The 230,686-nt window shown below is 44.3% G+C and carries 178 protein-coding genes, 7 tRNA genes, 3 rRNA genes, 2 pseudogenes and 3 other annotated features (2 of these 193 only partly in view); of the genes and pseudogenes, 34 read left to right on the top strand and 156 right to left on the bottom strand.

The window, feature by feature from the left end; genetic code table 11:
• The 36 genes from MKY63_RS16760 to MKY63_RS16585 all read right to left on the bottom strand — a co-directional run.
• Positions 1 to 48, bottom strand: a tRNA-Lys gene (locus MKY63_RS16760) (it extends 25 nt beyond the left edge of the window).
• Positions 49 to 62: 14 nt separating this feature from the next.
• Positions 63 to 140: transfer RNA gene (locus tag MKY63_RS16755), tRNA-Asp, on the bottom strand.
• Positions 141 to 165: 25 nt separating this feature from the next.
• A tRNA-Met gene (locus tag MKY63_RS16750) sits at positions 166 to 242 on the bottom strand.
• 89 nt (positions 243 to 331) lie between these two features.
• Positions 332 to 407: transfer RNA gene (locus MKY63_RS16745), tRNA-Val, on the bottom strand.
• A gap of 89 nt (positions 408 to 496) precedes the next feature.
• A tRNA-Glu gene (locus MKY63_RS16740) sits at positions 497 to 571 on the bottom strand.
• Positions 572 to 1,190: 619 nt separating this feature from the next.
• Positions 1,191 to 1,307, bottom strand: a 5S ribosomal RNA gene (gene rrf, locus MKY63_RS16735).
• Positions 1,308 to 1,453: 146 nt separating this feature from the next.
• Positions 1,454 to 4,380, bottom strand: a 23S ribosomal RNA gene (locus MKY63_RS16730).
• A 232-nt stretch (positions 4,381 to 4,612) separates the two neighbouring features.
• Positions 4,613 to 6,170 (bottom strand): 16S ribosomal RNA (locus MKY63_RS16725).
• Together the 16S, 23S and 5S rRNA genes form the textbook arrangement of a ribosomal RNA operon.
• Before the next feature lie 453 nt (positions 6,171 to 6,623).
• Positions 6,624 to 8,291: a LysM peptidoglycan-binding domain-containing protein gene (locus tag MKY63_RS16720; protein ID WP_339279433.1), complete on the bottom strand. Its 1,668-nt coding sequence runs from the start codon at positions 8,289 to 8,291 to the stop codon at positions 6,624 to 6,626.
• Between the two features lie 304 nt (positions 8,292 to 8,595).
• A complete protein-coding gene (gene ilvE, locus MKY63_RS16715; RefSeq protein ID WP_036685189.1) occupies positions 8,596 to 9,477 on the bottom strand; it encodes a branched-chain-amino-acid transaminase in 882 nt (293 codons plus the stop codon).
• A 4-nt stretch (positions 9,478 to 9,481) separates the two neighbouring features.
• Entirely contained in the window at positions 9,482 to 10,369 is an 888-nt protein-coding gene (pheA, locus tag MKY63_RS16710) for a prephenate dehydratase (protein WP_076142060.1), read from the bottom strand.
• Positions 10,366 to 11,343, bottom strand: a complete 978-nt coding sequence (thrB, locus tag MKY63_RS16705; protein ID WP_076142059.1) for a homoserine kinase — start codon at positions 11,341 to 11,343, stop codon at positions 10,366 to 10,368. The genes pheA and thrB overlap by 4 nt, the downstream gene beginning before the upstream one ends.
• A 59-nt stretch (positions 11,344 to 11,402) precedes the next feature.
• Positions 11,403 to 12,689 carry a homoserine dehydrogenase gene (locus MKY63_RS16700; protein WP_036685184.1) on the bottom strand — a complete coding sequence of 429 codons (1,287 nt, stop codon included), beginning with the start codon at positions 12,687 to 12,689 and terminating at the stop codon, positions 11,403 to 11,405.
• A gap of 33 nt (positions 12,690 to 12,722) precedes the next feature.
• Positions 12,723 to 13,160: an ACT domain-containing protein gene (locus MKY63_RS16695; protein ID WP_036685183.1), complete on the bottom strand. Its 438-nt coding sequence runs from the start codon at positions 13,158 to 13,160 to the stop codon at positions 12,723 to 12,725.
• Positions 13,161 to 13,318: 158 nt separating this feature from the next.
• Positions 13,319 to 14,680, bottom strand: a complete 1,362-nt coding sequence (locus MKY63_RS16690; protein ID WP_076224592.1) for a hypothetical protein — start codon at positions 14,678 to 14,680, stop codon at positions 13,319 to 13,321.
• A 66-nt stretch (positions 14,681 to 14,746) separates the two neighbouring features.
• Entirely contained in the window at positions 14,747 to 15,523 is a 777-nt protein-coding gene (locus MKY63_RS16685; protein ID WP_036685179.1) for a hypothetical protein, read from the bottom strand.
• Positions 15,524 to 15,537: 14 nt separating this feature from the next.
• Positions 15,538 to 16,284, bottom strand: a complete 747-nt coding sequence (locus MKY63_RS16680) for a hypothetical protein (protein ID WP_339279434.1) — start codon at positions 16,282 to 16,284, stop codon at positions 15,538 to 15,540.
• Positions 16,285 to 16,294: 10 nt separating this feature from the next.
• Complete coding sequence (locus tag MKY63_RS16675) at positions 16,295 to 17,617, bottom strand: SPFH domain-containing protein (RefSeq protein ID WP_036685175.1); 1,323 nt, start codon at positions 17,615 to 17,617, stop codon at positions 16,295 to 16,297.
• 210 nt (positions 17,618 to 17,827) lie between these two features.
• The gene (gene obgE, locus MKY63_RS16670; RefSeq protein ID WP_036685174.1) at positions 17,828 to 19,138 is read right to left on the bottom strand and encodes a GTPase ObgE; all 1,311 of its coding nucleotides are present in this window, start codon (positions 19,136 to 19,138) and stop codon (positions 17,828 to 17,830) included.
• Between the two features lie 15 nt (positions 19,139 to 19,153).
• The gene (locus MKY63_RS16665) at positions 19,154 to 19,894 is read right to left on the bottom strand and encodes a Spo0B domain-containing protein (RefSeq protein ID WP_036685172.1); all 741 of its coding nucleotides are present in this window, start codon (positions 19,892 to 19,894) and stop codon (positions 19,154 to 19,156) included.
• Positions 19,895 to 20,137: 243 nt separating this feature from the next.
• Positions 20,138 to 20,449, bottom strand: coding sequence for a 50S ribosomal protein L27 (rpmA, locus tag MKY63_RS16660; RefSeq protein ID WP_036685171.1), 312 nt, complete (start codon positions 20,447 to 20,449; stop codon positions 20,138 to 20,140).
• A gap of 17 nt (positions 20,450 to 20,466) precedes the next feature.
• Positions 20,467 to 20,802 carry a ribosomal-processing cysteine protease Prp gene (locus tag MKY63_RS16655; protein WP_036685168.1) on the bottom strand — a complete coding sequence of 112 codons (336 nt, stop codon included), beginning with the start codon at positions 20,800 to 20,802 and terminating at the stop codon, positions 20,467 to 20,469.
• A gap of 12 nt (positions 20,803 to 20,814) precedes the next feature.
• A complete protein-coding gene (rplU, locus tag MKY63_RS16650; protein WP_036685166.1) occupies positions 20,815 to 21,126 on the bottom strand; it encodes a 50S ribosomal protein L21 in 312 nt (103 codons plus the stop codon).
• A 14-nt stretch (positions 21,127 to 21,140) separates the two neighbouring features.
• Positions 21,141 to 21,227: a sequence feature (ribosomal protein L21 leader region), on the bottom strand.
• The gene (locus MKY63_RS16645) at positions 21,142 to 21,309 is read right to left on the bottom strand and encodes a hypothetical protein (protein WP_155288184.1); all 168 of its coding nucleotides are present in this window, start codon (positions 21,307 to 21,309) and stop codon (positions 21,142 to 21,144) included. Its footprint overlaps the feature before it by 86 nt.
• Entirely contained in the window at positions 21,290 to 22,531 is a 1,242-nt protein-coding gene (locus tag MKY63_RS16640; protein WP_038573035.1) for an Rne/Rng family ribonuclease, read from the bottom strand. Before MKY63_RS16640 ends, MKY63_RS16645 begins: the two co-directional genes overlap by 20 nt.
• 54 nt (positions 22,532 to 22,585) lie before the next feature.
• A complete protein-coding gene (locus tag MKY63_RS16635; protein ID WP_339279435.1) occupies positions 22,586 to 23,428 on the bottom strand; it encodes a M50 family metallopeptidase in 843 nt (280 codons plus the stop codon).
• Positions 23,421 to 24,317, bottom strand: a complete 897-nt coding sequence (locus MKY63_RS16630; RefSeq protein ID WP_339809361.1) for a M23 family metallopeptidase — start codon at positions 24,315 to 24,317, stop codon at positions 23,421 to 23,423. Before MKY63_RS16630 ends, MKY63_RS16635 begins: the two co-directional genes overlap by 8 nt.
• Before the next feature lie 201 nt (positions 24,318 to 24,518).
• Positions 24,519 to 25,313 carry a septum site-determining protein MinD gene (minD, locus tag MKY63_RS16625; protein WP_036685156.1) on the bottom strand — a complete coding sequence of 265 codons (795 nt, stop codon included), beginning with the start codon at positions 25,311 to 25,313 and terminating at the stop codon, positions 24,519 to 24,521.
• Positions 25,314 to 25,318: 5 nt separating this feature from the next.
• Positions 25,319 to 25,978: a septum site-determining protein MinC gene (minC, locus tag MKY63_RS16620; protein WP_036685154.1), complete on the bottom strand. Its 660-nt coding sequence runs from the start codon at positions 25,976 to 25,978 to the stop codon at positions 25,319 to 25,321.
• A gap of 79 nt (positions 25,979 to 26,057) precedes the next feature.
• The gene (gene mreD, locus MKY63_RS16615) at positions 26,058 to 26,588 is read right to left on the bottom strand and encodes a rod shape-determining protein MreD (RefSeq protein ID WP_080742577.1); all 531 of its coding nucleotides are present in this window, start codon (positions 26,586 to 26,588) and stop codon (positions 26,058 to 26,060) included.
• Positions 26,588 to 27,466 (bottom strand): rod shape-determining protein MreC, encoded by an 879-nt coding sequence (gene mreC, locus MKY63_RS16610; RefSeq protein ID WP_076099459.1) that lies wholly within the window; start codon positions 27,464 to 27,466, stop codon positions 26,588 to 26,590. The genes mreD and mreC overlap by 1 nt, the downstream gene beginning before the upstream one ends.
• A 62-nt stretch (positions 27,467 to 27,528) precedes the next feature.
• Complete coding sequence (locus MKY63_RS16605; protein ID WP_036685150.1) at positions 27,529 to 28,563, bottom strand: rod shape-determining protein; 1,035 nt, start codon at positions 28,561 to 28,563, stop codon at positions 27,529 to 27,531.
• A gap of 38 nt (positions 28,564 to 28,601) precedes the next feature.
• A complete protein-coding gene (radC, locus tag MKY63_RS16600) occupies positions 28,602 to 29,291 on the bottom strand; it encodes a DNA repair protein RadC (protein ID WP_036685147.1) in 690 nt (229 codons plus the stop codon).
• A 25-nt stretch (positions 29,292 to 29,316) separates the two neighbouring features.
• Positions 29,317 to 29,913: a Maf family protein gene (locus MKY63_RS16595; RefSeq protein ID WP_036685146.1), complete on the bottom strand. Its 597-nt coding sequence runs from the start codon at positions 29,911 to 29,913 to the stop codon at positions 29,317 to 29,319.
• 34 nt (positions 29,914 to 29,947) lie between these two features.
• Positions 29,948 to 30,193, bottom strand: a complete 246-nt coding sequence (locus tag MKY63_RS16590; protein ID WP_036685144.1) for a DUF4321 domain-containing protein — start codon at positions 30,191 to 30,193, stop codon at positions 29,948 to 29,950.
• A 199-nt stretch (positions 30,194 to 30,392) separates the two neighbouring features.
• Positions 30,393 to 31,631: an SPOR domain-containing protein gene (locus MKY63_RS16585; RefSeq protein ID WP_339809358.1), complete on the bottom strand. Its 1,239-nt coding sequence runs from the start codon at positions 31,629 to 31,631 to the stop codon at positions 30,393 to 30,395.
• A gap of 216 nt (positions 31,632 to 31,847) precedes the next feature.
• Between MKY63_RS16585 and MKY63_RS16580 the strand changes: the two genes are divergently transcribed.
• Complete coding sequence (locus MKY63_RS16580) at positions 31,848 to 32,834, top strand: diaminopimelate dehydrogenase (RefSeq protein WP_036685143.1); 987 nt, start codon at positions 31,848 to 31,850, stop codon at positions 32,832 to 32,834.
• Positions 32,835 to 32,926: 92 nt separating this feature from the next.
• Here the strand turns inward: MKY63_RS16580 and MKY63_RS16575 are convergent, their stop codons facing one another.
• The 10 genes from MKY63_RS16575 to hemB form a co-directional block, all read right to left on the bottom strand.
• Positions 32,927 to 34,114, bottom strand: coding sequence for a glycosyltransferase (locus MKY63_RS16575; protein WP_036685141.1), 1,188 nt, complete (start codon positions 34,112 to 34,114; stop codon positions 32,927 to 32,929).
• A 337-nt stretch (positions 34,115 to 34,451) separates the two neighbouring features.
• A complete protein-coding gene (locus MKY63_RS16570; protein ID WP_036685140.1) occupies positions 34,452 to 35,609 on the bottom strand; it encodes a GGDEF domain-containing protein in 1,158 nt (385 codons plus the stop codon).
• Between the two features lie 33 nt (positions 35,610 to 35,642).
• Positions 35,643 to 36,809 (bottom strand): GGDEF domain-containing protein, encoded by a 1,167-nt coding sequence (locus MKY63_RS16565; protein WP_036685138.1) that lies wholly within the window; start codon positions 36,807 to 36,809, stop codon positions 35,643 to 35,645.
• A 207-nt stretch (positions 36,810 to 37,016) separates the two neighbouring features.
• On the bottom strand, positions 37,017 to 38,393 hold the full coding sequence (gene murC / locus MKY63_RS16560; RefSeq protein ID WP_036685137.1) for a UDP-N-acetylmuramate--L-alanine ligase: 1,377 nt from the start codon (positions 38,391 to 38,393) through the stop codon (positions 37,017 to 37,019).
• A 6-nt stretch (positions 38,394 to 38,399) separates the two neighbouring features.
• A complete protein-coding gene (locus MKY63_RS16555) occupies positions 38,400 to 39,776 on the bottom strand; it encodes a folylpolyglutamate synthase/dihydrofolate synthase family protein (protein WP_036685135.1) in 1,377 nt (458 codons plus the stop codon).
• 5 nt (positions 39,777 to 39,781) lie between these two features.
• Positions 39,782 to 42,481, bottom strand: a complete 2,700-nt coding sequence (locus MKY63_RS16550) for a valine--tRNA ligase (RefSeq protein ID WP_051491372.1) — start codon at positions 42,479 to 42,481, stop codon at positions 39,782 to 39,784.
• Between the two features lie 103 nt (positions 42,482 to 42,584).
• Positions 42,585 to 42,868: a binding site (T-box leader), on the bottom strand.
• Between the two features lie 194 nt (positions 42,869 to 43,062).
• Complete coding sequence (locus MKY63_RS16545; RefSeq protein ID WP_036685134.1) at positions 43,063 to 44,433, bottom strand: LysM peptidoglycan-binding domain-containing protein; 1,371 nt, start codon at positions 44,431 to 44,433, stop codon at positions 43,063 to 43,065.
• A 332-nt stretch (positions 44,434 to 44,765) separates the two neighbouring features.
• Positions 44,766 to 45,701 carry an RluA family pseudouridine synthase gene (locus MKY63_RS16540; protein ID WP_235219515.1) on the bottom strand — a complete coding sequence of 312 codons (936 nt, stop codon included), beginning with the start codon at positions 45,699 to 45,701 and terminating at the stop codon, positions 44,766 to 44,768.
• A complete protein-coding gene (gene hemL, locus MKY63_RS16535; protein ID WP_339813547.1) occupies positions 45,698 to 46,984 on the bottom strand; it encodes a glutamate-1-semialdehyde 2,1-aminomutase in 1,287 nt (428 codons plus the stop codon). Before hemL ends, MKY63_RS16540 begins: the two co-directional genes overlap by 4 nt.
• 97 nt (positions 46,985 to 47,081) lie before the next feature.
• Positions 47,082 to 48,080, bottom strand: a complete 999-nt coding sequence (gene hemB, locus MKY63_RS16530) for a porphobilinogen synthase (RefSeq protein WP_036685132.1) — start codon at positions 48,078 to 48,080, stop codon at positions 47,082 to 47,084.
• A 430-nt stretch (positions 48,081 to 48,510) separates the two neighbouring features.
• Here hemB and MKY63_RS16525 point away from each other — a divergent pair, with 430 nt between their 5' ends.
• Positions 48,511 to 48,960 (top strand): hypothetical protein, encoded by a 450-nt coding sequence (locus MKY63_RS16525; RefSeq protein ID WP_339809354.1) that lies wholly within the window; start codon positions 48,511 to 48,513, stop codon positions 48,958 to 48,960.
• Between the two features lie 58 nt (positions 48,961 to 49,018).
• Here MKY63_RS16525 and cobA read toward each other — a convergent pair whose 3' ends face one another.
• From cobA to MKY63_RS16355, 34 genes are all read right to left on the bottom strand, one after another.
• On the bottom strand, positions 49,019 to 50,566 hold the full coding sequence (gene cobA, locus MKY63_RS16520) for a uroporphyrinogen-III C-methyltransferase (protein ID WP_036685196.1): 1,548 nt from the start codon (positions 50,564 to 50,566) through the stop codon (positions 49,019 to 49,021).
• A gap of 5 nt (positions 50,567 to 50,571) precedes the next feature.
• Positions 50,572 to 51,525, bottom strand: a complete 954-nt coding sequence (hemC, locus tag MKY63_RS16515; RefSeq protein WP_036685130.1) for a hydroxymethylbilane synthase — start codon at positions 51,523 to 51,525, stop codon at positions 50,572 to 50,574.
• A gap of 1,110 nt (positions 51,526 to 52,635) precedes the next feature.
• Positions 52,636 to 53,283: an NAD(P)-dependent oxidoreductase gene (locus tag MKY63_RS16510; protein WP_036685128.1), complete on the bottom strand. Its 648-nt coding sequence runs from the start codon at positions 53,281 to 53,283 to the stop codon at positions 52,636 to 52,638.
• A gap of 5 nt (positions 53,284 to 53,288) precedes the next feature.
• Positions 53,289 to 54,116: a cytochrome c biogenesis protein CcsA gene (gene ccsA / locus MKY63_RS16505; RefSeq protein WP_036685126.1), complete on the bottom strand. Its 828-nt coding sequence runs from the start codon at positions 54,114 to 54,116 to the stop codon at positions 53,289 to 53,291.
• A 5-nt stretch (positions 54,117 to 54,121) separates the two neighbouring features.
• Positions 54,122 to 55,519 (bottom strand): glutamyl-tRNA reductase, encoded by a 1,398-nt coding sequence (gene hemA / locus MKY63_RS16500; RefSeq protein ID WP_036685124.1) that lies wholly within the window; start codon positions 55,517 to 55,519, stop codon positions 54,122 to 54,124.
• 841 nt (positions 55,520 to 56,360) lie between these two features.
• Entirely contained in the window at positions 56,361 to 56,966 is a 606-nt protein-coding gene (locus MKY63_RS16495) for a YdcF family protein (protein ID WP_051491371.1), read from the bottom strand.
• Positions 56,967 to 57,008: 42 nt separating this feature from the next.
• Positions 57,009 to 58,004, bottom strand: coding sequence for a dTDP-glucose 4,6-dehydratase (gene rfbB / locus MKY63_RS16490; RefSeq protein WP_036685119.1), 996 nt, complete (start codon positions 58,002 to 58,004; stop codon positions 57,009 to 57,011).
• A 28-nt stretch (positions 58,005 to 58,032) separates the two neighbouring features.
• Entirely contained in the window at positions 58,033 to 58,593 is a 561-nt protein-coding gene (gene rfbC, locus MKY63_RS16485) for a dTDP-4-dehydrorhamnose 3,5-epimerase (protein WP_036685114.1), read from the bottom strand.
• A 20-nt stretch (positions 58,594 to 58,613) separates the two neighbouring features.
• On the bottom strand, positions 58,614 to 59,492 hold the full coding sequence (rfbA, locus tag MKY63_RS16480; protein ID WP_036685112.1) for a glucose-1-phosphate thymidylyltransferase RfbA: 879 nt from the start codon (positions 59,490 to 59,492) through the stop codon (positions 58,614 to 58,616).
• Between the two features lie 337 nt (positions 59,493 to 59,829).
• Positions 59,830 to 61,065 carry a nucleotide sugar dehydrogenase gene (locus MKY63_RS16475; protein ID WP_036685109.1) on the bottom strand — a complete coding sequence of 412 codons (1,236 nt, stop codon included), beginning with the start codon at positions 61,063 to 61,065 and terminating at the stop codon, positions 59,830 to 59,832.
• Between the two features lie 70 nt (positions 61,066 to 61,135).
• Positions 61,136 to 62,545: a flippase gene (locus tag MKY63_RS16470; RefSeq protein ID WP_036685106.1), complete on the bottom strand. Its 1,410-nt coding sequence runs from the start codon at positions 62,543 to 62,545 to the stop codon at positions 61,136 to 61,138.
• 78 nt (positions 62,546 to 62,623) lie between these two features.
• Positions 62,624 to 63,760, bottom strand: a complete 1,137-nt coding sequence (locus MKY63_RS16465) for a glycosyltransferase (RefSeq protein WP_036685104.1) — start codon at positions 63,758 to 63,760, stop codon at positions 62,624 to 62,626.
• A 4-nt stretch (positions 63,761 to 63,764) separates the two neighbouring features.
• Complete coding sequence (locus MKY63_RS16460) at positions 63,765 to 64,853, bottom strand: glycosyltransferase (RefSeq protein ID WP_036685101.1); 1,089 nt, start codon at positions 64,851 to 64,853, stop codon at positions 63,765 to 63,767.
• Positions 64,854 to 64,885: 32 nt separating this feature from the next.
• Positions 64,886 to 66,169: an O-antigen polymerase gene (locus tag MKY63_RS16455; protein WP_235219517.1), complete on the bottom strand. Its 1,284-nt coding sequence runs from the start codon at positions 66,167 to 66,169 to the stop codon at positions 64,886 to 64,888.
• Between the two features lie 56 nt (positions 66,170 to 66,225).
• Positions 66,226 to 67,497 carry a glycosyltransferase family 4 protein gene (locus MKY63_RS16450; RefSeq protein WP_036685096.1) on the bottom strand — a complete coding sequence of 424 codons (1,272 nt, stop codon included), beginning with the start codon at positions 67,495 to 67,497 and terminating at the stop codon, positions 66,226 to 66,228.
• Between the two features lie 48 nt (positions 67,498 to 67,545).
• On the bottom strand, positions 67,546 to 68,181 hold the full coding sequence (locus MKY63_RS16445) for an acetyltransferase (protein WP_036685093.1): 636 nt from the start codon (positions 68,179 to 68,181) through the stop codon (positions 67,546 to 67,548).
• On the bottom strand, positions 68,178 to 68,858 hold the full coding sequence (locus MKY63_RS16440) for a sugar transferase (RefSeq protein ID WP_036685089.1): 681 nt from the start codon (positions 68,856 to 68,858) through the stop codon (positions 68,178 to 68,180). The genes MKY63_RS16445 and MKY63_RS16440 overlap by 4 nt, the downstream gene beginning before the upstream one ends.
• A gap of 3 nt (positions 68,859 to 68,861) precedes the next feature.
• Entirely contained in the window at positions 68,862 to 69,977 is a 1,116-nt protein-coding gene (locus MKY63_RS16435; RefSeq protein WP_036685086.1) for an aminotransferase class I/II-fold pyridoxal phosphate-dependent enzyme, read from the bottom strand.
• 266 nt (positions 69,978 to 70,243) lie between these two features.
• Positions 70,244 to 71,269, bottom strand: coding sequence for a stalk domain-containing protein (locus tag MKY63_RS16430; protein WP_339809347.1), 1,026 nt, complete (start codon positions 71,267 to 71,269; stop codon positions 70,244 to 70,246).
• Between the two features lie 2 nt (positions 71,270 to 71,271).
• On the bottom strand, positions 71,272 to 71,967 hold the full coding sequence (locus MKY63_RS16425) for a hypothetical protein (RefSeq protein ID WP_339809345.1): 696 nt from the start codon (positions 71,965 to 71,967) through the stop codon (positions 71,272 to 71,274).
• A gap of 24 nt (positions 71,968 to 71,991) precedes the next feature.
• Positions 71,992 to 73,824: a nucleoside-diphosphate sugar epimerase/dehydratase gene (locus MKY63_RS16420; RefSeq protein ID WP_111505373.1), complete on the bottom strand. Its 1,833-nt coding sequence runs from the start codon at positions 73,822 to 73,824 to the stop codon at positions 71,992 to 71,994.
• A gap of 41 nt (positions 73,825 to 73,865) precedes the next feature.
• The gene (locus tag MKY63_RS16415) at positions 73,866 to 74,552 is read right to left on the bottom strand and encodes a CpsD/CapB family tyrosine-protein kinase (RefSeq protein WP_036685074.1); all 687 of its coding nucleotides are present in this window, start codon (positions 74,550 to 74,552) and stop codon (positions 73,866 to 73,868) included.
• Positions 74,533 to 75,312, bottom strand: coding sequence for a Wzz/FepE/Etk N-terminal domain-containing protein (locus MKY63_RS16410; protein WP_036685072.1), 780 nt, complete (start codon positions 75,310 to 75,312; stop codon positions 74,533 to 74,535). Before MKY63_RS16410 ends, MKY63_RS16415 begins: the two co-directional genes overlap by 20 nt.
• A 119-nt stretch (positions 75,313 to 75,431) precedes the next feature.
• Positions 75,432 to 77,408 carry an S-layer homology domain-containing protein gene (locus tag MKY63_RS16405; RefSeq protein ID WP_339809343.1) on the bottom strand — a complete coding sequence of 659 codons (1,977 nt, stop codon included), beginning with the start codon at positions 77,406 to 77,408 and terminating at the stop codon, positions 75,432 to 75,434.
• Between the two features lie 135 nt (positions 77,409 to 77,543).
• Positions 77,544 to 78,326 carry a CpsB/CapC family capsule biosynthesis tyrosine phosphatase gene (locus tag MKY63_RS16400; protein WP_339809341.1) on the bottom strand — a complete coding sequence of 261 codons (783 nt, stop codon included), beginning with the start codon at positions 78,324 to 78,326 and terminating at the stop codon, positions 77,544 to 77,546.
• A 104-nt stretch (positions 78,327 to 78,430) separates the two neighbouring features.
• On the bottom strand, positions 78,431 to 79,099 hold the full coding sequence (gene yihA / locus MKY63_RS16395; RefSeq protein WP_036685063.1) for a ribosome biogenesis GTP-binding protein YihA/YsxC: 669 nt from the start codon (positions 79,097 to 79,099) through the stop codon (positions 78,431 to 78,433).
• 12 nt (positions 79,100 to 79,111) lie between these two features.
• Entirely contained in the window at positions 79,112 to 81,475 is a 2,364-nt protein-coding gene (lon, locus tag MKY63_RS16390; protein WP_076099438.1) for an endopeptidase La, read from the bottom strand.
• 233 nt (positions 81,476 to 81,708) lie between these two features.
• Positions 81,709 to 83,418, bottom strand: a complete 1,710-nt coding sequence (gene lonB, locus MKY63_RS16385) for an ATP-dependent protease LonB (RefSeq protein WP_036685060.1) — start codon at positions 83,416 to 83,418, stop codon at positions 81,709 to 81,711.
• A 1,483-nt stretch (positions 83,419 to 84,901) separates the two neighbouring features.
• Complete coding sequence (locus MKY63_RS16380) at positions 84,902 to 85,582, bottom strand: BlaI/MecI/CopY family transcriptional regulator (protein WP_339809339.1); 681 nt, start codon at positions 85,580 to 85,582, stop codon at positions 84,902 to 84,904.
• Between the two features lie 134 nt (positions 85,583 to 85,716).
• Positions 85,717 to 86,844, bottom strand: coding sequence for a flavodoxin-dependent (E)-4-hydroxy-3-methylbut-2-enyl-diphosphate synthase (ispG, locus tag MKY63_RS16375; RefSeq protein ID WP_036685055.1), 1,128 nt, complete (start codon positions 86,842 to 86,844; stop codon positions 85,717 to 85,719).
• Positions 86,845 to 86,956: 112 nt separating this feature from the next.
• A complete protein-coding gene (clpX, locus tag MKY63_RS16370; RefSeq protein ID WP_036685052.1) occupies positions 86,957 to 88,213 on the bottom strand; it encodes an ATP-dependent protease ATP-binding subunit ClpX in 1,257 nt (418 codons plus the stop codon).
• A 12-nt stretch (positions 88,214 to 88,225) separates the two neighbouring features.
• The gene (clpP, locus tag MKY63_RS16365) at positions 88,226 to 88,816 is read right to left on the bottom strand and encodes an ATP-dependent Clp endopeptidase proteolytic subunit ClpP (RefSeq protein ID WP_036685049.1); all 591 of its coding nucleotides are present in this window, start codon (positions 88,814 to 88,816) and stop codon (positions 88,226 to 88,228) included.
• 386 nt (positions 88,817 to 89,202) lie between these two features.
• Positions 89,203 to 90,537 (bottom strand): trigger factor, encoded by a 1,335-nt coding sequence (tig, locus tag MKY63_RS16360; RefSeq protein WP_036685045.1) that lies wholly within the window; start codon positions 90,535 to 90,537, stop codon positions 89,203 to 89,205.
• Positions 90,538 to 90,635: 98 nt separating this feature from the next.
• Complete coding sequence (locus tag MKY63_RS16355; protein WP_038573064.1) at positions 90,636 to 91,481, bottom strand: hypothetical protein; 846 nt, start codon at positions 91,479 to 91,481, stop codon at positions 90,636 to 90,638.
• Positions 91,482 to 91,760: 279 nt separating this feature from the next.
• Here MKY63_RS16355 and MKY63_RS16350 point away from each other — a divergent pair.
• A tRNA-Arg gene (locus MKY63_RS16350) sits at positions 91,761 to 91,834 on the top strand.
• 950 nt (positions 91,835 to 92,784) lie between these two features.
• Here MKY63_RS16350 and pstA read toward each other — a convergent pair.
• The 4 genes from pstA to MKY63_RS16330 form a co-directional block, all read right to left on the bottom strand.
• Complete coding sequence (gene pstA, locus MKY63_RS16345; RefSeq protein WP_036685040.1) at positions 92,785 to 93,666, bottom strand: phosphate ABC transporter permease PstA; 882 nt, start codon at positions 93,664 to 93,666, stop codon at positions 92,785 to 92,787.
• Entirely contained in the window at positions 93,663 to 94,610 is a 948-nt protein-coding gene (gene pstC / locus MKY63_RS16340; protein ID WP_036685038.1) for a phosphate ABC transporter permease subunit PstC, read from the bottom strand. The genes pstA and pstC overlap by 4 nt, the downstream gene beginning before the upstream one ends.
• An 82-nt stretch (positions 94,611 to 94,692) precedes the next feature.
• Positions 94,693 to 95,553, bottom strand: coding sequence for a phosphate ABC transporter substrate-binding protein (locus MKY63_RS16335; protein ID WP_038573065.1), 861 nt, complete (start codon positions 95,551 to 95,553; stop codon positions 94,693 to 94,695).
• A 54-nt stretch (positions 95,554 to 95,607) separates the two neighbouring features.
• On the bottom strand, positions 95,608 to 97,044 hold the full coding sequence (locus tag MKY63_RS16330) for a stalk domain-containing protein (RefSeq protein WP_339809334.1): 1,437 nt from the start codon (positions 97,042 to 97,044) through the stop codon (positions 95,608 to 95,610).
• A gap of 634 nt (positions 97,045 to 97,678) precedes the next feature.
• Between MKY63_RS16330 and MKY63_RS16325 the strand changes: the two genes are divergently transcribed.
• The 8 genes and pseudogenes from MKY63_RS16325 to MKY63_RS16290 all read left to right on the top strand — a co-directional run bounded on the left by MKY63_RS16325 (position 97,679) and on the right by MKY63_RS16290 (position 107,208).
• Positions 97,679 to 97,876: a hypothetical protein gene (locus tag MKY63_RS16325; protein ID WP_038573067.1), complete on the top strand. Its 198-nt coding sequence runs from the start codon at positions 97,679 to 97,681 to the stop codon at positions 97,874 to 97,876.
• Positions 97,877 to 97,936: 60 nt separating this feature from the next.
• On the top strand, positions 97,937 to 98,629 hold the full coding sequence (locus MKY63_RS16320; protein WP_339809332.1) for a hypothetical protein: 693 nt from the start codon (positions 97,937 to 97,939) through the stop codon (positions 98,627 to 98,629).
• Between the two features lie 536 nt (positions 98,630 to 99,165).
• A pseudogene (locus MKY63_RS16315) lies at positions 99,166 to 99,750 on the top strand (ABC transporter ATP-binding protein); the annotation flags it as partial.
• Between the two features lie 208 nt (positions 99,751 to 99,958).
• Positions 99,959 to 101,302, top strand: a complete 1,344-nt coding sequence (locus MKY63_RS16310; RefSeq protein WP_339809330.1) for a hypothetical protein — start codon at positions 99,959 to 99,961, stop codon at positions 101,300 to 101,302.
• Entirely contained in the window at positions 101,302 to 103,911 is a 2,610-nt protein-coding gene (locus MKY63_RS16305; protein WP_339809328.1) for a helix-turn-helix domain-containing protein, read from the top strand. Before MKY63_RS16310 ends, MKY63_RS16305 begins: the two co-directional genes overlap by 1 nt.
• A 3-nt stretch (positions 103,912 to 103,914) precedes the next feature.
• Entirely contained in the window at positions 103,915 to 105,567 is a 1,653-nt protein-coding gene (locus tag MKY63_RS16300) for a hypothetical protein (RefSeq protein WP_339809326.1), read from the top strand.
• On the top strand, positions 105,551 to 106,189 hold the full coding sequence (locus MKY63_RS16295; RefSeq protein ID WP_339809324.1) for a hypothetical protein: 639 nt from the start codon (positions 105,551 to 105,553) through the stop codon (positions 106,187 to 106,189). The genes MKY63_RS16300 and MKY63_RS16295 overlap by 17 nt, the downstream gene beginning before the upstream one ends.
• A gap of 260 nt (positions 106,190 to 106,449) precedes the next feature.
• On the top strand, positions 106,450 to 107,208 hold the full coding sequence (locus MKY63_RS16290; protein ID WP_339809322.1) for a phosphotransferase: 759 nt from the start codon (positions 106,450 to 106,452) through the stop codon (positions 107,206 to 107,208).
• Between the two features lie 137 nt (positions 107,209 to 107,345).
• Here the strand turns inward: MKY63_RS16290 and MKY63_RS16285 are convergent, their stop codons facing one another.
• Together MKY63_RS16285 and MKY63_RS16280 are read right to left on the bottom strand one after the other, a co-directional pair.
• Positions 107,346 to 107,519, bottom strand: coding sequence for a Tn3 family transposase (locus MKY63_RS16285; RefSeq protein ID WP_339809320.1), 174 nt, complete (start codon positions 107,517 to 107,519; stop codon positions 107,346 to 107,348).
• A gap of 91 nt (positions 107,520 to 107,610) precedes the next feature.
• The gene (locus tag MKY63_RS16280; protein WP_339809318.1) at positions 107,611 to 108,744 is read right to left on the bottom strand and encodes a zinc-dependent alcohol dehydrogenase; all 1,134 of its coding nucleotides are present in this window, start codon (positions 108,742 to 108,744) and stop codon (positions 107,611 to 107,613) included.
• Positions 108,745 to 109,369: 625 nt separating this feature from the next.
• Between MKY63_RS16280 and MKY63_RS16275 the strand changes: the two genes are divergently transcribed.
• From MKY63_RS16275 to MKY63_RS16245, 7 genes and pseudogenes are all read left to right on the top strand, one after another.
• Positions 109,370 to 110,350, top strand: coding sequence for an SDR family oxidoreductase (locus MKY63_RS16275; RefSeq protein ID WP_339809317.1), 981 nt, complete (start codon positions 109,370 to 109,372; stop codon positions 110,348 to 110,350).
• Between the two features lie 619 nt (positions 110,351 to 110,969).
• A complete protein-coding gene (locus MKY63_RS16270) occupies positions 110,970 to 111,179 on the top strand; it encodes a hypothetical protein (protein WP_339809315.1) in 210 nt (69 codons plus the stop codon).
• The gene (locus tag MKY63_RS16265) at positions 111,176 to 111,727 is read left to right on the top strand and encodes a hypothetical protein (protein ID WP_339809312.1); all 552 of its coding nucleotides are present in this window, start codon (positions 111,176 to 111,178) and stop codon (positions 111,725 to 111,727) included. The genes MKY63_RS16270 and MKY63_RS16265 overlap by 4 nt, the downstream gene beginning before the upstream one ends.
• Before the next feature lie 480 nt (positions 111,728 to 112,207).
• Positions 112,208 to 112,360, top strand: a pseudogene (locus tag MKY63_RS16260) (ABC transporter ATP-binding protein); the annotation flags it as partial.
• Entirely contained in the window at positions 112,357 to 113,406 is a 1,050-nt protein-coding gene (locus MKY63_RS16255) for an ABC transporter permease (RefSeq protein ID WP_038573070.1), read from the top strand. The pseudogene MKY63_RS16260 and the gene MKY63_RS16255, both read left to right, overlap by 4 nt.
• 57 nt (positions 113,407 to 113,463) lie before the next feature.
• Complete coding sequence (locus MKY63_RS16250; RefSeq protein WP_036685015.1) at positions 113,464 to 114,153, top strand: TetR/AcrR family transcriptional regulator; 690 nt, start codon at positions 113,464 to 113,466, stop codon at positions 114,151 to 114,153.
• An 81-nt stretch (positions 114,154 to 114,234) separates the two neighbouring features.
• Positions 114,235 to 117,579: a DEAD/DEAH box helicase gene (locus tag MKY63_RS16245; protein ID WP_076106011.1), complete on the top strand. Its 3,345-nt coding sequence runs from the start codon at positions 114,235 to 114,237 to the stop codon at positions 117,577 to 117,579.
• A 73-nt stretch (positions 117,580 to 117,652) separates the two neighbouring features.
• On the opposite strand, the gene MKY63_RS16240 is transcribed toward MKY63_RS16245, so the two are convergent.
• From MKY63_RS16240 to MKY63_RS16230, 3 genes are all read right to left on the bottom strand, one after another.
• The gene (locus MKY63_RS16240) at positions 117,653 to 119,158 is read right to left on the bottom strand and encodes an exosporium glycoprotein BclB-related protein (protein ID WP_339809311.1); all 1,506 of its coding nucleotides are present in this window, start codon (positions 119,156 to 119,158) and stop codon (positions 117,653 to 117,655) included.
• A 431-nt stretch (positions 119,159 to 119,589) separates the two neighbouring features.
• Positions 119,590 to 121,554: a collagen-like protein gene (locus MKY63_RS16235; protein ID WP_339809309.1), complete on the bottom strand. Its 1,965-nt coding sequence runs from the start codon at positions 121,552 to 121,554 to the stop codon at positions 119,590 to 119,592.
• 45 nt (positions 121,555 to 121,599) lie between these two features.
• A complete protein-coding gene (locus tag MKY63_RS16230) occupies positions 121,600 to 121,959 on the bottom strand; it encodes a hypothetical protein (protein ID WP_076099427.1) in 360 nt (119 codons plus the stop codon).
• Between the two features lie 570 nt (positions 121,960 to 122,529).
• Here MKY63_RS16230 and MKY63_RS16225 point away from each other — a divergent pair.
• On the top strand, positions 122,530 to 124,068 hold the full coding sequence (locus MKY63_RS16225) for a class I SAM-dependent methyltransferase (RefSeq protein ID WP_076148211.1): 1,539 nt from the start codon (positions 122,530 to 122,532) through the stop codon (positions 124,066 to 124,068).
• Positions 124,069 to 124,206: 138 nt separating this feature from the next.
• On the opposite strand, the gene MKY63_RS16220 is transcribed toward MKY63_RS16225, so the two are convergent.
• From MKY63_RS16220 to MKY63_RS16210, 3 genes are read right to left on the bottom strand one after another with little or no spacing between them, the layout of a single operon-like run.
• On the bottom strand, positions 124,207 to 124,860 hold the full coding sequence (locus MKY63_RS16220; protein WP_076099425.1) for an acetyltransferase: 654 nt from the start codon (positions 124,858 to 124,860) through the stop codon (positions 124,207 to 124,209).
• Positions 124,857 to 125,993 carry an aminotransferase class I/II-fold pyridoxal phosphate-dependent enzyme gene (locus MKY63_RS16215; protein WP_076148213.1) on the bottom strand — a complete coding sequence of 379 codons (1,137 nt, stop codon included), beginning with the start codon at positions 125,991 to 125,993 and terminating at the stop codon, positions 124,857 to 124,859. Before MKY63_RS16215 ends, MKY63_RS16220 begins: the two co-directional genes overlap by 4 nt.
• A 37-nt stretch (positions 125,994 to 126,030) precedes the next feature.
• On the bottom strand, positions 126,031 to 126,891 hold the full coding sequence (locus tag MKY63_RS16210; RefSeq protein WP_076148215.1) for a glycosyltransferase family 2 protein: 861 nt from the start codon (positions 126,889 to 126,891) through the stop codon (positions 126,031 to 126,033).
• A gap of 136 nt (positions 126,892 to 127,027) precedes the next feature.
• Between MKY63_RS16210 and MKY63_RS16205 the strand changes: the two genes are divergently transcribed.
• A complete protein-coding gene (locus MKY63_RS16205) occupies positions 127,028 to 128,554 on the top strand; it encodes a glycosyltransferase (protein ID WP_076148217.1) in 1,527 nt (508 codons plus the stop codon).
• A gap of 280 nt (positions 128,555 to 128,834) precedes the next feature.
• On the opposite strand, the gene MKY63_RS16200 is transcribed toward MKY63_RS16205, so the two are convergent.
• Both MKY63_RS16200 and MKY63_RS16195 read right to left on the bottom strand, forming a co-directional pair.
• On the bottom strand, positions 128,835 to 130,265 hold the full coding sequence (locus MKY63_RS16200; protein WP_339809306.1) for a hypothetical protein: 1,431 nt from the start codon (positions 130,263 to 130,265) through the stop codon (positions 128,835 to 128,837).
• A 493-nt stretch (positions 130,266 to 130,758) separates the two neighbouring features.
• The gene (locus tag MKY63_RS16195; protein WP_076101005.1) at positions 130,759 to 131,112 is read right to left on the bottom strand and encodes a hypothetical protein; all 354 of its coding nucleotides are present in this window, start codon (positions 131,110 to 131,112) and stop codon (positions 130,759 to 130,761) included.
• 272 nt (positions 131,113 to 131,384) lie between these two features.
• Positions 131,385 to 131,603 (top strand) — a binding site (T-box leader).
• A 40-nt stretch (positions 131,604 to 131,643) separates the two neighbouring features.
• Here MKY63_RS16195 and argS point away from each other — a divergent pair.
• Positions 131,644 to 133,509 carry an arginine--tRNA ligase gene (gene argS / locus MKY63_RS16190; RefSeq protein WP_076106961.1) on the top strand — a complete coding sequence of 622 codons (1,866 nt, stop codon included), beginning with the start codon at positions 131,644 to 131,646 and terminating at the stop codon, positions 133,507 to 133,509.
• Between the two features lie 60 nt (positions 133,510 to 133,569).
• Here argS and MKY63_RS16185 read toward each other — a convergent pair whose 3' ends face one another.
• The 7 genes from MKY63_RS16185 to MKY63_RS16155 all read right to left on the bottom strand — a co-directional run bounded on the left by MKY63_RS16185 (position 133,570) and on the right by MKY63_RS16155 (position 144,591).
• Positions 133,570 to 136,914 (bottom strand): cellobiose phosphorylase, encoded by a 3,345-nt coding sequence (locus tag MKY63_RS16185; protein WP_339809304.1) that lies wholly within the window; start codon positions 136,912 to 136,914, stop codon positions 133,570 to 133,572.
• A gap of 46 nt (positions 136,915 to 136,960) precedes the next feature.
• Complete coding sequence (bglX, locus tag MKY63_RS16180) at positions 136,961 to 139,129, bottom strand: beta-glucosidase BglX (protein ID WP_339809302.1); 2,169 nt, start codon at positions 139,127 to 139,129, stop codon at positions 136,961 to 136,963.
• 109 nt (positions 139,130 to 139,238) lie between these two features.
• A complete protein-coding gene (locus tag MKY63_RS16175) occupies positions 139,239 to 140,843 on the bottom strand; it encodes an extracellular solute-binding protein (RefSeq protein WP_076129208.1) in 1,605 nt (534 codons plus the stop codon).
• 57 nt (positions 140,844 to 140,900) lie between these two features.
• Complete coding sequence (locus MKY63_RS16170) at positions 140,901 to 141,800, bottom strand: carbohydrate ABC transporter permease (protein ID WP_036686985.1); 900 nt, start codon at positions 141,798 to 141,800, stop codon at positions 140,901 to 140,903.
• Between the two features lie 17 nt (positions 141,801 to 141,817).
• On the bottom strand, positions 141,818 to 142,741 hold the full coding sequence (locus tag MKY63_RS16165) for an ABC transporter permease subunit (protein ID WP_036687012.1): 924 nt from the start codon (positions 142,739 to 142,741) through the stop codon (positions 141,818 to 141,820).
• Between the two features lie 62 nt (positions 142,742 to 142,803).
• On the bottom strand, positions 142,804 to 143,553 hold the full coding sequence (locus MKY63_RS16160; protein WP_339809299.1) for an alpha/beta hydrolase family protein: 750 nt from the start codon (positions 143,551 to 143,553) through the stop codon (positions 142,804 to 142,806).
• A 24-nt stretch (positions 143,554 to 143,577) separates the two neighbouring features.
• A complete protein-coding gene (locus tag MKY63_RS16155) occupies positions 143,578 to 144,591 on the bottom strand; it encodes a LacI family DNA-binding transcriptional regulator (RefSeq protein ID WP_036686978.1) in 1,014 nt (337 codons plus the stop codon).
• A 444-nt stretch (positions 144,592 to 145,035) separates the two neighbouring features.
• Between MKY63_RS16155 and MKY63_RS16150 the strand changes: the two genes are divergently transcribed.
• A complete protein-coding gene (locus tag MKY63_RS16150) occupies positions 145,036 to 145,944 on the top strand; it encodes a serine hydrolase (protein ID WP_339809298.1) in 909 nt (302 codons plus the stop codon).
• A gap of 1,698 nt (positions 145,945 to 147,642) precedes the next feature.
• Here the strand turns inward: MKY63_RS16150 and MKY63_RS16145 are convergent.
• Positions 147,643 to 147,716 (bottom strand) — tRNA-Arg (locus MKY63_RS16145).
• A 209-nt stretch (positions 147,717 to 147,925) separates the two neighbouring features.
• The gene (locus MKY63_RS16140; RefSeq protein WP_036686975.1) at positions 147,926 to 148,282 is read right to left on the bottom strand and encodes a hypothetical protein; all 357 of its coding nucleotides are present in this window, start codon (positions 148,280 to 148,282) and stop codon (positions 147,926 to 147,928) included.
• 144 nt (positions 148,283 to 148,426) lie between these two features.
• Between MKY63_RS16140 and asnB the strand changes: the two genes are divergently transcribed.
• A complete protein-coding gene (asnB, locus tag MKY63_RS16135; RefSeq protein WP_076129204.1) occupies positions 148,427 to 150,271 on the top strand; it encodes an asparagine synthase (glutamine-hydrolyzing) in 1,845 nt (614 codons plus the stop codon).
• Between the two features lie 113 nt (positions 150,272 to 150,384).
• On the opposite strand, the gene MKY63_RS16130 is transcribed toward asnB, so the two are convergent.
• From MKY63_RS16130 to MKY63_RS16115, 4 genes are all read right to left on the bottom strand, one after another.
• Positions 150,385 to 151,221, bottom strand: coding sequence for an aldo/keto reductase (locus tag MKY63_RS16130; RefSeq protein ID WP_076146344.1), 837 nt, complete (start codon positions 151,219 to 151,221; stop codon positions 150,385 to 150,387).
• A gap of 155 nt (positions 151,222 to 151,376) precedes the next feature.
• Complete coding sequence (locus MKY63_RS16125; protein WP_036686965.1) at positions 151,377 to 151,832, bottom strand: cupin domain-containing protein; 456 nt, start codon at positions 151,830 to 151,832, stop codon at positions 151,377 to 151,379.
• 102 nt (positions 151,833 to 151,934) lie between these two features.
• Positions 151,935 to 152,870 carry an SPFH domain-containing protein gene (locus MKY63_RS16120; RefSeq protein WP_036686962.1) on the bottom strand — a complete coding sequence of 312 codons (936 nt, stop codon included), beginning with the start codon at positions 152,868 to 152,870 and terminating at the stop codon, positions 151,935 to 151,937.
• Entirely contained in the window at positions 152,870 to 153,304 is a 435-nt protein-coding gene (locus tag MKY63_RS16115) for an NfeD family protein (RefSeq protein WP_036686960.1), read from the bottom strand. Before MKY63_RS16115 ends, MKY63_RS16120 begins: the two co-directional genes overlap by 1 nt.
• Positions 153,305 to 153,906: 602 nt before the next feature.
• On the opposite strand from MKY63_RS16115, the gene MKY63_RS16110 reads away from it, so the two are divergent.
• Both MKY63_RS16110 and MKY63_RS16105 read left to right on the top strand, forming a co-directional pair.
• Positions 153,907 to 155,850, top strand: a complete 1,944-nt coding sequence (locus MKY63_RS16110) for a glycosyl hydrolase family 18 protein (protein ID WP_339809295.1) — start codon at positions 153,907 to 153,909, stop codon at positions 155,848 to 155,850.
• Positions 155,851 to 155,911: 61 nt separating this feature from the next.
• A complete protein-coding gene (locus MKY63_RS16105; protein ID WP_339809292.1) occupies positions 155,912 to 158,308 on the top strand; it encodes a glycosyl hydrolase family 18 protein in 2,397 nt (798 codons plus the stop codon).
• A 412-nt stretch (positions 158,309 to 158,720) separates the two neighbouring features.
• Here the strand turns inward: MKY63_RS16105 and MKY63_RS16100 are convergent, their stop codons facing one another.
• The 3 genes from MKY63_RS16100 to MKY63_RS16090 form a co-directional block, all read right to left on the bottom strand.
• Complete coding sequence (locus tag MKY63_RS16100; protein WP_038573081.1) at positions 158,721 to 159,377, bottom strand: XTP/dITP diphosphatase; 657 nt, start codon at positions 159,375 to 159,377, stop codon at positions 158,721 to 158,723.
• Position 159,378: 1 nt separating this feature from the next.
• Positions 159,379 to 160,137 carry a ribonuclease PH gene (gene rph, locus MKY63_RS16095; RefSeq protein ID WP_036686952.1) on the bottom strand — a complete coding sequence of 253 codons (759 nt, stop codon included), beginning with the start codon at positions 160,135 to 160,137 and terminating at the stop codon, positions 159,379 to 159,381.
• 163 nt (positions 160,138 to 160,300) lie between these two features.
• Entirely contained in the window at positions 160,301 to 161,434 is a 1,134-nt protein-coding gene (locus tag MKY63_RS16090; protein ID WP_179088460.1) for a GerMN domain-containing protein, read from the bottom strand.
• A gap of 269 nt (positions 161,435 to 161,703) precedes the next feature.
• Here MKY63_RS16090 and MKY63_RS16085 point away from each other — a divergent pair, with 269 nt between their 5' ends.
• Positions 161,704 to 162,312: a phosphatidylglycerophosphatase A gene (locus MKY63_RS16085; RefSeq protein ID WP_036686950.1), complete on the top strand. Its 609-nt coding sequence runs from the start codon at positions 161,704 to 161,706 to the stop codon at positions 162,310 to 162,312.
• A 1,137-nt stretch (positions 162,313 to 163,449) separates the two neighbouring features.
• Here MKY63_RS16085 and MKY63_RS16080 read toward each other — a convergent pair.
• The 5 genes from MKY63_RS16080 to MKY63_RS16060 all read right to left on the bottom strand — a co-directional run bounded on the left by MKY63_RS16080 (position 163,450) and on the right by MKY63_RS16060 (position 170,624).
• Positions 163,450 to 164,460, bottom strand: a complete 1,011-nt coding sequence (locus tag MKY63_RS16080; RefSeq protein ID WP_076212995.1) for an MBL fold metallo-hydrolase — start codon at positions 164,458 to 164,460, stop codon at positions 163,450 to 163,452.
• 38 nt (positions 164,461 to 164,498) lie between these two features.
• Positions 164,499 to 165,233 (bottom strand): class I SAM-dependent methyltransferase, encoded by a 735-nt coding sequence (locus tag MKY63_RS16075; RefSeq protein ID WP_076099469.1) that lies wholly within the window; start codon positions 165,231 to 165,233, stop codon positions 164,499 to 164,501.
• 151 nt (positions 165,234 to 165,384) lie between these two features.
• Positions 165,385 to 167,076, bottom strand: a complete 1,692-nt coding sequence (locus MKY63_RS16070; protein ID WP_339809291.1) for an alpha-glucosidase — start codon at positions 167,074 to 167,076, stop codon at positions 165,385 to 165,387.
• 71 nt (positions 167,077 to 167,147) lie between these two features.
• Positions 167,148 to 168,803 (bottom strand): response regulator, encoded by a 1,656-nt coding sequence (locus MKY63_RS16065; protein ID WP_036679554.1) that lies wholly within the window; start codon positions 168,801 to 168,803, stop codon positions 167,148 to 167,150.
• Positions 168,804 to 170,624, bottom strand: a complete 1,821-nt coding sequence (locus MKY63_RS16060) for a sensor histidine kinase (protein WP_339809290.1) — start codon at positions 170,622 to 170,624, stop codon at positions 168,804 to 168,806.
• A 238-nt stretch (positions 170,625 to 170,862) separates the two neighbouring features.
• Here MKY63_RS16060 and MKY63_RS16055 point away from each other — a divergent pair, with 238 nt between their 5' ends.
• From MKY63_RS16055 to MKY63_RS16045, 3 genes are all read left to right on the top strand, one after another.
• Complete coding sequence (locus MKY63_RS16055; protein WP_036679562.1) at positions 170,863 to 172,239, top strand: extracellular solute-binding protein; 1,377 nt, start codon at positions 170,863 to 170,865, stop codon at positions 172,237 to 172,239.
• Positions 172,240 to 172,446: 207 nt separating this feature from the next.
• On the top strand, positions 172,447 to 173,331 hold the full coding sequence (locus MKY63_RS16050; protein WP_036679565.1) for a sugar ABC transporter permease: 885 nt from the start codon (positions 172,447 to 172,449) through the stop codon (positions 173,329 to 173,331).
• A gap of 27 nt (positions 173,332 to 173,358) precedes the next feature.
• On the top strand, positions 173,359 to 174,249 hold the full coding sequence (locus MKY63_RS16045; RefSeq protein ID WP_038573086.1) for a carbohydrate ABC transporter permease: 891 nt from the start codon (positions 173,359 to 173,361) through the stop codon (positions 174,247 to 174,249).
• 91 nt (positions 174,250 to 174,340) lie between these two features.
• Here the strand turns inward: MKY63_RS16045 and MKY63_RS16040 are convergent, their stop codons facing one another.
• The 10 genes from MKY63_RS16040 to nifB all read right to left on the bottom strand — a co-directional run bounded on the left by MKY63_RS16040 (position 174,341) and on the right by nifB (position 185,274).
• Complete coding sequence (locus tag MKY63_RS16040; protein WP_038573087.1) at positions 174,341 to 175,471, bottom strand: homocysteine methyltransferase; 1,131 nt, start codon at positions 175,469 to 175,471, stop codon at positions 174,341 to 174,343.
• Positions 175,468 to 176,220 (bottom strand): HesA/MoeB/ThiF family protein, encoded by a 753-nt coding sequence (locus MKY63_RS16035; protein ID WP_076223453.1) that lies wholly within the window; start codon positions 176,218 to 176,220, stop codon positions 175,468 to 175,470. Before MKY63_RS16035 ends, MKY63_RS16040 begins: the two co-directional genes overlap by 4 nt.
• A 38-nt stretch (positions 176,221 to 176,258) precedes the next feature.
• Positions 176,259 to 176,825 (bottom strand): DUF269 domain-containing protein, encoded by a 567-nt coding sequence (locus MKY63_RS16030; protein ID WP_076296890.1) that lies wholly within the window; start codon positions 176,823 to 176,825, stop codon positions 176,259 to 176,261.
• The gene (locus MKY63_RS16025) at positions 176,809 to 177,213 is read right to left on the bottom strand and encodes a NifB/NifX family molybdenum-iron cluster-binding protein (protein ID WP_036679578.1); all 405 of its coding nucleotides are present in this window, start codon (positions 177,211 to 177,213) and stop codon (positions 176,809 to 176,811) included. Before MKY63_RS16025 ends, MKY63_RS16030 begins: the two co-directional genes overlap by 17 nt.
• On the bottom strand, positions 177,179 to 178,516 hold the full coding sequence (gene nifN / locus MKY63_RS16020) for a nitrogenase iron-molybdenum cofactor biosynthesis protein NifN (protein ID WP_076296891.1): 1,338 nt from the start codon (positions 178,514 to 178,516) through the stop codon (positions 177,179 to 177,181). The genes MKY63_RS16025 and nifN overlap by 35 nt, the downstream gene beginning before the upstream one ends.
• Positions 178,506 to 179,870: a nitrogenase iron-molybdenum cofactor biosynthesis protein NifE gene (gene nifE, locus MKY63_RS16015; protein WP_339809288.1), complete on the bottom strand. Its 1,365-nt coding sequence runs from the start codon at positions 179,868 to 179,870 to the stop codon at positions 178,506 to 178,508. Before nifE ends, nifN begins: the two co-directional genes overlap by 11 nt.
• 77 nt (positions 179,871 to 179,947) lie before the next feature.
• Entirely contained in the window at positions 179,948 to 181,489 is a 1,542-nt protein-coding gene (gene nifK / locus MKY63_RS16010; RefSeq protein ID WP_339809287.1) for a nitrogenase molybdenum-iron protein subunit beta, read from the bottom strand.
• Positions 181,486 to 182,949, bottom strand: a complete 1,464-nt coding sequence (gene nifD, locus MKY63_RS16005) for a nitrogenase molybdenum-iron protein alpha chain (RefSeq protein ID WP_036679590.1) — start codon at positions 182,947 to 182,949, stop codon at positions 181,486 to 181,488. Before nifD ends, nifK begins: the two co-directional genes overlap by 4 nt.
• Positions 182,950 to 183,024: 75 nt before the next feature.
• Entirely contained in the window at positions 183,025 to 183,894 is an 870-nt protein-coding gene (gene nifH / locus MKY63_RS16000; RefSeq protein WP_235219430.1) for a nitrogenase iron protein, read from the bottom strand.
• Between the two features lie 3 nt (positions 183,895 to 183,897).
• A complete protein-coding gene (gene nifB / locus MKY63_RS15995) occupies positions 183,898 to 185,274 on the bottom strand; it encodes a nitrogenase cofactor biosynthesis protein NifB (RefSeq protein WP_038573093.1) in 1,377 nt (458 codons plus the stop codon).
• A 662-nt stretch (positions 185,275 to 185,936) separates the two neighbouring features.
• On the opposite strand from nifB, the gene MKY63_RS15990 reads away from it, so the two are divergent.
• Positions 185,937 to 186,764, top strand: a complete 828-nt coding sequence (locus tag MKY63_RS15990; protein ID WP_036679597.1) for a TerC family protein — start codon at positions 185,937 to 185,939, stop codon at positions 186,762 to 186,764.
• Between the two features lie 78 nt (positions 186,765 to 186,842).
• On the opposite strand, the gene MKY63_RS15985 is transcribed toward MKY63_RS15990, so the two are convergent.
• From MKY63_RS15985 to MKY63_RS15960, 6 genes are all read right to left on the bottom strand, one after another.
• Entirely contained in the window at positions 186,843 to 188,504 is a 1,662-nt protein-coding gene (locus tag MKY63_RS15985; protein ID WP_339809286.1) for a response regulator, read from the bottom strand.
• Positions 188,482 to 190,245, bottom strand: a complete 1,764-nt coding sequence (locus tag MKY63_RS15980) for a histidine kinase (protein WP_036679602.1) — start codon at positions 190,243 to 190,245, stop codon at positions 188,482 to 188,484. Before MKY63_RS15980 ends, MKY63_RS15985 begins: the two co-directional genes overlap by 23 nt.
• Before the next feature lie 83 nt (positions 190,246 to 190,328).
• Entirely contained in the window at positions 190,329 to 191,216 is an 888-nt protein-coding gene (locus MKY63_RS15975) for a carbohydrate ABC transporter permease (RefSeq protein WP_076099478.1), read from the bottom strand.
• A 19-nt stretch (positions 191,217 to 191,235) separates the two neighbouring features.
• On the bottom strand, positions 191,236 to 192,141 hold the full coding sequence (locus MKY63_RS15970; RefSeq protein WP_036679607.1) for an ABC transporter permease subunit: 906 nt from the start codon (positions 192,139 to 192,141) through the stop codon (positions 191,236 to 191,238).
• 183 nt (positions 192,142 to 192,324) lie between these two features.
• Positions 192,325 to 193,977, bottom strand: a complete 1,653-nt coding sequence (locus MKY63_RS15965) for an extracellular solute-binding protein (protein ID WP_076099479.1) — start codon at positions 193,975 to 193,977, stop codon at positions 192,325 to 192,327.
• 719 nt (positions 193,978 to 194,696) lie between these two features.
• Positions 194,697 to 197,069 (bottom strand): YcdB/YcdC domain-containing protein, encoded by a 2,373-nt coding sequence (locus tag MKY63_RS15960; RefSeq protein WP_036679615.1) that lies wholly within the window; start codon positions 197,067 to 197,069, stop codon positions 194,697 to 194,699.
• A 113-nt stretch (positions 197,070 to 197,182) separates the two neighbouring features.
• On the opposite strand from MKY63_RS15960, the gene MKY63_RS15955 reads away from it, so the two are divergent.
• A complete protein-coding gene (locus MKY63_RS15955) occupies positions 197,183 to 198,178 on the top strand; it encodes a serine hydrolase (RefSeq protein ID WP_080742591.1) in 996 nt (331 codons plus the stop codon).
• Between the two features lie 148 nt (positions 198,179 to 198,326).
• Here the strand turns inward: MKY63_RS15955 and MKY63_RS15950 are convergent, their stop codons facing one another.
• The 24 genes from MKY63_RS15950 to MKY63_RS15835 form a co-directional block, all read right to left on the bottom strand.
• Complete coding sequence (locus MKY63_RS15950) at positions 198,327 to 199,103, bottom strand: Cof-type HAD-IIB family hydrolase (protein ID WP_076146369.1); 777 nt, start codon at positions 199,101 to 199,103, stop codon at positions 198,327 to 198,329.
• A 131-nt stretch (positions 199,104 to 199,234) separates the two neighbouring features.
• Positions 199,235 to 200,323: a low temperature requirement protein A gene (locus tag MKY63_RS15945; RefSeq protein WP_038574808.1), complete on the bottom strand. Its 1,089-nt coding sequence runs from the start codon at positions 200,321 to 200,323 to the stop codon at positions 199,235 to 199,237.
• Between the two features lie 208 nt (positions 200,324 to 200,531).
• On the bottom strand, positions 200,532 to 201,524 hold the full coding sequence (locus MKY63_RS15940; RefSeq protein ID WP_081382488.1) for a carbohydrate ABC transporter permease: 993 nt from the start codon (positions 201,522 to 201,524) through the stop codon (positions 200,532 to 200,534).
• 3 nt (positions 201,525 to 201,527) lie between these two features.
• Positions 201,528 to 202,403: a sugar ABC transporter permease gene (locus tag MKY63_RS15935; RefSeq protein WP_081382489.1), complete on the bottom strand. Its 876-nt coding sequence runs from the start codon at positions 202,401 to 202,403 to the stop codon at positions 201,528 to 201,530.
• Positions 202,404 to 202,407: 4 nt separating this feature from the next.
• Positions 202,408 to 204,780: a DUF5696 domain-containing protein gene (locus tag MKY63_RS15930; protein ID WP_076099482.1), complete on the bottom strand. Its 2,373-nt coding sequence runs from the start codon at positions 204,778 to 204,780 to the stop codon at positions 202,408 to 202,410.
• An 18-nt stretch (positions 204,781 to 204,798) separates the two neighbouring features.
• Positions 204,799 to 205,413 (bottom strand): YIP1 family protein, encoded by a 615-nt coding sequence (locus tag MKY63_RS15925; RefSeq protein ID WP_036679624.1) that lies wholly within the window; start codon positions 205,411 to 205,413, stop codon positions 204,799 to 204,801.
• Positions 205,410 to 206,903 (bottom strand): NHL repeat-containing protein, encoded by a 1,494-nt coding sequence (locus MKY63_RS15920; RefSeq protein ID WP_143763116.1) that lies wholly within the window; start codon positions 206,901 to 206,903, stop codon positions 205,410 to 205,412. The genes MKY63_RS15925 and MKY63_RS15920 overlap by 4 nt, the downstream gene beginning before the upstream one ends.
• Positions 206,904 to 206,911: 8 nt before the next feature.
• Entirely contained in the window at positions 206,912 to 207,772 is an 861-nt protein-coding gene (locus MKY63_RS15915; RefSeq protein ID WP_076212885.1) for a carbohydrate ABC transporter permease, read from the bottom strand.
• 1 nt (position 207,773) lies between these two features.
• A complete protein-coding gene (locus MKY63_RS15910; protein ID WP_052097291.1) occupies positions 207,774 to 208,739 on the bottom strand; it encodes a sugar ABC transporter permease in 966 nt (321 codons plus the stop codon).
• The gene (locus MKY63_RS15905) at positions 208,736 to 211,666 is read right to left on the bottom strand and encodes an extracellular solute-binding protein (protein WP_076212882.1); all 2,931 of its coding nucleotides are present in this window, start codon (positions 211,664 to 211,666) and stop codon (positions 208,736 to 208,738) included. The genes MKY63_RS15910 and MKY63_RS15905 overlap by 4 nt, the downstream gene beginning before the upstream one ends.
• 167 nt (positions 211,667 to 211,833) lie before the next feature.
• Positions 211,834 to 213,270 carry an extracellular solute-binding protein gene (locus MKY63_RS15900; protein WP_076212879.1) on the bottom strand — a complete coding sequence of 479 codons (1,437 nt, stop codon included), beginning with the start codon at positions 213,268 to 213,270 and terminating at the stop codon, positions 211,834 to 211,836.
• A 75-nt stretch (positions 213,271 to 213,345) separates the two neighbouring features.
• Positions 213,346 to 215,925: an alpha-L-arabinofuranosidase C-terminal domain-containing protein gene (locus MKY63_RS15895; protein WP_081388030.1), complete on the bottom strand. Its 2,580-nt coding sequence runs from the start codon at positions 215,923 to 215,925 to the stop codon at positions 213,346 to 213,348.
• 471 nt (positions 215,926 to 216,396) lie between these two features.
• Entirely contained in the window at positions 216,397 to 217,149 is a 753-nt protein-coding gene (locus MKY63_RS15890) for an ABC transporter permease (RefSeq protein WP_036679634.1), read from the bottom strand.
• Complete coding sequence (locus MKY63_RS15885) at positions 217,143 to 217,919, bottom strand: ABC transporter ATP-binding protein (RefSeq protein WP_076099486.1); 777 nt, start codon at positions 217,917 to 217,919, stop codon at positions 217,143 to 217,145. The genes MKY63_RS15890 and MKY63_RS15885 overlap by 7 nt, the downstream gene beginning before the upstream one ends.
• Positions 217,900 to 218,892: an ABC transporter substrate-binding protein gene (locus MKY63_RS15880; RefSeq protein WP_143763115.1), complete on the bottom strand. Its 993-nt coding sequence runs from the start codon at positions 218,890 to 218,892 to the stop codon at positions 217,900 to 217,902. Before MKY63_RS15880 ends, MKY63_RS15885 begins: the two co-directional genes overlap by 20 nt.
• Before the next feature lie 236 nt (positions 218,893 to 219,128).
• On the bottom strand, positions 219,129 to 219,602 hold the full coding sequence (locus MKY63_RS15875; RefSeq protein ID WP_038573106.1) for a YhcH/YjgK/YiaL family protein: 474 nt from the start codon (positions 219,600 to 219,602) through the stop codon (positions 219,129 to 219,131).
• A 30-nt stretch (positions 219,603 to 219,632) separates the two neighbouring features.
• Positions 219,633 to 220,487 (bottom strand): MurR/RpiR family transcriptional regulator, encoded by an 855-nt coding sequence (locus MKY63_RS15870; protein ID WP_051491079.1) that lies wholly within the window; start codon positions 220,485 to 220,487, stop codon positions 219,633 to 219,635.
• Positions 220,488 to 220,510: 23 nt separating this feature from the next.
• The gene (locus tag MKY63_RS15865) at positions 220,511 to 221,389 is read right to left on the bottom strand and encodes an ROK family protein (protein WP_076099487.1); all 879 of its coding nucleotides are present in this window, start codon (positions 221,387 to 221,389) and stop codon (positions 220,511 to 220,513) included.
• A 23-nt stretch (positions 221,390 to 221,412) separates the two neighbouring features.
• On the bottom strand, positions 221,413 to 222,102 hold the full coding sequence (locus MKY63_RS15860) for an N-acetylmannosamine-6-phosphate 2-epimerase (protein WP_036679646.1): 690 nt from the start codon (positions 222,100 to 222,102) through the stop codon (positions 221,413 to 221,415).
• Positions 222,103 to 222,126: 24 nt separating this feature from the next.
• Complete coding sequence (locus MKY63_RS15855; RefSeq protein ID WP_081382492.1) at positions 222,127 to 222,969, bottom strand: carbohydrate ABC transporter permease; 843 nt, start codon at positions 222,967 to 222,969, stop codon at positions 222,127 to 222,129.
• A 13-nt stretch (positions 222,970 to 222,982) separates the two neighbouring features.
• Complete coding sequence (locus MKY63_RS15850) at positions 222,983 to 223,858, bottom strand: sugar ABC transporter permease (protein ID WP_036679648.1); 876 nt, start codon at positions 223,856 to 223,858, stop codon at positions 222,983 to 222,985.
• 84 nt (positions 223,859 to 223,942) lie between these two features.
• Positions 223,943 to 225,349 carry an extracellular solute-binding protein gene (locus tag MKY63_RS15845; protein WP_036679651.1) on the bottom strand — a complete coding sequence of 469 codons (1,407 nt, stop codon included), beginning with the start codon at positions 225,347 to 225,349 and terminating at the stop codon, positions 223,943 to 223,945.
• 148 nt (positions 225,350 to 225,497) lie between these two features.
• Positions 225,498 to 226,139, bottom strand: coding sequence for an SGNH/GDSL hydrolase family protein (locus tag MKY63_RS15840; protein WP_036679760.1), 642 nt, complete (start codon positions 226,137 to 226,139; stop codon positions 225,498 to 225,500).
• 4 nt (positions 226,140 to 226,143) lie between these two features.
• Positions 226,144 to 227,055, bottom strand: coding sequence for a dihydrodipicolinate synthase family protein (locus tag MKY63_RS15835; RefSeq protein ID WP_036679654.1), 912 nt, complete (start codon positions 227,053 to 227,055; stop codon positions 226,144 to 226,146).
• Positions 227,056 to 227,562: 507 nt separating this feature from the next.
• Here MKY63_RS15835 and MKY63_RS15830 point away from each other — a divergent pair.
• Positions 227,563 to 227,748 (top strand): hypothetical protein, encoded by a 186-nt coding sequence (locus MKY63_RS15830; protein ID WP_036679656.1) that lies wholly within the window; start codon positions 227,563 to 227,565, stop codon positions 227,746 to 227,748.
• Between the two features lie 201 nt (positions 227,749 to 227,949).
• On the opposite strand, the gene MKY63_RS15825 is transcribed toward MKY63_RS15830, so the two are convergent.
• Positions 227,950 to 228,879, bottom strand: a complete 930-nt coding sequence (locus MKY63_RS15825; RefSeq protein ID WP_076146417.1) for a phosphotransferase — start codon at positions 228,877 to 228,879, stop codon at positions 227,950 to 227,952.
• 248 nt (positions 228,880 to 229,127) lie between these two features.
• Between MKY63_RS15825 and MKY63_RS15820 the strand changes: the two genes are divergently transcribed.
• Together MKY63_RS15820 and MKY63_RS15815 are read left to right on the top strand one after the other, a co-directional pair.
• Positions 229,128 to 230,336, top strand: a complete 1,209-nt coding sequence (locus MKY63_RS15820; RefSeq protein ID WP_076207036.1) for a sugar efflux transporter — start codon at positions 229,128 to 229,130, stop codon at positions 230,334 to 230,336.
• 88 nt (positions 230,337 to 230,424) lie between these two features.
• Positions 230,425 to 230,686 carry the 5' end (the start) of a hypothetical protein gene (locus tag MKY63_RS15815; RefSeq protein WP_076138079.1) on the top strand. The gene runs 287 nt beyond the window's last position, so only the first 262 of its 549 coding nucleotides appear in the window; its start codon is at positions 230,425 to 230,427; its stop codon lies beyond the right edge, outside the window.

Raw genomic sequence — 230,686 nt, 5'->3', positions numbered from 1 at the left:
GACACCCTGATTAAAAGTCAGGTGCTCTACCAACTGAGCTAATGGCTCATAAAGCAAGAAAATGGCGGAACCGACGGGATTCGAACCCGCGGTCTCCTGCGTGACAGGCAGGCATGTTAGGCCAACTACACCACGGTTCCAGAAGAATAATTGCTTAATGAAAATTGGTTGCGGGGGCAGGATTTGAACCTGCGACCTTCGGGTTATGAGCCCGACGAGCTACCGGGCTGCTCCACCCCGCGTCAGTAAAAAAGTATTAATTTCCTTTGATTCCCCGGAAAGTATCCGGAATCCTCAGTGAAGCATTAACTTCACTTTTGGGGATGTGTTATGGTGGAGGCTGAGGGGATCGAACCCCCGACCCTCTGCTTGTAAGGCAGATGCTCTCCCAGCTGAGCTAAGCCTCCATGTAAAGAAGCAACTTAATTATCATAACATAATCAAATCTGTAATGCAACCATTTTTTCTAGAAGTCTAATGCCGTTTCAAGAAGAAATGGTGACCCGTATGGGATTCGAACCCATGTTACCTCCGTGAAAGGGAGGTGTCTTAACCCCTTGACCAACGGGCCGTTTTAAAAACAAATTGTTTTGACAACAAAAAAGATTATATCATGTATTATTAAGTATAGCAATACCTAAACTAATTATTTTTCTTTCTACTCTTCACTAGGTAATAGATTGATATGAAGCTTTTGAGCTATTATCTCAACAATTTCACCCGTAGTTCTATCATTCGTGTCTAGATGCTGCTTAAACACCTCGTGATCAAGCCCTGTGATGCACCTGTCGATCTGCTGAGCAGCCCAAGAGTCTTTTCATTCACCTCTCGCTTAATCTCTTAAGCAAGGTCTCTCGGGAGGCACACAAACTAAAATGATAAAGCTTTATACCTCCATCCATTAACTTGCCGATGATTTCCCTGCAATAATCCGGATTCATTAGGGTCATAGGCACGATAATTATTCCATCATATTCGCTAGCTATGTTTTTCTTCGATACATTTCATATGCGGTTTGTGTCTTCCCTGAACCAAAAGCACCATTGATCCATATAATCATGATCATTTGCCTCCGTGAACTAATTTTCATTCGAAGAAATCACTCACAATGATTGCCTATCCTTATAATAAGCGGATAAATATCATACAACAAAAAGACCACTGTCGATAACTCAACAGTGGTCTTGCGTGCTTGGCAACGTCCTACTCTCCCAGGACCCTTCGGTCCAAGTACCATCGGCGCTGGAGGGCTTAACGGTCGTGTTCGGGATGGGTACGTGTGGAACCCCTCCGCTATCGCCACCAAACGGGCATTTGCGGTACAAATGCATTATTCAGGTCTCAGCATCGCCAAATGCTGAAAACAAATTCATCATCAAACAGTCACTTGGACTATATAAATCTGAGCTTGATTCCTGAAAACTGAATCCGAAACGAATTTGCATTCTACGTATAGGATAAGCCCTCGACCGATTAGTATTGGTCAGCTCCATGCATTGCTGCACTTCCACCTCCAACCTATCTACCTCGTCGTCTTCAAGGGGTCTTACTAATTGGGAAATCTCATCTTGAGGGGGGCTTCACGCTTAGATGCTTTCAGCGCTTATCCCGTCCGTACGTAGCTACCCAGCCATGCTCCTGGCGGAACAACTGGTGCACCAGCGGTACGTCCATCCCGGTCCTCTCGTACTAAGGACAGCTCCTCTCAAATTTCCTGCGCCCACGACAGATAGGGACCGAACTGTCTCACGACGTTCTGAACCCAGCTCGCGTACCGCTTTAATGGGCGAACAGCCCAACCCTTGGGACCTACTTCAGCCCCAGGATGCGATGAGCCGACATCGAGGTGCCAAACCTCCCCGTCGATGTGGACTCTTGGGGGAGATAAGCCTGTTATCCCCAGGGTAGCTTTTATCCGTTGAGCGATGGCCCTTCCATGCGGTACCACCGGATCACTAAGTCCGACTTTCGTCCCTGCTCGACTTGTAGGTCTCGCAGTCAAGCTCCCTTATGCCTTTGCACTCTGCGAATGATTTCCAACCATTCTGAGGGAACCTTGGAACGCCTCCGTTACTCTTTAGGAGGCGACCGCCCCAGTCAAACTGCCCGCCTGACACGGTCCCCGTACCCGGTAAGGGTACTAGGTTAGAACCTAGATACGATCAGGGTGGTATCCCAACGGCGCCTCCACCGAAGCTTGCGCTCCGATTTCTACGGCTCCCACCTATCCTGTACAGATCGTACCCAAATTCAATATCAAGCTGCAGTAAAGCTCCATGGGGTCTTTCCGTCTTGTCGCGGGTAACCTGCATCTTCACAGGTATTAAAATTTCACCGGATCTCTCGTTGAGACAGCGCCCAAGTCGTTACGCCATTCGTGCGGGTCAGAATTTACCTGACAAGGAATTTCGCTACCTTAGGACCGTTATAGTTACGGCCGCCGTTTACTGGGGCTTCGGTTCATAGCTTCGGGTTACCCCTAACCACTCCCCTTAACCTTCCAGCACCGGGCAGGCGTCAGCCCGTATACTTCGCCTTGCGGCTTCGCACAGACCTGTGTTTTTGCTAAACAGTCGCTTGGGCCTTTTCACTGCGGCCCCCTCGTGCTATTCACACTACCGGGGCACCCCTTCTCCCGAAGTTACGGGGTCATTTTGCCGAGTTCCTTAACGAGAGTTCTTCCGCGCGCCTTAGAATTCTCTTCTCGCCTACCTGTGTCGGTTTGCGGTACGGGCACCTTCTCCTGGCTAGAGGCTTTTCTTGGCAGTGTGAGATCATGACCTTCGCTACTATAATTTTCGCTCCCCATCACAGCCCAGCCTTAATGATGTGCGGATTTGCCTACACATCAGCCTCACTGCTTAGACGGACATCCATCAGTCCGCGTCACTACCCTCCTGCGTCACCCCATCGCTCATAGCGGATTACGGTGGTACAGTAATTTCAAACTGTTGTCCTTCGACTACGCCTTTCGGCCTCGCCTTAGGTCCCGACTTACCCTGAGCGGACGAGCCTTCCTCAGGAAACCTTGGGCTTTCGGCGGATCAGATTCTCACTGATCTTTTCGTTACTCATACCGGCATTCTCACTTGTGTAGTGTCCAGCGCTCTTTTCAGTACACCTTCAACCCCTACACAACGCTCCCCTACCCCAGATACATACGTATCTAGCCATAGCTTCGGTGGTGTGTTTAGCCCCGTTACATTTTCGGCGCAGAGTCACTCGACCAGTGAGCTATTACGCACTCTTTCAATGGTGGCTGCTTCTAAGCCAACATCCTGGTTGTCTGTGCAACTCCACATCCTTTCCCACTTAACACACACTTGGGGACCTTAGCTGATGGTCTGGGCTGTTTCCCTTTTGACAATGGATCTTAGCACTCACTGTCTGACTCCCGGCAATAAGTATATGGCATTCGGAGTTTGACTGAGCTTGGTAATCCTTGCGGACCCCGCACCCAATCAGTGCTCTACCTCCACTACTCTTATACCGAGGCTAGCCCTAAAGCTATTTCGGGGAGAACCAGCTATCTCCGAGTTCGATTGGAATTTCTCCGCTACCCCCACCTCATCCCCGCACTTTTCAACGTACGTGGGTTCGGGCCTCCAGTGCGTGTTACCGCACCTTCACCCTGGACAGGGGTAGATCACACGGTTTCGGGTCTACGTCCACATACTCAATCGCCCTATTCAGACTCGCTTTCGCTGCGGCTCCACCTTCTCGGCTTAACCTTGCATGTTAAACGTAACTCGCCGGTTCATTCTACAAAAGGCACGCCATCACCCATAGATCGGGCTCTGACTTTTTGTAAGCACACGGTTTCAGGTTCTATTTCACTCCCCTTCCGGGGTGCTTTTCACCTTTCCCTCACGGTACTGTTTCACTATCGGTCGCCAGGTAGTATTTAGCCTTAGCAGATGGTCCTGCTGGATTCATACGGGGTTTCACGTGCCCCGCACTACTCGGGATCCGTCTCGGAGAGAATACAGTTTAGGTTACAGGGCTTTTACCTCTATCGCGGGCCTTTCCAGACCTCTTCACCTACCATATTCCTTTGTAACTCCATGTGAGACGTCCCACAACCCCTAAGAGCAAGCTCTTAGGTTTAGGCTGTTCCGCGTTCGCTCGCCGCTACTGACGGAATCACTATTGTTTTCTCTTCCTCAGGGTACTTAGATGTTTCAGTTCCCCTGGTCTGCCTCTACACACCCTATGTATTCAGGTATGAGTAACTGCGAATTACCACAGCTGGGTTTCCCCATTCGGACACCCCCGGATCAAAGCTTGCTTACAGCTCCCCGAGGCAGTTTCGTTGTTCGCCACGTCCTTCGTCGGCTCCTGGCGCCTAGGCATCCTCCGTGTGCTCTTATTAGCTTAACCTTGATTTTTCCGAAGAAAAATCTCACTAATAACATTTACTTGTTTGCACAAGTTGCTAAAAGATGTTCTAAAACGCAAATTCGTTTCGGTATCCAGTTTTCAAGGATCAAGTCTTACTTGAGAGCTTAAACTCTCAAAACTGAGCAACGAGTGAGTAACAGGCCTAAACCTGAGTTTTGGAAGCTTAGCTTCCGATTTGAATGTCCTCATTGCAGAGAACGATTCTCCATAGAAAGGAGGTGATCCAGCCGCACCTTCCGATACGGCTACCTTGTTACGACTTCACCCCAATCATCTACCCCACCTTCGGCGGCTGGCTCCCTTGCGGGTTACCCCACCGACTTCGGGTGTTGTAAACTCTCGTGGTGTGACGGGCGGTGTGTACAAGACCCGGGAACGTATTCACCGCGGCATGCTGATCCGCGATTACTAGCAATTCCGACTTCATGCAGGCGAGTTGCAGCCTGCAATCCGAACTGAGACCGGCTTTGATGGGATTGGCTCCACCTCGCGGCTTCGCTTCCCGTTGTACCGGCCATTGTAGTACGTGTGTAGCCCAGGTCATAAGGGGCATGATGATTTGACGTCATCCCCACCTTCCTCCGGTTTGTCACCGGCAGTCACTCTAGAGTGCCCAGCATTACCTGCTGGCAACTAAAGTTAAGGGTTGCGCTCGTTGCGGGACTTAACCCAACATCTCACGACACGAGCTGACGACAACCATGCACCACCTGTCTCCTCTGTCCCGAAGGCCGCTGCTATCTCTAGCAGATTCAGAGGGATGTCAAGACCTGGTAAGGTTCTTCGCGTTGCTTCGAATTAAACCACATACTCCACTGCTTGTGCGGGTCCCCGTCAATTCCTTTGAGTTTCAGTCTTGCGACCGTACTCCCCAGGCGGAGTGCTTACTGTGTTAACTTCGGCACCAAGGGTATCGAAACCCCTAACACCTAGCACTCATCGTTTACGGCGTGGACTACCAGGGTATCTAATCCTGTTTGCTCCCCACGCTTTCGCGCCTCAGCGTCAGTTACAGCCCAGAAAGTCGCCTTCGCCACTGGTGTTCCTCCACATATCTACGCATTTCACCGCTACACGTGGAATTCCACTTTCCTCTTCTGTACTCAAGCCACCCAGTTTCCAGTGCGACCTCAGGTTGAGCCCAAGGTTTAAACACCAGACTTAAATAGCCGCCTGCGCGCGCTTTACGCCCAATAATTCCGGACAACGCTTGCCCCCTACGTATTACCGCGGCTGCTGGCACGTAGTTAGCCGGGGCTTTCTTCTCAGGTACCGTCACTCCGATAGCAGTTACTCTACCGGACGTTCTTCCCTGGCAACAGAGCTTTACGATCCGAAAACCTTCATCACTCACGCGGCGTTGCTCCGTCAGGCTTTCGCCCATTGCGGAAGATTCCCTACTGCTGCCTCCCGTAGGAGTCTGGGCCGTGTCTCAGTCCCAGTGTGGCCGTTCACCCTCTCAGGTCGGCTACGCATCGTCGCCTTGGTGGGCCGTTACCCCACCAACTAGCTAATGCGCCGCAGGCCCATCCCTCAGTGACAGATTGCTCCGTCTTTCATTCTTCTCTCAGGAGAAAAAAGAAATTATCCGGTATTAGCTACCGTTTCCGGTAGTTATCCCAGTCTGAAGGGCAGGTTGCCTACGTGTTACTCACCCGTCCGCCGCTAAGTTACTTTGAAAGCAAGCTTTCAAAGTAACTCCGCTCGACTTGCATGTATTAGGCACGCCGCCAGCGTTCGTCCTGAGCCAGGATCAAACTCTCCAATTAGTATTGAAAAGAGCGATATGCTCATTTTGAAACATCTGACGAGAAAATTAATTCTCTAATTTTGGATATCACTTGCGTGATTTCCTACTCACTCGTTGTTCAGTTTTCAAAGATCAAGTTCTCGTTGACGCCGCTTAATGTCTCAGCAGCAACTCTTATAATATATCATGCTTTCTGATTTATTGCAACTCTTTTTTTCAAAGTTCTTTGCAATCTAATTCAGATTAACATTCACCAACCGAAAGCTTTATAGATCCTCTTTGCGACTGGATTTATAATGTACCATATATCCCTATATAAAAACAATACTTAAAAATTTATATTTTATAAATAAGTGCTTTTGCCCCACTTTATTTAACATCTTTTATCCCTATTTACCTATAAAAAACGTGTAGATTCTAAGGATACAGAATCTACACGTGTGTCCGGACAGCGGCTTGTTATATAAATTTATTAGTTTGAAATCCAAGGATTTCTACGTTTTTTAGTACTCGCTGCTGAACCTTGAGATTTCGTAGCAGTTTTGCTTTTCTTGCTACTAGGTTGACCTGAGGTCTTTGCTTTTTTGCCTGTTGCTGTTTCCTTTGCTACACTCCCCTTATTCTTGAGAGAAGCGTTAGAAGTTAACTCATCAGTCTCTGTTCTAGCCGCTTCAGGAGATTCCTGCACGAACGCTTCAGGTTCTTGAATTTCCGGCACCCGATTATGCTGCGAATAATTACCTATCCCTGGATACTGCGGATTGGATGGAATATTAGAGTTATCCTGTCCGCCAAATGCTCCAAGCGTAGAAGTAGGAACCATTCCCTGATTAGGCATTCCTGCTCCATATGCAGAAAAAGCGTTTGGATTCCCATATTCAGGATAGGTGTTGTATACAGGCATGTCATATGAATAAGTTTGCACTGGTTGAATATGCACGCCTCCGCACCCACAAGTTGGCCAAGGAAGGTTCGGCGTCTGTCCTCCATATTGAGGAACAGCATACGGGGAGAAATCCCCGCCTACGTTCATGCCAGCAACATTAGCCTCCATCGGATTCCACTGTCCTGGAGGGGCAGCATTGGGACTCCATTGTTCTGGGCTTATGTTAGGCGCTGCATTGGGATTCCACTGTTCCGGGCTTATGTTTGGCGCGGCATTGGGATTCCACTGTTCCGGGCTTATGTTTGGCGCGGCATTGGGATTCCACTGTTCTGGGCTCATATTAGAATACATATTGCCCGAAAAATAACATGGGGAAATACATTCTGGTGCATAAGCCATTGGCTGAACATAACTTGGTGCCCAGTTCATGTTCATATTAGGGCTATTTTGATATGAATCATAGAGATAAGGATTTCCTCCCAAGCCCGGGTATCCGTTGGAATTATCCCATGAGCAATCATTGTCTGCTTTCTTCTCAGCTTTAGGTGCTTCTTGTTGAGCAACCGGTTCTTGATTTGGAACCGTAATCTGAACAAATAAACTCTGCATTTCAATTTCTTGCACTGGAGCAACTTCCATTTGCATATTAGGCGCAGGATTTGGTGCAATATTTTGTGTATTAATAGGGGCGATGTTTAGCGATGGGTGTGGTGCAGAATTAGATTCAGGTGAGATATTTGTCACTGGTTTAGGTGCTGGTTTAGCTTCTGGCTTTATTTCTGGTTTAGTTTCCGGTTTAGGTGCAGGCACTACTTCAGCAGCAGGCTGTTCTTTGGGACCTGTATATTCCTTGCCACCCACTTGTGTTTTCTCTGAGGCGTTAGAAGGTGTATACCCAGGCTGTGTGGGTGAGGTATTGGATACTTTTTTAGGGATATTAACTACTTCCCCTAGCATAAGTACATTTGGATTCTTTAATTGGGGATTGGCCTCAACCATATCCTTTAAAGGAATTCCCCAGGCTTTAGATAATTTCCACAAGGTATCTCCTTGTTTAACGGTGTGCTTGTAGTAAACTTCACTGTTCTCCGGTACGGATACTGGGGCCGTAGGTATTTTTACTTTGTCTCCAACCGCTAATACGTTCGGATTACTGATCTGCGGGTTAGCTTCAATAAGTTTTTGTAACGGCACTCCGTACTTTTGCGATAATGCATACAAACTATCGCCTTGTTTGACAATGTGTATTTTCACGTAGCATTAACCTCCTAAAAGTTTTGTGGAGTATTGCTTTCTTTACAGCTACACAGCAAAACTGACTTCGAAAGCAAACACCCTTTTCATGGAACATTGCTCTCTTACAAAGTTATATGCGGTACAGCCGCCTCCTTCGTTACTACATCTTATGCAGCCCATGGGCGAATGACATCCCCGAAATAAAAAAAATCCTTTCATGATCCATGAAAAGATTAACCGGAGACTCCCGTTTTCTTCTGCATGTATGCATAAAAGGACTTCTGATGCGTATTCAATGCTATTTACGTTGTATGATTAGTCTTTATTCCCAAACCTTATAGCCATCTTTATCAACCACATTACGGAACTCTTCGAGCAGCTTCAAAGTGATTGGACCCGCTTGTCCCTCACCAATGATCCGGCCGTCAATTTCACGTGCAGCAATAACTTCAGCAGCTGTGCCAGTGAAGAACACCTCGTCCGCTATATAAACATCATGCATTGTGAACGGTTCTTCTTTCAGTTTAATACCTAATTTCTCGCAGAGCTCAATAATCGCCAGACGGGTAATTCCTTCAAGGGCTCCCAAGTAACATGGAGGAGTGAAAACTACACCATTTTTGATGATGAATATGTTATCGCCCGATCCCTCAGTAACATAACCTTGAGCGTTCATCATGATTGCTTCGTCGGCTTCTGCCAAGTTGGATTGGATTTTTACTAGGATATTGTTTAGGTAATTAAGCGATTTGATCTTTGGATTGAGTGCATCCGGAATATTACGGCGCTGGGATACAGAAACTGCACGAAGTCCGTTCAAATACGCTTGTTCTGGGTAAATAGCCAGTTGTTCAACGATAATAATTACACTAGCTTTTGGACAACGGCGCGGATCAAGACCTAAGTTCCCTGGTCCCCGGGAGACGATCAGTCGAATATAGCCGTTACGCATGTCGTTAAGACGAATCGTTTCAGCCATAGCTTCCAGCATCTCATCATACGTTAGCGGAATGTCCAGCATGATCGATTTTGCCGAATCATACAGTCTGTCCAAATGCTCTTTACATTTAAAAATATTGCCGTTATAGATACGGATACCTTCAAAAATACCGTCTCCATACAAAAAACCGTGATCAAAAACGGATACCTTTGCATTTTCCTTCGTTACGTGTTGTCCATCCAAATAGATCCATTGCTCAGCCATGAATTTACTGCACCTCCGCTTTCTCTTCCTCATAGGTGTATGTGGGATACGAGCCCAGAATCCTTACCTGACAGCCTAAAGCACTAATTTCTTCAATAGCCCCTGGCAGCAGAACAGATTCTATCGGTTCCAGCACATCAATATAAAAATAATAAGTACCCAGCTTCTTCTTCGTTGGTCGTGATTCAATCCGCGATAAATTCAGTTTCCGCCAGGAAAAAGCAGCAAGCACCTGATGCAAGGCACCTGGAAAATCCTCTGGCAGCGTTACTAGAACACTCGTCTTTACTCCGGTGCTGCTCCGCGGAAGATTTATCTTCTGTGGGCCGACCAGGACAAACCGTGTGTAGTTGTTGTTGTGATCTGTAATTTGCCGATCTACAATCTCCAGCCCATGCGTAGCGGCGCCAAGAGCGGTACCGATAGCAGCCCAGCCCTTGCCGGGATTGTTTTTGACGATTTCCACAGCTTCAGAGGTGCTTCCGACCGACTCCAGTTCAGCCCAAGGGGCATGCTTACGAACAAATTGCATGCATTGTGCCATTGCTACGGGATGCGAAAGGATTTTTACCATCTTGGTGAAATCCTTGTTGCCGTCTGTATCTGTGAATTCCCTTGGGTTACCGATAAGATTCTGTATCGATGGAAAAATCCATTCCGTCTGCATTGGCAGATCCACTTCATTGATGAGCCAATCGATGTGAAGACTAACTGAGCCTTCAATGGTATTTTCAATCGGAATCACGCTGTAATCGGTCATACCACCCGCCGTAGAGAGAAATACATCGGAAATTAACTTGTGATGTACAAGCTTTACAGGTTCACCGTTAAACAAATGCAGCAGCGCTTCGTGGGATACCGAGCCCTGCGGCAATACCGCTATTGATTTCATGACCGTACTCCTTTTATCATATCCAAAAATGATACGTTTTGCATCTCGTTTATTTCGAGCAGCTCTGTAGTCACTCCAGAAGCACAAGGTGTTAACCAGCAGGTCCGAGCGGAAATGCCATGTTCCTGCATCGTATTCTTCAAGAAGGCCTCAAGCTCACGCTTGCGGGTCTCTTGGCGATCCACTAAACATAGCAGAGTCGGTCCCGCACCGCTAAGTGCGATTCCTAAAGCACCGTGTTCAGGAGCTTCTGCGAGCAGCTTCTCCATGCCCGGTATAAGCGGTGCACGATACGGCTGATGCAGGCGATCCTGCATCGCTCTGCTAAGCAGGTCAAGCCGGCCTGATGCCAGCGAAGCCGTCAATAGAGAGGTTCTGCTGATGTTGTACACAGCATCACTAACTGAGATTTCTGTTGGAAGCAACCCCCGCGCTTTTGTGGTTTCCAGTTCGAATTCAGGAATAACCACCAGCACCTCAAGATTTTGTGGTGGTTCTAGCCGAACATAATCCGCATGTTCACCATCCCACACGGCAGTAATAATGCCGCCAAACAAGGAGGCACCCACATTATCGGGATGTTTCTCAAGCTGGGTAGCCATATCAAACAGCTTAGCATTATCCAGCGGAGAGCCAATCATTGTGTTCGCTGCGGCCATTCCGCCAATAATAGCTGAGGCACTGCTGCCGAGTCCGCGCGTAAGCGGAATCTCCGAGTACATGGATATCGATAATTCAGGCACCGTAACGGCTGCCTCTGCAAATACCATTTGAGCGACCTTATAGAGTAAATTGCTCTTATCCTGAGCCACTCCATTCATCTCGTCACCATACAGATGAAAAACAGTCTCCTCTGCTTCCTCCATCTCAATCCAGGCATATAGCGGCAAAGCCATACCTAGAGTATCGAAGCCCGGACCAAGATTGGCAGTACTAGCAGGCACTTTAACCCTAGCTCTTCCGTAAATACTCATAACAGGTACAATCTCCTTACTATGTTTTGAAATATGAAAGTATTAGTTCAGTGACGTGGTTAACCTTCCACTCGATAATGGCTCTTGATCCGGCGGATGACTTTCAGCTCCTCGAAATGGCGCAGCACTTTGTTCATGCTTGCTTTACTAGCGTTATGAGTGACAATAATGATCTCCGCATCAGGATTATTGGGATTGGCTTGCTGAACTACTGAATCCAAACTTACATCATATTCGGCAAACACTTGAGTAATCTTAGCCAATACCCCTGCTTTATCATCAACATGCAGAAGCAAAAAGTTTTTATAAAAAATAGCTTCATCACTCTTAAGCTTTTTCTGTTTGTAAGGTACTTTTTGCTTCAATCCATTAACACCTAGTTTAAGGTTCTTAATGACAGCTACCAAATCAGCTACCACTGAGGTTGCAGTTGGCATAGCGCCCGCACCCGCACCGTAGAACATAGTCTCTCCCACTGCTTCCCCGTATACGTAAACTGCGTTGAACACGCCATTGACGGAAGCCAAGGGATGACTAGCCCGAATCAAGGTTGGCTGAACACTGATGCTGAATTCTTCATCCTGACGTTCAGCGATGCCTAACAGCTTAATTTCATATCCGAGACGTTTCGCAAAGGCGATATCCGCCTTACTCACCTGAGAAATCCCACTCACACTTACATCATGCAGCTCCACGTTAGTACGGAAACCTAAGGTTCCGAGAATCGCCATTTTGCGGGCTGCATCCAGTCCTTCCACATCCGAGGTTGGATCAGACTCTGCGTATCCCAGATCCTGCGCTTCTTTTAACACATCATTATAGGATGCGCCTTCTTGGCTCATTTTGGTTAGTATGTAATTAGTCGTTCCATTCACGATACCTATAATTTTCATAATCTTATCCGAGGAAAAGCCCTCGATAAGTGTGCGGATAATCGGAATGCCTCCTGCAACGCTAGCCTCATAAAAGACATCACATTGCTTCTCCTGCGCCTTAGCAAGAATCTCTGATCCGTGCAGCGCCATCAAATCCTTGTTCGCAGTTACGACATGTTTACCGCGTTCCAAAGCTTCAAGAATATATTCTTTGGTTCCCGCGATTCCACCCATAACTTCAACGATGACATCAATTTCAGGATCACGAATCACATCCCATGGATCTGTCGTTATTTTAGCAGGATCAACCTCGATTTCGCGTGGTTTATTAGAATTATTCACAGCTATACGTTCAATGACAATTGAAGAGCCTACCTGGCTGCTTAAATCCTCTTGATTCCCTTCCACGATACGAACTACACCTGTGCCTACTGTTCCCAGGCCCAGCAACCCCACTTTAACCGGCTTCATCTGTCTCCTCCTAAAAGTTTACGAATATAGTTCCTATCCCTGTCCAACGATTAAAGCTCGCTTCACTCCTGGAATCTCTTTCAGACTATCCAGCATCTCCCCGAGTTCCTCATTTAAGTGTGAAATTTCTACGGAGATCACCACATTTGCCCGCCCTTGCAGCGGAATACTCTGGTGAATCGTCAACACATTAGCCCCATGTCCCGCTACAGAGCCTAGTACCTTGGAAAGCATTCCAGATTCGTGCTCCAAATCCATGGAAATCGTAACGATCCGCTCCCGTTCGAGCTGATGGATCAAATGAATTCCATCCTTGTATTTATAAAAAGCGCTTCGGCTTAATCCCACCTGCTCTACACCTTCATTTACGGTCTTCGCATCCCCGGCCTCAAGCAATTGTTTAACCTGCATAGTCTTAAGTACAGCATCAGGTAATATGTCCTCCCGGACCAAATAATAGCGTTCTTTCACGAACGTCCTCACCTCAAAGACTTTTGTGTTTTCTTAGTGGACATTATATCGGAAAAAGCCTGTAAATTGCAATAACTTTATCTGGATACTCTGAGGTCGGGGAGTTAGACGCAATAAAACCCCCGGATTCCCGGGGGCAGTTGGCAATCGTATGTACACTAACTGTATGGAATCGTCGTCCCGCAATAGTCACAGATTTTATCCTGCCCTGGAAGTACTCTACTCTTAGCACCGCAACTCGGACAAACGATGGATTTGGGCAGTTGGACAGGTGGTTTAGGCCTATTCTCCGGCAATGACTGCCGCCCAGATGATGGCTGGTTCTCTGATGCCGCGGAGGGCTGTGCCCGGTCAGGATGCACAAGATTGGGCGGTTGTTTATCTAAGAGCTTAACACGTCCTTCATAATAGACAAGATCAGAAGCAAGTAACCCCCATCTCACTAAATACCGTAGGTCTCTACGTACATCATCTTCACTTTGTTTCGTGATATCAGCTAAATTACCGATATGTCTAACATCATCCACTATGATCAGCATGAGATACTTCTTGCACAGAAAATCAAAGTTTTCTGTTGCGAAGGTAGCCCTCCCTGCAAAGCTGTCCGCCGGAATTATAAAGATCAAGTAGAGGACCACCAGAATGATCAATAAAGTGAACCACTTAAAATCCCCTTTGTAGGTCCCCACGGCGAAGAGGACGGCAAGTTCCATAAAAGCTCCCATACATACATGATAGAGCAATTTATAGTTAAATGATTTCCGCTCATTCTTATAATGAGTGCTTACAAAACGAAGCATCGCAAGTACAAACCCAAGCGGAGCAAACAAATAGGCAATCGCCATGATGATTCGATCAAACACTGTCCGGTCTCGCTTGTTACGATAGCGAAGGTTATTCTCAGGCGCACGCACCAGTGCTTGTGCCCGTTTAGAATAAATAAGCTTCGGCGGCAATTTTACAAATGGGTTATCTACACGTCCTTCATAATAAACAATATCTGGAGAAAGTACTCCCTGATCTTTTAAATATTCCAAAACCTCGCGGACGTTCTCTTCACTGAATCCGCGAATATCGGATAGGCTGCCGATATGCCTTATGCCGTCCACAAGAACCAATGCGATATAGTCATTGCAAAGATAGGTGAATCCCTCTCTCCATCCTACGGCTCTAACGGATAATTTGATGGCGGGAATCCTAAACAATGCGTAGATAATCACCAGCCTGATCAAGAGTGCGACATAATCGATTTGACCGAGTAGCTTGCTAATAATGAAATAGATCGCCAATTCTACAAAGGCACCCATACACGCATGATAAAACAGGTTAATATTGCTTGCTTTGCGCTGTCTCTTGGAATGTGTAGATAATAACCGAATGGCAGCCAATATAAAGCCAACCGGAGCAAATACATACGCAAACACAATAGTCGTATAATCAAACGCCGTCCGCTCATATTCATGCTTGTACACGGGTTTTCCCGATGTCGGCGGCTGTCTGCGTATATCCAATCCACTCATTTTGTCTTTAATCCCCTTATTTATGTAATCCTATATGCGATGCAGCTAATCTATTGGTTGACGGCATTAATTGTACGGGATCTTCGTTCCACAGTAATCACAGCTTTTAGATTGGCTTGGGAGCACAGTATTCTGGGCTCCGCACCCCGGACAACGGATAGACTTAGGCAGTTGCGGTGGAGACTGAGGCTGCGCAGGTATCTGCTGCCCCGATGCTTGGGTTCTCCCCGTTCCTTCGAAGCCCGAAGTACTTCCAGGGTAACCTTGATTAGCTGCTGATGACTCTGGCGTCTGGCGCCCTTCGGATAACGAGATATCAATATCAAGCAGTCCTTTATCCTTCAGATACTGGACATCTCTTCGTACATCACTTTCACTTTGGCCTATTCGTTCAGATATACTGCCAATATGCCGGATATTCTTATTTTGAATCAGCTCTATATAAGAAGTGTTAAGCTTAGAAAGGGTATATTTAGCTTTCGCTGTCACACTGGCCAGTATAAAAGCTGGAGTCAAAAACATGATTGCAATTAAAATAAGCGTTGATACTAATTCAGAAGTTCCAAATTCCCCATTGAGCGCACTAGAAAACATGGCAATAGAAAGTTCAACAAACCCACCAATAAATACATGCATCAGCAGGTTGAGGTTAGTCGGTCTGCGGTAATTTTTGTAATGCGTTGTCATCAAACGTAACAAGGCAAGCACAAGTCCAACGGGCATCAGCAGATAAGCCGCCGCGAGAATAACATAATCAAACCCGGTACGTTCGTATTTAAGCCGGGGAACGGCTGCATTTCCTCTCGGGAGCGGTGACGGCTCTTGTAGGTTCAAACTGTTCATGTAGTAAACTCCTCCTATTTAAGTGCCGCTAATTCACGGTTACGCCGCTGAAGTGTAGACTTTATGCTCTCTGACATCTCATTTATTTCTACCTGCCAGCCCTCATGTGGCTCTTGGGTCGCCAGCAGTAGCTTCACGTGATCATGTAACAAGGAAATCTGCTGCTGCAGAATATCCTCTGTAGCATATAAAGACGGTTCTGATATCGGATCACTGTACTTAAATTTTTCCTCCAACATATCTAGCACGTTCACTAGCTGCCCAGATTCGGAATTCTTCCAGCTACTAGCCAGCTCACTCATTTCAGTTAATTCGTTCTGATACCGCCGAAACTTTTGTAAAGACTTTTGGGCTTGCTGTTCCCCTGCCCCGGCATTCCACCCGTAAAGCCCTATCGCGGCCAAAGTGATCGCCCCTAACACAAGAATCAGCAGTTGTTCGGCTGCGTACCACAAGGCGAGTAACTCCAGCAGCCAATCGAATAATAAGGCCGATACAAATACGATCGCTGCATAGATTCCCGTAATGATTGCACCGCTGATAAGAACAGGCGGAGTCTGCTGAATGCTACTTGCAGTTCGGAGCCAAAAAATACAATAGCCATAGATTACACTCTCTGCTAGCAGAACCGCGGATAAAGAAATTATGAACCGAAACAGTGAGTCGGAGAAACCTAATCCAATAAACGAGAACACTGTCAGTACTATAGCTACCGCATAAATGACGGTAATAATGTATATATATCTCCTGCTTTTGTTCATTAGGTCCTCCTTAGCCTGCTTTTGTTCCGCACTCTGCACAGAATTTTTGTCCAGCTTTCAGCTCATGTCCACAGCCGCTGCATTTAATCACCATGCTGTCTCCACAATGAGGACAGAATTTCACCCCTGGCGCTACCATAGTCCCACATTTACCGCAAGCTTTAGGCATTTCTTTTCCACAGGAGACACAAGAAGCCGCTCCCTCAGGATTATCTGCTTTACAGGATGGGCAAGCACGATAAGGATTTCCGCAACCTGGACAGAACTTAGCTCCCGCATTTAGTTCATGCCCACATTCAAAACATTTGATCTTGTTCGCAGACGGAGAACCTTGCGGGTTGCCTCCAAGCGCCTGCCCACAACCGCTGCAGAACCGTCCCTCTACTGGATTCATAACTCCACACTTAGAGCAGGAACGCTGCTCTTGACGTATAACTGTAGTCCCTGAATCCAAATTCATCCCTCTAGTCATACGGTTCACCATATCCATAGCCGGTCCAGCAAATCCCATTCCAAGTCCAAGCCCCATCCCGGTGTTCATCATGCCCACTCCAAGATTGCCGGGATTACCTGCCGCTTCTTCCATCGTGTCAAAACCACGCTCCTGCTGATAGGTGAATCCGATGATATCCATTTCTGCTTTTTTAGCCAAAGCTTCCTTCAAACGAATCGTTGCCGGATCATCCTCTGGAATATTGATCGAATCAATATAGAAATTATTCAGCTCAATGCCATTATCCAAGAAAGCCGAGGCTAGTCGGCCCTGAATATGTTTGGAGATCTCTGCAACATAAGCATTAATCTCCAGTATGCTGATTTGCTTGTGCACAAGGTAAGAAGAAATAAGTTCATTTATATTCGACATCAGCAGTCCGCGGAAATAACTGATAAGCGTTTCATGATCAAACTGCGGGAGTGTCCCTACGAGCTTCAGCAAGAATTTTCGCGGATCATCGATTTTTACACCAAACTGCCCAAAAGAGCGAACAGAAATCATGATTTTGTATTTAGGATCCTGAAGCTGTAAAGGCGAGCTTGTTCCCCATTTGACATTCATCGAATTCGTCTTATTCACATACCATACTTCAGCCGTAAATGGTGATTTTCCACCAAAAGGAAGATTAACGATATTGGATAAAATAGGTATATTAGCGGTGCTAAGGGTGTGCCGCCCAGCTGTAAAGGAATCAAGCGCTTGTCCGCCCTTGAATAGAATCGCTTCCTGGGATTCATTAACGATTAGTTGTGTCCATGTTCCCAGCTCCTGGTTAGGATATTTCCATGCAAATATACCTGGAGGACCGTCATACTTCACCACTTCTATAATTGCCATCTGCTATTCCTTCTTTCATTATCTTATATATAAATAACGTGTATGCTCCCAAATGGGAATTAGTGTATTTCGATATTTATTGTATACGATATATATCGTGTTTTGGGTTCTTTTATTGAAAAAAATTACTGATCTCCTCACAAAAAAAGCGCCAACTATGCCATCCCTTTACAGGAAAACCATAGTTGGCGCTTCATAGTCAGCTAAATATTAATAGTAGCTGCTGTTCTCAACGAATTCGAATTCGAAATCAGCGATACGGACAATTGTTCCTTCTACAGCACCGCGTTTACGAAGCTCTGCATCTACACCCATATGACGCAAAGTCCGTGCCAGCTTGAGAATCGCATCATGTGTGCTAAGCTGCATGCGCTTCAGCATACGTTCGATACGTGGGCTTGTGACCACAAATGCCTCGTTATCACGTGTAATAGTAAACGAATTATCTTCTTCTGCTTCCAGCTTATACACCTTACGTTCAGTAGTTTCAGCAACTTCCTCAACCACCGGAGCAACCGGAATACTGTCGAGAATATCCGTTGCACGATATAAGAGCTCCTGAACACCCTGACGGGTAAGGGATGAAATTGGCATGATTTCTAAATCCGGCCGCACCTCAGCTACGCGTTCACGGAAAGAAATAAGATTCTCTTCTGATTCAGGCATATCCATCTTATTCGCCGCCACAATCTGCGGACGATCGATTAGACTTGCATTGTACTGCTTCAGCTCATCATTAATTAGAACCCAATCCTCGAAGGGATCACGGCCCTCAGAGCCAGACATATCAACTACATGAATGATGATACGCGTACGTTCAACGTGACGCAGGAATTCGTGACCCAGACCTATGCCTTCACTAGCTCCCTCGATTAATCCTGGCAGATCCGCCATCACAAAGCTTCGGCCATCCCCAACATCCACTACCCCTAAATTCGGTGTAATTGTTGTGAAATGGTAAGCTCCGATTTTGGGCTGAGCTGCGGACACAACCGACAGCAACGTAGATTTACCCACACTCGGGAAGCCTACAAGCCCTACATCAGCCATTACCTTAAGTTCCATAACCACATAACGCTCTTGGCCTTCTTCACCGTTCTCCGCAAGCTCTGGTGCAGTATTATTAGCTGTGGCAAAACGGGTGTTACCCCGGCCTCCACGGCCTCCACGTGCAACTACAACCTGTTGTCCATGACGCGTCATATCGGCAATGATCTCTTGCGTATCATCGTCAATCAGAATGGTTCCTGGCGGAATACGAACGATCATATGATCCGCATTCGCTCCATGTTGGCTTTTGTTCCGTCCTTTAATCCCTTTGTCAGCTTTGAAGTGGCGCTGATAACGGAAATCCATCAACGTGCGCAGTCCCTCATCTACACGGAAAATAACGTCGCCTCCACGGCCTCCGTCACCACCGGCAGGACCACCCTCCGGTACATATTTCTCCCGGCGAAACGCAACGAGACCATCCCCGCCGTCACCGCCTTTAACATAAATCTTAGCTTTATCTACGAACATAAATGTTCACCTTCCTCACATTTCAAGCGGTAATCGCAGCTCTACATAAGCCCTGCTAGGCTTAAACTGCTCTGCTTTCATGATTTTTCCTTGTACTATATTATAAATTTGCCCTTTGAGCAGCTCGGGATTGCCATGCTCCCCCTCGCCTTCGAAGGAGATAAGAATGTCTCCTCCATCCTGAAAAAAGCCAAGGCGCAGCTTGCGCGTCTCCCCCTGAGGAGCCAGCCCGTTGTACTGATAAGCCCGTATGGTCTGCATAATCACTGAAGTCAGCTCATCTCCTGCTTCTGGATTTAGCTTGTCCTCTAGCTGCAACCCTTCCTCCACCTGAACTTCCAATTCCAGACTAGACCTGTTAGTTCGGAAGGATTGGATATAGAAAACCAATGAAGGAATGCCCAACTTAGCGATACGACTATCAAGTGCTATGCGTTCCTTTATTCTTTCCACACACTCCACGGATTTATTAGGCTTTCCAAGCTGAATATATCCGTATAGAATCTGCAAATCGTTCATCCAATCATGTCGATGATGATTCAGTGTCCGAATCGCCGCCTGTTGCAGAGTGTTCTCTTGTATACGCAGCTCCCGTTCATAATGACGCTGGCTCCAGATAAAACTGAAAGCAACGATTGCCACTACCCAGATTCCGAGTAATAGACACGTCAGAAGAGAAGTATGCCAATACAAAAGACCTAAAGGAAGCATTACGGATAACATGACTGCCCAGATTGCACTTTTCCAGGATTTCATTCTTTCTCCCCGTCCCTCAGTTCGCAAAATTCATGACTTCGTTTAGATTATTTGTTTTGTTAGTATCATTTACCATTTCCTAGTATAACACACGCGTTCACTGTAGTTCACCAGAGATAATAACGAGATTTTCACATCTATCTAACCCTTCCAACTTTGCAACACAAATAATTATGAATATTCTACAAAAAAGCCTCCGGCACTCATGCCGGAGGCTTCTACTTGCTCATATGGTCCGTAAGCTTACGCTTCCAGTGCCGCTGCTACCGGAGCGACATCAACTGGGTACACGCTCACTTTTTTACGATCGCGGCCCCAACGTTCGAACTTCACTACGCCATCCACCATTGCGAACAAAGTATCATCTTTACCGATGCCTACGTTAGTTCCTGGGTGAATTTTTGTTCCGCGTTGACGAACCAAGATGTTACCGCCGGTTACTGCTTGACCGTCAGCACGTTTCACGCCAAGACGTTTGGAATGGGAATCCCGTCCGTTTTTTGTGGAACCTACACCTTTTTTCGATGCGAACAATTGAAGATTCAATTTCAACATGTTGTCAACCTCCTTCTTTAAATATTTACTTGCTGTATTTGAATATACTTCCCGTATGATTCTGCGATATCATTCAGCATCACGACCATGGATTCAAGCAGCAATTGTACCTTCGCGGAAGTATCGAAATCTTCAACAGAACTTAATGTTCCACTTAAGAATCCGTTCTTCATGGACGTGTCCATGGAGATTCCGGTCAAGGTCTCAATCGAATTGACGGTTCCAACTGTTACAGCGGATACCCCGGCACATACGATATCTTCGCCACGCTTCGCATAACCCGCATGCCCCTTAACCTCAAAGCCAACGATAGTTCCTAGATCCGATAATCGTGTAATCCGCACGCTAATCATTAACGCACCTTCTTACGCTTGAATCTTCTCGATAGTTACTTTCGTGTACGGTTGACGATGACCTTGTTTCTTATGGTAGTTCTTCTTAGGTTTGTATTTGTAAACTACAACCTTAGCGCCTTTACCATGTTTCTCGACTTTAGCTGTTACAGACGCGCCGCTTACTAGCGGAGTTCCTGCAGTCAGACCACCATCGTTAGAAACAGCCAATACACGGTCAAAAGTTACACTTGCGCCGTCTTCAGCTTCCAACTTTTCAATGAACAAAACGTCGCCCTCTTGGACTTTGTATTGTTTACCACCAGTTTCGATAATTGCATACATTTTACTTGCACCTCCTCATGTCTCAGACTCGCCTAGTCTAGGTGGCAGAATTCCCGTAGGAACTGCACTTATGTACCCGATCGGAGCGGTTACAGCATGTGCAGGATCAACTGCATCAAACACATACTTGAAGATAGTATCATACTTATGACTTATCGTCAACTCATTCCAGCCATTCTCCAACTTTTCCGGTTCCCCCGCAACACTGGCAAATCACAGGTGCAAAGCTGGCTGAATCATGCCTTGCCTTCTTTCTGGTCATCTCGAGCAGCCCGAGTCTTGTCCACCCCAAAATATGTGTTTTGGTGCGATCCTTGCAGATCACTTTCTCTAATCGCTCTGTGACCATCTTGCGGTGAAGCTCTTGTTCCATATCAATAAAATCGACAATAATGATTCCACCAGTATCGCGTAACCGGATCAAACGACCGATCTCCTCAGCTGCGAGCAAATTCGTATTGGTAACCGTTTCTTCAAGCGATGCTCCGCCAATGTATTGAGCGGTGTTGACATCAATTACGGTTAACGCCTCTGTCTCATCCCAGATCATTGTTGCTCCACCCTCCAGCGTGATTTTGCGGCTGAAGCTCTTAAGCAATTGATCCTGAATACCATAAGCAGCGAAAATAGACTCCGCTCCATTATAAAGACAGACTGGCTTGTACCCTTCAGGAGCCATGTCGTCCAGAAAGGCTGTTGCTTCTCTAGCTGCGGCAGATGAATCAATAATCAACTGATCCCGTTGCGGATTAAAGGCATCTCTTATAAAGCGTTGGACAATACTAAGATCACGATGTAGTAAAGCCGGAGCCTCTACCGTTTGTGCTTTACGTGTAATATTCTCCCATTGGGCACGCAGAAAGGAAAGATCGCCCTCCACAGCTTCATGTGGCTCGTCCTGAGAAACCGTCCGCATGATAAGCCCTTCTTCTTTCATTCGCAGACGTTCTCCGATTCCTTTGAGACGGCTGCGCTCTGCCTCCCGGCTTATTTTTTTGGAGACACCGACGTATTCTGCAAAGGGCATGTACACCATCCAGCGCCCGGGCAACGTATAATGAGTCGTTACACGCGCGCCTTTTCCGCCGCTTGGCTCTTTCCGGACTTGAACAACAATATCCTGTCCCGGCTGCAAAAGCGTCTCGATAGAGGGCTTCACATCAGGCTGTTTATCCAAATTAGGATGCAATACATCATCAACATATAAAAAAGCATTCTTCTTCTGTCCGATATCAACAAAAGCAGCCTGCATACCTGGAAGTACGTTAATCACACGGCCTTTGTAATAACTGCCGACCAACCCTTGCTGCTGATCGCGTTCAGCCGCGTACTCCACCAGCCTTCCGTTTTCCAGAAGAGCCATTCGGGTAATGTGCTGCGTGCAGTGAACGATCATCTGTTTCATGGCTTCACCTCTGGTTTCGTTCGTTCATTCCTTCACATTCTCTGCATAAATACACTATATTCCGAAGTAGGTTGATATTAAGCGCTGTTCCGGCACAACAGCAACAACATTTCCTTTACCGTTTAACACATAGATAAAATGATATTGATTACGTTTAAATAGACGCAATATATCATCTAAAGGTTTCGCAGATAATGCAACTATTGGACGAGCTACGCTTCCTGTTCGCAAATGATACTCATAAACAGCCTCCCGATTCATCAAAAAAGCAACAAACCGGTACGGTAAATTACGATGGTCGGTAAAATTCGAATACAGCAAAAAAGCTCCGATCATGACCATATTCAGCCTAAGGCCTCCACCTGCTCCAAGAGGCAGCACCGCATATATAATCACAAGGACACTTGCGGCTACACTCACCCGTCCAGTCCATAACAAAGTGTAGTAATAAGGAAGCACTAAACTAATAGTGGCCTGAAGCACTTTACCTCCGTCAAGCGGCAGCACTGGCACTAGATTAAAAAGTCCAATCATGGCATTGGCATGAATAAAATAGGTCAGAAATTCCTGATTGCCATAACCGGCTTGTTGAAGTCCCAAAGCAATTACAATCATAATTCCATTTTGCAGTGGACCTGCAAGGGCTATTCCGATCTCACGACTGGCTGTAAGCCGCCCATGATCTTCAATAACAGCCACTCCGCCAAACGGAAGAAGCTGAACCGACTTAACTGTAACACCAGCCAAAAGAGCCGCAACGACATGTCCCATCTCATGAATGAAGACAATCGTAAATAAGGTGAGCAGCTCTAGAAATTGTCCCGTGACCACGGAGAATAACATAATGATCACGAACAGTGGATGTAGTGACAGTTCGATACCAAAGATCCTAATCAAACGATACCACTTCTGTAGGATCAATATAAGTCTTGTCTTTCATCACTGCGAAAAATAGTGTTGAAGCTGAGGATACGTCCTTCTCCATCATCCAACCGAGTGAATCCCCGCTCTGCACCCAGTCATCAACCTCCAGCTTGGTGCCGCTCAAATGTCCGTATTCTGCAGTGACACCGCCTGAATGCTGAACAGCAATTCGAATGCCCCCTTCCAGCTCTTTAGAGATGGAGAGAATACGTCCCATGTCTATACTTTTCACCGTCACATTTAAGGTTGAATCGATTTGAGGCATAATTTCCACCCCTTTTAGCGTAGATGCAAAAGGCTGGACAACGCTCCCAGCTATCGGGGCAGTGAGTTGATGATGAGCGGCCACTTTTTGAGCAGGCTCATCTTTATCTCCAAACATCGGAATGAACGCTGGAGCTCCGTTAAAGTTCTCCTCATACCAAACTCTCACAGCCGTGAAATCCATGTCATTGCTTAACGCATCACTAATAAAAGCTTGCATCTTATACGACCATGGCTGATGTACCGCAAAGACCCCCCACACTGCTCCAAACACAAGAACACTAGCAACAAAGCGCCGAATAAAACCGGCAGTAAAATTCGAGCCTCCACCACCGTCATCCTCCCAGCCTCCACGACTCTTTTTCCACATCACCTCTGGATCGGGCTCTACAGAGGATTGATCCGCATTCTTAAATCCTGTTCCCCATTCCTTAAAGCTCGTACTCTTATCCGGCATAATAAATAAAGGGGGAGCCTCCGCTATTTCTAGTTCTTGGACTTCCGAAACTCCTGAGATTGCTGAGACTTCCGGGAGTTCCTCCAATAAACTACGAATACGCTCCTTGCGGCGATTCTTGATATCTGATTTCTGATCCATATTTATCCCTCCGGACGGGCTTGTTTTACTTCCATTTTATGAAGCACGGAAGTCTCTTTAGAACAAGCCCCTCCAAGACAGACCATTTAAATCCCGGAAATGCCATACATTCATATTTATTCAAAAAAATAAGCCCCACCATAGATTTCTCTACTCGTGGGACCCGTGTATGCTTCTTATAATAGGATTGCTTAGTAAAAATTAAGCCATGCCGAAAAATTTCTTAAGCTTCTTAAATGCTCCCGGTTTGCGGTCAAGCTGCATCAGGGGTACAGCATCCCCTAAAATTCGGCGTGCAATATTGCGATAGGCAATAGCTGCTGACGAATCGGGATTCATAACTGTAGGTTCTCCGTTATTTGCGGCTTTAATGACTAGTTCATCATCCGGAACAATTCCGATAAGATCAATGTTCAGCACCTGTAATATATCTTCAATATCAAGCATATCCCCAGACTTCACAAGACCTGGGCGAATACGGTTTACCACCAATTTCGGCGATTCCACACTCGACTGTTCTAATAGTCCGATAATACGATCGGCATCCCGCACAGCGGCATGCTCTGGTGTGGTAACCACAATCGCTTTATCCGCACCGGCAATCGCATTGCGGAAGCCGTGCTCGATTCCTGCTGGACAATCGATCAGAACATACTCATATTCCTTCTTTAGTTCAAGAATGATATCTCTTACTTGTTCAGGAGAGACAGCCGTTTTATCCTTTGTTTGAGCTGCAGGCAGCATATACAATTCATCAAAGCGCTTGTCTTTAACGAGCGCTTGATTAAGGCGGCAACGTCCTTCCGCTACATCCACAAGATCATAAATAATACGATTCTCAAGCCCCATAACTACATCCAGATTACGCAGTCCAATGTCGGTATCGACGAGACATACTTTTTTGCCCTGCAGTGCAAGTGCGGTTCCAATGTTGGCTGTTGTGGTTGTTTTGCCAACTCCGCCTTTGCCCGAGGTTACGACTATCGCTTCTCCCATGGAGGCTACACCCCTTTAAACACATTTAAATCCTGACGTAATTTGACCAAATTATGAATCTTATCGATCTGCATAGCTCCGTTTGTTAAATATGCAAATTCCATACTGCTTTCTCGGGTTTCCCATTCATCGGGCGGACGACTAATAATATCGGCAATTCGCAGCTGCGTTGGAGACATTAAAGAAGCAGCTATAATTGCTTCCTCATTCCCGTCTACTCCAGCATGCGCCATCCCTCTTAGCGAACCTAGTATATAAATATCGCCTGAACAGGTTATGGTCCCCCCAGGGTTCACATCCCCCAGATATAGAAGATTTCCGTTATGGTGCAGCACCTGACCGGAACGTAGAATTCCACTCATCAAAAACAATGCGTCATTATCCTCACTGCCGGGCGCTGGAAGCGCCTCTATAGATCGAATCAACAGATTTCCCTGTCCCTTAAGAATCTCCAGCACAGCTTCCTTGTCTTCCTCAGTTACGGTACGATTGCCCAGCTTTATGTCCACATGTACAATCGGTCCAGTTAAAATATTTTGATGGCTGTGCTCCAGCTTATAGCGAAGCTCGCTCAGAAGATCTTCAAAGGGACATTTGTCGTCTAGCAGGAATATCAGGCCATCCTTGATGCCCTTAATCCTTACATGCTTGGATTTTACTGTCATATGCCTGGCCCCCTATCCTCATTCATTCGTGCCGGGCCCCTTAAATTCCTGCTTTGTATAGAAAGAAAATAGAAGCTCTTTAAGCCGCTTCTTCCTTATTCGTTTCTTTCTTGATTAGCTCAAGCTGGCGCCGAACCGGTATGTAGAAGAGTAGCCCGATGGCAAAATGAAAAAGCATCGTCGGCAGCATGTGATTCAAAATCGCCCAGCTATAAGGTTCTTGATTAAGATTAAATACACTATAGATACCAAATAGTATACTATCCTCAAGTAGACTTCCAAGCAGAACCACAGTCATCATAAGGGGCAGCGGAGCACGTGGAATCTGAAATAAAAGGCCGATTAAATAAGCCGACAATCCCATCGCAAAAGAGTGTGCTCCAAGAATTCTGCCGTAAAAAACGACATCATGCAGCATTCCAAAACATAATCCCAATATAAGTGCTGTATGCCGATGATGATATATAGTCACGAACAATAACACTACAAAAACCAGATTCGGAATGATTCGCATCTGCCAAACATCTGGAATCAGCCAAGGTAAAATGGTTCCCTCCACAATAAATAAGAGGAACAGTAACAGAACAAGAACTGATCTGCGCATATTCACTATTCAGCACGCTCCTCCGTAAACACAACAATCAACTGCTTCCAGTCCTGAAATTCTGCTGAAGGCTTAATCACTGCTGTGGAGGTTAATCCAAATTCACCAACATCGACGCTTTCAACTGTGCCTATTGTCAATCCCCTTGGATACAATCCTCCAATACCGGAAGACAGAATAGTATCCTTCGCTGCAATAGGATCACCCGGTGGAATCTTAGTCATCAGCAGTCTGTTCGTCTCTGGATTATAACTCTCAATCATCCCAAAGGATTTACCCTCTTTATTTAAGGCAGTTGCCGCAATAGGCGGCTGGGAATTAGGATCATTGGTGTCCATCATTGTCATCAGCTTCACCGTGGAGGTGAAATTGCTCACCTGACTAATAACCCCTACCATACCATCGACGGAAATCACGGACATATTAGGTCTAACCCCATCTTTGGAGCCCAAATCGATAACAATCGTACTATTGCTTGGCTCTGTAGTCTGGCTAACTACCTGCGCAATACGATATTCATATTTATACAATTCTTTCTGGGCATTAGTGAAGTCCAATTTCTCCTTCAAAGATTCATTTTCTGCCTTGACGAAATTATACTGGGCTTTATCACGTGCATACTGGGCAGCCATAATTTTAAGCTGTTCATTTTCTTTAGCAAGATCACTCAGATTTCCAATATCTTCAAACAAGCCCGCTACATATCCAGCGGGCTTGTAGAACATTTTTTGCACGAAACCAGTCGAATCTCTGAGAAAGTTCTCCGGCCAGGACAAGCCTTTCCTTGTTGCCAAGCTGAAGCCCATTACCACAATGAACAGCACCAGTGTAATCAACAGAATAAACAGACGTTTATTGCTTAAGAGTTTAAACAGTTTCAACACCCTCTAACAACAGTATTTCTCCCATAACAGGGGTTGACTTACACAAGTGGTAGAACATCATCTTATCTCTTCGAACGAAGACTGGATCCGCTGCGGCTCTTGAACAAATGAATGTTCTCAAGTGCCTTACCGGTTCCAATAGCTACACAGTCCAGTGGATTCTCAGCAACAATAACCGGCATTCCCGTCTCACGTGCAAGCAGCTTATCCAAGTTGCGAAGCAAAGCTCCCCCACCTGTCAAAACAATTCCACGATCCATAATATCTGCTGCAAGCTCTGGCGGACATTTTTCCAATGTTACTTTAACAGCTTCAATAATAGCATTCACTGTGTCAGACAAAGCTTCACAGATTTCATCAGAAGTAATTGTAAGTGTTTTTGGCAGACCTGTTACGAGATCACGGCCGCGAATTTCCATGGTTTCAGCCTTTTCAAGAGGAAGGGCCGAGCCAACATCCATTTTGAGCTGCTCCGAAGTACGTTCACCGATCATCAGATTGTATTGACGTTTGATGTATTGAATGATGGACTCATCCGCTTCATCACCTGCAACACGCACTGATCGGCTAGTAACAATACCGCCGAGCGAGATTACAGCAACTTCAGTTGTACCTCCACCGATATCTACAACCATACTACCTGTAGGCTCCCATACTGGCAGATCCGCACCGATAGCAGCAGCAAAAGGCTCTTCGATAATGTAAGCTTCTCGAGCGCCAGCTTGTTTGGTAGCATCTTCTACCGCACGTTGTTCTACAGCAGTAATGCCAGATGGCACGCAGACCATTACATTAGGGTGACGCTGGAACATAGAACGCTGTTTCTGTGCTTGACGAATAAAATATTTAATCATCGTAGCCGTTGTATCAAAATCAGCGATAACGCCATCTTTCATCGGACGGATCGCACGGATATTTCCAGGAGTACGACCGATCATTTTTTTGGCGGATTCACCCACGGCTTCAATCGTCTTAGTATCAGTGTTAATCGCTACAACGGAAGGCTCTCTTACAACAACGCCCTTACCGCGTACGTAGACAAGCGTATTCGCTGTCCCCAAGTCAATTCCTAAATCTTTTGTGAAACCACCCAACATGCTAATTTCTCCTTTTCCTAAGTAAATCTACATTTATATTACATATGTCCTTTTTCTTTCAAGCTTACGAAACTGCTATCTCCGATAATTAGATGGTCCAGCACATCTATTCCGATAATCTCACCTGCCTGAAGCAATCTAGCGGTTAGGGAAATATCTTCCGGACTAGGTGTTGGATCACCACTAGGATGATTGTGCGCGCATATAATAGAGGCGCTACTGCATTTTATAGCTGCTCTGAATACCTCACGAGGATGAACGATCGAAGCATTCAGGCTGCCCATGGACAATGTTTCTTGTCCAATCACATGATTCTTCGTGTTCAGAAACAGACAGACAAAATGCTCCTTTTGCAAATAACGCAATTGCTCAGTCAGAATCTCTGCAGCGTCCCCAGGACAGCGGATAATGACCGGCATATTGAACCTGGAATTCGCAAGGCGCCTTCCCAGTTCGATGCCTGCTTTTAGTTGTACGGCCTTGGCAGGACCGATACCGTTGATTTTGGTCAGTTCTTCGATGCTAAGGTCAACTAGCCCACGCAGGCCACCGATCTTCCCCAGCATCTGCTGTGCAATATGAATAGCCGACTCGCGGCGTGTTCCCGTACGCAGCAGAATGGCTAACAACTCCGCTTGACTTAATGATTCCGCCCCATAATGCATCATGCGCTCTCTAGGTCGTTCTTCATGGGGGAGGTCCCGCAGCATAATTGGTTGCGACTCCATCCCTATCCCTCTTTCCCCAGGCTTCCTACCGGCTCAATACAGTTATGCCGAACTCGGATAGCATTTCGCCAAGAAGCGACAAAGGCAATCCGACTACATTGAAATAACAGCCTTCAATTCGTTCCACCAAAATGGACCCAAGCCCTTGTATCGCATATGAGCCAGCCTTATCAGCAGGCTCCCCCGTAGCTATATAAGCAGCAATTTCCTCTTCAGTCATTGCCCTCATCGTTACGGAAGTAACACGGTGCTCCACTATAGTCTTCCCATTCGGGAGTCCGAGGCAGGCTACACCCGTGTATACCTTATGAGTTCGGCCCTGAAGTCTGGTAAGCATCGCTTTGCTGTCCAGCTTGTCCACCGGTTTGCCTAGCACAGTATTATCTAATACAACAATTGTGTCGCTTCCTATAATGACTGCGTTACGCTCTCCGGCTGCAGCTACTACGGCTTCTGCTTTTCGCAAAGCTAGACTGCGCACGATTCTCTCCGGCGTCCAATCCGGCGGTGTGCTCTCATCAGCTTCGCTGGTAATGACCTCAAAGGGCAAACCCAGTAAGGATAACAGCTCACGTCGACGCGGTGAACCTGAGGCTAGAATAATGAGTGGTGAGTTGTCCACGTTGTAAACGTCCCTTCTTGCTCAGTAACGAGAGTTACAGTCTGCGGTACAGCCATACAGCTGTAATAATACCGGCGAGACTAAGCATGCACAATTTCAAATGAATAGTGATGTCATAGGTTATGATGTCTAAATCGGCTCGCGGAGACCATTTGAGCACAGTCGATGTTGTTAGAAAAGACAGAGCCTTTACGGGCTGCAGCAGCTTGGCGATCCAGGCTCCAGCCAGCCAGCCTAGAATTAGAAATAACAGCAGTGTTCCTACATTTTTCTTCTTCATCTCAGTCTTCCCTCGCCATTTTTTGACACCCTAATTATTATACGGTGAAACGGTGATCAATACAAACGTAAAATCCCCTACGGTAATGTTTACCACCTTTTGCCCTAAAAGTTGCGGAACGATACCCCTCTCCGAAAAAAACAACAAGCCCCCAATTCCCCGGAGACTTGCTGTTATTTTGAATCCGCAATCCAAGCATTCAATTCATAGCAGACAGCAGCTGTTTTTGACTGGTCAAGAAGCTCAGCATGGATTCCTGCACTTCCCAAAGCAGGGCTTGCGCCTTGTTCTTGTTATATTCACTCAGTGCTGAAATTCCTTGGCTCATAGATTTCTCTAGCGCTGCGCAAATGCTTTTGGCTTCAGGCGTTATGCCTTGCTCCAGAGCTTTAACAGCTTCACTCCATTGGAGATGAAGATCACTCACAGCTGAGGTATTAGCTGCCGCATCCGTTTGTCCGCCACTGAGTAAAGAAGCGGATTGACTGCTTAGTTCACTGAGCAGCTGTCCGCTCACCGCAAAATAACTATTCACAGCCTCCGCATTTCCGGCAAATCCTAATCGTTCCACTCCGGGAAGCTCCACCTCTCTTACATAAAGCTCAATCCCTTGATTCTTCAGACCACTGCTGAGCAGCTTAGCTTGTTCACGGTCAGAGGACATTCCGGCATATACACGATTTCCGTCAGCAGGGTCCAAGCCCGCAGCCAAGCCAGCGTCCAACAGCTCTTGTCTAGCTTGTTCCGCGCCTGCCGGCGTACTGAATACGCCATACTGCAGCAGGTAGTAGCTTTGCGCAGCCACTTGAACAGGAATAGTGTTTTTGCCGGTATCAGCTGTGCCCGTAACCGGCAATCCCGAGGTTCCTACACCTGCTGGATCATTAGCTCCGGAAGTCTGCCCTGAAGTAGCCAACGTATCTGTTATCCCGGTTCCTGAACTACTGTCCATGTTTCCTCCATAAAAAAAGGAAAGTGCCGCATATCCTAATAGTAGACCCGTGCCGATCGCCCCCACCACAGACAGGGATAATTTCCACCAATACGATGGGCGACGAGTATGGTATGAGCCCCCATAACCTCCCGTGTAAACCTCTGCTGATTTATCTCTGTCATCCAGTACCAAATCTGAAAGCAGATACGATTGCTGCGTATTTCTGAAATCTCTATCCTGTTCGTCCCATTCTTGCTGGCGTGGATCTACAGTTCCTGAGTAGTAGTCGTAAGCATCCTCCGGTGGTGCCTCACGCGTAGAGCGTAAATCAGGTTCATGCACCCAAGTATGCTGCTGTGCTGGACCGACCTCCTTGCGCAACTCCTCTGTATATTCTTCAGCTGTGCCCAGTCCGCCACTGGACCAGCGCTCCACTACCTGCGGTTTTGGCTTAGACTCGTCCTTATTCACGTCAAATCGGAATGTCATTCTTCCGTTATTCAACAGTAACACCTCACCTCATCTAATCTATATGGAAATATATGATAGACAATAGAGAGATATGCTATTTTTATAGCCAAATGAATAATGAAAGTTATACGGATTCAGTTTACATTACATGTAACTTTTATATACTATATAAAAAGAGCTAAAAGTGTGCACTATACTAGTTAAGCTAGAAATAGGATTTTAGTTCATTACAGTTTAGGAGGGCTTTTTCTGAAACAAAAAATTCAAGCAGCAATTGTGGGCTACGGTAATTTAGGAAAAGGTGTACGTAAGGCTATTAACCAAAGTGAAGATATCGAGCTGGTTGCGATCTTTACGCGCAGAGAGCCTGGACAACTGGAAGCCGGTGAAACCGGTGTGAAATTCGAGCATATCTCTGCCGTCGAACAATATAAGGGAAAAGTGGATGTTATGATTCTGTGCGGAGGATCGGCTACCGACCTGCCAGAACAGACACCAGCTATTGCCCGGATGTTTAATACCGTGGACAGCTTTGACACTCATGCCAAAATCCCTGAGTTCTTTGCGACCGTTGATGCCGCAGCTAAACAAGGCGGAACACTCAGCGTAATTTCTACGGGCTGGGATCCAGGCCTGTTCTCCATGAACCGTCTGCTAGCTGAAGCTATTCTTCCACAAGGTAAAGAATATACTTTCTGGGGTAAAGGCGTCAGCCAAGGTCACTCCGATGCCATTCGCAGAGTAGAAGGCGTTAAAGGCGGCGTACAATATACGGTTCCAGTACAAGAGGTTATCGAGGCTATCCGTGCGGGTGAAACACCAGAACTTACTACTCGTGAAAAACATCTTAGAGAGTGTTTTGTAGTAGCTGAGGCAGGTGCAGATCAAGAGCGCATTCGCGAAGAAATCGTGAATATGCCGAACTATTTTGCAGATTATGATACTACGGTTACTTTCATCACTGAAGAAGAACTAGCAGCTCAGCATAGCGGTATTCCGCACGGCGGGTTTGTTATTCGCAGTGGTGTAACAGGAGAAGGCACGAAACAAATCGTTGAATTCGGCCTGAAGCTGGAGAGCAATCCTGAATTTACGGCTAGTGTGCTTGTGGCTTATGCCAGAGCTGCTCAGCGTATGAGTCAAGAAGGTCAAAGCGGAGCGCGTACTGTATTCGATATTCCACTTGGAACGTTGTCTCCGAAATCACCAGAAGAACTGCGCCGCAACTTGCTCTAAAATCCTGTCAACAAATAACCCGCGTAGGACTTTTAATGGTCCTCGCGGGTTATTTGTTGTCCAGAGCAGCAAGCATCTTGTCAGACAACCTTCTATACAAGACTAAGAATCTTACTCTTAACATGATTCATTTCATAATTCTTTAATAAAGTCTCATGCGCACGATCCGCAATAATAGCGCCAAGCTCAGGATTTTTCAGTAAATTCAATACACTTCCAACAACCTCAACCGAGGTATTAGCCAGCAAAATATTTCGGTTATGCTCACAATTCAGCTTCTCACACATGATAGAGCTAGTAACCACCGGCGTTTTAAGCGCCCAGGATTCCAGTATATTTCTAGAAACTTCGCAGCCTTCAAGGATAGGCACCAGAACAGCTTTAGACCGTCGTATGTATTCAGTAGAGGAATTTACTGGTCCAGTGACTATGACCGATTCATCTTCCTTAATCAAAGTCATGACCTCCGGGTGAACCTCTGAGCTGATAATATAACTTTTGATATCTGGCACTTGCTCCTTAATCATGGGATAGGTTTTTTTAAAGAATACTCGGGCTGCATCTATTCCCAGTCTCATATTCATATTCCAGTGCAGCACAATTGAATTTTCTTTAGTCACAGGCTCTGCAAAAGTCTCATACTCATTCATCTTGATGAAATGGGGGACAACATGAACCTTACGGGCATCTGCAAATGATAGAGATTTGAACGCTAGTGCATCCCATTCCGAGGTTGCTAAAAGCAGACCCGTTTTATTCATTAATCGCCGTTTATTCCTACGATCCCATGCAGCATTGAGTTTATTATAAGGATTCTTCCTGCTTAACTTCCCTGTCTCTCCGGAAGATCCTCCGCTTCCGTTTGCAAAACTATAGGTATCTGTGATCACACTGGCTTCTGGAAGCAAGTTCCTCACCATATCAATACATTTTCCCAGTAGGACATGCGATATAAATACATGCTTATAATTATTGGAACGGCAAAGCTCCAAAATAGTGTTTTTCATATCTTTATCTATATGACTTAAATTTGAGAAATTCCGCAGTTTATGTAAGGGGCGCAACATTGGCCTCCAGGTCGTATAATCTTCGTTAATGTTATGAACCGTAAGTGCCGTCCGCTCATTTATAGACACGGTTTGGTTGGCACTTCCGTACGTCAGCAAATCTATATCAAATTTTCCAAGCAAAATCTCGAGAATACTCCCTGTTCTCATTTCTCCTTCTAGATCCTCTGCGCTTTGATTCTGGGCTGATAGGAACAGCATTCTTTCTCGCATGACTCTGGCTCCTTGTATTTTGTAATAAAAACCCCCATCTACCAACTGAAACTTTAGATGCAGTTCAATAGTAACTCATTTCACTTAAAAGTTTTGTCGATTTATAGGGGAAGTCTAAATTTTTTTAAGTTTTTTTCTGGTTCCTCAGAATTCTATTACAATTTCCCCTTATAAACCGCCGCTTTTTCTAAAAAACAGACTAACCCCCCTTTTTTCACGACATACATAATCATGAATTGCTCTATTAATAGAAGTTGTAATCGTTAGGTATTATGTACTAATCCTCTTTGCATACAAAAAAAGCGTCTCCCTCGTATAATGTCGAAAGGAAGACACTTTAGTTGTCGTAGCTTCTAACTACACAGTTCCGGCCCTTTTTCTTAGCCTGATACAATGCAATGTCACTAAGTTTGTAAAGAGTGCTCAATGAGTATCGTTCACCTGAATCCACCGTGATGACTCCAATACTTATTGTGTAAGGCAGAGGTACACCATGAATGATCGCCCCTGTAACCGCTGTGCGCATCCGCTCTGCAATCATATCACTGTTTTGTTCATCGGCTCTATGCAGCAGCACAGTGAACTCCTCACCGCCGAATCTTCCGAACAGATCGCCATTGCCAAGCTGCTGTTTTATTTTATGAGCCAGATCCTTCAGAACGTGGTCGCCGGTATTGTGGCCGTAGGTATCGTTTATACGTTTAAAGTGATCAACATCCAGCAGTAAAAAAGAATATGGCAGCTTCTTCATCGCTGAGGCAGCTATTAAAGGTCGGACACGCTGAACAAAGGATCTGCGATTCAAAATACCTGTCAGCACATCATAAGTGGCCACCCGCTCCAATTCTGTAAAGGAATCCTCTCTATATAGCAGCATGATTCCCGCAGTTCCTAAAAACATAAGCAAATAAATCCCCAGATAAAAAAATATCTGCAGCCAGTGAGAGGTCAGTGCATTCAGTCCTAACATCGAATAAAACGGTTCAAGTCCCTTGCCAACCAGCGTTAAAATTACAACACCGTACAACAATCCCATGGTTTGCTGGAGAGAGGTCTCTCTAATCTTCACAGCTAATATGTAAGCAGGTAAAGCTATGATCATAATCCCAAATAGACAAGTTGCAGCCATAACGAACCGCTCATCTGGCATAATTAAATGCAGTAGGACTACAACGACAATGGACACTCCGAACAGGATCGTATAATATCGTTCAACCCAGCTCCCAAAAACCCTGAGAAGCATCAGAAGCGCTAAGCTTTCCAGCGTACCTCCAGCTAAAGCAAGCAGCATACTGATTGGAATGGGAAGTCGCGAGTCTGTGAAATCGTTCAGCAAAAGGAGAATTAAAGCTGCCAGCTGCAAATATTTTGCCGTGACAAACAAGGTTGAAGTCCGTTCCTGCGCGTAACGCAAACGATAGACAACAATAAGCAATACCGTGAATGATTGCCACATAAAGAGGCAGACCAGCAGTGTCTTGAGATCCAGATGCATGTTAGTGAATTTCACCCCCTGTATTCTCTAAGCTCAATAAATATAATTGTATCTGACCACTCGGTTTCTTCCTTCTTGTTTGGCTTGGTATAACGCTTTATCGCTCAGCTTGTACAGCTTATTTATCCAGATCTCCTGATCCGGCATGATCGTAATTACACCTATACTAACTGTATATCCTTGTGAGAGTTTTTGTGTGGACGTCTTCATTACTGCCTCTCGTAACGCTTCAGCTTTCCGGTCACAGCTAGCTTCATCAAGCCCGCAAAGTATAACTGCAAATTCCTCGCCGCCAAGCCTGCCGAATAAATCGCTGTTTTCGAGGTTGTCCTTAATCGTCAATGCGAATTCTTCCAGAACAACATCACCGGTATCATGGCCGTATGTATCATTGATTTCTTTGAAGTGATCCAAATCCAGCAGCATAAACGAAAAGTACTCCTGCTCAGCAACTGCCTTCTCAAGCCGTACCTCAGCTTCCTGAAGAAATGCTCCACGGTTAAGGATTCCAGTCAGATCATCGTAGCTAGCGATTCGTTTTAGTTTTACAAAGGAATGCTCGTTAGAAAGTAGAATAAAGCCTGCGGCTCCCACAATCAATAATAAATACATCCCCAGGTAATATAAATACTGCGAAAGATTAGTTGTGAACACGTTCATCTCTGGCTCCCAGATCAGTGCAACAATCGCGCGGAGCAGCATAATCCCTGCAAAAGCGTAAAATAATATTCCGAGTATCTTCTGAAGAGGGGTGCCTTTGGGGTTCACCGTGAGGTGGTAAGCTGGATAGACAATAAAAAGTATCGACCATAGTGAGGTGCAGGCTATGCGCCAGCTGGAATGATGAAAGAAGACGGCAACAATACTAAAAGTAATCGAACTAAGTATGGAAAGCGTTATGTAATACAACTTTATCCGCTGCCCAAGGATGCCCATCATCAGCAGTAAAGCAATAATCTCCAGACAGCAGCCTAGAAGAATCAAAGCGTTGCTAAGTGGAATGGATAAAGCACGGGGAATATGGCCCCATAATAATAATGAACACCAGAAGAGCAGCTGCACCGCCTTAGAGCGTATGAATAAGGTGGATGCCCTGTCTTTAGGAGCGCTCCTCCGGTAATTGGTTATCAGTACCAATATAAATAGGTTTCCAAAAATAAATAAATACACTAACGTTTTGATATCAAGCTGGGAGTCCATGAGTCACCACCTACACGGAAAAATTGATCCTCTACTGACAGCACTATAGCACTCAATGGCCGGTTCAGCAAATACCCTATTTATTTCATTTTTTAGAATGTACTACACCGCTTAAGTATACAAAAAAGCACTTCCCCCTGCACGGAGCTCGGGGGAAGTGCTATGGTCAAGAGAATATGAATATTCTCGTGTAGGCCTGTGTTTGTATTAACGCTTCTTCAAGCCGTCCGCCAATGCGTATCCAACCTTCCAGATATCGCCTGCGCCCATCGTAATCACCAGGTCACCTGGGGCAATACGAGGTTTCAGATCAGCAAGCACATCTTCTTTGGTTGGCAGATGTCTTGCACCGGCGTTACTGTTCTGCACAATAAGCTCAACCAGCTTCGCAGAAGTAACCCCCTCAATCTGCTTCTCACCTGCGGGAGAGTAGATGTCGGTGATGATCACCTCATCTGCTTCGCTAAAGGCGCGGCTGAAGGCATCTAGCAGGAAGAACGTACGTGTATACCGCTGAGGCTGGAATACGGCAATAATCCGTTTCCCCGTTGCCTTAGCAGCACTGATTGTCGCCTGAATTTCAGTTGGGTGATGCGCATAATCATCGATGACCAGAATATCATCGACTTCTCCGAGTACTTGAAAACGGCGCTTCGCACCATGGAATTTCACAATCGCTTCAGCGATTTTCTCAAAAGAGATTCCTGATTTCAAACAAGCGATAACCGCAGCCATTGAGTTATACAGATTGTACTGACCTGGCACGGACAGTTCAATTTGTCCCAATACTACGCCATTATGGTTCATCGTATACGAAACCTGACGGTCGCCAAGAACGATGTCTGTTGCAATATAATCTGCTGTCTTCGACTTGATGCCGTAAGTAATCACCTTACCTGACACTTCAGGCAATAAAGAAATCACGTTCTCGTCATCTGCACACACAATCGCAGTGCCGTCTTCACGTGTCTGGTTCATAAACTGTACGTAAGCAGCCTTGAGACGGTTAAAATCTCCGCCGTAATTTTCCAAGTGATCTGCTTCCACATTCGTGACAATTCCAAGCCAAGGATGATAGTGCAAGAAAGAGCCATCGCTCTCATCCGCTTCCGCCACTACATAATCGCCTTGTCCTGCCTTTGCATTCGTACCGACATTCATAATCTCTCCGCCGATAATATACGTAGGATCAACTTCACACTCTTCCATTACAAGCGCGATCATGGAGGAGGTAGTTGTTTTACCATGCGCTCCGGCAACGGCTACCCCTTTACGTTCGTTCAATAAACGAGCCAGCATTTGTGAGCGGTGCAGAATTGGAATCTTAAGACGCTCTGCTTCCACCCATTCCACATTATCGCTGGACAAAGCCGTAGAGTACACGACCAGATCCGCACCTTTTACTTGTTCTGCTGTATGCCCAATATAAATCTTGGCACCTTTAGCAATCAATTTATCCGTCAATTCTTGGGCAGCCACATCGGAGCCCGTAACCGTATATCCCATTTCTAGCATTACTCGGGCAATCGCGCTCATACCGTAGCCGCCGATCCCTATAAAATGCACACGTTCAGTAGTATCCAACAGTCGTCACCAGCCTTTTTCAGTATCGGGTTGCTGCAAAAGTGTACCGCGCACGTCAGAAATCAAATACAGCGTACCAGATACGACGGCAAGGTCATCCTCCGCTGTAATCGACTTCAGTTGTTGCAGCGCTTTTCCCCAATTATGTTCTACTATGATTACCAAGTTTTCCTTGGCATATTTATCCCGCAGACTTTCTGCGATAACCTGCAGATGCTCCGCGTCCATTTTGTTCTGGAAATCCGGTTCGGTCAGGATGAGCGTATCCACTATAGGCAGTATATGCTTAAAGTAGGATTCATGATGCTTATTTGCCATCATTCCCATAAGTAAATTTAATTTACCGTATTTATAGAGCTGTGGCAGGCTTTTGGCAAGGCTCTCCGCGCCTTCCGGATTATGTGCTCCATCCAGTACGATCCTCGGAGATTTACTTACCTCTTCCAGCCTTCCAGCCCAAAATGCATGACGCAATCCTTCCAGAACATCTTCATCCTCTAGCATGAACGCCATATACTGGCGCAAAACTTCAAGAACCATCATGGCTCCCGCCGCATTGCTAATCTGGTGTTCGCCTTTCATCACAATCCCAAGTTCAAGCGAACGGAAGGGACCCTTAAAGTTAAAAGTCTGCACATCCGCATGGATTCCAGTAGCTTCATAGCTAAAATCTTCTCCGGCAAGATAAAGAGTAGAGCGGCAAGCCGCCGCTTTCTCCTTGAGTACAGCCACGACTTCCGGTTGATTTACGCAGCTAACAACGGGTACACCGGGTTTGATAATTCCGGCTTTCTCCATTGCAACCTTCTCAAGCGTATCTCCCAAAATATCCATATGGTCATGGCCAACATTTGTAATCACCGACACGATCGGAGTAACGATGTTCGTTACATCCAGCCTTCCCCCAAGCCCAGTCTCCCATACGACAACATCCGGACAAGAAACACCCGCAAAAAATAGAATAGCCACAGCTGTAGTTACCTCAAACATCGTTGGTGAGCCAAATTCCGTTTCTGCAATCTCATCTACCAAAGGACGAAGGGTATTCACTAGCTCAAGAAGAGTTTCTTCAGGAATGTCCGTATTATTATATTGGAACCTGTTCGTGAACTTCGTAATATACGGAGACGTGAAGGTGCCGACGGAATAGCCGCTTTGCAAAAGTGCGCTTGTCAAAAAGGCACAGGTAGAGCCTTTGCCGTTCGTACCCGCCACATGAATAAATTTCAGCCGACGGTGCGGGTTTCCCAGCTTGTCCATCAACATCTCAATTCTGTCTAAACCTGGCCGGATTCCAAACGGAATCAGGCCCTTGATCCAGTTAACCGCTTCGGTATATGTCGCAAGAGGGGCGGTGCTCCCGCCCCGATTTAGGTCATCCATGTCTCTTATCCTCTCAGCTCTGCTATGCGGGCAAGTACTTTCTCACGTTTGGCGGAGTAATCCGCCTGCTTCGCCTGCTCCTCTTCGATAACTTTTGCGGGAGCTTTGGCTACGAAGCCCTGATTGCTCAACTTTTTCTCTACGCGTTCTACTTCGCTGTTCAGCGTCTGCACTTCTTTTTCCAGACGAGCGATTTCTTGTTCAATATCAATCAGCCCCGACAAAGGCAGAAGCAGTTCCGCTCCCGTTACTACAGCGGACATTACCTTGTCTGGCGTTTCCGGATTCAGACCAGCTTCGAAAGAAGAGGTATTGCAGAAACGTCCAATGTAGTTGTCGTTACGAGTAATGATGCTCAGCGTTTCTTCATTGCTCGCTTTAATAATCAATTCAACCTTCTTGCTCATCGGTACGTTCACTTCAGCACGGATATTACGAACTGCCCGGATTACATCCATCAGCAGGTTCATTTCCGCTACCGCTTGCGGGTTCTCCAGAGCAGCATCATACTCAGGCCATGCAGCCAGAGTAATTGTCTCTCCTTCATGCGGCAGATGCTGCCAGATTTCCTCCGAAATAAACGGCATAAACGGATGAATCAAGCGCATCGTGCGGTCGAGTACATAAGCAAGTACGGACTGTGTCTTCGCTTTGGCTGCGGCATCCGTTCCGTAAAGCGACAGCTTCGCGAACTCAATATACCAGTCACACAAATCGTCCCAAATGAAGTTGTACAGCTGGCGGCCGGTCTCGCCGAACTCGTACGAGTCAATTAGACGCGTAATTTCACGAGAAGTTTCGTTCAGGCGGTGCAAAATCCAACGGTCAGCCGTACTTAGCTCACCAGTAATGTCAATATTCTCGAAGCTAACTCCTTCAAGATTCATAAGGGCGAAGCGTGACGCATTCCAGATCTTATTAGCGAAATTACGCGCCTGCTCTACCTTTTCCCAACGGAATCGTAAATCCTGACCCGCTGTGCTGCCGGTAGAAATCATATAACGCATAGCATCTGCCCCGTACTTCTCGATAACCTCAAGCGGATCTACGCCGTTGCCGAGTGATTTGGACATTTTTTGTCCTTCAGCATCCCGTACCAAACCATGCATCAATACGTCGGAGAATGGTTTCTCTCCCGTGAATTCCAGTGCCGAGAAGATCATCCGCGCTACCCAGAAATAAATAATATCGTAGCCCGTTACGAGCACATCGTTCGGATAGTAACGTTTGAAATCTGCGCTGTCTTCATTCGGCCAGCCTAGGGTTGCAAACGGCCAGAGGTTGGAGCTAAACCAAGTATCCAGAACATCCTCGTCCTGTTTCAAGTCGGTTAGGCCGCTGATCCGGCGCGCTTCTTCCTCATCATTCGCCACAACCAGCTCACCGGTAGATTCAGAATACCAAGCCGGAATACGATGTCCCCACCAAAGCTGACGGGAAATACACCAGTCGCGTACGTTTTCAATCCAGTTCAGGTAGGTTCTTTCGAACCGTTCAGGTACAAAGTTAACCCCATTACCATCCTTCTGTGCATTGATGGCAGCTTCGGCGAGCGGCTGCATCTTCACGAACCATTGTGTGGACAGGTACGGCTCAACAACCGCTCCTGAACGTTCACTGTGTCCAACTTGATGCACATGATCTTCAATAGAGATCAGAACGCCTTGCTCCTTCAGATCCGCCGTGATGGCCTTACGGCATTCACTCCGGTCTTGACCTTGGTAAGGTCCTGCTTCTTCGTTCATTGTGCCGCTCTCATCCATTACGTTGATCTGCGGCAGATTATGACGTTGACCTACCTCGAAGTCATTTGGATCATGAGCTGGCGTGATCTTAACTGCACCGCTGCCAAACTCTTTATCTACATACTCGTCAGCGATAATTGGAATCTCCCGGCCGATAATCGGCAGGATCAGCGTTTTGCCAATCAGATCTTTATAACGATCATCCTCAGGATGAACAGCAACTGCCGTATCACCCAACATCGTCTCCGGACGTGTGGTCGCTACAGTGATATGTCCGCTGCCATCTTTAAGTGGGTAACGCAGATGGTACAGATGACCGTTAACTTCCTTATATTCAACCTCGATATCCGACAACGCCGTACGAGCCGCCGGGTCCCAGTTGATGATACGTTTACCGCGGTAGATCAAGCCTTTATTATAAAGCTTAACAAATACCTCGCGAACTCCCTTCGACAAACCCTCATCGAGGGTAAAACGCTCGCGGGAGTAGTCAAGGGAAAGTCCCATTTTAGCCCACTGCTCATGAATGGTGTTTGCGTATTTGTCTTTCCAATCCCACACCTGCTCCAGGAACTTCTCACGTCCGAGGTCATGTCTAGAAATCCCCTGCTCGCGCAGCTTCTGCTCTACCTTCGTTTGTGTTGCAATACCTGCGTGGTCCGTACCTGGCAACCAAAGCGTATCGAAGCCCTGCATCCGTTTGGTACGAATCAGGATATCCTGTAATGTGAAATCGAGCGCATGCCCGATGTGCAGCATTCCTGTTACGTTTGGCGGCGGGATCACAATGCTATAGGCTTGAGCATCCGGACGCTGGCCTGCACGGAAATATCCGCCCTCTGTCCAGTAGGAATACCATTTCTGTTCTGCTGCCTTCGGATCATACGTTGTTGGCATCTCGTTTTTAGATTCATTCGTAGCGGCAGCATCTGCCGCTGTTAGATGGTTTTGGTCAGCCATTCTCTGATACCTCCACTAGTTTACTTGTAGTTGCTTATAGTTGTTAATAAAGTTGCTGTATAGAGCGCACAGGTCTCTGAAAAAAACAAAAAGACCCCTCGTCTCAAAGGACGAAAGGTCATTCTTTCGCGGTACCACCTTTGTTTCGCGCCAATGAAAAATAAAACTACACTTCTTACCCAACGGATTCAGAAGCTTAGCGCGACACTCGTACAGATAACGGCTGCTACCGGCCACAACCTAACTTATCCTTCATAGATATGAAGATAAGCTCAGAAGGGCGACTCCGGGGCGACTTCGGGGGCTGTTTCCTACGGAATGTCACAGCACTTGCAATTCCGCTCTCTGAAGGGCTGACCGCCTACTCTTCCCGTTCCCAGTCTTTACTTAGATATTGCTTACTCCATAATACATTTTGAGCCCCCCCTAGTCAACCTGGATACGCCTTTGCAGCGGGACTTTAGGCTGAATTTCGACTTATTTCTTCTGAAGCATTCATTCCAACAATGAAACAGCAAAAATCCCGACCCTAATACCTGATCGGGATTCACCTATTCATTTGTGTACGCATCACGATTCGATTATGGGATGTACAACACTTGGCCTTCCTCTACACTCTGCCCGGACAAGCGATTATACATCACCAGCTCCCGCGCACTTAGCTGATACTTCTCTGCAATGGTATCCAGTGTTTCTTCACGCTGTACAATACACAGCCGAACTTTGCGGAACATGTTAGCTCCGTCCGCGCTGGCAATGAATCTGCTCTTCCATTCCGTATTATTACCAACCTCTGGAACGTCCACTGCTGCAGATGTGTTTCCTTCCGACTGCAGAGCTTCCTGCTCTTTACGGACACGACTGGAGCTTAGTAAAGAGGAGAAGGTGAGATGTTCTTTTTCCGGAACCTCTGCTTCTTTTTTACTGCCCAAGGCGATCTTAAGATCTTGTTTCTCCTCATGAGAAGCCACACTCTCTTGTGAAACAAAAACTTCGTTCACATTCTCATGGATGGGTTCAGCATTCTCATCCTGTTCATGAAGCTCATGATTAGCCTCACTCTCAGAAGCAAATACAGGTATATCTTGATTCGCTTCTGCACTAGCCGTTGGAACAACGGTCTCTCTAGAAGCAAAAGAATATTCCTCTTCCGGCTGCTGCTTCTCTTCGCTCACATAACTTGCTTGATTCAGCTGGGACACTTCAGCTTCCTTGATCTGTGGCTCGGCTTTAAACCAGTAATCGGATAAACCCGCTTTGGCATCCTCTGCTTGTGACTCTAGACTATGTGTCCGGGCTTTTGCGCCCTTGTCCTTCTCCTGAGCGGATGAGAAATTGACTACAGGGGACGTATGAGCCGCTCCGCTTGAGACTAGTAACTCCTGTGCGTCCTCAGCCGCATCGGCCTGTTCATGTTCTTCTACAGCAACCTGTGATGCATCTTCACCAAAGGTCCACTGTGAATTTTCATAAAGGGTATCATTTTCGTGTTCTTGGTGCTCAGCAGTTGCTTCTATCACCCTGTCATCATTAACAGGAGAATAGGCGACTGTATACTCCTCTTGCTGCCAGGCCGGTTGAGGTTGAGGATCCGTACTACCGATCCCCCGCAGCGATAGTACGCCTGTTATATTCACAGTGCGCATCGTGAGCAGATCAATATCAAAATTCTCGATCTCCACCCCAATATCTTCAATCGAGCTGACGCGTGTAAGCGGAACAGTGATTTCGACGGGAATGGCATGCTCCAGACGTTGTGTTCGGTCATCTTCACTCCGGTAAAGCCCGGTAAGCAACAGCTGACCATATAACTCGGCCCGATCCTCCCGCTGAATCACCTGAATTTCCGGAAGTAGTTCAACCTCCTCCAGCTCAGCTATTCCCGGAAGCTCTTCCGAAAGGTGAATGCGTTCGTAAATATCAAACCGCAAGCCGTGGGACTGATCAAACACGGGATATGTCCTCCTTCTTGGCATAATCTAACCCTGAGACAGGCCCAGAGCATAAGCCCAAAATGTTACTCCCCACATGTATATGCTTCAAACAGAGAGGCATGACAACTTTGGTAGTACTAACCGGACAGGATGCTAATAAATTTCATGAATTTAAGAGCTCATCAAACCTTCAGCCTGCTGATAGATGCACTACTTCGTAAGAACAAAGTATTATATGCTGCTTTTATTAATAAGACATGGATAGATGTTTTTTTTCTGAAAAAAATAGAAAAAGAACAGCAGAACCAGCTTTTGCTGATTCTACTGTTCTTTAGTTGCTTACGTATCCGTCAGGGTGCTTCAGACAGCAGCTCTCGCAGCTGCAGCATATCCTCCGGCCACGGATCGCTGACTTCCAGCTGTTCTCCGCTCCAAGGATGGCGGAAGGACAACGACTCACCATGCAGGGCATGGCGGCCGGCAGCGCTGGAAGCCCAAACCGGGCCGCCATATAGTTCATCCCCATACAAGGGATGACCCATATGGCTGAGATGGACGCGAATCTGATGCGTCCGCCCGGTCTCCAGCTGCACATGCACCAGGCTTCCGCCATGCAGTGCCTCGCGCTCGATGATTCGCGTCACGGCAGATTGTCCGCCGGGCGAGACGCGTCTGCGCGCAGCGTGATGCCGATCGCGCCCAATCGGGGCATCGATCACCTTAAGTACAGGCGGCACTGTGCCTTCGACGATCGCGGCGTAGTGCCGTGAGATGCTTTTTTCACGCATATTCTCGTCCAGAACTAACTGTGCGAACTCATTTTTCGCATACATCACCGGACCCGTTGTATCTTTGTCCAAGCGGTGAATATGGCGCACAGCCACACTCTCGCCGGAAGTGATATAATGCGCAGCTACGAGGTGATCCAGAGTTACACCTGTTCCACTGCCATCTGGATGAACCGCCATCCCAGCTGGTTTATGAGCTACCAGGCAAAAATCATCCTCGTACAGCACCTTAAGCTCTTCCCATATCGGTTCAATCCCCGCTTCACGATCGGGAAAAAGTGCCAGCCGAAGCCGGTCACCTTTCCACTGAATGCCTCCCTCGCGGCGTAACCGCAGATGAAGTTTCTCGGGCATGCCCACAGTTTCTAGCAGCCACTTATCAATCGTCGCCTGCGTATCCTCAGCTCCAGTAATGATTTTGCCGGGTGTTACCTCCAGCCATTCTCCACGCCGAGTCCAAGCGCCACCACCGGTTGTTTCTCCGGCTCCGATGCTCAAAGGGCCTTCAGGGCATTATAATGGCCCTCAATGGTATCATCAATATCCTGCTCACTATGTGCAGCCGATACGAACATCCCCTCAAACTGTGAAGGTGGCACACTGATGCCTTGGCTCACCATATGACCAAAATAACGACGGAAAAGATCCGTGTCACTCGTCTTAGCCGTTTCAAAATTGATTACAGGTCCTTCAGTGAAGAATGGGCAAACCATTGATCCTACCCGGTTGATCGTGAGCGGAATGCCAGTCTCGATTGAATTCTTTCTCAAACCCGCTTCCAGACGTGCACCCAACTGTTCCAGTCGGTCATATACTTCCGGTGTCAACAGCTTGAGCGTAGTATATCCGGCTGCCATCGCTAATGGATTACCACTAAGTGTGCCCGCCTGATAAATCGGTCCAGTAGGAGCGATTTGCTCCATGATCTCTCTTATGCCGCCATAAGCACCCACTGGAAGTCCGCCGCCGATAACTTTGCCAAAACAAGTAATATCCGGAGTAATCCCGAACAAGCCTTGAGCACAGCCGCGATTAACACGGAAGCCTGTCATAACCTCATCAAAAATAAGCAGCGAACCATTGTCAGAAGTTAATTTACGCAGCCCTTCCAGGAAGCCTGGAAGCGGTGGAACAACGCCCATGTTGCCGGCAATCGGCTCTACGATCACTGCCGCAATCTCATTGCCAAAACGTTCGAAAGCAATCTGAGTGGACTCCAAATCATTGTAAGGAACCGTAATAGTATTCATTGCAACGCCTTCTGGGACACCCGGGCTATCCGGCAATCCCAATGTAGCTACACCAGAGCCAGCCTTAATAAGCAAACTATCCGCGTGACCGTGGTAGGAGCCTTCGAACTTCAAGATCTTGCTGCGTCCAGTGTAACCACGTGCCAAACGAATCGCGCTCATCGTAGCTTCCGTTCCGGAGTTAACCATGCGCACGATATCTACAGATGCCACACGTTCAACAACGGTTTTTGCCATTTCCGTTTCGAGTAGAGTTGGGGCGCCAAAGCTTGTCCCTTTTACCGCCGTCTCCTGCAATGCCTTCACAACCTCAGGATGCGCATGACCCATAATCAGTGGTCCCCATGAGAGCACATAGTCGATAAAGCTGTTGCCGTCGATATCAAAAATACGCGAACCGATCCCATGATCCACATAAATCGGAGTCAGACCTACGGATTTAAACGCCCGTACAGGGCTGTTCACCCCGCCGGGAATATATTGTTTTGCTTCATCAAAAGCCTTCCGGGACGCTTCCTCTTTACGCGCCATTGGCACATTACTCATGTATCTTCACTCCTATTCTCTTCTTGGTTACACAAGCTTGTACAAACATATATTAGCTGCCGCGATGTTGGTGTGATGAAGATTAGCCTCGCAGCCAGCGGGCTGCATCTTTTGCAAAATAAGTAATAATAATGTCCGCACCAGCGCGTTTCATGCCCGTCAGCATTTCCAGCACAACGGCTTGCTCGTCGATCCAGCCTTGTAATGCCGCTGCTTTTACCATGGAATATTCTCCACTCACATTATAAGCCACCAAAGGAAGATCAAACTGATCACGAATCGTACGAATCACATCTAGGTAAGCCAGGGCTGGCTTCACCATTAACATATCCGCGCCTTCCAACACATCGGATTCTGCTTCACGGAGCGCTTCGCGCAGATTGGCAGGGTCCATTTGATACGTTTTGCGATTCCCGAATTGTGGCGCTGAATCCGCTGCTTCGCGGAAAGGGCCATAAAATGCCGAAGCATATTTGACCGAATACGACATAATCGGCACATGCTCAAAACCGTTCTCATCAAGTCCCGCACGAATCGCGTGAACGAATCCATCCATCATGTTGGAAGGGGCGATAATATCTGCTCCAGCTTTTGCTTGGGATACCGCCGTACGAGTCAAAAGCTCCAGCGAAGCATCGTTGATAACATCGCCATGTACCACACCATTCACCGTATGCGTATGCACCATTCCACAATGTCCGTGATCCGTAAATTCACAAAGGCAGGTATCTGCAACGACCAACAGCTCTGGGTACCAGTGCTTGATCAAGCGAGTAGCCTCTTGCACAATTCCATCCTCTGCAAAACCGGAAGAACCGATAGTATCCTTCGTCTCAGGAATCCCGAACAACAATACAGCCGGGATGCCTAGTGCGGCGATCTCGTCCACTTCTGCTTTTAACGTATCCAGCGAAAAATGATACACGCCCGGCATCGAGCTAATCTCATTCTTCACACCTGTTCCATAAGTCACAAAAATAGGCTGTACCATATCCAGCACATTCAGTATCGTCTCCCGCACCATGCCACGAATTCCAGCAGAACCGCGCAAACGGCGGTGACGTGTAATTGGAAAGCTCATTTGTTCATCCTCCTGAAAAATAAAATATAAAACCAAATTATATGTCTGGCAGCAAACCACAACTAGCCGCAGCCAAGTCCAAATTAGCCGCAACCAAACCGCCGACCACTGGCTAACTGCGTATAGTTGTAGTTTGTGCAACTATCTCGATGTTTTGTCCTAATTGTAAGCTTTAGTTGCATTCTCTACAGTTATTTATTACAAAAGAGCGAAGATTCCTCATTTAGCGGATATTTAATTGTACATACTACAACTAAACTCGACTTTAGCTGATATATAGGAAATTTAATTGTATGAAGTACAACTAAAACTAAAATTCAAGCAGATCTGATCACATTAACCTACTGCATATTCTCTACATACCAGTTAGTTTACAACCAAATATTATACTCCGAACTCCATAAGTAACTACTTTCGGAGTTCAATTTATATGTTACTTGAAGGTTGCGATGTGGCACTTTTGAGCGTAGATATAACGGCGAGCAAACCAACACATGCAATTAGTAAATGTAAGCGCAGACTCAACTACCAATTCACACGTAAACCCAACTATTTAGCAACTACCAGCTCACATGTAACCACGAACTATTTAGTAACTACGAACTCACATGTAACCACCAACTATTTAGTAACTACGAACTCACATGTAACCACCAACTATTTAGTAACTACGAACTCACATGTAACCACCAACTATTTAGTAACTACGAACTCACATGTAACTACGAACTATTTAGTAACTACGAACAAAACTCTAGCCTGTAATGTAACTAATTATAAGCTGAGCGCTATATTTCTAAGCAGGCACTGCCTTTCTCCGTTGAACAGCTACTACTCTCCCCGCAGAGTAATCAGCTTCTACCTTCCCACCAGAAAGTAAGCTAAACAAGCCAAGCTCACCAGTAAACTATTGCTTCGTTCTATCCTCGATCCGAGCGCTACTGCAGCTGAGTCTCCGCATTCCAGCGGCAGAGCTCCTGCACCAAACCATCTATGGTTGCCTCTTCAGGCAAGAGTCCCGGTGTCAGTCCCGCGTCTACCGCAGTCTGCTCCGTTAACGGGCCGATGCAGGCGATTTTCACGTTTGCAAGTAGCGGGAGCGGATCTTCAAGTCCCATCCGTTTCAGGATGTGTATGAAATTACGCACGGTTGACGAGCTGGTGAAGGTTACCGCGTGTACGCGACCTTCCTCTAGCAGCTTCAACAACTCGTCGTCATCCTCACCAGTGACAACCGTCTCATAAGTATCCACGTCTGTCACCTGAAGGCCAAGCTCTCTCAGCTTGTCCGGCAGCCAGTCCCGCGCCAGATCGCCGCGCGGCAAAAGCACGTTCTGCCCCGGCAGCAGCTGGGGACCGAACGTCTCAATCAGACCTTCCGCCTGAAACTTCGCCGGAAGTTCCTCAGCGATCACCCCGCGCTGCGCCAGCGCGGCGGCTGTGCCTGGCCCCACCGCTGCAATACGCGCGCGGTGTAGCCCGCGAATGTCCGCCCCCAGCTCCGCCAAGTGGCGCCAAAAAAACTCCACGCCGTTCGGGCTAGTGAAGAATACCCAGTCGTACGATTCCAGCGCGCCAAACGCCGCTGCAATCTTCGCCTTCTTCTCTGCCCCTTCCGGCATGATCGTCTCGATCACCGGGAACTCGTAGGGTTCCCCGCCGAGTTCTTCAATTCTATCCACCAGCTCGCTTGCTTGGCTGCGAGCCCGTGTCACCACGATGCGTTTGCCGAATAACGGCATCGCCTCGACCCACTTCAGCTGCTCACGCTGCAGCACCACGTCGCCGACGACGATGACTGCCGGCGGCTGAAAATCCGCCGCCTTCACCTTCGCCTCAATATCGGCGAGGGTTCCCGTCAGCGTCTCCTGATCCGCGCGGGTGCCCCAGCGCACAAGTGCCACTGGTGTTTCTGGCGGCCGCCCGTGCTTGATCAGCTGAGCGCTGATATAACCTATTTTAGCTACGCCCATCAGAAACACTAACGTTCCCGTGGCGTTCGTTACTTTATCCCAATGTATGGAATGATCCAGTTTATCCGGACTCTCATGCCCGGTGATAATCGACAGGGAAGAAGCATGATCGCGGTGCGTAACAGGTATACCCGCATAGGCAGGTACACTGATCGCTGACGTGATGCCCGGTACGATTTCGTAATAGATCCCATTTTTGCGCAGCAGCTCCGCTTCTTCACCCACTCGGCCAAAAATCGTAGGGTCCCCACCCTTAAGCCGCACCACTGTTTTCCCCTGTAAAGCCAAATCAACTAACAATTGATTAATCTCTTCCTGCTTCATCGTGTGGCGATCCGGGAGCTTGCCCACATAAATCTTCTCCCCGCCGGGTTTCATGCATTTTAGCAATCTAGGACTTGCCAAGCGATCATACACCAGCACGTCGCTTTTTTGGATACACTCGAGGCCTTTCACAGTAATCAGCTTTGCGTCCCCGGGACCTGCACCTACCAAATAAACCTTCCCCGTCAATCCACTCATCCCCTAACGTCTGACAGTATCTTCTCCGCTCCTCTTGCAATCAGCTTTTTAGCGACTTCTTCGCCGAGCTGTACCGGGTCAATCCCCGTGCAAGTTTCTTTCAAAATCGTTGAACCGTCCGGTGTTCCCACCATCCCCGTTAACGAGATTACTTTGTGCTCAGCGGTAGCAGCTTTGGCGGCTGCGTCAAGCACCGCATGAGCACCAATCGGCACTTGGCAGCCGCCATTCAGCACGCCAAGGAACGTGCGCTCCGCCGCTACCGTCAACGCCGTATCGGCATCGTTGTATAACGCCAGCAGCTTCCGCAGGTCAGCGTCATCTGCGCGGCACTCGATGCCGAGTGCGCCCTGCCCTACAGCGGGCAGGCAAACCTCCGGCGGCAGGTAGGCGCTCACGCGATCCTGCCAGCCCATGCGCGACAGCCCCGCCGCTGCCAGCAGGATTGCGTCGTATTCGCCGCTCTCCAGCTTGCGCAGCCGCGAGTCAATGTTGCCGCGCACGGGCTCAATGACCAGATCAGGCCGCAGCGCAGCAAGCTGGCTGGATCGGCGTAGGCTGCTTGTGCCTACGCGTGCACCCTGAGGCAGCTCGTCTAGCGAGACGCCTCCGTTAGAGATCAAAACATCACGCGGATCGACACGCTTCGGCACAGCACCATTGATCAGCCCATCCGGTAACTCGGATGGCATATCCTTCATGCTGTGCACCGCCATGTCGATTTCTTTTTCCAGCATCGCTTGCTCGATTTCCTTCACGAACAACCCTTTGCCGCCTACCTTGGATAAAGTAACGTCAAGAATGCGGTCACCTTTGGTGACGATCTTTTTCACTTCAAAAGTAAATCCAAAACCATGCTCTTCGCTAAGTCGCTCCAAATCAGCAATCACATGTCCCGTTTGCGTCAACGCAAGCGCGCTCTGTCTACTTCCCACTATAACCTTACGCATTGTCCATTCCTCCTGGTAACGTTCGCCTCTTACTCTTCACCACAGAACCTTGCACTAGAAATCCAAACCCAAACTAACCAATTAACTACTCTCACTCTAAAAAAGGCATTATTGCCTTTGAATTCGCTACTTCGGATGATTTCCACCAACCTGAGGCATTCTTGCCTTTCATTTGGCTCCTTCGGCGACTGTGGCTCGTTTAGAGGGCATTGTTACCGTTCATTCCGCCATCACAGCTACTTAAGTCCAATTCAACGGGATTTATACCGTTCATTCCACCCTCTAAGCCACTTCAGCCGAATTCAACAGTATTTATACCGTTCATTTCACCAAACTAGCTACTTCAACCCAATTCAACGGGATTTATACCGTTCATTTCACCATTCCAGTTACTTCAGCCCAATTCAACGGGATTTATACCGTTAATTTCACCAATCCAGTTACATCAACCCAGTTCAACGGGATTTATACCGTACATTCCGCCATCCTAGCCACTACGAGCCAATTCAACAGTATTTATACCGCACATTCCGCCATCCTAGCCACTTCAAACCAATTCAACGGGATTTATACCGTTCATTCCACCCTCTAAGCCACTTCAGCCGAATTCAACAGTATTTATACCGTTCATTTCACCAAACTAGCTACTTCAGCCCAATTCAACGGTATTTATACCGTTCATTTCACCATTCCAGTTACTTCAGCCCAGTTCAACGGGATTTATACCGTACATTCCGCCATTCCAGTTACTTCAACCCAATTTAACGGGATTTATACCGTTCATTTCACCATTCCAGTTACTTCAGCCCAATTCAACGGGATTTATACCTTTCATTTCGCCATTCCAGCTACTTCAAACCAATTCAACGGGATTTATACCGTTCATTTCACCATTCCAGCTACTTCAACCCAATTCAACGGGATTTATACAGTACATTCCGCCATCCCAGCTACTTAAGCCGATTTCAACAGTATTTATACCGTACATTCCACCATTCCATCCACTACGAGCCAATTCAGCCATTCATTATGGTTACCCAAACAACCGCTCATCACTTCATATCTTAATCTAACCCAATTTTCTAATCTTTACAGTGTCCATGCGCACTTTTACTCCAACCGCTGCTCAGCAATCCAAGCGTCCATATCCTCCGGGCTCCACGCTATAAAGGTACCCTTGCTCATCTCGTTCAACACATCCAGCGCCCCAAGCTTCCGCAAAAGCCTTCCACGAACTTCAACAGAAGGTTCTTTTTCCTTAATCCGGGTTCGCATGGCATGCACAAAATCCAAATATGGCTCATACGCCGCATCCAGCGCTTTTTCAAGCACATTTTTGATCTTCGTTGCCGCAAGCGGGCCAGCACCCGAAGTAGATACAGCTACCGTCAAACGTCCCCTCCGAACCACTCCAGGCGTGATAAAGTTTCCCGCTTCGGCATGGCTGGCCACATTTACATGAATTCCAAGCCGTCTAGACTCCCGCGCAACCTCTTCATTAACCGCCCTATCGTTAGTGGCTGCATATACGAGAAAGGCCCCACGGAGATCTCCGGGAGCATAAGTACGGTCCATCCAGATCAGGAGACCTTTTTCAGCTAGAGAATCAAGCGAATCTGTCAAAGAAGGACTAATCACCTTAACCACCGCTCCAGCTTCCAACAGCCCGCTCACCTTACGTTCAGCCACGACACCACCGCCAATAACCACACAGTGCTGCCCTTCACAATCCAGCATTATGGGTAAATAACGCGTCATGCCCTTCACTCCCCGCTCCAACCGTGAAAATCAGACCAAGAATTCAACAGAAAATTCAAGATAATAAAAGCATATCCTAAAATCGCCCAGCGAGCCATACTTACTCCACTTTTCCGCCCGGACTTCTTAAAGATAATATAAAATATGTAAATCCCAAGACCGATAAGAGTCGTTAATACTTTTAGATCCTTCAATAAAAGCGTCCGTCCCTCAGATACTATAGATAAACCAGCCACCACCAGTGATATTCCCAGCAAAGGAGTGCCCACCAAAATAGCGGTGTAAGAGTATTTATCTGTAGTCTCCAGGTTCGGCAAACGACGGATCCGGTCGCTCCATTTCTTGCTTTTGAGTCTGGTGTGCAGGAACAAGTACAATATTGCAAAAACCGTCCCTAACGTCAGTGCTGCAAAACTCATATTTGCCAAAATCACATGCATCGTCAGCCAGCCATACACCGCACTCCAAGTCTCAAGCGTATGCCCACCCGCCGTCAGCCACACCCGATTAAGCAGAAAAACACTAAACCCGGCCATACTGAGCAGCAAAATCGTAAACTCGCCTCCACGTGTAAAAGCCACCGCAAGCGAAGTCAGCACAATACTAAACGCAAACCAAAACAAGAAATCATAAGGTGTGAAAATAGGCAGGCCTTTCTCCTGAGAGAAACGAATTCCAAGTCCTGCAACTTGCAAAAGACCTACAACAACAAGAAGCCCCGTGCCTAGCCGCTTCCCACCCGGACTCCTTTTAAGGCAATCCGAGAAAACAAACAGCAGGCTCAGGGCATAGACCAGCAGAGCGGCATCATATATTCCGTTCAGCAGTTGCATATTATTCACCCACCCAGCAAGCCTGCCGGAGCAAGCGCCGTCTTAGGCACAGAAAAATCAGCGCTGCCAGCCGTACGTTCTCCAGAACTAGACTCCTTAACCGAGGCAATATCTCCATCATCTGAATCGGATTTGAGCTGTTCCTGCAACGCAAAGATTTTGGAAAAATAATCAAGAGCTTCATTTCCCTGCTTACCGCCGGACAGCTCTTTAATTACATTGATCGGATCATGCATCATCTGGTTCACGATACTTTTAGTCAGACGGCGGATTACTTTCCGCTGATGCTCGTCCAGCTCGGGCAGCTTATTGAACAGACTCTCCATCGTTTCTTCATGAATCGTATTCGATTTATCCTGGAGTGCCCGGATCACCGGTCTTACCCCAAGCGTCTTGAGCCACACCTGGAACTCATCCATTTCCTCACTGATCATCACTTCGATCTTCGCAGCTTCACTTCGGCGCATTTCCAGATTGTTCTCCACAATGCCCTCCAGATCATCAATATCATACAAAAAAACATCCGGCACATTTGCCGCCGCAGGATCAATATCACGTGGTACAGCAATATCAATCATAAAAAGCGGCCGCGAAGGGCGGCGTTTCATAGCATGCGCTACCTTATCAGCCGTAAGCACATACCCATCTGCTCCTGTTGAGCTGATCACGATATCTACTTCATTTAGAGTTGTTAACGCATCTTCAATCGTACTCGGCTTACCCGAGAACTTCTCCGCCAATTCAATCGCACGCGACAGCGTACGGTTAGCGACAATCACTTCTGCCGCACCACTACTGTATAGATGCTTCACGGTAAGCTCGCTCATTTTTCCGGCGCCGAGAATCAGTACTTTTTTCCCAGTGAACATGCCAAAAATCCGCTTGCCCAGCTCCACAGCCGCATAACTGACAGATACTGCACTCTCGCCGATTGACGTTTCACTATGTGCTCTTTTGCCCAGCGTCACCGCTTGCTTGAACAACCGATTGAACCAAGTTCCAGTTACACCCTCAGCCTGAGCTGTGAGAAAAGAACTCCGCACCTGTCCCAGGATCTGCGTCTCCCCAATCACCATGGAATCCAGACCGCAGGTCACGCGGAACAAATGCGCAATCGCCTGTTCGTCTTCATAAATATACATATGCTGAGTAAATTGCTCGCTTTTCACACCAAACCATTGCTCCATAAAGCCGCGGATGAAATAACCAGCCATATGAAGGCGGTCCATCACCACATAAATTTCCGTACGGTTGCAAGTAGCTACTAAGACCCCTTCTAGCACACCCTTCGTCTTCATCAGTTGATGGAGCGCTGCCGGAAGGTCACTTTCCGCAAAAGCAAACTGTTCCCGAACCTCCACGGGAGCCGTACGATAATTCAGGCCAACGACGACGATGTGCATCGATAGTTCACCATCCTAGTCTCTATAAGTTACTGAAATCCAGTTATATAAATTAATATCTTACATACCGTTCACTTTCACAACATCTCAAAACACTGTGTTAAGTATATCACACGAAAATAAGACTTTTTACAGATTTTTTGAACGCTTTATGAAATCCAGATAATAATTATTATAAATAAAAAACCGTAGGTTCGCTACGGTTAGGATGAGTTATTTTTAGCTAATTTATAAGGTTGTGGAAGTGAGAATGAAATATTATGGCCTACTAGTTCTTAAAATCGTCAAAAAGTCCGTTCTCCAAAAAAAATAAGTCACTGCTAAGTGACTTAAAACTTCTCAGGTTTCTTAACTTTTATCGACGCTACTTCTCCACACCTTTTGCAAAATGTGAAGATAACTGGTGAGCCAAAAGAGAAGGCTTTCCCAATAGGCATGACGTTAGCATATCCGTTGCTCATTTCGCCTTTAGCGAATGTAGTATTCCCACATGATTTACAAACTAAATTGTCTTGACTCATGAGATCACCTCGAAAGTTGGACAAAAATATTAATTATATAGTAGACTCTACTCTTTTTAGAAGTCGCCGATGCTTAGACCAAACTTTAACCCAAACACGATTTTCATCATCTAGATAAAAACGAATATTCACTAATTTTAAAGGCGTCCATATTTCTTTAAAATAGTAATTAGGCATTTGGCGTCTCTCCCACGAGAATAATATTGATATAGTTATAAGTATAAAACTATTAAACAATATTGTTTGTCGTAATGCGCCTTAAGCCAAGATAAGAAAAAAAATGTTTTTGTCGGATTATAGTGTGAACCTTCTACAGCAGATTAGCGAAACCAGTTCTTAATCTGATCAAGAGTACTTTTTGCCTCCGGACCATTGTAACCAAAGGTGTTGCCGATCATTTTCACATATTCGTTGAACGTTGTTTCTCTACTTTTTCGGTCACTCCACCAGCGTTTAGCGTTATATCCTGATGCAGAACCCACATACGTCAGCTCGATCTCCGATTTTTTGTACATACGACCAAAAAGAAATTTCACCCTCCGCATATGAAAGTCAGAGGAAACAACAATCGCAGATTTAAAACCGTATTCTTTCATTATAGGAAGAGTGTACTCGGCATTCTGATGAGTGCTTTTTGCCGCGTTCTCAGTATAAATAACATTCTGGGGTATGCCTAAGGCTAGGGCATTTTGGACCATGTCACCCGACTTACTTGTAGACTCTTTAGCATTGGAAAGAATTATATAAGGCGCATAGCCTGCTTTATATAACTCAGCTGCCTTTTCTACACGACCTTGACCTCCGCTTAGGACGATGATCACATCTGATTGTTTGGGAGATTCAGTTAGAGCTAAGAAGTGGCCTGCACTGAAGAAACCAGTAATCAACAATAGTAAGCATACGAAAAGGACAAATCTTCTATTCATTAAATTACCTTTTCTTTTCTTAACAGATAAATCATTCATAAATCACTTATGCGATTCGTTACTAAGGATTTGTTGCCACCATTCAGCATTATCAATATACCATTGGATCGTCTGCGCAATTCCGGTCTCAAAAGTATAAGTTGGCTTCCAACCTAAATTCTCAAGTTTCGTTGGATCAATGGCGTAGCGTTTATCATGTCCTAATCTATCTGTTACAAATTCAATCAAATCTTCAGATTTCCCCAAGGTACTGATAATCGTCTTAACTACTTCAAGATTAGTTCTCTCATTATGACCACCTACATTATAAACTTCACCGCTTACTCCTTGGTGCACGACAAGGTCAATGGCCGCACAGTGATCCCAGACATGGAGCCAGTCGCGAATATTTTTTCCATCTCCGTATACAGGAACCTTCTCTTCGTTTAATACTCTTGAAATGGTTAGTGGAATCAGTTTCTCAGGAAAATGATAGGGGCCGTAATTGTTCGAGCAGCGTGTTATGTTCATTGGTAAATCAAAGGTCTCATAATACGCACGAACTAACAAATCAGACGCTGTTTTGCTAGCACTATAAGGACTGTTAGGCTGCAAAGGTGTTTCTTCGGTAAAAAATACAGTAGGATCAAAATCGAGTTCGCCATACACTTCATCCGTAGAGACATGGAGGAATTTAGTAATGCCGAATTTTTTAGCTGCATCCAGTAGTACCTGTGTCCCCATAACATTCGTACGAACGAATATCGCAGGATCAGTAATTGAGCGATCGACATGGCTCTCCGCAGCGAAATGAACAACATAATCGAATTTTTCCAACTCAAAAAGAGACAATATTGCCTCTCGGTCAGCAATATCAGCTTGAACAAACCGATAGTTGGATTTGGACTCAATATCCTTATGCTTCGTTAGATCACCCGCATAAGTTAGCAAATCCAAATTCACAATATCATAATGCGGATATTTATCTACCATATACTGTACGAAGTTGCCTCCAATAAATCCGGCACCACCCGTAACCAGCATCTTTTGCTTACTCAATGAACGCACTCCCGATCTATTAGCTTTATTAGTTATTGTAAAAAAAATTCAAATTAGCCTCTTTTAATAAAGGCGCCTTCTCATCCTTGGCAGATAATACCGGTGTAATATGAAGAGGCCATTCGATGCCAATAGAAGGATCATTCCACAGAATACCCCCATCACATTCCGGGGCATAAAGCTCATCGCACTTATACTGAACCTCTACGTCTTCTGTTAGCGTCATGAATCCATGGGCGAATCCTTTTGGGATCAGCAGTTGCTTCTTGTTCTCAGCATTCAGTTCAATGCCGAACCATTTACTATAGGTAGGACTACCTTTTCTGATATCTACGGCTACATCAAAAATAGCACCACGTGTACAACGAACCAGCTTCGTCTGTACCTTGGGATGTAATTGATAGTGCAAACCACGTAATGTTCCTTTAGTCGCAGAGTAGGATTGGTTATCTTGTACAAACTCCATATCTATTCCATGCTCTTTAAACTTAGCTCCGCTATACGTCTCCATAAACCAACCGCGGTGGTCCCCAAAAACAGCCGGTTCAACGACTAATACGCCTTGCAATAAGGTTTCTGTAATTTTCATCACTGCCACACTTTCAGTTATTAGTATTGTATTTTACCTGTAGCTACTTTCATCAAATACTGACCATATCCCGTCTTACTTAACTTCTCCCCGCAATTCCACAAATGTTCTTTAGTAATCCATCCATTAATATATGCAATTTCCTCCGGAGCGGCGATCTTGATTCCTTGATGATCTTCAATAGTCCGAACAAAGTTAGTTGCGTCGACAAGACTTTGATGAGTTCCTGTATCTAACCAGGTGAATCCCCGACCTAGGAGTTCCACATCAAGCTCACCAAGATTTAAGTAAGCTTCATTAATGGAGGTAATCTCCAATTCTCCACGTGAAGAGACCTCAACGTTCTTAGCAATCTCAATAACTCTGTTATCATAAAAATATAGACCAGTAATTGCATAGTTAGATTTTGGCTGTGTTGGTTTTTCTTCTACGCTCAATACTTTACCTTCTTCATTAAACTCTACCACACCGAAGCGCTCTGGATCTTGCACGTGATATCCGAACACCGTTGCTCCTTGTTGTTTAGAAGAAGCACGTTGCAACATCTTCCGCATTCCATTTCCATAGTAGATATTATCTCCAAGGATCATAGCAACTGAATCATCACCTATAAAAGATTCACCCAAAATAAAAGCCTGCGCTAAACCATCAGGACTTGGTTGAACTTTGTATTGTAATGAGATGCCAAATTGAGAACCGTCACCTAATAAACTTTCAAATCTAGGCGTGTCCTCTGGAGTTGAAATAATAAGAATTTCTTTAATGCCCGCTAGCATTAATGTGGATAGTGGGTAGTAGATCATTGGTTTGTCGTAAATAGGTAAAAGCTGCTTACTTGTGACCATTGTTAATGGGTATAGGCGTGTACCGCTGCCGCCTGCTAGGATAATGCCTTTCATAATGTCGTAACTCCTCTTCGTATTATTTCTCTTTATGCACGTACCACTGGCATTTTTTTATCCAAAGCAACAAGACTCATTCTAAGCATATTCGATTTGATGTTTTATCTATACTTGAGTCAATATTCTATTAGATTATAATCTTTTCAGAGCTTTGAAATCCCGAAATATTGACACTCTACTAAATAGAGTGGTCACATAACTTTTCGCCACTACAACTAAATCATTTCAAATGAAGATCATATTTATAAGAGCTTTAATCTTTATTAGTGGGCTGTCAATTTGAACTAACAGCCCACTCCATCTCAAAATCTTATATTAATAAATCAATTTATTTCTATAATTTATAAACACCTTTAAAATGGCAAATATTCTTAGTATCAATAACTAACTTGTCTTTTATATGCTTCATGTTTTCTTTAATATGGTCGTGAGCGACCATAACAACTATTATTTCTATTTCATTTATGAAGTCCTCAAAATCAAGAAACTGATGATCAATGATTCTTGATTTAACAAAAGGATCGAAGACTTTAACTCCAAAAGCTAAATGATCTTCCATTTTTTCTAAAAGTTGTAACGTCGGACTTTCTCTTGTATCATCAACATTTTCTTTATATGCTAAACCATATAATCCAATCTTTGAAATGTCCTTGATACCATGTTCTTTCATCACATCTCTGATTCTTCCCAAAACATACGCTGGCATAGAATTATTAATTTTTCTAGCAGATAATATTAAATTAGTCAAATCAGGATAGTCACCAACTAAAAACCAAGGATCAACTGAAATACAATGGCCGCCGACCCCAGGTCCGGGCTGTAGAATATTCACTCGAGGATGCATGTTGGCGGTCTTAATAATCTCGTACACATCCATGTTATCTATTCTACAGATCTTTGCAAGTTCATTGGCAAAGGCTATGTTAATATCTCTGTAAGTATTTTCAACAACTTTTGACATTTCTGCACTTCTTATATCCGTTATTACGATCTCACCATCACAGAAATTAGAATACAATTTTTTCACTTGTTCGCCAATACTATTATTATCTACTCCTAGAGTTCTTGAATTATATTTAAGTTCATACAGCATATTACCTGGAATGATTCTTTCAGGTGCATGGACTAAATGTATATCTTGTCCAATAATTAATCCCCGATTTGATATTACCGGTCGTATATATTTATCAATTGAACCTGGTGATATAGTAGATTCAATAATAATTATAGCGCCTTTTACACATACATCGAGAACACTGTTAACTGCCGATATAACATACTGAGGGTCAAGCTTTTTGTTTTCTTTAATATATGGAGTTGGTACAGCGATGATATAGGCATCAGTCTTTATATATTCTGTAGAAAACTTAATCCCGTTAGAAATAGCCTTATTTAAGAGCTCTCCTAATCCTTCTTCTTCAAATGTTAATCTACCTTCTTTTAATGAATTCACTAGCATTTCATTATAGTCAGTTCCAACTACCTTTACCCCGCTATTGGCAAATATTAAAGCTGTAGGTAATCCTATGTATCCTAAACCAATAATATTCAGCTCTAAATTTTTCAGCATATGTTCTCTTCCTCTTTTCAAAAGTAGTAATTATTAGACATAGAGTAGTACAAATATGAACCTTCTCTTCTTACGCTTTCATTAATAACTTTACATTGTGAAGTGCACAAATGATATCTTTTCGTTTAATTATCAAATAACATAAATAAACTAATACATAATAAAACCACCAATTACTAAACCATCCCGTTAAAATAAAAATTAATATCATTATTAATTCCAGTAGAATATCTTTATTAACAGATATCCCTAATTGCTTAGATAAAAAAAATTCAGCCCAAACACATCTAATCCCTAATAATAAAACGATCGAAACTATTGAAAAATTTAAGTTTTTGAAAATTATAGTAGTTATAAAAGTGATTATACAACTCAATAGTAGTGTTAAAACATTAATTTTAAGCATCATTTTTTCTTTCCTCAAAGCTTTTAAATATGTGTTAATAAGCAAAGACATCTTTCCCTCAAAAATACATATAGGAAAAATTATTGCCATATACATTAAACCATCAGCATAATTTGGTAACCATGATGCTAAAATAGCTCTAAGGGGATAATATATTATAAGTGCACCCAATAATACTATCATCAAAAAATCTCTCATTGTTACGTAAATACTTGCTAATCTTTTCTCATTAGTTCTTCTTAGAATTGGAAACATCACAGTTCCTACAGCACCAATAAATAACATCATAAGATTTGTTACACTTAGAGTAAGTGATATTTTTCCAAAAGTTGACACATCCCATGAACGCTCAATGCCGAATCTTACTACTCCAATAATTAACATACTTGAAATATTAGCAAACATTAGTTTTATTCCAACATTAATATTTTCAATTGCTTCTCCAAAACTAAAGTAGAATGTTTTAATTCCGCGAAAAACTATTTCCCTGCAACAAAACATGGCATACGTCAAAGATATAAATCTGCCTATTAAGTCAGCACTTATCATTAATCTATAGTCTCTTACTCCTGACACCAAGAATATTATTATTAAAAAACAATACACCATCTTATCAATTACTGTAATCCGGGCGTATTCTTTTATTCTATTTGTTCCCTGCAAAACAAACAACAACATGAATCTCACATTCGTAATAAATAAGCACAATGTTAGCATTTGAAATATAAATATTCTATCAGCCGCTATGAATATAGCAGGCGTGATGATAAGTATAATCCCTCCTAAAATTAATTGGAGAATAACTAACATATAAAACTGTGAAAAAAACAATCTCTTATCCAGTTCATTATATTCTTTTCCACCATATCTAAGGTAGATCCCATCATTCCAACCAAAATGCAAAAATCCTACGTAAGATGAATAAAACAAATATAATTGCCAGTACCCATATTCTTTTACACCTATTAGTCTAGGAATAATTAATATTACCAAAGATGAAACGATTAATGCTATCAAATTAGACTTCAGTGTATATGAAAAATTTTTAATGAACTTTAACGCTTTACTATTCAATATTTTCTCCTCAGCCTTCCTATAAAACACATGAGTAACTTAGAAAATAAAGACTTTAGTTTTCAAGTATCCAAACTATCAATTCCTAAGCATGACGGTTTCGCAATACATTTCTTCATATCTATCAGTAATGTTATTCCAATTTAAATTCTCATTGCACCATTGACGTGCATTTACACCATAAAGTTTTAAATCTTCTTTTGGATTATTTAGAATGTTATGTATAGTATCGACAATACTATTAACATTCAAATTTATCACAAACCCACCATTTGATTCGTTCATAATACTACCCATATTAGTTGCATTAGTTACTAAACAAGGCAATCCACTCTGCATAGCCTCTAGTACAGCCATTGGCATACCTTCATATCTCGAAGTATGAATAAACAAATCACATTTATTATAATATTCTTGTTTTTCCTCCCCATATTTAGGTCCTTCTATTTTCACCATTTCCCTTAAATTATCATTATTCACAAGAAAATTTGACACTAATTCCTCATCGAGGGTGCTATCAAAAGGTCCTACTAAGTATAAGCATATTTTCCCTTTCCATTTCTTATCTAGATTTTCAAGTGCCTTGAATAAAATATCTATACCTTTGTGATGAACATCTATTCTTCCGATAAATAAAATATTCAACATACCATTCGAAGATTCTCTCAGCAAATTAGAATAACTTGATGGCTCGACACCATTATGAATAATTGAATATTTTCGAGTTTCACCTATTGCTTTAATAATATCAACTTCTTCTTCTTTTGCTAACACATGTAAAGTTGCAGCTTTCTGCAACATATTTTTTATAAACAAATTTAAAGCGACTTTTTTTTTAAACTTACTGTGTTGTAATGCATTTTCCATTAAATTCCCATGCAATGAAACAATATACGGTATTTTCATTTTGTACAAGATTCTCGCAATGATTATATGATCTATATTAAAAATACCGTGTATATGTACGACATCATATGTGTTCAACTCAGGTATATCTCTTAACAAAACATCCTTATTAACAGATCTTCGTTTCTCTTTATAATAATAATTTGATCCTAGGCTATCTATTTTCATGTTTTTATTTTCATCAAATACATATGGAGAAAAAACATCTACTATATGACCCTTCTCATTTAGACGCTTTATTACGGGGATCAATACTGACGTTGGTCCACAAGCACCTAATTTAAAAGAAGCTATTTGTAATATTTTCATAACTTCATTTCTCCTTCAATAGTTTATCTCTGTACACAGACTTAATAGTATCTGATAATTGTCTTGCTAAAATTCTCAAATCGTAGTTTTCTTCAGCTGCAACTCTACTACTCACACCCATTTTCTTTCTTAAATCAATACTATTAGCCAAGCTAAAAAATGCATCTACCCACTCTTTAGGATCAGATGCTAAGTATCCATTATTAAAATTCTTTATTATATCTTTTTGAATCCCAACAGGAGAAGCAATTACAGGCAGCCCAGTCGCCATATATTGAATTATTTTATATGCGCACTTACCTTTATTAAAAGGAGTGTCATATAATGGCGCAATTCCAACATCAAATTGTTGTAAAATCTCCATTTGATTTTCTAATGACCAAGGAATGTCCTTATATTCAATATTTTCATTTTCAAACGACATTGGCAATCCACCGAGGACAATAAATTTAACTTTTCTTTTTTTGGAAAATTCTTCAATAGCGGGTAGTACCAATTCGAGATTTGGTGCCGTTGACGATGAACCAATCCACCCAATGGTAAATACTCCATCAGAATCGATTTTCTTTTTAATCGGATAATCATTCATATCAACGCCAGTTGGAATATTAAAAACTCTATGATTGTACTTTTCAGCCCATGTACCTAGTATTTTGTTTCCTACAATGATGGCATCTGATTTTGACACGTATTTATGAATTTTATCCCAGCTTCGAGTTAATTTAGTGCGTAACCTACTTGCTTTCTCACCTAAATAAATAGCATCATCAAACTCAAATATAATAGGTATTTTTTTTCTTTTTATGAAATTAAACAAGAAAGGAGATTCTATTGGCGCTAAACCTCTAAGGACCCATACTAAATCGTAATTTCCACATTTTAATATCTTATTAATTCTAAGCAGAAAAAGCATTGCTAATCTCCCAACGTTTAATTTCCCACTCCGATACTCAATAAAATCTTCATATGGATAAAATGGATCAATTGATAGATTTATTCCATAATCGGTCTTAAGAATCTCTTGAAATTGATATACACGCTGTCTGCTACTGGCATCAATTACTGGTAATCGTGTTAATACAAGTACATTCACCCGTAATCCTCCTTGATTTTTCTCAACTATATTTAATTCTTCTTTTTGAATAACTTTAGAGATAACAAAGCATATATATAGGCATACCATACTGTTGAAAAAGAAGTGATGCTTGATACAAACGAATACATTAAGAATACAATAGTAAATGATAATATTATGTCTCTGTACGATATAATCTTTGAAACTGAACAAATTCTCCAATAATATGAACTAGCTAATCCTAGTATTAAAGGTAACAAAAATACCCCAATATAACCCCAATCAAAAATAATATCCCATAAATAAGAATAAACATTAAATGGCATGGGAATGTTTGTAAAAGGCCTACCAGTATCAATCATTGTTAACATAGAATCGTCGTATTTAGTTATACCAAAACTATTTGTTAGCTTGAATAATGGTAAGAAGGTATTAGCTCCAAGCATTAAAGAACCATCCCAAACACGGAGTTGCTCTGAGAACGCTGCAAACGAACCAGTTAAATATGTATACGTCTTTGATAAAACCACATTATTTAGTTTTGTATTAACAGAAAACTCTTCAAATGAGCCCCTCTTATTTCCAACAAAAACAAAAAATAAGACTAAAATTATAACTGGGACTATCATTTTTTTCATTTTTATACTTTTCACTTTTTCTAAACCTGATCCCGTGCCTAATACTAGTAAAGGAGCGATGAAGTTCAAGATACATATGATTGTCATATATCTCTGTCCAGTAAACAATGCGACAGTAGTAGTAGGTAAGAAAATCATAATATAGCTTTTCTTAAATCCATAACCTCTTGCTACTAATATTCCTATAAGTAGACTTCCACCTAAACTGAAAACATTAATTAAATAATTTATGAATGAATTAGAATGTTCTGATATCATAACTCTATTCAAATACATACTTGAGTTTAACAATGTTTTTAATCCGAAACGACTAACAATTTGAAATAACCACAATATTATCCCTAAATTCGAGAAAAATAGTGAAAAACGAATTGCTTTATTAACTGTATTTACTTCATCAATATTCACAACGTTAAATTCTAAAGACTTAAGAGGAATTGGTCTATTTAATTCATCCTCTTTAATATGTCCAAATTCCCCTTTTAACTTAATACTGTATCCTAATATTGAGCCCATTAAAAAAACCATGTAAGATCCCATAATTATTAATCCTGATTCAGGCGAGATTCCCGTATACTCTACGAGATGTAAGTTGTGCAATAAAAAAAGCCCGTTCCACACAATTGTGAAAATCCCTAAAGGGCATCTTAAAGTCCTAAATATATTCCAAGTAATCCAAAGTCCAAAAATCAACATTAAACCTGATATAAAGATCCAATACATGAGTCCCTACCTTTTTGAATAATATTTTGTTATATACCTTTTTTTTCAATTTTTTTAAATACATGAATTAATTTTTTTGTTTGAAATTTAAAATCAAAATTCATTGCCCCGATTCTAGCATTACTGCCCATTTCTTCATATTTTTCTTTTGACATATTTTTAATTTTCAATATAGTCATGGCCAATTCTTCAGGTGTACTATCATTTAAAGAGATACCACATTTGAAACTATCTAAAATACAATAGCCCATCTTGACTGTTGATATGATTGGTTTTCCAGAAGCCATATATTCAAAGAGCTTGTTTGAACTGTTACCTCTAGCCCAATTATATTCTATTTGTGAGTAATTAAGGACATTAACTGATGATTTACTCAAGATATACGGAATAAACTGTTTATTAACATAACCTTTCATTTTAACGTTCATAAGACCTTCATCATGAATTCTTTTTTTTAATTTTCCCTCTTGGTTTCCGTCACCGTAAATTAAAAACTGTATATCATTCTCATCCTTTAAAATAATTGCTGCATCAAGAATATTACCAACATTATTTATAGGTCGAATTGCTCCTGCGTATATTACATTAAATTTTTCAGAGTTTAAATCATCGTCATATAAAATATTTTCCTTAATCGACTCTAAAAAGGAATCAAGATCTACACCGTTATTGATATAGTGGCATTTTTCCAAATCAATGTCTCCACCTTGATCTATATCCCACTTATTTTCTTTAATATAGTCAGTATCGCCTTCCTTAGTGAATATCAGAGCATCTGCTTTCTTATAAATCCAATGCTCACCTTTTTTCAATATTCTTCCCAGGAGACTCTTCTCTTTAATTCTATTAAAAAAGAAAAGCGCTTCTGGCCATAGATCTCGCACTTCGCATATACAGGGAACTTGTAGCTTTCTAGCTATTTGTATACCTGCGAGCATTGTTAAGGGGTGAACACTTGACGCAACAATAACGTCCGGTTTCCCATCAAATTTAGCATAAGCTTTTGCAACAGAAAATAAATTAAAATAGAAAAAAAACATATTTTTAACTCTTCCAATTCCGTTTCCCAAAGCTGTTGATGTCTTCACAAAAACAAAAGGTATATTATCAATCTTATCTGTAGCAAATTTTTTTTTACCAGTATCAATAATTTCAACTTTATTGTGATAAGTATTCGCACCAAATACTGTTGCTTGATAACCTTGTTTTATAAGCTCCTTCGCAAACCAATAGTGTCGTCCACCGCGATTTTTATACATATCTGTAGCATAATGATTCCAAAGCCAAATTCGTTTTCCCAATCCCTAGCCCACCCCTATCTATTCAGTTCTTTATCTATTATTTTCATATCACTCTATTTTCATCACTGGAACTCCTATATAAGTTCCTTTTTGTGATATATTCATTATCACAAGTGCTCCAGCACCAATTATGCAACCACTGGTAATTTTTACATTGTTACTTACTACGCTTCCAATTCCTAACCATGTTCCTTTACCAACAGTTACTTCACCAGCTAAATTTACTCCAGGAGATATATGTACATAATCTTCAATTACACTATCATGATCGACGGTAGATCCTGTATTGATTATGCAACCCTTACCTATAATACTAGAAGAATTGATAACAACTCCAGCCATCAATGATGTCCCTACCCCAATTTCGACCATACTCCCAATTGAAACTTGGGGATGAACTAACGTAGCTATGTTAGCCCCTAATTTTTCAAGATTATTTAGTATTTGCTCACGCAAGTTATTATTACCTACTGCTACAAAGAATTCATATTCATGAATATACTTATAAGCATCATTAATTCTTCCGATGACATCTATCCCTATTGAAGAGGTAATACTTTTATCATCATCAAGAAAATAGACTTTTTCCCATTCATTCATTTTCAAAGCTATATCGACGGCCACTTTACCATGCCCGCCTGCACCAATTATTAGAAGTTTCTTCCCTTCTATTCCGCACTTCATATTTCTACCCCTTCTCCAGCTCCTTTAAATGGTTGCATTGTAGAAGTGTCATTATCACTGATTCCTTCTCTTTTAAATACTTTCAATATAGTTTCAAATATTATCTGCCAATCACCTATAAACCCAACATTATTTACGTAATACACATCCAAATCAAACTTCTCCTCCCAACTAATGGAATTCCTCCCTTTAACTTGTGCTAGTCCTGATAAACCAGGCCTGACATCATGGCGTTGTTTTTGATCTGGGGTATATAACGGAATATATTGAACTAATAAAGGTCTTGGACCTACAATTGCCATATCACCTTTAAGAATGTTAAATAACTCTGGCAGCTCATCTAGAGATGTGCTCCTCAGTATTTTACCAAATCTTGTCAAACGAATTTCATCAGATAATAACTCTCCATTTTCATTACACTTATCTGTCATTGTTCTGAACTTATAAAGCGTAAATATTCTCTCGTTTTTTCCAGGTCTTTGTTGTTTGAAGATTACTGGGCTACCTAAATTAACCCTTACTAGTATTGTTACTATCAACAAAATAGGTGATAACACAATAAGTGCACTTAGTGACAATAGAAAATCCATGGGCCTTTTTAAATAATTTTTATAAAAACCACTTTTAGATTCACTATATCTAAATACTTTAGTCTTTGTTCTATGTTTAGTCTGCATCTCTTATATCCATACCTTTTTGATTATTTTCACAATTCTCTCCAAATCATCATCTGTTAACTTGGTATCACTTGGCAGGCATACACCATTTTCATATATTTTTTCTGATACACCATCACCAACAAAATCATATTGCTCGAAGAATGGCTGCATATGCATTGGTTTCCATACTGGTCTGCTTTCGATATTCTCATTTTCCAATGCTACTATAAGATCTAGAGGTCTTAACCCACCACTTAAAGTAATGCAACTCAACCAATAATTTGGTTCGTTCCATTCATTAATAGGCATCATGTTCAACCCCTCTAGCGTTAGCAACTCATTTTTGTAATACTCAAAAATTTCATATTTCTTTTTAATTCTCCGTTCTAAGACTCTAAGTTGTCCTCTCCCAATGCCTGCTACGACATTACTCATTCTATAATTATAACCAAGCTCACTGTGCTGATAGTGTCTGGCTTGATCTCTACTCTGAGTTGCCCAGAACCTTATTTTAGAAACTTTATCCTCCTTATTAGATATCAGCATTCCACCACCAGAAGTGGTTATTATCTTATTACCATTAAAACTAAATATCCCATAATCACCGAACGTTCCAGTATGTTTTCCCTTATATTTTGTCCCGAGACTTTCTGCCGCGTCTTCAATAAGTGAAACATTATGTTTTTTACATATATCAACGATTTTATCCATATCTGCTGCCATACCGTAAAGATGAACTACTAACACTGCTTTTGGTTTATATTTTTCAAATGCCTTTTCTAATGCAATAGGGCACATATTCCAAGTTGAAAGGTCACTATCTATGAATACTGGAATCGCATTTTGATAGATTATTGGGTTTGCTGTGGCAGAGAAAGTAAGATCTTGACAAAATACAATATCTCCAGTGCCTACGCCTGCAGCTATTAATGCAAGATGAATAGCTGCTGTTCCTGAGGACAATGCAGCAGCATATTCAATACCTACTAACTTTGAAACTTCATTTTCAAACTCATTTATATTATTTCCAAGAGGTGCGATCCAGTTTGATTCAAACGCTTCGTTAATATATTGAATTTCATAACCTTCATCACTCATATGTGGTGAAGAGAGAAATATTTTATCTTTACTTACCATCCCTATAACTTCCTTCCCCAAAAAAACTTTTGAAAAATATTTGTCAAATTAAATAGATAAATATTATGTATTAAATAGATTCTTATATTTAGGACTTTTTGGTCCAATTCCAAATCAGTCCAATCAGTTAACTCTAATTATGAAATAGTTATTTCATAATTAGAGTTAACAATTCTACATATCATTATAAATTAACGCTTTAAAACGATTTTATATTTACCTAGGAGTGCTCTATTCTGAGGATTCATGCATAAATTCATTGCAATCTAATTCGCCATCTTCTCAGCTATATCTTTACCTGCCTGAAGCTGTGATTCAAATTCACTTTTATATTGACTAATAATTTCTGTACTGTACCCATTGCTGTTCAGTTTTTGTTCAGCATCAGCAACTATACTATTGAAGCTAGCAGTGAATGAGGCTAGTTGTTGTACCCCTTTAGCTTTAATACTTTTCTTACTCGCCTCATCTGTTGCTCCAACATACTCAAATGCAATACTCATTAATGTAGATTGGCTTTGATTTTGAAGCGCCGAAAGCTTTGCTTCTGTGTCACTAGTAATAGTTTCATATGAAACCTTTCCAGTTCCTGCAGAACCACCACCTGTTGCACCTGTTGTATCCGTTGGCACTGGTGTCGCTACTGGAGATGGGCCCTTGCCATTGTCATTGTTTGTCGACCCATTAGGGGCTTGTTCCTGATAAGCCTTGGAAGCTGCAGTAATGGTCTTCGTCTTCTGATCCCAGCTAATGTTATGACCTACAGATTCCGATAAAAAACGTAGAGGCACATATAAAGAACCATTCAGGATGAAGCTGGATTGACCTGTAGGCAAAGCCTTGATTGCATCGTTAAATACATAACTTGCCTTAACTTGATTGAGGACAATATTCTTCGCTGCTGCTGAAGTACTATTCCCGTTCTTTGCATTCATTAGATATTCTTTAATCACAACTAGCTCTGAGCTACTAGGCTCTGCTACGGTAACTTTAACGTTTTTAGCATCCCAAACTACACTCTTCTGTAAAGCATATGACATAAAGCGCAATGGAACATACGTTGTATTGTTGTACATGAATACATACTGGCCTGCGGGTGGCTGAATACTCACGCCGTCAAAAATCAAATTCACGTTCATACTTTGTACTTTAATCGTATTATTTGCAGTCTTAGGCGTTGCACTTGGTACTGCCGCTGCTGATACTGATATAGGTGCGGATGCTGTTAAGGGTGCTAAACCAATTGAAGCAATTAACGATAAAGCCACGATTGATAATGTTGCTTTAGACATGCTTATTCACTTCCCTTTTCTTTCGCTTTTAATTGTTCTTCTTCAGCAATGATTTGGTCATGCGTTTTCCCTTGACTGACACCGTACTTTTTAGCAATCTGAGAAAGCTCATTGTACTGCTCTGTGGATACTTTACCTAGGATGATACTGCGCGCCTCACGCTTCTCCTCAGTCGTTAAGCCACCCTTTGCCAAATCTTTAAGACGATTAATATCGGATACGCTAAGTTGACCAAGAACAATAGAAGCAACATCTGCTTTATCCTTAATCGTTACATTTTCTTGAATTTGCTTAGCTTTATCTGTGGAGACCTGTGCTGTGTAACCATCTGAAGAGCCATCTTTTTGATCTGATGATGGAGCTTTGGTCGGTTCACTAGTAGTAGAAGCTGTTGTTTCTCCACTAGGTTTATCGTTATTTTCACTACTTTGATTACTACTTCCCTCATCATTTGCTGGTGGAGTAGTAGGCACCGCGGACTCTACAGGATCGACATTACTATCATCAACTGTATCAGTTGGTGCTGTTCCTTGATCTTGACCACCAACATTATCCTCAGACTCCAGATCAAAACCATCTACCATTGAATTCATCAGCTTATCGACAGCATAATTCGCGGCGAACAAGCCACCAACACCCAGCACTACAATAACTGACAGCGTCCATAAAAGGATCTTTTTCCATCGTTTGTTGAACACTTTATATCCCCCTTTATGAAATAGTTAGCTAATAGCAACTTGGGCAACAGGCTGCATTGGTACAATCTGATTGATAATTTCGCGGATGACTTCTGGTTCCTCAGCGAGAACACGTTCCAAACGTTTAAACTCCAGTTCTAACTGGTTCAGACTTATGACATTAGGTTTACCAATAAAGATTCTTCCATGATCAGTTGAACCTAGATTTTCTTCATCTGTAAGCAACTCTTCATATAGCTTCTCACCCTCGCGAATACCGGAGAAATGAATATCAATGTCCTTATAGGGTTCATATCCAGAGAGCGTAATTAAGTCTTCCGCCAACGTTAGAATCTTAACCGGCTCTCCCATATCCAGAATGAACACTTCTCCGCCTTTGGCGAAAGAACCAGATTGGATGACAAGCTGAACAGCTTCTGGAATCGTCATGAAATAACGCACCATTTCTGGATGAGTGACAGTGACTGGACCTCCGGCAGCGATCTGCTGCTTAAAGGCTGGAATTACACTGCCGCGACTACCAAGAACATTCCCAAAACGCACAGCAGAGAACTTCGTTTGACTTGTAGTGTGCAGGCTCTGCACATACATTTCCGCAATCCGTTTAGTAGCACCCATTACACTGGTTGGGTTAACCGCCTTATCAGAAGAGATCATTACGAATCTCTCGGCACCATATTTATCTGCACAATCCGCAACATTTTTGGTGCCAAAAACATTATTTTTAATGGCTTCCGAAGGATTACGCTCCATCAAAGGAACGTGTTTATGTGCTGCTGCGTGAAAGACCACATGCGGTCTATGGCCACTGAATACATCCATCATCCGACTGCGATCCTGCACATCTGCTATCACTGTTACAATATTCAACTCCGGAAAACTCTTACGAAGCTCCATTTCAATTGTGTAAATACTGTTCTCACCGTGTCCAAGTAACATTAGCTTGTCCGGACCAAAAGGAGCAATCTGCCGGCATAACTCTGAACCAATAGAGCCCCCAGCCCCCGTAACTAACACCGTCTTATGATGTACATAACCTAAAATACTGTTCAAATCAGCTACGATCGGTTCACGACCTAATAAGTCTTCTACGCTGACATCCCGAAGTTTCTTAACTGATATTTTTCCAGCGATCAGATCATTAAGAGCCGGTATAATCTTCAGCTTTGCTCCAGTCTTTTTGGCAAGATTAATAATTTCAGAAATCTCAGTACGTGAAACAGAGGGCATGGCGATGATAATCTCATGAATTTCTCTTTCTTTCACAATCGCTGGGATTGCATAACGATTTCCAATTACAGGAACACCCATAATGTACATATGGTATTTATTCGCATTATCATCAATGAAACCGACTAATTTGGTATGCGCAAAAGAGGGTCCCATCATTTCCCGAGCAATTAATATCCCACAATCACCAGCACCTACAATTAGTGTATGGGTCTTAGTGTCTTTGTAATTGATTCGATCATTATGAAGTACTCTCCACAAAAATCGGACTCCACCTACTAATAAAAGAATAGTCTCCATCGACCGAACTTCTATGGCAAGAGGTACTCTATCCGGCAAAATTAGATATGCCAGTGCAAATGAAAATAAAGACCCTACTACAATAGCTTTAGAAACCGATATAATTTCACCGATACTGGCATATTGCCACATTCTTCGGTAAAGACCGAAGTATATAAGGCTTCCACCAAATGCAAATGTTGCAATCAAACCAAATTGCAGCATCTGTACAACGTATTCCTGAAGAGCATGGTTAGGGTACCGAAACAAATAAGATGTCACAATACTGAACCAAATGATCGCAAGATCAATGAAGAATAAAAGAATCACTCTAGATTTCGCTGTCATTTTCAGTGCCTCCAAAAATAACATTTTTAATTATGAATAAATCAATTTCCATAGTAGTAGTAATAGTACCCTTCACTAGCTTTACGTTTTACATTATTGAGAACGACGCCGAGCATTTTTGCACCTACACGATCCAGATTAGCTTTAGCTTTTACTGCGATATCGCGTTTTACCTTACCATAACTGACAACCATAATAACGCCATCACTCTTCGAGGCCACAATTTGTGCATCCGTAACCGCTAATAATGGTGGAGTATCAATAAGAATGACATCATACCGCTGACGCAAATCCTGTAAAAGAGTGCTCATCCGATTAGATGCCATCATTTCCGCCGGGTTGGGCGGGATTGGTCCAGAGGTCATAATTGAAAGATTATTAACACCGGAGTCTTGGACAGTGTCCTCAAGAACTGCCTGTTGAGACAGTAGGGAGGATAAACCAAAACGGTTGCTTAGTGTAAAAGTCTTATGTGCCGTCGGCTTCCGCAAATCGGCGTCAATCAACAATACTCTTTTATCTGCTTGTGCATAAGCTGCCGCCAGGTTAGCAGATACCGTAGATTTACCTTCTTCCGGTCCGGATGAAGTGACCATAATCACTTGAATGGTCTGATCTACAGAAGAAAAATCAATATTCGTGCGCAATGCGCGAAACGCTTCAGAGACAGGAGAGCGTGGGTTCGTAACGGTGATCAGATGGCGTTGTTTATTTGGAAGCTGTGACATGTTCGAGGTCCCCCGCCTTTCTGGATGATTGTTTCTGTGTTTGTGCGGCACCTTGTTTGCTTTCATCTTGACCCAATCTAGTAATCATAGCTATGGTAGGCAAACCAAGATACTTCTCAATATCAGCTTCTGTCTTCAGGGTGTCATCCATATATTCCAGCAGGAAGGCAATCCCTAACCCAATCATCAAAGAGACGATAAAAGCAATAGCCATGTTCAGTAAAACATTTGGTTCTACCGGCCGTGGCTCAACAGTTGGATTCACTTTAGCTTCATTCAGAATCGATACATTTTCCACATTAAATAGACTTGGAATTTCTTCCTTGAACACAAGTGAAATGGCATTCACGATTTCAGCAGCCCGCTGATAAGAATTATCTCGAACGACAAGTGTCATCACCTGCGTATTATTTACGGAACTCACATTAACCTTTTTCAATAGCTCTTCCGCAGTAATATTGAATTGCGGATAATCCTTTGTAACAATATCAAGGATGGCCGGAGTCTTAATAATTTCCTTATACGTATTAATTAATTGAATATTGGTATTAATCTGGTTTAAATCAAGCTGCCCCACCGCTGACTGCGTTGGTGTTTGGTTAACGATAATCTTCGTGGATGCCTCATATACCGGGTTTTTAATATACAGACTATATACACCAGCAATACCGCACACCAATACAACTATGCTGAAAATGAGCCATAGTCTCTTCCTGACGATCTGAAAATAATCGCGAAGATCCAATTCTTGTGATGACAAGTGAAATTACCCCCAAGCTATTTCTGAAATATTTCGATGCCTGTTCAAATCTTCCCTATTTGCAAAAAAATCGCCTCCTCTCACCTACATGAGAGGAGGCTGTATACTATAAGTTTTATTTACTTGAAGTTAATAGTACGGTAGATAATTACTGCTGCTTCAGCACGGGTAGCTGTATCGTTCGGGTTGAACTTGCCAGCATTTCCGATAACCAGGTTGTGGCTTGCTGCAAACGCTACGCCATCTCTTAGGGATGCACTGATCTTAGCAGCATCAGAGAATTTGCTGATTGCAGTAGAATCGGTTTTTGCATCAGGATTGATAGATTTCAACGCACGGGAGATCATTGTTGCCATTTCTGCACGTGTAATAGTTGCATTAGGATCAAATTTGGCCGCACTGCGTCCAGTAATAATCCCTTTTTCTGCTGCAACTGCTACATATGGTGCATACCAAGCAGTTGAACTTACATCGCTAAAGCTTTGTACAGCAGAGTTGTTTTCCAGGTTAAGCGCACGAATCAGCATTTTGGAGAACTCAGCACGAGTTACGTTGCTCTTCGGTGCAAATTTACCTGCTCCGACTCCTTCAATCGCACCTTTAGCAGCTACGACTTGAATTTGTCTGCCAGCCCATGCTTGTACAGCAGCAATATCATTAAAGGAGACTTTATTTTCAAGTACTGCGTAAGAAGAGAATGTATCACGTGGTTCTACGATGAAATCTCCATCAAGAACTCCACCTTGGAATTGCAGATCGCCGTATACAAGTTTACCAACGGAAAGCAATTCTTTATCAAGACCATCAGTATTCTTAAGTGGCAGTTTGATAGTAATTGGTTGTTTAAATGTGCTTTGTGCTACACCGTTCACACTAAGTGTGAATTCATACACATCCGAAGCCAATTTCAGCTTGGTAACGGAAGTTACAACTTCTGGTTTAGCTGTAGTTACTGTCAATGAAATCGCTGTGCTGAATTGGCTTACAGGAATCGTTACAGTTACACCGTTGAAAGTAACGGCGATATTCGCAATACCTTTAGCTTTTGCAGCTTCAATAATGGCTTGGGAAAGTGGAACTTCAACTGTAGTAGCGTTTACTGTTCCCAGATTCAGGGTCAAAGTAAGACCAGTTTTACCAGGGTTCGCTGCAACTAGTTTATCAAATTCTTTAATTACATCAGCATCAACCAATTTCAAGGTTGCTTTACCGTCAACAATGCTTACGAGCTTAGATACGTCATAGATTCCTGGAGTTTGAACAGGAGCTACAGGAGTTGTAACACTTCCACTCCCACTGCCACCGCTACCAGGACCGACTCCGCCGCCAGTACTAAATCCATAAGCTTTAACGTAAGCAACAGCAAGTGATTTTGCCGCAGGTTTTGCGGATTTAATATTATTGTTCAGGTTTTTCAATGTTTGCTTAACATCATTAGCAGTAACTCCAAGCTTGTTCAAAGCCTGACTTACTGTAAGAGCTCCTGCACCTGTAGTGTGGTTCATCACTTTCGCAATGGCTTCATCCAACAAAGTCTCGTAACCAGATTCAGATGTAAGAATTGCCAACAAATCTGCTGATGACTTGTTACCTACCAGTTCACGAAGTTCTGTTTCAATACTGCTCAAGAATTCAGCAACACTATCAACAGTAAGTCCAGACACACCCGCTTTAGCTGCAATTTTGCTTACCAAAGCAATGTTTTTGTCATCGTTACGGATCACTTGGATTCCGGAGAAGTCATTTCCATAGACATCGTAGACTACACTAGTAACGCTTTGGAACAATTTAAGTGATGTTTTTGTTTCTTCTCCATCCAGTGAAAGCTTGTTCAGTACTGGAGCAAAAATTTCTGTAAATTCTTTCTCACTCAGTGCTGCAACCTCAGTCTTCAAATTGTACAGATAAACTGCATCTGTTGCGGTCAATTGTTTGTAAACAGCAAGAACCTTATCCTTAACTGCTGCACTGCTACTAACTGTAGCCGCAGATGCTGTGCCTACTGCTCCAAGGCTTCCCAACGGAAGACCCGCTACGGATGCTGCTACCATACTTGCTGCTAATGTTGATACTACTAGTTTCTTTTTCAAAGTCACTAAATATCCACCTCTTCTTATGTATTAAAATACTGTACTACCATAGACCTAGAACAATTCGCCCAAATGCTACGCTATTACGTATAGCATTAAATCACCCAATAAAACCCATTCTACCACTATTAGGTAGATTAGTCAGCCCTTTCGGAAAAAAAATCCAAACAATTTTTGTCGGTTTCCCCTTGTTTGTACGTGTTTTCCATGAATAACCTCGCCATTGGTCATAATTTGCTGAGCATTGCCGCGAACATAGTCACGCATCTCAGGGCCTAATTCTTTCTCCATAACCACATAAGCAGCGTTTAATCCAAAAGGACGATGAACACTGTCATGTGCATCAGAGGCCAACACATGTACTGCATTTCTACGGCATAGCTCCAGCGACAATTTCTGTAGCTTATTCCCGAAAACGCCTGCAAGACTCTGTGCGGTTACCTGCCCAAGTGATCCTAGCTCTATCAGTCTCTCTAGTTTAGAAGGATCAGCAGCTATTTCAGCATTGCGCTCCGGATGGGCGATGACCGGAACGAACCCTTGAATGATCAGCTCGTGGCAGATTTCTTCCATGTTACGTGGTACTCGTGAAGAAGGCATTTCCAGTAAAATATACCGCGAATCTGCAAGACTCAGCAGTTCCCCCCGCTCCAGATCATTCAGAAGTTCACCGTAGATACGGATCTCTTGACCTGGAAGAACAAGCAGTGGATTACCAGCCTGACGAAGTCTCTCATTCATCATCTCCACAGCTTCTTTAATCTTGGGGGCATTATTCATATATTGACCGTTGGCATGATGTGGCGTGGCGATGACTGAAGTAATCCCTTCTCTGTGGGCGTCTTGCGCCATGACAAGAGCAGCTTCCCAATCAGAGGCTCCGTCATCCAAAAAGGGTAAGATGTGGCAGTGAATATCTATCATATGTTATCTATCGGTCCTTTTCCATAGAAATTTTAGTTTTATCAACAAAAAAATACAACCATTCCCACTAGGAATGGTTGCTTGATTGTAAATGAGTTCATATCTTACGCTTCGGTTGACTCCTCTTGCTGAGATTCATTTGCTATCATTTCAGCATCCTCTGAATCCGGAGATTCATTCTCAGAAGGGCGAATATACCCATCGATTAAGCCCCAAAGCTCGTCTTTGCCGAGACCAATTTCCGAGGAAAATGGAATAAAATTATCCCCTGGCAGCACACCCAGCTCCTGCTTCATGGTCTTGATATGTTTTTGCCAGCGTGTCTTCGGAATTTTATCCGCTTTGGTCGCTACAACACACATAGGAAGATCATAATGCTTCAACCAATCGAACATCATCTTATCATTGCTGGTAGGTGAATGCCGCAGGTCTACAATAAGCAGAACCAGCTTTAACGTATCGCGCTCAGAGAGGTATTTCTCAACCATTTTCCCCCACACCGCACGTTGCGTCTTGGAGACTTTGGCATACCCGTAACCTGGAAAGTCAACAAAATACATGCTGTCTTCATTGATACGGTAATAGTTCATGTGTTGTGTCTTACCAGGCGTGGAGCTTGTCCGAGCCAGATTCTTACGGTTAATCATTCGGTTAATGAGGGAAGACTTCCCCACATTGGAACGCCCTGCCAGAGCAACCTCTGGCAAGGAATCATCAGGGTACTGATCAGGGCCAACGGCACTGATAATAAATTCGGCAATATTAACTTTCATAGGACTTCCTTTCTAATGCACACTACTCGGTGGCTCACTGCTAATTTCATTATGATGCTCAACTAACGCATGATGCAAGACCTGATCCATATTAGATACCGGTACGAACTCAACATCATTACGTACGCTCTCAGGAATATCTTTCAAATCCCGTTCATTGTCTTTGGGAAGAAGGATCTTTTTATATCCAGCTCGGTGAGCGGCAAGAGATTTCTCTTTCAATCCACCAATTGGCAGTACACGTCCCCGCAAGGTGATTTCACCTGTCATCGCCACATCCTTGGAAACATAACGTTTCGTGAGCGCGGAGATCAATGCGGTTGCAATCGTAATCCCTGCAGACGGACCATCCTTCGGAATTGCACCTTCCGGGATATGGATATGAATATCAATCTTCTCATAAAAATCGGGCTGGAGCCCCAGCTCCTCCGCCTTCGAACGAGTATAGCTGAATGCGGCTTGTGCCGACTCCTTCATTACATCGCCCAGCTGTCCAGTAAGAGTTAGTTTACCTGTTCCCTGCACAACCGTAACTTCGATCAGCAGTGTATCTCCACCGACCTCAGTCCAAGCTAGCCCAGTGACCGTACCAATCTGATCTTCAAGCTCGGCCATACCGTAACGATATTTGGAAGCCCCAAGATAATCCTTGATGTCGTCAGGAAGAATAATCACTTTCTCTTTTTCCTCAGACACGATTTGTTTCGCAGCTTTGCGGCATAATGCTGCAATCTGCTGCTCCAAATTACGCACACCGGATTCACGGGTATATTCGCGGACAATGCGTAATAAGCTATCGTCTTCGATAATCAGTTGATCTTCTGCAAGACCATGGTTTTTCTTCTGCTTAGGCAACAGATAACGGCTGCCGATTTGCAGTTTCTCCAGTTCCGTATAACCTGGAATGAACAGCATTTCCATCCGGTCCAGCAATGGACGCGGAATATTATGCACTACGTTCGCTGTTGTTACAAACATTACGTTCGACAAGTCGAACGGCAGTTCTACAAAATGATCACTAAACGTGTTGTTTTGTTCTGGATCCAGTACCTCAAGCAGCGCTGAAGATGGATCTCCACGGAAATCCGCAGCCATCTTATCGATTTCATCCAATAGGATAACCGGATTAATCGTACCCGCCGTCTTCATGCCTTGGATAATCCGACCCGGCATCGCACCTACATAAGTCCGGCGATGACCTCGAATCTCCGCCTCATCACGTACACCACCTAACGAGATACGGACGAACTTGCGGTTGAGCGAACGGGCGATGGAACGAGCCAGTGAGGTTTTGCCCACACCTGGAGGACCTACAAGACATAGAATAGGACCCTTAAGCTTCTTAACCAGCTGCTGAACGGCCAAATATTCCAATACCCGTTCCTTTGGTTTTTCCAAACCGTAGTGATCCTCATCAAGTACCTGCTCGGCCTTTTTGATGTCAAGATCATCCTCTGTCTGTTCACTCCAAGGGAGACTGAGCAGCCAATCTACATAGTTGCGAATGACGCCGCCTTCCGCAGAGCTGACTGGCATTTTTTCCAGACGATCGATTTCTTTCTCCATCTTTTCCTTCACACGTTCTGGAACATTTTTCTCTTCCATTAGCGTCCGCAGCTCTTCCGCTTCTCCTACCCGGCCTTCCTTCTCGCCGAGCTCTTTCTGGATCGCTTTCATTTGCTCACGCAAATAATATTCCTTCTGCGTCTTTTCCATTTGTTTTTTGACACGTTGATTGATCTTACGTTCAAGCTCCAGCACTTCACGCTCGTTATTCAGAATATCAAGAAGCTTCTCCAGCCGTTTACTAACATCAATCGTCTCAAGAATTTCTTGCTTATCCTTAATTTTTAGCGATAAATGACTCGTAATGACATCCGCAAGTCGACCAGGCTCTTCTATATCGGATACAGCAGCGAGGGTCTCTGGGGTCACTTTTTTGGATAACGTAATATAGTGTTCGAACTGATTGAGTACTGTACGCATCAGCGCGTCACATTCTTGATCGCTATCTACATCTTCCGGCAGCTCACGCGCCATAACCTCATAGTACTCATCATTATCGATATAATTAATAATTTCGGCCCGTTCTACACCTTCAACCAGTACACGTATCGTACCGTTTGGAAGCTTCAACATTTGCCGCACATTGGCGACAGTACCGACCCGAAAAATATCGTCCTGACCTGGCTCTTCAATATTCACTTCCGACTGGGAACAAAGAAGAATCAAATTATCTTCAACCATAGCTTTCTCTAACGCCCGAACTGACTTCTCACGGCCCACATCCAAGTGAAGAACCATGCTTGGGTACACAAGAAGCCCTCTTAGCGGCAATAAAGGAAAACGACGACCTTTTGTTTTATTTGTCATCATCGCTTTCGCACCTCCCATGGCTCTCAATTAATCTCATATGCATTCATTCTAACAAAAGCAGCCCCAAAACACCAACAGAGTCCTTAGATTTCAAGAAGAACCGACTTGCTTTTCCTTAAATAGAGACAACGTTTCTTGTAGCATTTAAAAAGGAAGCAGCAGAATTGCCTGCAGCCTCCTTTATTTTACAGCGACAAATCTCACCTTATTCTTCGAAATAGGGTCAATTTAGTTTAACCCTTTGCAGATTCACCAGCGGCATCGGCCTTTAGGAGTGAAGGTGCTGCAGAGAACAGCTCTCCAGCAACTGCAGGCAGCCTTACATCTGCTGTATCAGCACCGAACAGGTGACGGAACACCTCTTCTACTGTTTCCATTGGAATAACGCGTAATGGCGCAAGGTCAGCGAAGAGAGACTGCCAGTTTTCTTTTGGAATAAGCACTGTAGTGGCTCCAGCTTGAAAAGCAGCTTCCACTTTGGCAATTACACCACCCACTGGCTTGACTCGTCCATGGATGCCTATCTCACCTGTGATCGCTACAGTGTTATCCACGGGAAGTCCACGAATAGCAGATACGATTGCTACTGCCATCGCCACCCCTGCCGAAGGCCCGTCAATCGGTGTTCCACCTGGAAAATTCACATGTAGATCATAACGATCGGGCTCCAGATTCATCGTACGCAGTACGGTCAATACATTCTCAACCGAACCCTTTGCCATACTTTTTCTCCGAATCGTGCGGGAGCCTCCACCGATCTCTTCTTCATCCACCACACCTGTCACGTTCAGTCTGCCTTGACCGTTCAAAGCAGGCGCTGCGGAGACTTCGATTTCGAGCAGAGTACCCATCCCCGGTCCATACACGGCAAGACCATTGACTAATCCAATCTGCGGTGCCGAAGGAATCTTGCGTTCCGTACGCAGCGGAAGCTGGCTGCTGCCCGCCACCCATTCCACATCAGCAGCATTTAGTGTATCTCTCTGTTCAGTTAAAGCTAATCCGGCAGCCAGTTGAATCATATTAACTGCTTCCCGGCCGTTGGTTGCATATTGCTGCACCACAGTGACAGCTTCCGGACTTGGTTTAAGCCCGATTTTCTGTATCGCGTCACGCGCGATGACGGCAATCTCATCCGGCAGCAGCGGGCGGAAATAAATCTCCATGCAGCGCGAACGCAATGCAGGTGAAATCTCATCCGGAGAACGCGTAGTAGCGCCAACTAGCCGGAAATCAGCAGGCAATCCATTTTGAAAAATATCATGAATATAAGCCGGAGTATTATTATCCTCCGAATTATAATAAGCGCTCTCTAGCAGTACCTTCCGGTCCTCAAGCACTTTAAGCAGCTTATTCATCTGAATGGGGTGAAGTTCTCCTATCTCATCCAGAAAAAGAATCCCGCCATGCGCCTTAGTCACCGCTCCCGGTTTCGGCTGCGGCACGCCCGCCACCCCCATGGCTCCTGCACCCTGATAAATAGGATCATGCACGGATCCGATCAACGGGTCAGCAATACCACGCTCATCAAAACGAGCGGTTGTGGCATCAATCTCTGTGAATTTAGCGTCACTTTTAAAAGGAGAAAGCACATTCTTTTTCGCCTCTTCCATGACAACACGCGCTGCCGCAGTCTTGCCGACTCCCGGCGGACCATAAATAATCACATGCTGCGGATTAGCGCTACAAAGTGCAGCTTTCAGGGCGCGCAGCCCATCCTTTTGCCCGACAATATCTCCAATAGAAGCCGGACGTGTTTTCTCCGACAATGGTTTAGTTAATGTAATCATCCGCATTTTCCGTAACTTGTCCAGTTCCTTGCGCGACTCTCGTTCCACCGCTGTCTTATTTGTCTTCTGACCCCGCAGCAGATTCCAAAAGTATACGCCGATAACCAGCGCGAAAAAGAGCTGCACGATCATCACAACTATACTTAATTCCATAGGTCATCCTCCTGTTTCGTTCAGTCTACCTTTCCACCCTTGGCTACTATTAGGTAGTATAGCCGTTTCGGTAATTAGTAAACGCGAATTTGAGGATTTGTTGAATTGTTGCAGTAGGATAGACTCTGATAATTAACTATAAGGGCAATAATGAGTGTGGGGAGTGCAAATGTAGCTTATGTAAATTTTAAAAAGGAGATTGTTGAGGTGGTTAGAAAGGAGATTGGAGAAGAAGGAATGCGGAGGAGTGCGGAAGCAAAGGAGGGATGAAGAGGAATGCGGAGAAATGCGGAAAATCGCGGAGAAATACGGGAGAGATTAGTGGAAAGGGAATTTGAGGAACTGTGGTGATATGTCGAGCCGTTGAACTTAGTAACTGAGGATCGTGATCGATGCTATGTAGGGTGAGGAACCTAATTCTGCGACTTTACAGCTAAGGGTGAGGAAGTTGGGAGTTTCCTGTAGATGTTAGTTAGTTGAGTTCGTCGAGGTACTTTTAGAAGCTGAGTTACTCTAGAAACTGAGTCAACTGGGACGGTGAGCTACTTCTAGAGGTTGAGTCAGCTGGGAATGGTGAGCTACTTCTAGAGACTAAGTCAGCTGGGCACGGTGAGTTACTTCTAGAGGCTAAGTCAGCTGGGCACGGTGAGTTACTTCTAGAGGCTAAGTCAGCTGGGCACGGTGAGTTACTTTTAGAGGCTAAGTCAGTTGGGGACGGTGAGCTACTTCTAGAGGCTGAGTTAGTTAAGTTCGGGGGACTACCTCTAAGACGCAGAGTTAACTTAGTTTGCTGAACGTATGAGTTTGTATCTTCTATGTTCGTAGAAACAACCTATTTAGTACAAAATCTAAGTATCATTGGTACCCAGCCAAATAATTAGGGAAATACTCCCTATTTATCAGTAATTCACGACCTTTCAACTGCTAATTAGGGAAATCCTCCCTGATTATCGGTAAAATCACACATAATGAGGGAAATGCTCCTTTTATTAGGGAGTTTTTCCCTAAAAAGCTCGATTTTGAGCCATAATCGGCTTATTTCAGGGAGAATTTCCCTAATTGTTGCGTTTCAATTCATAACCGACTTCACATCAAGCTCCCTCACATACCTTCTTTTCAAATCCCCACCTTCAGCAAAAGTCATGGCCAAAATTGTTACGCCTATATGATCAGCCCCATCAAACCACTTCAGCTACACCTGCTCCATCAGCCAATTTTACTACTTTATCCGTTTCAACATTAGCTACGTCATCTACACCAGTTACATCAGCTACACCAGTTACATCAGCTACAATGGCACCAACAACTCCATAAGTTACACCAGTTATATCAATTACATTGGCTAAACCTTTGCATCATTTACTTCTATATTAACAACTTCCATCATATAGGCTCCATCAACCATCAACCATCAACCATCAACCATCAACCATCAACCATCAACCATCAACCATCAACCATCAACCATCAACCTTTACAATTATCAATCCCAGTAATAGAGAACATCACGAGCCAGCTTATACTCAACATTTTTGACGCCGATTCCCCTTTTTATGGGGGTTAGCCAGCCTTTTTCACAGAGACTCTTTAGCATCATGCGTACTGTTTTAGGATCTAGCGTGAAATAATCAGCTACCTCTTTAGGACGTATTATCCCAGCGTTTCGTACCACTAAACGCATGATTTCCTTCTCAGCGATTAGCAGCCTGTCACGTGGCGCATCTAAAATTTGGTAGCGGCTTAACGCCAAACGCAGCAGTGTAACACATAACTCAGGGCGCTGTTCAACATCATCGTAAGCAAATGAAATTACTTGATAACCCATTCCGTACAGAAAAGTTTCACGATTTAGCTCATTACAATACTTCAGCCTATCCATGTCTCTTACATGAGCTGCATACCCTTTAATCTCGAACAAGAGCTTGATCGGCCCCGGCAAAAAAGCAAAATCAGCAAAATCAGCAAAATAAGCTCGTCTCTGTAAATCCAGCACCTCATACTCCGGATGAAGATCATTGAAGTCACCACAAAGCGGCCACCAGACGTTCTGCAAAAATAATTTTTCTGCGTGGCCATGACCTCTCTCTAGCCTCCCCCGCCGTTCGCCCGTTCTGCTTGCAAGATGCTGCGCAATAAATTTTTCATGGGCTTGATCATAGTTCATGTTTACTCATCCCTTCCTCCAAAATGGAAATAAACGCAAAAAAAAACGCCCCATGGACCCCAGATTTACCGGAGCTGCACAGGGCGTTCTTCGCCACGTATTATTAACGAATTATATATTCGTAAAAGACCAAGTTACTTCGACTGCACCGGAGGTGCAAGGTTAGCGTGGGCGCGGCCTGGGATTTCGCCCGTTGCCTCGTAAGCCACCACGATCGCATCAATTTCCTTTTTCAACTCGTTCACGAGTTCAGCTTCAGGCACTTTACGGATCATTTGTCCGTAACGGAAAAGCAAACCTTCCCCACGAGCGCCAGCAATACCGATATCTGCTTCACGTGCCTCACCAGGACCATTAACAGCACAGCCAAGGACAGAAACTTTAATAGGCACCTTAAGCTTCGAAATGTATTCTTCCACCTCATTAGCGATGGAGAAAAGATCGATATCCAGTCGTCCGCAAGTCGGACAAGAGATCAGCGTCGCCGCGTTAGAGATCAGACCAAACGTCTTCAGCAGCTCACGCGCCACCTTAACCTCTTCAACCGGATCGGCACTAAGCGAGATACGCAGGGTGCTGCCGATGCCCATAGAGAGCAGTGCACCGATACCAGCGGAGCTTTTCACTGTACCCGCAAACAATGTGCCGGATTCTGTAATCCCCAAGTGTAGCGGATAAGGAATGACTTCCGCAGCCTGACGATAAGCTTCGATGGCCATTGGCACATCTGATGCTTTTAGAGAGACGATAATGTCGTGGAAATCCAGTTCCTCCAGAATACCAATATGGTATAATGCACTTTCTACCATGGCTTCTGGGGTTGGGTATCCGTATTTCTCCAAAAGGTGATTCTCCAAAGAACCGGCGTTTACACCAATCCGAATCGGAATTCCTTTTTCTTTACATGCTTTAACTACCGCTTCTACCTTTTCGCGACGACCAATGTTCCCCGGATTAATCCGTACCTTATCGATGCCGTTCTCAATAGCCATCAACGCTAGCTTATAGTTGAAATGAATATCCGCTACGAGTGGGATATGAATCTGTTTCTTGATCTCCTTGATTGCGGCAGCCGCCTCTTCATTGTTGACAGTTACGCGTACCAGCTGGCAGCCTGCTTCCTCAAGCCGCAATATTTCAGCTACAGTAGCCTCCACATCAGCGGTTTTGGTTGTACACATGCTTTGAATCGCAACCTCGTTGTTTCCCCCAATAATGAGCCCGCCAACATTGACAGGACGGGTTTGGTGTCTCAAGAACATGATTTTTCTCCCCCATAACGCCAAAGCTCCACCCCTTCGCTCCCGCTAATGTGAAGCGGGATAAGCGGAAGAAAGGTGGAGACTGTGACATGTATTGTTAAGGAAAAGCGGCTTACGCGCTTTCCTCTTTCTTCTTGTCTTTCTTAAGGTTGAGCTCAGGCAAAGCTTTTTCCTGAACGACCTGTTCCGTGATCACACAATCTTTAATATCATCGCGTGAAGGAACTTCATACATTACATCGAGCATGATGCTCTCAATAATCGCGCGCAGTCCACGGGCTCCCGTATTACGTTTGATCGCTTCCTTGGCAATTGCTTCGAGTGCCAATGGTTCGAATTTCAACGCTACGTTGTCCATTTCCAGCAGCTTGATATATTGTTTAGTGAGTGCATTCTTAGGCTCGGAAAGGATACGTACAAGCGTATTCTCATCAAGCGGCTCCAAAGTCGAGATGACTGGCAGACGGCCTACAAATTCAGGAATAAGACCGAATTTGAGCAAATCTTCAGGCAATACCATCGACAAATATTCGCCAGGCTTAAGATCCTTTTGTCCTTCAACTGCTGCGTTGAAGCCAATGATTTTTTTACCGATACGGCGTTTAATCATTTGCTCCAGACCGTCAAAGGCACCGCCAACGATGAACAGGATGTTCGTCGTGTCGATCTGAATAAACTCCTGGTGAGGGTGCTTACGTCCGCCCTGTGGAGGCACAGAAGCAACAGTTCCTTCCAGAATCTTCAGAAGCGCCTGCTGTACACCTTCGCCGGAAACGTCACGAGTTATGGACGGATTCTCGGATTTACGGGCTACTTTATCAATTTCATCAATATAGATAATGCCGCGTTCGGCTTTCTCCACATCGTAATCTGCAGCTTGAATGAGTTTGAGCAGAATGTTCTCAACATCCTCGCCGACATAACCAGCTTCCGTCAGGGAAGTAGCGTCTGCAATAGCAAAAGGAACGTTGATAATCTTCGCCATCGTTTGTGCTAACAGGGTTTTACCAGAACCTGTTGGACCGAGCAAAAGGATATTACTCTTCGTCAGTTCAACATCTTCGATCTTGCTTTGGCTGTTCACACGCTTGTAGTGGTTATACACCGCTACCGAAAGAGATTTCTTCGCTTGCTCTTGACCGATTACATATTGATCCAAAATATCGCGAATTTCTTTTGGTTTTGGAATATCCTTCAGATCAAGCTCTTCCTCATGACCGAGCTCTTCTTCCACAATTTCCGTGCAAAGCTCGATACATTCGTCACATATATAAACGCCCGGTCCTGCTACAAGCTTACGAACCTGCTCTTGTGATTTACCGCAAAAAGAACATTTCAATTGCCCTTTTTCATCATTAAATTTAAACATCTAACCACCCCTTTAAGATTTCATCGGTGAAGAAAGAACTTGGTCAATAAGCCCATATTCCTTGGCTTCTTCCGCGCTCATGAAGTTATCGCGGTCTGTGTCCCGTTCGATTTTTTCAAGGGGCTGACCTGTGCGATCTACATAGATTTGATTCAGCTTCTGTTTCGTCTTAAGGATCCAGTCAGTGTGAATCCAAATATCAGACGCTTGACCCTGAACACCGCCGAGCGGTTGATGAATCATAACTTCGCTGTTGGTCAGCGCATATCTTTTGCCCGGAGCCCCAGCTGTTAGAAGGAGCGATCCCATGCTTGCTGCCATCCCTACACAAATGGTTGAAACATCCGGTTTGATATATTGCATCGTATCGTATATACCCATGCCGGCTGTTACTGAACCACCGGGTGAGTTGAGGTACAAGTGAATGTCCTTCTCGGGATCATCTGCTGCCAAAAACAGCAATTGAGCAATAACCAGATTGGCGACATCATCGTCAATCGCACTGCTTAAGAAAATGATGCGATCCTTGAGCAATCTGGAATAGATATCGTATGAACGTTCTCCACGACTTGTTGATTCCACAACCATTGGTACCAGACTCATGCCACCAACCTCTTTTCTCTGTACAGATTAGTCTTATCGTTTCAGAAATATTTTAACACGTTCAAGGCGCGATGTCATTTTTTCACTACAGTCGACTGTCTGCTGCTTGTGATTTGTGACGTTACTACCCCTATTACCTTATTGCCATACGTTCATACGGATACCTATGTAGTCACATATATTTGCGGCCGAGGATAAAAATAAGGCACGTAACGAAACTTACGTGCCTTATCATATCTGTATGGAGGCCGTGTAACTTGGCCGTTCTAGGTAGTGTCAAGCTAAAACGCCTTCGGCGTCCTTTTGAGGACGGTAAGCGTTTATGCGAGAATTATAAGAATAAAGTATAAAGTGAAACTTATACCTTCTTATAATTTTAAAATATCCTACTCAGCTTTAGTGTCTTCAGCAGCTGGTGCTTCTTCTACTGCTTCAACTTCTACACTATTGCTAACAAGGAAATCAATGGTTTTACGCAACGAAAGCTCTTCGCTCAAGCTGCCCAGTGAACCGTTAGCTGCCAAGATGCTGCGGATTTCTTCTGGAGTACGTTTGTAAGCTTCAGCCATAGTAGCCAACTCTTCGTTAACTTCTTCTTCGGAAACTTCAATGTTCTCTTGTTTTGCGATAACTTCCAATACCAGGTTGTTGCGAACGCGTTTTTCAGCATCGCCTTTCATTTGGTTCTGCAAGTCTTCACGAGTTTGGCCGGAGAAGCTAAGGAACATATCCATGTTCATGCCTTGTTGACGAAGACGAGTGTCGAAGTCACGAACCATGTTCTCAACTTCACTGTTGATCATAGCTTCAGGGATTTCAACTTCAGCGTTAGCTGCTGCTTTATCAACAACTGCATTCTCACGAAGGCCTTTCAGTTCTTCCTCTTTACGGGATTCGAGCTGAGCTTTCAGATCTGCTTTGTACTCATCCAAAGTTTCGAATTCACTTACATCTTTAGCGAACTCATCATCGAGTGCAGGAAGTTGTTTGCGTTTGATTTCGTGCAGCTTCACTTTGAATACTGCTTTTTTACCCGCAAGGTTCTCTGCATGGTATTCATCAGGGAAAGTAACTTCAACATCTTTGAAATCTCCAGTAGCCATTCCTACCACTTGCTCTTCGAATCCTGGAATGAAGGAGTTGCTGCCAAGCTCAAGAGAGTGACGTTCAGCTTTTCCGCCTTCAAACGGTACATCATCAACATATCCGTCAAAATCGATTACAGCGATGTCGCCGTTAGCTGCTGCTTCTTCTTCAACTACTACAAGCTCAGCATGACGTTCTTGCAGACGAGCAAGTTCAGCACTCAACTCTTCTTCAGTCACTTCAGCTTTTTGTACTGGAACTTCCAAACCTTTGTAATCGCCGAGCTTCACTTCAGGTTTAACCGTGATCTTCGCTTTGAAGATAAAGGATTGGCCTTTAGCGAATTGCTCAATATCAACTTCAGGACGGTCTACAGGGAAGATGTCAGTTTGTTCAACTGCTTCACCGTAAGCTTCAGGAAGAAGAATGTCGATTGCATCTTGGTACAAGCTTTCTACACCAAAACGGGATTCAAAGATCGGCCGAGGTACTTTACCTTTACGGAAGCCTGGTACGTTAGCTTTTTTAACGACTTTGTTAAAAGCTTTATCAAGTGCTGCTGTTACGCGTTCTGCGTCTACTTCTACTTCAAGAACTCCAAGGTTCTTCTCTATTTTTTCCCATGTTGCTTTCATATTATACTTTTCCCTCCAAAATATAGGTTCACAAGTTTACTTCAAATAATGATACAATCCACGCACAGAATAACCATTATATTATATACAACATTACTTTATTTATCAAGTAGAGAAGTCTTTACAAAACCCTTGAGAGCACGATAAGCTCCCTCAAATTGAAAGCGCATGCCGTCTGTGATGCCATACATTCCACGTGTCTCTTCCTCTTGTCGGGAGCCGTTTAAACTTTCAGAAACAAATTGGTGCAAAGCTCCTGCCCAAATATCCAGCAAAACGTCTTCGCCTTCCAGCAATTTCCGATATTCGTCCGACCCATAAATCGACATGATGAACTGACCCCAGAGCTCTTGTGCAAAATAATACAGCGTAGGCTCATGCACCTCAGCCTGCTCGGCTACCCGCTCCAGCACATGACTCACCTCCGGAGGAAAATCCTCCGTCTGCAGTGGCACGCTCTCGATCTCTACGAGTACCGTTTCATGTCCGCGAATCAGCTTCACTGTTCCCTGCATCCCACGCCGCTTAAGCGTCTGCAAGGTCCGAAATTGCAGCAGTGGATGAACATTATCCCCCTGCAACCAAGTGGTCAGCTCCTCGTCAACGCCGCCACCTTCCAGATAGGATAGCTGCTCTAGTGCAAGTATTGTCGCCTCAGACAGAGGTTCATTCATCACCCGCTGCAGCAGCTTTTTGGGATACCCCGCATCCTCGTTCATTTTGGATTTGGCCAAAAAGCGGGCCATATCCTCTTCCCTTAAATCTTCGTCTTCGGGGTGAACAGCTCCCTCCGCATCTCCATTCTGGGACGCGTAAGGAAATGCCGTTTCGAGCCATTCCAGCAGGGACCGCCATTCCTCGTAATTTCGCTCTTCCTGTCCTTGACACTGCAGCAAAAAACGAAGCAGCTCCATCGCTTCCCCGTAGCGTTCACTTTCCAGCATCACCGTCAGCTGGATTTGATAATAGTCCAGTGTCTTGGGGAACAGGACGATATTCTCTTTGGTGGCGGGGGAATCCGAATGTTTAATGAGGGCACCTCCTTATGTCTACTTATGTGAATGGAATCCTAACCATTATAAAAGTTATTAATACCTTAAGCTTCTTCCGAAACTTAATAATTGTAGATTATAGCATACCCCGTACTCTTTTTAAAAAACAGCTTGAAAAAGATCATCCCATATGATATGATAATTCCTGCTTGCTTTTCTGCCAGCAACCATGTCCCGGTAGCTCAGCTGGATAGAGCATGCGCCTTCTAAGCGCACGGTCGGGGGTTCGAATCCCTTCCGGGACGTCATATAGAAACAGCCTTCCTTCGGGAAGGCTGTTTCTATTTTCAGGGGAAGGGTTGGGCGGAGCTCAGGGAGTCACTACTGGGACGAATAGACGACTGAACGACTGAGCTTAAGATTCGCGGCTCTGGATTACCCGAGTTTCAGGGATTCATGGAGCTTGGATTCGAAGCTCAGAACCTGATGAAAACTTAGCCTCGTCGGAGCTCAGGGTCCGATAAAGCTTAGCATTCGAAACTTAGAATTTGGTGAAAACCTGGGCCTCGTCGGGCTATGAGTCGATGGAGCTTAACTTTTGATGCTCGCTCGGACTTGGTCACACTTAGATCTCGTTGGGGCTCAGGGTTCTGTGAAGCTTAGCAATCGATGATCAGTTTCTATGAGTCAGTACCACATCATACCCGCAGCATTAGAACATTAGGGTTGCTTTTCCGGAGAAACGCCGCTACATGCTATCTAATTGCATTTTCTGCAACTAAAAGTACCCTTTTACCTCCAAAACTCGCTTTAGTTGCATTTCATACACTTATATTCTCAGATTTACGCCTAGAATGGTCTTTTCACCATTTTTAACTGCACAAAGTACAATTAAACCCAAACAAACCTATCACCATCAAAAATAAGTGCATAAAGTGCAATTAAAAACCACTCTTATCACCACTACTCATCACTTATTACTCACCAACCACTCATTACTCATTACTCATTACTCTCTACTCACCACCCACCACTCATCGACTATTACTCTTCACATTCCCATTTCTGATTTTTAAATATGGGATTAGCTCTCTATAAGCGTGGCCAATCTAATTACTCAAAAGACACGCGCATTAGCAATATTATCGAAGGATGAGACTATCCTGCTTATTTAATCGAGAATAAAAAAACTGTTCACGGCGTTTTCTTCCGCCGAGAGACAGTTTTTTATGCATGTTCTTCCTTTATAAGCGAATCAGCGCCCTTTGCGGCGATTTCCAAGCCAGAGCGGAAAACGGAAAGCAAAGTTAATAAACAAAACTACAAATACTAGTACTGCCGCTGATTTGTCAGCGATTTGCCGCGCATCTTCTACAATTGCCTCAGATTGTACATACCAAAGGTGTACGGCCAGGGTTTCTCCCGGCGAGAACAGATTAAAGTCCCACATTTCGCCCGAGGTACTGAGACCAGCGGTAAGGATAATAACCGCAGACTCCCCGAAGGCGCGTCCAGCAACGAGACAAATCCCAGTAACAATGGCAGACATTGCAACGGGTAGGACAACTGTGCGGATCACGTGGAATTTAGTCATGCCCAGTGCATATCCAGCTTCACGCATCTCCCCAGGAACAGCACGGACCGCTTCCTCCGTCACACGTGCAAGCATAGGCAGATTCAAAAGCGCCAAGCTTACCCCACCGCCAAGAATCGTCAGGCCGATCCCAAAATATTCAGCAAATATCGCAAGACCAAGCATACCGAATACAATCGAGGGAACCGAAGAGAGCGCCTCTACACATATACGCAGTCCGCCTGTAAAAGCATTATCCGGAGCGTACTCCGCCATATAAATTCCTGCACCTAAACCGATAGGGACGGAAATAAGCAGCGAGATGAACAAAATATAAAAAGAGTTGAAAAGTACAGGACCAATCCCGCCACCTACGTCTATCTCTTCAGGCTGTTTGATCAGGAAATCAGGTCGCAGCGCTGGCAGGCCTTTACTAAGAATCGTGAAGAGCAGCCAGAAAATTAGCAGCATGACTAAAGCCCCAAGCGTATAAAACCCAATAGTCGCGAGCTTATTGCGTCTCTGAGCACGCGCTGTATGCTTTGTACTTGCGAATCCGTTCACGCTGCATCCCTCCTTTTTCTACCCAGCACGCGGATGATCAGAATCAGTACAAAGGAAATCACTAGCAGAAGAAAGGCCATCATATGTAGGGCATAATTCCAGGTTGACTCAAACTCTACATTCGAGATTTGCATAACGATGTTACTAGTCAAGACCGAAGCAGGTGTAAATAAGGTTTTCGCCAACTGTGGTGTGTTTCCGATAACCATAACTACAGCCATTGTCTCCCCCACAGCACGAGTCATCCCGAGGATGACCGCGGAGATAATCCCTCTGCTAGCCGCAGGCAAAACAACACGCATAATGACTTGCAGACGGGTAGATCCAAGAGCGTACGCAGCATCCCGATATTTGCGTGGAACAGCGACAATAGCATCATCACTGATTCGGCAAATTGTTGGCAGGACCATTAATGCGAGTACGAGGGCCGCAGCCAGCAAACCATCACCCAAGCTCTCCCCACTAACTCTACGCAGGAAAGGAAGTAATACCGTTAAGCCTAAATAACCATATACTATAGAAGGAATACCAACGAGCAGATCGAGCACCGGGCGAATGAAGGTCTTCATCCACTTCGGAGCAATCTCCGCACAGAGCACGGCCATGCCTACCGAAATAGGAACTGCGATCAGCAGGGTCAAAGCCGTCAGTGAAAGTGTATTTACAATGAAGGCAGCAGCCCCAAAGGAGTCCTCTTCAGGCGTCCAGTTAAAAGAAAAGAAAAAGTCCGCAGGCGAGAGATGACCAAACAGAAGCAGCGCCGTTTTGCCGATAAATAGGATTACAAGTCCAAGCACGAAACAAAGTGCAAGAATGCTGAATAAGAAATAAAAGCGGAATAATCGGTTGCTAAACATATGTCTACTGTGACGTTTGGAGTTGGCGCTAACTTCTGTAACGCCCTCCTTAACCTTAGTTGCCAGGTTGTGGACTGGTGCCCCCATACTTTCCCTCCTGTAAGCGGCCAACCCCGTATCAAAATCGGGGCTGGCCGCTGTTACCATTCAATATGATCTTCAGATGTTATTAACCCTTCATTGCTGCGATCGGAATGAATTTAAGCTTTTTCAGAGAACCTTGTTGGAACTTTTTACTTTGTACGTATTCGATAAATTCTTTAGTTGCGCCAGTAGGCTGGCCTTTAGTCATGTAGTAACCATAAGCCCAAATCTTATAAGAACCGTTGATTACGTTGTCTGTAGTAGCTGCGATACCGTTGTGTTTCACTGCTTTTACGTCGCCACTTACATAAACAAGGTCGATATAACCGATGGAGTTAGGAGTTGTTCCTACTGCTGTTTTCATGTCGCCGGATGAACCTGTTTCTTTGTAGTTCTTAGCTTTTTTAACGATATCTCCGCCGTCCAAAGCTTTAGCCTGATAGTTAACGCGGGTACCAGAACCGAATGAGCGAGTGATGACAACGATATCTGCATCTGCGCCGCCTACTTCTTTCCAGTTGGTGATTTTACCAGCGAAAATACCTTTAAGCTGTTCTGTTGTAAGGTTATCTACACCCACATTTTTGTTCACGATCGTGGCAAAAGGAATGACAGCCACTTTGTTCGCTACCTGTCCGTCAAATGCTTTGAAACCTGGTACGTCGATGCTAGCATCCCAGTCGCAAGCGCCGATATCAGCGATGCCTTTTTTTACAGCTTGTGGTCCAGTTACAGAGCCTTTACCAGATGCTGCGATTTTCACTTTAGGATGCAGCTTTTGGAATTCTTTTGCCGCTTGCAACGTCAATGGAAGAAGTGCGGTCGAACCGTTAACGGTGATTTTGCCACTAAGTGAATCTGCTGCTGCTGCAATCCCTGCAAAAGATGCGGTTACCGCGATTACGGCTGTTAAAGCCGTTACTGTTAATTTCTTGAAGATTTTCATTGTACTATTTTCTCCTCTCGGCTCTAGGCCGTTAAAATATGTTTGAAATAATAATTATTTAGTCAGTTGCAGCCCTTTACCGCCTTGGATAACCCATACGCTGTCGCCGCTCACAATCGCAAGCTTGCTTCCGTCTTTAGATACAGATACTTCAGATACATCTTCAGCCGTACGGAACAGTTCGGTCTTTGCACCACTACCATCGATAGAATAGATCACTGTGCTTCCGTCTGCCGTAGTACCTGCCACTACCAAATCATTGCTAACGCCAGTGGACCAATTCACTTCGATATCAAGTGCAATATTAGTGCTGGTTGCGTCCGCTTTTACAAGCTTCAGGGTATTCTTCGCATTGCCGTCTGCATCTGCGCTCAGGTATGCCACATTTCCATCAGCCAAAATCTCTGGGTAAAGCTTGTTATCTGCTGTAGTTGTTAGTGCAGCTGGTTTAGCATCTTTTGTAGCCAAATCAAGCTTGTAAAGCTGCTCTCCTGCCGAGCTAAAGTCAACCGTAAGAGAATCTTCTGTGCTGTCTGCATCATTTTTAGCAACACCCGTCAAATTAACGATATAAACGGCGCTTTTTTCGTCAGCAGAAATACGCAGTTCGGATTTATTCTCAACCTTGTCAGCCAATACGGATTTAACATCACCAGTCTCTACTGAGATTTTAGCGATTTTTTCTTGCTTGTCTCCTTGGATGAAATAAATGCTTTTCCCATCTTTGGACCAAACCAGATCTGTCTTCACACTATTGTCGGTGCCTAGTGTTTTAACAGCTCCGCTAGACAAGTTAATCAGATTCAGCAAACCTTTCTCATCATTAAAAGCTCCCCACTGCTGATCCGGCGATACTGCAAAGTCCACTGCACTGTCATTTGACGAAAACACTTCATAGTTACCTGGTTCTGTACTGAATTTGATAAGCTGAGTAGTTTCAGCATCACTTTTGTTCGCAATCAGGTTGCCAGCTGCCGTCCAGTGCAAAGTATCAAACAAACCTTCAGGACGTGCAAAGCTCAAAATCGTGCTAACATCAGCGTCCAGCTCTCCACCTAATGCAGTAACTAACTTAGTAAGCTCTACATAGGTTTTACCGTTATAAAACACTGGAGCCACTGTGAACGATTCGGAATTACCATCTACTTGATAGCTCTTTGAGCCTGTTTTGAGTTGCACATTATGTAGTCCTTTGCTGTCGTTAAGTTCAAACCCGCTTGTTCCCAGTACTACCTTAGCCCCAATTTCTCCAGCTACCTGAGTCAGCGAGTAAAGCTTGTAACCACTGTTGTTAATGGTGTTAAACACAATCGGCGTTCCGTTTACATTCCAAGTAGTTGTACCTTCTTTAACTGCTGTTGCAGCAGCGACTTGATTGGTAGCTACAAATTTTACATTACTGCCGGTGCTAGCTGCAGATACACTTCCAACGCCTACTGTTGCAAGAAGTGCTGAAGCCAACGTTGCGCTAATCCATTTACTGTTTTTCAATTAGATTCACCCTTTTCGTATAGGTAACTGCTAATGTCATTTTCGTCTACAATTGTCAATTCTGTTGCAGAGGAATGTAATGGAAATATTAACTAGTATTCTTTTTTTAAAAAAACCAGGTAACCAAATGAACTAAGCAGCAAAAACAGCCTCTTTTCGTAAAAAGGTGCTCGGTGCAGCTGCCTTATTTAGTTGGAGAATTGTTTGGGATCTTGGGGTGACGTAGGGACTAATTTGATATTGCAGGCGCGTGGAGGGAACTTGTTGCTGAGGTGGGTGGGTGGAGTATATTGCGGAGGTCGCTTGGAGTGTGGGGGGAAGCTTATTGAGGAGGTCGCTGGGCCACGTGGAGTATATTTCGGAGGTCGCTTGGGTGCGTGGGAGAGCCTTGTTGCTGAGATCGATGGGCACATGGAGTATATTGCGGAGGTCGCTTGGGTGCGTGGGGGAAGCTTGTTGCTGAGGTCGATGGGCACGTGGAGTATATTCCGGAGGTCGCTTGGAGTGTAGGGGAAGCTTGTTGCTGAGGTCGATGGGCACGTGGAGTATATTTCGGAGGTCGCTTGGAGTGTAGGGGAAGCTTGTTGCTGAGGTCGATGGGCACGTGGAGTATATTACGGAGGTCGCTTGGAGTGTGGGGAACGTATTACGGTGGTCGATGGGCACGTGGAGTATATTTCGGAGGTCGCTTGGTGCGTGGGAGAGCCTTGTTGCTGAGATCGATGGGCACATGGAGTATATTGCGGAGGTCGCTTGGAGTGTGGGGAACGTATTACGGTGGTCGCTTGGCGCGTGGGGGAAGCTTGTTATGTGGCTGCTGCTTACAATTTAAAAACTAACTGGTCTGTTGTGGCGCATTCTGCGTAAGGATCATCGTAGGAGATTCGGCTGATTGTACGGGATTTATACCGTTCTTTTGAACTTTAGCGGGATAGACCTCATTGTAAGGGATTTATACCGTTCTTTTACTAACTTTAGCGGGATTGAGCTCACTGTACGGGATTTATACTGTTCTTTTGCTAACTTTAGCGGGATTGAGCTCATTGTGCGGGATTTATACCGTTCTTTTGCTAACTTTAGCGGGATTGAGCTCATTGTGCGGGATTTATACCGTTCTTTTGCTAACTTTAGCGGGGTTGAGCTCATTGTACGGGATTTATACCGTTCTTTTACTGACTTCAGCGGGATTGGGCTCATTGTACGGGATTTATACCGTTCTTTTGCTAATTTTAGCGGGATTGAGCTCATCGTACGGGATTTATACCGTTCTTTTGCTAACTTTAGCGAGATTGAGCTCACTGTACGGGATTTATACCGTTCTTTAACTGACTTCAGTTGGATTGAGCTCACTGTACGGGATTTATACCGCTCTTTTGCTAACTTTAGCGGGGTTGAGCTCATTGTACGGGATTTATACCGTTCTTTTACTGACTTCAGCGGGATTGGGCTCATTGTACGGGATTTATATCGTTCTTTAACTGACTTCAGTCGGATTGAGCTCATTGTGCGGGATTTATACCGTTCTTTAACTGACTTCAGTCGGATTGAGCTCATTGTGCGGGATTTATACCGTTCTTTTGCTTGATTTATCTAGATCATGCTTATTTAGTGGCATTTATGCCCTTCTTTTGTCTGGTTTAGGTAACCCGCGCTTTTTAGTGGCATTTATGCCTCTCTTTTGGCCAGTTTAGGTATATCGACGCCATTTAAGGGCATTTATGCCTTTCTATTACCTAGTTTAGGCGGACTGACGCTATTTAGTGGCACTTTTGCCTTTCATTCAAATCATCTCTATATACATAGTAAAAGGACAAGTTGAATTAACAAACCTCAATTGGGATTAAGCTAATACTGTGGGATACATTTGTATAAAATATATGGTTTACAATTCCTAACTTTTGACGCAAGATAATGAGTGAGTACTCACTCATTATCTAATCAGAGTGTACAGAGCAGTATAATTCAGGAATATCTCAACACCTTCTACACCTTCTACACCTTCTACACCTTCATCACCATCACCATCACCATCACCATCACCATCACCATCACCATCACCATATCAGCAACATCTTCAACTCAAGCAAGTATCCCTGAACATTCAGAATTGAGGAGATAAAAATGGGTTCAGAGGTTCCAGTTATTTCAGTGAGCCATGTCGGGAAAGCGTTTGGAGAGAAACAGGTGCTCGAGGATATTTCGCTTCAAGTGGAACGTGCGGAAACCTTTGGCATACTAGGGCCATCCGGCTCAGGAAAAACAACATTAGTGAAGCTGCTTACAGGTATCCATGAGGTAACCTCCGGTGAGGTGAAGATACTTGGCGTTACGATGCCTAAGCTGACTATGCTGCAACAGATTGGGTATATGGCCCAGTCTGATGCCTTGTACACAGAGCTTAGCGCGAAGGAGAATCTGGAGTTTTTTGCAGCGCTATATGGTCTAAAGGGGGAGCAACGCTCCAAACGCATCACAGCCGTAATGGAGATCGTTAATTTACAAGATCATTTGCGAAAAAGAGTAGACCAATACTCCGGCGGGATGAAACGCCGCTTATCATTGGCGATCGCGCTGCTGCATGAACCGCCGCTGCTTATTCTTGATGAACCTACAGTTGGTATAGACCCGGTGCTGCGGCTATCCATCTGGAAAGAACTAAAAGCGCTGAACCAGAAAGGCACCACTATTGTGCTGACCACGCATGTGCATCTAAAATAAATTGCACATCTTAATATTGCACATCATCAAATACATAATGTAATCAGAAACCTTTATAATAGAAGGTTTTTTTGTTTTGTTCGGTTTTTATAATGCACAACACTATTCTATGTGTTAATATTTAATTTCTGTGATATCTCAAAAAATATTAAATATCATTTTTGCACACATTGGCAGTGTTATGGAGGGGATTTGGATGGAGGGTAAACCTCACATTGCAGATATCATTCAGTTAAGGATTGATAATATCCGTTTTGTGTTAGTCCCTGTGTGGTTAGAGTGGATGCGCAGACGCAATGGCAGTATTATCGAAAAGCAAGTTGCAGCAATTGGTTTGAAAGACGTTTCAAAGGACATTCATATCATCCACGGTTTATCTGCTTTTATATTAGGGGAAGGCAGCAGATGGAGAACCAAGAAGTACAATACACAACGGAAGCACGTAAACAATATCATTCAGTTTCTAAACTACCTAATACAGAACAAGAAGCGATTAAAGATTACCAAACTGTCTGACCTTACCATACAAATAGGCACTGATTTTCTATCCGACTTAAGTTTCAAAAGGCAAGGAGTACAGACAGAGGATGGAATTGTTGAGAAGGAAATAAGCGTCAACAAGAAAACAGTTTTAAGCATCGGTAGCACACTCACTTACTTCTATGTATGGTTGCATAATAACAAGTTGCTCCCTATGGTTGATGGAGAGTTACTGCAGGAGTCCAAACGTAAAAACCATCATAACGGCGAGTATTATTATGAATCTATTTTCGATCCGATATACCCTTCTGAAAAAGTTAGAAAGTTAGAACACTGCTTTCCTATCAAATACCTTCCATTGCTTTTGGAGGTTGCCATTTTAAAAACAAATCCTATTGTCTTAGGATTGTACCTACAGCTTTTCGGAGGATTGCGTGTATCCGAAGTTGTCAATATAAAACGAACTCAATTTGCCAGAACAGTTAACAAGGGTGATTTCTTGTTAAACATTGAATCGAGGAACATGAGAACAGATTTGAAAGGAAACTCTGGCGGAGGCTATGCTAAAAAACAAAGAAGACAACTTATCATTCAAATCAAAGACTGGGGAGATACTCTGTATAGACAACATTTGGATTTATACAAAGAGTCAAACAATTTGTCAGATTACCGCCCCAAGGGAGCCCTATTTGTAAACTCCCAAGGAAAAGCATTATCAGAGCCCAGCTATCGTTATTATTTCAATAAACTTAAACAAGAGTTTTGTGATCACTTGTTTAAGCACGGAGATGCCGATGAAAAGTTGGTAGCTAATCATCTACGTATCATCGATTGGAATACTCATATCGGAAGGGGAACATTCACAAACATGATTACCGAACAAACCGACAACATCGCAGAAGTTGCTTTTATAAGAGGCGATTCAAATCTCATGTCAAGTCTACCCTACTTAGCCAAGACGACAAGAGCAAGAGATCGAGTTGAAAAAAACATCTCTGCAGCCCATGAAGATTATGTACCCAGCTTAATCAATAAGCAAACTATCCAAAGGAGAACATAATGTATTTCACGTCAGGTCAATTACGCAAGTTTTTCAAAGAACAAGGTTATATCGTCGGGGAAAAAGCGGCATGTAGCATGATGAAAAATCACCCCCATGTCATCATTAATTCCAATAACATGATTCCAATAGCACATGCACAAGAGCTTGTAGAACAATACCTACTAGTCCCCGAAGGCTATATACTGGCTACCGAAGCACTTAAAGTCTACAACTTAGCGACGAGCAAGATAGACTCATTAGTCGAAGATGGTACATTAGGCAAATGTTTTCGTCTTCTTAATGGTTTTTGGAGAGTTTATGTTGATTCCACCAAACTCGACGAACTACAAAATGACCTCGTCACTTATCAACAAATACATGAACACATCCAAACTCTCGGCATCACGATTGGTTCTGAGTATGTTAGGAAAGCGATGAGTGTGCATCCTAAAGTAATAAAAGCTGAGAACAACAAACAAAACTTATTACACAAGGACGACGCAAAAACCATTATAGACGGGATAGTGCCACCCGAAGGATTTATCACTTTAAATAAAGTCACTAAATACACAGGGCTGGGTAAATACGCAATTCAAAGTTTAATAGCAGACTATGGTATCGACACGTTCATCCCGAAACTCGGAAAACCGAAGGTGTATGTCCATCTACAACAACTACAAGAAGTTTCAGATCGAGAAGCAAATTATTATTCAGTTCCTCAGGCAGCAGTTATACTAGGCGTGTCCCCTCCTACCGTATATAGACTAATTGAATTCGGCACTCTCAAGAACTTTAAGCTCGAAAAAGTGAAGCGAACAAAGAAATATTTCCTTGATAAGGACGAGATCCATCAATTGCAAGTCGAATATTCAAATAAAGAAAATGAAGTTCAACAACCATTTAATAAGGCAAGTTTCATCAAACAATTTAGCGATGAGATATCAGGTAAACCTATCACAATCGAACTTCGTTTGAACAAGGAGTTATTCTCCAAATTCACCATTCAAATTCTGAATGATTTAAATGATCGAGAAACGAGTCTACAGAACAGAAAATGGGAGTTGGGTAATGCATTTGACAAAGCGATTGCCCATTTGCCAAGTTTGATTCATACGCTGAGCAAAGACTTCCTTGTCGCTCTAGCAGATGATGAACAGATCCCTTATTACGTGAAGCAAGATTTCATGCGATTCTATAAGTATGCATGTAGAATACAGAGTACTAGCCCCCACAAGGTCTATATAACAAGAAACAGAACAAAAAGTACAATAAGCGAATCCAATGAGGACGAAATATATCCACCTGCGATATACAGCCAGTTTTATACTCATGCGAAAAAGGTAGATCTGCACATTCCACACGCCATTCAAAAAAGAACGTATGCTAACATGTGGCTGTTCTCGACCTTGCTACTAACCGATATGTGGAGAGCAACGGATCTGTTTTATGAAATTCCGCGCATCGACATAGACATACTGAATATCCCTGATTCCGCATGGTTCAGAACAAAGAAATTAAATCAGAACCAAGTCCGCCTTGTCATAGAACAATTACGTTTATCGTTGAATTTTGCGAATGTAGGAAAAACAGGTGCCGAATTGCTTTTTTTAATGATTCCCGAATTGGAAGAATCCATTGCCACCGCTGCCGTCATATGCGAATTACACAGCAGAGATGTCCCAAGCGGCAATGTAGTTCAGAAAAGTTTCCTACTAGGAACATTCTTCGAGGGAATCACGCCCGAGAAATTAAAAACTAGTTCTTCAGGAAGAGCAACTCATATGAAATACTTTGCCACAGACGAATTATTAAAGCGAACCAAATTCAGCTCTCACAAACTATGTAAAAGCACCATGACATATGTTTATTTTTACGTAAGCGAAAAAGGTGAGGCCGGGGATATCGACACCCGTAATCAAGCAGAAAAACTTCTATCACAAGGACGTTCACATCAACATGGAAACTCCGTGATCCCATATGTAGTCTTTTCAAATAACGACGGTTCCATGGATACCGTATCTATCAATTTATTCAGACGTGGTCATTTTGGGTGGTTATATAACACAATGATCTCGCACGTTGAAAGTAGTTTATCCATTCAGCAAAGCATGGAAAGAAGAACCGAGTCAATCGAAGAATTAAGAGATGAATTTTCTTTGCGTGAACTAGAAACATGGGCGGAAGGCATACTTCAAAATAAAAAGAACAAAGAATTCGTGGTACGCCGACTCATGAAAATGTCCAGAGATGAATTAATAGAAGAGGTCGTAAAAATCTATAAATGCGAAAAACCAAGCCGTGACGGTCTTGGTCAATGTTTCGCGTTTCCTGATTGTCGTTTTCCCGAAAAATCCTCTTGTATTGGTTGCCCTGAGTTCATCCCTCAATACCAGTTACTCAAGGAAGCACATTCTGAATTTTTACGACTAACAGAGAACATAAGAAATAACATGTCTGAAGCTTTACGATTGAGGGACTCCATGTTTTTGTATCGTCTATATATTATTATTGGAGAAGCCGTAAATGCATTTGGGAGCGAGAAGGTCAATGCATATATTCCCTTAGAAACAATATCGAATGCGTGGCATGAAGTGAAACAATATCTCGAAATACCAAAGAAGGTGTAGTGTATGGAGTTAAAGCAAGTTATCAATTCTAGCGGAACATTAAAAACTATCATGATCGAAGATGTGGTGTTTCATACTGAAGAAATCTCAAAGTATACAGATATATTTGATAGTTTAAAAGCACTAGGTATCATCGAACGTGGTGAATTTAGTGATCGACATTGGTACACTTTTGACGAGATAAAAAATGTGATTGTCCCCTTACGGTTTGAATTAGATGTGTACGCTGAATTACAAATATCACTCAAATGTTTCATCGCAAGTCAACTGGCCATGTCAAAAGCAACAAGCACGGTAAAGCTGACTCTAGAAAGCTTAAAAACAATTATTCTTGAAACAAACGGTTTTAAAGTCGATAAGTTCAACTCATTCTTATCTCATTTGGAGATCACATCACCTGGACAAGCATACCGATTCAGTCGCCATATGATAAACTATTTGAATTTTTATCCTATAAAAAACGGACAGGAATTCTTAGAACGCTGCTACAATATTTCTCGAGTAGATACAAAAAACAGAGATTTACCCGAATTAGATGACATCATCGAATTCGACAGGATCGTGAATGATTATTTCCGAAGAACACCCATAGAAGATCATCTGGTGTTTAAACCCATCCAAATTTTCTGGGTCGTTACAAACATCATCCCTTTGCGACCAACCGAATTCACCTTACTAAAAACAAATTGTTTAAAGACCAAGAACGGAAACCATTACATCGAGGTTCCAAGAATAAAAAACGGTGAGGGCGAGGCCGTTCATTACCAAAGCATTCAAATCACTGAGGATATCTATTTCTTTATTCAAGAGTTTATCCTTCGCCAAAAGCAATTGGGCATCGAATCACCCTATCTTTGTTCTTTGGAATTTCACGAACGATCTTATGAATCATATTGGCCACGTAAAGTTATTGATGGATCGGATTCATTTCAAGATAGAGTAACATCCACCCAATTCCATAGTTTACTCAAAAAATTTTATAAACTAGTCGTTGAAGACATATACAACGAGCACGCCTCTATGCAAATAATACCTGCTCACACTAGACATTTTGCGATTATCAATATGTTTCTCCAAGGATATAACATGCTTTCCATCGCAAGAATGGCTGGTCATTTAGACTTAAAAACCCAAGATAATTATTACAGTCACGCAAAAACATTTGCACAATCACATGTATATAATTTATTGCGTACTGGCATGGGTGAGAAGATGGGAGAAACTATCCCTAACGGTATATTTGGCTGGAGGCAGAAACTTCGAGATAAGTCGGCACGATTCATCAGGCATTCACACGAGGAGCTCAATGAAAAATACCGCAAAGTAACGTATGGGTATTGCAAAAGTAAAAACTTCCCTTATGATTGCGTAGAAGATTGCCGTGTTTGTCTCACTAATTTCATCTTCAAGCCAAGACTCGATGAAGAACGCCAAGCCGGAACCTGGTTAGAGAGTTATTCCAAAGAATTAGAACAAAAGATCGATTTGACACTCGATTTGATGATCAACACAAGTAAGAGCCTAAGCAAACTCTCAAACCCACTTACTGAAGCTTCTTTCTCCAACACTTCAAGACAATTACAGCAATACATGGATCACAAATTGTTAGTAGATTTAAAGATTAGTGAAGGTGATTACTATGGCGGGGAAGTCTAATTTCACAGATGACCAACTCAAAGATTTAGCTGATGAAATCAAAGCGAAATACAAAGGCAAAGAATTGACCCCCTCTTTGTTAGAACGAGAAACCGGGATTGGCCGCATGACGTGGAAGAGGCGCATTGATGATTACCTCAATGCATTGAATAAACCCCTGGTTCGAGATATGGGAGAAAACGCGGACGAAATGATTCTATTCCCCAGCATTGAGACCATTTTCACCAGGCTCGGATATGACGTGGATAACCATGTTAAGTTAGTCAACGCCCTTCACGAACTAGAGTTGTTGATCCAAGATCTTTATAAAGAGAAACAACAATACAAAGAACAATCGAAGAAATACGAAAAAATAAAAGATTCGTTTGCAGAGCAAAACGAGAAAATACAGGACTTAAAAAGCCAGAAACTATACTACGAAACAAAGTATAACCAGCTTGTTGTTTCTAGCTTAGAACCTCATTTACGCAAAGAGCATGGCATCTCAGCCGATATCATCAACTTCAACGAAAACAAGAAGATTTATGAAAAGCTCGATTCTTTAGAGGGCAACTTTCCAGAACCTGAGAGAACCTCCTCGCAGAAAAAGATTGCGGAGTTGGAAGACGAGTACAGTTTTTAACACGTCATTCCCACTTCGCATCGCGTTTCACCATCGAAATACCATGAAGCAAAAATGGAGCTATAGCTTATTCGCTTAGCTCCTTCCTGCTTTCCGAGAATTTCAAGATCAGCAGGCACCCCATTCCGGAGCAATCGTGAAGAAAAACTCGATTTCTATTTTAATCTCCGCAGAACCTAAATGATCAGCTGTCATCGATGCAAGTGAAGCGAATGGGCTGGGGCTGGGACAATACGGTTTTTCTCATCGGTGACTAGTACGTGTTCCGGTTTCCAAGAAGAACGATTGCAGTTGGCTCGATTCGTATGGAAGGGAAGCTGCTGCCGAAGCTGGAGGCATATATGACCATCCCCTATCCGAAACCGTTGTTTTATGGCGAAGCAAGTGACGAATACCCGGCACCATTTCTTGGCTATGCCTACGTGCCAGGAGATTTCCCAATCGGTTTGACGGAAGAACGCCGGGCTTTATCGGCAGAGACGCTGGCGAAATTTTTGCGGACATTGCATGAGTTTCCGGTGCAGGCGGCGCTGAAGTGTGGAGTTCAGCAAGATCATCGAAACTTGACGGACATAGCATCGCGCAAAGTGAAATTGGAGGGCTTTCTATCGAAGCTGGTTGAACACTTGTCGCCGGAGGAGTCCGGTGTGATCGAAGCGTATATTAGCAGACTGCAAAAGGACCGAGTCGAGACGGTGAATGCACTGCTACATGGCGATCTTCATTTCAAAAAAATGCTTGTGAATGAGAACGGGATCGTTTCCGGCATCATTGATTGGGGCGATCTGAGCGTAGGCCATCCGGCTTGCGATTTGAGCGTTGCTTATAGCTTTTTACCACCTTACGCTCGCTGTGTGTTTTTCGAAACGTACGGAGGAGCGGACGAAGAAACGAAGCTGCTGGCGCGTCTGATCGCGGTATACATCCCCATACTGATCTTAATGCAAGCGGTCGATGACGTGAATGAAGCGATTGCGGCAGAGGCGAAATCCAACATCATGCGGGCACTGTCGGATTAGGCTCATTATTTCGTTGCGGCTATGGGGCTATGGCTATCGGCACCATTTTGTCGTTTAAAGGCCGCGATAAGGGGTAGTACCAGCATAGCTGTCACGAAGTGCAAACGTATGGAAACCTCCGGTAACTACTTTGCGGGTTATCTCAGCTTCGCTGGTTCCTTAGAGTAATAAATTACGCTTATCAGGCCCCTATAAGCACGTTCCCGCAGCTCGCCCTGTTTGCCGAAGAATATCGCTCTGGCCAATGCGTTCATGGCTTCCCGTTTATATAATACCTGATGGATTTTTCGCCGGACCTCCATACTACTCATATCCAATTTACCAGTTGAATTATCACTAAAAAATTTACAGACAAAAAGACTCCTATACAAAGTATGAAGTCTTTTTGGAATGAGAAGAGGATTACGGCTTTAGAACGACTTTTATACATTCATCCTCACGATTATTGAAAATTCGATAACCATGACTCGCTTCATCAAGGGACATTTTGTGTGTAATAATATCTCTTGGGTCAAATTCGTTATTTGTTATTTTTTTAAACAATTCTGGCATAAAATGAATGACTGGAGCCTGTCCCATTTTAAGATTAATATTTCTAATCCAAAATGCACCTAATGGAAATAGATTATAGTTACCCCCGTAAACACCAGTCATTTGCACTGTTCCATACTTTCGGACAGCTTTAGTAGAAATTTGAATAGGTCCAAGGGTTCCGCCCTGCAGTTTGAGTTTTTGTTCCAGAAACTCTAGGGGTGATTTCTTTCCGTCCATACCTACACAATCGATGACGACATCTGCCCCACCATGTGTGATCTCTTTTAAATGTTCGCCCATATCAGGGTATTTTGTGAACTCAAATACCTCAACATTGTTCATCTTTTTCGCATGATTGATCCGGTAATCCAAGTAATCAACTGCTATTACACGTTTTGCACCTTCCATCCAGGCAAATTTTTGTACCATCAATCCAACAGGTCCACATCCAAGAACTATAACTGTATCGCCTGATTTTACACCTGCATTTTTTACACTCCAATAAGCTGTTGGCAGAACATCCGATAAAAAGAGCAGTGACTCATCCTCCAATTCGCATGACTCCGGGATAACAAAGGGAGTGAAGTTTCCAAAAGGGACTTTTAAGTATTCAGCCTGACCACCCGGATGGTTACCGAACTTCTCAGTATAACCAAAGTATCCGCCAGAATCATAATGAGGGTTTGAGTTATCGCATTGGCTTTCCATTTCATGTTGGCAATAAAAGCAATGTCCACATGAAACATTAAAGGGAACAACAACACGGTCTCCCTTTTTTACTTTTGTGACTTCAGGTCCAACTTCTTCCACAATACCCATTGGTTCGTGGCCAATAATATATCCTGGGGGTAATGGCATGTTACCTTGATATAAATGCAAATCAGATCCGCAAATAGCAGTAGAAGTAATCTTAACTACAATATCGTCTTTTTTCTCTAATTTTGCATCCTCTACTTGATTAACCTGTACATGATTTGGTCCTTGATAAGTTACAGCCTTCATATGCAGAGCCCTCCTATTTCTAATCCTGTTTACACTCCTAACTATGGTCAACAAAGAAAGTAAATAATATACATAGTCCCGGCTTTCCGCATGAATTAATTTTCCAGAGGGCTGCGGCTTGCCCTTTGTAGATTTGCAGCACACGCGGTCCCCTTGCAGAGAAAAGGATGTGGTGTCGGCATGCAATCGATCCAATGGCAAGCCTAACGTGCGCAGCACGGCGAGCGACAATTCGGAGTATACCTTCCAGCTTTGCGCTTCAAACAGTCGATCAAGCGTACGCCCCAAGGCATCGTCATTGAAGACAGCTGCTTCGCACCCCACACCGAATAACTGCACGGTATCCTGGGTCGCGTAAAACACAGCGATGCGATACAGAGGCATCCGGGAGCAGAGAATGTTGATGATCATCGCTTTGACGTGCGTGCCCGGTGACACCTTACAGTAGGTCGGTTCCCACGTGAGCGAGCGGTTGATGATGTCTTCCAATCCGATTTCATCGCAGAGAGCCGCAATTAATTGACTCGGCCCCGCAGAGATCGATACCATATCTTCAAATTGCATGAGGCAAGCAAGAACAACATAAACATTCTATAGAAGAAAATTATTTCTATAGGAGGTTCCCATGGATCAAAATGATCAAAGTCGTCAATTAGACCAAATAAAGCAAATGCAACAAATGTTTAAAGCGAACATGAAAACTCAACCTTATCCCATTTACCCTAACTATGGGAAAATCACACGTTACGAAGAAATTCCGATAAGTTTACCTGAACAGCGCCAGCTGCACCATCCCGGAGTGGAAAAATATATGGTGCCCCTTCCAATTATCGAAAACCCGAACTATAAAGGGAGTGGAAAGTTAACAGGAAAAGTAGCACTTATTACAGGGGGTGACAGTGGTATTGGTGCAGCGGTAGCAATTGCGTTTGCTAAAGAAGGGGCAGATGTTGCTATTTCATATTTAGATGAACATGAGGATGCAAATAGAACAAAAACGAGGATTGAACAACTCGGACAACGTTGTTTTCTAATGCCTGGTGACTTGCGAGACAAACAACAGTGCATCACCATTGTAGAACAAACAGTAAACATGTTTGAACGTCTCGATATTCTTTGTAACCACGTTGGTATCCAATTCCAACAACTAAGTCTGCTTGACATTACAGATGAGCAATTCGATGACACCTTCAAAGTTAATATATACTCTCATTTTTACACAACAAGAGCAGCGCTTCCTCATTTAAAACCAGGCAGCTCAATCATTGGCACTTCTTCAGTGGTGACGTATGTTGGTGAGCAGCAAATGATTGATTATACGGCCACAAAAGGCGCAATAGTTGGTTGGACACGTGCCTTGGCTAAAAATGTCGTGAAACAAGGGATCCGAGTCAATGCCGTCGCCCCCGGCCGAATTTGGACCCCACTTATTCCAGCAAGTTTCTCGTCAGACCAAGTCGCTGTATATGGAGCATTTAATCCAATGGAACGTGTTGCCCATCCATTTGAACTCGCACCAACCTTTGTCTATCTTGCTTCTGATGATTCTCGTTTTGTTACTGGTCAAGTTCTTCATGTTGATGGGGGAGAATCCACACATTCCTAGTGGAAGGGGGGTACCATTTTGAGATATGAATTTAATCCAGAAGTAAAGCTATTGCTAGTAAACCATTCAAATGAAAAAGTAAAGATGGTCTATATGGAGGATTCCTGGCCAATGCCTAAAATAGCACTTAGACCACCATACTATTGCTACCCAAAATACGAGCCGAATTATCCAATAATCTAAATAAAACAGACAAAAGACTTTTATACACAGTGTGGAAGTCCATTTTCCGGGCTATGCCACCCGGACTGTACCGGACTGTACCGGACTGTACTTAGAGTAAGAAAAAACGCTAAACTGGTGACCTCCAAGGGCTTAGCGTATATTTTCGTTAAAATGTTGGCGGGACCCCTGGATGAATTGATCGGTATATAGTCAAATGATGACGACGATGATGAATATTAGTTGAATGAAACAATGAAAACAGCGTCAGTCTAGGACCTTATTTTCTCGTCCTTGGCTGGCGCTGCTTCAATTCCTATAATCAGTCTAAAACTTATCTTATACTATCTAACGTTTGGAAAGATTAAAAAGCCATATGGTGTAAGAGCGTCCTGTCTAACACTTTATTTTCTTTTAACATATATCGCTAAGCAAATTTTTTGCGAATCCGAACTATATGCCAAGTACGATTGGAGTGGGAGAACGATTAAACCACCGCATACAAATTCGTGAGTTCTTTGAATTTTGGGAAGCCTCCGTTCAGGATAGTCAAGAGGTAGCTGAGTGGCTGCACCAACATGTGCTACACCATAGCCAAGAGTGGGAGCATGTGAAAGATTCAGTTTATGGCCGATTCCGGGAACTGAAGGTGGAGCCTCCGATGTGATTATCCCTGTTGTTAGCGAGCAGACCTTGAATGATTTAAACAAAGAATTTAAAAATACCGGTCCGGCTTACCGGGAGATAATCCATACAGTAATCCGAGCTTCCTATGGCAGCCATTACCGCCGTATGGTGCAGGAAATATTAAGTATCCTAGATTTTCGTTCCAACAACGTTCATCGACCGGTGATCCGTGCCCTCGAACTGATTCAAAAGTATGCTGACTCCGGGATGCATTACTTTCCAATTTCCGAAGACATCCCCATTGAAGGAGTCATTCGAAGCGTGAATCGGGAAATCGTGGTGGAGAAAGACGAAAAGGGTCAGGACCACATCAATCGTATGAACTACGAGATCAGTGCCCTTCAAGCTCTCCGGGATAAACTGCGGTGCAAAGAAATTTGGGTGGTTGGTGCAAATCGTTATCGAAATCCGGACGAAGACCTGCCTAGTGATTTTGAAGAACGCCGGGAGGAAAATTACAAAGCATTGAAGCAACCACTTGATGCGGAAACATTTATCGCAACGCTCAAACAAGCAATGAGGGACTAGAAAAGCTCAACGCAGGGATGCCGAAGAATCCAAAGGTTCTCATAACAGAAAAGGCCGGCGGATGGATCGTCGTTTCTCCATTAGAGCCCCAAGCGGAACCGATGAATCTATCGAAGTTTAAAGGCGAAATGATTCGGCGCTGGCCGATGACGAGCTTGTTGGACATCTTGAAAGAGGCAGATCTACGAGTCGGTTTTCACGGAGCAATTTAAGACGGTGGCCAATAGAGAAATACTTGATCGGGATACACTTCAAAAGAGGCGATTCTTTCCCCTGTACGGCCTAGGGACCAACACGGGCTTGAAGCGTGTGAGCGCCGGTGATCATGGCGAAGCGTATGTTGTGCAATGTATTAAATAGAACCCCCTTCATTCGTGCATCTTTTAATCGTGTGCACCGAATGCATTGGTCATTCACCTATATGTAGCAAGGTAGCATAAACAAACAAAGCATCTTGTGCAAGTATTTTTTTGAGATATGCATGTCATGGATGAGGCTGAAAAATGTGACCGGCTCGGAATGATCCGTGATGGCAAGCTACTTGCCGCCGACACGCCTGCCGGACTGCTGCAAGCCACCGGTTCAGCTTCTATTGAAGAAGCCTTTTTATATTTTGGAGGTGTGCGTTCATGAGAATCCGAGCAATCACCTTAAGGATTTTGCGACAATTTATTCATGATAAAAGAACGATGGCGTTAATGTTCATTGCACCACTCCTCGTTCTAAGCTTAATGAGCTTGGTCTTCAACGGTGACGCCTATGAACCAAAAATCGGTGTGTCCGGTGTACCGCTAAATATGTCAGCTGCGTTAAAAGAACAAAATGCCACCATCAAAGAATATGCCAGCGTAGAGCTGGGAAAAGAAGCTTTAGTAGAAGGGAAAATTGACGCTTTGATCACTTTGAACGGAACCGCCGGAGATTCGCAAGTTACGCCTCAAGTGCTGTTAGAAGGTAGCAACCCTACAGCCAACAAGGCAGTAATCATGACGCTTCAACAAATCTCCCAGAAGCTTCTTCCAAGCACAAAGGAACAATTACAGCCGCAGATCAGCTATCTTTACGGTTCTGAGAATATGAAGACGATCGACCGTTTCGGTCCCATTATGATTGGCGTATTTGTTTTCTTTTTCGTATTCTTGATTGCAGGTGTATCCTTCTTAAGGGAACGAACCACAGGCACTCTTGAACGCCTACTTTCGACTCCATTAAAAAGATGGGAGATTGTGCTCGGGTATGTATGTGGTTTCGGCATATTTACCGTTTTTCAGGCGCTATTGATCTCATGGTATTCCATACAGATTCTTGGCATTATGATGACAGGCAGCTTTGGTTACGTATTGCTGATCACATTACTCCTATCGATGACAGCGCTGACGTTGGGCACACTGCTGTCGGCTTTTGCAGCCAATGAGTTGCAGATGATTCAGTTCATTCCGCTCATTATAGTGCCACAAATCTTCCTCAGTGGATTATTCCCGCTCGATACCCTTCCACTGTGGCTCCAGCGCGTTGGCCTCGCTACACCGATCTATTACGGATCAGAAGCTCTGATGGACATTATGGTCCGTGGCAAAGGATGGAGCGCAATTGCACTGGATGTCTATGTACTAATAGGATTTTCGCTGCTATTTATGCTGCTGAATGTATTGGCACTGCGCAAGCATCGCAAAATGTAACTTTACAAAAGCTATTATCATTGAAACAAAATGAATCAAGCATGGAGGGTTATTGTAATGAAAGAGCAAGTTTCTACGGAACAAAATATAGAAGAGCAGTGGATAGAAGAGCTGCTGACCCTTGGCAAAGACGAGAAACTGACACCGAAGCAGATTTCTATTCTACAAGCGGCGATTGAGGTATTTTCCGAAAAAGGATACTCTGCGACTTCAACGAGTGAAATTTCTCAGAAAGCGGGCGTGGCGGAGGGAACGATTTTTCGCTATTACAAGACTAAAAATGATCTGCTGCTTGCCATAGTAGGTCCTACCATGAGTCGCATGCTTGCGCCTTTTGTGCTGCGGAATTTCAACGGCGTGCTCGATATGCCCTACGACAGCTTCGAAGAGTTCCTGAGGGCATTTATGATCAATCGGCTGGATTTCGCCCGCAAGAATTTTAAAATTCTTAAGATTCTTATTCAGGAGATTCCTTTTCAGCCAACAGTTAGAGCGCAGTTTGTAGAGAATATTCTTAGCAAAATACTGGAGCGCGTGATTGATATTGTTGAACATTTTAAAGAAAAGGGTGAAATCATCGAGGTGCCTACACCCACACTTATACGCTTCACACTCTCATCTGTCGTAGGTTATTTGATGAATCGCTTGCTGCTGCAGCCAGATAAGGACTGGAATGATGAGGAAGAAATCAACCTGACGATCGCTTTTATCATGCATGGAATAAGTAAAACAACACCCCCTATTTGATGCGCACTCCCGTTCTGTTATCATAAGTACTATATTAAATTCGGACTTTTCAAGATCAAGTTATGAGGAAGGAATTATGTTATGGGCTTTAGTGTATCAGAACGGGTAATCAAACTGCTGTGCGGCAAGTCTATTTTTGAAAAAGGATTAGCTTATTACCAAACTGAAAGTGTCGATATAATTGAAGTTGAAGAATACAATGACTCCATTCCAGATTTGCCCCGCTCTCGATATGAAGCCATTGTTCAGGGGGCGATCGACTATGAAGTTATGGTGGTCATTGATATTGATGGGGACGTCCAGGCAGAGTGTAATTGTCCAGCCTACTCCCATGGCGGGCCATTCTGTAAACATATCGCGGCTGTGCTAATCAACGTTGACGCCCTTAAAAATGGCCGAGATCGTTCAGAGCTTACCGGAGCTTCGCACCTGTCTTCTATAGAAGATACTGAGATTCTAACCCCACGTATTTTTACAGATACTGCGCGAGACAACGGGGGAAAGTCCAGAGATCAACAGCTCGTGAGCAGCCTACTGGGGATGTTCGGCAACCATACACCGCGTCCTAGCGGTACGGGGGCTTTTGTAGATAACAGACTTCCTCTAAATATAGAGTTTACATGCAAGCCATTCACCTATAGTTATAGCCACACCATGCTGGGTATAGAAATGAAAGTCGGTCCAAAACGTCTATATATTGTTCAGAAAATAAGAGGATTTCTAGAAAGTGTACACCGCGGAGAATCCTTTGAATTCACGAAACATTTTATCTATGATCCTGCCATTTACAGCTTTCGGAAGGAAGATAATGTTGTTCTACAGAAGCTGATTGATATTGTATTAAATGAAAAAATGTACCGAGACAACGTCACTCCTTACTCACCTTATGGGGGGAGTATTGGGGGAGATCGGTTACTGGCCGTCCCTCCTTTTTTCTGGGAGTCACTTCAGCCTGCGCTTTCAGAGGTCTCTTCGGTATTTTTGCAACAAGAAGAGATGCTATACGAAGGCATCCATGTGTCTAATGAGGCGCCTCCACTCAGCTTTGAATTTGAACAGGCAGAAGAGGATGGATATCATCTGGATATTCAAGGACTTGAGCAGATTTCGGTCTTAGAAGATTACGGGATGGTACTATCGGAAGGTAAGTTGCTGAAGCTATCCCCTCAAGAATGTATACGCCTTGCTGAAATGAAAAAAATGCTGGATTCCTCCCGCCGAAATGGTATCGATATTGCCCCCGAGCAAATGGAGTCTTTTATGGACAAGGTTATTCCTGGTCTGAAAAAGCTGGGCAACGTCCATATCGCCGACTCCATTGCGGATCGGATTGTTCAACATAGGCTTATCGCGAGACTTTATCTGGATCGTGTAAGAGATCGGCTGCTCGCCGGACTAGAGTTCCAATATGGTGACATTGTGATCAACCCTTTAGATGAAAAAGCCCATGTTCGCGGGACGAATTTGATTCTTTTACGAGACGGGGAGGGAGAAGCTCGCATTCTGGAGCTGATGGAGCACGAATCTTTCGCTAAAACCGAAGGCGGATTTATTATGACAGACGAAGAGGGCGAATACGATTTTTTGTACCATACCATTCCGCTGCTGGAACCGCTACTTTCGGTTTATGCGACCTCCGCAGTCAAAGCAAGACTGTTCACGAGCACTACACCCCCAAAGGTGAGCATTAGTTGGAATGAAAAGACGGACTGGCTTGATTTTAAATTCGATATGGGCGGGATTCCAGAAGCTGAGATTGTTATGGTTCTGAAATCCCTGCAGGAAAAACGCAGATACTACCGCTTGCCTGATGGAGCCCTGCTACCGCTGGAGAGCGAGGAGCTTCAAGAAATCATTACCTTTATGAATGATATAGGCATCCGGGAAGGTGAGATCAAAGGGGTGGAGTTTTCTCTGCCCGTTGTTCGTGGGTTACATTTGACCTCCACGGATGCTAAGAGTGACTCCATTAAGCTGGGCAGATCCTTTAAAAGGTTACTTGCGAACATGCGGAATCCGGAGAATCTTGATTTCCCTATACCTGACAGTCTGGTTCCTGTGCTAAGGGATTATCAACAGTATGGGTTTCAGTGGCTGAAGACGTTGGCCCATTACCGTTTTGGTGGTATTTTGGCGGATGATATGGGGTTAGGCAAAACGCTGCAAAGTATCGCTTTTCTACTGTCAGAACTTCCAGAGATCCGCCAGAATGGGCTGCCTGCCCTAATTGTCGCTCCTGCGTCTCTCACTTATAACTGGCTTAATGAGCTTAAAAAATTCACGCCAGAGATCAAAGCTGTCATTGCAGACGGTAGTCTAATCGAGCGCGGGCGGATTTTAAAAAATACAGCAAAAGCTGATGTAATCATCACCTCTTATCCGTTGCTCCGCAGAGATGTTCAGTTGTATGCCAAAAAGTCTTTTCATACCCTGATTCTCGATGAAGCACAAACTATAAAAAACCATACTACACAGACAGCCCAAGCTGTAATGGCGCTTCAAGCCCGGCACCGTTTTGCACTTACGGGTACTCCTGTGGAGAATGCGTTGGAAGATTTATGGTCCATTTTCGGCACCGTGTTCCCTGGGTTATTTCCAGGCAAAAAAGCTTTTCACGATTTACCAAGAGAAACGGTTGCGAAGCGGGCGCGTCCCTTTTTGCTGCGGCGCTTAAAGAGTGATGTGTTAAAGGAACTTCCGGACAAAATTGAGTCCGTACAAGCATGTGAACTGCTGCCGGAGCAAAAAAAGTTATATGTAGCTTATCTTGCCCGTTTGAAAAAAGAGGCGCTTAAGCATTTGACCCAAGATAGTTTCGGCAATAATAATCGGATCAAAGTTCTGGCGGGACTAACTCGTCTGCGCCAGTTGTGCTGCCACCCTGCTCTTTTTGTCGATGGATATGAAGGAAGCTCTGCTAAATTCGAGCAGCTGCTCGAAATCATAGAAGAATGTCGCAGTTCGGGTAAACGTATGTTAGTATTCTCACAATTCACAGAGATGCTGGGCCTGATTGGGCGTGAACTAGGATATCAGGGCATTCCATACTTTTATTTAGATGGTCAAACGCCTGTTTCTCAACGAGTAGATTTATGTAATAAATTTAATGAAGGAGAGCGGGATATTTTCTTAATCTCCTTAAAGGCCGGCGGGACCGGGCTCAACTTAACTGGGGCAGATACTGTAATCCTTTACGATTTATGGTGGAACCCTGCCGTCGAGCAGCAAGCAGCGGATCGGGCTCACCGGATCGGACAGAAAAATGTAGTACAAGTAATTCGTCTAGTCACCCAAGGCACCGTAGAGGACAAGATGTATGAGCTGCAGCAGAAGAAAAAGAACTTGATCGATGAGGTCATCCAGCCAGGTCAGGAAAGCTTGTCTACCCTCACAGAGCAAGACATCCGGGAGATTCTGATGATCTAAATAACAATGTTTGAGAAAAAATCAGGGATATCCTGCAGCCTCTATGGCTATCGGGATATCCCTTTTCTTCAGATTATGCAATTGTAACTCCTGCACTAGCGTAGCCAGCAACAGTAGTTGCAACGTCAATGCCAGCCGTGACCGTCGAAGTGAAGACCAACAACAAGCGTTCTCCCACAGTTACAGGAATGCTTAAGCCTGTGGTATTACCACTGCTAATAGTTCCAAGAGCAATTAATCCTGTAAGCGGAGGACTTAACGTAACTAAAGCCCCAGGTACTGCTGTGAAGGTATTGTTAGGTGTAGTAGATCTGTATAATTGAGCCGTGATTGTTACCGTAGAACCCACCAAACTAACGGAAGATGTCGCACTGAAATAGGCTGCCATAGACGTAAGCGTTCCTATTCTAGGAACCGAGAACGCAAAGTTCAGCAAGGTTCCAGCCGCTCCAGTAAGATCTATAGTACCGCCTGTAATACTGATATTGGTCGCACTGCTACCAAAACCAACTGCACTTGAAGTATTCAAAAGACCCCCTAATACAGTGGTCATAGCAACTGGAAGTCCAGAAGAATATGGAATGATTGCGCCTGCGCCAGCAGCACCTGTTGCTCCGGTTACACCAGCACTTCCTGTCGCTCCCGTTACGCCGGCAGTTCCTGTTGCTCCCGTTGCCCCTGCACTTCCTGTGGCTCCGGTTACACCAGCACTTCCTGTCGCTCCGGTTACACCAGCACTTCCTGTCGCTCCCGTTACGCCAGCACCTGTCGCTCCCGTTACGCCAGCACTTCCTGTTGCTCCCGTTGCTCCAGCGGTTCCTGTCGCTCCCGTTGCTCCAGCGGTTCCTGTTGCTCCCGTTGCTCCAGCGGTTCCTGTCGCTCCGGTTACACCAGCACTTCCTGTCGCTCCCGTTACGCCGGCAGTTCCTGTTGCTCCCGTTGCTCCAGCGCTTCCTGTTGCTCCCGTTGCTCCAGTACTTCCTGTCGCTCCCGTTACGCCAGTACTTCCTGTCGCTCCCGTTACGCCAGTACTTCCTGTCGCTCCCGTTACGCCAGTACTTCCTGTCGCTCCCGTTACGCCAGTACTTCCTGTTGCTCCCGTTGCTCCAGCACTTCCTGTTGCTCCCGTTGCTCCGACGCTTCCTGTCGCTCCGGTTACGCCAGCACCTGTTGCTCCCGTTGCACCAACGCTCCCTGTAGCCCCAGTAGCACCTGTAATTCCTATATTTTCTCCATATAATTCAGAGTAGACAAGGCGATGAGCAGTCACTAGTTGGCCTGTGCTGCTTTTTCCCCAAACTGAAATTTGAATGGGATCATCAATCATAGTAGGTGTTGTGAATAAAAATTCAAATGAATCAAAGTTTGCATAATAGTCATTAGTAATTACTTGATTAGGAGCTACATTAACCAGCTCACTTACATATAAAGTTCTTGTCCCATTCATATAATAACCTTCGACTTGAACCGTTGACGGAGTGTCATCGCTCTGATTAACAATTTTAAGAGTAATAAGCTGAGTAGGTCTTACGCCGCCTACCAGATTATTTTCTATGGGACCAGTAGATAGTTGACTCAATTTTCAACACCTCATTTTTTATGAAATTATAATACTCGTATTATTTGAATTTCGAAAATCAACTCACCTGAACAAAACTATCCTCAAGAGTTTCGTATAAACTAGGGTTTTATCTATAATCATTCCTCCCACCTGCTCTAAGTTGATAATCTATGAGCCTACAAATCAGTTCATATTTTTTGGCTCTTTATAGTATTATTCTTATTTTGAATTAAGGTGTGGACATCCATTTAAAAACTACCAATATATTTTAGAAACATTGAAGTCGCTTGAATTTTCATAATGGTAGTACAGTAAGATATAATTCTAAAAAACATTTTTTCGCTCCAGTCGACTCGCGACATATCCTTAACAAAAATAGAGATAACCCGGAAAGCCATACTAATAGCTACCGAGTTACCCCTATTGTATACATCTAACTTAGAGATAATTTAAGTTAATTCATGAATAGACCATACAATCCCTGATGTGTTGGCACCACCCAGATTCAAATTTAAGGTCAAGCCATTCGCTACATAGAACAATCCAATAACATCCCCAGCCGTCAGTGAAAATTCTCCAGCTAGCGTTACTGTTCCGCTTCCTAATATTGCTCTTAAACTCAATACAAGCGCAACATTCACGTCCAGTATAGGGAACAAACCAGTTATTAAGTTTGTTGCTATAGGGGTAGTTCTCTGAACTACGAAAGCAGGATTGACTCCTGCCCCAAGACTTATCGAAAGCGCAGCCGTTGTGGAATAGTTGATGGTCGCTTCAATAGAATATCTGCCTGTTGTTGGAACTGTGTAATTACCCGAAACTGGATTGAAGGACGGACTAGTAAAAGAAGGAGAAGTCACAGTCCATCCCGTAAGTTGAGAAGAAGCAGCAACTGCCAAAGATGACAGACGTGCAGAAAATCCCTCAGCTTGAACGTTCGGTCCGGTTGCTCCTGTTGCCCCTGCTATCCCCGTTGCTCCAGTTTCTCCAGTTACACCTGTTACCCCGGTCACTCCAGCTACTCCTGTTGCTCCGGTTACTCCGGTTGCCCCTGCTACCCCAGTTGCTCCAGTCGCACCTGTTACTCCAGCCGCTCCTGTTGCTCCCGTCACTCCTGCTCCGGTGGCTCCGGTGGCTCCCGTTGCTCCAGCCGCTCCATTTGCACCAGTCGCACCTGTTGCTCCATCTGCTCCTGTTGCTCCAGACACTCCCGTTGCTCCATTTGCTCCTGTAGCACCCGTTGCGCCAGTTGCTCCATCTGCTCCGGTCGCTCCTGTTACCCCCGTTGCTCCGGTCGCTCCTGTTACCCCCGTTGCTCCGGTCTCTCCTGCTCCGGTCGCCCCTGTTGCACCTGTTACTCCATCGGCTCCTGTTGCTCCAGTCACTCCTGCCCCGGTTGCTCCCCTTGCTCCATCTGCTCCTGTTGCTCCAGTCGCACCTGTTACTCCAGCCGCTCCCGTTGCTCCAGTCACTCCTGCCCCGGTTGCTCCTGTTGCCCCCGTTACACCTGTTACTCCGGCCGCTCCCGTTACTCCGGCCGCTCCTGTTGCTCCAGTCTCTCCTGCTCCAGTCGCTCCAGTTGCACCAGTCGCGCCAGTTGCTCCATCAGCTCCTGTTGCCCCTGTCTCTCCTGCCCCGGTCGCTCCCGTTACTCCATCCGCTCCAGTCGCTCCAGTCCCACCAGTTGCTCCGTCTGCTCCTGTAGCTCCAGTCACTCCTGCCCCGGTCGCTCCCGTTGCTCCATCCGCTCCAGTTGCTCCAGTTGCTCCATCTGCTCCTGTAGCTCCGGTCTCTCCTGCTCCAGTCACACCTGTTACTCCAGCCGCTCCCGTTGCTCCAGTCGCTCCAGTTGCTCCATCTGCTCCTGTAGCTCCGGTCTCTCCTGCTCCTGTAGCACCCGTTACTCCATCCGCTCCAGTTGCACCAGTCGCACCTGTTACTCCATCGGCACCAGTTGCTCCAGTCACTCCTGCCCCGGTAGCTCCCCTTGCTCCATCCGCTCCAGTTGCACCAGTCGCCCCAGTTGCTCCATCTGCTCCTGTCGCGCCAGTTATACCTTGCGTTGCACCAAGTAACTCTGTATGCACAAGTCGATGAGCAGTCACGATTTGGCCAACGCTATTTTTTCCCCAGACTGAGATTTGAATCGGATCATCTTCCAGACTTGTAGTTGTAAATATAAATTCGAACGCTTCAAAATCAGCATAATAATCACGTGTTATGACTTCATTAGGTGCTACATTTACCAGCTCACTTACATATAAAGTTCTTGTCCCATCCATATAGTATCCTTGAACAAGAGCCATTGATGAATCAACGTCACTTCGGTTATCAATTTTGACAGTAACATGTTGAGTAGGTCTTACACCCCCTACCATACTATTGTCTATCGGTCCGGTAGATAAATAACTCAATTCCTCATCACTCCTTTAACGTTAACTGTTTCACTAAAAGAATTATTAAATTAATACTGCCTGCTTCTCCCATGCAACTATGCGATGAGGATCTACCAATGCTCCGGAATTCTGTTTTCCCCAGACTGAAATCCCAATCTCTGCTTCAACTTCTTCTACTGTTGTAAACACAAATTCAAATGCGTCTAAGTCGGCAAAATAGTTCTTAGTTAAGACTTGATTGGGTGCTAGATTTACTGTTTCATTCACATACATCGTTCTTACTACATCTAATACAAAACCTTGAATTACAAGGTTATAAGGATTGATAGCATCGCGATTTACTATGTTCACTGTTACGATTTGTGTCTCTCTAACTCCCATAAAAGAACTGTTATCTATAGGTCCTGTTGTATATATTGCCATCTTTTTTGTTCCTCCCCTCTATTACAAATTGAAAGTTTAGTACGGCAACATTAGTTCTATGATTCGAAATGATTAGCTATATACTGCTCTATACAGCTCTATACAGAAATATTCGTAGCTTAAAGTTACGTGTGGACGTTTTTACATAGAATTGTCAGATTTTTTTATTGAAGAACTCATTTCCTATACCCGCAATCTACTAAACTGTTAATTTACATGCTGTATACATTAGACAAGCAAGCTCAAAATCCACTGTTATTGTATCGCTATCCTTACAACGTTGCCGGAAGAAAGCATCACTGTTAAGATATACTGACTTTTGCAATCAATCAAAAGATGTGCCTTATAGCTAAACCAGAACATGTCTTCAGAGCTATTCTTCACTTATATTAATTTTCATGTCACAAAAATCCTCAGACGGAATAGAATAATTAGATAAATTCTTTTGAAGTACATCTTTCCAAAAAACTTCAAAAAAATGTGTAGATCACCTATAAAAAGGTGTACTGCTCAGGTTGGTGAAGCTAGACAGGTTGTACAACAATTGTCTGGATCATGAGGGGGTAAATAATGATTAACAGGAATAGTTTGTTTCAAAGAGTTATGGAAATACAAACTGATTCTTCCTTACATGATTTTGGAGGGGGGAGCCCTCTGAATAAATGTTATGTTATGGCATACTTAATCAAGAAATTCGACCTTAAGAATTATGTGGAGATTGGTGTTTATAAAGGAAGAAGTATCTTTTCTGTATCACAAGCTATTAAAGATAATACTGGAACTGCTTATGGAATAGACCCCTATGAGCTCAGTGAAGCCATGCAATACAATATTGATGAAAACTTAAGAGATCAAGTAAATCACTTTGTTGAAAAATTAAATTTCGAAGATCTATATATAAATTTTATTTTAAAGCGAGAAGCATTTGGACTTAAAAATGTAATTGAATTAATCAGAAAAACCTCATCCGAAGCTGTTATAGATTTACAACATATCGAAATTGATATGCTCCATATAGATGGCAATCATGAATATAAGCATGTTCTTGAGGATCTCACCAATTATGCTCCGCTTATTAAAGACGGGGGATTCATTGTTTTTGATGATATCCATTGGGATTCAGTAAGACAATGCTATGACGATATTAAACAGGATTATATTGTTTTATTCGAAACGATGTATTATGGAATTCTAATGAAAAAAGAAAAAACTCAAAAAAATGTAGACCTTGCAAATTTAACCTCAAAAAAGCTAAAAAGTCTTTATACTAAGCTCCGTAATATTGAACAACAAATACAAAAAAAGAAACCTACGGTTAACGTAGGTGTTCTTGCATATAACCATGAAAAATATATTCAACAATGTCTTCAATCTATTGTGACTCAAAAAGGTGACTTTAATTTAAAAATCGTTATCTGTGACGATAAATCGACAGACAAAACAGCCGAGTATATCGAGTCGTTTATTAAAAGCTCTCCGATTCCTAATGGAGTAAACCTTGTATTCTTAAAGGGTGAAGAAAATGTGGGAATGGTTAAGAATTTACAACGCCTATTGGAAGCTTGCCACGGGAGTGACTTTTTAGCATTAATCGATGGTGATGATTATTGGAATGAAGAACATAGGCTGCAAGAGCACATAGACTTCTTAGGAAGCCATCCAGAATGTGCACTTTCGTTTGATAGTATTATTTTATATTGGGAGAACCAAGGTGTATTTGGACCTCATCCCTTACAGCACGCTAAAACTAAAGAGATTTATACTACTGTAGATATCATTCAGTCTAATATAATCGGAAACATCTCCTGTTGTTTTTACGATGCGAGCTACCTGAATCAAATCCCAGATGATCTATTTACCTCCTCCTTTGTTGGGGATTGGATATTAAATATATTCTATTCTCAGTTTGGAGACATCGGTTATATTAATAAACCTATGACCGTTTATAGAAAGCACGATGATGGGATTTGGACTGGAAATAAGACATTTAATCAATTGGAGAAGAAGAAATATCTAATTGAAAGTGTAGATAAATGTAACCAGCTTTTAGATTTTCTTTATGATGAAGAGTTTACTAAAGTGAAAAATCAACTACCAAGATATCTTTGAATCTACCTAACACTTTAAACCAGTGATATGACCATAGGCATATCTCAAATCTAAGAGATATGCCTATGAAACACATTCAGGTGCACATCACCGGATCGATTGTATCGTGAGAAATTTGTCCGAGAAGCTCAAACGCCCCTAAGGTTCATAATAAGTTGAGTTAAATCTTTTCTTAACGACTGCAGGGATACCAGCAGCCAAAGTAAAATCGGGAACGTCGTCTTTGACAAACGCTCCTCCACCAATCGTAGACCAACAACCAATATGGCGTTTCTCACGGACCGAAGCAGCGATACCAATATAAGCGCCTTCATCAATGGTTACATTACCGGCTACATTAACACCAGGAGATATAGTTACGAAATCACTAATTATTACATCATGACTGAGACTAACGCCTTGGTTAATAATAACATGCTGGCCGATCCTGATATTTCCAGATAAGATAGCCCCTTGAAAGATCATACTTCCTTCTCCGATGATGTTACTTTGAGAGATTCGAACATGGGGATGTATCAAAGGGGATGCAATACGGAATCCTGATTGGATGGTTTCATGAACGAATCTTTTTTTCAAACTCGTATCACCCACCCCGGCGCATACTAGCTCTACCTCGTTTTTTAATAGCTCAATATCAACCAAAGTTCCCAGAACGGGAACGCCATCGACAATCCGGCCTTTGAACTCAGGTCGTTCGTCTAAAAATCCCATTACCTGAACGTCTAATTCTTCGCATAACCAGTTAATCTCTCTGGCATGACCACCAGATCCCCAAATGACTAGTTTTCTCATCGGTTAGCTTCTCCCAAGTTTCCAAGAAATTTAGTAATTCTTCGAATCTTAACCTCATCCAGTTCCTCCCACAAGGGTAAGCTGACAATGTGTTTGGCGGTATATTCGGTAACCTTCACGGATGCTCTGGGATAACCTTGGAATTGCTTATGTTGATGACATGCCGGAGAAAAGTAGGTTCTGGCTTCAATGGAGTTAGAGGATAACCTTTCGACTACTTCACTGTTGCTTTGGGACTCCGGACTGAGGATAGAAATAAATTGATGAACAACAGATCCTTGTGATTTATGCATGGACCAGCCTTGTTCAAATAAACCTTCTTTGTCCAGTTCTTGAAGATACATTTCATAAATTGCCTTTCGATTCTCCTGTATGGAGGGGAATTGATCTAGAGTAGCTAAGGCAATAGCTGCGGTGTACTCCGACATCTTACTGTTTAACCCTTGGATAACGGACTCTCTGTTGCTGGAGAAGCCAAAATTCCCTGCTTGACGTATTCGCTTAATAAGCTCCTGGTCCATACTGTAGACCAATCCACCTTCTCCAATTCCGAATGATTTGGTGGCATGAAAGCTGAACACTACCGCTCCTCCGAAGCCTTTGCCAAAATGAGTGGCCTCCTCTAAGGTTTTAGTGCCAAAACTAGAAGCAGCATCAATAACTACTGGAACACCTTGCTGCATTAGCCTATTATATAACGATAAATCTATGGCTGTACCAAATGTGGCATAAGGAACAATAACCGCAACCTCATCTCCAAGCTGTTTGACGGTATGTTCTAATTGCTCCCTATTCATTTGTAAATTGTCCGGTTCAATGTCTAGGAAATAAGGTTCAAGTCCACACCATTGTGCGGCAAGGGGGGTGGCAGCAAAAGTGAAGCTTGGCATAATTGCATATTTTCCTTTGGAGCGCTTGGATTGAGAAATTGCTACCATAAGTCCGACAGTAGCATTATGAACGGTCACAGCCGAACCGGTTCCTCCGAACATTTCCGTAATGACACGTTCTTCAAATAGGTCGTTTAAGGGTCCATAATTAGAATAGATTCGGGTTGCCTCAATTTTCTCATAGTAAGTAAGAAATTGTTCTTTTTTTACTAAGTTAGGTCGTAAAAAGGGGATTTCAAACATGAACGGACCCTCCTTCATTTGTAACAATTAAATCTAACTATAAGGTGGTTAATATCATTTCAATTCGCTTGATATCATTAAAAAATTGATGATGATCTTTTACACGATTAAGATAAGAATGGAGTGCAGCTTTATATAAATCTTTTGTCTCTAGAAATCCATCATCTCTAGCGGCGATAATAATATCCAACCATTCAGAGAATACATTAGGACCAAGTGTTTGATTATTTTGATTAGGATGTATGCGGAAATAGCTTAGAGGTTCTGGAATATACACTGCTTTTCCTTTGGATAGTAAGTTTAACCAAGAGGCTAAATCATTGAGAAGAGAATACTGTTTTCCTGAATACACTCCAAATCGATCGATAAGATCGGCTTTTTTGAATAATACCGTTGTAGGTTCACCTATTACATTTAAGCAACGACTTAATGCAATATTTGCAAGCTGCTTACCGTCCATGATCCTTGTTTCTTGATATAACCTATTCGTTGCATAGAGAGGAGGGATAATTACACCTGATTCATTAATCGTTTGTCGGTATGAGGTAACCAGCGTAATGTTTTCAAATTCTCGAAAATAGCAGATCATCTTTGCAATTTTTTCTTTATGAAATACATCATCATCCATTAAGTAATTGATATATTCCCCGGATGCCAAGTTATAGCACTTATGCCAATTTTCAAGAAAAAGATTTTGTTCATTTTTGAAATATTTTATTTGAGGAAACGCATTTAAATAGGGAACTAGCATCTCTTGTACATTATTATTCGAGCTATCATCACAGATGACGATTTCTATATTCGGATAGGTCTGTTCGAGTACACTATCAATGGCGATTTGAAGCGTATGCGGTCGGTTATAAGCAGGTATTACTACACTCACTAAAGGGTATTTCACATGAATCCACCTTTCTAATTCGGCAATGTGGATTTTTTTCATTTGCTAACATACACATAAACACTCCCATATATATATTAATGAGGCATCGAAATGATGATAAAAATGTCTTCACAACTAGTAAAGGGGAATGTTCATGTCACTCGATTTCACTCCATTATTGACAGCTCATCTTTTTGTAGCTGATACGGTGTTAAAGAAAGAGCTTGAAAGGTTTGTAGAGAGAATGGAAGAAAGCCATATTACCGTAAATCAGTATGCAGCAGGCCATCCTTTACAAGAGACTTTTTTCCAAGGACCTCACATCTATATTTCTTTGGGTGAGGGTTGGGGCGCGTTTAGTGCTCTTATTGAATTGCCTAAGCATGAAAAAAAACGCTGGTTGCACTTTCATTCACCTAACGAAATTCAGCCTGAACATTTATTTTTCTGCTGGCTCAAAGCTACAGACCCTCTCCCAGAGAATCGGATGATTCCTCCAACTCGTTTTTCATCAGGCACACCCTTAATATCCGTATTTACTGCCGCCTACAGATCCAAAGAGAAAATTGATCGGCCTTATCAATCCTTATTGAAACAGACATATACAAATTGGGAATGGGTAATCGTAGATGATTCCGGTGATGATGATGAGACATATAGACAATATTTACTTCCACTAAATGACTATCGTGTTCGCAGATATCGTCAAGACTCACGTAATGGTTATATCGGGGCAAATAAAAGGTATGCTGCAGGGCTATGCAGAGGAGAAATATTAGTAGAAGTCGATCATGATGATGAGCTGACAGCTGAATGCCTTGAGAAAATCGTCAGTGCGTTTAAGCAAAATCCAGATTGTGGGTTTGTATATGGGGATTGTGCCGAGGTGTTTGCAGAAAGTAACTATGCGCATTGGTACGGTTGGGACTGCGGCTTTGGTTACAGTATTCATTACCGGGTCTGGCTGCATGACATGAACCGGTGGCAAAATGCTCAGAAACATACAACTATTAACGGGAAGACCATTTCTCACCTTGTCGGTTTGCCTAATCACCCTCGTGCTTGGACAAGAGATTGCTACCATCTAATCGGAGGACATCGAGATGAATTATTGGTAGCAGATGATTACGACATGCTGGTACGTACATTTCTTTGTACTAAAATTGTACAGATCCCTGATTTGTTATACATCCAATATCGCAATGAACATGGGAATAATACCACTTTTTTAAGGAATAAACAGATTCAAATTCTGGTTCGGCAATTAAAGAGAGCATACAATCAAAGAATTACAATGAGATTAATCGAGCTTGATTTACCGGAAAAAATACCGTATAACCGCATATGGGAGACCTCCGTTAATGATCCTGCCCGGAAATCTGCACATGTGATTCATGAGGATTCTTCCCGTTACTCAATACTGTTTCCGATTCCATATAGTTGTCCTGAAGAGCACATCCAATTAATGAAAACACTCAAAAGGGCTGTTGAAAACAATTTTAGGAACACAGAGATAGTGGTTGTTGGAAGAATTCCGGAGGAAGTTGAAATCTATGCCTCTAAAGCTCCTACCGGTGCCATTCGATGGTGGCCGATGCAGCAAAAGGATTCACTCGAAACTTGTATACAATATGCCAAATACATTGCTTCGTGTAAGGAAAAGGTGGTTGTATTACCGTAAGCCGGAGCCTGTGTTTGGCGATATAAAGAATAACCGTGGTTTTAAGAGATCCCTACTTCATCGCTTACCAAAAGTAAGTGTAGAGGTCGGGTGGCTTTCTCTTGCCCACAATCTACTAAAGAAGGCTTCAGTGAACGCAAAAAAAAACACGAAGGAGCTAAGCATCTACAAACCGCTTAGCTCCTTCGTCCATTCGTATTTCAGTAATGTTTGGCACTTAGGTTATTCCAAAGATACTTTTGGGACAGCCCCATTAAAGTACACCATTAACTTGAATCCCTCAGGATCTATTATAACACTGTAGGTCCTTGAGGTCCTTGATCTCCTTGTGGTCCTTGTACGCCTTGAGGTCCTTGATCACCCTGTGGTCCTTGTACGCCTTGAGGTCCTTGTACGCCTTGAGGTCCTTGATCACCTTGCGGTCCTTGATCTCCTTGTGGTCCTTGTACGCCTTGAGGTCCTTGATCTCCTTGTGGTCCTTGATCACCTTGTGGTCCTTGATCTCCTTGTGGTCCTTGATCACCTTGTGGTCCTTGATCACCTTGTGGTCCTTGTACGCCTTGAGGTCCTTGATCACCTTGTGGTCCTTGTACGCCTTGAGGTCCTTGATCACCTTGCGGTCCTTGGTCTCCTTGCGGTCCTTGAACACCTTGCGGTCCTTGTACGCCTTGAGGCCCTTGATCACCTTGTGGTCCTTGATCACCTTGCGGTCCTTGTACGCCTTGAGGACCTTGATCACCTTGTGGTCCTTGATCACCTTGCGGTCCTTGTACGCCTTGAGGTCCTTGATCACCTTGTGGTCCTTGATCACCTTGCGGTCCTTGTACGCCTTGAGGACCTTGATCTCCTTGCGGTCCTTGATCACCCTGTGGTCCTTGATCACCTTGCGGTCCTTGTACGCCTTGAGGTCCTTGTACGCCTTGAGGTCCTTGATCTCCTTGCGGTCCTTGTACGCCTTGAGGTCCTTGATCTCCCTGTGGTCCTTGATCACCTTGTGGTCCTTGATCTCCCTGTGGTCCTTGATCACCTTGTGGTCCTTGTACGCCTTGAGGTCCTTGATCACCTTGTGGTCCTTGTACGCCTTGAGGTCCTTGATCACCTTGTGGTCCTTGTACGCCTTGAGGTCCTTGATCACCTTGTGGTCCTTGTACGCCTTGAGGTCCTTGATCACCTTGTGGTCCTTGTACGCCTTGAGGTCCTTGATCACCTTGTGGTCCTTGAACACCCTGTGGTCCTTGATCACCTTGCGGTCCTTGTACGCCTTGAGGTCCTTGTACGCCTTGAGGTCCTTGATCTCCTTGCGGTCCTTGTACGCCTTGAGGTCCTTGATCACCTTGTGGTCCTTGGTCCCCTTGTGGTCCTTGTACGCCTTGAGGTCCTTGTACGCCTTGAGGTCCTTGATCACCTTGTGGTCCTTGGTCCCCTTGAGGTCCAGTATCACCCTGAGGGCCTTGAACACCTTGCGGCCCTTGAACGCCTTGAACTCCTTGAAGTCCTTGAACGCCTTGAGGTCCTTGGTCCCCTTGAGGTCCTTGTACACCTTGCGGTCCTTGGTCTCCTTGCGGTCCTTGGTCCCCTTGAAGTCCTTGGTCACCTTGCGGTCCAGTATCACCTTGCGGTCCTTGTACGCCTTGAGGTCCTTGATCACCTTGCGGTCCTTGGTCCCCTTGAGGCCCTTGAGGTCCTTGGTCTCCTTGCGGTCCAGTATCACCCTGAGGGCCTGCGATCTCGGTTCCTAAAAGTTCATCAGAGACTAATCGATGGGCAGGCACGAATTCCCCAGCAGCATTTTTACCCCATACAGAAATTTGTGTTTCATTCTCAGCTGGTCCACTTATGGTAAAGACAAACTCTATTGCATCGAAATTAGCGAAATAGCTTCTAGATAATACTTCATTAGGACCTATGGTTACTAATTCTTGTACATATAATATTCTGGTACCATTTAAATGAAAGCCCTCGATAACAACATTAGAAAAATTTACAGGATCACGATTATCCAGTTTGATTAACACGGTTTGAGTGGACCTAACACCACTAACCGGATCATTAGCAATAGGTCCTGTTGATAGTACTGCCATTACGGCACTCCCTCCTTTCTGGAAAATACAGTTAATCAAGATTTCTTGTTAAACTGCTCTTTTTTATAATATGTTTCAACTATCTATTAAGAATGTGGTTATTACCCTGCATATATGTTGAATTTATGTTTCTGACTGCTCCTCTGCAACAACTCGTTGAACATCGATAATTGCACCACTTTCGTTTCTCCCCCAAACTGAAATCTCAGTGCTTATTTCAGCAAAACCGTCTGTGGTGAACACGAATTCATATGCATCAAAGTCTGCTCCAAAATTTCTCGTAATAACTTCATTGGGTGCAATAGATATTTCTTCTAGTACGTAGAGTGTTCTGAGACTGTTTAATTTGTAACCTTGAATATGAACAGAAGAAAAATTGATAGAATCACGGTTTACAATTTTGATAATAACCGTTTTAATTGTTCTGACACCACTAACAGGATCATTTGCAATGGGTCCTGTTGATAATACTGCCATTGAGCTATTCCCTCCTTTATTAAGTATTTTTCAAAAATTCAGATTAAAAAAATACAAAATTTAAAATTGGGAAAAGGTTAATAATTCCCCTTGTATTGTATTAATGATTGGTTTCATTTGATTGTTTGAATGCCCAAAAATTTTATATTGATTTAGCTATGATTTGATAGTTTTTGAGACTTCTAAATCCCTGCAAGATGCTCAAGGAAATTGGGATTAGCTCCACCACCCTTGCTTTTTTCGAAATATTAGTTATACTGATAAAAATTATTCAAGCATCGATGAGCGGGAGAGTAGTTAACGAGATCTAGTCCTCAGCGAGCCGGGAGAGTGTAAGCCGGTACAGATCCCTTTAATGAAGCGCACCCGTGAGATGGACTTCTGAACCTTAGTAGGAAGTCCCGGCTGAAGGCCGTTATCCCGTAAGGTGGCTGAACAACTTGTTCAGCAACGAGAGTGGTACCGCGAGCGCTAAAGCCCTCGTCTCTTTTGAGACGAGGGCTTTTTTGTATTTTCAAAGGAGGGTATACCATGTTAGATCAAATCATCAAAGACGGAATCAAGCACAGTGTACACCGTGTATTCAATACTTTAGGAGCTGACTATCCAGAGGACATTGCCATTCTGATCGAACAGCCAGCAAATCTAGAACATGGTGATTATTCATGTAATATCGCTATGCAGCTAGCCAAAACTCTACGTAAATCCCCAATGGTCATAGCAGAATTAGTGAAAGCAGAACTTCAATTCAAAGGGCGTTTCGCCGGTCTATTGCAAAAAGTTGAAGTCGCTGCTCCCGGATTTATCAATTTGTATATGAATTGGCAAAGCTGGGCTGAACATTCCTTTGAACTGCCTGCCAGCACTGGGGAAAAAGTCATCATCGAGCACACTTCTATCAACCCCAACAAAGCCGCTCATGTAGGTCATCTAAGAAACGCCTGTATTGGCGATACTCTAGTCAGAATTATGAAAAGAACTGGGTATAACGTAGAGGTCCATAACTACATTGATGATCTCGGCAATCAGCTGGCGGATACAGTTGTTGGATTATTAAATATACCTTTAGAAGGGGAACATCAACGTTTCGGTGATTTTTGCTGGGATCTTTATGCCAAAGTGAACAAAGAATATGCGCTGAACCCTGAGATGACACACAAGCGCACAGATATACTGCACTCCCTTGAACAAGGTGGCGGCAATGAAGCCTGGCTGGGCAACCTTGTAGCTGAACGTATCGTTAGAGAGCATGTAGAGGAAATGAAACATTTTGGGATTTATTATGATTTGCTGGTATGGGAGAGCAGTATTTTAAAAGAGGGATTTTGGGCAGCCGCAGCTGAGCTACTGAAGCAGACAGCCGTTTTTGTACAAGAGACTGAAGGTAAACTCGCAGGCTGCTGGGTGCTGAAGCAAGGAACAGAGGCTAACATTGGAGCGGATTCAGAGGAGCATCATCTCGATAAGGTGCTGGTGCGTTCGAATGGGATTTTAACGTATACAGCCAAAGATATTGCCTATCATCTCTGGAAATTTGGTCTTTTAACCAAAGATTTCTCCTATAGCGAATTCTCGTCCGGTTTATGGACAACAGGATTAACTGGAACCCAAGAGTCTTATGGGCAGGCGGACAGAGTCATCAATGTGATTGATTACAGACAGGAATATCCACAACAGATGGTTAAGCAAGCCTTAGGGGCACTAGGTTATAACGAGCAAGCAGACAAACTCCATCATGTGAGTTATGGTGTTGTATCTCTTAGTCCCGCCTCGGCTGCCGAGCTGGGTATAGATATTTCAGAAGGCAAATCTTCTTATGCTATGTCCGGACGACAGGGAATCGGGATTAAGGTAAGCGATCTGGTGGAACTCATGGAACAGAACATCGAACACTCACGTTCCGATAAAGACGGCCTCTCCAGCCGAATGATTGCCACTGCTGCGATTCGCTACTATCTGCTACGGTTTAATTTAGGAACGGAAATCGTGTTTGATTTCAAACAGGCTACCGAAATATCCGGCAATACCGGAGTTTATCTGATGTATACTTTTGCGCGTGCGACAAGCGTTTTGAGTAAAGCTACGATCCCAATCCTTACAGCTGCCGCACAGCTTCAGTTCCCTTCCAAATTGGAAAAAGCAGAGCTTGCGCTGCTAAGACAGCTAAGCCTCTGGCCGGAGATATTACATTCAGCAAGTATAGAGTTAACGCCAAATACGCTCTGCACTTACGCCCATACCCTAGCTACCCTGTTCAACAACTTCTATTCTGTATGTCTAATTCTAAAAGGCGATTCAGCCACGATCGAATTCCGCCTCTGGCTCACTTCAAGATTCAAGGACATCTTGGGAGATGTGCTCGAAGTGCTTGGGTTACCGACACCGAGCCGAATGTAAAAAACACAAAAAAAGGGCAATCTCCGCGTTAACGCGGAGATTGCCCTTCTATATATAATGTTACTTATAAATCTCTATCACATTTCCAGCTTCCGTGCTGAGACGGTCAAAGTCCGCACGCTTGATGCGAACACCACCGCTACGATAGCGGTTAGGTGTACCTTCTGTTTGCACTTCCGTACCGTTGATAGTAATTCGACTGATCTCACGACCTGTAAGATGATAGATAAAATCTACCTTAGTGCCTGCATATTCAAAGCTAAAGTGCATTCCATCCAGCGATTCCGGCAGAATCGGGTCAACAATTAAGTCTCCACCTTCCGTACGGATCCCCAGTGCATTCGAGATTAACTGGTTCATATAGATCCCAGGACCGCTGGAATAGATTCTCCAGCCACCTTTAACAGCTACGTCACCATTGCGCAGTTTATCGAAATTCTCCTGTGCCTCATAACGGGTGTTAAATTTACCATCCGAGCTACTGAAATAGGAGTTAGCTTGACGTAGTTCAGCGTTTGGCACCACATCGCGGATTCCGATCGGATTAATCGCTGCCAGACCCTTCCAGACCTGATCGGTTTTACCGAGCTTGGCCATAGCCTCTACATAACGGATATGTGCATGCACATACTGAAGTCCAATTTCCCGGCCAAAGTTAGCCGCTTGCTCCGCACGTTTGAAATGAGTGCTGACCCCGCCAACATATTGAGCTGGACGATTCATCAGACGTACACCGTCAGGGCAGAATAGTTTATCCTGAATGACATCATAGTGTGCTTCGGCCTGTTCCGGAGTAAGCAGCTCACTGATCATACTGCGCGTCATTGGCAGCAGACGGTACTGGATACCTGTTTCTGTGTCACTTGGGTGCACCATAAGCTTAATCTGCTCAGGGTCCTCCATATACAGGAAGCCAGGAATCACTTCGGATTGAAGCATATGAGTATGGAAATCCTTACGGATTCCTTCCACCATCGCCTTCAGTTCCTCTGCCTCAGCTTGATCAACTGAACGAAGTACCTCTGAGAACTGATTAAGTGTCTGATAGGTAAGCGCCACTGTCCAGCTGCTAACCATATACTGCTTCAGCTGTGGATTTGCAGGCTGGAGTGTATCATCCCAGTCTCCATCACCGTAAGAAGACAGATGTGTGTCATGCAGGAAATGATCCTTAATATAAGCAATTTCCTTCCGCGCATGATCCAGCAACGTCGCTTTTTCTTCTGTAAAGTCAAAGCTGTGCTTACGGGTATACGGCACTGTTGCTCCCAAGATGCTGTAATCCTGAGTTACTGCCAAGTAGTCTCCAAGCACCTTAAGCGGCCACACAATAATATCTCCATGGCTCTCTTCTTGTTGTATCTTCGTGTATTTATCAAACATGAACCATTGTGGCCAGTTGCCATCATCTTCATATTGATGACTATACAGCGTCAGCAAAATTTCACGAACCTGTTCGTATTTTTGCGTAGCCATGAAATATTCCACAGGTCCCTGACATACATCCCGTGTTCCCCAAGCAGCGCCACCATATTGCTCTAAACCATGTGGAACCGAATAGTGAACCAGCATGTTATGTGTGTACCACCAAGTCAGAGCATTAACCTTAAACAGTTCACCTTCTGTTCCGTCCCCAAGCGTCAGGCGGAAGCCATTCATCACACCAGCATAAAATGCGCGATAAGCAGAAATCTCTTCCTCAGCTGAACGATTTCTTGGAGCAAGTGACTTACCATCCAGAAGGCCTTGAATATTCAAGGTCCATTCACTGCTGGCAGACAGCTCCAGTACTGCTAACGGTGCTTCAGTTGGTTGAACAGGAGAGACAAGTCTACCTTCATCCTGCAGAGTTAACTCCGCACCCTGTACCTGTAATTTATACTGTAAGTCAGGATATTCACCAGCACTTAGTGCGCTTCTGTCAGCCGAGAAGATTACTGCTCCACCTTCTTGCTTAGATTGATATGGAAGCTCGTATTCGTTAACGTTCATGGTGATTTGATTAGTGACTAAATAACGATAAGCTCGTCCGCTTTCCGAACGCACATTCAGGAATATCTCTGGCGAATCTTCGGTGGTGTAGTTCGTAATAATGAAGCATTCACCATCTGTTCTGTAATACCAACGAGCATAGTTGAAACCAACCTCAAATAGAGAAGGCATGGTCAGCAAACGATATTCACCGTTCCACTCTACATAAATGCGTTGTCCTGAAGCTTTTGGAATGTTAAGCGCATTTCTTGGATTGGACATTAGCTTGTTAAAATTGGTATTTCCAATTACCACCTGGGAGTTAAAGATCCCGTACATATATGAAGTTGTTGTGATGACCTTATCATTAAGCCGAGCGTTATCCCCACTCATCAGGATATGGCCGTGTGGCCGTTCTACGCGCATTTCTTTCTCTTTTAATACTACGTGCTCATAATTCTCCGTGAAAAAGGAAAGTAGTGTGTCTCCTTCTCTCTCCTCCTGATAACGAACCGGAAACAAGACCTCGATCTCTTTCTCTGTCAGCGAATCTGCAGCCAGCGGTGCTCCCAGCTCCTTCGAGAAGAAAGAACGTTCAAGTGCTGCTTCAGCTTCTAAAGGTAAATCTTTAACAGCATCCCAAGCCGCAGCAATATCATTAGCAAATTCTAACGCAGTGATCGCTTCTGGATGATCTTGCTTAAACAATCCGTAGAACACAAACCGTGTTTCCCCGCTCAGCTTCACCCGTTCCGATTGCAGCGCAGTATATGCGAATTCATATTGATAGATTTCATTACTTAATTGCTCACGACCCAAGCTCTCTGGTTGGTTGGTTTCTTTATAGGACAGTCCAAAGAATTGAAAACCGTCTGTTGAGAAGCTTGTTGCCTTGGTAAGTGAACCCTGTTGCAGATATGGGAATTTCCCGCCCTGCGGCTGATTCTGTCTAGAGCAAACAACGTACCCGTTGGATTGATCCTCAAATACCGCATGATCGATATACTGTGACAGGTAAGCTTCATTACTGCGGACAGCGGCGATATCAGCAATCCCTACATCCTGTCCGTACACAAGATCTACCTCTGCATTTTGTCCAGTAAGCTTCACATCCCAGAACCAAGCTCCTCCTGCAGTAGGGGTGAAAATAACTTGATATTCTATATTTTCCGCAGTACCTTCCCAAACCAAACGGTTTCCAGCCTTACGTACAGTGCTTGAAGAATGAATGCCCAGCAAAGGAATGGCTTGAATGTTTCCATTATTGTGCACTCGCAAATATAGATTGGATAATGAACCATCCACAATGCTTGGCAGCAATTGATTGATCATTGTCCGTTCGTAGAGGACTTGGAACAAGTCCCCGCTGTTTGTAAAAGTGAAGGATAGATCCCCGGCGTTTAAACGGATGTTAGTATTCAAATTAGTAGTCATATTATACACTTCCTCCATTACGGCGTTACTGCCGTATATATTCTACTTATGCTAATGTTAAGCAAAAATCCCGTTCTTTAACCTCATTGCTGTTCGAACCGACGAATAATTTAAATCGTCCCGGATCGCTGCTAAAGCTTAGATCGCTATGATAGTAACGAAGCTGCTGTTCGGTAAGGGTAAAGGTCACTTCACGACTTTCCCCTGGTGAGAGGTTGATTTTGGCAAAATCCTTCAGTTCCTTCATCGGTCTGACGACCTCTCCGGAAATGTCTCGGATATACAGCTGCACTACCTCTTCCCCATCTACTTCTCCAGTATTGGTCACCGTAACTTTTATTTCAATAGGCTGATTTTCAGTCATGATTTCACCGGACAGAATTGGTTCACTATAGCTAAATGTCGTATAGCTCAGTCCAAAACCAAATGGCAAAAGCGGCTCATTAGGAATATCCAGATATTGCGAGACATAACGTTTGTCGGCACCCGGAGCATGTAAGGGGCGTCCAGTGTTGAAATGATTGTAATAGACTGGAATCTGCCCAACGGATACCGGGAAAGACATCGTTAATCTTCCTGAAGGATTCTCATCTCCATAAAGTAGACTGGCAATTGCCGCTCCGCCTTCACTGCCAGGGAACCAGGCTTCCAGAATAGCATCTGCATGCTCGTACACGCCGGCCAAGTCTAGTGGACGTCCATTAAACAACACCACCACGATAGGCTTATTCAGCTGTTTCAGACGTTGTAAAAGCTCAAGCTGCGCTTCCGGCAAACGGATATCTGAACGGCTGCCCGCTTCTCCACTCATCTCTGAATGTTCACCAAGCGCCAGTACAATCACATCAGCTTGCTTAGCAGCCGCTTCCGCCTCCAGCCACTGTTCCTCTGTAAAGCTATCGACTCCAGAACCTTCTGCAACAGTAATCTTACCCGCACCTGCCCGAGCTTGAAGTGCCGGTGCAAGACGGCTTGCCTCTTCCGTTGAACCCAACCACGACCACGGTCCAAGAATATCTCCGCTAGTAGCAAACGGTCCAATTAGCGCAATCCGTTGCTCTGCAGCAAGCGGCAGAACCTGATCATTCTTGAGCAGTACGCAGGATTTAGCCGCCAACTCACGCGCCGCATTTCGATGATCTTCACAGAAGATTACCTCACGCTCTTTCTCAACGTCAGCTCCGCGGAACGGATGCTCGAACAAGCCCAATCTTTGCTTCAATTTCAAAATACGAAGCACAGCTTCATCAATAATCTTTTCATCTACTTGTCCATCTGCAACAAGCGCCGGAAGCTGATGAACGTAACAAGCCGTCATCATCTCGATGTCTACACCAGCTTTGATGGCTTTAAGTGCTGCCTCAGCCTCATCCTCAGCGACACCATGTGGGATCAGTTCCTTCACTGCACCCCAATCCGAAATCAATACGCCATCAAATCCCCATTCTTCACGAAGCAGCTGGCGAAGCAGCTTGACGTTGCCGCTTATCGGAATCCCATCAATCGTATTAAATGAAGTCATGACCATTTCTGCACCTTCATCCAGTGCTGCACGATAGGCCGGCAGATAATATTCACGCAGCTGCCGTTCCGATAAATCCACCGTATTATAATCACGACCGCCTTCGGATAGACCATAGGCAGCAAAGTGCTTAATACAAGCCGCCAGACGATCTACATCACCAGTCAAGTCGCTTCCTTGAAATCCGCGCACAAACGCACGGGCAAACCTACCATTCAAATATGGATCTTCTCCTGTAGATTCCATTACTCTTCCCCAACGCGGGTCCCGTACAAGATCCGCCATTGGCGCATAAGTAACGTGCACACCGGAGACTGCCGCTTCTTTAGCCGCAATCTCGGCGCTCAGCTCTGCGCGATCCATATCCCAAGAGCAGCCAATTGCCAGCGGGACCGGAAAAATCGTCTTGAAGCCATGCACAATATCCGCCATCATCAGCAAGGGAATGCCCAATCTATTTTTGCGTAAATGGGCTTCCTGAACCGCAATGACTTGCGCTGCACCTGATAGACCAAGTACAGAGCCGCTGCTCTCGATCATGTGGTCCGTAATTCCCATGGATGCCATAGGGCCAGTGATTTGTCCTCCATCCTCTGCCCCTTCATAAAAATTAGCGGCTAGCTGCTGCAATTGTGCAATCTTTTCTTCAAGCGTCATCTGGTTCAACAAGGTAGTCAGTTGCTGCTCATTCATTTCAAATCCTCCATTGTTCAATTCTGCCGATGCCTATGAATGGAAAAACCCGTGTGCAAGAATTGCACGCGGGTCCTGTAGGTTCATTCCTACATGCATAGGGCGAAAGCTATTTTTTTAGATTGTTTAGTTCATCTAGAACCGGCTGAACGAGGGATTGTTTGCTCTTAACCCATTCTTTCCAGTTCGCCTCTAGATCGCCTGGTTTCAAAATCAGGTTAGTGTATTCTGTAGCATAATCAAAGGAAGCCTGATTTTTAGCCTTGGAATCATACAACTGGTAATCCCAGTCATATTCAGCCGTTGCTTTGTCTTTTAACGCAAGCTCAGCTTTTTCCTTGAACAGTTCTACAGAACGATCGCGATATTCTTTTTTGATCGCAGGGTTCACGACACTAAAGTCATCCGCCAAGACATACAGTCCTTCAAAACGGTTCGGATATTTCTTATCCAATGTTGTTCCTTCAGGGAGTAGGCTGATTAATTCGCCATTTTCGCCTTTTTTCCAATCTGTTCCTTCAAAGCCCAAGTTAACGGTCAATTGACCTTCTTTACTTGTTGTATATTCCATGAAGTCCATAATCCGTTCAAACTTCTCTTTGCTAATATCTGGCGAGAAGATTACAGCAGACCAGAAGTTAACTTGATCGAGGTTACGATATTTACCGTCATCGCCAAGTACAATAGCTGTGTGCACTAGGTCATCACTATTTACACCTAGGTTATCTTTCATTTTAACGTCCATGTCTTTTCTGTAAGAAGCCAAACCACCTAGACTCGTAATACCGGAAACACCGTTAACTGTGAACTTTTGGCCAGATTCGCCATTTTTCCAAGTATAAAACTCAGGGTGCAGTAATCCTTCTTTATAAGTAGTTTGAAGTTCTTTCAGTGCCGCTAATGTTTCATCGTTGGCTGGACCCCATTGGTATTTGCCATCTGCATCTTTATAGAATGCTGACTCTACTCTGGAGTGCACGCTATTAGCCATTACAATATTAGTCAAAGCATCGTTGATGTCATAAGAAATAGGAATGAGTTTATCTCCTACCTTGCCAGGGTCTTTCTCTTTAAGCAATCTAGCAAATTCCATCAGTTCTGTAGTAGTGTAGGCATCTTTCAATTCAAAACCAACGGCTTTAGCCCAGTCAGAACGCAGAGCAATTACTCCGATTTGGTTAATGAGCGGATCTGCCGGCTTGTTCTCAAAGTATACCGGTCTTGGCAGAACATAAGTGCCACCTACCGCTTTCTCCAATTCATCGCCAAGTCCTGTCAGCTTATAAGCGGCTGCTACATTCGGCCAGCGTTCTTTCCAGTCATCTGGCAGCTTGTACAGCAGCCCTTGATCAATGTAATTAAGCGCATCACCGTGAACATAGTTCCAGCTTGCTACGTCAGGAAGATCACCGGAGTTAATCCACAGGCGCAGCTTCTCAGCCCATGAATCCCATTCAATATAGTTGTAATCCCATTTAATATTGAACTTATCCGTAAAATATTTATGATACACGTTATCAAAATCAGATTCTGTTGTCTTAATGGTACTGGCTAACGAAATCTTCAACTCATCTTTATATCCATCTGTTGGATTGCCTGAATTTCCGCTATTAGCATTGTTGTCTGAGCTTGAGCATGCTGCCAACATGATTGGAGTAAGACATAAAACACCGGCAAGGATTGACTTTACAGATTTTCTTTTTAAAATATTCATTTTGTCCTCCTTAAATTGTGTGACTGACCCTCTTTTATATGGATAAATCATAAACCACTAGGTCTTGATAGCCCCTGTAAGTACCCCTTTGGCAAAGTGCTTTTGGAGCATTGGGAAGAAACACATAATAGGAACCATGGTAACGAATACTGCCGCCATTTTCATACCCATGGAGAATGATTGTTTACCCACTGCGTCAACACTTGTGGCATTCGATGCATTCACTTGGGCTTCCATAATGATAGATCGCAACACGTTCTGCAGTGGCATCTGATCCGCTTTCCGCAGGAAGATCATGGCGTCATACCACCCATTCCAGAAGGCTACTCCGTAAAACAATGTGATGGTAGCTACGATTGGAGCAGATAATGGCAGGACTACAGAGAACAGGATTCTCCATTCCCCAGCACCATCAAGTCGCGCAGATTCCATCAGGGACTCAGGCAGACTGCTAAAATAGTTCGACATCAGAATCAGGTTAAACGCACTGAAGCTTCCAGCCAGAATAACTGACCAAAGGTTGCCTGTCAGATGCAGATCCTTCATCACCAGATACAAAGGTACAATCCCGCCATTAAAAATCATTGTGAAGAGGACAAGCATAAAAATCAGCTTTTTACCCGGGAATTTATTGCGGCTAAGGCCGTAAGCCATACTTGTCGTTAAGAACAAGCTAAGCGGGAGTCCTAAGATTAAGATCTTAAAGGTATTCCAATACCCAGTCCCGATCCGCCCATCAGCAAAGAGTGCCCGATAGGATTCCAGTGTTGGGTTCTTCGGAAATAACATCATAGGGTTATCAGCGTATTCTTTTTGCGTAGAAAAAGAAATCATAATGACATTCCAGAATGGAATAAGAATGGCCAAAGCGCCTACACTCAGAATTACGAAAATCACATAATCCATAGCGGTCATTTTTTTATGGTCTTGCATAATGGTCAGCTTTTTTTTACTCATACATTTGCACTCCTTTCTTACCGGAATAAACCGTCTCCGCCCATAAGTTTGGCAGCTCTATCTGCCAGAATCAGCAGAATCATATTAACAAGTGAACGGAACAAACTGACTGCAGTGGAGAATGAAAAGTCTGTTGAGGACTGGAACGTGATTCGGTAGATATACACATCTAGTACTTCCGAGACGTTTTTCGTTGCAGCGTTGCTCAAGTTAAAGATTTGGTCAAATCCAGATGACATCAGGCCACCGACGGAAAGGATAAACATAATCGTAATCGTCGGAAGAATGTTAGGCAGAGTAATGCGGAACATTTGCTGCAAGCGTGTAGCACCATCAATCTGTGCGGATTCATATTGGTCTGTATCAATACCAGAAATAGCGGCCATAAAAATAATGGCTCCCCAACCTGCTGATTTCCAGATATCCGTAAGATACAACATTGGAACGAACATTTTTTCAGAACCCAGGAAGTTAATGCCTGTCCCGCCAAACATTTGAATGAGGCTGTTGACCAGTCCATCATAGGAAAGCACATTGATAACAACCCCGGATACTACGATCCATGACAGGAAGTTCGGAAATGTGAACACCGTCTGTAAAGCTTTTTTGTAACGATTCATGCGCAGTTCATTCAGCAGCAATGCCAATATGATTGGAAAAGGGAACTGAATAATCAGCTTACCGATGTTAATGGTTAACGTTCTCCATACGGCGTCAATAAAAGCCGGGTCACGGAACACATAGGTGAAATTCTCAAATCCGCTCCATGGGCTGCCCCAAATTCCTAAATTCGCTTTAAAATCTTTAAAAGCCAGAGATAGACCACCCATCGGCAGATAAGCGAATAGGAAAAGCCACACTAGTCCAGGAAGCACCAGAGTATAGACCATTCTGTTCTTCCAGACTTCTCTTAGGAACAGTTGGAATCTGCTGTCGTTCATTTTTTTAGCCGGTATTGCAACTTCGGATTTCAATTTGCATCTCCTCACTCTGCTTATGTCTTTTAGTTGTACAAGAAATCAAAGGTTGTCTTCAGATGTTCCTCCCAGAATCGCCATTCATGAGTTCCAGGGGTCTCAACATACTGAAATTCATAAGGGGTCGTCTCCAGGTAAGCAGCGAATTCCCGATTCATCTCCACAAACGGATCTTCCGAACCACAGCAAGTCAGAATCGAAGGCAGGTTACGTCGATCGTCGACCAATTTAGCGGCTAAAGCGTACAGATCCTGATCCGGCTTAATTTGTAAGCGTTTTCCAAAAGTACCCGCCATCTCCCTCGCCATGTCCTTGGACATTTGCGGATCGTTTAATCGTTTCTGGAGATCGGTAACTCCTGATAACGAAACCACTTTGCTGTAACGCTCGGGATAGGTAAGTGCACATTTCAGAGCGCCATACCCGCCCATCGATAAACCAGCGATATACGTCTTCTGCGGATTATCATCCAACCTCATCATTCGGCCACAAAGCTCGGGAAGCTCATGGGTCACATAGTGGAAGTAATCCAGTCCGTACTCCATGTCTGTATAATAGCTCCTGTTTACTTGGGGCATTATGACTGTACAACCATATTGACTTGCATACTGCTCAATAGTAGTCATCCTGTGCCAAGTACTGGCGTTATCACCAGCACCATGCAGCAGGTAGAGCGTTCCTCCAGACATGTTGCCTGAATCGACGGGGGAGATAATACTGATGGTCGTTGTCATTCTCAAAGTAGGAGAGCCTGTCTCAACTGTTAATAATGCCATGAGTTATCTCCTTTTCGTTCTTATTCATTTGTTTATTTTCTTGCAAGATCCCCGCTTAACCAGTACGGATTCGAATACCATATGTTTGTTTTGCGAATCACCTGTGATCAGGTCAAACAAAATTTCAACACTGGCCTTCGCCATATCCACTCCGGGTTGGCTGATCGTATCCAGAGATGGATGATAATATTCTGCCATTTCAATCCCGTCGAATCCGATAATCGAAACATCATTTGGAATTGATAAGCCCAAGGACAATAACGCCTTAGCCGCCCCAATGGCAATCGTATCTGATGCAGCAAAAACAGCAGTGATATCTTTTTTCTTATTGAGCAGACGTTTGGTAGCTGTAAAGCCAGAGCTGGGACTATATTCACAATCCTCTACCATTGAAGGGTCGTACTCAATTCCATGCTCCTCAAGCGCTTTGATATATCCCATAAGCCGCCGGTTGCCTGTTGTATTTTGCACCAGAGGAAATCTGGCCAAAAAACAGATATTGCGATGTCCTAATGAGATTAAATAGCTGACAGCCTTATAAGATTCCTGAAGATCATCAATGATCACGCTTGAAAAAACAGCAGGATCGACTTCTTTTGTAGTCGTGATGGTAGTCAGAACAAATGGAATTTTTAATTGTTTGAATTTATCTTCGGAGTGATCATACGTTCCGCCCATAAAAATTATGCCATATAGATTTTTTTCTTTTACAAGCTGTAGAGCGATATCGATCTCGTCTACTCCATCTTCTACATGCTGGATCATTAGCGGACATCCCCGCAGGTTCACCTGGCGTTCAACTTCCTTGATCATGTCTGCAAAAAACGGGTTTGAGATCCCTTTTACCATTAGCGCTATGGTATTGGATCGCGTTTTTTTCAAGTTGCTCGCATTACCGTTTGGAATATAGTTATGTTCTCTAACAACCGCCATTACTTTAGCTCTAGTTGTATCGCTTACAACACCGCTATTATTGATTACTCTGGAGACTGTGGCGATACCCACGCCTGATAGCCTTGCAATATCTTTGATATTCATATTTACCTTGCTCCACTCCTATGATGAGTCCCCCCTTCACCCGATGAAAATCAGGTTGTGGAAACGCATGAAATGATGGGAAACGTTTCCCACGACATCATTTTGAGTCCTTAGCGTGTTTTTTTCGCTTACTTCGTCCATTATGAACAGGTAATTTTTATAAGTCAACTAAAAACACAAAAAAAATTGTGATTCATCGCTTTTTATTTGGTTAAAATTACAATAAGTCTATAGTTACTCAATCTATAAATTAGAAATTATTGTAAATTATATATCAATCAATAGTTTTTCTTGCTTTATTGACTTTGAAATAAGAATAGAATACCATCAATTTAGCGATTTTCATCGCAATAACAGAAAACGTTTCCACTTATTTTTCTAGTTTTTCTTTTTGTCACTTCGCTATCCTAGCTAGGAATATCAAGAGAAAGAAGGACTCTTTTTATGCTGAACATGGCTCCATTCGCAGCTAAGGCTCGTGAACGAAACCTGAATATCTTCAATGTTCGTGTGCTTCAAAACGGTAACCTTGTGGGAAAACTGGATCTCACGGAGGATATTCGGCGCTTGCAGCATTCCGTCAGCAAGTCTTTTACTTGTATGGCAGTAGGTCTTGCCATTGATGAAGGGAAGCTGACACTGGAAACAACGCTTAGAGATGTTTTTCCGGAGTATGCCTCTCCTCTTAAACAAACACCTCCTTCCATGCAGCCCGGAGATATAACTTTGTTCGATTTGCTGCGAATGAGTACAGGGCACGACTCCCCTCCATTTTGGGCTGAAGAGAGATTAGCCTTGAAGGATAAAAATTGGGTGCAGCATTATTTGTCTCTGACTTTAGACAGAGCTCCCGGAGAGAAATTTACATACAGCAGCGGAGATACCATTATGATCTCTGCAATGGTGCAAGCCCGCGTCGGGCAAACCGTAAAGGATTATCTGGTACCTCGTTTGTTTGCACCTCTGGGCATAAACAATGTCGATTGGGAAACAACACCTCAAGGGGTAACCCTTGGCTGTGCCGGACTTCAGATTAACACGGAAGAGTTAAGCCGGTTTGGACAGCTGCTTTTACAGCAAGGAAAGTGGCAGGGCCAGCAACTGATCCCCGCAGCATGGATCGATTTTGTTACACAAAAACAGATCGACAATGATGGAAACGGCGACTGGGGAGAAGGATACGGCTGTCAATTCTGGCTCTGCTCCCACGACGCTTACCGTGCCGATGGCGCTCATGGACAATTCTGTCTTGTGGTGCCGGACGCTCAAGCAGTCATTGCAATTAACAGCATGGAAGATAACATGCAGGGAATCCTGGACACCGTCTGGGAGGAAATCTGGCCGCTTCTTTAGGAGCGGTCTTTTTTATGGCTTGAGGTTAGCGTGCGCATAATGGGTAATTTACATTCTTCGGCGATTAGTACATAACACCGCCAAGTAACCAGCACTTGCTGAGACTGAGGAGGCTTGCGGACTCAGATGACGTTATTTGCTCATTTATCGCCTTTTGAGATACGTTTCGGACTCCACTGCAGCTATTCTTGAGAAAGTGGCTCATTCGGGGCACGTTTGGCACCAATAGCGACGATGGAGTCCGATAACATCGCAAATGTGGCACTTTTCAGCATTTAAGGTCATCTGGGTCCGATAGCAGCTGGGTATGTGCAAAATAAGTAACTCAACACACCAGTAACCAGCACTTTCTGTTGCTGAGGAGGCTTGCGGACTCAGATGACCTTATTTGCTCATTTATCGCCTTTTGAGCAACGTTTCGGACTCCAGCGCAGCTATTGCTGAGAAAGTGGCTCATTTGGGCACGTTTGGCATCAATAGTGACGATGGAGTCCGATGACATCGCAAATGTGGCACTTTTCAGCATTTAAGGTCATCTGGGTCCGATAGCTACTGCGTATGTGCAAATATGGTCTAGATGTTCGAAGTTTGATGTTCAACGATGATTAGTAGCTAAACACGCCCAAGCGTTCACACCAATCGATGCTCAAACCGTAAGTCCCCACCATCAAACTCGCATGCAGTCAACAACAATAGATGCACAACACCAAGTAACCAGCATTACTCAGACCGAGGAGGCTCGCGGACTCAGATGACGTTATTTGCTCATTTATCGCCTTTTGAGATACGTTTCGGACTCCACTGCAGCTATTCCTGAGAAAGCGGCTCTTTTGGGGCACGTTTGATACCAATAGCGACGATGGAGTCCGATAACATCGAAAATTCCGCACTTTTCAGCATTTAAGGTCATCTGGGTCCGATAGCAGCTGGGTATGTGCAAAATAAGTAACTCAACACACCAGTAACCAGCACTTGCTGAGACTGAGGAGGCTTGCGGACTCAGATGACGTTATTTACTCATTTAACACCTTTTGAGATACGTTTCGGACTCCACTGCAGCTATTCTTGAGAAAGTGGCTCATTCGGGGCACGTTTAGCACCAATAGCGACGATGGAGTCCGATAACATCGAAAATCCCACACTTTTCAGCATTTAAGGTCATCTGGGTCCGATAGCTGCTACGTAATGTACAAATGTGGTCTAGATGTTCGAAGTTTGATGTTCAACGATGATTAGTAGCTAAACACGCCCAAGCGTTCACACCAATCGATGCTCAAACCGTAATTCTCCACCGCCTACAAGTAACTCAACACACCAGTAACCAGCACTTTCTGTTGCTGAGGAGGCTCGGGACTCAGATGACCTTATTTGCTCATTTATCGCCTTTTGAGCAACGTTTCGGACTCCAGTGCAGCTATTCCTGAGAAAGCGGCTCTTTTGGGGCACGTTTGGCATCAATAGTGACGATGGAGTCCGATAACATCGCAAATTCCGCACTTTTCTGCATTTAAGGTCCTCTGGGTCCGATAGCAGCTGGGTATGTGCAAATGTGATCTAGTCGTTCGAAGTTTAATGTTCAACGATGACTCGAATTTCGACGTTTAGTTCAAGAAGGAAGACAAAAGTACCCCGTGTGTGACCTCGAACTAAAACTCGCGCACGCAAAAACAGCCTTCCCGAAGGAAGGCTGTTAATTGACGTCCCGGAAGGGATTCGAACCCCTGACCGTGCGCTTAGAAGGCGCATGCTCTATCCAGCTGAGCTACCGGGACATATAAGAAATAAATACTATGTATTGACGCAACGATATTTATTATACCTTATTCAGCGGATTTTTCAAGTCAAAACAACTTAGAAAAATAATAAAAGTGTTTCCGGTGCAGCTTTTTCACACGTCAGCGTAACCACAGGAAATGAAAAGAACGGCATTTCTGCCGTCCTTTTCAGCGATTCCAGTGTACACTTTACAAGCCTTCGTTATTTACTCCAGCTTTCGAAAACGCTTCTCCAGCTGCTTTTTCAAATCCCCAAAAGTGAGTAATTCTCTTTGAAACTTGGAATGCTCATCTTCTGGCGACATGAAGTTGCTGCCTGTAAATGCACTCGAGGTCACATCTTGAAAAGCGTCATGCATATTGTTATCAAACCAATCGGTAGAGGTATCAGCATCATTAGTCAGAATACGGACAATCTCATATCCCTCTTCACGACGATCCTCAACGATATACACCAAAAGCGCAGGATCACTAACAGCACCCGGCAAAACACCCACTTCTGCACAAGGCGCACCATCGTACTCCATCATTCTGCGAATTTTGGCGTCTTTAATATAATACACCTGTCATCCTTCCCTCCTGGCAAATTCCCCTCTCCCCTAGTGTTCGGATAAGGACATACATTTTATGCCTTCCTTCGGCATATATCTGTATTACTTGGCAAAAAAGTAAGGACAACAATCGCACAAAAGAGAGGATGAACCATCATGTGCGGAATAACCGGATTTATCCAGTGGCGCGGAGATCTCACTCAGCACTCGCAGCTGCTGGTCAAAATGACTGAAACTTTAGCAAACCGCGGCCCCGATGCAGCCGGAACCTGGATCTCAGGCCCCTGTGCTTTCGGTCACCGCAGACTTAGCGTTATCGATCCGGAGAACGGTGCCCAGCCCATGATCACCCGCCATGAGGAACAGGTATACGCGATTGTTTACAACGGCGAATTATATAACGCCCTCGAACTCAAACAAGAACTTAAGCAGCGAGGGCATCAATTCCGCACCCAGTGCGATACAGAGGTGCTGCTGCATTCCTATATCGAATGGGGGCCGGATTGCGCAGAAAAACTCAATGGGATCTTTGCTTTTGCAGTATGGGACGGTCTTCGGGACCAAGTCTTTTTTGCACGTGACCGTTTAGGTGTGAAACCCCTGTTCTATAGCAAGGTTGATGATGTGCTAGTTTTTGGCTCAGAGCCTAAAGCGTTGCTGCAGCATCCTAAGGTACAACCAATTGTGGGTCCTGAAGGTCTCGCAGAAATCTTCATCATCGGTCCAGCGCGTACACCGGGTCATGGTGTTTATAAGGATATGCAAGAGCTTCGTCCAGGTCATGCTATGATCTATAGCCGTGAAGGTCTGCGCAGTTATGCCTATTGGAAGCTGGAGAGCGCAAAGCATACTGACAATGAAGCAGAGACAGCCGCTAAGGTGCGTGAACTGCTCCAAGATACACTCGAACGTCAACTGGTCTCAGACGTCCCTGTTTGCTCTCTTTTGTCGGGAGGGCTGGATTCCAGTGCGCTGACGGCACTTGCAGTGGATTACTACAACCGGAATGGTCAGGGACAAGTGGATACTTATTCCGTAGACTATGTAGATAACGACAAACATTTCAAAAGTCATACTTTCCAGCCGGGAGCAGATGGGCCGTGGATTAAACGAATGGTCGATGAATTGAATACAAACCACCACTACATCTCGTTCGATACCCCGGAGCTTGTAGAAGCGCTGGATAATGCTTTGTACACTAGGGATTTACCAGGGATGACCGATGTGGACTCTTCCTTGTACTTATTTTGCCGGGAGATTAAAAAGAACGCGACAGTAGCTATTTCCGGTGAAGCTGCGGATGAGATTTTTGGCGGATACCCTTGGTTCCACCGTGAGGAAATGCTCTCCTCAGGCACTTTTCCTTGGTCAGTTGCTCCGAAAATGCGTGCAAGTCTACTTTCCCCAGAAATTAACGAGTGGATTCGTCCACTGGAATATTTGGGTGACAGATATAGCGATGCGGTGGCTGAAGTTCCGAAGTTGGATGGAGAAACGGGAAAACAAGCACAAATGCGCGTAATGTCCTATCTGAATATCACCCGCTTCATGCCTACTCTGCTAGACCGTAAAGACCGAATGAGCATGGGCGCAGGGCTAGAGGTACGTGTTCCTTATTGTGATCACCGACTCGTTCAATATGTATTTAATATTCCGTGGGAAATCAAAAATCTGGGGGGCCGTGAAAAAGGGATTCTACGTAAATCTCTTGAAGGCATTCTTCCAGACGATGTGCTCTACCGCAAAAAAAGCCCTTACCCCAAAACTCATAATCCTGCCTATTTAAATGCGGTACGAACTCAGGTATTAAACATTCTGGATGACTCTACTTCACCCCTGCTTCCATTAATTGATGCTGCCAAAATCCGTGAGATCGCCGCTTCTCCGGAATCCTCAACCAATCTGCCTTGGTTCGGCCAGCTCATGTCCGGTCCTCAGCTGTTTGCTTACCTCGCCCAAGTGGATCTCTGGCTACGTAAATATAACGTCTCCATCCAATAAGCGCGTAGAGAACTGAGATAATCGACAAGCCAAACAGCAAGTCACCGGATACGGGGACTTGCTGTTTGGCTTGTATTTGCAATAATTACTCTACGATCTTATCTGAACGATCCTTAAAAGTTAAAGTTGTCCGGGTCCGGGCCAAATCGATGGTCTTTGTTCAAGCCCTCGATAGCTTTGACATCCTCATCACTAAGCGTAAAGTCAAAGAATCCCGCATTCTCCTTGATTCGATCCGCATGTACGGATTTAGGTATCGTAATGACACCTTGCTGCAAATCCCAGCGAAGTACAATTTGAGCAGGGGTCTTGCCATACTTCTCAGCCAGCTCGTTTAAGAGCGGTAGATCAAGATTCCCTTGCATTAATGGACTCCATGCTTCAAGCTGAATGCCCTGTTCATTGGCATATTTCAGCAGCTCACGCTGAGTCAACAGCGGATGGAATTCCACCTGATTCACCACTGGTACCACTCCGGTATCCTCGATGATATCTTTCAGATGATGAACCTGAAAATTGCTCACGCCGATAGATTTGATGAGGCCCTCTTTTTGCAGATGAATTAAGGCCTTCCATGTCTCACGATATTTTCCTGCCACCGGCCAGTGTATGAGATACAGATCTAGATAGTCCAGACCTAGCTTGCGCCGGCTATCCTCGAACGCTTTTAGCGTAGACTCATAACCTTGATCAGGATTTCGTACTTTAGTCGTAATAAACAGCTCATCCCGGGCCACTCCACAATCACGAATAGCTTGTCCTACGCCTTCTTCGTTATTGTATCCGGCTGCCGTATCAATACTTCGATATCCTAATTCCACTGCGGTTTTGACCGCATGAATAACCTCTTCGCCATCTTTAGTCTTATACACGCCAAGACCCAGCCACGGCATGGTCACCCCATCATTTAAAGTAGGACCACCCGAGAACGGTGCATTCAATTCACTCATCACTTAACCCTCCAAGCTTATTGTTATTTCGTTAAACATACTTAACCTTTTTACCCACTTAAGAAGCAAACGCTACCATAAAAAGTATAGCAGATGGCTTCATCATTCCCCAAATCCTTATAAAAAAACGGAGGCGTAAGCGCCCCCGCTCTTCTTTATTTCTCAATTAGTTTGAAATCATCAAAATGGAATTCAGGAGAAACAATACAGGATACCAGCGTCGGCTCTTTGCCTAACGAACGCGCGGCCTGCCATACTCCCGCTGGAACAACCACTTGTGGCTGCTGGCCTGCAGCAATATCGAGACCCAGAATAACTTCCTGCACATCCTCAGGTTTATCTCCATTACCTCCGAGACTAAGCACGATTGGACTACCGGAATGCCACAACCAAACTTCATCGGACAATACAGTATGCCAATCAGATTGTTCGCCTTCGTGAAGCAGAAAATAAATTGAAGATGCCGAATGACGTGATCCAGAATAGCTATCGCCTAACACTTCCTGCGAAATTTCAAATTCCGAATTCCAAAGTCTTTTGTACCAACCACCCTCAACGTGAGGCTGTAATCCAAGCAGTTCAACTAGCGGTGAAATTTCTTTTTGCGTCACAGTAGCTTCTCTCCTTCAAAGTTAGCATGAACAACAATAGCTTCATATGCATAAGGTTGTTTTTGCCTTTTACTTTAACGGAATAAGCTCGAATTGTAAAATCTATTTACTGTCCTTGCTCGCTTTGAAGACTTCCGCAATCGCTCCAAGACTTCCCAGCGTTTCAACAGCGCTAGTTGGCAAGAACACTTTATTAGCAGGGCCTTTGGCAATCTCAGCCAGAGCCTCGAAGGAACGATAAGCCAGCACCTGCTCATCCAGACCTGCTGAACGAATCAGCTCAATACGTGATTTTTCTGCTTCTGCCACGGCTTGAATCGCTTTAGCCTCACCGTGTGCTTCCAGTTCCTGCGCCTGCCGTGAACCCTCAGCTTGACGGATACGCGCTTCTTTATCGCCTTCTGCTTTTAGAATCTTACTCTGTTTATCCCCTTCAGCGCGCAGGATCATATCCTGCTTGGCAGCTTCCGCTTCCAAAACAATGGCACGTTTGCTCCGCTCTGCTTTCATCTGCTTATCCATCGCTTCCTGAATATCCAACGGCGGTTTGATATCGATAACTTCCACACGCTCGATCCGTACGCCCCACTTCTCAGTAGCTTCATCGAGAGCAAGACGGATATCCGTCGAAATCTTTTCCCGTCCAGACAAGGTCTCATCCAATTCCAGCTTACCGATGATTTGCCGCATCGTTGCCGTCGAAATGTTTCTTACCCCATAAACATAATCAGAAATACCATAAGTAGCTTCCTCTGGTCCAACCACCTGGTAGAAAATAATCGTATCAATCTGCACCTGCACGTTATCCTTTGTAATTACCGTTTGCGGAGGTACATTTGCTTGTTGAATCCGTAAATCATGGTAGGTGCGCACCTGATCAATTACAGGAATCAGAATGTTCAGCCCCGGTGTCAGCAGACGATTAAATTTACCGAGCCTTTCCACTACGCCTACCCGCTGCTGTGGTACGATTTTGACTGTTAATGCCACAAAAACTACGACCACTACAATAATAATTGCGATAATTGCCCATTGCATTAGTTCATTTCCCCCCATCGTTCTACTTCGATAATCGTCGTGCCTCTTTTCACTACTCTTACAACCTCATCCTTGCCCAGAGACTGTTCAGAGGTCGCGCTCCACGTATCTCCGCCTACCTTCACTTGCCCGTAACGTCCCTGCTCTATCGGCTCAACAACTACTCCTTGCCTACCGATGATTTCTGTACCTGTATCCTTGAACCCACGTGAATGGCGAAATCTAGAAACCAGTGGTTTCGAGAATATAGTCAGACCAAGTGCGACCAGTGATCCAAGGACCACCTGAAACAAAATGGCTTCGGGAACAATCAGCGACACCAAACCTGCGGCCAAAGCACCAATACTAAGCCACAATAAATAAAAGGTAAGCGTCATCATCTCTACAACAAACAGGACACCGGCTGCGATCAGCCAAAACACCCACACAACCATCGGTGAGCCCACCACCTTCCGTATGATACTACTATAACGAAAAGAAACATCGATGCGTTGCATAGTTCCATAAAAAAATATTTCAGGCATGTATATAATTTATATTCATTACATCGGTGGTTATGTGTTTCTTCATGAGTTTCTTGATAAAAGGCGAGTATACAAATCCAAAAGGGTTCACTTTTTGACAAGTCACTATAAATTAGAAAATTCTCCCCCTATATCACCTGATTTTATCCCTAGCGCAATTGCAAGCTATGCTTGAGAATAAGAGTTACCATCACCCATTTATATCTAATTCATCCTAATTATCCAACTTCCAAACATCCTCCTCTATTCATTCAAACCATACACAGCATGTTACATCTTTTAAAATCAATGAAACAGCAGCACACAAAAAGCATAAAAGAAAGCGCTTACTGATTGGGTAAGGCTTGATTTGGACCGCTGCTTTTTTGCTGCTGAATCTACGAATTGAACTTCAAAAGAATGATAGGGACGCCAAGGGTGATGGTGCACTACAACCGACGGGAGGTGAAGGTCAGGACATCTTGCCGAAAAGAATTTCGAACTACACTTTGAATCTAGGAGGTAGAAATTCAATGATCTTCACGAAAAAAGCTTCACGCAAAACCTTTGCAATTGCGATGATCGCCGCGCTTGTTCTGACACTCTTTTCCACCCTGGGTGGCAGTCCCAAAACAGCCAACGCCGCACAGGATTACAAACTGGTTGGTTATTACGCTTCATGGGCCGCTTACGGGCGTGCTTACAATGTAACAGATATCGATCCTACCAAAATGAATGTCATTAACTACGCTTTTGCGGATATTTGTTGGAATGGCATTCATGGCAATCCCGACCCCACTGGACCTAATCCGGTGACCTGGTCTTGCCAGAATGAACAAGGCCAAGCCATCAGCGTTCCGAACGGTACGATTGTTCTTGGTGACCCTTGGATTGACACTGGAAAAAGCTTCGGGGATGACAAATGGGATGATCCCATCAAAGGTAACCTGAAGCAGCTATGGAAGCTGAAGGAAAAGAACCCGAACCTGAAGACCCTAATCTCCGTTGGGGGCTGGACCTGGTCGAACCGTTTCTCGGATGTAGCTGCGACAGCTGCGACCCGTGAGGTTTTTGCCAATTCCGCGGTTGATTTTATTCGAAAATACAAGATGGACGGCGTGGATCTCGACTGGGAATATCCAGTAAGTGGTGGACTCGCAGGCAATAGCTACCGTCCTGAAGATAAAGAAAACTATGTACTGCTGCTGCAAAAAGTTCGCGAAAAGCTAAATGCAGCCGGCGCGGCGGATGGAAAAACCTATCTGCTGACCATTGCTTCCGGGGCAGGCCCAACGTATATCAACAATAATAATCTGGCCGGCATTGCTTCTGTTGTCGACTGGATCAATATTATGACCTATGACTTTAATGGGAGCTGGAACACCACCACCGGACATAATGCTCCGTTGTACTATGATCCCGCAGCTTCCGCTTCGGGTTTAACCGAACCGCAAAATTTTAACATCGATAAAGCGGTAACCTCCTATCTTGCGAATGGTGTACCTGCGAACAAGCTTGTACTTGGCATGGCTTTTTACGGTCGTGGTTGGGGCGGAGCTCCTGCTTCAGGAAACGGCCAATATCAGGTATCCGCTGGCATCTCACCAACAGGAACATGGGAAAAAGGCAGCTATGATTTCTATGATCTCGAAGCTAATTATATCAACAAAAACGGCTATACCCGCTATTGGAATGATACATCCAAAGTGCCTTATCTCTATAATCCAACAAATCAAACCTTTATCAGCTATGACGACGTAGAATCCTTTGGCCACAAGATCAGCTACCTGAAGTCCAAGGGTCTTGCAGGTGTCATGTTCTGGGAAACAAGTGGTGACCGGAACAAAACATTAACCAACAAACTAAACGCCGATCTTGGTGGCGGAGTGGTGCAGCCGACACCGACACCATCCACATCACCAACACCTACGGCAACTCCAACTCCTACGGCAACAGCAACGCCAACGCCAACTGCAACCGTGACGCCAACCCCAACGCCTACACCGGGACAATGTTCGGCAGCGGCCTGGGGTGCAACAACCGTATACACTGGCGGACAGCGTGTCTCCTACAATGGCTCAGTCTATGAAGCCAAGTGGTGGACGCAAGGGGATCGTCCTGATCTTAGCGGACCTGATGGGGTCTGGAAATTCATCAGCGTATGCGGAACAGCGACACCAACGCCAACTGCAACTGTGGTCCCAACTTTAACACCTACGGTAGTACCAACGCCTACCGCAACCGTTGCACCTACGCCTACTGTCGCGCCAACGCCAACTGCAACCGTTGCACCTACGCCAACTCCTTTGCCTACCGCTACACCTACTTCGGAAGGGTCTAGCTGGGGAACAGGCGTTGCGTACAAAACAGGTGATGTCGTCGCCTACAACGGAAAAACATATACCTGCTTGCAGCCCCACACTTCACTTCAGGGCTGGGAGCCAGCCACCACACCTGCTCTTTGGAAGCTCAATTAAAGTCATGCAGGAAGCAGCGTTCCCTAAATAACATTATCCCCCCCTTGGAGGTATATTAAATATGATTGCAAAAGCACGTGCTAAGCGCAAAATATCCATAAGTTACCTTGCTGCGCTAATGAGCCTAATCGTTCTGGTTCCACTTTACACCGGGACAGGTGCATCCTTACCAGTGGCCCATGCAACGGAAACAACACCTTCCGCTCCCGCTCCAGCAGCTGACCATCCTCGCAAAATCGTTGCTTACTTCCCAGAGTGGGGCGATCAGGAGAACAAAGGATTTTACACCGTAGACAAAATTCCGTGGGATAAAATTACCCATATTAACTACGCCTTCGCCAAGGTAAATCCTCAAACGAACAAGATTGATCTCATGGACCGTACAGCTGCAATCGAAAAAGACTATCCCGGTCAGCTGACTACCCTGCCTTTTAAGGGGCATTTTAACCAACTGATCAAGTACAAACAGCTCTATCCTGATGTACGCACCCTGATTTCTGTTGGCGGCTGGTCGGGTTCCGGAGGATTCTTCAACATGGCGAATTCGGAAGCCGGGCGAGAAGCTTTTGCCAATAGTGTTGTGGATTTTCTGCGTACCTATCAGTTCAACGGAGTGGACATCGATTGGGAGTACCCTTCTGGCACTGGGCAGTCCGGTAATCCTAACGATTTTGCCGTGGCAGAACCGCTGCGTACAGTTAATTACAACAACTACGTTCTTCTTATGAAAAAACTTCGCGAAAAGCTCGATCTGGCAGGTTCACAAGACAATCAGAAATATGACCTGACTATTGCGGCCACCGCCTCTTCCTGGATTCTTGGGGGCATGAAGCTTGGGGAAGCCAATCAGTATTTAGACTGGGCGAACCTTATGACCTATGATTTCCATGGTGCGTGGAATGGTTATGTAGGGCCGCATTCTGCACTGTACCCGGATTCCCGCGATACTGAAACTGCTGCGCTGGGTACTCCGGTTCTGAATACCGACTGGGCGGTCCGATACTATCTCGGTACGCTTCCTCCGGAAAAAATCGTGATCGGAGTTCCTTATTATTCACGAGGCTGGAAAAATGTGAATGGAGGCATCAACAATACCGGCTTTTACGGCACAGCTCCGACAACCGGTGGGGGAGCAGATGGCCAATACGGCATCTGGAATGATCCCGCACCAGAGCAGCCTGCTGGTGCAAATCCGATCTGGCATGTGCTAAATCTGCTCAAAGATCCAGCGAATAAACGTTACTTCGACCCTGTTACCAAAACACCGTACTTGTTCAACGCAGACAAGAAGGTTTTTCTTACGTATGAAGATAAGGAATCTCTAGGCTACAAGCTGGATTACATTAAACAAAAAGGCTTGGGAGGCATGATGTTCTGGGAATTAACGGGCGATTACTCTGAGCAGAGCGATGGCACTTATACGTACGGCAATTCTCTGACCGATTTTGCCTATGATCAGCTGAAGACAGCCACGCCGCCGGGCGGAGCTCCAAAACCGCAGTTGCCTGAACCTAAAAACTTCAACCTCAGCTTCAGCGGCGCCTATGATCATCCGAACTATACCTATTCATTAAAAATAACGAACAATACCGGCACAGATATTTCCGGTGGCTGGAAGCTGGAATTCGACCTGCCAACAACTACAACCCTAACCTCGGCATGGGGAGCCGGTAGCGTTGAGCAAATCTCCACGGCCTGGGATTTCAACCGCTACCGTATTACAGGCACAGCTACTCAAACTATTGCGAATGGAGCTTCACTTGAAATTCCGGGTATGATGAAGCTGAATTTTTCAGGCGGTCCACAGCGAATCACCCTGAACGGAAACTCGTCCCAACAGGAATACGATAAACTGTACGGAGGCATTACGCCAACACCAACACCGTCTGCATCACCGACACCAACACCGACTCCTACGACTACACCAACACCAACGGCTACACCAACGGCAACACCGACTCCGACCGCAACCGTGACGCCAACGCCAACTGTAGCGCCAACACCTACTCCTACGCCGGGACAATGCTCGGCAGCGACCTGGAATGCGGCAACCGCATATACTGGCGGACAACGTGTTTCCTACAACGGCTCAATCTATGAAGCCAAGTGGTGGACACAAGGCGATCGTCCCGATCTTAGCGGACCGGACGGTGTCTGGAAATACATCAGCGTATGTGAAACAGCAACGTCTACACCAACGGCAACTGTAGCTCCAACGGTAACACCGACTTTGACACCAACGGTGGCACCGACGCCTACAGCAACCGTAACACCCACGCAAACTCCATTACCGACTGCTACACCTACTTCGGGAGGTTCTAGCTGGGTAACAGGAGTTGCTTATAAAGTAGGTGATGTCGTTGCCTACAGTGGAAAAACGTATACCTGCTTGCAGCCTCACACTTCACTTCAGGGGTGGGAGCCAGCTTCTACACCTGCTCTTTGGAAGCTGATATAATCGGGTGCTCTCTTTGATTCCAACAAGAAGATTGTCCCATTACAAGGAGAACATCCCATTATTAGTGCAGAGTCATACTCATTCTCTGGGGCTTACGTTAAGGACCCAGTTGACGTTATTTACAAATCTCAAGCCTTTGGAGCTATGTTTCGGACTCCAGTGCTGCTATTCCTTATGAAATGCTTCTTTTGGGGTGTTTTTCGTGCCCATAGCGACTTTGGGGTCCAGTAGAATCTCAATTATCGGATATAGCTACGTTTAAGGTCAGCTGTGTCCGGGTAGCCGCTTCATACGGGTGAATGTGCTAGAATCGAACGAAGTTTGATGCTTTGTTTAAGGGGAAGGAATAAAAAACGGGGGTGCCCAGCAGCCATTTCGCGGCTTTTGGACACCCCCACTTTTTAAAAAAACTCTATTCCGGCGATAGGCCGCCTTCAGCCGCCAGTTTCTTCTCCAGCTTCGCCGTCAGCAGTCGCAGTGCAGTTCCTCGATGGCTGATCTGCTGCTTCTCCTCCAGCGTAAGCTCGGCCATAGTTTTTTCATGTTCCGACAGGTAGAATAGCGGGTCGTAACCGAAACCACCGGCACCTGATGGTTCTGAAGTAATCCAACCTTCGACCGCACCTTCTGCGGTTAGCTCCTGCTTGGAAACTGGATCGTACAGCGATAAAGTACAGACGAACCTAGCCGTGCTCAGCAAAGGCTGATCTGTGTCTTCCCCCTGTTTCAATCTCTCTAGCTCGCTAAGCAGCTTTAGGTTATTTTCCCCATCCGTAGCATCTTCACCTGCAAAACGTGCAGAGTACACACCAGGTCTGCCATCCAAAGCATCTACACAAAGACCCGAATCATCAGCGAGTACCGGAATTCCAAGTGCGTCACCTACGGCTTTGGATTTTTTAAATGCGTTTTCTGCAAAAGTAGCTCCGTCTTCTACCACATCGGGCAGATGCGGATAGTCATACATACTCTTAACTGTCAGGCCCAGCGGGGCAAAAGCGTGCTCGAATTCGCGCACCTTCCCCTTATTCTTCGTAGCGACAATGAGAATATTGCCTGTGGAATTCATGTTACACCTCTTGGCCCGGCTGGCCGGAAGGGATTTTCAGAGCAATCGCTCCGAGCGCTTCTTTTTGTGCGGCAATCAGTTCATAAATCCCTTTCTCACCTAGACCCAACAAAAGATCCAGCTCTTGACGCGAGAATGGTCTTTCTTCGCCAGTTCCTTGTACCTCAACAAAAGCACCGCCGCCGGTCATGACTACATTCATATCCACTTTGGCTTTGGAATCCTCTTCATAATTCAGATCGAGCAGTGTTTTATCCCCTACAACACCTACACTAATTGCTCCCAAAAAGTCTGTTATAGGAAAAACAGCCAGCTTGTGCTGTAGTGCAATTTTATTAATAGCAAATGCCATGGCAACAAAAGCGCCTGTTATCGAAGCCGTCCGAGTTCCCCCATCCGCCTGAATCACATCACAATCCAGCGTAATGCTGCGTTCACCTAACGCTTGTAAATTCACCACGGAGCGAAGCGCACGGCCGATCAGCCGTTGGATCTCCATTGTACGTCCGGTAAGTTTACCGCGTGCAGCTTCACGTTGATTACGGGACTGGGTGGCCCGTGGAAGCATCGAATATTCGGCAGTTACCCAGCCTTTTCCTTGTCCTTTAAGAAACGGAGGCACTTTTTCCTCTACAGTAGCCGTACAAATGACTTTGGTGTCTCCCATCTCAATGATCACGGAGCCCTCAGCATATTTATTCGTTTGGGTCGTTATTGTCAGCGGTCGTAATTGGTCGTCAGTTCGCCCGTTTGATCTCATCTTTTCTGCCTCCTACATCGTATAGCTAATAGTTTAGTGTGAGTCCCGTTTCCCTGTTGTTCATTGCGGCAGTTCACCGTTCGGGACGTTACGTCTTTTTGAGCAACTTTTATTCTACCAAAGAGGAGGCACAAAAGCATCTTTTAAACCTTAGAAGGTCATTCTATAACGGGAGCTCGTTCAAAAATTCAGGTGCAGAAACAGGTTTGCTATAGTCCACATTGTCAGTGTCGGTAATCGATTGTTTGCCGTTCAAACGAATTTGAACTAAAGCATCTTCCGTATTTTGCGCAACAGTCAGAACAACCGATTCCAGCAATTCGGCAGGAACTTCCTTCCCATCTGCGAACATATCGTCATTCAAGGATACAGTAACAACACCGTTTTGTCCGGCTTCAACCGAATCAAGTGATGTGCCCTGTGTCATAACCATTTCCAGACCATCTCCAGATTCAGGTCCCGCAATCAGTTCATTTATAGCAGCTGTCAGCTGTTCTTGCCCTGCGGGTACAAAGCGCGTAACCGGAACATAATATTGGATACCGTCAGGAGATGTTGTGGAAAAATAAACAGTAACCGCACTAGAGTTCATCAAAGATGGACCTTGTTTAGGCAGGTTAATGCCCATTGTGCGGGACAGCGGGCGATCCAGCGGAGTACCTTGAAGCGGCATTTCCGTAAGCTTTTTACCATCTACCCAGAACTGTACACCTTTAATGTCATCTTGACCGGTCAGCGTCCAAGTGATCGCTTCAAGGATTTTGCGTTCATCCGCAGCATCGTAGTTGTTAAATTCCGAATTGAACTCAACAACTGCCAGATTCGACTTGTCTACCGTAATGCTTTGCACCTCAGTTCCAGCTGGTAGAATGCCTTGGAAGCCTTCTGGCAATGAGGACGCATATTCTCCCTTATTCACTAATGCCATTAAAGAGTTCTTGAGCGTGCTGGAATCTTTGCTTTTTGGCAGATTTAGCGACACTGGAGCGAGTAAGCCGTTTCCATCTTCCAAATATACGGTCGTCCGGTCACCGGAAGCCGTTGTTTTATCCGTTGCTTTAGCGGTTTTGGTGCTGTCCTTAACAGCTGTTTGTGCATCATCCTGAGCCACTGGACCAAATACACCTGAATCCAAAGTGTTATTTCCCTCTGTCTGTAGCATCTGCGCTTCAACCTCAGGTGGCGGAGCATCAATCGATGCTGATTCCGAACCGAACAAGCCACAACCGGACAGTGCCAGTGGAACTGCGAGTAGGCAGACCGCGGAAATCCCGCGGATTTGTTGCATTGTTTTCATCATTTATTACCCCTTTCAAGGTTAGATAGCATTTGTACTGCTATGTATACGAGACCTTTGTCCAAAAAATAACAACTGCTTATCCTAAATTGTTGGAAAAGCCTGTGTACTTTATTTTCAGGTTGGGTTGGATCTAGATTTTAATTCACATAGACTACGCTTTCTGGACAAATACTTCTTCTAAACGTACAATCTGAGATAACACCAGCGCTTAACATCATGCTAACGAACGTTGTAATGCAAAGACTTAACTTACGAGGTGACTAATCATGGCTGATGAACCAATCGCAAAAATACCTTACAGTCTGAACAGCAAGGCAGTCGCAGATGCGACCAAAGTGTGGTTGAATAAGCGTGGAGTGAACCTGCAGGAAATCGCAGAGCTCGTTATGTTTCTGCAAAAAAAATATTATCCAAACTTAACAATGGAAGAGTGTGTCCATAACGTTGAGATGGTACTCAGCAAACGGGAAGTGCAAAATGCAGTACTTACGGGCATTCAATTGGACATGCTCGCGGAGGAGGGGAAGTTGTTTCCGCCGCTTCAGGATATGATCGAAAATGATGAGGGATTATACGGAGTGGATGAGATTCTGGCTTTCTCCATCGTAAATGTATACGGCAGCATTGGCTTCACCAACTATGGTTATGTGGACAAGCTTAAGCCAGGCGTTCTTGAACGGTTGAACGACAAAAACACCGGGCAGATCCACACCTTCCTCGACGATATCGTCGGAGCTGTAGCCGCTGCAGCTAGTAGCCGAATCGCACACCGTAAGCAAGCGGAGCGTGAGATAGACCTCGAACTTCCGCATTCACCTGAGGATCGCGAAGAAGCTGCGAGGAAACTTGCAGAACATGAAAAACAACCGGAGTAACCGGTGTTTTGGGTACACTCTGAGAATTAAAAAGCGATTGTTTCGTAGCCCTTGCGGGTTATGAGACAATCGCTTTTTTTGAGGTTGGGTTGGGTTGGGTTGGTTGGGTTGGGTTGGGACCGTTTTAGGGAAAAACTCCCTAAAAAATACCGAAAATCGTTCAAAACCTAAGGTATTAGGGAATTCTTCCCTAATAACTCTACGAAAACCTTAATTTATAGCTACATTCGTAGAATATTAGGGAGAAATTCCCTAATATCCGCTCTACACCTCAACAATCCTCAAAAAACAGGGAGGAATTCCCCAATTAGTCAATACCAATACTTAGTTACTCGACAAGATGTGTTTCTACCCACGAATAGCGGCATCTGAGTCCGAATGATCTGTGTGACGCATAAGTAAAGTAATCAAACATTAGTTGGTAATGCGATCGGACTCAGGTGACCCTATTTCCATAAAACACCCTTGATTTAGTCACTTTCGGACTCCAGAGTCGCTATTCACTCAAAAATGACCAATAACAACCCTCTGCACTAGCAATAACGCCTCCCCGGTCCGATACTAACCTCAAAAGTCCCAAAATCCACGAATAGCGGCATCTGAGTCCGAATGATCTGTGTGACGCATGAGTTAAGTAATCAAATGTTAGTTTGGTAATGCGTTCGGACTCAGGTGACACTATTTCCATAAAACACCCTTGATTTAGTCACTTTCGGACTCCAAAGTCGCTATTCACTCAAAAATGACCAATAACTCCCCTCTGCACTAGCAATAACGCCTCCCCGGTCCGATACTAACCTCAAAAGCCCCAAAACCCACGAATAGTGGCATCTGAGTCCGAATGACCTGTGTAACGCGTAAGCAAAGTAATCAAATGTTAGTCCAAATGATCAGCCTAACGCATGAGTATGTAATCAAAGATTAGTTTGGTATGCGATCGGACTGAGGAGCTCAATATTCATATAAATAGCACCGAATTATACTCTCTCCTTAGTCACTAAAACCAAAACCCAAAAAAAGAGCAGTCCCAATAACACAGGACTGCTCTGTACCTCTACTCGATCATAACCTTCACATCTCAATTCATTTCATCAATCATCATTCATCACTCATCACTCTTCGAGCCCGCTAGAAACTCTAACTAACATGGTCTCCAGCACTTTCAGATGCTGCAAAAAATAGAGCACCGTCCGCCTCTATCATCACAGCCCGCTCCCGGCGCATCAGCTCCGCTAAATGCGCCAGTGTCTCACTCATCGCAAAGCGCATCTGGTGAACGGTGGTTACCCGGCTGCGAAACAGAATTTCGCAGACTGAGAAGCCGCTCTGCGGGCCGTTTGCGAGCAAGGCTGCCGTGGTATCCAGCCGCTCCTCATGATGAGCGAGCAGGCTGCTGACCCGGTGCGCAAAGCCCGTGAACGGTTCCCGATGGCCCGGGAACGCCATGCTGACCGGATAGCTGCCCAGCTCCCGCAGCCCCTGAAGAAACGTCTGCAGCGGCTGTGGATCGCTGCCTGGAAGCAGGCTGACATTGGGAGAAATCTGCGGCAGCACAGCATCGCCGCAGATCATTTGCCCGCTGTCCGCATGATAAAAGCTCACATGTCCCGGTGCATGTCCGCCAGTTACAATCAATTGCCATTCACGGCCCCCCATCCCGAAAGGCTCTACCTCATTCAGATAAGTTACAACCGGCTGCGGCTCCACTTGAGCGTCAAAGCTCTCCAAATGCGCTTTTATTCCACTCGACCATTCTTCCGACATTCCGTGTCCGATGAAATATAACGGCAAAACTTCATTGATATCCGTGTCACTGCCCCACATCAACATCGCTTCGGCATGAGCACGTTCAGTCATCCATACCTTACATCCGGTCTGTAACTGCAACCATCCCGCCAATCCATAATGATCGGGATGATGATGTGTTACGACGATATCCCGCACGTCCTTCCACGACAATCCCAGCTCCTGCAGGATCGCCTGCCAGCATTTTTCTGTCTCCGGGCTACGCGGACCGGGATCAATAATAGTAATTCTGCCATCCTCATCGGGCAGAATATAGCTGTTCACTTGACGAAGCGGCGAGTCCATGGGCACCGAGACCTGAAGAATGTTCTCGTCCCATGAAGTGATATCCGCCTTAGACATGGTGCGATCACCGCCTTTGAATCTTTTTCCTGATACCATTACGATCGAATTCCACTAAAAATCATCCGCGTGGAGCTTTCTGCATTATAAACCTCATCTTCATAGCTGCCATGCACAGCTTCGAGCTGTAAACCCGCTTCCTCGATCATCCCGCTGAATTTCTCCAAGGAATACAGCTTCACACGTTCATGATATTGGCGAGGTGTAGAATCATTTTTAGAGGTTAAAATGATGTCCTTCTTCACGTACCCATCCTCGATCCGCCGCGACTCATCAATCAGATTTTTTCCATCCTCGCGGGTAGAATGCGGCACCAGATGACGAATCACATACGCAGGATTCAGATAATCAATAACAAACTTGCCACCCGGCTTCAACATCCGATAGATTTCACGCAAAACCTTTACCTGCTCCTCATCCTCTTCAAAATAACCAAAGGAAGTGAATAGATTAACCACAGCATCGAAACCTCCAGTTAACGGTAGGTCACGCATGTCAGAACGCAGCCAAGTTACCTGCTCCGCTCCTGTTTGAGATCTTGCCTCACGCAGCAATACCTCTGATAAGTCCACTCCAGTTACCTCGTACCCTGCTTCCGCAAGCGCCAGTGAATGACGTCCCATCCCACAACATAAATCCAGCACTTTGGAGCCTGGTGGTAGTCCCAGCCACGAGATCATTCGTTCAACTTCTTTACGAGCTCCACCAAAGTCTCGATGTTTGTATACGACCAGATAATCCTCTCCGAAGCTCTTTTCATACCATTCAGTCATGTTGTCTCTCCTCCCACAGGCGTCTTCCTGTAACTCCACTCTATGTATGTTAATGTATCGCCATTGTACAGTCTTTTACTCACAAACTCAAAGAAGAGTTGTCACAGTGAGCGTTCAGCCCCTTCATGACAACTCATTCCTGCAGCTTCCTTTACACAAGCTGCTGCAAATATACTCGTGCTTCATAAGGTCGAAGTTTAAGCGGTTGGATCTGCTCATCTTTTTCCACGGAATAATTAGAAATTAACAGCTCTATATTTTCTGGTTGGAACTCTGCTGGCCATTCGAATACAGGCTCTCCATCATAAAAATTCAGAATAACCAGCAGCCGCTGATCTTCCAATGTCCGGGTATACGCATATATCTCTGTATGCTCTGCAAGCAACAACTCGTAGGCTCCATAAACGATGACTTTATGTTTTTTTCTCAGGGCAATCAGCTGTTTATAGTAGTTGTAGATGGAATCGGGATCTTTAATCGCGTTGCCAGCGTTGATCTCCATATAGTTGGAATTCACTTCGATCCAAGGAGTCCCCGTCGTAAAACCACCTGCGTGACCATCGTCCCACTGCATCGGGGTGCGGGCATTATCCCGGCTTTTATGATGAATGGCAGACATAATCTGCTCTTCTGGAACGCCGTTTTTTCGCTTTTCTTCATAATAATTAAGCGTCTCTACATCCCGGTAATCATCAATGGATTCGAAACAGACATTCGTCATTCCAATTTCTTCGCCTTGATAAATATAAGGTGTGCCTTCCAGCATGTGAATGAAGGTCGCCAGCATTTTGGCCGAAGGAATCCGGTAAAAAAGGTCGTTTCCGAACCGGGAAACCGCACGCGGCTGGTCATGGTTGCAGAGATAATTCGCATTCCAGCCTTTGTCATGCAGAACCGTCTGCCAATTACTCATAATCTTTTTCAGCTCCAGTAGACTCCATGGGACGACATCCCATTTTCCACTACCTGCCGAAGCGGCATCCAGAAACATATGCTCAAACTGAAAAGTCATATTCAGCTCCCGGCGACCATCACCTACATAATCTAGCGCCTGCTCCGGTCCAAGTCCTGAGGTCTCTCCTACCGTCATAATATCGTAGAAATACAGCACTTTATCATATAAATTCTGTAGCAGGGTATGCACATCTGCCAGATTGGAGAACATTCCATAAGCCCGTACGGTAGGTGTTCCACCTGGATTATCCGCATCCGGGTAACCTTTCGTCTTCACGATATGTGCAATGGCATCAAAGCGAAATCCGTCCACACCCTTCTTCAGCCACCATTCCACCATCTCATGCAGCTTATCAATGACCACCGGATTCTCCCAGTTCAGATCAGGCTGATATTTGGAATAGAGGTGAAGGTAATATTCATCGGTCCCCGGATCAAGCTCCCACACCGAACCACTGAAATAAGACTCCCAGTTATTCGGGGGACCTCCATTTTTTCCTTTTCGCCAAATATAGTAGTCCCGTTTCGGATTATCCTTCGACGATCTGGATTCAACAAACCATGGGTGCTCATGTGACGTATGGTTCAGAACCAAATCCATCATCAGCTTCATCCCACGTGCGTGCATCTCCCTCAGCAAATGGTCAAAATCATCCATCGTTCCAAATTCCTTCATAATGTCACAGTAATCACTGATATCATAACCGTTATCATGGTTTGGTGATTTATAAATAGGGCAGACCCAAATCACGTCTACACCTAAATCCTGCAAATAATCCAGTCTGGATATGATTCCTTGCAAGTCTCCAATCCCATCTCCGTTACTATCCATGAAGCTAATCGGATAAATTTGGTACACGACACTTTCTTTCCACCATTTCGGGTTCATTTCTCGGTTACCTCCTATTTAGCTATATGTAGAGTTTAACCACACAAAGCCTAGTAGATAACAATTTGCTCCTACTTCCCTAGTCCCTTTTGATATTGTGAGGGCGTAAGTCCGGTCCATTTCTTAAAAGTAGCACTGAAGTGGCGTTCTTCCCCGTAGCCTACTAACTTTGCAACAGCGTACATTTTTAAGTTTTGGCGGAGCAGCTTTTTTGCCTCTTCTACCCGGTATTGATGCAAATAATCGAGAAAATTCACACCCAGCTCCTGACGGAACAGTGAACTTAAATAAGTATTAGATACATAAGCTTCCTTCGCAACATATTCCAGAGACAGATTTGTATTATATTTGTTACGGATGATCTCGAGCGCTGTAACTACTGTTCGATGCAGAGGGCGATGTTTAGAAAAAGCCTCCACCACATTCTGCATGATCTTATTCAGGATCGTAGACAATTCTTCCAGCGTCTCGATCTGTGGTGCCTGCTCCATCCAATTGACCAAATGCTGCTTCCATTCGAATCCAGCTACTTGTTTTTCCTGCGCAAGCCTCTTAAGGCGAACGACAAAAGCTGTTGCCCGAATATTCACCTCCTGCTTGAGGCATCCGGGGTTTCCGCGAAAACGTTCCAGCCATTGCTCCAGCAGATCGAGGGCAAGCTCATTACTTCCTGCACCGACTGCCACAAGCATCTCATCCTCCAGCACATTTAATTCAGGATCATCTAAAATCCCGATCTCCTGTGCGCCACCCCCAATAACTCCCGAGCCTTCTGTATAAAAATAAACGCCGCCTTTCCCGTTCAGAAAGCGGGATTCCATGGCCTGAAGCGCTTCTTTATAAGACAGGTGAGCTTCCGAAATATCCGCACGACAGGAGCCTACAGCAATACTGATTGACAGCTTGAGGTATTTCTCCAGATTGCTTTGCAGCATCCCGATTTGCTCTTTTAAATAGATGGGGGTTCGGTAAGACTTGCGGGAATCCGTTCCAGCTAAACCACTGCCGATCCAGAGCAGGAGATTGCCATCATGAAAGGTCTCGATTTTTCCTTTATAGATAGGAGACAAGGTCTCACTAATAATATTTAGGGCCGCGTAACGTAAAAGTACAAAATCCTGTCCAGACCCACCGGCAGAGGGAGGATCAAAATCAAAGCTGACCAGCCCAATCTGCGGACCTTCATGGCTAATAGCCATAGCTAATTCACCGATCAGCTCCTGCCGCCGCTCCAGCGGAACCGGAGGATGATGAATCCATTGGGACAGCACTTGGCTTTTGACAAGCGGTGCATTTTTATGCCAGGAACGATCTCTTTTTAGCTGTTCATTCTCCTGACAACGCTGCCTTTCAATTAGCTCCTTAGCCTTGAGTACCGTCTTCAGAATTTCTTCCGGCCGGCACGGCTTCAGCACATAATCGACAACCCCCAGCGCAATCGCTTGTTTTGCATAAGAGAACTCATTGTATCCAGATAAAATAATCGAGCGAAAGTCGTAACCTCGACGCCGTCCCGCTTCGATTAGCTCCAGACCATTCATCTGCGGCATGCGGATATCCGTTAACAATAAATCCGGCTGTTCAGACTCCATCAGAGCCAGCGCTTCACTTCCGTTCCCCGCCTCGCCCATTACCTCAATCTGATGCGAATCCCAGTCAATCATATTGACGATACCCTCACGGATGGTGTCTTCGTCTTCAGCAATCAGCAGCTTCAGCTTCATCATTTAGGGACCCTCCACAGTGATATGAATGATAATACGTGTGCCTGCTCCTTCTACACTCTCTACTTGCAATGAGGCTCCGGCAAAAAACAAAGCTAAACGTTCCTGTACATTCGAGAGTGCAAACCCCGAACGTCCAGCATTCTCCTCTTCCTCCGAAATAGAGCTTCCTCTCGCTAAACGCTGATGTAGCTCCTGAAGTCTTTCCGGCGTGATTCCCACCCCGTTATCTTGAACTTCGAGCACAATAGTTCTATCTTTGCGGAAGGCGCGAATCGAGATGAGTCCACTTCCAGCCAGTGGCTCGATCCCATGAATCACTGCATTTTCCGCCAGTGGCTGGAGCAGCAGCTTCGGAACTGTGAAATCCTTGATACTCTCATCCAAGGCAATTTCGAACTCAAAACGTTCTCGAAACCGATTTTTTTGCAGGAACAAATAATTCGTCACAAGCTCTACTTCCTGTTCTAATGTAAACGTATCCCGCCCATCATTTAAGCTCAGCCGGAATACTTGAGAAAGCGAATAGACCATATCCGCTATTTCTTTGTCGCCCTTCTTCTCAGCTTCCCAACAAATCGTATTCAGCGTGTTATATAAAAAGTGCGGCCTGATCTGCGCCTGAAGCGTTTTCAATTCTGCTTCCTGCTGCTTCAGTTTGGAGGCATATACATCATTGATGAGCGATTTGATCCGCTGCACCATTAGATTATAACCATGGCCCAAGAGACCAATCTCATCATTTCCTTCAAAAAATACGCGCTGCGTGAAATCCCCTGTCTGCAATCTGCGCATGGAGCGGGAAAGCTTTTTCAGCGGTTTCGTTATTGAGGCGGCGGCGAGCCAGGTAACCATTAAGCTAACTGCTAAGCACAGAAAAGCGATCGTCACCGTGACCTGTGAAATCTGTCCCAGCTCTTTGACAAGCTGCCGTTTGGAATGCACCACCACTACATACCAACCCGTCGTTTCTGACTGCAGATGCGAGACAATCCACTGTTTGTGATCCGCTGTAGACTCCAGCCTCTCCTTTAGGCTCAACTTAGGATCGCTGTCCGCAAAATACGGAAGATCAAGATCTCTTTTGCCGATCCAGCTCTTGTTAGAAGCCGTAATGATGAGCCCGTCTCGATCTACCACAAACATATCTACATCATCTTCAGAGTTGTCTAGATATTGGCTTCCAATCTTACCAGCATCGACCCCGATCACCGCAAGCCCTGCCGGTTTTAAAGTATATACATTCTTGATAATTCTGGAAAGTACAATCTTATGATAATGATCACCAACAAATATGCCATCCGTGGGTCTGGACAATCCAAAGGTTGGACTACCTGCGGCTTCAACGGCTTCCTTGTAGTACGAGGTTTGGATAAAGTTAGAGAACTTCATGCCAGTTGTCAATCCGGCTTGGTTCGCAGCAAAAGGCTCCGCCCCGTTATTCTGGTCTTCCAAAGAGTATAGAATCAGGGATTGAATCGAGTTGCCAGCGACCATCAGGTTGGTGACCGTTTTAAATACGGAATTACGTTCTGTTTGTGCTTCTGACGACACTAAGAGCCGCTGCACACTTTCATCCAGAAAGAGTGTATTGGAAAAAGAAATCATTCCCCTCACCATCTCATCAATCTGCTCTGCTGTTTTTCGGGTCAGGTGATCCTGTGACTGTTTCATTTTCTCCACCACCTGCTGCGAAGAGATCTGATAGGAGTTCCACCCCATAGCGAATATAGTCACGAGAAGCAGCGGCACAAACCATAATAACAGCTTAAACTGGAGCGGAAGATGGCGATAACGGCTTAATAAGCGGATGTTTCGATTCATGAGAACCACCTTCATGTATAATCAATAAATGTGTAAACCAAGTATAACTGAAATCATTAAACCCTGAACCAGCTTTTTACAATCACTGAAAAATGCCTACATAGTTCTTAAATATGGACCATGTTTCTATCGGTCATAAACTCTTAAGATGGGGATGCAAGAAGAAACGACATCGTCATCCTCGTTTGATGACAGCCGTTCTCGTGGAAATATATCTCATAAAAAAGGTGGGTTTTTGATGAAAGGTAAAGGAATAAAGCTAGCACTTATGAGTCTAATGCTACCAGCTCTGCTGGCAGGCTGCGGTGGCGGAAATAACAATGCGAAAGCTACTAATGCACCTACAAATGACAAGGCCGAAGCTACTGCCGAAGCAACAGCTAGTGCAGGGGAAAACACACCCGCCGAAAAAATCACACTGAAGTTCTTCACCGCGCTCGCGGATCGGGCAAATGGTTCAGGTAAGGTAGAGCAAGACATTATCGATGCTTACATGAAAGAGAACCCTAACGTCAAGATTGAAGTGGAAGCGCTTCAAGATGAACCTTACAAATCAAAAATCAAAGTGTATGCCTCCAGCAATCAGCTGCCTGATATCATTCAAGCCTGGGGTCAGCCCTCCTTCCTGAGTCCCCTGCTGGATAACGATCTGCTGCTTGAACTGAACAGCGCTGACTTCGAAGGTAATCAGTTTGTGTCCGGATCCATGGACGGCTTCAGTAAAGATGGTAAACTTTACGGCTTGCCGCGTGGTGCCGACTACATGGTCATGTACTATAACAAAAAAATATTCGCTGACAACGGCATCGAGGTTCCAAAAACCACAGATGATTTGCTTGCCGCCGTCAAAACACTTCGTGCCAAGAAAATTAACCCGATCGCTATGAATGGTATGGACGCTTGGACACTGCCTATCTGGTATGAATTTGTAGCCCAACGTCAGACTGGCGATTTCAATACAATGGATGAAGCTGTTGCGCGTAAAATATCCTTTACAGATCCTAGTCTCGTTGCAGCCGCAACTGAAATGCAGCAATTTGCCGATGCTAAAGGTTTTGCCGATGGCTGGCTGACTGCCGATTACGGTGCTGCACGCAACTTGTTCGGACAAGGGCAAGCTGCCATGTTCTTTATGGGCGCTTGGGAGTCGGGTCTGGCAACAGACGAGAACTTCTCTGAAGAATTCCGCAATAACGTAGGTGCTTTCGCTTTCCCAGCTTCAGATAAAGGTAAAGCAACCGATGATGCCGCTTGGTATGGTGGCGGATATGCAGTCAGCAAAAATTCCAAACATGCTGAAGCCGCTGTTGATTTTTTGAAATATTTCTTCGCTCCAGAGCATTGGTCTAAAATGCTATGGCAAGCCGGCGCGGGTACACCTGCGCAGCAATTCGATCAATTCCTAACGGGTAACGAAACCCAGCTGCAAAAAGAATTGATTGAAGTATTCAGCTCCATGACCTCTTCCAGCGGTACTCCACTGCAGGATGTGGGTGACGATGAGTTCAAGCAAAAGGTAATGGAGGCGCATCAAAGCCTGCTTTCTGATGCAATTACCCCTGAGGAATTCGCCAAAGCACTGGATGCTGCATCCGATAAATTCGCTGGTAAATAAACCAGAGAACTACAAAAAACATGAACCTTAGCGCTCCTGAAGTAACCTAATAGATGGCAGTGCGCAAACCCCGGCTTCCCCCAGAGGCCGGGGTTTTGTTTTCGAAAAAATGTATACACCGATCTGAAATTTACGGCATGTTCCGGTGCCTGGCTTCCCGTTACGATGGTAATAGATAGATTACTCTTTAAAAGGACGGAGATTTCCATGCACAGAGTGTTAAGCGACAAAAAAGCGATATTCTTACTCATCGCACCTGGACTGTTCCTATTTGCTTTTATGATCTGCATCCCTATCTTCATGAGCGCTTATTACGGTTCTACGGATTGGGGCGGAATCGGCAAATACAATTTCATCGGCTTTGATAACTACCGTGAAATTCTATTTCATGACAAAGTGTTCTGGAGATCGCTAGTCAATGCCCTGCTCCTGACCGCCGCCACTGTATTTTTACAACATCCCTTTGCCATTCTCATGGGGATATTCCTAACCAATTCCGGCAAATACGAAAAAATATTCCGGACGATCTTTTTTATCCCCGCTGTAATTTCCGTCGTCGTTACAGCCAAGCTGTGGACCGGAATTTTCCATCCAAACTACGGACTGCTCAACAAGCTGCTAAGCGGAGTTGGATTGGATGCACTTACGCATGATTGGCTCGGTGATCCAAAGACGGCCATCTGGTGCATCATCATTGTTGTTATGTGGCAAGGCTTTGGGTATGCACTGCTGCTGTATTATTCAGGTCTGCAAGGCATTCCGGAAGATTTAAGCGAAGCCGCAAGAATCGACGGCGCCAACAACTTCACCCTCTACACGCGTATCATCATTCCGCTGCTTTCGCCGATGATGCGGGTTGCCATCATCATTGCCGTCACCACCTGCCTTAAGCAAATGGAAACCGTATTCTTAATGACCAACGGTGGCCCTGCAAATAGCACACAGTTCCTAGGGAACTATCTGTACAAAACTGCCTTCTCATCATCGCTATACGGTTATGGTAATGCCATTTCGATTCTGTTTATTGTGTTCTGCCTGATCCTAACCGTTATCCTCAACAAGATTTTAAAGAAAGATATCGGAGAATTTTAAAGAAACCCTGTAACCGGAGGAAATCCTATGAATAATTCCTTATCGCCTGCCGCTTCACCCCCTAAGCTAAACCTTCACAAACAAGAACGCAGAAAGCCTACAACGGGCAAAATCCTAATGATGGTGTTCCTGTGTATCATGGCGTTGATTCAGTTATTTCCGCTTATTTGGTTGATCGATTATTCCCTGCTCAAGAGCGGTGAGTTCTTTGGAAGCTCATTTCTGAAATGGCCCTCTCCACCCCAGTGGGAGAACTATCGAAACGCTTTTACCTACGGGCGTGTGCCACGTTATTTTGCCAACAGTCTTATCATTACAGTGATTACTGTTATGCTCTCTGCGCTGGTGTCCCTGATGATGGGATATGCGTTTACCCGGATGAAATGGAAGCTAAGTGGCATCGTCCTCTCTCTAATCATGTTAGGCATGATCATTCCCATTCACGCCACATTGCTGCCAAACTTCATTCTGTTTAACAAGCTTGGGATGCTGAACAATATGTACACATTGATTTTGCCTTACTCAGCCATTGTCATCCCCATGAGTGTGCTGATTATGACCGGGTTCCTGGAGACCATCCCACGGGCTATTGAAGAGTCCGCCGTTATTGATGGCAGTGGCATTTACGGGTTAATCTTCCGTATCATCCTGCCCATCACCAAACCGGCGCTGGCAACCATCTGTGTGCTCAACTTCATCAGCACGTGGAATGAATTCATTATGGCGAACACCTTCCTCACCTCGGAAGATCTTAAGACGATTCCCTTCTCCATTATGAAATTCACTGGTGAGTATTCATCCAACTATGGTGCACAGTTCGCGGTTATGACGATCATCGCTATCCCAACCATCCTGATCTACCTGCTCTTTACAGAACAGATGACCAAGGGAATTACCGCTGGAGCGGTTAAGGGGTAACACAATAAACTTAATCATAACAACATAAAAAAGCTGACAAGACAGGTTTCGTACCCGTCTTGTCAGCCTTTATTCATTCTTATTATATCCCTTACGGTCGTTGCCAATCCTCCCTCAGCCATTCAACCAAGAGGAGCTCTGGCACATTCACTTTATTAACTTCGGCATAGTCTCTCACCCGTTCAAGCAAACGTCCCGCGGTTCCCGCACTAACCTCTAAACCATGTGCGTTCAGAACATGCATGATTCCACCACTTCCGGAATGTTTACCTAACACAAAATGATGTGCTCTCCCCACCTCAGTGGGATCAAAGGTCTGGTAGGTGGCTGTTTCTTTCAACAAACCGTCAACATGTATCCCAGATTCATGTGTGAAGGCGAGTGATCCGACGATTGGTTTGGCATCGCCGACACTTCGGCCCGAGGCTGCGATCACCCTATCCGCCACCCCCTTCAGACACTCTGGACGCACGCTGCTCTCCCCGCCATAAAGATAACGCCAAGCCATCACTACTTCTTCCAATGCTGCATTCCCGGTGCGTTCACCAATCCCTGCCACCGTAGTGCTTGCCCAGACCGCACCCGCGGCAATACCGCTAAGTGTGTTTGCAGCCGCAAGACCAAAATCATTGTGGCAGTGTACCTCAAGCTCTACATCTGCAGGAACAGCACTAAGTAATGTGCTTACCCGCTCTGCCATTTGACCCGGATGATGAGCAGATACCGTATCTGCATAACGGAACCAACGAATGCCTTCTTTATATAATGTATTTACCAGTTCAACCAAGTACTCCATACTCGCCCTTGAAGAGTCCTCCATCCCCACCGACACAGTCATTCCTAGCCGTTGACCATATTCCGTCGCATGCAGTAATCTTGTCAGACCTTTGGCAGGTGTTAAACCTAGCTTACCTTGTAATTGAATTTCCGAGACAGGGATCGATACATGACTCCAGTTCACACCCGTCGCCCATGCTTTGTCGATATCACTTTCCAAGGCCCGATTCCAGGTCATCATCTTCATAGGAAGACCTAAATCAGCGATAGCCGCAATATCTTCTTGCTCTTGCTTGCCCATGGCAGGAATTCCTACCTCTGCTTGCTCCACTCCGCATTCCGACAGCAACCTTGCGATTTCCAGCTTTTCTTCCCTCGTGAATGAAACTCCAGCCGCCTGTTCACCATCCCTAAGTGTCGTGTCACATAGCCTGAGACTTTTCACGGTTTACCTTCCTCTCCGCAGCAAGTGCAATTCGGATTACGGGTAATATGGACGCTGTAACAGGCGAAGTCGAGTGAATTGAAGCGATGCATTACGCCCGCATAAGTCGTCCCTACCCTTGTAACCCATTTTACGGCTTCCAACGCAGCCAGACAACCCGCAATTCCGGAGGTTGCTCCCAATACTGGAAAGCCAAACGGTTCCCATTCTGGATTAACATCCGGATAAAGACACTCTAAGCAAGGGGTTTCACCAGGTATAACCGTTGTTAGTGAAATCTCAAATCCATACATCGCCGCCTCTATCATTGGCGTGCCGGTTTCTACACATAGGCGGTTCAACGTATATCTTTCCGGAAAATCATACCGTGCATCAATCACTATATTAGCTTGCTCTACCCAAGGTTTTGCCATATTGTATTCAATCTTCGAATTATATCCTTCAATTTCAACATTTGGATTCAGACGTTTTAGCTGCTGAATTGCTGTGCTCATCCTTTCCATACCCAAATGATCACTGTCCATCAAAATCTGTCGATTTAAATCTGGAGGCACAATGTTTCCTTCATGCGCCAAGATCAGCTTGCCGATTCCGGCAGCAGCTAAATAAAGTGCGGCAGTGCCTCCAAGCCCACCAATTCCAGCAATCATCACTGTAGCTTCTTTTAGCGCTTTCTGCCCGCCTTCTCCAAGCAGCTTCAATTGGCGTGCGTATCGTTCCAGTTCGGTGCCGCCTACAAGCTGCTCCATTTTGCTCCCTCCCTGTGGCTGAGCTGCATCATTGGAATCTAACCCTCCAGACCATCCGTTCCATAGAGAGCTGTCATTTCATTAAATTTATCCATAAAGGCCAGCCCTTCTTCTACACAAGCAACGCCGTAGCGAATTACTTTATCCTCCGAGGTAAAAGGAAACGGAAAACCTGCTCTCAAGCTTTTTAACACAAGAATAATCCGATCACTATATAAAAGAGCACGCCCAAATCCTTCCCCATTTATTTCAGAAGAGCTCTGAACCAGAACCCCACTTTTCTCCTCGATCACGCCCGCCACCGCCTGAAACAAGAGAGGAACCTGCAAACGGACCTTTGGAGAAACCGCGCAGTTAAAATCAGATTTGTTCTTGTCTTCAGGGGAAGCGAGAAACAATCGTTCGATCTTCTTCTGTGGTGAAAGAGAATCATGCCTTCCAAAAAAGTCTTCTGTATCAAGCAATTGACACAACCGGCGTATGAGCATCTCTGCTATATCTTTATCCAGCTTTTTCTCCGTGGTTCGACAACGACGTTTTAATACTGCCGCTTCCGGAGCAACCCGGCCCATTAATGCAGAACTCTCATTAGCTATGGGATCCATCTACACTCGCCCCTTCCGCTTCATTTTCAGCATGTAATACCTTGGCTAGCCACATCGGTGGTTTGCCCTGTAGCATTTCAACAATCCGCTTCACTTGCTCATCAATAGGACTGCCTGGCGGAACCTTTACCGGCATAATTTTACGACGTGTGACTCTTGCCGCTGCTGAGGCTCCAATCTGCATGATGAATATTAGCGTGCAATCCTCTACCACCTCCAGACGACTCTCTATTTTGCCTGCTTCATCCTGATTGAGAATCGTTGGCAGTTTACGAAGACCTATAAGCTCCCCGCCACCTTTGGTAACTTTATAAATTGCGAACATCGGACTCTGCCCAAAATGGGCATTCACTCTAATTCCATCCTCTGTAGCGAATGCTACTTTCACGATGTTCCTCCTCCCTTCGCATTAACAGATTCGCCGCTTTATTCGTCCACTCCATCGCTCCCCGATACCCTACAGAGGTGGCCATATAAGCACCAAGCTCATTCCAAACGGGAAATCCAGCCGCCATAAATGCTGCATCTAACCGCGCCGCTCCATTTATCCCATGTGAGTTACCGATCCATAAATCTGCACCTTTACCCAAAAACTCAACATCATCCAGATCACCGACCCATACCTCTCGTTCCATCTCAACCACCAAAGGAGTTTCATAGGAGGTGACCAGGGCCTTTTGCTCCACCCCCAGCTCTTCGAGCCAAGAAGATACGGTATACAAATGATCTGGCTCCAGCGCGACAAGTGCAGACATCCCCGCAAATTGAAAATGAGCATCCAGCATGCTATCCAATAAATTCTCCCGTTGCCAGCAATAACGAAGCTGTACCGGCTCCCCGCTAATTTGATGCAGGAATTGCAAAATATCATCCGTTGCTTTAAGCCCCATCGCACTCTCGAATACTTTGTAGGGAGTTCCCAGCGCATTATGCAGTCTTCTAGCTGGACGCTCCATACTTCCGCCGATGGCAATGGTTAGACCCGAATGCAAGCTTTGCAGCATCGAATCCAGAGGCACCCCACCTCTTGTCAGCGGTGAAAATCCTGTCAGCAGATGCCCAGACAAAGAGGTCGAAATATCAGGTACAGCGATTACCTCAAAACCGAAGGAGGATATCATTTCTTTCAGCTCCATCACATCACCCGGCGTCAGAAACGATCCCGGCAAGAGGGTAATCTGACGTGTATTTACACTCCTTGAACCCCGATGGCCTACCTGCTGGATCATCTCATCAAGCATCGCCTCCACGGTAGAGCTGAACCCCGATTCCAATGAACCACGAAAGTCTGGTAAGGTGACGGAAAAAGCAAGCCCACCCCGCATGTTCCGCTCCCTTTTATAGGTCTTGAGCATGGATTGATAATCCACTCCTGCCACATCCGTCAGCTCAGTCCCAATAATGCCTATAATGTCTGGTCGGTGTTTACTGAGTATGGTATTTAGAGCTTCCTCTAAATTACGATTCGCATCAAAGATTACATCCATCTCCTGCAAAGCAGAGGTCTGTACGGCTATAGGCTCACGAAAATGCCGGGTAAGCAGCGCCTTCGGAAATGCGGAACAACCTTGCGCACCATGCACAATAGGCAATGCCTTGTAGCAACCCTGAAATGCCAGTACGGAACCAAGGGATTGGCCTATTTTCATTGGATTAACCGAAGTCGGTTTACTCCTTTTGTTAACGGTCATAGGAAGGTTCCCCCTTATCCCAGGGAGCGGCACTGGCAGCCAGCTTCCAGATTGGATTATCAAGAGAATACGTCAGCTCCTTAGCCAGCCTTAGTAAACCTTCGTAACCAGCATAGGCCTTGTGTCTTTCTTGATTAATATCGATAAACGGAATCTGCTCTTTCATTGCCACATACATATTCCGTCCGCCAGCAATCATAATATCTGCCTTACGATCCCGGACGGTTTTGATAATTCGGCTTGCCCCGCCCTCCGGAATATATTCGGTGTCATCACCAACACGATCCGCTATACGCCGTACATCATCTTCCGTGCTTTTGTTCGTGCCTACACCTACCACCTGAACGCCTAACTCCTTCAGTGCGGAAATAATCGACCAGCTTTTTACTCCACCCGTATAGAGAACTGCTTTCTTTCCTTTAAGCAGCTTGCGGTAGGGCCGCAGCTCCTGAATCAGTCTGTTTTCCTCTCGTTCCGTCAACCGATCCACACGCCGCTCCATCTCACGGTCATTCAGCAAATAAGCCATTTGACGTAAGGAATAAGTTGTCTCTTTGGCCCCATAGAAGGAGCCTTCGAAATAGGGAATGTGGTATCTTGCCTCCATTTCTTTTGCCAGACCTAACAATGCACGGCTGCACACAACCATATTCACTTTTGCATGATGTGCCCATGTAATTTCCTTATATCTTGCATCCCCTGTAATTCTGGACATTAGCGTAATTCCAACACTCTTCATTAATTTCTCGATATCCCACATTTCACCCGCGATATTGTACTCTCCAATCAAATTCACACCTAAAGGAATCTCAATCTCTGGTTCACCTGTGCCAATGACATATTGTAGCAGCGCTTCACCAGCCAGCCGATTTCCAAGATTCTTACTGCCTACGAATCCGGGACTGTTCACGGGGATCACAGGAAGCCCCAATCTGCCTGCCGCTTCCTTGCATACCGCATCCAAATCCTCGCCAATCAATGCTGTCACACAGGTCGCATATACAAATATTGCCGGAGGCATAAAGCGCCCGGCAATATAGTCGATACTATCTTTCAGTTTCTTTTCTCCGCCAAAAATAATGTCGTTATCGTTGAGATCTGTAGTAAATCCGTATTGTGAAAGTGATGGCCCGCTTGACAAAGCCCCTCTACTTTCCCAGCTATTCCCGGCACAAGCAGCCGGCCCATGGACGAGATGCGCAGCATCCATGATCGGCAGCAGCGTGATTTGGGCTCCGTCGAAGGAGCAGCCCCCAGCCGCTTCGCCCGGCTTGGGGCGTGGACATGGCTTCGATTTCGGAGTTAAGCTCCCGCAAGCTTGCGCGTCGAATACATCGTTTCTGATGGACTCCATCGTACCACCTCCCGTAACTGAATACTCCTTACTCTTAAAATGCTCAATTATTCAGTGTCACTACGATAAATATTGGACTAACGAACAAGATCGTGGTTGAAGCCAGATGAATCCTCATCCAACCCCTGCAGGATTGTATTTACTATAGTAGTTAACAAGTTCAAGGCACCTTGATAACCGATAATCGGATAACGATGCAGATGATGGCGATCAAAGACAGGGAAGCCTACACGGATCAAAGGAACGTCGGCATCTTTGGCAGCAAATTTAAGATGAGAGCTTCCAATGGCCAGATCCACAGGATCATCAATCAGCAGCGAGCGCATATGCCACAAATCATTTCCGATATGAACCGTTGTTTCTGCTCCGTAGGGACTGGCAGCAAGCAGAGCTTTCGCTTCTTCTTTAAATCCGTTTTCCCCATTGGAGCACACAATATGAATAGGCTCTATACCGACTTCCAGACAGAATTCAATCAGGCCGATCAGCAAATCCGGATCGCCAACTAAAGCCACTCGTTTGCCATGCAGATAAGGGTGGCTATCGAGCAAAGCATCCACTACCCGGCCACGTTCTTCCACAAGCTCAGGCGGAATGGGCAATCCCGTTAATTCACTGATAGACTCTATTAGCCGATCTGTCGCATTAATGCCCAGTGGAGTCGACATCGCAACGGTCTGTTGTTTCCATGTGCTGCTGATGTATTCCAATGTTTTTTTGACAGAATATTTCTGAAGTGATAGAGTTCCCAACGCATTAGCTGCCTTCGGCACATCTGCCAGCTTCGTTCCCCCATAATAATAGGAATATTCTCCTGTAGCCGGGGAATCAAAATTGCCGCTGTGGTCACCAAGGAAGGTGTAGCCTGTATCAAACGCGGCAAGGATTTTTCGAATTTCCGCAAAATTCCCCGTATAAGGCTCAAACCCTATAATGACATTCAGCTTCTCTCCAGTTCCCTCTCCACTGCCAGAGGTAGCTTCAATCCCAGAGCGGATGAACAAGGTACTGAGGATGGACTTTAACATGGAATCGTAACCTGTAATATGTGATCCGGAAAAACTTGGTGTGTTGGCGTAGGGCACTGGAATTTCGTTCGAAATTGCACCCTTCTGGCGGGCATTGGATATAAAAGCCTGCAGATCATCCCCTATAACCTCAGCCATACATGTAGTGGATACAGCTATCATCTCTGGCTTATAGAGCGCCACACTATTTTCAAGACCATCAATAAGATTGTTCATCCCTCCGAACACCGCACCATCTTCTGTCATAGAGGAAGAAACCGCGGGGGTTGGCTCCTTGAAATGACGGCTCAAATGACTACGAAAATACGCAGTGCAACCTTGGGAGCCATGTATAAACGGCAGAGTTTTTTCGAATCCCAGCGCAGCCATCAAGGCTCCTAGGGGCTGGCATGCTTTATGAGGATTAACTACCAGTGAGGTGCGAGCAAAATTCTTATCCTTATATTCAGACGACTTCGAGTAGGCTAATGCTTCCGCTGTCTCTTGCTCACTGCAGGGTGCCTCGAATGCTTTTTTCCCTTCACGTTGCTTCACATAGGGTTCAGTTTGAAATAATGTATTGTAATCCGGGATCTCCAGTTTGTCCTTCATACGCCCGCCTCCTTTTTAGGGAGTGATCCTGTTTTCCCTGAATTGATCAAGCTCCACACTGGGCTGTTAATGGTCATGTCCATGTCCTTAGCAAAAATCTTAAACCCGTCATAGCCATGGTAAGGACCACTATAATCCCAAGAGTGCATTTGCCGGAAAGGAATACCCATCTTGTGATACACATATTTCTCCTTCACACCCGAGCCCATCAGATCAATATCAAGTCTTTGCGCAAGCTCTTCCAGCTCGTAAGCGGTTGGATCATCGTAGATAATAGTGCCTTCCGGCAGTTCAGGGAATGTTTTCTCGTAATCATCCTTGTGAGCGAACTCATAACCTGTGCCCACTACCTCCATCCCCAGATCCTCATAAGCCCCCAGTGTATGGCGGGCACGTAATCCGCCTACCAGCAGCATGACCTTTTTACCTTCCAGCCGGGGTTTAAATTTAGAGATAATCGCCTCCATTTGTGGCGTGTATTTAGCGATGACTTTCTCGCAGTTTTCCTGAATATACTCATCAAACCTTGCGGCGATGGCTCGAAGGCTTTCAGCTGTTTTGGTCGGCCCGAAAAAGTTGTATTCCAGCCAAGGAATCCCATATGCTTTCTCCATCGTCGTTACCATATAGTTCATGGAGCGATGACAGTGAATCAGATTGAGCTTCGCCTTATGCGCGATCGCCAATTCATTGATGGTTCCATCCCCAGACCACTGCGCAATAACACGCAGACCCATTTCCTCCAGTAAAATGCGTGAAGCCCAAGCGTCCCCACCGATGTTATAATCTCCGATAATATTAATATCGTAAGGACCACATTCCGCAAGCTCCTTCTTCCCCATCAGAAAATCACGGATCGCATCGTTAGCAATATGATGACCCAAGGATTGGCTAACCCCACGGAATCCTTCACAACGAACGGGAATGATCGGGAGACCTAGCTCGATAGACATTTTTTTGGACACCGCTTCAATATCGTCTCCGATTAGCCCCACAGGACACTCTGATTGGATCGAAATTCCTTTAGCCAGTGGGAACATTTCTTTAATTTCACGGCAAATGACTTCAAGCTTCTTGTCACCGCCAAATACAATATCTGTCTCCTGAAAATCACTCGTCACCTGCATAGCCGTAAAATTATCAATGCCCAGTGTTCCGTTGGCATAATTCCGTCTTGTTCCCCAGCTATATTGCCCACAACCTACAGGACCATGGCTGATATGCACCATATCCTTGATCGGGCCCCAGACCACGCCCTTCGAACCGGCATAAGCACATCCTCTTTGGGTCATAACCCCCGGACGGGACTTCATATTCGATTTGATGGCGCATTTGCCACAGTTTATTAACTCTTCATTATTGATTTCAAAATGCTTCTGACGATCCTTCCGTGCCTTTTCCGGGTAAACCTCAAGAATCTCTTCGAGCATCTTTTGGTTATCTTCGATATTTAGCCCCATTCTGAATCCTCCTCATCCCTTAGAGTGATCCGGTGAACAGCCGTCTCTCCACTCCTGTTCACCGGACGAACCTAATTATTGGCCAGATGCCTTCAGCTTTTTCAGCGCGGTCTCTTCATCCTCAATCACACCAAATTCCATGAGTAAATCCTCCAGCTCTTCCATAGAAATCGGGGTCGGGATTGTCATCATATTGTTATTCAGAATCTTTTCTGCCAAAATCTCATATTCTCTAGCTTGCTGATGATGAGGATTATATTGGGCTACGGTCATTCTTCTCAGCTCTGCATGCTGAACCACATTATTCCGCGGGACAAAATGGATCATTTGTGTATTCAAACGGCGTGCCAGCTCCATAATGAGCTCATCCTCACGGTCCGTATTACGACTGTTGCAGATCAGACCGCCCAATCTTACGCCACCGCTGTTGGCATACTTTAGAATTCCGCGCGCAATGTTATTGGCCGCATACATAGCCATCATTTCCCCGGAGCATACGATATAAATTTCCTGTGCTTTATTCTCACGGATCGGCATTGCAAATCCACCACATACCACGTCACCAAGTACGTCATAGGATACAAAATCCAATCCTTCATAAGCCCCTTGCTGCTCCAAAAAATTAATCGCTGTAATAATCCCGCGGCCGGCACACCCCACACCCGGTTCAGGTCCACCGCACTCCACATTAAGAATGTCGCCATATCCCAACTGAACTACATCCTCAAGCTCCAAATCCTCAACCGTTCCTCTTTCAGCTGCCAATTGGAGCACTGAATTCTGAGCTTTGGTGTTCAGAATCAACCGTGTGGAGTCCGCTTTAGGATCACAGCCTACGATCATTGTTTTTTGACCAAATTTAGTGGCGAGCTGCGCCAAAGTGTTCTGCGAAGTTGTGGATTTACCGATACCGCCCTTACCGTAAAAAGCAATTTGTCTCATCATTCATCATCCCTTCGAAATCGATATATTTTCAAAATAAGAGCTGATCTTCACACTTTCGAGAATCACATCCTGTATTTCACCTTTACGCACCAGAGGCAATACCCCGGCTTTATTTAAGCTGGCGCGAGGGACATCGCCAATACCAGAGCAGAGCAATATTTGACAGTCCTGTAATATAGAAATAATTTCTTGTAGCGTGGTATTCTTATCCCCATTACAATCCGCTTTACCGTGGCAATAGGCCTGAATCTTTCGGACACCTAGCAGCTTCACGCTTACTCCATCTGTTTCATAAACCATGAACTCTGTCGCGTGGCCAAAATGTTGATTGACCTTATCCCCACCACGTGTAGCAACAGCGACTTTGGTGGTGTGCTGCCCTTGCTGGAAAGAGTTCTGCCTTAGCTCTTTGGCTTTGACACGCTGACGGATTTTGGCATCGAGTTCACGTTGAAAGAGCGCTCTAGCTTGCTCATTTATAACTGGATTTGCATCCATCTTTTCTAATATAAAATCCTGATTACGATCCTGACCCAGCAGCCCAATGGCATCAGCACGGCATTGCCGACAATGGCGCATGACCTTCATTCCTTCGCGCCCAAGCACTTCCTGCAGGTTGTGCAGTTCTTTAGGACGCGGCGCCTTGCGCCCATCCCGTTCATACTGACTTCCCGGTGCGATAATTAAAGGCGTCACATTATGCAGAGTTGCCCCGAGCGCTTTAACTGTTCGCGATACTTCAGGGAGATGATGATCATTGACCCCTGGAATCATAACGGAATTAACTTTAACAAGAATACCTTGCTGTGCCAGCAGCTCCAAACCTTGAAGCTGGCGGCTGATCAGCAGCTCCGCTGCTTCTTGTCCTTCGTACCGGACCCCTTCGTCAACAACCCATGGATAAATTTCACGGCCCACATTGGGATCAATGGCATTGATGGTGATCGTGACATGACGGATACCTAGCGCTAGTATGGCGTCTACATGCCTGTAAAGGGTCAATCCATTAGTACTCAGGCAAAGGGTAACATCAGGGATCTGCCGCTTGACTCGTTCGAACGTGTCAAAGGTTCGTTCTGGATTCGCCAGCGGATCACCCGGACCTGCAATCCCAACTACCGACAGTTGCATCAGCTGTGCGGCTACACCTTTCACTTTTCTTTCAGCTTGCTCTGGAGTTAGCACTTCACTAACTACACCAGGCCTGCTTTCATTCACACAATCGAATTTTCGGTTGCAGTAATTACATTGGATGTTACAGGCGGGAGCAACCGGGATGTGCATCCTAGCAAAAAAACGATGAGCTTCCTCGCTGTAGCAGGGATGGCGGCTGAGCTCCTCCTCTGCTTCAATGGATAACCTCGATGACGTCTGCGGCATTTCCCCACCTCCTAAAAGTTTTATGCAACATGAACTTCTAGTACTTCTTCGCAGTAAAACTCACTTCAACAGAACAACTGATGTAATTTTAGTTAACACAAACCATGTTCGATTGCTTTGATTAGTTTCATCATATTTTCATCAACCTACATCGTCAATCGAGTTTTTCCTTTTTAAGTCCTGTTTTTCCTTATGTTTGCAGTTTCGTCATATTAAATGTTAGTTTATATAACCTAAATGTATCATGTTTCCGTTTCCATTTTTATTCAATCTCTGTTGATTTCCGTCATCATGTCATGTTTCTGGCCATTTTAATGATTCTTAAAAGATAGAATCCATTTATTTCTGCAACTTTTATTGACAATGACTTTCATCTCGTATATGATCTCTTTAGGCAAGAACACATTGAATAATCTTAAAAATTTAATATATCCCGTAAAGGGGAGTAGCTGTTAAATAAAGTCGTCAATACGAGAATATGAGGATATTCTCCGGCTTTATTGGCAATTCACATTGTTAGCGAGACCTTTACCAATCAGGTTAGACCTTTATTCCAAAGGCTAATCTGTTTGGTAAAGGTCTTTTTTATATAAATTTGGTTAAAATGGTAGGGTAGATATCTTTTGGTAGATATTTGCATTCAAAAAGGGAGGACAACAGTAATGGATTGGGGATTATTATTAGAGTACGGTTGGGTATTGCTTGTTCTGGTAGCACTAGAGGGACTACTCGCCGCAGATAACGCATTGGTATTGGCAATTATGGTTAAGCACCTTCCTGATGAGGAAAGAAAAAAAGCGCTGTTTTACGGATTAGCGGGGGCCTTCGTGTTCCGATTCGGTTCGCTATTTGTCATCTCCTATCTGGTCGATATCTGGCAAGTACAAGCCATCGGCGCGATTTATTTATTATTTATCGCGGGTAATCATATTTTCCGAAAACTGTTGTTTAAGAAGCCCGTCACAGATGAAGCTGCTGAAAGCGGCACTGACGGTGCGGTCAATAAAAAGAAATCCAGCTTTTGGTTTACTGTTCTGAAGGTAGAAGTCGCTGACATCGCCTTCGCGGTCGATTCCATCCTAGCCGCAGTTGCACTCGCGGTTGCTCTTCCTGCAAGTGGTCTTCCAAAAATCGGAGGCCTCGATGGCGGACAATTCCTCGTCATCTTTGCCGGTGGATTTATCGGTCTGGTCATTATGCGTTTCGCAGCTTCCTTCTTCGTTAAGCTGCTGCATTCCCGTCCAGGACTTGAAATTGCAGCCTTCTTTATCGTAGGTTGGGTGGGTGTTAAGCTGTCAGTCATTACATTGGCGCACCCTTCACTTGGTGTTCTGTCCGAAGATTTCGCTCATAGTACCTGGTGGAAAGCCACCTTCTACGTTGTGCTCGTACTCATCGCTGTAATCGGCTGGTTTATGAGTAGCCACAAGGTTGAAGAGAATGTTGGCGAGAATCCGGTTAGAGAAGTAGACAAACAACTCGGTAAATAATCGTTAAAATACAGCCACAAACAATACCCCGTAAGATGCACCTTCTGAACAGGTGTCCGTCTTTCGGGGTATTGTTATTTATCCTCGTTTTTGCTCTCGATATTCCTGCGGCGTACAGCCAACTGTTTTTTTAAAGAATCGGAAAAAATAGTGCTGATCACTAAACCCGAGCTGGCCGGAGATCTCGTGCATTTTTAGAGCAGTTCCAAGCAGCAGCTCCTTACTCAGCTCCACTTTTTTCTCCAGAATATAATCAGAAATCCCCTTCCCTGTCGTTCTTTTATACCAGCGTGACAGATAGGACGGATTAAGTGAGACTTCCTGCGCAATCCGGGTTAAGGACAAATCATCGGCCAGATGGGATTTAATATATTGGTGGATCATGGACAGGATGTTCGATTCATCATGTTTATAGGTAGCGCTTCTGTTCGAGATAATCCATTCAAAGAACGTGTGATAAAAAGAGATGACATCCGACCAGTGTGTATTGATATTAAAATATAACATACGTGATAAATTCATACCGCTATGGGCTTTTTCCGTTAAACCTAACTCTTGTAAAGTCTGCAGCAGGGTGTTACTGATCCCAGACATTAATCTTAATCTCAAAAAAGGATCCTCCGGCCCACCTTCCCCCGAGAGCTCCACCCATTTGCGAAAAGATGTGCCCCAATCGAGATCACCTTCAAGCAGCCGTTGTTTTAAATAGTCGAGCAGTAGTTCCGCTGTTGCATTTCGATTATGCATAGAACCTGGACTTGGGCTCAGTTCCTTGGTATTTATCCTCAGCAGCTTTTCCATCCCAAGTCCGGGGCTATCAAAAATGGCTAATCGTAAACGGTTCAAGGCATAGTTCAGCTCATGCCAATGCACTTCCTGATCACTGGCGATAATAGACACAGATAGTTGCAGACATTTGCCACAGGCTTGCTGAACGGATTCCATTGTTCCATGGACGAAACGGAGCGTTTTTAACCAGAGCTCTTCTTCCTTGATTGAGGATACACTTTCACTTTTAGGCTGAACAAAACAAGCTATCGTCCCCGGGTCCAGATCCACAGCCTTAACTTCAACCTTGTCGCTGAGCAGCTCCTCCGCAATATTGGCTACCGCATAACGAATTAAACTCCGGTCTGAAGCCGTTTCATAATTTCGCCAAGCCTCCATCCGCAGAATAATAGGCAGGACGGGTCCATCCGCTTTGAACGGGAGCTGAATGGCGTCGAATTCAACCTGCAAGCTCTGCCGGTCTATCCGTTCGGTGCGTCTTAGAATATCGTGTAATAATTGCTGCTGTAACTGGGGCAGAGCACGCGGGAGCTTATCGCGAAGCCATTGGCTTTTATAGAAATAATCCTCTTCTGAAGATATTTTCTCCAAAGTCAGCTCCACAGCGGCACGAATTTTATCCATCCCCTCTGTCTTCAATAAATAGTCAACTACACATGGATTTCGGATCGCCTGATGGGCAAAATCGAATTCATTATGTCCTGTCAGCAGAATTACTTTACAACGCGGCCAGCGGTCGACAATTTCCTGAATTAACGCCATCCCATCCATACCTGGCATACAGATGTCACTAAGCACAATATCTATTTTTACGGTATTAAGCCAATCTATGGCATGATCCGCTGAATGAACCTTTATGATCTCTAAATCTTTAAAATCTGCCTTTACAAAAAATTCGTACAGCCCATCCAAAATATTAGGCTCATCATCAACTATCATCATTCGTTGCATCCTGCACGTCCCCTTTAAGCGGTAAATTGACTCTTACACAAAGCCCGCCCAAACAACTTCTCTCTGCCTGCAAGCCATAAGGAGAACCAAATTTGATCCTCAATCTCTGATTTACATTTAATAAACCTGTGATCTCCCCCTGAATGGCATTCTGCTCGGAGAACTGGCGCTGCAAGAGATTTAACTTGTCCTCACTAAGCGAGTCACCGTTATCTTCTATTATAATAGTCAGCGTATGCTCAACTTTTTCATAACTCATTTTTAATAGGCCATTGCTGCTTTTTTGCTTAAGCCCATGTTCGAATACATTTTCAATAATGGGCTGCAGGAGGACCCGTGGGACTTTGATGTCCCGGCAATCCGCTGCAATCTCATCTACTTCAGCTCTAATTCTCGCGCCAAAACGAATCCGTTGTATAGCCAGATAGACCAAAGCATGCTCCTGCTCTTGCTGCAAAGTAACCTCCTGGGCGGAATCCCGGGTCATGTACCGAAAATATTGCCCTAAATAATCAGAGAACTCCTTGATCAGCTCTACATTTTCCACCTCAGCCATCTGTTTTATGCTAAATAGACTGTTGTAGAGAAAATGAGGCGTGATCTGCGATTGTAAATGTTTAAGCTCCGCTTCCCCTGTCCGGATACGCTGCACGTAGTTCTCATCAATTAGTGTATTTAAATGCTTAAGCATCTCATTGAAACGAGAATATAGATACCCAAACTCATCCCTGCGGGAGTGAGTAATAAAGATCCCCGTCTGCCCCTGCTCCGCTTTCTTAAACCCTCTGATAAGAATAGACATCGGTCGATGAATCATCCTGTACGTCCATAAAGAGAACAAGATAATGATCACTATCGAGACAACGAACAACAGCCACAGCAGCAATGAGTACACATGAATCGGCTTCATGAGCACCGTGTTGGGAATATTTGCGGTCAGCCTAAAGTTATTGCTGTGATCGTAGAGCGAATAATAAAAAGAGTCATCATAACGATACCGCTGCACACTTACAGTATCTTCACTATTTAGCGGTTTCTCTACTGGGAATAACCTGGGCTTCTGGTCAGAAGTTGATATCACATAATCGTTATTGCCGAAGGCCAACGTAATATCGCTCCCCCCTGATACAGCAAATTCTTTCAAACGCAACTCAAGCTCAGGCGACGAAAGCTTCACTCCCAGCAAAAAATTAGGTGAAAGATTGCGATCCAGGTTATAGGGATTACTGCGCAGTAAATACAACTCGTCTTCGTATTTAGATAAAGCGCCCTTCAGATTGCCCATAGTGGCCAGCAGACTTTGCCATTCCTCATTGGTGACATCCCTAACCCCCACCGCAGCGCTAACCCGCTTATTAATTTCCGGTACATAATACACAACATCACTAATATAAGGACTGGTTTCTTTGATTTGTTTTAGCTTGGTGTATATATTGTTCAGATTAGAATCCACTTCGTACCGGCTCATAATTGGAATACGGGTACTGAAGGTAGCCAGCGTTTCATCCTGAGAGTACTCCGTGACTAAGCCCGTTATCCGTTGCAGCTCAAATTCAAGATGGCTATAGTAAAAATGAACCTTCGATTCGTTCGCCCTCTCCACTTCAGCTTGCATTTGGTTGGAGCTATAGTAGGTAATAGATATACTCAGCGCACAGAGTGGAAGCATGACCAATAGGAAAGCTCCGATCAGCTTGATCACAATGGAATCGGGGTTCCACCCGATGGAGAATGATTTCATTGGAATTTTCTCCCTCTTCTAACGAATAATAATAAAGAAGGAGCCATGTTCAGGCTCCTTCTTATATTTAGGTCCAGTCCAGTTTACCCCTTTACACTACCCACGACTAGTCCATGCACAAAATATCTTTGCAGGAACGGATAAATCGCCAGGATCGGAATGATAGACAAGAAGATCTGGGAGGCTTGCGTTGTACGGTCTGAGATTTGATTTAATAACGCAGCTTGTTCAAAAGTAATATTTTCAGTCTGGATCGATACCTGCTGAAGTATGGATTGTAAATAGGTGGCCAGCGGATAATGTTCCGGGCTTCTCATATAAATCATACCATCGAACCATGCATTCCAGTGCCCCACCAAAGCGAACAACGTAATGGTCGCAATACTTGGCATAGATACCGGCAGATACACACTCCATAACGTACGTAAGTGTCCTGCGCCATCCATCCATGCGGCTTCCTCCAATTCTTTTGGCAAACCTCTGAAGAAATTGAGCATAAGCAGAACATTAAAGATCGGCACCGCGCCCGGTATAACAAGCGCCCAGATGCTATCCAGCAGCCCCATTTCTTTTACAATTAAATAGCCAGGAATCAGACCCCCACTGAAGAGCATCGTGAACACAAAAACCCAGGCATACACGGTCCGTGAGCGGAAGGACTTTGCCTCTTTAGACAATGGATAAGCTACTAGAATCGTAAACAACAGGTTAACGGATACGCCAAGCACTACCCGGAGCAGACTAGTTCCGAAGGAGTGAATGAACTGGTTGTTCTGAAGGATATATTTATAGGAAGAAAGTGTGAAATCCACAGGCCAGAAGGTTACGCTACCCGCGTTAACAGCTGCGCTGGAGCTGAAGGAGATCGCCAGAATGTTCACGATCGGAAAAAGACAAAGCACTGCGAGCAAAGTCAGAAATACATAATTGCAGCGGAGAAACCAACGATAAGCAGTTGAAGTATGGTGCATTTAGTCCACTCCTTTCTCTCTAAAAAATCCGATATTTAGCAAAACGATACGCCAGATAGTAACCCAGCCCGATAAATACGAAGGAAACTACAGATTTTATCAATCCTAATGCGGTCGATACAGAGTACTGAGCATCCTGAAGACCAATTCGGTAAATCATCGTGTCCAAAATATCGCCTGATTCATACACTAGCGGATTGTACAGATTGAACACTTGGTCAAATCCCCCGTTCAGGACGTTGCCAAGACTGAGTGTAAGCATCAGGATCATAATCGGGCGAATGCCCGGAAGCGTAATATGCCAGGTCTGCTTCCATCTTCCGGCACCATCGATTACAGCAGCTTCATAAAGAGAGGAGTCAATGCTGGTTAAAGCCGCCAAATAAATGATCGTCCCGAATCCAAACTCCTTCCATTGATCTGTGATCACTAGTACGTATGGGAACCAGCTATTGTCGGCTAGAAATTGAATAGGCTGCATGCCTAGTGCTTTTAAAAGCATATTGACAATCCCGCTGCTCGGAGACAGTACATCTACGATAATCCCACCCAAGATAACCCATGAGAAAAAGTGCGGCATATAAATAATCGTCTGAATTGAACGTTTGAAGCCGTTTACACGAACCTCATTAAGCAATAAAGCCGCTATAACTGGCACGGTCAGGCCAGCAATAATTTTCATGACGGAGATAAATACAGTATTCCATACGACCTGTCCAAAACCGGGAAGCTCAAACAAATAACGAAAGTTTTCGAGCCCTGTCCAGTTCATATTCTTAAACCCTGAAATCGGGGAAAAATTCTGGAAGGCAATTACAAGGCCAGCCATCGGAATATAACTGAAAATAATGATCACTATTAAGGCAGGTAAAATCATTAAATGGAGCGGAATATTACGTAGAAATTGCTTAGTATTAAAGTGCATATGCTTTCTCCTCCTTGTATCTCAATTATAGAGCAGCCCCAAATTGCCTTAATAGTGTAGCGTATTGACTTTAAGTATCTTTTGTTGACCTGGTTATCGAACCGAATAGCTGTTCAGCCAAAAAAAGAACTGCCCGTTTGTCATTATCATGACTAGGGGCAGTCCTCTTCTGCGTCGTTTTTACTAGTTAGCTTTTACGATATCATTTACTTCTTTCGTAATTTGATCTCCACCGAGCTTTTTCCAGTTGGCTACGAATTTGTCGAATTCATCGATAGGAAGACTTCCGTAAATGATTTTGACAAAGGTCTCTGCACGCAGTTTATCCAAGGTAGCCGCTTTGCTGTTCATCGTTTTGGTTGGGGCATAAATGAACTCATTCATCAACACCAAGTCATTGTCGCGGTAGTGTTTGATAACCGATTGTGAGCTAAGCGGCCCAAAGATCCGTTCCATATGCCATTTATCAAGATCTCCGCCGCGGTAGCTTTGAATATCATCATAGAATAATTTAGCTTCAAGGCCCATGTTTGAGGTATCCCCCGATTCAAGGGCTTTTTCCACTTCATCCTGTGCCTTTACATTTTTGTTCGGTGGCAGGTTGGATACAACCGCGTTTTGGAAGCCCAGACCTGTGTCCCCGTTCAAATATTTTGCCCGTTCTGTTTTAGCGGACTCCCCAAACATTTTCTCTGCTTGGAAGTTAAGCAGCTTGATCAATGCCTCCGGATGCTCGTAGCCCTTACGGACCGCGAATACGCCACCAATTGTAAGATGGTTTTGAGTTTTGGCAGGTTGGTCATCAATAGATTGTACTGGATAAGGCACCCAGTTAACATTTTGATCTTTTTTAATCATGTCCTTTACTTGGAAAGGGGCCCATTGCGGCAAAAATAACATACCGGATTTACCAGCATTCACATCCTCCATCGCTTTGGCAAAGTCTTTTACCCCAAACTCTGGATCAATGACTCCTTCTTTATACAATCTTTGCAGCTCCGCAAGTCCAGCTTTTACCTCCGGTTGAATCGTACCATTCACAACCTCGCCATCGGCATTTTTGATCCAAGTTTCCAGGTAGGCATGGTACCCGAGAAGAAACGCATTGATTGGCAAGTCCTTGTTCAACGAAATGCCGTAAGTATCCTGTTTGCCATTTCCGTCTGGATCTTTAAATGTAAAGTCTTCTGCAATCTTAATAATATCCTGCATGGATGTTGGTTCTGCCAGACCCAGCTTGTCCATCCAGTCTTTTCGAATCCATATCATATCAGAGGAATCCAGCGAACCCGGGAAGCTTACCATCGCCATCAGTTTTCCATCTTTCGTAACCGGCTTTAGTCCTGCTCCGTCTTCTTCAGCGTAATATTCTTTGACAAGATCCGAAGCATATTTATCAAACACCCCGGTCAAATCCTCCAACATGCCAGCTTCATAAAGCTGCTCGAATTGCACCGTGGACACCTTTAACAAATCAGGCAAATCGCCGCTCGCCAAGGTAACGTTCATTTTATCGTTATAGTTGGCATCAGCCACAATCCAGTCATAGGACACTTTAATCCCAAGTTCTTCCTCGTATCCTCTGGTCCAGATGTTATTGGAATGTGTATCGCCCTGCGCCAACGTCTCTTTGCCTGTTTCGTTCATCGTGGAGCGAAGTTTGATCGGCGGATCATATTTGGTTAAAGGACCGCCTTCCATTTCCGTTTGCGCACTAGTGTTTCCCTCTGCGGAACTACTACTGTCTCCACTATTATTGCTGGAGCAACCACTGAAAACTAATGATAAAACAATGGCCGATGCCATTAAAGGCAAGCCTTTAATCTTACTTTTCATCTATTGAACCTCCCTTATTTTCTATATCCTAATTGTAAGAAGAAAGCGTTAACACAGCGAGTGTGAACCGTTTACATTCGGTATCTTTTCTTTACCTATTCATGTTCGCCTAACAAAGCTCCGCTTTAGGATCACTCTGATTATCATAATACTGTGAGATTGTAAGTGTCTATGTATTGGTAATTAATTACACAAAAAGAGGCTGATCCTTATGCTATCCCTTAAGAATCTTAGCCATCAAGATTACCTATAATGAGCCGGCGGTGCATAGTGTAGGAGGATTGCGCTGAGAATTGCGCTGAGGATTGCGTTGAGAATTGCGCTGAGGATTAAATTAAGCATTGAATTACGCGGCATTACGCGTTTAATTGTATTTAGTACACTTATAATGCATCAAATCACTCGGCCAAAGGATATAAGTGTATTTCGTACACTTATATTCTTGCTTTTCTCGCCGATAGGTGAATTCTCTAGTTTTTAGTTGCAGAGAATGCAATTAAAGATTCACATTCACCTTTTGCACAAGAAATAACTGTATAGAATACAGTTATTTTACGGATTCCAGCAAGAATCGGCGCACAAAAAAATGCTGGGTGGAGACCGAAAACTGCATCTGCCAGATAGAGATGCTTCAGTCACTCCACCGCGCTACAAACTAAAAAGCCAGGCAGCGATCCTCCAATCGTCGGAGAATCGCTGCCTGGCTGTCTTTTTAATACTTATTGGCCTATGATCTGATCAGTCTTTCCTTGCAGCTCCACTAGCTTCATGATCACCGAAGCCGCCAGCGCTTTTGTTACATTCTGCTGCGGATTAAACTTGCCGTTGTCATCCTTTAAGAGTCCCAATTTCACAACAAGAGCCACCGCCCCCTTATTGTTTATAGCTGAGCTATCACTAAACTGACTTACAGTCACATCTTTATCAAGATAAGCTGTAAGTTTATTATATTTCAAGAAATTAGCCAGATGAACAGCAAGCTGTTCCCGGGTTAACTTACTCTCTACTTGCAGGCTTTCATCCTTATTGATCCATTTACGATCCGCTGCAAAAATAACAGCATCATAATATGAATTCTCTGGCTTCACGCCTGCTACAGTTTTCCGTTCATTATTATTATAATAATTGGTGAAATTTGGGCTAGAAGCTTTGGCAAGATAGGTTAACCAATCACCGACAGTTATTTCTTGATCCGGGTTCACTTTGCCATCGGCATCCGGTGTAATCACATGGTGGTTTACCAATTCTGATAATTCCCGCTCTGCTGTATGGCCTTTGATATCCGTTGCAGATAGTTGAGCATCCTGCTGACCGAGATAATCATAGACCGCAATCCATTTTCCAGTGACTGCATCCAAAACCTGATTCAATCCGTTAGATTCATCAAAGGTTGTATCATATACCAGCTTCACCTTCGGTGCGACATAGTTTCTATAAGTATTGTATCCGCCAACCTGAGTATACTTCAGCTTAGTCTGATATTTAGGTTTATAACTTTCGAGCGCTTCTTTCTTGGAAATTGTTGCATCAGGCGATAATGTGATTTCATCGATACTGCTTATCCGATTCCCCATATAAGAAGTCAGTCTGCCGTAAAGATCCAAGCTTACCGTAATGGTGCTGCCACTCACAGGAATTCCTTGATGATATCTAATAAACTGATATCCATATCCTGATCCGTCTGAAGTCAAACTCGAATTATCCCCGTATTCTACCAGCTTTAGCTTCTGGCTCGCCTGAGGATATAGACTATTAATTATACTAAGCGCTTTCACCTTCGCTTCAGCCTCACTAAGCTTCTTACCTCCAGCAGGTGCCGGCTCTTCCTTCTTCTTATCCTGAATAGCACCATAAGCTTGAACCTGGTACTGCAATACTTCACCGGTCTTTGCATCGATCTCGGCAGAGGATTGCTCTGGAAAGCCAGCACCAATGTAACGATCATTTCCATTACTGCCCCAGTATAGCTGCCAGATTTTTCGATCTGAATCCTGATAGTCATTTCTCAAGGTTTGCGAGATCAATTTACGGTCTGCTGGAATATAAGCAACCTTCTCTACAAGCTGTGCTGCTTCTTTTGCAGAAAGCTCTGTACTAGAACTTCTTGCCTGAAAAACATCCTTACTCTTCGCTACTTCTGAATACACGACTGAGGTGGATACGGATTCTTTTCCTTCATAATCTATCCGCTTGCCCGTTAATGCATCGATAGGATATAGAGACTGATCTATTGGACGCCAGCCTAGAATCCAGTTGTTAGGTTTTCCGTTCTTATAAATAGGAATGTAAAATAGGCCCACATCAAACTGTTCCGCAAATTGCTTCTGTGCTTGCTCCAAGGTAATCTTGGGCTGTGCAGACGGGTACTCAAGCCCTTGAGAAGACTTAGAGAATTGCGTTACATTTCCGTTACCATCCACAACTATGTTAATGCTGTCCGATCCAGAAGGAATACCATTCTTCAGAATACTGAAGTTATACCCATATTGAACAGGACCGAATAATGATTCCGAAAAATAACTATAACCGACATTCTCATTTAATTGCAGCTCACTGCTCTTAACTGATGAGGCTGCCTTAGCCACAAAAGTCTTGGCGATCTCCAATGCCTGAGTCTGCGATACTTTCGGTGGATAATAGGACTCGTTCTTTTCCTGCGAGAATGAGAGATAGGTATTGATGATATCACCATTAATGGCGTCTACCTCACTGCTAAAACCATATCCCATATTCCCTTCTTGAACCTGCCACTGAATATGCCAGATCATTTGATTTGCTGGTGCTGGGTAGCTTTGGTTAGATCCCAGTTGAACATTGTTTACAGTTGCATCTTTTAGGGATGGGAATAGTTCTTTTAACTTTGCAATGGCTTGCTCCTGCGTGAATTTCACTTTTGTAGGATCAGCCTCAGAGTTCGTAGTCGTAGCTGGAGCCGCTGATTGCGTACTAACCTGCGTTACGGAAGTATTGCTGCTAACAGATATAGAATCGGCTGCGGCTAAGCCAGGGGGTAAGAGTAACGCGAGTGCAACTGAAGTGATCAATACCGTTTTAGCCGTTTGATGAACAAAAAGAGTACTATTGCTTTTCAAAAGAATTCATCCTCCTCTAACACGTGATTCATATTATTATACAGATATTTTCTTGTATTTTCCATAATTATTTAACGACAGGAAATTACGACATTTTGGTGATGTGAGCTATAATGGTAAACAGTTGCAGCTATAATTCATCTAGAAAGGGGGTCACCGACATTACTGACTGGAACCTTCAGCCGCTTATTGACGGTATTACTAGCCTAGACATTCGCAGTTGTCTAATCGTTCAACATGGAGAAACCATACTGGAGCATTACCGTGATCCACAAATCGCTGCAGAGCTTGGCAAAATCAACTCGTGCACCAAAAGCGTACTTTCTGCCTTAGTTTGCATAGCCATAGATAAACTAATCATTCCACCTCCAGACACACCTATTTCTTTATTTTTTCCTTCATTAAAAGAAGATCGTGACCCACGTAAAAAGGAGATCACTATCGAACACTTATTAACGATGACCGGAGGCTTTAACTGGACAGAGTTCGGTGGGCAGAATTCTTTTCCGGCCATGACTAAAACCGCGGACTGGATAAAATACGTGCTTGCACAGCCATTAGCTCATACACCAGGAACCGTGATGACCTATAACTCAGGCTCCTCCCAGCTTTTGTCCGCAATCCTGCGTGATTGTTCTGGACAAGCGGTTGCAGAATTTGCCGAAGACCAGCTGTTTCAACCGCTTGGTATTCAAAGCTATCACTGGGAGAGCGATCCGCAAGGCATACATACCGGTGGGTTCGGACTTCATCTGAAGCCAGAGGATATGCTGAAATTCGGCTTACTTTATTTACAGGAGGGACGCTGGAAGAATCAGCAGATCCTTTTTTCGGATACAATTCAGCAATCCACTCGCCCTTACGTTGAAGCCAATCATCCGCAAAAAGGATTCTACGGCTGGCATTGGTGGGTATCCCAGTTCAATGCAGGTTCAGAACAGCAGCCGAACGAGATCCCTTATTATTTTGCACTCGGCTTCAAAGGTCAGCATATTATTGTAGTTCCTGCTTACGAGCTGGTTGCCGTTATCACCGCGGATAAGTACAAAAAAGGCTCTCCTGCAAATGTTTTCGGCCGGTTTATTGTACCTGCTCTTCTAGGGCAGTAAGAACCAGAAATCACATGCAGTTCTATGTGTGGATACCACACAATCCATAAAGCAGCCGCAGCCATAGACTGATAAAGTCTTGGGCTGTCGCTGTTTGATTTGAACGAAAAATCGTTCTCAATTTTTCATCAATTAGTTTGCTGCAAGCTTAAATGACACCAAATTTCTTTAATGCGTAGGCTATCCCGCCTTCACTTGCTTTTTTTGTAACAAAATCGGCTTTTTGTTTTAACTGTTCCGCACCATTTCCCATCGCAATGCCCAATCCCACATACTCCAACATGTCGATATCATTTCCACCATCACCAAACGCGATAGCTTCTGACCTGCAAATATTCAGATAATCCAGCACTTGTTTAATCGCAATTGATTTAGAAACTTTTGTTTCTTCAAGCACATTCATAACGTATCCGTGAAAACGTTCGAACCGTAATTCAGGAAATCTATCTTGGAATTTTTGCGCTTCATTTTCGTCCGCATACAAGCATATACAGTAAACCTCCTCTGGCAGAGCGCTCATTTTTTCGGGATATTGTGTAAGACTCAAAGTCTCCTTTAATGCCTTCATAACGCGCTCATCCTCGGAACCCATTCCGTTCATGGTTATAAGTTCGGTGAAATAGGACATGCCATGTCCGTTTAACTCAGCAAAAGCCGAGACATCCCGCACGGTTTCTGTTGAAAGCATTGATTTATAGATAACGTTATCCTTACATTTGATAAGCGCACCGTTAGCAGAAATAAAGGTATCAATGCCCATAGACTTGAACTCTTCACATAAGTTATGCGGTCTCCCTGTTGCAACTACGACATTAATTCCTCTCTCTATCAACTTCTCAATTGCTTCTATCGTGCTAAGCGGGATGCTTCTATCAATTTCACTTACTAGAGTACCGTCCACATCAAAAAATACAATCTTATACATATTATGAAATAAGCCTCCCCGTTCGAACGTAACTAGATAGATTATATTTCATGGGATCTAAAACAAGAAGGAAGCCGATCACATGGATCGGCTTCCTTCTTGTTTTCTTATTCAGCTTCGGCACAACAAACTTACGTCGTTAATTTTGCATATACCACAAAAAATAACATCATTTCACCAATGATCAGGTAATTAGGTATAAGGAACAACAAATCTACTGCGAAAAAAACACCAAGTAAACCTAATAATAACGCCAAATGGAATATCCCTAACCGTTGCTGTATACGTCTATATTTATGGAAGACCAGTGAGGTAGAGAAGAAGTAGAGCAGGACCGATCCAAAAATAAAACACACCATAAATATATAATTTAATTGATCTAAAAATAACAGTTGGATCGAAGCTGCAATCATACTCAAGGATACATAAATAAATAAATGCCCATAAATTATGGTTTGCCCGGCAGTCTCTATAGTCTTGTCCACTTTCTTTTCAACATTATCAAAATATTGCCACCACATAGCTATAATTAATAGAAAAGTTAATAATGCAAATACAATAGATTGCCACGTCCAGTGGCTAGACTGTAAAACCGCAAGGATACTGACCACTGATTCCCCAAGCAGAATAAGCGTAAACAACGAGAAGCGTTCTAATAAATGATGAGTATTGATCGGACTTTTCACCAAGTATTTCCGACCGACTAATGGAAGCAAAATGTCTACAGTAATTCCCGCATACAAAACTACATAACGCATCCAAGAGTCAAAGAAAAGTGATAAAGAAGAGATCACTAATCCAATCCAAAATCTGCTTCCCAGATACCGGGCAGTGCCCTTTCTATCATCCTCTTCATTCTTATTTACCGTAAGATATTGAATGGCTGTCATAGCTCTTAAACCAACATAACCTATTAAGAATGGCATATAATATTGATCAAAGTTAACCGATAAGCTCGCCGTCATTATTAATACAAAAAATAATTGTAGAATCAGAAATATCCGATGTGAAAAGATGTCTTGCCCAAACCGATTCACAAAAAGAGATTGCCCTACCCAAGCCCACCAGATCGGAACAAATATCAAGATAAATTTGGATAAGTATTCAAGTGGGATTGTACCCGCCTCTACATGCAATAGGACATGGCTCGCTTTTGAAACTGCTGCTACAAAAAGCAGATCATAAAATAGCTCCAGCCAAGTAACTTTCTTCTCAGCAATGGATGCTGTACTGTGCTCAAATCCCGATGTGCGTTTATTCATCGTCTGACTCCCTTGGTTTGGATGTGTATTTCTAATACAGTTTATCGAATACTTATCCATCTTAACCGAATTGATATACTAATTTGAAGCCCCTTTGCCTAAAATAAAACCAGCAAGCCCCCACATACGGGAGGCTTGCTGGTTTTTTCTGACTAGAGCTTTGTTCTTATTCCCCGGCAATACCGGAGCGTTCCACACTTTCTACGAAATGACGCTGTACGAACAAATACAGAATCAGAATTGGCAGAATAGTTAGAATACACGCCGCCATAACCTGATTCAGTCCAGTTGGGGCCATCCCAATAGAACCCGAAGTCATTTGCGACATCGTCTCCGCTGCCTGATTATTGGAACCATAAAACATCGCTAATCGCTGCGACAGATTATAGAAATCCGGTGTTGTTAAATACGTATTCGGTTCAAAGCTGTCATTCCAGTGCCATACCACAGAGAATAAGAATACGATCAGCATTGCGGGCTTGGCGATAGGAAACATGATTTTCCAGTACGTTCTGAATGCGCCTGCACCGTCGATACGTGCTGCTTCCTCCAACACTTTAGGCATTCCGCGGTAGAACTGAATAAAGATCAGTACGAATAATGCCCCCTTCAACCCGTGCCCAAACATAGAAGGAACCACAAACGGCAAATGTGTATTAATCCACCCCAAGTCACTAAAGAACAAATACAGTGGCACAACAATCGTCTGCGGTGGAACTAGAAAAGTAAACAACAGCAGAACGAAACACACTGCGTAGCCTGGAAAACGGTATCTGGCAAAGCCATAACCGATTAAGGAACAGCTTAAGATTTGCAGAACCGCACTCCCGAAGGAAATAATCGTACTATTTGCGAACCCGGCCCAGAATTTTAGCGAATCCCATGCCAGAAAATAGTTGCCAAAACTTATCTTTTTCGGAAGCCATTGCACTGTGGCATCGGCCACGTCTGTTACTTGCATCATGGATTTGGATACCATGTATAACAAGGGATATAGGAATACGAACGTTAAGCTGAGAATAACCAAGTAATAAAAAGCGATATTCAGCACCTGAAGCGAACGTTTCACGACCCTGTCCAGCTTGCCGCTTGCTTTTAGACGAGTTGTCAGATGTTCCATGTTCGTTGTCCGAACCTGCTTTACGGATTCCTTCAACATCTTCTACTTCCTCCCTTCGGTGGCACCGAGCGACTTGCTGAATAACAGGAAGACCAAACCCAGAACCAAGAAAATAAACACAAAATAAATCCAGCCCATCGCTGAGCCATATCCAAAATCATTATTCTTAAAGACGACATTCAAAATATGACTCATGATTTGATTATCTGCCTTCGTGAATGAGCTGACGATACTAAACAATGTGTTTACGAGCATCATCGGCATAATCATCGGGAAGGTGATTTTCCAAAAGCTTTCCCACGCGGTTGCTCCATCACATTTGGCCGCTTCATACAGTGAAACAGAAATCGTCTGTAACCCCGCTAGAAAAATCAGAATTTGCACGCCAGAATCCCACATCACCAGCGTTAAAGATTCTGCATATTTCAGCAAAGACTTCAGAATGTCGCCGGGGATAAAGTTATGGAGCTTATCATATAAATCCTGATTATAAAAAATCGGTAAATTTGCGGCACCCTGATCCATCAATTTGCCCAGGATCGCCCCTGAAGCAATGATGACCGGCAAAAAGAACACGCCACGGAAAAAGGTTTTTCCTACGAGTCCGCGATTTAGCAGAATCGCACAAAAGAGCGAAAAGATAAGAATTAACGGAACCTGAGTCACCGTCGACACCATCGTCGATTTGAGCAGAGGCAAGAAATTAACATCTGTAGTAAAAGCGGCGCGATAATGCTCCATCCCAACAAAAGTGGCCAGTAAGCCACCTTTGCTCACTTGGAGATCCTGAAAGGAATAATACAAGGAACGGCCCAGCGGAACAGCCATAAACACCAGAAATCCGACCAGCCACAGGCCGATGAAGGAATATCCTTCAACGAAATAACGCGCTCGCATCGATAGCTTTGATTTTTTCACTTCATCATCCTCCTGTTACCGCATAGCTGAATGCCTCGACGGTCTGACCAGACACGTCAACAGACTGCTCATTATAGTTGACTATAATGCTCACACCGTTTGCATAAGTCGTCCGAAAGACCTTACTTTGCAGCTGCTCATGATTCGTCATTTGCTGGTTACTAATGCTGTCATAGACCTCTTTCAATGCGAGATAATTCTGTACAGAAGGTGCCAGCCAGTTCTCAAGACTAGAACTGAACAGCCGGTCTGCCATGGTTCTCTGAAGATCGCTAGTCGGAGCATAAGTTAATTCATAACTTGGAAGGGCTCCATATTCCAGCGCCCGTAAGGTTTGGTTACGGGAATCATCGTACAGATTAACCGGGCTTGCTGTATAAGGCACTAAGCCGTGTAACACTAGTTGATAGAAAGGAATCGCCCGATCTGTATAGACAAATTGACTGGAGTCGAGCGGCACTTGATCAATCCGGTTCACATGTCCTAATGTATAGGCAAAACCATAATCTACTGCCGTGTTAAGCTCACCCTTACGGAAGTTATCCAATGCATTAACATAAGTATCTTCTGTAAGCTGGCGGTCCGTATTGGATTTATTATCCTCATCGGAGTATAGCAAGCTTCCAAAGTGTTCAAACTGTACACCCTTCACACCCAAATCCTGGAACTTGCTCAGCTCAGCATTACTGCGTTTTGCGATAACACTAGGTTTCATTAAATAGAAATAATCATCCGTATTCCACCGGGTAGAGAGATAATAAACGTACTGCTTCAAGACTTCACGATTAATGCCGCGCACAGCATCTCTGCTTGCCTTCACGCTGTTGCTATCTTGGTAAGGTTTCACGTAGTTAGCTTTCAAATAAAGATTTACGCCCTTGCCTGCGGCATATTCCTGAAGCTCTTTAAGTCCCTTTTTACCTCCCAGCTTCTTTTCAACCGGAAATTGTTCTGGCTGGTTTCCGTATAAACCATTTTTGGACCATCCCTCGATCGTAATCTCTAGCTGAGTAACACCCTCTGCCTGATATTGATCAATCATGTCCTTGATTTGTTTAAACGTAGCTGCTTCTATAAAAGTTGAACCGATGACTTCATCACGAGAAATCCCACCGAGCACTTGAAGATACAATGGCGTGTTCTCAAGAACTACTTCCTTGACCTTTTTCTCTTCCATTAAGTAATTACGGTATTCCTTCGCCATCCCAACGTAGTTAGCTTCCTCGCCTTGGAGCAGAACATAACGTACGCTACGATCGGTTTTGATCATCTCACCCTGATAATAAGGAATTTGGCCGGAATTGCCGACAAAAATAACATCATCCTTGCGCAGGGTAAATTCACTTGATGCTCTATAAAGCGAAATAGCGCGAATGCCTGATGGAACACCGTTTATTTTAGCGTCGGTATCTCCCTTAGTAACAATTGCTAAATATCCGGTGTCTCCCTGATAGATCCCAAACACTGGCAAAGCGATAGCTTTTTTAAGAGGTGCCGCCTTTTGCCAAGAGTTATCCGTAATTTCATGATTTTGTTTCACGAAGGTTTCGTCCCCGCCGTAAATGTACTCAGAATAACCTTTCAAATAAACGGGATGTTCTTTACGAAACTCCAGCAATGCCCCTGAACCATCTGGAAGCATCATTGCCCCCTCTGCATCTTCTCTAGCCGCATGAAAAAATGGCAGAACCTCCAGACTCGTGAATTTCGCATTCCCCTCTTCCTTCAAATACTCCTGTGGAATGGAAGCCTCAAATCCATTAGCCGTCAGTCTGTACTCCAGAGCAAAAGAAAGCTTCAGGCTAATAAAAGCAAACTCCGCGCGGACGACATCTTGCTCAATCGTTACGGTAACCGTGGAGTCCTCATCTTTAAGTGGGTAGACCTGTGTAATGTCAGCCCCCTGTGTGTATCTTGCATAAATCGGCGCGGTCGTGTATTTCTTAATATTTGGCATGGCTGTTCGCTCCAGCTGTGGAGATCCAAGCCACTCCTTGTTTGTGATTTTGTCTGTGATGCGAAGATTTCCCGATTTCTCATCTACATACAAAATATAGCGTTCGTTCTCCAGTGCTTTTGTTCCAGGCGTGACCGGCTGCAGCTCAACCTTCTGAACAGGTGCTGCTACGACGGCTGGAGTCTGCTCTTCTGCAGGAACCGCAGTCTCCTTTTCTTTCACAGCAGTGGCCTGCCCTTCAACTGGTTCAGTCACCACCGATGTTTGCTCTTGCCCAACCTCTTTGCTTTCTTCAGTCTGAACAGACTGCGCAGCGGTGGACGGATCGGCGGAACTGTGTAGGGGTTGAACATTTATCACTGCGAACAGCATCATCACAACAATACAGAGAATGCCCCGCACTTTAACTTTTTTTCTCATCGTGTTACCTTTCCCTCCTTACGCGCGCAATCTCAATTCTTTGAGCAGATCGACAATAAATGAAACAAATTGATTGGAAATACCAAACAGCAAAATACCTACGAACCAGATAATGGCGATTCCTATTACACTGATTATGGTGATAAAAATAACCTTGCGAATCTCAAAATCATGCAGGATCTTCACCTTCATTAAAATCAACCAAGCCACCCAAAGAATCACAAACTTGTGCAGCAGATTGAAGGTTGAAGCCTCATCCAGCGAAAGGACCAACGTTAACAGTGTGACTGGAAGGATAAAGAGCATGTATGGAACAAGGGCAAAGGCACTGCCCACAAAAATCTCTTTGAATTTCCCCTCACCATCCATAATCGTACTGACACCCCAGTTCGAGACACACCAGGTCAACCAAGGAACGATAAGCCAAATAAACTCATGAAACATGGAGATTTCATGCGGCTCTCTTGTTTGAAAAGCATACCCTGTAATCAGAATCGAGATCATTCGTGCCACAAAGGTCAGTAGAACGATGGCAATCCCCTGTATCCAGCGGATACGTTGCTTTCCTTGAATATCGTTATAGAACTGATAAGGATGAACTACAACCTGATGAATCATTCGCAAAGTGTTCATCCAATCTCCCCCTTTGCCGGATCCAATACTGCCTTGTTTCCTCTATACAGCCAGGTATGGAATCTCCGGTATAATCTCGGCACACTCCAGAGCAGTACTAAGAACAGTCCAATTCCGCCGGCGAAGAAATAAGTAAAGTGCTCTCGGATAAACAATTTACGATATTCGCGGAAAGCAGATGAATAGTCAGCTTTGGAATTTGAAAGCTTGAAGTAGCTCATAGATTCCTTATATTGCTCTGCTTTATATAGCGCTTTGCCGATAGCTTGATAAGCCATATCATAATTGGCGTTCAATCGCAGCACCTCTTGCCATAAGGATTGCGCTTCGTCATAGCTGCCATCTACATAGAGCAAAGACGACTGATGAACCAAATCCGCAAAGGGCGTGGTCCGGAAGCGATCGATTCTGCCCCGTCCTTTATCCACTACATAGATCAGGCCATCAGCGGTTTGATCTACGGCGGAAGGAGTCACGAAGAGTCCATTCTGATCCCCAATCCCGCCAAAGCTGAATAACAAATTCCCCAGCTTGTCATATTGGAAGACTTTACTGGACTGCAAATCCAGCGCAGTTATAAATCCGTTCTTATCAATACTGATCCCCATAAAGGAAGCCATACTGAATGGACCCTCAGAGTAATAATCACCGTACCAGCGTTTACCAATGTTCAGCGTATCTACGCCTACCGGAGATAACCGTTTGATCTGGTTGTACTCTTCGCCCAAGGTTGTGCTGTAGATAAACCCTTCTTCATCCAGATCCACGTTCGAGAACTCAGAAGGTTTAACGGTCGCCAGCTGGTTCTGCTGCTCTTTAGTAGCCACCAGCTTAATTAAGAGACGTGTCCATGAGAAACCTACATGGTTCGCCCCATAGAACCCCTTGAACTTACCGCCCGAGTCAATTTGCAGCAACCCCTGCGTGTTACCATCGCTCACCACATACATATAATCACGCTTATCTACGACTAATTTAGAAGGAGAATAAGAGAAATTAGCACCCAGTAATGGGCTGTCCGGTTTTAGAAACTCTTTTACGAACTTGCCATTTTTATCAAAAATAGCAATACGCGCGTTTTTTGTATCTGCTACATATACCGTTCCATCCTCTTTCACGAATACACCCTTCGGCTCTTGCAGCTTGCCGCTGCCTTCCGTATCGCCGATCAGATTTAGCAGACGACCGTCCTTATCCATATGAACAATACGGCTATTGCCCGTGTCTACTACGTAGAGTGAATCGTCATCACTAATAAAGAGAGATTCCGGATTTTTGAAGGACCCCGTATCTGTTCCTGTTGGATCGATAGAAGAATCGTAGAGATAACCATTAATCGAGCGGACCTCATTGCCGGACTGATTCCACGTATACCCCTCATATGGGGCTTCACCAGCTAGCGCCTGCCCTGGAAGCAGCAGCACTGGCAGTGTCAGCGTCACCAGTAGCCCTGTTAGCAGCATTTTTTTCATATTACGTCCTATCATCATGACTCCCCCTATTCCTTCAGCCCCGAATGGGCCATTGTCTGAAGCACCATCCGCTGCGTTAATATAAAGACAAGAATAGTCGGGAGAATCATCAAGAAGCTTGCTGCTGCCAAAGTGCCTACCCTAGCAACGACTCCGGCTCCACCACTGATAGTTTGGATGGCGAGCGGCAATGTCTTCATTTCCTGAACAGTCGTATAGACCATTGAAGGATACGGATCATTCCAAGCAGAAATGAAGCTAAATAAAGCAAAAGTCGAAATCGCCGGCTTAAGCATTGGCATCACAACCACCCAGAATACCTTCCATTCTGAAGCCCCGTCTATGCGGGCCGCCTCTAATAAAGCGTCTGGAAGCTGCCGCAGGAACTGGGTCATAAGGAACATTCCCATGGGTGCAGCCAGATAAGGTAAGATCATTGCAAAATACGAATTCATTAATCCGCTGCGGCTAATCAGCAGATATTGCGGTATTTGCAATACTAAGGGTGAGAACATCAGCGCCGCCACAATCATACTAAAGATAGCGCCTTTAAATGGCATATTGTGCTTGGCAAGCGGATAAGCCGCCATTGCTGAAATTAAGACACCCCCGACCACAATCCCCGATGTAACGACCACGCTATTGAAAATAAACCGTGAGAACGGCACCGCCGAGGTTCCGGTAATTAACAACAAATCACGAAAGTTCACCAACGTCGGATTCACTACGAAAAACCGCGGTGGGAACAGGAATAGTTCGCTTGTTGGTTTTAAAGCAGTCACTGCCATATAGACAAGTGGCAGCAGCATAATTAGGCCAAACACCGTTAAGAACAGATATAAAAAGATGCCGCCATAGTCAATACGCCGTAAATTTATTTTGTGCATCCTAATCCCTCCCCAGCACTTTGAAGATGAGACGGTTGAGCCCAAGCATCAAAGCGAACAGTAATACAGCAATCGCTGACGCATATCCCATCTCAAAGCGGATAAATGCGTAGTCGAACAGATGCGCCATAATCGTATGGCCTGCATAAAGGGGACTCGGAAATCCAACAAGCCGCATACTGACGTCAAATACGGTAAGCGAACCGACCACCTGCATCACCGCACCGAATAACAGCTGCGGTTTGACGCATGGAATCGTAATGTACCAAAGCTCCTGCCAGCGGTACTTGACCCCATCAATTGAGCCAGCTTCATATAAATCTGTCGGTACATTTTGAAGTCCGGCCAGAAAAGCAAGGAAACCTACCCCCATACTCATCCATAAGGAAACTATGATGATAACGGGTACAATGGAATCCACATTTTGCAGAAATAAATAAGGTTCATTGATAATCCCCAGCTGAATGAGCCAGTGATTAAGCAACCCCTTGCGGTCGCCGGCGAACAAATACAACCAAACCACGGACATTGCTACTGCACTTGTAATCGATGGCACATAGTAGCATAGGGTATAGAAAAAGCGGAACTTCTGCGGAATCTGGCTAATCAGCCAGGCCAGCAAGAAGGCCATAATATAACCTATCGGACCTGTAATAATGGCAAATTTCAGCGTAATCCCAACAGCTTTAAGAAAGATATCATCGTCTACAAACAACAGCTTATAGTTAGAGAAGCCAATGAATCTCGGTGTCTCAATAATGTTGTAATAGCTGAAGCTTAGAACGACGGACATGATAATAGGAACAATAGTAAAAACGGTGAACAGAATCAGGAAAGGGGCCAAGAAATAATAGGAAACTTTATTTTTCTTGATATCTAACCAAAGCTGAGTCCATTTCCCGGGAGTTTTCGTCGGCTGCATCTGTACGGCTTCGTTCTGTGCCGGTGTAATTATTTCACTACTCATTTCTGACCTCCTTCCTCTTTGGCGCTTGAAGTCTGGGAAGTTTCAATTCCGAACTCTTCGCGTTTCTTACTAAGCTCTTTATTGATTTCACGTACACCTTGCTCCATCGCCTCCCGCGGGAATTTACCGTTGAGCACAATTTCATTCCAGATGTTGGCGATATGCCGGGTCGTGTAATATCCTCCAAGCACCACTTCGCGCTCTTTAAACCACTCCCACTGTTCCATAATGGCGTCGATATCATCTTGCTGCCACGGCAGACGTTTGAGTGCTTCAACATTGGCTGTATTCCAACGAGCTTCAACACCCAGCAAAGACTCAAGCTCTGAGCCGAAGTTCTCCTGTGCATCCGCACTGGTCCACCATTTCAGGAACTCCCAAGATTCTTCTTTCATATCCGTATCCTTAAAAATAATTCCTGTCTGTGCAAGCCCGCCTGTAGAACGGTTAATCTGTCCATCGGCTTGTTCAATACCCGGCATTGGTTTCATGCCCCACCAGCCTGTCAATTCAGGTGCGGCAGTAGATAACAGAATGTATGTGGAATAATCAGCAACGCCGATTGGCATCTCTCCAGAACGGAAACGGTTATAGAAATCCGCTTGTTTCTGCAGCTTGTAGTTCGTAAAGAGTCCCGTCCACATTTTCATAGCTGTCAGTGCTTCTGGTGAATTCAGATCAGACAACATCCCATTATTCTTATAGAAATCCCCGCCATACTGGAATAAGAACGGTGCAAACTCATTAATGGCTAGACTCGGGTTGTTCGGGGCATGTGGATAATAGAAGTCCATCCCGTTTTGTTGCAGCACAGGAATCAGTTCCATAACCTCTTGCCACGTATCCGGAATATCCTTATCGCTAATGCCCAGCTGTGCCATAATATCTTTCCGGTAAAAGAGCATCGTGAAGTTCTGATTCTCAGGTAAGGCAAAATCTCCGTTATCATACTTATAAGGAATCAGTGCACCCGCTCTGAAACGTTCAGCAACCTCTTGATAATCTGAGAATTCATTCAGATTCACGAGTGAATTCCGCACCGCGAAGTCAATCGGCACTTCACCCTCAACCCCCAGTGCCACATCGGGAGCAAGTCCGGCAGTATTGGCTAATAACAGAATCTGCTTCTGATCCGCTGCAAGCGTAGGAATAATATTGACGTTCACCTTGATGCCCGTGTTTGGTGTAAAGTCCTCATCCACCATTTGCTTAATGATCTCCGCCCAATCACGTCCACGTGAGATCCAGACATCCAGCACCTTTTCATTTTTGTACGTATTTCCTATGCCGCTGTAATCCTTTGTAAAAGAACTAAAGAAGTCATACGTCATCGTCCCTACACGGGTATACCAAGGAGCCGCGTCTTTAGGCCATGGCTGATCTTCCGACTTCACTTCAATATAGTCCATTACAATACTCTGCTTCATTAATCCGTTGACCCATAAGCCAAGTGATGACTGCAGGTCCGTAAATTGCTGAAGACGACCTGGAATACTTGAGGTATCCTTCGCCATTTCCAGGAACCGGTCACGTGCTTCATAAAGCGTACTCAGCTCAGAGCTTCCATCAGCAACGCCAAAAGCATACATATCCTGCACAGCATCATCCAACGTCCGCGCCATCAAATGTAAACGTGGCACAAGATTAGGAATGTTCTGCTCCAGCTGCCAATCCCCGTTTGGATCAGGGTTCGTTCCCGTTACCTGCGTGATTTCACGTCCCAAAAGAGACATTTTATGTGTAGTGTTCAGCACAGCTTCAATCATTCCGCCAACGCCCGATACTTGAACTTCCATCCGCAACGTATGCTTACCTTGTTCTAGATAAAAGAAGTACTCTCCATCCTCATTCCCTAGCTTGTTTACTTGCCATTCCGCTTTGTAAGGGAATTTCAAGGCATTCAGCTCTTGGAACGGTACCTCGCCATCAATCATAATCCGGCGTTCCACCGGTATCCCGTTTAGGAACCACTGGCCGTAACGAATTGCGATATTGTAGAGCCCTGACTCAGGAATCTCGAAATCCCATTCCGCCCATTGTCCACCCGTACGCCAACCGACACCCCCAAAACTATTAAGCACAATAGCATCTTTGTTAAAAGGTTCGGTGAGTGGCTCCCGGTCCTCGATCCGCTTCAGCGTTGGATCTGAACGAAGGGAGGATTCTTCTGCCTGAATTTTAATCACTTGATTCTGAACAGGCTTGTAACCCTTATTCTCATACTCCTGCTTCACTTCCGCATAAGTCGGGAGCGGTTCTGGAGAAAATATTCTCAGTTCACTAAGTGCAGCCGGTTCCCGGATGGCTTCCAGCTTCACCGTATGCTCCCCTTTGGTCAGATAAAAGCGAAAGGGATCCGCAGTTCTGGCCTCGGCATCTCGAAACTCCCGATATTGCCAGCCTGTTACCTCTTCCCGCTTGGGATTAAATTCATTCCCTTGATTGTCCAGCCATGGCTCTGCACTTTCCTTCCACATCCGCTGGAATTCCATTTTTTTTACTTGAGAGAATAAATACTCCCCATCAATCTTTACGCTTCGAATGATCGAGGATCGTTTACCAGGAAGGGCATAATACTCCATCCCCATCTGATACAAACCATCTGCCGGAACCGTAAATTTATATTCCACCCAGCTATCCTCTGCTTTAAGCGCTAGTACCTTGCCGGGTTTTCCACCAAGATCCGTCATTACCTCTGTACCTTCAGAACTAATGGCCTTATAATCCCCCGAAGGAATAGCAAGCGTAAAATCCGATGAGTCCTTTGCTCCATCCTGCTGTTTTTCCTCGTAATAGCTTAAGTAAGAGGCTTCGAGTTTTGAATTCACACTATCGCTTTCTAAAATAGAGCTTTCATCAACATCCGCATAAACGGGGATGCCATCCATCGCTGAATTATCAAACCCTCGTGATTGATTCCACCACACTAGGGAGACTCCTAAAAGTACCAGTAACAACAAACTAATCTTATATTTTCGCAGTATGCGTAACACGCATCGGTCTCCTCCCATCTTTACGGGCCTCTCGGACTTAAGTGAATACAAGCAGGGCAGCTCTGGCAATTGCAGGCTGCCCCTCCTGTTATTAGATTTCCTTACGGCTGCATTCCCATTGCCTTTTTAAAGGCAGCAATTTCTTTGGAAGCTTGCTTCAAGACATCATCACCAATTTTTTGAATAGCCGTCTTGGAATCTGTGTTCTTAGCCAGTGCATCACCGATCGCCGTTATAAAGATTTCCCAGCCCTTGTTATCTACTGGTGTAAGGTGTTTGACAGGAATATCATTGCTTAATTGTTCATATAGTTTAAATTCCTCTTGCCCACCCAGATATTCATTTTTAGTGTTTGCGTACCAATCAAGACTGGAAATATCCTTGTAACCCGGCTGAATGGAATGTTTTGTCCAAATTTTCCAAGCATTTTCACTTCTCATGCTCCACTGAATGTAAGCCCATGCCGCTTCTTTATTTTTGCTTTGCGAAGGGATAACAAAGCTTGATCCGCCCATTCCCACGTTAATTCCTATTGGCAAACGGGTTACCTTCCATTTTCCGGCAAGCTCAGGGAATGTTTCTTGAAGTCCGCGCGCTCCGAATGAACCCGATACGACACCAACCAAATCACCTTTTAGAACTAGCTGTTTACCTTCGTCTGAGCCATAACCGATATGTGGTGCCCAGCCCAGCTGTTGTCCACGTTTTGTAATATCGAGAACCTTCACCATTTTGTCCGTATTACGTGTCCAGTTCATATCCTTATCAAAGTAACCGACTTCATCTCCTGCCCATACGATCGGGCCATCGCTCCACTCCATAAAATATTTACCGTTAGCTTTCAAAATTTGAGCCAAGTTCAAGAGATTCTCTTCATCTTGCATGTATTCACCGAGCTCAGCAGGATCACTTGGCAATCCAAGCTCTTCAAAAATGTCTGCACGGTAGTAATAAACCCCCGGGGTCATATCCCAAGGCATACCAAGCAGCTGTGAGCTGTCCGGTGTCATCCAACGTTCCCAGTTATACGGAACAACCAGATCTTTATATTTTCCAGCGTTATAAGGCTCTTCCAAAAGATTCTCCAAAACATTTCCCGCCATATAACGGTTCAACTGATACATCTCTACTTCTGCTACGTCCGGTGCCCCGCTACCTGCGGCGATTGTGGTTTGCAGCTTGTCATGCAGGTCGCCAAAGGGCATAACTACCGTCTTCAGCTTAATACCAGGATATTCAGCCATAAATGCAGCGCCGACTTCATCAAATACTTTTTCATTAAAGGCCCAAACCGTAACCTCACCTTGAATATCTTTGCTTGGCAGGTCGTTGGCAGGATCTGTTGCTTCCGTGCCCTCTGTAGCTGTTGCATTGGTTGGCTCACTAGCATTATTGGTTTTTTCAGTGTTCGTTTTTACGTTGTTAGATGCATTTTGATTCGTCGTTGAGCTTCCAGCGCTGCTACAGGCTGACAGAATAAGCACAAAAACCATTAACATACATACGACTAAACTGCTCGTTTTTCTTTGCGAAATCATAACCTAACCTCCCTCTTAAATTGAACAAATAAATGCTTGTTTATAGTGAAGGAGTGAACCTCCCTCCGTGACCGGCTATTCCCCCCCTTCCTTTAGTCTTAACACGGTCACGGAATATTTCGGGAATTCAAACTCCAGACTACCTTTGTCTACACTTATCTTTTGAGTTACAGGTGCCACCTTGTCAGGTTCAGCGAAGCTATTCTCAGCATTTAAATCGTCCGACTGAAGTACGGTAGCTGTTCCTTCCAGGCTTGATGTGGCAAGTCCGGCAAAAGAAACATCCGTGCGCTGAGCAGTGTCACCTGCATTAACGACTTTAACGATCAGCTCACCTGTGGCAAGATCACGGCTCGCAGTTTGGAACAGCGGCCCTGCTGGACTTTCATCGTTCACCTCTTGTATAAGCTCATCGTCGAGATAGAGCCGGATATTAGCACCTGATAATTCAATGCGGATATCATACAATTTCCCAGTCTCAATCCTTACAGGAACCGTTCTTCCGATGACTGCTCTTGTTCCACCTACTGATTTTTCAATCGCGCTCTGCGTATTTCCCCAGCCGCCAAGATTCCACCAATAGAAATTGCCTTCATCTTTAGAGCCGAACATAATGAGCATGCCTTCTGCTCCGCCAGTCTTTTTCGCCTTAAGAGAAAGTGTATAATCACTCCATGAAGCCTCACCGGCAACTGCGCGAATATCAATATCATTAGAAGTCTGCTTAAAAGTACCCTTGGATTGTTCCCAGTCCCCATTGTTTAGAGTCCAGGCTCCGGAATCCTTCTTGAAATGATCTTCAAAAAGAACGTCATCACCTTTCGCTACTCGTACATCGCTGTACTCTACCTGGGTGGCCCAAGTCCCCAAACCAATTCCACCTTGAATGGATTGCTTACCGGAGGTTTCTTCTTGTCCTAGAGCCACAAGTGAGGTTGGAAGAACTATATCCCCCTTATTGCTTCCGAACATCTGCTGCACATGATAAGAAGGTGTTCCGTAGCTAGTCGATGAATCAAACACAATAGCATCCGGGTTCCAAGTACGATCCTTCGTATTCACAAACAATGGAGCATAGGAGGACATTTTCACGATATCAGAATTCCGTTCCATGCCCATCATAAAAGCGGCCTCGCCGATTGCAGCGTTCAGATTGCCTTCTCCGGCACCCTTGGTCACCGCATACTCACCAACATAAATCTCAGGACCACTCCGGTCATAAGTATCGTATCTGTTCGAGTTGCTGAGGAACCATTCAGAGGTTTCATAGTAATGCTCATCAACCATTTCGATAGGTTCTCCTTCAACTGCCGCATTAGCAATGAGATGAATCTCTGGATACTGCTCTTTAATTGCCTTATAAAACAAGCCATAACGCTTAATATATTCACTCATCTGGAAATTGTTTTCGTTACCAATCTCTACATATTTCATATTAAAAGGCTCTGGATGACCATTGGCGGCTCTTTGTGCCCCCCATTTGCTAGTAACCGGTCCGTTTGCATATTCAATGGCGTCCAGCGCATCTTGTATCCACGGCTGAATTTCACTGACTGGAACGGTATTCTGCTTGGCTATAGGATCTCCGTTATGTGAAATCCCGATATAAGCTACATATAATGGTTCCGCTTTCAGATCTTCAGCCCATTGCAGATATTCGTGGAAGCCCAGCCCATCTGAGGAGCGATAATCCCAATATCCCTTATGACCGGGACGCGTCTCAATCGGTCCAATGGTATTCTTCCATTGATAAGCATCTGTTGGCGTTTTTCCTTCCACAAAACATCCCCCCGGAAAACGAACGAATGCGGGTTTCATCGCAGCTACCTTTTCAGCCAAATCGATGCGAAGTCCATTCTCTCTGTTGTTCCAAGTCTCAGGAAACAAAGACACCATATCGAGATAAACAGTACCTACATTTGCAGCAGAGATTACAATTCGTGCGTTTGCTACAGTACCTGTAGAAGTCAGTGTGTATGTATATGGATTCCATCCTTCTTTTAACTTATCAACGGTCTGTTCTGCATATAGCTCTTTGCCATCCGGGCTTTCTAACGTTATACGCAGTGGCATAATGTCCCCTGGCTCTGGCCGCGCATAGAAAGACAACTTGTAACTGGCATCCTTCGTCAAAGCGATCCCCCAGTAACCGTTATTCACAGCAGATACCGAACCGCCCTCGGCAGCAGATGATACTGTTAAAGCCATTGCCTGGGTCTGAGCATCGTTCAAAAGCTTAGTGCCGGTCAGAGCAAGCTTCCCTTTACTGCCTCCTTTTTCATCAATCCACCAATTGAACAATGTGACCGAACTATCCTCAAAGGAACGATTGGAAATCAGCTCTGCATATAGCCCTCCATCTCCCGCATGATTAATCTCTTCGAAAAAGGCTCCGTACAACATCGGGCTTATCTTAGCTCCCGGATTTTCCGTATCCACGGTCAACGTATACGCGGGTCCACTACTTGTATTAGCTGCTGTCGCCGGTGGAACAGTTTCCTTTCCCGCTTCACCCGTTGCTTCTACGGCAGATTCCTTAGACTGAGACAGTGGCGCGGTGTTTTCTCCCTTAGAAGCCCAATAATACGTCAGACCGCCAACTACAATCACGAAAATCAACACCGTAAGCCATAGTTTTCGTCCATATTTATTCAAAGATATTTACCCCCAACTTTTTATTAGCATTTTCATTTTCTTATGAAGCGAACAAATCCTTCCATTCGTAAAAACTTAAAATTATTCCGTAAAACCTAAATGAATCCGTTTCCATTGATAAAATACCATACTAAAATCTGGTTGTAAATAAATTAAACTAAACCTTTTTATACTTTTATGAATATAATTTCCAATAGATATGCAAGAAATTAAGAGATTTATTAGTTTTTTTAAAATAAATTCCCTCTTTTCATCTCACCATCTTTATATTCCTCTAAAATAAACGGGGGTTTACAGCCATAAGTAAGTTTATTTTTCATTTTTCCCTCCATTTATTTTACTGTTTTATTTTTCCATTCAAATAATGATGAAATTAAAATTAATTTTATTCTCACCAAAAAATCATATAAAAAAAGCTCCCCTTTGCCTAAACTCGGGCAAAGGAAAGCTATAGTTATATCTCAACTAAATTTAATTCCGCCACTTCATAAACTTGTAATCAAGAAAATCAACAAGCAAGAAGAGAATAAAACCGACCAAGCTGAACAACATAATTCCCGCATACATCTCCGGATAATCTAATCTTAACCACGCATCCATGATGAAAAAGCCCATGCCGTGCTCTGTTCCATAAATCTCCGTAAAAAACAGTACAGATATCGCTGTCCCTAGCGAAATACGAATCGTACTCAGAATCACTGACAATGCACCCGGCAGTGTCACATGCCAGAACTTCTGCACAGCGCTGGCACCTATACTAGTTAAGACATCATAGGTATTGTCCGGAATAGCCTTAACCCCATCCCTTACAGAGATGATGATCTGAAACAATAGAATCAGCATGATCATTAGGATTTTGGACGTTTCCCCAAGCCCGAAGAACAGCATCACTACTGGAAGCAGGGCAATTTTGGGAACCGGATAGGTCAAGTAAACCACAGGGTCCAGCAGTTTGTTCCAGGTCAACGAACGTCCCATTAGAAGACCTATAAGCAGTCCAATAATTAACGCCATTACCACACCTGCAAAAATTCTGAACAAGCTATACCCTACATTTATAGCAATATCCTGCGCCCCTAACTGAAACATCGCTTTATATACAGCAAAGGGACTTGGCAAAATCGAATGATTCATAAGTAAAAATGCGATATACCAGACTACATTCATACAAACAAATACAAATAGAAGCCTTACTAGATGATGAAGTCGACGTTTGTTTACCATATCTCCTGCATTACCTTTCTAATCCGCTTAGTCTGCTCAAAGAAATCTACACTGTCCCGCTTATCCTCATGCTTCATATGAAACACCAACTGATTATCAATAATCTCAGGTGTAGTTTCTTTGTTGGAAGGCATGACAATAATCTTTTGCCCCAGCAGAATCGCTTCTTCCACATCATGAGTGACAAATAACGTAGTCGTAGGGTTAGCCAGCCAGTTATCTAAAAAGAGGACCTGCAGCGTTTCCCTTGTTATCGCATCGAGTGCAGAGAATGGCTCGTCCAGCAACAGAATAGTAGGCAAAATGGCAAAAGCTCTGGCAATCGCCACTCTTTGCTGCTGGCCTCCACTAAGGGATAAGGGATAACGTTCTGCTAAATCAGAGATCGCCATCGACGAAAGCCACTCCTTAATCTGCGTCTCCCGTTCTTGCTTGGATGAACTTGCCGTATGCGTAATCTTCATCGCTATCTGAATATTATCATGTACAGTCTTCCAAGGAAGAAGCCCGTAGTTCTGCGGCACCAGCCCGATTAACGTTTCTTTCTCATGCACAGATTTCTCATTAAAAAGAATGTGTCCCTGATAGCTAGGCAGCAAGCCCGCAATCGCCCGTAATAAAGTTGATTTCCCGCTGCCGGAGGGTCCGATAATGGTGTAAATCCCGTGCTCCGGCAAAGTTAAATCTACCTGACCCAAGGCCAATTGTCCGCTCTTATATTCTACTTTCAGATCCTTTATAACGAGTCCTTTATTTCTTGAATTGGACATCAGAAATCACATCTTCAGCCGAGATATTTTTGCTGAGCAAACCTTTTTCCCGTGCCCAAGCAAATGCGGCCTCTACTTCCTTCACATCCACTTGATAAGCTGGTACATAATCTGGTACCTTGATTTCATCTTTTAATGTTTCCGGATATCCTACTTCTTTGATTACAAGATCGATATATTCGGATTGCTCATGGGATTTCATATAAGCTACTGCTTCATCATATGCAGCATACATACTGCGGATAGCCTCTGCTTTGGCATCAATTGCAGTTTGCGGGAAAGCTAAAACGAACGGATTTACTCCCGCAGTTAGCGTTGAGCTCAGTACACGCAACCCTGAGGTTTTGCCCATAGTTACAAAAGGTTCCGGCAAAATAGCCGCATCCGCCTTATTATTCTTAAGCAATTCTAAACGGGTCGGAATCTGTGGAACCTCTGTGACTGTAATATCATCTTCGGTCAGGCCCGCTTGTTTCAGCATCATTGCCACTGTATATTGTGTGGAGGTATTTTTGGACAAAATCACGGTTTTACCCTTCAAATCCTTCACATCCTGGATGGATTCATTTCCAGTCAGCAAATCAAACTCTCCAAAAGTTGTACTGGCGATCTTCACATCCAGTCCAGCCTCATTGTAAATGGAGATCGCAACCAGGTCAGCGCTTAGACCATCCAGCTTGCCTGCTTGAAAAGCTACATCCCGATCTTTGGCGCTTTTAAATGTTTGGATATCCAGCTCCACACCGTGGTTTTTATCGAAACCTTGTTCATGTGCGATGATAAAAGGAATAGCATCAATCGAGGGCAATAAACCTAGCGACAAGGAGGTAACTTCTTTTGCAGCCTCTGGAGCAGCTCCCTCTGACGATTCTGTATTTGTATAATTTTTCGAACCACAGCCGACTGCAAGTGCAGCGATGACAACAACCATCATAGATAACAACAACATTCTCTTTAGACCTTTATTCTTCATTTAACTCTCCTGCCTCCATTATTCTTTCTATAGTGTAATTCTCTGTAATATTCTTTGCTCACTCATAAATGTGCATGCAAAAAAATCCTTAAGCTCTACAAAAAAAGCTTTAGGCATGTTAAGTTTACCACCAATCTTTATATTTTGTATATTTATAAATTTAGATATAAGTAAATAGAAGCGACGCAAAAAAAGCTGACAGCGGAATGGTTCCGCTACCAGCCTCAATCTCAATGTTATGGAGTTAGTAGATTTGTGTGGATTTTAATGACAGCTTTTTTAATCTGCTGCCCCGGTTGACCCATACCCGGTCTGTGAACATCATGAGGGAAAAAGACCGCGAACATGCCAGGCTTCAAAGATAACAATATTTCATCTGCTGATGGGGGATAAAGCGCATATTCTCCTTCGGCATCGTAAGGCTTAATGGGTTCGATCCCTTCTTGCAGGGTTGCCCAGCCAATCGTTTCTTCACCTTCGATCAGATAATGCACATCAATATAGGCCTCATGCTTCTCTGCGACTTGTTCCTCCAGCGATTTTGCCTCAAGAGCCATAATCGAAGCATACATTTCGTTCCCGCGAATTTCGATTCGTCCCAGATCAGGATCATGTTGTAAGATTACTTTCAATTCCTCGATAGCCTCAACAATGACAGGATTCTCATACTTGATATGCTCTTCCCAAGATGACAAAGAACCTAAGATCATAACTTCCCATTCCCCTCACATCTTAATGTACTAAACCAGTTTCTCACTGACTGCTGAAGCTGTTGTTTCTTTATTAATTATGGATTGCTCACTAGTCTTCTTGAAATATTCTACATATAAAATATCAAGCAGATAGAGCTGCGATATCTTTGCAGATAATGAACCCCCTTGCAGCGGTCCTTCATTAGCACCACATAGCAGGGTCAGATCGGAGTACGAGGTTAGCGGTGACTTTTCAAACCTAGTAATGGATATTACTTTGGCTCCTCTTTCCTTTGCTTTTCTCGCAACCTCAATGCTATCCTTGGTCGAGCCGGAATAAGAAATCACAACAGCGACATCCCGGTTAGACATCAGTGCTGCCGACATCATCTGCAGATGTGAATCCATTAAACATTCCGTTTTGTTCGTAATGCGCATAAATTTAATTTTGGCTTCCATAGCTGTGACTAGAGAAGAGCCCACACCGAAAAATAATACACGTTCTGCATTAATCAAATACTCAATAGCCTCACTGATCTTCTGTATATCAATTAAATTATAGGTCTCGTTGAGTGCACTTACATTCGTGGTCAGCACTTTAGAAGCAACAGCTTCAATCGTATCATCCATCAGAATTTGATCGGTAAGCTGCGGGATCTCATTCTCCACAGTGATGCTATGTGCCAATGCGATCTTGAACTCTTGATACCCTTTATAACTTAAAGATTTGCAAAATCGAAATATACTTGATTCCCCAACATCACATGCATCTGCAAGATCAGTAATCGACATGTAGACTACACTTCTCGTGTTCTCCAGTACGTAGTCCGCTACCTTCTTCTCCGTATTCGTCAAATTATTGTATTTAGAATGAATTGAAGAAAAAATACTGATTGTCCGCAAAAAAGCCCCTCCTTTTCAATAAATTAATGTACGAATAAGGAGGAAGCTCCCAGCAGACCTGCCTTATTCCCTAATGAGGCTTTAACAATTCTCACTCCCGCAAAGCTTTCCATAAGCAAAGACTTCGTTCGTTCTTCTACCCTTCGAACCAAATCTTCTTGTTCCATTACGCCGCCACCAATAATAATCGCGGATGGATTGAAGATATGCGTGATAGAAGCTAAACCAACAGCCACTTCAGTAATCCATAGATCTAAAATACGTTCAAGCTGCTCATTTCCGCTCTGTATTTTATCAAATAAGGCTTTTCCATCCGTGCATTCGGGATCTGCCAGTTGAGCCATCTTGACTAAAGCTGTGGTTGAAGCGTGTTTTTCATAATATGGCAGTCCTTCTACTCCGGATGTGGCCGACAATGGGTGAGTAAAGATATGGCCAAATTCAGCCGCTACCCCATTAGCCCCTTTGTAGATTTGGCGATTAATGACGATTGCACCGCCAATGCCTGTGCCAAAGGTTAGACATAAGAAATTGTTAAAGCTCTGAGCAGCTCCATAATAAGCTTCGCCTAATGCAGCTGAATTCACATCGTTCTCTACCATAACAGGTTTATGAAAATGATGGGTGACAATATCCTTAATTTTCATTCCAGTATATCTAGGTATATTTTCGTTAGCATAGACAATAAATCCTTCTTCTGCATTAACTTGGCCCGCGGTGCTTATGGCAATGGCATCAAAATGATCGTATTCTGCAATCTTTTCCAGCATTCTTGAGATTACATGAGGTCCCCCCAAGTAGCTTTCTGTTGCATACTCCTTGAAGTCATGTACATTCCCCTGTTTATCGCATATACACATCTTGGTATTGGTACCGCCAACATCTACGGCTACAATCCTCATTTCCATCTACCCTCTCTGGCGTTCTACTGAATAGCGTTCACAAACCGTTTCGTAATCTCCATCGGTCTCGTGATCGCAGAGCCAACCACTGCTGAATACACACCTAAATCAAACATGGTCTTTAATTCTTCAGGAGTGGAAACCCCACCTTCAGCTATAACGGGAACAGAGAAGTTGTTGACGATTTGTTGAACCAATTCAAAATCTGGCAAGTTGCGGCCTTTAGTAGCCTCTGTATAACCGCTCAAGGTAGTTCCTATCAGATCAAATCCCAGCTCAACAGCCTTCGCAGCTTCCGCAAATGTAGAACAATCCGCCATAAACAGTTGATCTTTATAGGTCTCTTTTAAAAGTGGAAAAAGTTCAGAAATAGTAGATCCGTCCGGGCGAATACGGTCTGTAGCATCCATAGCAATGATATCTACCCCTTCGCGGTACAGCTCATCGACTTCCTTTTGAGTGGGTGTAATAAAGACTTCAGAGCCTTCATACACCTTTTTGATTATCCCAATGATTGGCAGATTCACTTGCTTTTTGATTTCTTGAATATCCGCTACGCTGTTTGCCCGAATTCCAGAAGCCCCGCCTAAGTAAGCAGCATAAGCCATTCTCCCCATAATAAACGGGCTATGCAGCGGTTCTTCTGGTAAGGCTTGACTGGAGACGACTAATTTATGTTTTATTTTTTTAAGTACATTATTTTCAGTATTCATCAGTAACCCACTCCACATTTTTATTTATTCTTTAACTGCTCCTGCCGTAATCCCATTGGTGAAGAACCGTTGGAATAACATGAACACTAGCAACATCGGAATTGCAGCGATGGTAGCTCCGGCCATTTTATAAGCGAAATTAGGATTCAAATCCTGCATTAAGGTCGCAGTACCAACCATTAATGTTTTCATTTTGTTCTCTTGGCCTATAACCAGCTGCCACAAGTAATCATTCCAGACTTGCACGAAATTTAGAATAAATAAGGCTCCAATACCAGGTTTGACAATAGGCAACATGATGCGTGTGAAGATTCTCCATTCATTTGCACCATCTATTCTCCCGGCTTCTCTTAAGGCATTAGGGGTTAAATCGAAGAATCCCTTTAATAGGAACACTCCAAATGCACCCGCCACGTTCGGCCAAATCATACCGTTATAACTATTTACCATTCCAAATTGTTGGGTGATCCGGAATAAGGGTACAATCATAATTTCTTTAGGAATCATCAAGCTTGATATAAAGATAATGAAGATTATATTTTTACCTTTAAAATTAATCTTTGAGAACGCATAGGCGGCCATAGAGCCTACAACGATAACCAAAATAGTAGAAATACCTGATACATAAATACTATTAAACGTCCATCTTAAAGCCGGCTGGTTCTGAAATACATCCACATAGTTGGAGAATGTAATCGATTTGGGCCACCAGTCTGGAGGCATTTTCACAACATCCGAGCTGTTCTTGAGTGAACTTGTGAATAACCAATATAGTGGAAAAAGATTAAGGAGCGCGAAGAGGATAATGATTACATTCGATATCACATCAAACTTCTCTCTCTTTTTCTTGTTTTTAATCTTCGACATGTTGTATTCCCCCTCACTTCACCTTAATCATGCTTCGTAGCTGTGGCACAGACAATATCAATGTAATCACGAACATGATAACCCCTACCGCAGAAGCTACACCGAGTTGGTTATATTTAAAGGCATTATTATAAAGGTAGTACATCAGCGTTACGGAGGAATTGTTCGGTCCGCCACCGGTCAATAACTGAATAACTACAAAGATTTTTAATACGGCAATAATATTGATAATCGTAATATAAGTTGTTGTCGGTCCTACCGAAGGAATCAGGATCTTTGATATCACTTGCCATCTGCTAGCACCGTCGATTTCGGCTGCTTCAAAAAGCTCTTTCGAGACACCAATCATTGCAGCTATATACAGAATAATTGCCTGGCCCACGTTAGTTGCGAAGGTTACAAATATCACGACTGGCAGAACCGTCTTTGGATTTCCCAGCAGATTAATCGTCCCTAGTCCCATGTCTTTATATAGATAAGAGATAAGTCCATTAGCCGGATTCAGCAAAAAGCTCCAGACCATACTCATAACCACCATGGACACCATTACCGGGATATAATAACTTCCTCTAATAAAGGAAACGTACTTAGCATTTTTATCAAATACCGCGGAGGCTACGAACAATGCAAACCCCACTGTAAGTAGAACGATAAATATTACGAACACAACGGTGTTGATGGTAGCCTTAAAAAATACCGGATCATTAAACAATGTGGTGTAATTGGCAAAACCCACAAATTTCTCACTGTCATAATTAATCTGGTATAGACTCAGCCGCATCCCTTCTAAGATCGGATAGACAAGAAAGGCTAAGAATACTATCATCTGAGGTAAAATAAACAGATAACCTGTAATATTCTCTTTTAGGTAATTACTACGTAGTTTCATATCGTTTACCTTTCTAATTAACAGCCCCAGAGTCTCTTCAGACCCTAAAGGCTGTCAATCGTGTATTGTTTATCTGGTCTTAGATTATTGGAAAATTACAGAGCCAGCTTTATTGGTCTCAATCACCTTGTTGCCACTTGTCTGATAATCTTGTACAAACTGTTCCGGTGTCTTAGCTCCCATGTAAAGTGCTTGTAGCTCTGGATATAAAACCTCTCTTAATTGGCTGTATCCTGGAACGTTGCCTGTGAAGTTGAACAAATATTTAGAATTGGCATCGTAAGCTGCAAACAGTGGATTCTCCGCTTTAAGTGCTTCGGCTACAGAACTTCTTACAGGAATACCATTCTTAGAGGATTTAACTAACTCAGGATCGCTTGAGAAAAACTTCACGAAATCCTTAGCTACTTCAGTCTTCTTAGCATCTTTGGACTTGAATACACTAGCGCCTACTACATAAGTAAAGGATAGAGGATCGCCGCTTTCCGACGGAATATTAGCAAGTCTCATATCGAATTTCGCTGCCGTACCATCCGCCATATTAGCTTTCGTACCATTAAACAGAATCGGGTTAGTGAAACTGATCGCTAATTGCTGATTTTGGAACATAGCATTGGCATCATTAGAAGAAACAGATTCTGCTCCTGGATTTGTATATCCGCCGTCATATAGGTTTTTCAGCCAAGTTGCAGCTTTAACTCCGTTCTCATCGTTCAGGACAATGTTGCCTTGATCATCAAAGAACTTATTGCCGAACATTCTCATATAGGCAAGGTTCCATGTATCGCCCTGATTATTTACAGCGAATAATGCCATTGGATATGCATTCGAATACTTATCCTTCGGCAGATTGTTTTTCAGACCCTCAAGAATTTGTTGATATTCATCCAAGTTCCAAGTTTTGATTTCGGATTCTTCACCCACAAACTTTTCTAAGCCTGCTGCTTTAAACATGTCCGCGTTGTAAACCAAGGTGCCTGGGTTGTGCTGGAATGGATAGAAATAAATATCTTCTCCGAACGTTACAGCGTCCCAGTAGTTTTGAGCAATATCGCTTTTCGCGTCTTCATCAATGATGTCGGTCAAAGGAACCAATGCTCCACGGTGAACGTAATCCCCCATCGGGAATACACTCTCAAAGAACACATCTGGAGGTGTTCCTCCGCTTAAGTTAACGTTAAGCAATTGATCGCGCTGATCTCCAGCAATGACCTCTATTTGAATATCCGCATCATATTTATCATATTGTGCTTTGAATTTCTCAGCGGCGTGCTTTAGGAAGCTATCATAGTCCGCGCCTGCCTCCGTGGCATCCACAACACCCTTCCACTGTGGAGTCAGCCATACTCTGATCCCCACTTTTTCCTTCCCAGATGCAGAAGAATTATCGGATGTATTAGAGCTAGCAGCATTGTTACCTGAGCAACCTGAAATTAAAGAAATAATCACCATTAGCGCAACCATTGTCGAGAGTAAACGTTTTTTCTTCATTTATAAACCTCCCTAAAAGTTTTGTGAGCATTATCTTCTCTGAATCGCTTCGTACAAAACTCGCTTCGAAAGCATACGCTTAAAGTTTTGTAAGCATTATCTTCTTTGAATCACTTCGTACAAAACTTGCTTCGAAAGTATAGAACCCTTAATTTAAAATCCGTTTGGCATGGTATTGCACTAAATCGGCCATGCTGCGATGTCCTTGCGGATCAAGATGCATATAATCAATTTCATTCATCGATACATGATCTCTGGAGTCTATAAAGTGGATGCCAGTTTCCGTTAGTAAAGCTGCAAGATGCTCAGCGAGCTCCATAGACTTCTCACTACATCCGCTACCCATTGGTTTGCCAATAGGGGTATGAATATACTCTGCTCCAATCGGAGGGGGCGCGATTACTAGAACCTCTGGAGCCTTCCCCTCGGGTCCTGCACCGCTATCTTTAGCTTTAAGAGCCAACCTAACAATACCTTGTGCGATGTTATAAGAAGTTAGTCCAAACCTTTCTTTTGTATCATTGGTCCCAAGCATGATCACAACCAAGTCTAATGGCGAATGTGACATCAGGCAGGGATAGATATAGGAGATTCCAGAAAGTCCTTCAAATAGAGGGTCCTCACTGACACTTGTTCTGCCGGGAAGCCCTTCTTCGATCATTCGGTAGGCGTCACCCAATTCTGTATGAAGAATTCCCGTCCAACGAATATCATCCTTAAATCTGCGGTCTGTCTCTGCGTCGTAGCCCCAAGTATTAGAATCGCCAAAGCATACGATGGATTTCTTCATTATCTTAACCGCAATATCTTTCAATAGCTTGATCAATCAATTTCATAATGTCTGCGATCGGACCAGCATCCTCAACGGCTACTGCCTCAAGCGGTGCTCTTACGCTGCCAATGTTTACGCCTCTTAATTTTAGAAGCTCTTTTATTCCGGCATACATGGCACCTTTCAGCGAACAAAGGGCGATGATAATATCGTTGATATCGCTTTGAATTTGTCCAGCTTCTTCGAACTTACCAGCCTTAACAAATTCATTTGCTTGGAGGAACAGCTCAGGCATAACCGCATAGGTTCCACCGATTCCCGCATCCGCTCCCATGATTCTTCCCGCAACATATTGTTCATCTGGTCCATTAAATACCACTACATCTTTTCCACCCACTCTTTTGAATCTTTCAATATCCATAGTCGGCATGGAGGAGTTCTTCACACCAATCACCTTTTTGTTCGCAAGCAGCTTCTCAAATAGGGAAGGAGTCAGTGTATATCCAGTAGTCTGAGGAATGTTGTAGATAATGAAGCTAAGAGGGGTTGCCTCCATAATCTCGCTCCAATATTTATAGACTGCACTATCAGGTAATTTGAAATATATAGGCGGGATTGCGGATAATGCATCATACCCTAAGGTTGCAGCATGTTTCGCTAACTCAATACTATCTCTAGTGGAAGGGGCACCCACGTGGGCAATCAGTGTCATTTTACCTTTCAGGTTACTAGCTACGTAGCTTAGTACCGCTTTGCGTTCGTCGAGACTCTGGTAAATACATTCTCCTGAGCTGCCTCCCACATATACACCTTGAACTCCTTTTTCAAATAAGTAATCACATAAAGCATGCGTCCGGGATTCCGAAATGTTTCCTTGATCGTCATAGCAGGCATAAAAGGCAGGTATAATTCCGTGGAACTTTGTGAGTGTCATTGTTAATCCCCCTTAAGTTGTGAGCGGTTTCTTTTCTACATAAACAAAATATCATTATATTTTGGTTTTGTAAATTATTTTCTCTATTTTTAGAAAAATAAAATTTATTTCCACCAATCTTATTTATGATTAGCACAATAATGGTTTTCAGTATAACTCGCAGCTAATAATCATTTATTTTTCCATATTCATTAGAAAATAATCCTGCAAATATTCCACCCTAAATTTATTTCTTCCGGGCAGTATTTGTTGGATATACGGATGTAAAATAATATAAAAAAGGGGTACTAATGAGTATCCTTTCAGCTTCACTAAAAATGTCTCCTACAGGGAGACACTTCTCTCCAGATGAAGCACAAAACCTAAATAACACACAATGTTCACTGAATAATCTGTGTTTTTCAGACGGACACACCTTTTAAAAAATGGAGTTTAGGATTATAATGAAAGCGTAAACAAATAACTACAAAATCTATTTTGTTTCTTCGCCAAAGGAGGCTGGAGGAAATGCTAGCAGGACTTAAGGAACTTAAAAATTGGGTGACAGAAAACTGGAATCCAACATTGAATACAGGTAATGAGGACTACCGGAAAATGGAGTACTCCGTGGAGCGTCATCTGCACACTCCGCAATCTCCGAAACCACTTAGCTATGAAGAAGAGGCTCGAATCAAGACCGTTAAATTTCATTAACTAACCCTTTCAGATAAAGATTGATTCATAACGAAGACATCAGACCGCCAGATCCGGAAGCAATTCCAGTGGATGCGGTCTTTTATTATGCCTTGTAGTTGTATAACGAAAAAACCTCCCCCACCCTAAAGGGTGAAGAAGGCTAATAGGTTACTTTCGAGGACATGGCAGTAGGTTATCAATCCAAACGCCTTGTTTAGTTCATCCTTCGATAAACCTCAGCGCGCGTTCCGATTGATAATCAGCTAGGCCTTGGGCGAATTGTTGGTCAGGAAATCCTCTATGCAGCAGCTTTAATCCACCTGAAGTTAAGGAGACATGATGGTGGAATTGATAAAATAACAGCCTATCATGATCCAGAGCATCGTTCTTTAAGTACCGATAGAAATCCCCAAATCTCATCTGTAAAAAACTATGCTCATGCTCAATGTCATAGTACATTGCCCCTTCAATATCTATCAGAAAGGGCTCCAGTTTATCATTAACCATAACATGGTCAGGTCCCAGCTCCCCGTGAATAAACCCATATTGCTGTCTGGGTTGAATTTTTGATTCAAGCTCGTACAACTTATCGAGCAGTTTGCTTTGATTAGACCTGATCTTCTCAATATGTTGGGAGGCATAGGCTAGCTGCACTTTCGCATTTTCCATTTGTAATAAATGACATTCGCTCATGCTGCTCTCGTTAGCATTTGCTTTCCCAAAAACATGCCTCTCGTTGGTATGCATAGCAGTAAGCATTTCCCCCACACGCTGAAAAACTTTATCTTGAACACGTGAATCGGGATGATAAAAATAGGTTTCTGCCATTCTTCCATCTATATATTCAACTAGAGCATAATCGAAAGAGTAACGATCTCTTTCCTTATTCAGATCATAAAGAGCAGGGGTCTGAACTCCATGTTGTGTTAAGTACCTGTTATTTAATTCGAATAAATGACTTCCATAGGATTGTTCATTTATATCTTCATTTGCTTTTTCTTCTTTAAAATAATTCATCGAAAGATCCCACACATACAAAACGCAGGAAAATCCATTACTGCACTCAATCTTGTAGACCACCTTTTGTGCACCGCCATGCATGCGCGAAACACGAGCAACGAAATAACTGCTGCCAAAAACCCTACTAATATAATCCTGTAAGTCAGCCTTATCGAGATGACAAGTAACGTCCATTAACAACACTCCATTTATTAGGTTTTGCCGACTTCACAATAGTAAATAAAATCCAGCCGAAAGTATAGACTTATTCTTTCCGATCAATTATGATGTTGAATAAGGTCTTGAAAAAAACAAGCATACAAAAAGCCGTTGGAATCAATTTCAACGGCTTTTTTTTATGAAATATCTAAACAAATATAGAGGAGTACTTTCACAACATGTTCAAACGACTAACTGCACTATTTTCGATTCCCTCTTATGGCTTACTCTTTTTATGTATGTTACTGCAGGGGATGGGGATTTCACTCAGCGCACCCTTTTTATCCATTTATTTTACGGAACAGCTTGGAGTATCTGTCGGGCTGTTTGGTGTTTTTCTGGCCACCACGTTAATTGCCGGAATATGGATCAGTACACTAATCGGGAGACGCTCTGACCTTGGCTTAAATCGAAGAAACATTTACCTTGTCTCCACGCTCTGTAATGCCCTTGCTTATAGCGGATACTTGCTCATTGGGGATTTTACGATCTTATTCATTTACATGATTGTGTTCACCGCACTCGGTGCACCAGGGATGCCTCAATTGTTCGCCATAGCTAGAGAAGCAGTGAATAAGAGCGATTTTACAGATACTGCGTTTGCAAATTCTACCTTGCGTTCTGCTTTCTCTCTCGGCTTTATTACAGGTCCTTTAATCGGTACTCTGCTAATTGCTGCTGTTGGGTTTAAGGGGATTTTCTCGGGCACCATCGGAGTATTCCTGCTGGTTGCCTTACTTATTTCACTATTCCTGAAATCAAATACAGAAGTGAAAAGCAGTACTGCAGAAGTAAAAGTAAAAAGTTTCCGGTTGGGTCAGAACCGTAATGTTCTGCTTCCTTTTCTGATTATGATACTCATGTATGTAGCCCACTGGACGAGTAGCATCAATACTGCCCTCTTTATCACCAACAATCTAGGGGGAACAACAAGCGATGTCGGTTTAGTCAGCAGTATTTGTGCTGCGCTGGAAATTCCTTTTATGATCATGCTGGGACTACTTAGTGCGAAATACAGTAACCGCATCCTGATGATGTGCGGAGCCATTTTCGGAGGAGCTTATTATCTCGTTGTCATTACTTCAGGCGCGATGTGGCAAATGCTTGCAGCCCAAATTTTGCTTGCCTTTTTTGTTGCCGTTATTTCAGCGATTGGCATTAGCTACATTCAGGATCTGCTTCCAAACATGCCTGGGTATGCATCCACGCTCTACTCTAATTCATCCACGATCGGCAGACTGATTGGCAGTCTTGTTGGCGGGTTATTAGCTAGTGTTGTTGGGTACCGGTATTCATTTGTGCTCTGTTTCATACTCGTCATTATTTCTACAATCATGCTTGCGGTAAGCGGACGTGACTCTGTAGATACACAAAAACTAACGGTTTAATCTGCTTTTTTGGGGCTTCATTCAGCCCTTGTAACTTCTCCATATTTTCTCGCGACTAACTAACATATCCTCAAAAAGGTGGAGTTAGATGTTAAAAACTATTGCAAGAATGCTCATGTTGATGTCTTTAATCTTTCTGGCAGCATGTGCAGGGGACGTTAAACCAAACCAGGAGCCGAGCACAGGAGCAAATACGCCAACCCAAAGTCCAGCGATTAATACGCAGAAGCCGCAAATCACAGAACCCAAGCAGCCAAATGAAACCAGCTTTAAGGCAGAATTGTTGATAAATCTGAAATCATATGCAGATCAATTGACAGAGAATGATCTCCCCGCACTTGAAGTGCTGG

The sequence above is a fragment of the Paenibacillus sp. FSL R7-0189 genome, assembly GCF_037969925.1.
GTDB classification, from domain to species: domain Bacteria; phylum Bacillota; class Bacilli; order Paenibacillales; family Paenibacillaceae; genus Paenibacillus_AQ; species Paenibacillus_AQ odorifer.
Note: the sequence above shows the minus strand (reverse complement) of the source record. Positions and strands in the feature narration are given on the sequence as shown.

What these genes read in the sequence shown, in the direction of transcription:
- MKY63_RS16690 (WP_076224592.1), bottom strand. Translation starts at nt 14,680, where the DNA reads ATGAGTGGATTGGATATACGCAGACAGCCGCCGACATCGGGAAAACCC.
- MKY63_RS15990 (WP_036679597.1), top strand. Translation starts at nt 185,937, where the DNA reads ATGGATTGGGGATTATTATTAGAGTACGGTTGGGTATTGCTTGTTCTG.
- MKY63_RS15900 (WP_076212879.1), bottom strand. Translation starts at nt 213,270, where the DNA reads ATGATTTCGCAAAGAAAAACGAGCAGTTTAGTCGTATGTATGTTAATG.
- MKY63_RS16225 (WP_076148211.1), top strand. Translation starts at nt 122,530, where the DNA reads ATGATTAACAGGAATAGTTTGTTTCAAAGAGTTATGGAAATACAAACT.
- MKY63_RS16555 (WP_036685135.1), bottom strand. Translation starts at nt 39,776, where the DNA reads ATGGATGACCTAAATCGGGGCGGGAGCACCGCCCCTCTTGCGACATAT.
- MKY63_RS16435 (WP_036685086.1), bottom strand. Translation starts at nt 69,977, where the DNA reads ATGGTAAGTAAAGATAAAATATTTCTCTCTTCACCACATATGAGTGAT.
- MKY63_RS15845 (WP_036679651.1), bottom strand. Translation starts at nt 225,349, where the DNA reads ATGAAGAAAAAACGTTTACTCTCGACAATGGTTGCGCTAATGGTGATT.
- nifD (WP_036679590.1), bottom strand. Translation starts at nt 182,949, where the DNA reads ATGGGGCTAAATATCGAAGATAACCAAAAGATGCTCGAAGAGATTCTT.
- nifK (WP_339809287.1), bottom strand. Translation starts at nt 181,489, where the DNA reads ATGAAGGACAAACTGGAGATCCCGGATTACAATACATTATTTCAAACT.
- MKY63_RS16495 (WP_051491371.1), bottom strand. Translation starts at nt 56,966, where the DNA reads ATGAATAGAAGATTTGTCCTTTTCGTATGCTTACTATTGTTGATTACT.
- MKY63_RS16205 (WP_076148217.1), top strand. Translation starts at nt 127,028, where the DNA reads ATGTCACTCGATTTCACTCCATTATTGACAGCTCATCTTTTTGTAGCT.
- MKY63_RS16120 (WP_036686962.1), bottom strand. Translation starts at nt 152,870, where the DNA reads ATGCAATGGGCAATTATCGCAATTATTATTGTAGTGGTCGTAGTTTTT.
- MKY63_RS16700 (WP_036685184.1), bottom strand. Translation starts at nt 12,689, where the DNA reads ATGAAGCCGGTTAAAGTGGGGTTGCTGGGCCTGGGAACAGTAGGCACA.
- MKY63_RS16165 (WP_036687012.1), bottom strand. Translation starts at nt 142,741, where the DNA reads ATGAACGACAGCAGATTCCAACTGTTCCTAAGAGAAGTCTGGAAGAAC.
- MKY63_RS15925 (WP_036679624.1), bottom strand. Translation starts at nt 205,413, where the DNA reads ATGAACACTTTGCGAATGATTCATCAGGTTGTAGTTCATCCTTATCAG.
- MKY63_RS15915 (WP_076212885.1), bottom strand. Translation starts at nt 207,772, where the DNA reads ATGCACAAAATAAATTTACGGCGTATTGACTATGGCGGCATCTTTTTA.
- MKY63_RS16605 (WP_036685150.1), bottom strand. Translation starts at nt 28,563, where the DNA reads ATGTTGGGTGGTTTCACAAAAGATTTAGGAATTGACTTGGGGACAGCG.
- MKY63_RS16050 (WP_036679565.1), top strand. Translation starts at nt 172,447, where the DNA reads ATGCACAGAGTGTTAAGCGACAAAAAAGCGATATTCTTACTCATCGCA.
- MKY63_RS16105 (WP_339809292.1), top strand. Translation starts at nt 155,912, where the DNA reads ATGATTGCAAAAGCACGTGCTAAGCGCAAAATATCCATAAGTTACCTT.
- MKY63_RS16155 (WP_036686978.1), bottom strand. Translation starts at nt 144,591, where the DNA reads ATGAATATCAAAGATATTGCAAGGCTATCAGGCGTGGGTATCGCCACA.
- MKY63_RS15875 (WP_038573106.1), bottom strand. Translation starts at nt 219,602, where the DNA reads ATGATCTTAGGTTCTTTGTCATCTTGGGAAGAGCATATCAAGTATGAG.
- lonB (WP_036685060.1), bottom strand. Translation starts at nt 83,418, where the DNA reads ATGGAATTAAGTATAGTTGTGATGATCGTGCAGCTCTTTTTCGCGCTG.
- ispG (WP_036685055.1), bottom strand. Translation starts at nt 86,844, where the DNA reads ATGTTCTTGAGACACCAAACCCGTCCTGTCAATGTTGGCGGGCTCATT.
- hemA (WP_036685124.1), bottom strand. Translation starts at nt 55,519, where the DNA reads ATGCACATCGTCGTCGTTGGCCTGAATTATCGTACGGCTCCCGTGGAG.
- MKY63_RS16070 (WP_339809291.1), bottom strand. Translation starts at nt 167,076, where the DNA reads ATGAACCCGAAATGGTGGAAAGAAAGTGTCGTGTACCAAATTTATCCG.
- MKY63_RS15950 (WP_076146369.1), bottom strand. Translation starts at nt 199,103, where the DNA reads ATGTATAAGATTGTATTTTTTGATGTGGACGGTACTCTAGTAAGTGAA.
- asnB (WP_076129204.1), top strand. Translation starts at nt 148,427, where the DNA reads ATGTGCGGAATAACCGGATTTATCCAGTGGCGCGGAGATCTCACTCAG.
- MKY63_RS16250 (WP_036685015.1), top strand. Translation starts at nt 113,464, where the DNA reads ATGAAAGAGCAAGTTTCTACGGAACAAAATATAGAAGAGCAGTGGATA.
- MKY63_RS15910 (WP_052097291.1), bottom strand. Translation starts at nt 208,739, where the DNA reads ATGAGTAGTGAAATAATTACACCGGCACAGAACGAAGCCGTACAGATG.
- MKY63_RS15885 (WP_076099486.1), bottom strand. Translation starts at nt 217,919, where the DNA reads ATGTCCAATTCAAGAAATAAAGGACTCGTTATAAAGGATCTGAAAGTA.
- MKY63_RS15835 (WP_036679654.1), bottom strand. Translation starts at nt 227,055, where the DNA reads ATGACACTCACAAAGTTCCACGGAATTATACCTGCCTTTTATGCCTGC.
- rfbA (WP_036685112.1), bottom strand. Translation starts at nt 59,492, where the DNA reads ATGAAAGGCATTATCCTAGCAGGCGGCAGCGGTACACGCCTATACCCA.
- MKY63_RS16525 (WP_339809354.1), top strand. Translation starts at nt 48,511, where the DNA reads ATGTTACTTGAAGGTTGCGATGTGGCACTTTTGAGCGTAGATATAACG.
- MKY63_RS16195 (WP_076101005.1), bottom strand. Translation starts at nt 131,112, where the DNA reads ATGGCAGTATTATCAACAGGACCCATTGCAAATGATCCTGTTAGTGGT.
- tig (WP_036685045.1), bottom strand. Translation starts at nt 90,537, where the DNA reads ATGAAAGCAACATGGGAAAAAATAGAGAAGAACCTTGGAGTTCTTGAA.
- hemB (WP_036685132.1), bottom strand. Translation starts at nt 48,080, where the DNA reads ATGAGCTTTCCAATTACACGTCACCGCCGTTTGCGCGGTTCTGCTGGA.
- MKY63_RS16335 (WP_038573065.1), bottom strand. Translation starts at nt 95,553, where the DNA reads ATGAAAATCTTCAAGAAATTAACAGTAACGGCTTTAACAGCCGTAATC.
- MKY63_RS16565 (WP_036685138.1), bottom strand. Translation starts at nt 36,809, where the DNA reads ATGGACTCCCAGCTTGATATCAAAACGTTAGTGTATTTATTTATTTTT.
- rfbC (WP_036685114.1), bottom strand. Translation starts at nt 58,593, where the DNA reads ATGAAAATTACAGAAACCTTATTGCAAGGCGTATTAGTCGTTGAACCG.
- MKY63_RS15840 (WP_036679760.1), bottom strand. Translation starts at nt 226,139, where the DNA reads ATGAAGAAATCCATCGTATGCTTTGGCGATTCTAATACTTGGGGCTAC.
- rph (WP_036686952.1), bottom strand. Translation starts at nt 160,137, where the DNA reads ATGAGATCAAACGGGCGAACTGACGACCAATTACGACCGCTGACAATA.
- MKY63_RS16060 (WP_339809290.1), bottom strand. Translation starts at nt 170,624, where the DNA reads ATGAATCGAAACATCCGCTTATTAAGCCGTTATCGCCATCTTCCGCTC.
- MKY63_RS15975 (WP_076099478.1), bottom strand. Translation starts at nt 191,216, where the DNA reads ATGCACCATACTTCAACTGCTTATCGTTGGTTTCTCCGCTGCAATTAT.
- MKY63_RS15830 (WP_036679656.1), top strand. Translation starts at nt 227,563, where the DNA reads ATGCTAGCAGGACTTAAGGAACTTAAAAATTGGGTGACAGAAAACTGG.
- MKY63_RS16685 (WP_036685179.1), bottom strand. Translation starts at nt 15,523, where the DNA reads ATGAACAGTTTGAACCTACAAGAGCCGTCACCGCTCCCGAGAGGAAAT.
- MKY63_RS16400 (WP_339809341.1), bottom strand. Translation starts at nt 78,326, where the DNA reads ATGATAGATATTCACTGCCACATCTTACCCTTTTTGGATGACGGAGCC.
- MKY63_RS16055 (WP_036679562.1), top strand. Translation starts at nt 170,863, where the DNA reads ATGAAAGGTAAAGGAATAAAGCTAGCACTTATGAGTCTAATGCTACCA.
- yihA (WP_036685063.1), bottom strand. Translation starts at nt 79,099, where the DNA reads ATGAAAGTTAATATTGCCGAATTTATTATCAGTGCCGTTGGCCCTGAT.
- MKY63_RS16080 (WP_076212995.1), bottom strand. Translation starts at nt 164,460, where the DNA reads ATGTCTAAGGCGGATATCACTTCATGGGACGAGAACATTCTTCAGGTC.
- argS (WP_076106961.1), top strand. Translation starts at nt 131,644, where the DNA reads ATGTTAGATCAAATCATCAAAGACGGAATCAAGCACAGTGTACACCGT.
- MKY63_RS16630 (WP_339809361.1), bottom strand. Translation starts at nt 24,317, where the DNA reads ATGGATCAGAAATCAGATATCAAGAATCGCCGCAAGGAGCGTATTCGT.
- MKY63_RS16160 (WP_339809299.1), bottom strand. Translation starts at nt 143,553, where the DNA reads ATGGCATTATTAACAGTTGAGACAGGCTCTCCTACTTTGAGAATGACA.
- MKY63_RS15865 (WP_076099487.1), bottom strand. Translation starts at nt 221,389, where the DNA reads ATGAGGATTGTAGCCGTAGATGTTGGCGGTACCAATACCAAGATGTGT.
- obgE (WP_036685174.1), bottom strand. Translation starts at nt 19,138, where the DNA reads ATGTTCGTAGATAAAGCTAAGATTTATGTTAAAGGCGGTGACGGCGGG.
- rplU (WP_036685166.1), bottom strand. Translation starts at nt 21,126, where the DNA reads ATGTATGCAATTATCGAAACTGGTGGTAAACAATACAAAGTCCAAGAG.
- MKY63_RS16665 (WP_036685172.1), bottom strand. Translation starts at nt 19,894, where the DNA reads ATGAAATCCTGGAAAAGTGCAATCTGGGCAGTCATGTTATCCGTAATG.
- clpP (WP_036685049.1), bottom strand. Translation starts at nt 88,816, where the DNA reads ATGAGTCTGGTACCAATGGTTGTGGAATCAACAAGTCGTGGAGAACGT.
- MKY63_RS16285 (WP_339809320.1), bottom strand. Translation starts at nt 107,519, where the DNA reads ATGAGTAGTATGGAGGTCCGGCGAAAAATCCATCAGGTATTATATAAA.
- bglX (WP_339809302.1), bottom strand. Translation starts at nt 139,129, where the DNA reads ATGAATGAGCAGCAACTGACTACCTTGTTGAACCAGATGACGCTTGAA.
- minD (WP_036685156.1), bottom strand. Translation starts at nt 25,313, where the DNA reads ATGGGAGAAGCGATAGTCGTAACCTCGGGCAAAGGCGGAGTTGGCAAA.
- MKY63_RS16510 (WP_036685128.1), bottom strand. Translation starts at nt 53,283, where the DNA reads ATGACGCGTTATTTACCCATAATGCTGGATTGTGAAGGGCAGCACTGT.
- MKY63_RS16415 (WP_036685074.1), bottom strand. Translation starts at nt 74,552, where the DNA reads ATGTCACAGCTTCCAAATAAACAACGCCATCTGATCACCGTTACGAAC.
- MKY63_RS16675 (WP_036685175.1), bottom strand. Translation starts at nt 17,617, where the DNA reads ATGGCAATTATAGAAGTGGTGAAGTATGACGGTCCTCCAGGTATATTT.
- MKY63_RS16680 (WP_339279434.1), bottom strand. Translation starts at nt 16,284, where the DNA reads ATGAACAAAAGCAGGAGATATATATACATTATTACCGTCATTTATGCG.
- MKY63_RS16465 (WP_036685104.1), bottom strand. Translation starts at nt 63,760, where the DNA reads ATGAAAATATTACAAATAGCTTCTTTTAAATTAGGTGCTTGTGGACCA.
- MKY63_RS15855 (WP_081382492.1), bottom strand. Translation starts at nt 222,969, where the DNA reads ATGTCGAAGATTAAAAACAAGAAAAAGAGAGAGAAGTTTGATGTGATA.
- MKY63_RS16245 (WP_076106011.1), top strand. Translation starts at nt 114,235, where the DNA reads ATGGGCTTTAGTGTATCAGAACGGGTAATCAAACTGCTGTGCGGCAAG.
- MKY63_RS16570 (WP_036685140.1), bottom strand. Translation starts at nt 35,609, where the DNA reads ATGCATCTGGATCTCAAGACACTGCTGGTCTGCCTCTTTATGTGGCAA.
- MKY63_RS15920 (WP_143763116.1), bottom strand. Translation starts at nt 206,903, where the DNA reads ATGATGATAGGACGTAATATGAAAAAAATGCTGCTAACAGGGCTACTG.
- MKY63_RS16150 (WP_339809298.1), top strand. Translation starts at nt 145,036, where the DNA reads ATGCTGAACATGGCTCCATTCGCAGCTAAGGCTCGTGAACGAAACCTG.
- MKY63_RS16275 (WP_339809317.1), top strand. Translation starts at nt 109,370, where the DNA reads ATGGATCAAAATGATCAAAGTCGTCAATTAGACCAAATAAAGCAAATG.
- MKY63_RS15880 (WP_143763115.1), bottom strand. Translation starts at nt 218,892, where the DNA reads ATGAAGAATAAAGGTCTAAAGAGAATGTTGTTGTTATCTATGATGGTT.
- MKY63_RS16475 (WP_036685109.1), bottom strand. Translation starts at nt 61,065, where the DNA reads ATGCTGAAAAATTTAGAGCTGAATATTATTGGTTTAGGATACATAGGA.
- MKY63_RS16030 (WP_076296890.1), bottom strand. Translation starts at nt 176,825, where the DNA reads ATGGATCCCATAGCTAATGAGAGTTCTGCATTAATGGGCCGGGTTGCT.
- MKY63_RS16100 (WP_038573081.1), bottom strand. Translation starts at nt 159,377, where the DNA reads ATGAATTCCACAGGCAATATTCTCATTGTCGCTACGAAGAATAAGGGG.
- MKY63_RS15965 (WP_076099479.1), bottom strand. Translation starts at nt 193,977, where the DNA reads ATGAAAAGTAAGATTAAAGGCTTGCCTTTAATGGCATCGGCCATTGTT.
- MKY63_RS15940 (WP_081382488.1), bottom strand. Translation starts at nt 201,524, where the DNA reads ATGTTGAAGGAATCCGTAAAGCAGGTTCGGACAACGAACATGGAACAT.
- MKY63_RS16115 (WP_036686960.1), bottom strand. Translation starts at nt 153,304, where the DNA reads ATGGTTGTGTGGGTGTTTTGGCTGATCGCAGCCGGTGTCCTGTTTGTT.
- MKY63_RS15860 (WP_036679646.1), bottom strand. Translation starts at nt 222,102, where the DNA reads ATGAATACTGAAAATAATGTACTTAAAAAAATAAAACATAAATTAGTC.
- pstC (WP_036685038.1), bottom strand. Translation starts at nt 94,610, where the DNA reads ATGGGGGCACCAGTCCACAACCTGGCAACTAAGGTTAAGGAGGGCGTT.
- MKY63_RS15890 (WP_036679634.1), bottom strand. Translation starts at nt 217,149, where the DNA reads ATGGTAAACAAACGTCGACTTCATCATCTAGTAAGGCTTCTATTTGTA.
- nifH (WP_235219430.1), bottom strand. Translation starts at nt 183,894, where the DNA reads ATGATGAGACAAATTGCTTTTTACGGTAAGGGCGGTATCGGTAAATCC.
- nifN (WP_076296891.1), bottom strand. Translation starts at nt 178,516, where the DNA reads ATGACCGTTAACAAAAGGAGTAAACCGACTTCGGTTAATCCAATGAAA.
- minC (WP_036685154.1), bottom strand. Translation starts at nt 25,978, where the DNA reads ATGACAGTAAAATCCAAGCATGTAAGGATTAAGGGCATCAAGGATGGC.
- MKY63_RS16295 (WP_339809324.1), top strand. Translation starts at nt 105,551, where the DNA reads ATGGCGGGGAAGTCTAATTTCACAGATGACCAACTCAAAGATTTAGCT.
- rpmA (WP_036685171.1), bottom strand. Translation starts at nt 20,449, where the DNA reads ATGTTGAAATTGAATCTTCAATTGTTCGCATCGAAAAAAGGTGTAGGT.
- MKY63_RS15850 (WP_036679648.1), bottom strand. Translation starts at nt 223,858, where the DNA reads ATGAAACTACGTAGTAATTACCTAAAAGAGAATATTACAGGTTATCTG.
- nifB (WP_038573093.1), bottom strand. Translation starts at nt 185,274, where the DNA reads ATGCCGCAGACGTCATCGAGGTTATCCATTGAAGCAGAGGAGGAGCTC.
- lon (WP_076099438.1), bottom strand. Translation starts at nt 81,475, where the DNA reads ATGATGACAAATAAAACAAAAGGTCGTCGTTTTCCTTTATTGCCGCTA.
- MKY63_RS16270 (WP_339809315.1), top strand. Translation starts at nt 110,970, where the DNA reads ATGCCAAGTACGATTGGAGTGGGAGAACGATTAAACCACCGCATACAA.
- MKY63_RS16455 (WP_235219517.1), bottom strand. Translation starts at nt 66,169, where the DNA reads ATGTTGATTTTTGGACTTTGGATTACTTGGAATATATTTAGGACTTTA.
- MKY63_RS16575 (WP_036685141.1), bottom strand. Translation starts at nt 34,114, where the DNA reads ATGCGAGAAAGAATGCTGTTCCTATCAGCCCAGAATCAAAGCGCAGAG.
- MKY63_RS16445 (WP_036685093.1), bottom strand. Translation starts at nt 68,181, where the DNA reads ATGAAGTGCGGAATAGAAGGGAAGAAACTTCTAATAATTGGTGCAGGC.
- MKY63_RS16280 (WP_339809318.1), bottom strand. Translation starts at nt 108,744, where the DNA reads ATGAAGGCTGTAACTTATCAAGGACCAAATCATGTACAGGTTAATCAA.
- thrB (WP_076142059.1), bottom strand. Translation starts at nt 11,343, where the DNA reads ATGAGTATTTACGGAAGAGCTAGGGTTAAAGTGCCTGCTAGTACTGCC.
- MKY63_RS16380 (WP_339809339.1), bottom strand. Translation starts at nt 85,582, where the DNA reads ATGAACTATGATCAAGCCCATGAAAAATTTATTGCGCAGCATCTTGCA.
- clpX (WP_036685052.1), bottom strand. Translation starts at nt 88,213, where the DNA reads ATGTTTAAATTTAATGATGAAAAAGGGCAATTGAAATGTTCTTTTTGC.
- MKY63_RS16065 (WP_036679554.1), bottom strand. Translation starts at nt 168,803, where the DNA reads ATGATGAAGCTGAAGCTGCTGATTGCTGAAGACGAAGACACCATCCGT.
- ccsA (WP_036685126.1), bottom strand. Translation starts at nt 54,116, where the DNA reads ATGCAACTGCTGAACGGAATATATGATGCCGCTCTGCTGGTCTATGCC.
- MKY63_RS16440 (WP_036685089.1), bottom strand. Translation starts at nt 68,858, where the DNA reads ATGCAGACTAAACATAGAACAAAGACTAAAGTATTTAGATATAGTGAA.
- MKY63_RS16045 (WP_038573086.1), top strand. Translation starts at nt 173,359, where the DNA reads ATGAATAATTCCTTATCGCCTGCCGCTTCACCCCCTAAGCTAAACCTT.
- MKY63_RS15820 (WP_076207036.1), top strand. Translation starts at nt 229,128, where the DNA reads ATGTTCAAACGACTAACTGCACTATTTTCGATTCCCTCTTATGGCTTA.
- MKY63_RS16300 (WP_339809326.1), top strand. Translation starts at nt 103,915, where the DNA reads ATGGAGTTAAAGCAAGTTATCAATTCTAGCGGAACATTAAAAACTATC.
- MKY63_RS16640 (WP_038573035.1), bottom strand. Translation starts at nt 22,531, where the DNA reads ATGAAACAGATGATCGTTCACTGCACGCAGCACATTACCCGAATGGCT.
- MKY63_RS16170 (WP_036686985.1), bottom strand. Translation starts at nt 141,800, where the DNA reads ATGAGTAAAAAAAAGCTGACCATTATGCAAGACCATAAAAAAATGACC.
- MKY63_RS16655 (WP_036685168.1), bottom strand. Translation starts at nt 20,802, where the DNA reads ATGATTAGCGTGCGGATTACACGATTATCGGATCTAGGAACTATCGTT.
- hemL (WP_339813547.1), bottom strand. Translation starts at nt 46,984, where the DNA reads ATGGCGCGTAAAGAGGAAGCGTCCCGGAAGGCTTTTGATGAAGCAAAA.
- MKY63_RS16035 (WP_076223453.1), bottom strand. Translation starts at nt 176,220, where the DNA reads ATGGAGCAGCTTGTAGGCGGCACCGAACTGGAACGATACGCACGCCAA.
- MKY63_RS15970 (WP_036679607.1), bottom strand. Translation starts at nt 192,141, where the DNA reads ATGCACTTTAATACTAAGCAATTTCTACGTAATATTCCGCTCCATTTA.
- hemC (WP_036685130.1), bottom strand. Translation starts at nt 51,525, where the DNA reads ATGCGTAAGGTTATAGTGGGAAGTAGACAGAGCGCGCTTGCGTTGACG.
- MKY63_RS15985 (WP_339809286.1), bottom strand. Translation starts at nt 188,504, where the DNA reads ATGCAACGAATGATGATAGTTGATGATGAGCCTAATATTTTGGATGGG.
- MKY63_RS15955 (WP_080742591.1), top strand. Translation starts at nt 197,183, where the DNA reads ATGGTAAACAGTTGCAGCTATAATTCATCTAGAAAGGGGGTCACCGAC.
- MKY63_RS15930 (WP_076099482.1), bottom strand. Translation starts at nt 204,780, where the DNA reads ATGAGAAAAAAAGTTAAAGTGCGGGGCATTCTCTGTATTGTTGTGATG.
- MKY63_RS16220 (WP_076099425.1), bottom strand. Translation starts at nt 124,860, where the DNA reads ATGAGAAAACTAGTCATTTGGGGATCTGGTGGTCATGCCAGAGAGATT.
- MKY63_RS15980 (WP_036679602.1), bottom strand. Translation starts at nt 190,245, where the DNA reads ATGAAATCATTCTCCATCGGGTGGAACCCCGATTCCATTGTGATCAAG.
- MKY63_RS16175 (WP_076129208.1), bottom strand. Translation starts at nt 140,843, where the DNA reads ATGAATATTTTAAAAAGAAAATCTGTAAAGTCAATCCTTGCCGGTGTT.
- MKY63_RS16110 (WP_339809295.1), top strand. Translation starts at nt 153,907, where the DNA reads ATGATCTTCACGAAAAAAGCTTCACGCAAAACCTTTGCAATTGCGATG.
- MKY63_RS16255 (WP_038573070.1), top strand. Translation starts at nt 112,357, where the DNA reads ATGAGAATCCGAGCAATCACCTTAAGGATTTTGCGACAATTTATTCAT.
- MKY63_RS16090 (WP_179088460.1), bottom strand. Translation starts at nt 161,434, where the DNA reads ATGAAAACAATGCAACAAATCCGCGGGATTTCCGCGGTCTGCCTACTC.
- MKY63_RS16305 (WP_339809328.1), top strand. Translation starts at nt 101,302, where the DNA reads ATGTATTTCACGTCAGGTCAATTACGCAAGTTTTTCAAAGAACAAGGT.
- nifE (WP_339809288.1), bottom strand. Translation starts at nt 179,870, where the DNA reads ATGGAGTCCATCAGAAACGATGTATTCGACGCGCAAGCTTGCGGGAGC.
- MKY63_RS16230 (WP_076099427.1), bottom strand. Translation starts at nt 121,959, where the DNA reads ATGGCAATATATACAACAGGACCTATAGATAACAGTTCTTTTATGGGA.
- MKY63_RS16215 (WP_076148213.1), bottom strand. Translation starts at nt 125,993, where the DNA reads ATGTTTGAAATCCCCTTTTTACGACCTAACTTAGTAAAAAAAGAACAA.
- pheA (WP_076142060.1), bottom strand. Translation starts at nt 10,369, where the DNA reads ATGAAATCAATAGCGGTATTGCCGCAGGGCTCGGTATCCCACGAAGCG.
- radC (WP_036685147.1), bottom strand. Translation starts at nt 29,291, where the DNA reads ATGGAGTCGCAACCAATTATGCTGCGGGACCTCCCCCATGAAGAACGA.
- ilvE (WP_036685189.1), bottom strand. Translation starts at nt 9,477, where the DNA reads ATGGCTGAGCAATGGATCTATTTGGATGGACAACACGTAACGAAGGAA.
- MKY63_RS16130 (WP_076146344.1), bottom strand. Translation starts at nt 151,221, where the DNA reads ATGAGTGAATTGAATGCACCGTTCTCGGGTGGTCCTACTTTAAATGAT.
- MKY63_RS16420 (WP_111505373.1), bottom strand. Translation starts at nt 73,824, where the DNA reads ATGACAGCGAAATCTAGAGTGATTCTTTTATTCTTCATTGATCTTGCG.
- MKY63_RS16355 (WP_038573064.1), bottom strand. Translation starts at nt 91,481, where the DNA reads ATGCTGGAAAGTGAACGCTACGGGGAAGCGATGGAGCTGCTTCGTTTT.
- MKY63_RS16590 (WP_036685144.1), bottom strand. Translation starts at nt 30,193, where the DNA reads ATGAAGAAGAAAAATGTAGGAACACTGCTGTTATTTCTAATTCTAGGC.
- MKY63_RS16550 (WP_051491372.1), bottom strand. Translation starts at nt 42,481, where the DNA reads ATGGCTGACCAAAACCATCTAACAGCGGCAGATGCTGCCGCTACGAAT.
- MKY63_RS16430 (WP_339809347.1), bottom strand. Translation starts at nt 71,269, where the DNA reads ATGTCTAAAGCAACATTATCAATCGTGGCTTTATCGTTAATTGCTTCA.
- MKY63_RS16085 (WP_036686950.1), top strand. Translation starts at nt 161,704, where the DNA reads ATGGCTGATGAACCAATCGCAAAAATACCTTACAGTCTGAACAGCAAG.
- MKY63_RS16185 (WP_339809304.1), bottom strand. Translation starts at nt 136,914, where the DNA reads ATGACTACTAATTTGAATACTAACATCCGTTTAAACGCCGGGGATCTA.
- MKY63_RS16075 (WP_076099469.1), bottom strand. Translation starts at nt 165,233, where the DNA reads ATGACTGAATGGTATGAAAAGAGCTTCGGAGAGGATTATCTGGTCGTA.
- MKY63_RS16310 (WP_339809330.1), top strand. Translation starts at nt 99,959, where the DNA reads ATGGAGGGTAAACCTCACATTGCAGATATCATTCAGTTAAGGATTGAT.